Below are 225292 nucleotides of genomic sequence, written 5' to 3'. Positions count from 1 at the left end.
CACAGGAGAAGGCCCCTCGCGCACCGTGAGGGGCCTTCTCCTGTGCCGGGAAACGAGCCCTGAAACGGCCTGAGGCCCCAGGCTTTGCGCCTGGGGCCTCAGGATTCCAGCGGGAGAGAACTACGCCTTGGCGGCGTCCCCAGAGGTGGATGCAGCGCCCTCTTCGGCACCTTCCTCGGCCGGCGCGCCCCACTCCTCCTGCTTCAGCCAGCGAGGCAGGAAGGAGGCGAGCAGCAGCGCCAGCGCGGCGAAGCCGAAGCCCACGTACAGGGTGGTGCGGAACGCGTCCGTGAAGGACTCGCCCGCGGCCTGGTGCGAGTACTTGTCCGCGATCGCCTTGGCCTGCGGGTCGGCCTGGACCGCGCCACACGCCGAAGCATCCGGGGTACCGGAGAACGTGGTGGCCGCACAGGTCTGGAAAGCACCCGCGAGTTCGGTGGCCTTGGCGTCGGCGACACCGGCGGTCACGAGCTCCTGGCGGACCTGCGGGGCCAGCGACTCCGCGTTGGCGGCGCCGTGGGAGGCCAGCGGTGCGAAGAACGCCAGCGTCACGATCGAGATGCCGACCGCGAAACCGAGCTGCTGCTTGGTGTTGATCAGGCCGGATGCCGCACCCGCGTCCTCGTGCGGCACCTCCTGCAGCGCGAACAGCGCGATCGGAGTCGCGGTCATACCGAAACCGAGACCGATCAGGAGCAGTCCGGGCACGAGGCCCCAGCTGGTGATGTCGGGGCTGACCGAGAACAGCAGCACCGCGACACCGACGGCGATCACGACGGCACCGACCTGCAGGACGGCGCGGCCGAACTTCGGCACCAGCGCGATGACCGAGGCCGACGCGGTGATGAAGGCACCGATGCAGAACGCCAGCAGCGTGACACCGGTCCGCAGCGGCGAGAAGCCCAGACCCTCCTGCAGGAACAGGTACAGGGCCAGCATGAACATGCCGGTGAAGCTGAACATGCCCAGCATCAGCGCGAGGGCCGCGGAGAAGCTGCGGGACTTGAACAGGCTCAGCGGGACCAGGGGCATGCCGTCCTTGCGCTGCTTGGCGCGCTCGTAGGCGACGAAGCCGATGAAGCCCACGACGGACGCGGCCATCAGCACGAATCCCCACGCCGGCCAGTGCAGCTCGCGGCCGAAGGTGAGCGGGAACAGCAGGGCGGTGAGGCTCAGCGTCGCGATGACGACACCGATCAGGTCGAGCCTGATCCGGCTCGGCGCCTTCGACTCGTTGATGTACTTCCAGCCCAGCGCGTAACCGATCAGGCCGATCGGGACGTTGACCAGGAAGATCGTCCGCCATCCCCAGTCGAAGACGTTCGCCGCGACGAGCACGCCACCGACGAGCGGCGCGATCGTGGCGGCGAGACCGCCGATGGTGCCCTGGATCGCGAAGACCGCGCCCTTCTCCTTATCGGGGAAGGTGACGTGGATGATCGACATGACCTGCGGGACCATCAGGCCGGCCGCGAGACCCTGCGCGAGGCGGGAGGCCACGAGCATCTCGGGGTTGGTCGCGATACCGCACAGGAACGACGTGACGACGAAGCCGAGCACGCCGAGCTGGAACATCTTGCGACGACCGTAGATGTCGCCGAGACGGCCACCGGTGATCAGTGTGAGCGCGAACGCGAACACGTACCCGGCGGTGATCCACTGCAGCTGCACGAAGCTCGCGCCCATGCCGTGCTGGATCGCGGGAAGCGCGACGTTGACGATGCTGCCGTCCAGCATGTCCATGAACGTCGCGACGGTCATGATGATGAACGCGATCCAGCGACGCGGGTCGGCCGCCGGCGCGTCAACGACCGGAGCCGCCTGCGCGCCGGCAGTCGCCGACGGCGACTCCAGGTCGTGGTTGGTGTTGGTGGAGGTCACGATTTCTCCTCAGAGGACTTGATTTCGCTGCGCACGACAGGCGATGGCTCAGGACTACTCGTTGTGGCGGAATGCCGGTCGAGTTGAACGAGGTCCCACCTCCTGCCTGGAAAACGACTGCCGGTCGATGACCCTCAGGGTGATCCCCTCCGCTTGAGTCCCGGTCAGGTCGCGGCGGAGCGTTTCGCGCGCACGCCGAAGGCCCTGGTGCCGGGGAGGTGGGCACCAGGGCCTTCCGGGCTCGGCGTCAGCCGTAGAGCGACGCCGGATAGGTGCGCACGGACGCGGTCTCGTACCGCAGGGCGACGTGGCTGGAGCAGCTCACCACGTCACGCCAGAACCGTTGCAGCGCACCGCCTTCCGCGAGTCCGCTGGTGCCGGCGGCCCGCACCAGGCCGCCGACCGCGTCGACCAGGACCTCGGCCGCGTAGGCGACGTTGCGCTCGTTGCGCGCCATCGCGGCCGGGGTGAACTCGCGGTCGTCGAGCACCCTGGCGTTCTGCTCCACGAGCAGCTTCGCCGACTCGACCTGGCCGGACGCGCGGACCAGGTCGACCGCGGACGTGACGGACTGCTTCTTCCCCGACAGCACCGAAACGCACGCGTCGAGCGCTCCCATCGCCGCACCGACGGCCGGAGCGGCGAACGTGAGGCCGCCGACCGCCTGGAACGGGACGTTGTGGCTCGGCACCGGCGACCAGCTGGTGCCGGCGAGCAGATCCGCCCTGTCGAACGAGAGGTGGGCCGGCACGAAGACGTCGTCCACCACGACGGAGTGGCTGCTGGTGGCCTTCATGCCGACGCTGTCCCACGTCTCGAGGACGGTGAAGTCCTTGCGCGGCAGAGCGAAGAAGCGGCCTTCGTCGCCGATCATCCCGCACAGCAGCGCCCAGTCGGCGAAGTCCACGCCGCTGACGTAGGCCCACCGGCCGCTGAGCCGGTGCCCTCCGTCCACGACGGTGCCCTTGCCCATGGGCGGCTGGCCGGTCACGACGAACGTGTCCGGGCCGTCCGCCCAGATCTCCTCGTGGCCCTGCTGGGGCAACAGACCCGCGAACCGCGACGACAACGCCGACAGCGACGCGCACCAGGCCGTTGCCGCACAGCCCTGCCCGACGGTGAGCACCGCCTCGGTCAGTTCCGCGAAGGTTCCCTCCGAGCCACCGCGTTCAGCTGCGACGAAGTGCCGCGCGAACCCGGCCTCGCGCAGTGCCTCCACGACCTCGGGAGCCAGCTTGCGGGTGGCGTCGGCCTCGGCCGCGTGTTCCGCGGCGATCAGCTTCACCTTCTCCGCGGCCGCTGCCAGCCCGGTGTTCTGAGCAGTCACCTCGTCACCTCCTGTGGAACGTCACGCAGCCTGAACGGGAAGGTCGCGGTGGATCGTGCGGGACTTGGTGTAGAGCTTTCCGTCGATGCGCACGAGCACGTCCTCGATGGAGAAGGTCGGCTCGAAGCTGACCACGCCCTCGGCGGTCGTGCGGGTGACCAGCGACGCGTAGCTGACGTTCAGCGTGTTCTCGTCGACCTCTTCGATCAGGTAGTGGTCGTTCCAGTGCCGCACGGCGACGCCCTTGTAGCGGGGCAGCGCTGCGCTGGCGCCGGCGATCAGGGCCGCCCGGCCCTCGACCTTCTCGCTCCGGTGGGCGTGGTCGGTGACCCCGTCCTCGGTGAACGTCTGGGCGTAGCCCTCCACGTCCAACGCGTCGAGCAGCCGCATCTGCTGGGCGTAGAACGTCTGGACCTCGATGTGGACCGCAACATTGACAGGGGACACGACAACTCCTCGGTCTGCCGGTTTCGCTACCGCGAATATGGGTGCGGCCGCTGGACATCCGGTCGAGCCGTCCTGGTTCGACCCCGGTTCTAGGTGGCGTTGAGACAAACCGGGCACGGTCATCGCTGACATCAACCCTTTTATTCGCGAGGAGGGCCACATGGCCTCAACTCCCGATGTCGCCAAGTCGGTGACGGTCGAGGCGACGATCGAGCAGGCGTTCGCGATCTTCGCGTCGAAGCCGATCGAGTGGTGGCCGGAGTCGCACGTGTTCGTCAAGGACCGGCAGGCCATCACGATCGAGCCGTTCGTGGGCGGGCGCTACTTCGAGCGCGGCGCGGACGGCGAGGAGATCGCCTGGGGCACCATCACCGAGTGGGACCCGCCGAAGCGCCTCGTGATGACGTGGCGGGTCGGTCCCTACTGGCAGCCGATCTTCGACGACGAGAAGGCCTCGTTCATCAAGGTGGACTTCGAGGTCGTCGGACCGACGACGACGAAGGTCACGCTGACCCACGCCGACCTGCACCGCCACGGCGACATCGCCGAGGGCATCCACAAGGCGCTCGACGGTCCGTCGCCGGGCGAGACGCTGGAGACGTACGCCCGCGTGATCGAACGGCACATCCCGAAGGCTGCCTGAGCGCCCGGAATCGCTCAGGCACAACGAGAAACGGCCGCCCCAAGCCTCCGGGGCGGCCGTTTCCTCGTGCTTTCTAGGCGCCGAGCTCGATCGCCTCGTCGTGCGTGCGGTCGACGACGCTCTTGACGTCGACGATCCGGCCGAGCTGCTTGATCAGCTGGGCGACCGTGCGGCCGGGCTGCAGGTCCACGACCACGTCGAGGCGGGAGAGGTCGCCCCGTTCGGCCGGCGCGAGGCTGAGCGACTCGACGTCGACGCCCCGGCTGGAGAACAGCACGACGATCCGTGCGAGTGCGCCGGGTTCGTTGCGCAGCAGAAGGGAAAGCGAATGTCTGGTCATCACTCTTCCTCGTCGAACAGGGGCCGGATGCCCCGTGCGGCCATGACCTCGTCGTTGCCCGTGCCCGCGGCGACCATCGGCCAGACCTGGGCGTCCTGTCCCACCACGAAGTCGACGACCACGGGCCGGTCGCGGACCTCCATCGCCTCGAGGATGGTCCCGTCCACTTCGGACTGGCTGTCGCACCGCAGGCCGACGCACCCGAGCGCGTCCGCCAGCTTCACGAAGTCGGGGTGCCGCTGGTGCGTGCCGAGCCCGGTGTTGGAGTAGCGGCCCTCGTAGAACAGGGTCTGCCACTGGCGGACCATGCCGAGGTTGCCGTTGTTGATGATCGCGACCTTGATCGGGATGCCTTCGGCGGCACAGGTCGCGAGCTCCTGGTTGGTCATCTGGAAGCAGCCGTCGCCGTCGATGGCCCAGACCGTGCGTTCCGGTGCGCCCGTCTGCGCGCCCATCGCCGCCGGCACCGCGAAGCCCATCGTCCCCGCGCCGCCGGAGTTGATGAACGAGCCGGGGCGTTCGTACTTCACGTACTGCGCCGCCCACATCTGGTGCTGGCCGACGCCCGCGGTGTAGACGGCCTCGGGCCCGGCGAGCCTGCTGATCCGCTCGATCACGTACTGCGGCGCCAGCATGCCGTCGGCGGGCCAGTCGTAGCCGAGCGGGTAGGTCGTGACCAGTCCGCCGAGGTAGTTCCACCACTCGGTGAGGTCGGTCTTCCGGGTGATGACCGCTGAGAGCGCTGCCATGACGTCGCGGCAGTCGCCGACGATGCCGACGTCCGCCTTGCGGTTCTTGGAGATCTCGGCGGGGTCGATGTCGGCGTGGATCACCGCCGCGTGCGGGGCGAACTCCGGCAGCAGGCCGGTGACCCTGTCGTCGAACCGGGTCCCCATCGCGATCAGCAGGTCGGAGCGCTGCAACGCGGCGACGGCGGGCACCGTGCCGTGCATGCCCGGCATCCCCAGGTGCAGCGGATGCGAGTCGGGGAACGCGCCGCGGGCCATGAGCGTGGTGACGACCGGGATCCCGGTCTTCTCCGCTAGTTTCTGGAGCTCCTGCGCCGCGCCGCTGCGGATCACACCACCGCCGATGTAGAACACCGGCCGTTTCGACGAACCGATCAGCTGGGCGGCGTTGCGGATCTGCACCGGCGAGAGCACCGGGCGTGACGGCACGACGAGCTTCGGCGGTGTGTAGGTGGTGGCGGTGGCCAGCACGTCCTTGGGCAGGTCCACCAGCACCGGGCCCGGCCGCCCCGATGACGCGAGCATGAACGCCTCGGCGATCACCCGCGGAATGTCGGCCGGGTCGTGCACCTGGAAGCTGTGCTTGGTGATCGGCAGCGTGATGCTGCGGATGTCCGCCTCCTGGAAGGCGTCCGTCCCGATCACCGACCTCGCCACCTGGCCGGTGATCGCCACGATGGGCACGGAGTCCATGTAGGCGTCCGCGAGGGGCGTCACCAGGTTCGTCGCCCCCGGCCCCGAGGTCGCCATGCAGACGCCCACTCGTCCGGTCGCCTGCGCGTACCCCTGGGCCGCGTGACCGGCGCCCTGTTCGTGGCGCACCAGCACGTGCCGGATCTTCGAGTCGAACAGCGGGTCGTACGCGGGCAGGATCGCCCCGCCCGGCATACCGAAGATCACCTCGCAGCCGACGTCCTCGAGCGCCTTGATCAACGCACCTGCACCGGTGGTATCCACGGTTGCTCCCCGAACTTTCAGCCCGCGAGCTGGCGCTCCAGCTGGCGCGGCGACAACGGCTTGTCGAGCGACGGCTCGGAGCTCAGGATCGCCCGCTGCAACTGACGCAGCCTTTCGGACGGCTCAAGCCCCAGCTCCTCGATCAGCGTGTCGCGCAGGGACTGGTAGGCCTCCAGCGACTTCCACTGCCGTCCCGCCCGGTAGAGCGCGAGCATGTACTGCGCGCACAGGTTCTCGTGCATCGGGTGCTGCGCGGTGAGCACCGACAGTTCGGACAGCAGCGACTGGTGCTTGCCCAGCTGCAGGTCGGCCTCGATGCGGGTCTCCAGCACGCCGAGGCGGCTCTCCTGCAACCGGGTGACCTCCATGCCGAGCCGGACGCCGATCTGCACGTCCACCAGCACCGGCCCGCGCCACACCTCGGCGGCGCTGCGCAGCAACCGGCTCGCGGACTCCAGGTCACCGATCTCGAACGCCCGCTGACCGGCACTCGCGAGCCGCTCGTAGCTGCGGACGTCGACGCTCTCCGGCGGAACGTCCAGCATGTAGCCGCCGTAGCGGGTCACCAGGACGTTCTTCGCGACACCGGGGCCCTCCCCCGGCATGGCCGCCTCGATGCGCCGGCGCACCTGCAGCACGTAGGTCTGCAGCGTCGTGAGAGCGCTGCGCGGGGGTGTCATGCCCCAAAGCTCTTCGATCAACGTGGGAACCGTGACGACGTGTCCTGCCTGCAGTCCGAGCAGCGAGAGCACCTGCCTGGGCTTCACCGCGCTCGGCGCGATCGAGACGCCGTTCTCCCGTGCCTCCAGCGGTCCGAGAACCTTGATCTCCATTGGAGCCTCCCCTGCTCAGCGGCGGACGACTTGGTCGTGCCACCAAGTTCACCTGAGCGGGGCTATCGGACGCCACGTATCCGGCCATGACTCTCGGATGGCGAACTACTGCGCCCGGCGTGAGAAATTCATATACTCAAACGAACCCAAACCGTGCCGACCGGTAATCGCACGACCACATGCAGTGACAGCAACGGGAAATACTCGTCCATTGGCGTGACATTGACTCGCAAGTCAATGCGAGTTCGCATTCTGAACCGATTCAGTTGCCGACCCGAACTGCTCTCGCATGTCTAGTATTCGGCCAGGGCGCGCGCCGTGCGAGGTCTTTGACCGGCGTTGACTCTCAGACTTTGCTCTGGAGCGGTTAGCTCTTGGGGGGCACGTGAATGCTTCGCCTGCGATACCGAGATACCGCGCGATCATCGTCGCGGTCTTCGCCGCGGTGTGCCTGACCGACCTGACCCGCGCGCTACTACTCGCCGGCGAGATCACCGAATTGGCGGTGTCGGTCATTGATTTAGCGGTACTTGTACTGCTGCAAGTGTCGTATTTCCGGCATCTGAGCGCGCTGCACCGCCACCTCGTACTGGCGGGCCAGGCGGCACTGCTGGTCCTGCCGTACGTCCTGTTCGGCCATTCCTGGGCGGGCGTCGCGGGCCTCGTCGCCGGCAACGCCCTCCTGGTCCTGCGACCGGCTTTCGGCTGGTCGGTCTTCGTCGCCACGGTGGTCGCGACAGGCCTTGCCCAGGCCGTCCACGGCGAGGCCATGCTGGCCACCGCGGCCACAGCTCTGCTGCTCGCGGGCCTGGCCACTGGCTTCGCGACCCACCGCGACTGGCCGGCCCCGGTCCCCGCCCCGGAACCCGCCCAGCCCACCGCCCCGACCATCGACCCGGTGGTCACCACGACCGCCGCCGTGACGGCCGAACGCGTCCGCGTGGCCCGCGACCTGCACGACCTGCTCGGCTACAGCCTCAGCGCCATCAAGCTCAAGAGCGAACTGGCCCACCGGATCGTCGCCGACCGCCCGGACCACGGCTGGGAGTTCATGCAGGAGCACATCACCGATATATTGGATATCACCCACTCCGCCTTGGCGGACGTGCGCTCACTGGCCCGCGCCTACCGCCCGCTGTCCCTCGCGGACACGTCGGACTCGGCCAAGGCGATGCTGGCGGCGTCGAACATCGACGTCAGCGTCGAGCTGGCCCACGACCCCCTCCCGGAACCGGTCGAGACCGTCCTGGCCGCCGTCCTGTGCGAGGCCGTCACGAACGTCCTGCGCCACAGCGACGCCAGCACCTGCACCATCGGCGTGCACCAGCGCGGCGCCACGATCCTGCTGGACGTCATCAACAACGGCGCCGCCGACCGCGCGGTCTCAGCCGACTGCAACGGCGTCCGCAACCAGGCCGAACGCATCAAGGCCGTCGGCGGCACGTTCACCGCCCGCCACGTCGGCGACGGCTCGTTCCACGTCCACGCGGCCATCCCAGCGGCCCCGCAGCCCTAACCTCGTCGCCCCGGTCTCACAGCCTTGGCCGGAGGCCACCGCAGACGCCGTGCGAACCAATATATTGCGCGCCGCTCGCCTTCCCGTGAACCCGCCCGCCACGCCTCGCCGCCGCCATCCACCCCGAAGTCGATCTTCCCACACGTCGCCGACCTGGCCCTTAGCAATGAGTCTTTGGACTTCTTCGTCAAAAGACCCGTTGCAAAGGCGCCCGGCGAAGGCGTCGCCAAGATCAGGAACAGCCGCCAGGGAGCCGGCTCAGAACCAGCCGGACTTGCGGGCGATGCGGACGGCGTCGACCCGGTTGCGGGCGTCGAGCTTGGCCGTCGCCGCCGTCAGGTAGTTGCGGACCGTGCCGACCGACAGGAACAGCGTCGTCGCGATCTCCATGGCGTCCGCCCCGTCCGAGGCGAGCCTCAGCACTTCCAGTTCACGAGGCGTCAGCGGGCACTCATCGGTGTCCCACGCGGAAAGCGCGAGCTGCGAGTCGATCACACGACGACCGATTGACACCCCGCGAATGGCGTCGGCGAGTTCTCCGACAGGAGCGTCCTTGAGGATGAAGCCGTTGACGCGTGCGTTGAGCGCTCGCCGCAGAGTGCCGGGCCGGCCCAGGCTCGTGAGAATGAGTGTGCGCGTCTCGGGCGCGGTGTCGTGGATCACGGTGGCCGCGGAAAGGCCGTCCATACCGGGCAGGTCGATGTCGAGCACCGCTACGTCCGGTTTGTTCTTCTCGACGGCCGCAATGATTTCGTCACCCGTCGCAACCGACGCGACGACCTCAATATCCGGTTCGAGATTCAACAAGGCGACCAAAGCACCGCGGACCATTTGCACGTCCTCGGCTAGTAGCACTCTGATCATCCGACCCCCTTGCTTGCCCCCAGGTCACCATTTCGAGTCTTACACTCGGTGACCATGAAGGACAAGCATTGAGTCCGGGTGCGCCGAGCGTTACTCCAAATGCGCTAGGAGCAATTAAAGAGGGTAATCGGCGGAACACATGGGGTCACCACTCGCTCACAGATCGCTCAAGGACCGAATCGGGAACCGGGACGACTCGAGCGGCGCCCGAGCACATAGCGGTACAAGCGATTCGGCCCCTGAAGCGGGTGCCGCGGCCGGTGCTCAGCGCGTCTCGCCCCACCGCTCGAGCAGTTCCAGGCCGCCGTCGACGGTGATCACCTGTCCCTGGATCCACGCGGCCTCGTCGGTGCAGAGCAACGCGACGGCGTTCGCGATGTCCTGCGGCAGCGTGACGCGACCGGACGGGCTCTTGATCGCGAGCCGGTCCACCAGGTCCGGATCTATGTTCATGGGGCCGTTGTCGACGACTGTGGTGACGACGGCGTTGACGGCGACCTTGTACCAAGCCATTTCCAGCGCCAGTGTCCGGATGACACCGTGCACCGGTGTGACCGTGTAGCCGGCGATGACCACGCGGCCTCCGTCGACGAGCGCTTTCGCAAGCGGCTCAACGAGGTTCAGCAACGGCGTGAGGTCCGGCGAGACGGCGTGGTGCACGAACACGTCGAGCTGTCCGCGCTCCTGCTTGACCTGGTCGAGCAGGAACCGCACCGAGTGCTCGTCGTGGATGTTCAGCTTGGTGACCGTCACCGAACCGGGCTTGCCCGCGAGTACGGTCTTGGCGCGCTCGAGGTCGACGTTGTCCTCGTCGGACGTAGTCAGGATGACGTGGGCGCCGTTGTCGCAGAGCTTGCTCGCGATGGCGAGACCTAGCCCGTGCGTTCCCGACGTGACAACTGCGATCTTGCCGTCGAGTCCCAGGCGCGTGTTGACAGGTTCGATCATGATGCCGACCACCTCTGTTGTCCGCGTGGTGATCGACGTTCCGCCCGGCCGCTAGGGCCGAACTCGACTACTTCTTGCGCAAACCTTCCAAAACACGCAGGATCGCGCGTTCGACCTCGCGTCCGGTGCGCTTCGGATCGGACGAGCTGGCGATCGTGCTGGCACCAGCGGACAGCGCCCCGAACAGCAGCCGGGCCATGATCTCCACCGGCGCCTCCTCGATCTCGCCGGCGTCCACGAGCAACTGCACGGCCGTGCGGAGCAGACCGAAGCTGAACTGCTCCTCCGCCTCACGCCAGCGTTCCCAGCCCATCACCACCGGCGCCTCGTGGACGATGATCCGCTGGTACTCGGGTTCCAGGCACTTGCGGACGTACTCGCGCAGACCGGCGACCGCGGTCTCCCAGGCGTCGCCGTCCGCCGTGATCAGCGCGGTCAGCGACTGGATCGACCGGGTCTCGACCTGGGTGAAGGCCGCCTCGAACAACGCCTGCTTGCCGCTGAAGTGGTGGTAGAGCGCACCTTTCGTCACGCGGGCGCGCTTGACGACCTCGTCGAGCGAGGTGCCGGCGTAGCCGCGCTTGGTGAAGAGGTCGACGGCGCTGTCGACGAGCGCCTGCCTGGTCGACTCCGAGTACTCGGAGCGTCGAGTTCGCACGACCGAAACGTATCTCACATACCGGCGGTACGTACCGGTGGTATGTTCGTGTCATACCGAGGGTATGCGAGAAACCGGGGGTACGAGACATGGGCTGGGCAGACCACTACCGCCGCCGTGACGCGCTCGACGCCGTCCTGAGCGACGCACGCCGTGACCCGTCCGCGCCGCTGATCGTGGATCCGGACGTCTTCGGCTCGCTGCACGAACTGCTGCTGGCGCTCGACCACCGCTGGCAGAACAAGCTGACCGCCCGCATGGAGAACGCCGGGCTGAACGGCCACGTGGACGAGGACCGGGTGATCGCCGAGTTGGCCGCGGAAGAGCCGGTGTTGCGAGCGGTACTCGACACACACCTATCGCTCGGCAGTTACCGGGCGGTAGGAATGACTCCATGAGTCGTTGGACCGAAGCCGACATCCCCGACCAGACCGGCCGCACCGTCCTCGTGACCGGCGCGAACTCCGGCCTCGGCCTGCGCACCGCCCAGGTGCTCGCGGCCAAGGGCGCCCACGTGCTCATGGGTTGTCGCTCGGTCCAGCGCGGCGAGACCGCGCTGCGCACGGTCAAGGGATCGGCAGAAGTCCTCGAACTGGACCTCGCCGACCTGTCCTCCGTGCGCGCCGCCGCCGACAAGGTGGAGAAGCTCGACGTCCTCGTCAACAACGCGGGCATCATGGCCGTCCCGCTCGGCCGGACCGCCGACGGCTTCGAGCGCCAGTTCGGCACCAATCACCTCGGCCCGGCGGCGCTGACGTTCCTGCTGCTCCCGACCCTGAAGCGCAGTCCAGGCGCGCGCGTGGTCACCGTGTCGTCGCTGATGCACCAGTACGGCCGCATGAACTTCGACGACCCGAACTGGGAACGCCGCTCGTACAGCGCCCGCGGCGCCTACAGCCAGTCCAAGCTGGCCAACCTGCTGTTCGCGCGCGAACTCGAACGCCGTTCACCGGACGTGACGTCCATCGCGGCGCACCCTGGAATGACGGCCACCGACCTGGCCAACAACATGGCGGATGCACACAGGTCCGTCCTCATGCGGGCCGGCGGCAAGCTCTTCGGCCTGATCTCCCAGTCCGTTGCCATGGGCGCACTGCCACAGCTCTACGCGGCCACGTCTCCCGAAGCGCACGGCGGCGCGTACTACGGCCCCGGTGGCTTCAACGGCCTGCACGGCCACCCGTCCGTCGCGGGGATGACCGCCGCCGCCCGCGACGACCTCGCCGCGAACCGCCTCTGGGAGCTCACGATCAAGCTGACCGGAATCGCTCCAGAACTTGAGTAGGGGTGCCGGCGCCCTCGCCTGGGGAGGGCGCCGGCGGGCCCGGCGTCACCTCCGGGCTGGGAACATCTTCAGCCCAGCGGGGTTGTTCATGTTCGACGCGACCTGCGTCAACAACGGATCGTGAACAACGCGCGCTCCACCAGGAACCCGGTTCTGGCGCTTGGCCTGACCTGGGAGTGCGTGACCCCGGACACTTGAGCTCGCAGCGTAGGGTGATGACGTGACTGTGGTACCTGAGGGTCGGAAGCTGCTGCGGCTCGAGGTCCGCAACAGCGAGACACCGATCGAGAAGAAGCCCTCGTGGATCAAGACCAGGGCGAAGATGGGCCCCGAGTACCGGGAGCTCAAGAGCCTGGTCAAACGCGAAGGCCTGCACACGGTCTGCGAAGAGGCCGGCTGTCCCAACATCTACGAGTGCTGGGAAGACCGCGAGGCCACGTTCCTGATCGGCGGCGAGCAGTGCACCAGGCGCTGCGACTTCTGCCAGATCGACACGGGCAAGCCCGCCGACCTCGACCGCGACGAGCCCCGCCGCGTCGCCGAGTCGGTCCAGGCGATGGGCCTGCGCTACTCCACCGTCACCGGCGTCGCCCGTGACGACCTGGAGGACGGCGGCGCGTGGCTCTACGCCGAGACGGTCCGCCAGATCCACGAGATGAACCCCGGCACCGGCGTCGAGCTGCTGATCCCGGACTTCAACGCGGTCCCGGAGCAGCTGGCCGAGGTCTTCGAGTCCCGTCCCGAGGTGCTCGCGCACAACCTGGAGACCGTCCCGCGGATCTTCAAGCGCATCCGCCCGGCGTTCCGCTACGAGCGGTCCCTCGAGGTCATCACCAAGGCCCGTGAGTTCGGCCTGGTCACCAAGTCGAACCTGATCCTCGGCATGGGCGAGACCCCCGATGAGGTCACGGAGGCACTCGCCGACCTCTACGACGCGGGCTGCGACATCATCACCATCACCCAGTACCTGCGCCCGTCGCCGCGGCACCACCCGGTCGAGCGCTGGGTGAAGCCCGAGGAGTTCGTCCAGCACAAGGAGACGGCCGAGGAGATCGGCTTCCTCGGCGTGATGGCGGGCCCGCTGGTCCGCTCCTCGTACCGCGCCGGCCGCCTCTACGCGCAGGCGAAGCAGAAGCGCGGCGAGCACCTCCCGGAGAACCTCCAGCACCTGCTGACGGTGTCGGCGTCCCAGGAGATCACGAGCCTGCTCGCTCCGCGCTGAGCGGAGTGAACGGCGAGCCAACCGATATACCAGCTGGTCACCCACCCAGGGTGACCAGCTGTTTTGCATCCGGATGCAAAAAAACGTTTGCGGACGTCCGCAAACGTTTTTTGCACAACCGATATATCAGCGCACTCGGACGTCGGCCTTCGTGGACGACATCCGGAACTCGACGGTGGCGTCGAGGCCGGGCGTGCCGAGCGCTTCCCGCAGGCGTGGCAGGCCCTCGTCGTCGATGCGGCGGCGGATCCCCCGCAGATCGGCGTCGCCGTGGGCGCGGACGACGAGGGCCAGGCGCGGTGCGGTGTGCGGACCGGTCAGCGCGGCCTCGACCTTGCGCACACCGGGGTAGGCGGTGATCTCCTCGGCGAACGGCGCGGTGGCCGTCGCCGTGGAGATCCGGGTGGAGCCGGCCTCGTCCGCCCAGCGCCAGGACGCGACCTTGCGGCGCGGGATCTGGGCGGTGAGCCAGCGCAGGCACAGCAGCGCGACGAGCACCGCCGCGGCCGCGACCACCCACAGCACCCAGGCCGGCGGCAGCTCCGTGCCGGGCACCAGCACGGCCGAGCGGTCCACCTGAGGCACGAAACCGAAGTGGACGGCGAGCGCGAAGGCACCGGCGAGCAGCAGGACCAGGCCCAGCAGGCCTAGGAGGAAGCGGTTCACGATGTGCTCCTGAGGGCCTTGACCCGCACCACGACCTGAGGCGGCCGGGCGAGGGCGAACTCTCCGACGCGGTGTTCGAGCGCGGCCCGAACGGCGTCTCCGAGGCCGTCGACCACGGAGCGCCGGGTGCGCACGACCGCGCGAACCCGGCGGCGGCGCACCTTCACGGCGGCGGACTCGACGCCGTCGACGACGGCGGCGGACCGCAGGGCGTTGCGCAGGCCGCGCACCGACACCGCGGTGTGCTCGTCCAGTGCCGCGGTCCGCGCCCTGCCGGGCACCACCGCGGCGAGGAACAGCACCAGTCCGATGGCCGTGGCGACCCCGCCCGCCACGGCCACCCCCTGAGCCGACCAGGTCGTGTCGTTCAGCAGGCCGGCCAGGGAGTCGTACGACAGCAGCGGCGCCTCGCCCACCGCGAGCTGGATCGCGCACACCGCGACCAGGACCGACGCGGACAGCAGGACGAGTGCCGTGAGCGTGGCGGGCAGCGCCCGGCGGGAACGGCGGGTCACAGGACCCTCCTCACCGGGGCCGCGTCCGCGCGCAGCACGCCGACCGACACGTCCACGACGGACACCCGCAGACCGGTGAGCGCGGCCACCCGTGCGACCAGGTGGGCGCGCACCCGAGCCGCGGTCGACGCGACCGGCGCCGGATAACGCAGGTCCAGTCGTGCGTCGAGAGTGACCACTCCCCCGGTCACCCGTGCGGTGACCGCGCAGTCGAGCACGTCCGGAACCTCCATGGCGGCACGTCCGGCGATGCGGCCCACCGCGCGGTCCGCGACGGTGGTCAAACCTGGCTGTGCCGCACCCGGCGGCGTCACGTCCGCCGGTGACGCACCGGGCTGGGTCACGCTTGACTGGGTCACCCCTGGCTGGGCGGCGACGAGCGGTGTGGTCATGGTCAGTCCCGATCCCTGCCCAGCAACTGCGCGAGGTCGAGCTTGCCCTCGGCGACCCGGCCCGCGACCAGGCCGAGAGCGCCGAAGACGAGCACGAGCAGGAACGCGCTGAAGCCCCCGAACGCGGCGGCCAGGCCGAGCGCGAGCCCGGTCAGCAGGCCCAATGCGGTGGTGCTCATCGCGGTCCCTTTCACTGCACGCGTGCGGAGGACTCGGGCTCTTCGCCCTCGTTGTCGCTCGGGATGTGCACGTCGTTGACGTTGATGTTGACCTCGACGACCTCGAGGCCGGTGATCTGCTCGATCGCCGTGATCACGTTGGTGCGCACCGACTTCGCGAGGTCCGCGATCGGCACGCCGTACTCGACCACGAGCTCCAGGTCGACGGCGGCCTGCTTCTCGCCGACCTCGACCGACACGCCCTGGCCCGCGCTCGCGGTGGCGCCGGGGATGCGGTCACGCAACGCGCTCAGCGCCCTCGTCGCGCCGCCGCCGAGTGCGTGCACGCCGCGGATCTCCCGTGCCGCGAGGCCGGCGACCTTCTGCACCACGACGTCCGCGATGGTCGTGGATCCCTTGTCGGTCACGAGCTTCCCTGCCGCGACACCGTTCTTCTCCACAGTCTGCGTGCTCATCGCAATCCCTTCCTTCGAAGCGTTCACATCAGATCGACGCGTGCCACGGCGAAACGTCACGACCCGTTCAGGTGATCGAGGGCACGTTTGTCCACATCGGTCACCACGATCCGTACAACGGCGTCTTCCCATTGCGTGCCAAGCAGAACGGCCCGCAGTGCCGCACCGGCCTCCGCGATCGGCAGCGGCAGCCGGGTCGCGACGACCCGGACGCACACCAGTTCGTCCTCGACGTCGACGGCCAGCGAGTCGACGTCCCAGGCGATCCACGAGCGGGTGGGCTCCGGCGCCGACGGTCGCAGACCGTCGACCTTCTCCAGTGCCTTCAACAACTCCGTCACGATCACCATGCGACGTCCACGATCGTGACGAAGACGGACTCCACCTCGACGCCGGTCAGTTCCGGCACGAGCGCGCGCACCGACCGTTGCACGGCACGAGCCACGACCGCGGCCTGGTCCTGGCCCGAGATCACCACATCCACCTCCAGCAGCGCGACGGCACCCGACCACCGCACCCGCACGCCTTCCACCGGCGCCGGCTGCAGTCCCTTGATCTGCTGCCTCGCCGCCCGCACCACCGAGCTCACGAGGCCCGCCACACCCGGCTGCACGCGCACCCCGGCGACCCGTTCGGCCGCGTGCACCGCGACCGCCGCCACCGCCGGAGCGGACACGACTGTTTCGATCACTCGCTCATCCTTCGAGAACGTCGGCCACGACGAGGTCCAGGCGGGCGAGCCGCACACCGATCCGTGCGGAGGCCGCGGCCAGCACCCGGCGCCGCACCTCCTCGTACGTCCGGTGCGTGACGAGGCTCGCGGTGATCGCGATGCTCAGCTCGACCTCGATCACGGGGTCCATGCCGGTCGACTCCGGCGCTTCGACGACACGGCATCCGCGCGCCCGCACACCGTCGACACCATCCGCCGCGTAGCGCAGCACCGCCGCGACGGCGCGCGTGCTGATCCTGGCCAGGCCGTCACCGGGCAACGGCACGACTTCGGAGCGCCGCACATCGGCACGCACCGCGGACATCACACGGCTGACCAGGTCGAACGGTGGCTCGACCTCTTCGCGGACCATGTCCGCCGTCGCCTCGCGCAGAACCAGCAGACTCTCCCGCACCGCCGCGCAGTGCGGGCACGAACGCGTGTGTTCGCGCGCGTGTTCGTCTGGAAGGTCGATCGCCTCCCAGACCTCTTCCACGTCCCGCCCGCACGGCAGGACGTAGTCGGACGTCACCGCCACGGCGCCATCACCTCCGCGAGTTGTGCCCGTGCCCGCGCGAGCCTGCCGCGCACCGACTGCTGGGTCGTGCCGATCGCCTCGGCGATCTCGTCGTAGGACCGGCCGTGGACCTCGCGCAGCACCCAGCACGCCCGCTGCTCCGGTGTGAGGTCGCGCAGTGCGGCCTGCAGCGCGTCGAGCTGCGCGTTCACCTCCACCGCGCGTTCGGGCCGGGTCCGCGGCGCCGGCGACTCGTGCTCGTCGAGCTCGGTGTCGGCGTGCGGTTTGCGCTTGCGCAGCACGTTCAGGCACTGGTTGGTGGTGGTGCGGTAGAGCCAGCCGAGGAACGCCCCGTCGTCGTTGAGCTGCCCGAGACGCCTCCACGCGGTCAGGAACACGTCCTGCACCGCGTCCTCGGCGTCGCCGGTGCTGCCCACGATGCGCAACGCCAGCCGGTACATCGGCCCCTGATAACGGCGCACGAGCTGCTCATATGCCCTCATGTCACCGTCACGGGACCTTGCCACCAGCGTGGCATCGTCGAGTGCGGTTGCCTCGGCCACGCTCATGCGCACACCCCCGCCCAAATTTGTTTCGTCGCCTGATGGACACGTTCGATCGCGGAACGTCACGCGGTTCCGTGATTTCCCACCCGTGACGGCTCTCACCCGGTTTTCACCCGACAGTGGCGTGACGAAGGCGCAGGAAGGGGCATCGAACCGGTGTCAGACCAACCAGCTCAGGAGGACGCGATGTCGCTGTCGGACAAGATCGGCAACAAGGCGGAAGAGCTCGGCGGCAAGGCCAAGGAGACCGCGGGCGAGGTCACCGGCGACGAGCAGCTCGCCAACGAGGGCCGCGCCGACCAGGCGAAGGCGGCCGTGAAGGACGGCGTGGAGAAGGTGAAGGACGCCGTCGGCGGGGTCGTCGACAGCGTCGCCAAGCACCTCAAGAAGTAGCGAGCGCTTCTAGCGGCAGCTAGAGGGTCTCACTCACGTGAAGCGGACCTCGCCCGCGACGACGCCGTCGAGCTCGCGCACGAAGTCGGCGCCGAACGCGCTGGACGGCGTGTGCGAGCCGGGCGCCACGCCGTTGATCTTGCCGATGGCGCGGAGCACGGCGTCCGCGGTGAGGCTGTAAGCGTTCGGGGTGGTGATCGCGCATTCGACCTTCGTCTGCGCGTCCCACGCCTCGCCGAACACCTCGGCCCTGGTGCTGGCGCGCTTGCGCTCGTCAGGGCCCTTCACCTTGCCGGCGACACTCTTCGCGACGTTCTGCACGAACGCTGTCTGCAGCACGGGCGCGAACACCTGCTGCAACTGCCCGAGCACACCCGGCACGGCGGTGAACGTCGTGATGTTGGGGATGCCGGTCGAACGGTACGCGGTGCTCACGTCGCCCCACGGGATGCTGCCGACCTCACGCGGCCCTGAGCGGAAGTAGGCGGTCCGCCTGCGGTGACCGATGCGGACGCTCCTCAGGTCGCCGTTCACGCGGATGCGCCCACCCACGGCGGCGGCCTCCACGGACGTCTTGGTGGTGCCCGCGCTCGCCCCTCCCCCGACGACGAACGCGAGGTCGAGGTGCGTCGCGGACGGCAAGGCGTTCTTCAGGATCGCGGCGACACAGTCCGTGGGCACGACGTCGAACCCAGCGCCGGGCAACAGCACGATGCCCGCCTTGCGTGCGTCGACGTCCCTCAAACCGACGGACTCGAAGACATCGATCTCGCCCGTGATGTCCAAGTAGTGCGTGCGGCTCCTCAGGCAGGCGTCGACCATCGCCGTGGACGTGTGTGCGAACGGCCCCGCGCAGTGCACGACGGCATCGACGTCCTCCAGGTGCGCCCGCGCCTGACTCAGGTCGAACGCCCGATGCTCCAGCCCCAGGGCGGCGGCGATCGGCTCGACCTTCTCGAGCGAGCGCCCAGCGAGGATCGGCCGTTCGCCGCGCTTGACCGCGAGCTCGGCGATGAGACGTCCGGTGTAGCCGTTGGCGCCGTAGACCATCCACGTCATGCCGCGACCTTACCGGCGAGTAGCCCTTCGGGAACCGACCAAAGAGCCGATCAGCAACAGCACGCCCAGCCCGATCACTGGCAGCCCCCAGAGCAGACGGCGGTGCCTCAGGTCGGCGCAGATGTCCACATAGGCCGGACTGACGGCGGAGGCCGCGGGCTCGTCGAAACCGAGCCCCAGACTGTTGCCGCAGGGGACCAGAGACCCGCTCGGCGCCTCGACGGCCAGCATCACGAACAGGATCGCACCCCCACCGAGCAAGAACGCGAGACCGACCACGACGGCGAACGTGCGCACTGACATAGGCAAAAGTTACGTCTCAAATGGACTTGGGGATAGCCCTGGTCAGACGCATTGGGGTTGATCCCCTAATCCCCGGCTGAACGCACCTCGCCCCCCACTCCCACGTTGCGGGCCGCAAACGCGTAGCGCTGCTCCAGACGGCCGTTGCGCGGATGCGGCGCAGGGGCGCCGACCTTGATCCATCCGAGGCGTTCGTAGAGCCGCACGCCTCGCACGTTGTCGACGTAGACCAGCAACTCGGCCTTCTCGTATCCATGCTTGATCAACACATCCGGCAATGCCCGCAGCAACGCCTCCCCGACGCCCGTGCCCCAAGCGCCGGGGTGCACACCCACGTAGTTGATGTAGGCGGTGTCCGTCTCTTGTGGACCCCCGGCGAGGAAACCCACCGCCTGGCCGCCGTCCCGCGCGATCAGGAGCAACGACGGCTCGTTCGCGAGAGCGCTCTCCACCCCCGGCCGCGCGGCTTCCAGTGACGGCACCTCGTCGTAGCCGTCCCTCTTCGCGACCGCGTGCGCCCAGATCACCGCGGCCGTGTCGACGTCTTCCGGTCCCCCTTGGATGATCTCCATACCGGCCAGCGTGTCAGCGCCGCAGCACGACCGGAAGCGATTTAAGGCTGGCCATGATGTCGTTGTGCGTCACCAAGGGCTGTTCGTCACCCGAGTAGACCGCGCCGGGGAACCGACCCGTCAGCTGACGCAGCACGGTCTCGGTCTCCAAGCGGGCGAGCGCCGACCCCAGGCAGAAGTGCGGCCCGTGCCCGAACGTCGCGTGGCCGGTCGTCTCGCGGTCGAGCCGGTACTCGTCGGCCTTGTCGTGCGCCCGCGGGCACCGCCCGGCGGCACCGAGGTTGATGAGCAGCAGCGTGTTCTCCGGAACCATCACGCCGTCGATCTCGACCGGTTCGATGGTGATGCGGTGCGTGGCGCTGCGAACCGGCGAGTTGTGGCGCAACGTCTCCTCGACGAGCCGCGGCACCAGTGCGGGATCTTCGGCGGCCTTGTGCCACAGATCGTTGTCCAACGCGTCGTGCACCACGTTCGCAATGAGGCTCGCCGACGTCTCATGGCCCGCAACGACGAGAAGGAACGCCATCGCCATAAGTTCGTCGTGACTCAGATGGTCGCCATCGTCACCAGCCGCCGTGGCCAACACACCGAACAAGGACTGCGGATCCAACGCACGGCCCGTGAGCAGCCCGTGGAAGTAGCCGCCCAGCTCGTCACTCGCGGGCTGCGACACCTCGGGTTCCATCGACATCATGGTCTCGATCAACGTGCGGACCCGCGCGCGATCCTGCGCCGGCAACCCGAGGACCTCGCTGATGACGTGCATGGGCATCGGCACCGCCAGCTCCGCGACGAGGTCGACCTCTTCGTTCTCGGGCAGCCTGGCGATCAGCTCCGCGCTGATCTCCTCGATGCGCGGCGCGAGCTGCTGCACCGCCTTGCTGTTGAACGCCTTCACCGCCAGCGCCCTCAGCCGGGCGTGCTGCGGGTTGTCACTGTTCAGCATGCTCGGCCCGAACAGCCCGGCAAGGTTCTCCTGAGCGCTTCCCTGCTCCGCGAGCTGCCGCTTGATCTCGCGCTGCAACTTCGCGCTGTCCTTGGAGAGCCGCTGATCCGCGAGCAGCTGACGGGCAAGCTCCAGCCCAACCGTCACCACCTGCATCCTGACGCCGTTGGGCAACGTCACGGCATGCAGGGGCCCCTCTTCCCGTGCGTCGTCCTCGATCCGGTGGTGCTCACGTGCGCGCAACTCGCCGCCGGTCAACAAGTTCGACATGGCCGGTCTTCGCCTCCGTTTGGACTCGACTAAGACCGTTCTACCGTGATCGCCGCCTAACGGAACGAGTCCAACGCGCTGATCGACTCCACAGCCGGCAACCGCGGCGGCTCAGCGGCAATGGCCTTGCGCCCCAGCACCCACTCCGGCAGGTGGTGCCGCAGCGCCGCACGCCCCTGCGCGGTGATGTCGACGGGCGCGGCCATCCCGTGGTCCATGGCCCGCTCGGGCACGACCCACGTGATCCAGTCCCTGAGCCTGAGGATCTCGAGGTCGTCCGCGTCCCACTGCTTGGCGGGCCGGTGCTCCAGGTACCAGCTCGTGGCGCCGCGGTGCACGCCTCCCTGCTCCACCAGGGCGAGCAGCTTGATCTGCTCCTGCGTGACGGTGGTGGGGATGGGCTTCGCGGCCTTGCCCTTGCGTTTCACAGGTCTTGGTCGTCCTTCGAGGTGGCGGGCCGAACGTCCCCGACAAACGCGTACAAGCTACGTCACGGGCCTGGCCAGTTCCAGCAGTTCTCACGAACCGAGCAGCCTCGAACCACCGATGCACGGCAGCCGAGCCCTCGCGATGGCGAATACTTCGATCGAGCGAAGAGCCAAATGCCGGAAGCCGTAACGGAATCCATTCCGTCACCGAATCAACGGTACGTCAGCGGACCAGCGAACGAAGGACGCCCAGGCTGCAGCCTCACTTCCGCCTTCCCGTGCGCTCGCCCGCACGTCGAAGGCACGCCGCCGATGGCAAGCCCAGGGCGCTGGCTCTGATGCCTGACTACCACGTTGTAACCCACTGATGGAGCTCACCTGCGCGCGTTCGTCACAGTCGGTGCCACGTCCTGACGCAGGCGGCATTGGCGATGCCGCTACACGCGCGGTGGCCCTGTAGGGTATTCCCACTGAGAATTACACACCCTGAGCCAACAGAAAACAGAGCATCCTCGCGCCGTGGGCGCCGAGGCTATTTTTGCTTTCTCGAACTCGACGTAGAAATTGACGGAGGACCGGCTTCAATGTATCTCTTCCTTGGGGGCGACGGCGGCGACGGAGACGACGACTAGATCCCGTCGTACCACCGATCGTCCACGTGAAGGGGAAGCAGGAACGAACCGCGACCCCTTCACTTCAGCTCCAGCTTCATCCCGACCCGGCGGTGGGCCCCGACGCCGGAGGCCTTCAACCGGATCCGGGAGCCGCTCTCGGCATCACCGAGCCGCTTTATCTTGAAGCTCCCGTCCTGATCGGTGAAGCCCACCGGCTCGAAGTACGCGTCACGGCCACGCGGCAGCACCACGGTGTAGGACAGGTTCAGCAGCGCGCCGGCCAAGCGGACCGTGAAGAAGTCCGGCTGATGTTTCCCGACCATCAGCGGCTGGCACATCATCGGCCACTTCAGGTCCACGACCAGGCTGATCTCGCTGTCCTTCGCGGGCGGCGAGTCGAAGTGGACGTAGAGGTGGAACTTGCCGTCCGTCTTCCAGTGCATGGTCTTGCGCAACGTGGCGCCCGGCTTGTCGTCGACCAGCAGGCTGCGCACCTCGACCTTGACACCGCGCCGGCAGCGAGCGGGCTGCGCCCAGCCACAACCGAGAGCCACGCGAAAGAACAGGGCGTCGTCACCCAATACCTTGATCCGCACCTTGACGACGACATTCGTCCCGCCCCGGTCGTCGGTGATGACGCTCTCCTGCTCCCAGCCGACGATCTGGTAGAACGGCTCTTCGCTGCGGCGGATGTGCGAGCAGTAACGGGTGACCAGTTCTTTGTGCTCTTCCAGCTCACGTCGCATCGAACGACGGTCGGCCAGCAGCACGAGACCAAGTGATGTCACGGCGAAGACCGCGACCAGGAGCGCCGCCGACTTGATGAACAGACTGCCGAACACGGCACCGGGCAACGCCGCGACCGAGAGAATGCCCAGGACCGCCTTCGCAATGGCAGGCGGCCCCTGCCCGAGCAGGTAGTCGTCCAGCCACGACACGAATTCCCGCAGCATCGCACTCCCCCTCGCCCGTCTGGTCAGGTGGGGGTGCTCCGTAAGCCCTGGAAACTACTAGGCGCACAACCCGTCTAACAGATTGTGTGCCACGCTCCGAACATTTCCCACGGCCAGTCACGCCAACGGCGGCTGCCCGCTCCGGTATTTCACTCTTCCACCGAGAGCAGCGAGTACGCAAGGTAACTTCCGGCGGTCCCCACCTCTCCAAAAGAGCAGCACCCACCCACACCTTCAGCGCAACGCGGACAAAATGCGTGCGCCCTGTGTTCATATTCTTCCAGATATGGAAAGAGGGCGATTTGTGGACAGGAAAAGAGACACGGACCAGCAGACCGCAAAGCCCTGCCGAACCACTAGACCGAACGGGTACACCGGCGGACGCCGGTAACACCGATCCTCCATCCGCCCGATAGCTCCACCAACCGGAGCAGCCCGAACCGCACGACGAGGCCATGGGCACGCGCTGCTCCCCGCCGACCCGGTCGAAGGGACCAGCCATGATCGAACTCGACGGGTTCGGGGGCTTCGTTCAGCTCTACCTGCTCGCCTTCTTCTTCGGCGCCTTCGGCGGTCTCGTGGGAGAGCTGCTGAAGGGGAACAAGGGCCGGTTCAAGACCCAGCGATGGACGTTGTCCAAGAAGAAGGCCGAAGAGGCGGACGAGACCTCGCTCTCTGACAGACAGAGGAAGAGGGCCAAGAGGAAGGCCGAGAAGAGGCGGCGGCTGTTCCGGGATCTCGGCGGATGGGCCAGCGTCCTCGTCGGTGCGGCAGCCGCCATGGCGGTGTGGTGGATTCTCCCGCCGAAAGAGACCCTCGTGCCGAACCAGCCCACCTCGTACTCGTACAGCGCCATCGCGGTCGTCAGTCTGTCGATCATCGTCGGATCGGCCGGCAGCGCTTTCCTGGCCGCCTTCCAGGCCAAGGCACTGGCCGCCGTGCAGGTCCAGGAGATCAAGGCCCAGGCGGCGCGGGGCGTCGACGAGGTGGCCGCCGCTGCCGATGGCACCGACGCGAAGGCGAAGGCCGAGCAGATGGCCATCGAGGTGAAGAAAAGGCTGCGCGACATCGGGGACAGCGGCATCGGCAATCCCGACGAGGACCAGTTCTAGCGACATGGCCCACGCTGTGAACAACGCACGAGTGGTGGGCGCGACAGGGTTCGAACCTGCGACCGCTCGGGTGTAAACCGAGTGCTCTTCCGCTGAGCTACACGCCCCAATCCCAACGCCGCGAAGCGCGGGGACACAACTACATCATGCCCTGAGAGAGGCTACGGCCTTCTTCCAGGCATCCTGATCGCGGGCCTCACCGGGCGCGTTCACCTCGGCGAAGCGCACGACACCGGCCACGTCCACCAGGAACGTACCCCGCAGCGCCATGCCCACGGCCTCGTTGAACACGCCGTAAGCCTGCGCGACGGCCCCGTGCGGCCAGAAGTCGGACAGCAGGGGGAACTGGTACCCCTCCTGGTTCGCCCACGCCTTCAGCGCGAACGGGGAGTCCACGGACACGCCCAGCACCTGGACGTTCTCGTCCTCGTAGGTCGCCAGTTCGTCGCGCAGCCGGCAGAGCTCGCCCTGGCAGGTGCCGCTGAACGCGAACGGGTAGAAGACCACGAGAACGTTCTTCACGCCTCGGTACGACGACAACGTCACGGGCTGCTTGTTGTAGTCGTTGAGCGTGAAGTCCGGGGCTTCCGAACCGACCTCGACCGCCATGGAATCAGACCCCTCCGAGTGACAAGACGAACCCACGGGCGAGCTACCGCCCGTGGATCAACCCTATGTCAGCTCGATGAGGATCAGCGCTTGGCCTTGGCCGACTTCGGCCACACCAGGCGGATGCCCGCCCAGTCGTCGGCGACGCTGATGTTGGAGGTCTGCGACAGGCCTGCGGTGGGGACCGCTTCTGCGACGTCGCTCGGCTCCACGTGGCCGGGACGGCCGGTCTTCGGGGTGAGAACCCAGATCACGCCGTCCTCGGCGAGCACGCCGGTGGCCTCGAGAAGGGCGTCAACCAGGTCGCCGTCGTCCTCCCGCCACCAGAGCAGCACGACGCTCACGGTCTCATCGGCCTCCTCGTCGAGGAGATCTCCCCCGATCCGCTCCTCGACTGCGGCACGCAAGGCGTCATCGACGTCCTCGTCCCAGCCGAGTTCCTGGACGACCATGCCCGATTCGATCCCGAGCTTCTCGGCGACGCCGATCTTGCCGGCGTCTTCCGCGGCGACCACGGTTTTCACTCCTCCAACTACGCAAGAGCGACAGCCCTAAGACTGCCGCCAGAGTCCGTTACTCGGGCTAGCGAACACTGTCAGCTACCTCCGGCGCAACTGTTGACCACGTGACACGCCGTAACAGGCACCCCTGTGGAGTTCCCTAGACTGCCATGAGGCACGCTCTACATACCTCTTATCGCGCGCGCGTGAGCGACACGATCCAGAACTACCGACCGGTAGCGATGACGAAGTCGCCACGCAAGGACAACGATAGGAGCGCGTGGCACGGTTTCCGGGCCATCGCGTGTACCGCCAACGAAGCCGAGGAGACACCTTGAGCCCGCAGAACACAGGCCCCGAGCGGGTACGTGTCATTCGCGACGGTCTCGCAGCCCACCTGCCGGACATCGACCCCGAAGAGACGTCCGAGTGGCTGGAGTCGTTCGACGAGGTGCTCAAGGGCGGCGGGCAACAGCGGGCTCGCTACCTGATGCTTCGACTGCTGGAGCGCGCCGGCCAGAACCAGGTCGGCATTCCCTCGCTGACCAGCACCGACTACGTCAACACCATCCCCACCGAGCGGGAGCCGTGGTTCCCCGGTGACGAGGAGGTGGAGCGTCGTTACCGTGCGTGGATCCGCTGGAACGCCGCGATGACGGTGCACCGCGCGCAGCGGCCCGGTGTGGGTGTCGGTGGACACATTTCGACGTACGCGTCCAGCGCGTCGCTCTACGAGGTCGGCTTCAACCACTTCTTCCGCGGCAAGAACCACCCCGGCGGCGGCGACCAGATCTTCATCCAGGGTCACGCCTCCCCCGGTGTGTACGCTCGCGCCTTCCTCGAGGGCCGGCTGAGCGAGCACCAGCTCGACGGCTTCCGCCAGGAGTACTCGCACGCCGGACCGGGCGGCGGCCTGCCGTCGTACCCGCACCCGCGCCTCATGCCGGACTTCTGGGAGTTCCCCACGGTCTCCATGGGCATCGGCCCGATGAACGCGATCTACCAGGCGCGTTTCAACCGCTACCTGCGTGACCGCGGCTTCAAGGACACGTCCGACCAGCACGTGTGGGCGTTCCTCGGCGACGGCGAGATGGACGAGCCGGAGTCGCGCGGCCTGCTCCAGCTCGCGGCGAACGAGCAGCTGGACAACCTGACGTTCGTGGTCAACTGCAACCTGCAGCGCCTCGACGGCCCTGTGCGCGGCAACGGCAAGATCATCCAGGAGCTGGAGTCGTTCTTCCGCGGTGCCGGCTGGAACGTCATCAAGGTCGTCTGGGGCCGCGAGTGGGACGCGCTGCTGCACGCGGACCGCGACGGCGCGCTCGTCAACCTGATGAACAACACGCCCGACGGCGACTACCAGACGTACAAGGCGAACGACGGCGCGTACATCAAGGAGCACTTCTTCGGCCGTGACCCGCGGACGAAGGCGCTCGTCGACCCGATGACCGACGACGAGGTGTGGAACCTCAAGCGCGGCGGCCACGACTACCGCAAGGTCTACGCGGCCTACAAGGCGGCGACCGAGACCGTCGGCCAGCCGACCGTGATCCTCGCCAAGACGATCAAGGGCTACTCGCTCGGCAAGCACTTCGCGGCGCGCAACGCGACGCACCAGATGAAGAAGATGACCCTCGACGACCTCAAGGGCTTCCGGGACAGCCTGCGCATCCCGATCTCCGACGAGGTGCTCGAGAAGGACCCGTACCTGCCGCCGTACTACCACCCCGGACAGGACAACCCGGAGATCCAGTACATGCTGGAGCGCCGCCGTCAGCTGGGTGGTTTCCTGCCGGAGCGCCGCACGAAGTCCAAGGCGCTGGTGCTGCCGGGCGACAAGGTCTACGAAGGCATCAAGCGTGGCTCCGGCAAGCAGGAGGTCGCCACGACGATGGCGTTCGTCCGGCTCGTCCGCGACCTCGCGAAGGACCCGGAGATCGGCCCGCGCATCGTGCCGATCATCCCGGACGAGGCACGTACGTTCGGCATGGACTCCATGTTCCCGACGCAGAAGATCTACAACCCGAACGGCCAGGCGTACACCTCGGTGGACGCCAACCTGATGCTCGCCTACAAGGAGTCCGAGCAGGGCCAGATCCTGCACGAGGGCATCAACGAGGCGGGTTCCACGGCGTCGTTCACGGCGGTCGGCACGTCCTACGCCACGCAGGGCGAGCCGATGATCCCGATCTACATCTTCTACTCGATGTTCGGCTTCCAGCGCACGGGCGACGGCCTGTGGGCGGCGGCGGACCAGATGGCGCGCGGCTTCGTGCTGGGTGCCACCGCGGGCCGCACCACGCTGACCGGTGAGGGCCTGCAGCACGCCGACGGCCACTCGCTGCTGCTGGCGCACACGAACCCGGCCGTGGTCGCCTACGACCCGGCGTGGTCGTTCGAGGTGGCGCACATCGTCAAGGACGGTCTGCGCAGGATGTACGGCGAGAACGCCGAGAACATCTTCTACTACATGACGGTCTACAACGAGCCGTACGTGCAGCCGGCCGAGCCGGAGGGCCTGGACGTGGAAGGCCTCCTGCGGGGCCTCTACAAGTACCAGGACGGCCCGCAGACCGGTGGCCCGCGTGCCCAGATCCTCGGGTCCGGTGTGGGCCTCCCGTGGGCTCTCAAGGCGCAGAAGATGCTCGCCGAGGAGTGGGGCGTGTCCGCGGACGTGTGGTCCGCCACGTCGTACTCGGAGCTGCGTCGCGACGCCGTCGAGACCGACCGCCACAACCTGCTGCACGTGGACGCCGAGCCGCGCGTGCCGTACGTGACGAAGGTGCTCAAGGACGTGCAGGGCCCCGTGGTCGCGGTGTCCGACTGGGCGTCGGCGATCCCGGACCTGATCCGGCCGTACGTCCCGACCGACATGACGACGCTGGGCACGGACGGCTTCGGCTTCTCCGACACCCGCCCGGCCGCCCGCCGCCACTTCCTGGTGGACGCGGAGTCCGTCGTCGTCGCCACGCTGGCCGCTCTGGCCCGGCGCGGCGAGGTCGAGCAGTCCAAGGTCGTCGAGGCGGCCCGCAAGTACCGCATCGACGACGTGCAGGCGGCGGGGCCTTCCACGGGCGACGCGGGCCTGGCGTAGCTCTCAGGGCTGTGTGAGGGGCCGTCCCGCTTCGGCGGGGCGGCCCCTTCGCGTAACCGAGCGGGTCGTGCTCGACGTGTCGTCGGACGAGCCACTGTCCGCAATGAGCAGATCACTCGCTTCGGTGACGGTCGCCCCGGAGAGGTGACGGTGGAGATGGCAGGCGTGCTCGGCGAGATTGCGCTCCATCCGCGCCGGCAGATCGTCGTGCATCCCGCCATCCGACCAGCCGCAGAGATCGCTCGCGACCGATATATCAGTCCACTGATATATCGGTTGTGCAAAAGACGTTTGCGGACGTCCGCAAACGTCTTTTGCACAAGGGTCGGTAAGCGCAGGTCAGAGGGCTAGCACTGGGCGACGGGCTGGGCGCTGAGGAGCGGGCCGTCGGCTCGGGCGTCCAGCAACAGCGGGACCAGGGCGCGGGCCTCCTGCTTCAGCGGCACGATGCGGTCGCCGCCTCGCAGGTACTGGGACTTGATGCCGTGCAGGGCCAGTTCGTCCTGCACCTCGCGGTACTGCGCCCCTGTCAGCACGTAACCGCACGGCGGGGTGGTCACCACGTCCGAGGGATCCGGCGCCTGGTTGTCGGCGCCGCCGAAGTAGATCGGACCGCTGCGGACCGCGCGCGACGCCGCGTTGGCCGCCTCGATCCCGGACCGGTTCGCGTGGACGAACGACTGGGTGCCGTCGAGGGCGAGCAGGTGCGACTCGACCCGGTAGGCCGGCGTGCCGTCGACGTTGGTCTCGACCAGCAGGCCCATGCCGTGCTTGAGACCCCCGGTGTTGCGCAGGATCCGTTCCTGGCCGTCACCCGCGATCTGACCGGTGGGCTCACCGGTCTCCGGGTCGATCAGGATCCCGTAGACGCCGGACGTGCGACCGGCGGCTTCGACCGAAGGACGCACGTACGAGCGGGACAGCGTCTCCGAGAGCGAGTGCACGCCGTCGGCGACGTTGAGGTTGCGCGGCCAAAGCCAGAGGACGTCCTTCACGTAGAAGGGCTCGGAGGGGCCGAACTCGTGCAGGTCGTGGATGACGTCGGGCTGCCAGTCGCGGATCACGGAGGCCATCGCGCGGGCCTCGGCGGAGCGCAGCAGCAGGTGGTCGCGGTTGATGTCGATGCCAGAAGAGTTGCCGCGGGTGTCGGCGACGCGGCCGTCCGGGTTGGCGTTCGGCACGAAGAAATAGGTCACGTCCGACGAGCGCGGCAGGGAGCGCATGCGGATCAGGCACGCCTCGCGGCCAGCGGGTTCGTCGCCGTGCTGGGAGCAGATGAAGAGCACCACCGTGCGCGCGGAACGGGAGCCCACGCGCACGAGCTGGATCGGGCGGCCCTGCGCGGTCACGCCGATCTGCGTGACGGGCAGGCCGGTGGCGCGCAGGTAGGCCTGTTCCTCGGCCTCGGTGGTCCACTTGCCGGTGAGCTCGAAACCGGTGCGCAACGGAGGAGCGGCGACAGCCGGAACAGCGACCAGCAACGAGACAGCAGCCAGTAGAGCGATCAACAGTCCCCTCATAGAGGAGACTTTGCCGCCTGTGTCAACCGGCGGGCGGTGCGGTTCCAGTCGACGAAACCGTGGATCACCAGGCCCGCGAAGATCAGGTAGACGAACGCGCTGAAGTACAGGCCCGACTGGATCTGCAACGGCACGCCGACGGCGTCGACCACCAGCCACACCAGCCAGAACTCGACCAGCCCCAGGCCCTGCAGCGCGAAGGCGAGGATCGTGCCGATGAAGATCGCGGCGTCCGGCCACGGCGCCCACGAGGCGTCCAGGGCGTCCAGCACCAGCGCGAACGCGACCGTGCCGACGACGAAGGCGATAGCCACCGCGGTTCGTTCGCGCCAGGAGCCCTTGCGCACCACCACGCCGAAGACCGGGTCACGGCGGCGCACCCACGCGTACCAGCCGTAGACGGCGATCGCACCGACAGCGACCTGCCTGGTCGCGAGGCCGCCCAGGTGCGCCGACATGTAGACGGTGAACAGCAACGCGACAGAGACCAGCTGAACGGGCCAGGTCAAGAGTGAACGGCGCTGCGCGAGGAACACCACCGCGAGCGCCAGCACCTGCCCGACCAGCTCCGTGTAAGCGATCTTCTGGCCGAAGAGCGTCAATCCCACGTCGTACCACACGGCTTGTTCCCCCGCGGTTCAGTCGCAGTACACCGGTGTTTCCTACGGTCCCACCATGTCATCTTCCTTAGCACTGGCGCTCGTGCCTTTGTTCCTCACCGCACCGGCCACGCCCGTCATCACACCGACGGTGATCACGCAGACGTTCGAGGAGCCGGCCGACGCGGACGACCCGGCCATCTGGGTGAACCCGCGCAACACCGAACGCAGTGTGGTCCTGGGCACGCTCAAGGAGGGTGGCCTGGCGGCGTTCGACCTGAACGGCCGCACGATCGGCGTCTACCCGGCACCGCTGCCGCCCGCCCCGGACGCGAAGCCCGGCCGCTTCAACAACGTCGACGTCCTCGGCGACCTGGCGTTCGTCAGCGACCGCGGCCGTGACCGGATCCGGGTGTTCCAAGTGGACGAACGCGGCGCGAGGGACGTCACGAACCCCGCCACCAGGCCGGTGTTCAGCAAGACCGAGGCGGAGGTCGACGACCAGCACACCGTCTACGGCCTGGCCGCGGGGCGCGTCAACGGCAAGGACGTCGTCGTCACCAGCCGGCGCAACGAGACCAGCATCGCGCTCCTCCAGGTCCAGAAGGGCAAGACCTACGACACCGAGAAGGTGTCCACTCTGGACCTTCCGAGCAGCTTCACCCTCCCCAACGGCAAGACGTGGACGGTGTGCGGTGAGCCCGGCGAGGGTCCGCAGGTCGAGGGCATGGTGATCGACGAACGCACGAGCACCCTGTACGCCGCCCAGGAGGACGTCGGCATCTGGCGCATCCCGTTGCGTTCCAACGGCTTCGGCAAGCCGCAGCTCGTCGACAAGGTCCGCACCTGGGGCGCGCCGCAGAAGTTCGACCCCGAGACGGAGGAGTGCGAGCCCGACGGCCCGAACCCCGGCTTCGGCGGCAAGTGGCTCGAGGCCGACGCCGAGGGCCTCACGATCGCGGACGACGTGCTGCTCGCGTCCAGCCAGGGCGACTCGCGGTTCGTGGCCTACCGCAAGGCGGACATGAAGCCGCTGAAGGACTTCAGGATCGCCGACGTCGAGCACTCCGACGGCGCCGACATCGTGCTGGGCAGGCTCAACCTGCTCGTCGTCCACGACGGAGAACGCCCGAACGGCACCGGTTTCGCGTTCATCAGGTTCTAGTCTGTCCCAATGGGGACGCTCAGCCAGGACCAGCTCAACCGGGCACTGATCGAACGCCAGATGTTGCGCGAGCGCGCCAGTAAGAGCGCGCTCGCCACCATCGAGCACCTCTTCGGCATCCAGGCGCAGGAACCGAAGTCGCCGTACGTCGGCCTCTGGACGCGGCTGCACGACTTCCAGCCGAAGGAGCTCGAAGACCTCCTGACCAACCGCGAAGCCGTCCGCATGCTCCTGATGCGCGGCACGATCCACCTGGTCAGCGCACGCGACGCGCTCGGCCTGCGGCCCCACACCCAGCTCAAGCTCGACCGCGAACTGCAGAGCGGCCCGTTCGCCGGAAGGCTCCAGGGCCTCGACTTCGACGAGGTCGCCGAGGCGGGCCGCGCGATCCTCGACGAGACCCCGCAGGGCACCGCGGACGCCGGCAAGCAGCTGAAGCAACGCTGGCCCGACCGCGAGCACACGGTCCTGGGCAACGCGCTGCGCAACAAGCTCGCCCTGGTCCAGCTCCCGCCGCGCGGCTTCTGGCACACCAGCGGCAGGGCCGTCTGCACGACCGTCGAGAACTGGCTGGGCCGGCCGCAGAGCGCCATGGACAAGGAAGAGCTCGTCCTGCGCTACCTCGGGGCGTTCGGCCCGGCGAGCGTCATGGACGCCCAGCAGTGGTCCGGCCTCACCAGGCTCGCCGAGACGTTCGCGGCACTGCGCCCGCGGCTCGTGACGTTCCGCAGCGAGTCGGGCAAGGAGCTCTTCGACCTCCCCCACGCCCCGCGCCCCGACCCGGAGACCCCGGTCCCGGTCCGGCTGCTGCCCGAGTTCGACAACATCCTGCTCGCCCACGCCGACCGCAGGAGGGTCATCGCGGACGACCGGCTCGGCGTGGTCATCGGCGGCAAGCCCACGGTCCTCGTCGACGGCTACGTCGTCGCCACCTGGGCGATCACCAAGGAACGCACGATCACCGTCGACTACATCGACAAACTGGACAAGAGCAGGCAGAAGGCGGTCGCCGAGGAGTGCGACCGCCTTCAGGACTGGGTCGGGAGGAACTAGGCGGCGACCTCGACGGACGCGCCATCACCGACGACCAGCCGGTGCTGGCGCGCCGACCCGACACGGGCACGGCGCCCGATCAGCGACGTCTCGATGCCCGAGACGTTGTGCACGGAGGCCTCGTTCAGCACGATCGAGTCGGCCACCCCGGACTCGGTGATCCGGCAGTCCGCGCCGATCGACGTGTACGGCCCGATGATCGACTCCTCGACCAGAGTCCCGGCGCCGATGATCACGGGCCCGACGATGCACGACCGCACCACGCGCGCACCCTCCTCGACCACGACGTCACCGATCAGCCGGGACTCGTCGTCGACGATGCCCTGGATGTCCGTCCGCAGGCCCATGAGCAGCTCGCGGTTGCACTCCAGGACGTCCTCGACCTTGCCGGTGTCCTTCCAGAACCCCGAGTACATCCGCGCCCGCACGTCGCGTTCGTGCGTCACCAGCCACTGCAGCGCGTCGGTGATCTCGAACTGGCCGCGCCACGACGGCTCGATCGCGTCGACGGCGGCGTGGATCGCGGGCGTGAAGAAGTAGACGCCGATCATCGCGAGGTCGCTGCGCGGCTCCTGGGGGTGCTCGATCAGCCGCGTCACGCGCGAGTTCTCGTCCACCTCCGCGACGCCGTAGAGCCGCGGGTCCTCCACCTTGTCCACGAGCACCTGCGCGGACGGCCGCAGCCGCTCGAACTCGTCCGCGATCTGGCCGATGCCCTCCACCAGCACGTTGTCGCCCATGTACAGCACGAAGTCGTCGTCACCGAGGAACGGCCGCGCGATCCGCACGCAGTGCGCGAGACCGAGCGCCACGTCCTGCTGGATGTAGGTGATCGAGACACCCAGGTACGAGCCGTCGCCGAACAGCTCGGAGATCTCCTGGGCGCCGTCCCCCACGACGATGCCGATGTCGGTGATCCCGACGTCCCGCAGGTTCTCCACGACGTACTCGAGCACCGGCTTGTTCGCGATGGGGACGATCTGCCGAGGCAGCGAGTATCCGGCCGGGCGTACGCCCGCGGACAGCACAAGGGCTTTCATTGGTCCTCCACCGCGACGGAACAGTTCGGGTGGAGACGAGGCTGCGGCCGGGCGCTGGATCGAAACTGGAGAACCGTCAGAACACCAGAAAGGGGCCCTGCGCGAGATGTTTCGCGCGGGGCCCCTTCCGGGAAACGAGAGCTACCTCTCGGACATCGGGGTGCCCGACGGAGGCGTCGGCATGTCACCCATGCGGCCGCCCACGGTGGACGGCATCTCCTGCGACGCACGCGGCATCGGCGACTGGGCCTGCGCCTCGTCCTGCACGCGGGTCAGCCAGCCCTCCCAGCGCTGCTGCATCGGGCGGACCAGGCCGCCACCCACACCGATGACGATCACGCCGGCGACGGTGGCGAGCACGGCGATCAGGACCGGCATGGTCACCGAGATCGCGATGCCCAGCTGGTTGAGCGCAGCGATGATGCCGAGCGCCATCACGAAGCCGTAGGTGATGTTGCCCATGATCTTCGTGTACGAGCGCTGGCCCAGCGCACCGGTCACGAGGCCCTTGAGCGCCGTGCCGATGGCCGACGCGACGATCACGAGCACCAGCGCCACGACGATGCGCGGCAGGTACGCGATGACCTCGTTGAGCAGCGTGCTGACCGGGTTCGAGGCGCCGAAGACGCCGAACGCCAGCTGCAGCGCGATGAGCAGCACGAAGTAGTACACGATCTTGGCGATCAGGCCGGACGCGTCCATCGAGGACTGCCGCATCGCGCCGTTGAGGCCCGACTTGTCGACGAGCTTCTCGAAACCGACGCGCTTGAGCAGGAAGCCGACGCCCTTGGCGAGCGCCTTCGCGATGAACCAGCCGATGACCAGAACGAGCAGGAAGCCGAGCAGCTTCGGCACGAACGTGGCGATCATCGCCCACGCCTGGCCCAGGCCCTCGGTGATTTGCGAGCCCACGGGCCCTCCTAGAACAAAGTTGCGGTGAGTGAAGTTCAGACGACGTGATCGTTTCGTGGATCACACCGCTCCACAACTTCGACACCGCTACACGAAAGGGTGGCTGACGTGGATTTTTGTCGTAATACAGTCCAGAGTGGAACCACCGGTGGGGACCGGGGAGAGGGAAGCGCCCGCCACGCTCCGTGGTGGGCGCTTCCACATTTCCCGGCCAGTTCTACGGCCGCCCTGCGCTCAGCCCGCGGCCGTCGAGGTACGCCTGGATCCGCTCGGGGGACAACGCGGGCGCGGTGCCCGGCTGACCGTCCTTCGGCACGTCCGGCCGCGGGTCGCCGGTGCACTCGGAGCTGCTGCCCGGCAGCGCCCCGTCGACCAGGTACCTGTCGACCTTCTCGTCGACGCAGGCGTTGCCGCCGTTGTAGAGGCCGTGCTTGCCCTCGTCGGTCACGGTGATCAGGTTGTGCCCGAGCCGCTGGGCCATCGCCGGGCCGCTCGCGTACTGGGTCTGCGTGTCGCCCTCCGACTGCACGACGATGCCGATCGGGTAGCCGTTGCGGCCGATCCTCACCGGCGGTTCCGGCGGGCTGAACGAGCGGAACGTGCACGTCATCGGCGCGGCCCGCACGATGCCGAAGCCGTACGGGTAGCGCTCGCGGAACATGCGCATGTCCTCGTAGTAGACGCTCAGGTCGGTCGGCCAGTCCGACTCGCAGGTGACCGTGTCGAACACGCCCGACCGCAGCTCCTCCAGCCCGGTCTTCGCGAGCACCTGCCCGGCCTTGGCGCCCTCGGCGTTCGCCGGCTTCTCCCCCGACCGCAGCTTGGTCACGATCGACGCCAGGTCCGACCACAGTGGACGGTAGCGGGCGCCGACACCCAGTGCGCCGTCGAAGGAGGAGCGGTTGTGCTCGCCGATCGGCGTCGCGTGCAGCTTCGCAGCGACCTTCTCGACCTCGGCCAGCACCTCGTCGCGCGACTTGCCGAGCCCCAGCTTCTCGTTGCGCTCGCCCGCCCACGCGGCCCACGCCTCGACGTCCATCCGGTACGCCACGGCCTGCTGGCGGAACTGCTCGTGCCAGATCCACTCCGGGTGCACCGCGGAGTCGAGCACGCTGCGGTCGAGCCGGTTCGGGAACAACGTCCCGTACACCGCGCCCAGGTACGTGCCGTAGGAGTAACCCAAGTAGTTGATCTTCTGTTCGCCCAGCACGGCCCGCACGACGTCCATGTCCCGCGCGGTGTTCGCGGTGCTGATGAACTGCCGGATCCCCCCGCCGGACTTCTGGCACGCCTCCTCGGCCTCGCGCGCCTCGGCGGCCCACTTGCCGAACTCGCTGTCCGCGGGCCTGGACTCCGGCGCGGCGATCGCGGGCGCGGTGCGGCAGTTCAGCGCCGTCGAACCACCGACGCCGCGCGGGTCGATGCCGATCACGTCGTAGACCTGGGCGAGCTGGGACTTGGCCAGGAACAGCGGCAGGCCGAGCCCCGAACCCCCAGGTCCACCCGGATTGGTGAACAGCACGCCACGCCTGCGATCGGCCGCCGCGGCCTTCTTGCGGCTGATCGTCAGGTTGATCCTGTCGCCGGCCGGTTTGGTGAAGTCCAGCGGCGCGACGAGCGTGGCGCACTCCAGCTCGGCGAGCTTCCCGCTGCACGGTGCCCACTTCGCGGTCTGGGCGTGGAACTCGGCGAGCGGGTCGGGTGGGTCGGCGGAGGCGGTGACGCTCGTCATCAGCAACGCGACCACGCTCAGGGCAAGTGCCGGGAACCTACGCAAGACGAAACCTCCGCGCCGCGCCGAAAGACCTCTGCCGACCGACCGTATGGCCGCGATAACAGCGCCATGGGTTCTGTCACCCATCCCGGTGATGTCCCCTCAGTGGCCCTAAGCTGCGCGTATGACCAGCAGCAAGGCGAAGGAGGAGCACCCGCCCACGCTCTCCGCCCGCACGATGCGCAAGATCGAACGCGCGTCGGGCTCACTCGCCACCGCCAGCGTGGCCGAGATGGAACGGCGGCTGTCGTGGTTCGCGCGAATGCCCGCGGACCAGCGCGCGAGCGTGCTGCTGCTGATCCAGAACGGCGTGGCCGGGTTCGTCGAGTGGCTGCACGACCGCCAGCAGGCGATCCGGCTCACCGCGGACGCGTTCCGCAGCGCCCCCAAGGACATCTCCCGCTGGGTGAGCCTGCGGCAGACCGTCGAGCTGGTCCGGATAGCGCTGGAGTTGTTCGAGGAGCAGATGCCGCAGATGGCGGCAACGGAGGCGGAGCGCGCGCTGCTGATGGAGGGCGTGCTGCGGTACGGGCGGGAGATCGCCTTCTCCGCGGCCACCTCCTACGCAGCCGCCGCCGAGGCACGCGGTGCCTGGGACGCGCGGCTGGAAGCGCTGGTCGTGGACGGTGTCGTGCGTGGCGATCCGGAGGAGTCGCTGCTGTCGCGTGCCGCGGCGCTGGGCTGGGACCCGGCGCTGGAGGCGACGGTGCTGGTCGGCAACCCCGGCGGCGAGGACCCTCCCGCGATCATCTACTCGGTGCGCAGCAAGGCCGCGCGTGCCGGTCGGCCGGTGCTGTTGTCCGTGCAGGGCTCACGCCTGGTCGTCGTGCTCGGCGGTCCGACCGAGACCGGCGAGGACGTGCTGGGGCGCATCTCCGAGGGCTTCGGTGAGGGCCCGGTCGTCGCGGGACCGACGGTCGCGTCGCTCGCCGAGGCCCATCGCAGCGCCAGCGACGCGTTGAGCGGACTGCGGGCCGTCGTGGGCTGGCCTGCCGCGCCCCGGCCGGTCCGTTCGCTGGACCTGCTGCCGGAACGGGCCCTGGCGGGCGACCCCGAGGCCGAGTGGCAGCTCGTCGACAGGGTCGCGCGTCCGCTGGAGGACGCCGGCGGCGCGTTGCTGGAGACCGTGGACGCCTTCCTGGAGGTCGGCGGCGTGCTGGAGACGTGCGCGAAAAGGCTGTTCGTGCACCCGAACACGGTCAGATATCGCCTTCGGCGCGTTCAGGAAATGACCGGAAGAAATGCACATGACGCTCGAGACGCACTTGTGCTTCGCGTCGCTTTGTCTGTAGGACGCCTTGCTCGGGCCCGTGGGCTGTGGTAGCGAACGGGTTGTGACGGACTTCGCACACGTCCATCAGGGTGAGGGCCAAACGACCCTCACCCTCGCTGAGCTGGGGCTACGTCGCGGGCCGTTCACCCGGCCGACACTTTTGTAGGGTCTCTACAAATACGATCGCAGTACTTCGTTCTTTACAGCATGGGGTACCGGTGGGTTCACCAGCTTTAGTAATCGACGTGATCGCACTCCTCGCGCCCGGACAAGGGTCCCAGACGCCCGGCATGCTCACCCCCTGGCTCGAACTGGAGGGGGCGGAGAAGCAGGTCCGCGCGTGGTCGGAGATCACGGGCCTGGACCTGGTGCGCCTGGGCACCACCGCGGAGGCCGACGAGATCGTCGACACCGCGATCACCCAGCCGCTGGTCGTGGCGCTCGCGCTGCTCGCGTTCGGTGAGCTGCGCCGCCGCGTCGAACTGCCCTCCGCCGTGATCGTCGGCGGCCACTCGGTCGGCGAGCTCGCCGCCGCGTCGGTCGCGGGCGTCATCAGCGCCGACGACGCCGTCGCACTGGCCGCCGTGCGCGGTGCCGCGATGGCGAAGGCGTGCGCACTGGAGCCGACCGGCATGGCCGCGGTCCTCGGCGGTGACGAGGCGGAGGTGCTCGCGCGCCTCGAGGAGCTCGGCCTCGTGCCGGCCAACCGCAACGGCGCCGGCCAGATCGTCGCGGCCGGCCCGCGCCCCGCTCTCGACGAGCTCGCGGAGAACCCGCCGGGCACGGCGAAGGTCCGCAAGCTCGCGGTCGCGGGCGCATTCCACACCAAGTACATGGCGCCGGCCGAAGACGCCGTGCGCGCGCGTGCCGCCGAAGTCACCACGCACGACCCGTTGCTGCCGCTGGTGTCCAACAAGGACGGTCAGGTCGTCACCGAGGGCACCGAGGTGCTGCGGCGCCTGGTCTCGCAGGTCACGAGCCCGGTCCGCTGGGACGTCTGCCAGGCCACCCTCGTCGAGAAGGGCGTGACCGGCTCGGTCGAGCTGCCGCCCGCCGGCGCGCTCACGGGTCTCGCCAAGCGTGCGATGAAGGGCACCGCCACCCTCGCCCTGAAGACCCCTGACCAGCTCGAGAAGGTCGCGGAGCTCTTCGACACCGTTGGAGCCAACTAAGTGACGACCTTCCAGGCCCCGCAGGCAGTTGCGGGTAGCCGCATCCTCGGTCTCGGCAGCTACCAGCCGGAGACCGTGGTGAGCAACCACGACCTCGCCCAGCGCATGGACACCTCGGACGAGTGGATCCGCGAGCGCGTCGGCATCGTCAACAGGCGCGTCGCGGCCAAGGACGAGGGCGTCGTGGACATGTCCGTCGCGGCGGGCACCAAGGCGATCGAGGACGCGGGCCTGACCGCGGCCGACATCGGCGGCGTGATCGTGGCGACGTGCACCATGCCGTCGACGATCCCGAACGCCGCGGCCCAGATCGCGACCCGGCTGGGCATCACCGCCGCGGCCGCGTTCGACCTGAACGCCGCGTGCGCGGGCTTCTGCTACGCCGTCGCGACCGCCGCCGACATCGTCCGCGGTGGCACGGTGCGCAACATCCTCGTCATCGGCGCGGAGAAGCTCACCGACTGGACCCACCCCGACGACCGCTCGACCGCGATCATCTTCGCGGACGGCGCGGGAGCCGTCGTGGTCGGCGCCAGCGACGAGAACCAGATCGGTCCCGTCGCCTGGGGCTCGGACGGCTCGATGTCCGAGGTCATCAGGATCGACGACCGCGACTCGTTCATCCACCAGGAAGGCCAGACGGTCTTCCGGTGGGCGACGACCCAGATCGCACCGGTAGCGCTCCGTGCCGCCGAACTCGCGGGTGTCGAACTGTCCGATGTGGACGTGTTCGCCCCGCACCAGGCCAACCTCAGGATCATCGAGGCGATCGCCAAGCGCCTGCGCAACAATGGTGCGCGGGAGGACCTGAAGATCGCTCGAGACATCGTCGAGTCCGGCAACACCTCCTCGGCCTCGATCCCCATCGCGCTGGACCACATGCGGTCGGCGGGCGAGATCTCCTCCGGAGACGTCGTGTTGATGGTCGGTTTCGGCGCGGGCCTGTCCTACGCGGGACAGGTGATCCGGTGCCCGTGAGCACCACCCACAGTTTTTCCATCGTTTCAATCGAAAGGGAACTTCAGTGAGCGACAACGTCCTGTCCGGTCTTGCCGAGATCGTCGAAGAGGTCGCCGGCGTTGCCGCCGACGACGTCACCGCTGAGAAGTCCTTCGTGGACGACCTCGACATCGACTCGCTGTCGATGGTCGAGATCGCCGTCCAGGCTGAGGACAAGTTCGGCGTGAAGATCCCGGACGACGAGCTGGCCAACCTCAAGACCGTTGGTGACGCGGTGAACTACATCACCAGCAACAAGTGAGTTCGGGCATCGAGGTCGTCATCACCGGGCTGGGTGCCACCACCCCGCTCGGTGGTGATGTCACGTCCACCTGGGACGCGCTTCTGGCAGGCAAGAGCGGGGTCGGCCCCATGACCCACGAGTGGGTCGCGAAGTACGACCTGCCTGTCAAGATCGCGTCGGAGCTCGTGGTGGACCCGACCGAGGTGCTCCCCCGAGTGGAAGCTCGACGCCTGGACCGCTCCGAACAGGTCGCCATCGTGGCGTCCCGCCAGGCATGGTCCGACGCGGGCCACAACGACGACACCGTCGACAAGCAGCGCCTCGCCGTGATCATCGGTACGGGCATCGGCGGCGCGATCACCCTGCTGACCCAGGACGACCTCCTGGAACAGCACGGCCTGCGCAAGGTGTCGCCGCTGACCGTCCCGATGCTGATGCCGAACGGCCCGGCCGCGCACGTGGGCCTGGAACTGAAGGCACAGGCGGGCGTGCACGCCCCGGTCTCCGCCTGCGCGTCCGGCGCGGAGGCCATCGCGTGGGCCTACCGCATGATCATGTCCGGCGAAGCCGACGTGGTCGTGGCAGGCGGCGCGGAAGCGTGCATCACGGCGATCCCGGTGGCGGGCTTCTCGCAGGCCCGCACCATGAGCACCCGCAACGACGAGCCGCAGAAGGCCTCGCGCCCGTTCGACACGGGCCGCGACGGCTTCGTCCTCGGTGAGGGCGCGGGCGTCATGGTCCTGGAACGCCGCGAGTTCGCGGAGGCCCGCGGAGCCAAGATCTACGGCCGTCTCGCCGGCATCGGCACGTCGGCCGACGGCTACCACATCACCGCCCCGGACCCCGAGGGCGTCGGTCAGTCGCGCGCCATCGCCGCAGCACTTCGCTCCGGCGGCATCGACCCGTCCGACGTGGGCCACGTGAACTGCCACGCCACGTCCACCCCGGTGGGCGACGTCGCGGAGACCGTGGCGATCCGCAAGGCGATCGGCGACCACCCGGTCCTGACCGCCCCGAAGGGCTCACTGGGCCACCTGCTGGGAGCAGCAGGCGCGGTCGAGGCCATCATCACCGTCCTCTCGATCCGCGACGGCATCGTTCCCCAGACGCTCAACCTGGAGAACCTCGACCCGGCCGTCACGCTGGACGTGGTGGCGGGCGAACCGCGCAAGATCAAGCTGGACGCGGCGGTGAACGACTCGTTCGGGTTCGGCGGCCACAACGTGGCGCTGGCCTTCACCCCGGCCTAGCACCACACAGCCCCACCACAAAGCCCCGGTCCGCAGCGCGGACCGGGGCTTTGTGCTTGCCGGGCAAGGGTTCCGGCACGCGAGCGCCTGATCTCACGCGACGCTGAGGGCGGGGCTACACGCCAACGGCGGTCAGCACTTCTCCATCTGGGGGTTCCGGTTCTCCGGCGCGTCATCCACCTTCAACCCGCCCCCCTCCCAAACCAGCACGTAGACCACCCGCCACCGAATACATCCCTCAGGCAACGCGGGCGGAGCCTTCGCAACATCCTGTGTGGACACAAAAGAGATCAACACCCGCAACCGCCGAGCCACCACATCGGACTCGACCCGCTGCACGACCATCCCGCCGTCCCGGGTGGTCTCATAAGCGGAAACCCAGCTCGCCTCAGGCGTGGTGGAAACCCGCCGAGCCGACACCACCCCGCGCCACCCGTCGAAATCCCGGGCGTTGATCGCGTCGAAGTACGCCTGCAGCACCCGCTGCACGGCGGTCCGGTCCGGATGTGTGAACGAGTCCGGGCTCAGCCGCACCTCGGGAGACCCCGGCAACGGCCCCGCGACCGAAGAGGACGGCACCGCCGGCGCGCCCTTGGCCTCGGCCGGGCGCGAGTACACGGTCCTGCCCACCATCCCGGCCGCCACCGCGGCACCGGTGATCACCACCACGGCCGGCACCAGCCAGCGGCTCGCCACGCTCCCCACACCCGCAGCCTAGCCGCACGACACGCCGGGCAGCAGCGGGCCGCTCACAAAACGTGTCGCGTTACGTCTCAACACTTAATTTCACTCGAACGATTCCATCACACCGGAATTTCGTGAGTGCATGTAGCAAGACAATGTTTGCTACATAATTAGGCGGTCGCCAATCTCATCCTACGAATGGGTCTCAACGGGTGTCCCCATACCGCCGTTCGGCCGTATCAAACACGCAATAGCAGCCAATTACGGCTTCACTCGGAAAGAGCAGTCGCCACAGCGCGTACACAGCACTTGTACGCACCTAACTATGCGTCGGGCTCCGCCTGGAATTTTGCAGCTCAGAGGCACCTCTGATCGGAAACTGTCCGGTGCCGTTTAGCGAAAACCCCACATACGTCCGGCGAAGGGTCCGGCAGCAAACATCTCAACCGGGTGAGATGGGCCCAAACCTCATCACGTGACGTGACATACGCCTCGGTAACCGAGGTTCTTTCGGACACGAACGGGCGACCCATATGACCCTAACGGCGGATTCCCCATAGCCGCGAGATTGTGCGGAAATATGCGGCATCAAAGAAACGAAAACGAGTCGGGGAGGGGAATTCGGTGGACCTCAGATACGAGGCGTACTGCTTCGCCGATCGGCAGTTCTACGATCTGCAGAGCAGCACCGAAAGCACCTCCAAGGACGACTTTTCCACCGAACTCCCCGCGCTCCCACCCGACTGGGTGACGGCTGAGCGCAACGTGTGGCGACACCACCACCCGAGCGGGGTACAGCTCCCCAACCAAGGGTGGAAGATCCACGTTTCCGCTGGACTCGACAACGCCGGCCGGGTGCTGAAGGCGACTTTCGACTACTGCGTCGAGCGCCGCATCAGTTTCAAGTACCTGCAGACGATGTCGATCGTGCTGGCCCGCAACTCGAAGTACGCGCCCCGCGAGGGCAGCGGCAAGCTGGTCACGATCTACCCGGTCGACACCGCGCACCTCGAGGAGATCCTCGCCGGGCTCGCCCAGGTGCTCGAAGGTGAGCACGGCGCGTACATCCTGAGCGACCTGCGCTTCGGCAAGGGACCTCTGTACGTGCGTTACGGCGGGTTCGCCGAGCAGTGGCTGGAGGTCGACGGGCAGCAGGTGCTCGCGATCGAGGGCGCTGACGGCACGCTCATCCCGGACAAGCGCAAGCCCGTCTTCAGCCTGCCCGAGTGGATCGAGCTGCCGGCGTTCCTCAAGCCGCACCTCGACGAGCGCAACGCCGGTGACCCAGAGCAGTTCCCGTACCAGATCAAGAGCTCGCTGCACTTCTCCAACGGTGGCGGCGTCTACCTCGCGACGAGGAAGTCCGACGGCAAGGAGGTCGTGCTCAAGGAAGCGCGGCCGCACGCCGGGCTCGACCGCGACGGCGAGGACGCTGTCGTCCGGCTGGAGCGCGAGTACGAGATCCTCACGAAGCTGCAGGGCATCAAGGGTGTGCCGGAGGTGTACGACCGCTTCACCGAGTGGGAGCACCTCTTCGTCGCCATGGAGTTCATGCCCGGCCGTTCGCTCGGGCAGTGGCTCGGCAGGCACTACCCGTTGACGCACAAGGACGTCAGCGACGAGACGATCTCCGAGTACAAGGCCCGCGCGCTCGCCATGGTCGACCGGGTCGAGAGCCTGATGGCCGAGGTGCACGAGCGCGGCGTCGTGTTCGGTGACCTGCACACGCTCAACATCCTCGTCACCGAGGACGACGAGATCTCGCTCATCGACTTCGAGCTCAGCTCGACGATCGACGCAGTCCGCAAGCCCACGCTCGGCGCGCCGGGATTCCAGGCGCCGCGGGACCGCGACGGGTTCGACATCGACGCGCACCCGCTCGCCGCGCTCCGGCTCTGGATCTTCCTGCCGCTCAACACGGTGCTGGAACTGGCGCCGGCGAAGATCAGGCAGCACGTCAAGGTCGTCCAGGACCGCTTCGGGCTCAGCGACGAGTACTGCGCGCCGATCGTCGACGTGCTCACCCCGCGCGTCGACCCTCCCACGGACCCGGCGTTCACCGAGTTCGACGAGGCGACTCCCGACTGGGCGTTGGTGCGCAAGGAGATCGCCACGGCGATCCTGCACAGCGCCACGCCCCAGCGCGAGGACCGGCTCTTCCCCGGTGACATCGAGCAGTTCGAGACCGGTGGCACGGGCTTCGGGTACGGCGCGGCCGGCGTGCTGCACGCACTCGCGGAGTCCGGCGAGGGCCGCTTCCCCGAGCACGAGGACTGGCTGATCAACGCGGTCAGGAGAGATCCGCCGAAGCAGCCCGGCTTCTACGTCGGCGCGCACGGCATCGCGCACGTGCTGGAGAACTTCGGCCACCACGACTTCGCGACCGAGATCGTCGAGAGCTACGCGGAGCTCGTACCGTCCACTCAGGACCACGGGCTGAGCGCGGGTCTGTCCGGCATCGGCCTGAACCTGTTGCACTTCGCGGCGAACCGGAACGACGACGGCTACGCGGCGCAGGCCGAGCAGCTCGCCGAACGGCTCGCGAAGCAACTCGCGGAGGCACCGAAACCGGCCGACAAGGCCAAGGCCGGCCTGCTGCACGGCTGGTCGGGACCGGCTCTGTTCTTCCTGCGGATGTTCGAGCACACCGCGGAACGCCGCTGGCTCGAGCTGTCCGAGCAGGCGCTGGAACGCGACCTGGCCGAGACGATGATCGCGCTCGACGGTTCGCTGCAGGTGCGCGACGGAACGCTGCGAAGCCTGCCGTACGTGGGAATCGGCGGCGCGGGCATCGCACTGGTGCTCACGGAGTTCGCCAAGCTGGCTCCGGAACGGCCGTGCGTCGAGAAGCTGCCCGAGCTGCTCACCGGTTGCACCGGCGAGTTCGTCATCCAGCCCGCGTTCACGCTGGGCAGGGCCGGACTGCTCGCCACGCTGGCGCACGCCACGCGCCACCAGCCCAACGAACGCTTCGAGCGCGCCATCGGCCAGCACCTCAAGGCTTTGGGCTGGCACGCCACGCGGTACGGCGGCGGGCTCGCGTTCCCCGGCGTGCAGCTGCGCCGGCTCTCCATGGACCTCAACACCGGCGGTGCGGGCGTTCTGCTCGCCATCGCGTCCACAGTGGACGACCGCGCACCACTGCCCTTCCTGGGCTCACGAACGCCGGTCCTCGCGGACCGGTAGCACCAAAGAGATCGATCCCTCGAAACTAGGAGATAGTGTCATGGGCTTCATCCTTGACATGCAGGACCTCGAGACCCCCGAGGCCCCCGCCAACATGATGGCCGGCGGTTCGGGTGGTGGCGGCGGCGGTTCGACCACCGCGTCGAGCGCCTCGCTGCTGCTCCCGTGCAGCCACAGCAGCGCGTCCCTGCTGCTGTGCTGATCTAGCTCCACCAGCACGTGAACGGCCGGTGAGCGGCATAGGCGAAGTATGCCGCTCACCCGCCTGAAGAGGGGCTCGGCAGCCGGCCAGCTGCCGGGCCCCTCGTCTCATGATGGGCCCAGATGAGCCTCGGAGGAACAGCCGATGACCAAACCCGGTGACCAGCTGTTGCTCTCCACCGTCAAACGCGACTACCGCCCGTGGTTGCTGCTCCTGAACGCCGCCGTGGCCACGACCGGCGGCCTGTTGCTCCCCGCCGCGCTCGCCGGCGCCGTCGACATGGCGCTGAGCGGAACGTTCGTGCTGGCCACGATCGTCTTCCTGCTCGTGCTGGCGGGTGTCGAGATCCTCGGCGACGCCATCGGCATCGTGCTCGCCGCGAGCATCACCTCCCGCGCCACGGCCTGGCTCCGGCGCGGACTGACCAGACATCTGCTCACTCTCGGTCACCCCTCTCCGTTCGCCGCGGGAGACGCCGTCAGCCGTGTCACAGGCGACTGCGGCAACGCGGGCGCCATCGCGGTGACCGTGATCGGGCTCGCCGTCACCGCCGTGTCGTCGGTCGGCTCGGTGATCGCACTGGCCCTGCTGGACTGGCGGCTCGCGGCGGTGTTCCTCGTCAGCGCCCCCCTGGCCGGCTACCTCGTCCGCACGCACATGCGCCTCACCGCGGACGACGTCCTGGCGTACCAGGAAGTGTCCGGCGAGGTGAGTGCGCGGCTGCTCGACTCGGTGTCCGGACTGCGCACGATCGCGGCCGCAGGCATCGCCGAGCGCGAGACGAACCGCGTGCTGGAGCCGCTCCCCCGGCTCGCCGCGGCGGGCGCCGGCATGTGGCGCACCCAGGCGAAGATGATGTGGCGGGCCGGACTGCTGCTGCCCGCCGTCGAGGTCGCGGTCCTCACCGCCGCCGGTTTCGGTGTGATGCAAGGAAGGCTGAGCACCGGTGACGTGCTCGCCGCCCTCGGTTACGCGGCGCTCGGCATGGGCATCGTCGGCCAGATGACCCAGTTGACCGTGCTGGAACGGACCCGCGCCAGCGCCGCGAGGATCGCCGAGGTCCTCGACACCCCGGCGCCGAGGCGCCCGGTCCCCAAGCCGTCCAACGGGGTCATCGAGCTCAGGAACGTCAGCGTCGGCGACGCGCTGCACGACGTGGACCTGATGATCCCTGCCGGCACGTTCGCCGCGGTCGTCGGCAGTTCCGGCGCCGGCAAGTCGACCCTGGCCGCGGCGCTCGGCGGACTGTCCGCTGTGGACGCGGGCGAGGTCGTCGGACACGACTCGGTCGGCTACGCCTTCGAACGCCCCGCGCTGCTCGGCACCACCATCGGTCGTTCGATCGGTTATGGAACGGACGCCGACGAGATCCAGGTGCGCGACGCCGCCGTCGCCGCCCAGGTGCACGACGTGCTGATCCGTCTGCCGCAGGGTTACGAGACACCCGTGGCCGACGCCCCGCTGTCCGGCGGTGAGGCGCAACGGATCGGCCTGGCCCGCGCGATCATCCGCGATCCGGACGTGCTCGTGCTCGACGACGCCACCGCGAGTCTGGACACCGTGACCGAGGCCAAAGTGGACAAAGCGCTCACCACGGCGCTGCCCGGCAGGACCCGCGTGGTCGTGACGCACCGCCCGGCCACGGCCGCGAGGGCAGACCTTGTGGTGTGGCTGGAGGCAGGCCGGATCCGCGGCACCGGCACCCATCGACAGCTGTGGCACGACGAGGACTACCGCGCCGTGTTCACCGGAGGCGAGTGATGCGTTTCTACCTCTCCACGCTGGCAGGACACCGCAGGGGCGTGCTGATCCTGCTCGGCTGGTCCATGCTCGAAGGCATCCCGGCGTTCTTCGGCGGCAGACTCGTCGGCACCGCCGTGGACAAGGGCTTCGCGGCGGGGGATCCGCTGGCCGGAGTGCTGTGGCTGCTCGCGTTCGCGGCGCTCGCGGTGGCGGGCGCGCTGGGTCAACGACAGGTGTTCGCGCGGCTCGGCGCCGTCGTCGAACCGATGCGCGACGCCCTGGTCACACGGGTCGTGAAGGGCGTGCTGAACGACCCGTCGCACCGCCGCACACCGGACGCCAGCGCGGTCGCCATGATCACCCGGCACGTCGAGGTGGTCCGCGACGCCACCGCCGGCGTCCTGGTGCAGGCCCGTGCCCTTCTGGTCACGACGATCGCCGCGCTCATCGGCCTCGCGACCACCGCCGCCGCGCTGATCTGGCTGGTGGTGCTGCCGATCGTGGCCGCGTTGCTGCTCTTCGGACTGATGCTGCCCTCGCTGGCCAAACGACAGCGCGACGCCGTGATGGCGGACGAACGCACCGCGGAAGCGTCCGGTTCGGTGCTCACCGGGCTGCGTGACGTCGCCGCCTGCGACGCGTCCACCGAGGCCTACCGCGACGTCGCGAAGCAGATCAACCTGCAGGCCAGGGCCACGATCCACGTCGCGTGGGCGAACTCGTTGCGCGCCACGGTGATCGCGACCGGCGGTTTCGCACCGGTCGTGCTGCTGGTGGCGTTCGCTCCCCCGCTGGTCGCCTCGGGACAGCTCACCACGGGCGCGGTCCTGGCGGCGGTCGTCTACCTGACCAACAGCGTGAACCCCGCGTTGCACGGTCTGGCCCGCACGACCAGCACGGTCGTGATGCGACTGATGGTCGCGCTCAAACGACTTCAGGAAGCCGCACCTCGCACCGACGAGAAGATCGGTGCCGAAACCCCTGTGAACGGGGAGTTCGTGCTGCAGGACGTCACGTTCGGCTGGAGCCCGGACGCGGAACCGGTGGTGCGCGGCCTGTCGCTCGACCTGCGTCCCGGCGACCACCTGGCGGTGGTGGGACCGTCCGGCATCGGCAAGTCCACAATGGCCAGTCTGCTCACCGGACTGATGCCACCGGACAACGGGTCTGTGCTGTTCGGCGGTGCCCCGGTGGACCAGGTGGCCCCCGCGGTCCGCCACCACGCGATCGCTCTGATCCCGCAGGAGACGTACCTGTTCACGGGCACGGTGCGAGAGAACCTCACGCTCTTCGCGCCGTGGGCCACCGACGAGGACCTCGTCGAGGCGGCGAAAAAGGTTGGCGCCAAACCACTTCTGGACTCCCTCGGCGGTCTGGACGCCGCGCTCGGCCACGGCGGGGAGGGACTTTCCGCTGGTGAGGCGCAGCTTCTGGCACTCGCGAGGGTCTACGTCACGTCCGCGAGCGTCATCATCCTCGACGAGGCGACCTCACATCTGGATCCCGCGGCGGAGGCCAGGGTCGAACGGGCTTTCGCGCAACGGGAGGGAATTCTCGTGGTGATCGCGCACCGGCTGAGCTCGGCGCTGCGAGCGAACCGCGTGCTGGTCATGGACGGCGGCAGGCCGTTGCTCGGCACCCACGAGCACCTGCTCAAGACGTCCGCGCTCTACGGGCAGCTCATGCTGGCCTGGGACCCCACGCACCGAGAAGAAACCCCGCTGCCCAAACGGTGAGCGGGGTCCACTCAGGACTCATCCGACGCGGTGCAGCCAGGTCACCGGGGCGCCGTCGCCCGCGCGACGGAACGGTTCCAGCGCGTCGTCCCACGCGGCACCGAGCAGCTCGTCGACGCCGTGCGCGAAGGACTCCCCGCCTCTGGCACGGACGGCCAGTGAGCGCAGCTGGTCCTCGTTCACGACGATGTCGCCGTTCGCCGACGTACGGGCGTGCCACAGCCCCAAAACGGGCGCGAAGCAGAAACGCTCGCCGTCCTGACCGGAGGACGGTTCCTCGGTCACCTCGAACCTGAGCATGGGCCACGCGCGCAGCGCAGCCACGAGTTTGGCGCCGGTGCCGGCGTCTCCGGTCCATGCGCATTCAGCGCGCAACTGGCCTGGTGCCGCTGGTTGCGCTGCCCACCTGAGGTCTACCCGGACACCGAGGGTGCCCGAGATCGCCCACTCGACGTGCGGACAGACCGCAGACGGCGACGAGTGGACGTAAACCACGCCACTGGTGCTGCCACGGGTGCTCACTGCTGACCTCCGCTACTCGACGAGGGACGTCTTCCCCTACGCCTTTGCCGAGAGTGAGGTGATCATCGTGGAACCCGTTCGCTGCATTCTGCCTCGACTTGAGGCAAGTCCGCCATAAGAACCAGCTCGATCATCACCCGACCGGGGCAGATACAGGTCTTAAGTCCCGATCTCCCGGCCGAGTGATGCCTGATCGTGATCTACAGAGCGTTTACCGCGGCCACCACGTCGACTAGACCGGTGCCCTTGTCGAACGACGAGGTGAAGGGCCCGACGGGCCCGTAGCCGGTGCCGTACTTGTACGCCGTCGACTTCAGCGCGCGCTCGATGTCGGCGGGGGTCGCGGAAGGCTTGGCCTGGAACAGCTGTGCGACGATCCCGGCGATGTGCGGTGCCGCCATCGAGGTGCCGCTGATCGTGTTGAACGTGCCGAGATCGAGCAGTCCCGGCCCGTTCTGCGGCTTCAGGCCGGTCGCGCAGATCGGCAGGTAGAGCCGGCAGGACGAGGTGATGTTCTCCCCCGGCGCCGAGATGTCCGGCCACGTCGCGGGGTCCGTGGCGAGACCGCGCGAGGAGAAGTCGGACAGGGTGCCGTCGCGGGTGCCGGTCTCCTGGTCGTTGTAGGAGGCCACCGAGATCACGCCGGGGGTCGGGTCCACGCCGGGCGGGTTGGACAGGTTCGCTGAACCATCGCCGCCGTCGTTGCCGTTCGCCCACACCACGACGACGCCCTCGGCCACGAGCTGTCGTTGCAGCTTGACAGTGACCGACTCAGGGTCGAACGCACTGCCGCCAGACGGCCCATAGGAGTTGTTGATCACTTTGATCGGCGGGCACGTCGAAGCGGGCACACCGGCGCCGCACGGGGCGTCGTGGTTCTCCAGCACCCAGTTCAGCGCGGCGTCCGCGCCGAGGATGAGGATCGCCGCGCCGGTCGAGATCACGACGCCCTTCGCACCCGGCGCCGCGCCGCGGATCACGGGTCCGCCGGTGGTCTGCACGTCGCCGCCGATCGCGATGCCGGTGACGTGCGTGCCGTGGCCGCCCAGCGACGTGGTGTCGGTGTCGAGGAAGTTCGGCACCGGCACGATGCAGTTCGTCTGCGTGGAGCCGTCCAGGCACAGGCTCTTCAGGTTGCGGACGATCCGGCCGCCGAACGACGGGTGGTTCGGGTCGACGCCGGAGTCGATCACGGCGACCGACACGCCCGCGCCCGTCAGCCCGAGGCTGTTGCGGGCGTCCAGGCCGCGCGTGGCGGTGTGCGAGGTCGAGCCGAGGAACCTGACCTGCTTCTGGACCTCGACGCGCGTCACGCCCGTCTTGGCCCTGGCGGTGGAGATCCGCGCGGAGTCACCCCGCGCGGCGACGACACCGATCTTGCGGAAGCTCGTGAGCTTCTGCAGACCGGCGGCCTCGACCGCCTGTTCAGCGGCGGCGATGTCGGTTCCGTGGACGTAGACCGTCGAGGTCTCCGCGGCCGTCGCGACAGGGGATGCGACGGCCACCAGCAGCACAGCGAGCGATGCAGCGCGTTTGTACATGGACCCTCCGTGAACATTGGCAGGCAATCCATCTAACGAGTGATCCACTTATCGGTGACGGGCATCACCCAATGTCTCCACCGGCTGCGTTGGGACGACCCCGGACCGCTACGGTGTCCCCCCGTGCGGAAAGGTAGGGACTCGTGCGGCTGATCCGTCTGGGCGCGGAACCTTCGGCCATTGGGGCGGACGTCCGTGCCGCCCTCACGGCCTGCGGCGCGGGTACCCAGGCTCTGGGGGGCGTTGCGCTCATCGGCGTGCAACCACCCGACTGTCCGGTGCCCCTGGACGCGATCGTCGTGCTGCCCAAGGGCGTGCTCGTGATCGTCGGCGTCGACCTGCCAGACCCCGCGCTGAAGCTCGAGGCGCCGCTCGGCGGTCAGTGGACGATCGACGGCTGGCCGCTGGTCTCCCAGGACGGCTCACCGAACCCGGCGACCGAGGCCGTGGCGGCGGCGACCGCGGTGGCGCAGCGGATCCAGGCCATGCGCGCGGAACCGCTCCCGGTGAGCACCGTCGTCGCGGTCGGCCCGTTCGTGGGCCAGGTCGTGCAGCCGACGGTCGACCTCAACCGCGGTGTGCGGGTGCTGCACCCCAAACCGTCCACTTTGCTCAGTGCGGCCCGCGAGCTCGCGACGTCGACGGTGCCCTGCACGGCCGATCACGCCGTGAAGCTCCTCGCGATCCTGCAGAACACCGGCACGCCGCCGGACGCGCGGACGCTGCTCTCCGAGGGTTTCAGCGACGCGGTCTCCGACCTCGCGTCCGCGAACACGATGCTGATCCCCAAGGCCGCGATGCGGCCGCTGCTCTCCCGCAAGCGCTTGCCGGGCAAGCTGACCTGGCCGTACCTCGCGGTCGCGGCGGTGGTCGCGCTGATCCTCGTCGGCTGGCTGGTGGTGGCGCTGCCCGGCGACGAGAAGCCGGCCGACGCGACGCCGGCGCCTACCTCGACGCAGCCGACGTCGGTGGTCGTGGACGGCACGACGTTCGTGCCGAAGGACATGAAGAAGGACCAGGACTGCGAGACGCAGGCGTTCGGCGACGTGAAGGCGTGGCTGATCGCGAACGACTGCGGCGTGCTGCTGCGCGCCACCTACGAGACGACGGTGCAGGGCAAGCAGGCCACCGTGATGGTGGCGGACATGGACCTGTACGACGCTCCCAGCGCCAAGTCGTTGCACGCGGTCGTCGCGCTGCCTGGGTCCGGCGGTGTGCAGGGGCTGGACGGCAAACCGCTGGAGAACGCGGCTTTCGCGAACAGCACCAAGGGAAGCCACGTGACGCTGGCGTTCGCGGTGTGGACCGGCGGCGCGGGCGATCCCAGTCTCGACCCGATCGCCAAGCGCGCGTTGCGGCTGCCCGCCACCCGGTAGAGGGTGAAGGGCATGGTCGGACAACTTCGTTCTGTCGTGCTCGACTGCCCGGACCCCTCCGCGCTCGCGTCGTTCTACGAGGAACTGCTCGGGGCCGAACGCCTGTCCGGCGGCGACGAGACGTGGGTCGTGATCGTCGCCGACGGCACGCGGATCGCGTTCCAGCTCGCCGCCGAGTACGAGCCGCCGGTGTTCCCGGATCCGCACGCGTCTCAACAGGTCCACCTCGACGTCCTGGTGGACGACGTGGAGGAGGCGGAGCCGAAGGTGCTGGCACTCGGCGCGCGGCTGCTGCAGAAGGACACCGACGGCTGGTTCCGGGTGTACGCGGATCCGGTCGGGCACCCCTTCTGCCTCATGTGGCTTTCATGATCCAGGCCTAATGTGGCGCCATGGACTTCGACGTCATCGTCATCGGTGGTGGACCCGTAGGTGAGAACGTGGCCTGGCGGACGGCCGCGGGAGGCCTGTCCACGGCCATGATCGAGAAGGAGCTCGTCGGCGGCGAGTGCTCGTACTGGGCGTGCATGCCCTCGAAGGCGCTGCTGCGCTCCGGTCACGCGCTCGCGGCGGCCAAGCGGGTCAAGGGCGTGGTGGGCGGGTCGCTCGACGCGGCCGCGGTGCTGGAGCGGCGCACCGGGTTCACCTCGAACTGGGACGACACCGGCCAGGTCAAGTGGGCCGAGTCGGAGAACATCCACGTCATCCGCGGTGAGGGTGAGGTCACCGGCGAGCGCGAGGTCACGGTCGGCGGCGAGGTGTACCGGGCTCGTCAGGCCGTGGTGGTGTGCACCGGCAGCGTGCCGAAGATGCCGCCGCTGGACGGTCTCGCCGACACTCCCGTGTGGACTTCCCGGGACGCCACGTCGGCGCGGGAGGTGCCGGACTCGCTGGTGGTGCTCGGTGGTGGTGTCGTCGGTGTCGAGATGGCGCAGGCGTGGGCGCGGCTCGGGTCGAAGGTGAAGCTGGTCGTGTCCGGGGACCGGCCGCTGCCGAGGCTGGAGGAGTTCGTCGGGCCCATGGTCGTGGAGGGCCTGGAGGAAGACGGCGTCGAGGTGCTGCTGAACGGGCGGGCGTCCTCGATCAAGCCGGGCGAGCTGACGTTGCAGGACGGCAGGGTCGTCCAGGGGTCGCACATCCTCGTCGCGACCGGCCGCGTGCCGGCGACCAAGGACGGCAAGCCGCTGACCATCGACGACTCCTGCCTGGTGTCCGGTGTGGACGGCCGGTGGCTGTACGCGGCCGGTGACGTCACCGGGCGGGCGTTGCTGACGCACCAGGGCAAGTACCAGGCCCGGGCCGCGGGCACGGCGATCCTGGAGCGGTCCCGCGGGTTCGAGCCGAAGCAGTGGTCGGCCGGTCAGGCCTGGGCGGACCACGTGGCGGTGCCGCAGGTCGTGTTCACCGACCCCGAGGTGGCGTTCGTCGGGCACACCGCCGCCGAGGCGCGTGCTCAGGGCCGTGAGATCAAGGTCGTCGACCTGGACATCGCGGTCGCCGGGTCGTCGCTGCACGCGGACGGCTACAAGGGCAAGGCGCGGATGGTCGTGGACGAGCGCACGCGGACGCTGGTCGGCGTCACGTTCGTCGGTCAGGACGTCGCCGAGCTGATCCACTCGGCCACCGTCGCGATCGTCGGGGAGGTCACCGTGGACCGGTTGTGGCACGCGGTGCCCTCGTACCCGACGATCAGCGAGGTGTGGCTGCGACTGCTGGAGTCCTACGGGCTCTGAGCCGGATCCCGTGGCTTCTCCAGCACGGACCCGAGCATGCCGCTGAGCAGCTCGTTCGCCGTGCCGACCACGTACGCGCGGTCGTCCTCGTCGACCCGTTCGGCGAGCTTGAACAGCGCGTCCGCGGTCTGCACGGCGATCCGGAACGTCAGCATCACCGGGGCGTCGCCGTGCGCGCCGAACCGGTTGACGAACATCTCCGCCAGCCGCTCGGCCATGAGCTCGTACTGGTCGACGCTCGAGTCGAGGCGGTGGCTGTCGAGCATGTCGCTGAACCGCACCCGCCCGAAGCCGGGCACCTCGTGCAGCATCCGCATGTACAGCGCGACGACCTGCGTCATGGCCTCGCGCCACGTGTCCGCGATCAGATCCGACGCGAACAGCTCCTCGGCCTCCCGGAGATAGGTCTCCATACCGCGAAGCGCCAGGGTGTGCACGACAGATCGTTTGTCGGGAAAGTACTGATAGAAGGAACCAATGGGCACTCCGGCCACATCGACGATGCGAGCCGTCGTGATGTCGTCGTAGTCGTATTCGTTCAGCAGGCTCGCACAAGCGTCCAGGATCGCGGAGACAGTTGCCGCGCCGCGCTGTTGCACAGGCTGGCGACGCATCACCCTGGCTAACCTGCCTTTTGCCGGATCTTCATGCACGCCGACATCTTTATCCATAACAGCGCTTATTGCCCAGCACAGGTTCCTGACAGGTTTCAGCCGGGCTCTCCGCGCCGTTTGCGATGAACCACCCAGCCGAAGTCCACGAGGCACACGACGGCGAGTAGTAAAAGCAGGACCGCGAGCCACCCGAGGTCAGCTCGCAGTGCCAGCCAGCCCGCCACCGAGTTGAAGACCAGACCGAACCCGGCCAGCCACAACCGCAAGGTCAGCGCACTGCGCGGCGGTGCGGGAGGGGGCAGGTAGTCGCTCACCTCATCCGGTTTCCCGCAGCAACGGGGCCTCAACCCGCCTCAGCTGGCGCGGCGGTTTCGTCACGTACGGGCGGACGAGCCGGGTCACGGCCAGGCCAGGGGCGATGAGCGGCACCACGGCGGTCAGGACGGCGGCGGTGATGCCTGCTCGAACAACGTCCTTGGGCATGACGGCGACGCGGTCGACGACGAACGCGCGGCGTCCGGTGATCGAGACGGCCGCCAGGACGAGCAGGAACACGACCATGCTCAGGATCGCCCTCTGCACCGCGTGCTCGTACCCGGCCGCCTCGCCCGCGACCAGCACCGCGAACCACCCCGCCAGAGCGGGCAGCTGACCCTGTTCGGTGGTGGCCGCCCAGCTCAGGCCGCCGAGCGTGGCGAGCCAGGCGAGGACCTCAGCGCGTTCCCGAGCCCATAGGGATGCCGAATCGAGGGGAATGCCGGTCCAGGCCAGCAGACCGAGCGGGCTCAGGGGCTCGTCGGCGAGCTGACCGAGCACCCACGCGAGTGTCCACGCGGACAGCAGGACCGCGACGACGAGTTGCCACCGAGGCCGGCGCACCACACAGCGGGCGAGCCGGACGATCTCCGCACGCGTCATACCCCCACCTTGCCGTTTCCTGGTGGTTTGCGGAGAAACGTCACCCCAACGCTCACCCTGTCGGCCCTCGTCCGGGGGCGTTCATCACGCAGCGCTATCCACGATCGAGGGACAGATCTTTTCTAGACTGAGGACATGAGCATCGATCAGCTTCTGCGTCTCCCCAGCTACCTCATGCTCGGGCTGGTGCGCGAAGCTCGCCGGATCGGCCGCGCGGACCTGCGCGGCCCCCACCTGACGGTGCTCGCGTACCTCTCCGAGCAGGAGGCGGTGGCGCAGAAGCGGATCAGCGACCGGGTGCGGATGGACCCGAGCGACCTCGTCTCGGTGCTCGACGACCTCGAAGGCTTCGGGTTCGCCCAGCGCAGACGCGACGAGAGAGACCGGCGGCGGTTCACCGTGTCGATCACCGACGGGGGCAGACAGGCGCTGCGGGAACGTCTGGAGGCGGCCTGGGCGTACGAGGAAGAGCTGCTGGCGCCGTTGACCCCGCACGAGCGCGATACGTTGGCCACACTGCTGCGTAAGGCGTACCTGCACCACGCTGATATGCGTGTAGATTAGACAGTCTGCGCTCACGCGAACCCGGCGCGGGCAGGACAATGCGAATCGGAATAAAATCCGACGCCGCATGATATCGAGAAAAGAGGCAAGTTGTCAAGCCCCTCCGATGACCTCCGGCTCGCCGAAATGGAGCCGGAGCAGGAATACGTGGCCATGTTGTACGGCCGGCTCGACGACCTCCGCGAACAGACGTCGAAACGACTCGCACAATCGTTGCGACAAACCGGCGGCACGCACCAGATGCGGTCCGAGCGCGACACGTCGGTCGCGATGTACACAGATCAATTGGCCCAGTACAGCGCGGTCGAGAACGGTCTCGCGTTCGGCCGGCTCGATTTCCACAACGAAGACCGCTTCTACATCGGCCGAATCGGTCTGTTCGACGAGGACAAGGAATACGAGCCGCTGCTGATGGACTGGCGCGCACCCGCCGCCAGGCCGTTCTACCTCGCCACCGCCGCCTCCCCTGACGGCGTGCGGCGGCGCAGGCACCTGCGGACCCGCTCGCGCAAGGTGATCGGCCTCGACGACGAGGTGCTCGACATCAACTCGGTCGACCGCTCGGCCAAGGACAGCCTGACCGGCGAGGCGACCCTGCTCGCGGCGTTGAACGAGTCGCGCACCGGCCAGATGAGCGACATCGTCGCCACGATCCAGGCCGAGCAGGACAAGATCATCCGCTCGGAGCTCAACGGCGTCGTCGTCGTGCAGGGCGGACCGGGCACCGGCAAGACCGCCGTGGCCCTGCACCGAGCCGCATACCTGCTGTATACACACCGTCGACAGCTGGCGAAACGCGGTGTCCTGGTCGTCGGCCCGAACACGACGTTCCTGCGATACATCAGTCAGGTCCTGCCGTCCCTCGGTGAGACGGGTGTGCTCCTGTCCACCGTCGGCGAGCTCTACCCGAACCTGACCGCCACCGGCCGGGAGTCAGCGGCGGCGGCAGCGGTGAAGGGCCGCCTGCAGATGGCCGACGTGATCGCCGCGGCCGTGCGGGACCGCCAGGAGGCGCCGCCGTTCGTCGAGATCCGCTTCGACAACGACGTGCTGCGCCTGGACCGGCGCGCCATCGCCGAGGCGAGGGGCAGGGCCCGCCGCACCCGCCGAGCGCACAACGAGGCACGCCGCACGTTCGCCCGCGAGATCATCTCGACCCTGTCGGGCATGGTCGCCGGGAGGCTGGGCGGGCACCTGCTCGACAAGGCGGACATCGACGACATCCGCCGCGAGCTGCGCGAGTCCGAGGAGGTCCAGGCCGCGATCTCGTCGCTGTGGCCGGTGCTGACGCCGTTCTCGCTGCTCTCGGAGCTCTACCGGAACCCGAAGCGCCGCAACCGCGCGATGACGAAGTTCACCCGCGAGGAACGCGACCTGCTGCACCGGACCACCGACGACTGGACCCCGGCCGACGTCCCGCTGCTCGACGAGGCCGCCGAGCTGCTCGGCGAGGACGACACGGAGGCCAAGGCCCGCGCCGAACGCCAGCGCCGCCAGGCCGTCGAGTACGCGCAGGGAGTCCTCGACATCCTCGACCTCGATGACGACGCGGACCCCGACATGCTGATGGCCTCGGACCTGATGGACGCGTACCGCCTGGCCGAACGCCACGGCGTCGACCGCTACGAGACCGCGGCGGAACGCGCAGCAGCCGACCGCACCTGGACGTTCGGCCACATCATCGTGGACGAGGCACAGGAACTGTCGGCAATGGCGTGGCGCACGCTGATGCGCCGCTGCCCCAGCAAGTCCATGACGGTCGTGGGCGACATCGCACAGACCGGCGACATCGGCGGTGCGACCTCATGGGGCTCCGTGCTGTCGCCGTACGTGCAGAACCGTTGGCGCCTCACGGAACTGTCGGTCAACTACCGCACGCCGGCCGAGATCATGGAGGTGGCCGCGGACGTCCTCGCGTCGGTGGACCCCGCTCTCGTGCCGCCGACGTCGGTGCGCGAGACCGGCGTCGCCCCCTGGGTCGCCACGGTGTCGTCGTACTCGTCCGAGGTGCCCGCGCTGATCGCCCGCGAGGTGGCGGCGGTCGGCGACGGCAAGATCGCGGTGATCGTGCCGGCCGCGCTGCTGTCCGTGGTGGGGTCCGCCGTGGCCGAGTCGGTGCCGGGTTCGTCCGTCGGCAACGAGCTGGAGGAGGCCCAGGTCGTGGTGCTCGGGGTGACCGACGCCAAGGGGCTGGAGTTCGACTCGGTGGTCGTGGTGGATCCGGACGGCATCCTTTCGGAGTCGCCGCGAGGGGCTTCGGATCTGTACGTCGCGTTGACGCGTGCGACGCAACGGCTCGGTGTCGTGCACACCGGCACGCTGCCGGACATGTTGTCGCGCCTGAAGAACATCTCGTAGCCGGCCGGGAGCCTGGGTGGCGTCAGCCCCCAGGCTTCCCCGGTCAGTGCGCCAGGGCGAGGCCGATCGCTGCCGCGCCCACTCCGAGCACAACACTGACCAGCACGTTCAACAACGCCGGCCGATACCTCTCCGCCTCCAGCAGCTTCACCGTCTCGTAGCTGAACGTCGAGTAGGTCGTGAGCCCACCGCAGAACCCGATCCCGAGCAGCGGCATCCAAGACGTACCAACGACAAACCCGATCAGCAGGCACCCCACGACGTTCACCGTCAGAGTCCCGAGGGGGAAGTCCGACGAGTGCCGCGACTGCACGAACCGGTCCAGCAGATAGCGAGCCGGCGCACCGAGAGCCGCCCCGAGGAACACCACCAGCGCGGTCACCGCGTCACCCGCAACCCGAGAAACGCCGCCCCCACAGCACAAACCGGCGTGGCGACCAAAGCCCACGACCACGAGGCCGCGTACGACGAGAACGTCGTGAACCCGCCCAACACCCCGACCCCGAAGAACGCGCGCACCAACGGCCGAGGCACCAGCCCCATCAGCACGCCGATCAAGAACGACCCCAGCACGTTGATGACGAACAGCCCCCACGCGCCCGGCACGAGCACCGACAGGCCGTAGCGCGCCACTCCCCCGAGCCCGCCGCCGAGCGACACCAGCGAGACGAACGCCAGCGGCCGGTCAGGTCGTGGGCTCTGCAAGGTGCTCCACCAGGTGGTCCAGGGCCTTCAGCGCGCGCACGACGTCCTCGCGCTCGGACGACTCCAGTTTGCCCAGTGCGGCGCCGATCCGCTTCTCGTGCTCGCGCTGCCAGACGAGCAGCTGTTCGTGTCCACGGGGTGAGACGGACAGCCGCGCTACCCGTCTGTCCTTGGGGTCTCCGCCGCGCACCACGAGGCCTGAGTCGATCAGTTGGGACACCAGTCCGGACACCGTGTTGGGGGCGAGCCGGAGGGCCGCGGCGAGGTCGCCGACCTTCATCGGCGGGCGTTCCGCGAGGGTCTGCAGCAGCTCTACCTGCGCCATCGGCAGGGATTCCCACGGCCAGTCGGCCCGGATGCTCGTCCGCAACGCCCGGCGCAGGCGAGTGACGACGTCGGTGAGCGTGCGGGCTTCGTCTGACATGCGGAAATACTACTGAACTCCCGGCAATAGCTCTGTGTCAGATATAATCGGACCACGATGAACTGGTTCGTCACGGAGTCGCCCAGACCGGCGTGGATCGCCCGCCGGTCGTACGCGCCCTGGCTGGTCATCGCGACGGTCTGCTTCGGCGCCTTCATGGGCCAACTCGACGCCTCGATCGTCACGCTGGCGTTCCCCGCGATGGGTGCTCACTTCCAGGCCGATCCCGAGTGGATCTCGCTCAGCTACCTGATCACGCTCGTGGCGCTGCTCGTCCCAATGGGCAGGATCGCGGACCGGGTCGGGCGCAAGATCGTCTACATCTACGGCTTCGCGTTGTTCACCGGGGCGTCCGTGGCGTGCGTGTACTCGCCGGGGTTCGACGCGCTCATCGCGGCGCGGATCGCGCAGGCGGTGGGGGCGGCGATGTTGCAGGCCAACAGCGTCGCGCTGGTCACCACGGCGGTGGCGCCCGAGCAGCGGCGCAAGGCGCTCGGGGTGCAGGCGGCGGCACAGGCCGTGGGTCTGGCGGCGGGGCCGTTGCTCGGCGGGTACCTCACCGAGAACTTCGGGTGGCAGGCCGTGTTCGCGATCAACGTGCCCATCGGGATCACGGCCATGATCGCGGGCCACTACCTGCTCCCCCGCACGAAGACCGCGCGCGACAAGGGAAAACCGTCACTGAAAGTCCTGCCGGGGCTGGTCGGTGTGCTGCTCACCTATGCCGCGTTGTTCGCGCCTATGACGTTGCTGCCGTTCACCATGAAACAACCCTTGGCACATATAGGACTCACGGTCGCCGCGCTGCCGCTCGGGTTCGCGGTCGCGGCGACGTTGCTGAGCAGGCCCGGCGTCAGGACCGGGGCGCTGATCGCGGCGGTCGCGTTGCTTCTGCCTGTGCCGCAGGTGGTTCAGCTCGTCGTCGCCGGCATCGGGCTCGGGATCATCGCGCCCGCCTGCACGAAACGGGTCATGGGCGCGCTGCCGGAAGGGGCGGCGGGGGTCGGGAGCGGGCTGGTCAACGTCGCGCGAGGGCTCGGCACGGCGTTGGGCGTGGCCGTGGCGACGTTGTTGATTCACACTTTCCAGTGATAGCAGCGGTTCTGATGGACCAATGGCGCTCAAGCCCTGCCGTACGCGTGCGGCGTCTCAGTAGCCTGGTCACATGTCTGAACGGGTGAGCTGGGTTCCGGAAGGCGTCGACACGGGCAGGCCCAGTGCCGCCCGCCTCTACGACTACCTGCTCGGGGGAGGGCACAACTTCGCGGCCGATCGCGCACTCGCGGAGAAGTTCCTGCAGGCCCAGCCGAACGCCCGCACGATCGCGCGGCTGAACAGGGCGTTCCTGCGCAGGGCCGTGCTGTTCATGATGGATCACGGCATCCGCCAGTTCCTCGACCTCGGGTCCGGCATCCCCACGGTCGGCAACGTGCACGAGATCGCCCGCAAGGCCGATCCCGAGGCCCGCGTCGTGTACGTGGACTTCGAGGATGTCGCGGTCGCGCACAGCCAGCTCATCCTGGAGCACGACCCGCTCGCTGCGATCGTCCAGGAGGACATGACCAGGCCCGACGCCGTGCTGCTGGCGGCGCGGGACAGCGGCCTGATCGACTTCGAACAGCCCGTCGGCGTGCTCACGGCCGGGGTGTTCCACTTCGTGCCGCCGGAGGCCGGGGCGGAGGCGATCGTGGCGGCGTACCGCGACGCCGTGCCCGCGGGCAGCTACCTCGCGGTCTCGCAGTTCACCCAGGACCTGCAGCCCGAGGAGATGGCCGGGATCGTCGAGGTCATGAAGAAGAGCCAGAACCCGATGCACCCCCGCACGAAGAGCGAGATCGCGGCGCTCTTCGCAGGGTTCGAACTGGTCGAGCCCGGCATCGTGCCGACGCCGTTGTGGCAGCCGGAGGGCGCGAACACCGATGATCCGGACAAGGCGGGCATCTACGCGGCGGTGGGCCGCAAGCTGTAGCCCAGCCCGCTTGTCGTTGTTGGCCGCACGCCGGTGAATCCGTACGCTCTGTGAACAGCATGGAACTTCCGGAACTCGCCGCCCGCTGGGTGCACGCGCTGACGTCCACCGCGTACATCCCGCTGTCCTACGCCGAGATCGAGCAGGCGCTGCTCGACTCACTGCGTGAGTTGCCGGAGTCACCTGAATCGGTCGCCCGTCGACTGGTGTCACTGCACGCGACCGGACCCGACTCGTTGCGTGCCACGATCGAGGTGCTCTCGCCCACGTTCGAACTACCTGTGCTGGCCCGGTTGAGCGGCGCGTACGCGCAGGCGATGCGGTTGGACGCGTTCGACCAGCAGGAGCAGATCAAGGTCGCGATAGTGCGGGCCAAGCAACGGGTCGAGCGCACGCTGCAGGTCAGCCTGGCACGCTTCCAGGAGGTGTTCGACTCCGCCGCCCTGGGCATCGCGATCACCGACTTCACCGGCAGGTGCGTGCAGGCGAACGACGCGCTGGCCGAGATCGTGGGACTGGAGTCGGGCGACGACATCAACGACCGCGACCTGCGCGAGTTCTACCACCCCGAGGACGTGGCCGCCCTGGGCGCCTCGTACCGCAAGGTGCAGGAGGGGCGCCTCGACAGGTTCCGCGACCAGCGCAAGCTGATCCGGGCGGACGGCGAGCCGGTGTGGGTGCATCTCGCCGTGTCCGTGCTCCGCGACGCGGACGGCGAACCGACGCACCACGTGACGATGGTCGAGGACATCAGCGAGCTGCACCTGTTGCAACGCAGCCTGGACCACCAGCTGCTGCACGACTCGCTCACCGGCCTGTCGAACCGCCAGCACTTCCTCTCCCAGGTCGAACGGCAGCTCGACGGCACCCCGATCACCCTGTACCACCTGGGTCTGGACGCGTTCTCCGTCGTCAACAACGGCCTCGGCCACGAGACGGGCGACAAACTGCTCAAGATCGTCGCGAACCGCCTGGGCAAGCTCGCCGCCGAGAAGAACGCGGTGCTGGCGCGCATCGGCGGCGACGAGTTCGCGCTGCTGACGGTCTCGGACACGGTCACCTCGACCATCGACGAGATCCAGGACGCGCTCGGCGAACCGACCTTTGTGGACGATCACGGCATCGCGCTGTCGGTGAGCATCGGCGTGGTGGACCGCCCGCCGTCGTTCGCGACGGCCGGTGAGCTCATGCGGTGCGCCAATGCCGCGCTGCGCCAGGCGAAAGCGCGCGGCAAGCGGCAGTGGGCGTTGCACGACCCGCACGACGACGCGCGCCGCCGCGGCAAGTACGCGCTGGCCGCGTCGATGCCAGGTGCGTGGGAGCACGGCGAGATCGAGATCGTCTACGCGCCGGTGCACGACCTGGAGACCAGCGAGGTGCTCGGCGCCGTCGCCCGGCTGCACTGGGACGACCTGAGCCACAACGACACCATGGCTCTGGCCGACTCGACGGGCCTGTCACTGCCGATCGGCCGCTGGCTGTTGCGCGAGGCGTGCGCGCAGGCCGCGAGCTGGGTCGAGGCGTTCGGTGACGGGGCGCCCACGCTGCACATCGCGCTGGGCGCCTTGCAGTCCCGCGACGAGGACCTGGTCGCCGACGTCAAACGGGCGCTGGACGAGACGGGCCTGCCGCCGGAACGGCTGCGGATCGCGCTCGACATCTCGTCGGTGCTGGCCGGCGACGACAACGCCGTGGTGTTGCACGACAACGGCATCGTCACCGCGCTCGACGGGTTCCGCGGCGGCCACGACGAACTGGCCGTGCTGACCGAGCTGCCGGTGCGTTCGGTGATCACCCGCGCGCCGGCGCCCAGCCCTGGTTCCCCGCTGCACCAGGCGATGCGCGCCCTGATCACGACCGTGCACGGCTTCGGTGTGCGGTTCGGCGTCGACGAGGTGCACACCCTCGCCGACGCCGAGCACTGGCGACTGGCGGGCGCGGACGGCGTGATCGGGCTGCTGCCCGCGCTGACCGCGGCCGAGGTGACCGAACTGCTGACTAGAGCTGCTTCACCGCCGCCAGCAGCTTCGTGAGCGAGTCCTTCGCGTCCCCGAACAGCAGCGTCGTCTTCGGGTTGTAGAGCAGCTCGTTGTCCACGCCCGCGAACCCCGGCCGCATCGAGCGCTTCATGAACACCACGGACTTCGCGCGGTCCACGTCGAAGATCGGCATGCCGTAGATCGGGCTCGTCGGCTCGTCCCGCGCGCCCGGATTCACCACGTCGTTCGCGCCGACCACCACGGCCACGTCGACCGACGTGATGCCGGGGTTGACGTCGTCGAGCTCCTTGAGCTGCTCGTACGGCACGTCCGCCTCGGCCAGCAGCACGTTCATGTGCCCCGGCATGCGGCCCGCGACGGGATGGATCCCGTACGCCACCGAGACTCCACGCCGTTCGAGCTGCGACACGAGCTCGCGCACGGCGTGCTGTGCCTGCGCGACAGCGAGTCCGTAACCGGGCACGACGACCACGTTGTTCGCGTACCCCAACAGGATCGCGACGTCCTCCACCGTGCCCGACTTGACCGTGCGCTGCTCTTCCCCTTGCACGGCAACGGTCGTCGCCTTGAACGCACCGAACAGGATGTTCGCGAGCGACCGTCCCATCGCCTGCGCCATCAACCGGGTCAGGATGGTGCCGGACGCGCCGACGAGCGTGCCCGCGACGATCAGCAGCGTGTTCGCCAGCACGTAACCCGACGCCGCGACCGCGAGGCCGGTGAACGCGTTGAGCAACGAGATCGCGATCGGCACGTCCGCGCCACCGACCGGCAGCACGAACAACGCACCGAGCGCCAGCCCGACGACCGCGAGCAACCACAGCAGGAACCCGTTCGGCACCGCCATCACCAAGGCGCCCAACGCGACCGACGACGCGGCCGCCGCGATCGCGAGCTGCTGACCGGCCGGCAACAGCACCGGGCGGGTCGTCATCAGCTCCTGCAGCTTCAGGAACGTGACCACCGAACCGGAGAAGCTGACCGAGCCGATCAGCACCGTCAGCACGGTCGCGAGCCGGAACAGGACGTCGGTGTCCGGCACCGCGAAGAACTCCGCCAGCGCCACCAGTGCCGCCGCCGCGCCACCGACACCGTTGAACAGCGCCACCATCTGCGGGATGGCCGTCATCTTCACCGACCGCGCGGCCGGAATGCCCACCACGACACCGAGCGCGACGGCGATCAGGATCCACAGTCCGTTGTGGACGACGCCGTGCACGTACGCGGTGACGACGGCGACCAGCATGCCGAACGCGCCGATGAAGTTGCCGTAGCGCGCGTATTTGGGCGAGCTCAAGCCTTTCAGCGCCAGGATGAAGCACACCGACGCGACGAGGTACATCAGCTGGACCGTCATCGCTTGAACATCTCCAGCATCCGGTCGGTCACCACGAAGCCGCCGACGACGTTGACCGTGGCGAGGAAGACCGCGAGCAACCCGAGCACCAACTCCAGGGTGCTCTCGGCGGACCCGGTGATCAGGATCGCGCCGACCAGGATGACGCCGTGGATGGCGTTGGCGCCGGACATCAGCGGCGTGTGCAGGATCGTGGACACCTTCGAGACCACCTCGAAGCCCACGAAGACGGCCAGCACGAAGATCGTCAGCAGGTCGATCACGGCAACTCCTTGCGGATCTGACCGTCGTGGGTGAGGCAGCAGCCGTCGAGCACCTCGTCGGTGAGGTCCGGCACGACCGACCCGTCCGCGATCATCAGCTTGAGCAGGTTGAGCACGTTGCGCGAGTAGAGCTTGCTCGCGTGCACCGGCATCGACGACGGCAGGTTCAGCGCGCCGTGCACCAGCACCTCACCGACCCAGGTCTCCTGGCCCGCCACGGAGGCAGCGCAGTTGCCGCCGGACTCCGCGGCCAAGTCGACCAGCACGGAACCGGGCGCCATGGCCTTGAGCATGTCGGTCGTCACGAGCACCGGGGCCTTGCGACCGGGAATCGCGGCCGTGGTGATCACGACGTCGGACGCCGCCACGTGCTCGCCGATGAGCTCTCGCTGGCGTTCCAGGAACTCCTCGGACTGCACGGACGCGTAGACACCGGACTGGGTCTCCAGTTCCAGTTCGAGGAACTTCGCGCCGAGGCTGCGGACCTCCTCGCCCGCGGCCTTGCGCACGTCGTACGCCTCCACGACGGCGCCGAGCCTGCGCGCGGTCGCGATCGCCTGCAGACCGGCGACCCCGGCGCCCAGCACGAGCACCTTGGCGGGCGGCACGGTGCCGGCGGCGGTGGTGAACATGGGCAGGAACCGCGGTAGCCGTTCGGCGGCGACCAGGACGGCCCGGTAGCCGGCGACCAGTGCCTGGGAGGACAGGGCGTCCGCGCTCTGGGCACGGGTGACGCGGGGCAGCAGGTCGAAGCTGAACGACGTGACGTTCCGCCGCGCATAGACGTCCAGTAGGTCCCGCTCGCCTTGGGGCTGCAGGAAACTGATGGTGACCGCGCCGGGTTTGAGCTTCTCGGCCTGGTCGATCGTGAGCGGTTGCACGGACACCACGACGTCGGATTCCGGCGTCGGGTCCTCCGGCGTCACAGTCGCCCCGGCCGCGCGGTAGGCGGCGTCGGGGGCGTGGGCATGACGCCCGGCGTTTTCTTGGACGTGCACGGTCAGTCCAGCGTCGACCAACGACGACACCGTTTCCGGTACGCAGGCGACTCGGCGCTCGGCGGGCCGCGACTCTGCGGGGGTTCCCACTTTCACCGTACGCACGTTACGCGATCAAAGGTGACCTGGGCCACATCACAGTTGCCAGGGAGGAATCCGGGCTCCCGCAGGTGCGCTCCGGCAACGGAACCGGCCTGGTGGCGCGATGTCCGCGATCACACGAACGGGGTGAACATGTGTTCGATAGTCTCACTTGCATGGCGGATGAGACGACGGCGGCCCGGTACACCTAACGGCTGCGCCTGTCCTCGTCCACCCGTCGTTTGTTGCTTGTGGAGTGGGATCGCTGCCGATGGGTGTGGAACCAGTGCGTCGCGCAGTCGCGTGTGACTCATATGCACAACCACGAGAATCCCGATGACTCTCACACTTGCGGTCCGGCACAGTTGGACAAACTTCTGACCGGCTGGCGTGCCGGGCAGGTGTGGTTGCGGGCTGGGTCGTCGGTGGCGCAACAGCAGGTCATCCGGGAGTTCAGTGCGTCGCGTGCCAAGGCGCTCAAGGATGTGCGGGAGCGGGTGCCGCAGCGGCGGCGTGCCGGGATGCCGCGGTTCAAGAAGCGGTCGCTGGCCGTGCCGACACTCAAGAACTCCGCGGCGGTCATGCTGGTCCGGGCAGGTTTGAACCCGGTCGGTGACGACGGCACAAGACCTGTTCGTCCGCCGGACGAACAGGCAGCCTGAGCCGAGAATCCCCGCACAGCCCGTGCAGGGCGGGGAGCATTCAAAGTTGCCAGACCACTGCAACGGCCAGCGTCAGGCACCCCACCAGCCCAATCGCCGGTACGAGCCGCCTACCGAGCGTCCACGCGCTGGCGTTGGCGATCGCGTAGTAGAGCAGCACGCAGAACGAGCTGAACACGATCGCGCGCGTGACGTCGACGGTGAGCACCAGCGCGATGGCCACCGCACCGGTCGCGATCTCCGCGACCCGCAGGTCCGCCAGGACCCCGGGCAACCGGCGGTCGCGCGCCATCGCCAGCGCGGTCCGGCTCACCCCGAGCTGCAACGAGAGCAACGATCCGAGGGCGGCCAGGCACGCGCCGACCCGGATCACGGGAGCCAGCGAGGGAGACACGTCGGCGAGCGTCGACACGGCCAGTTCGCTGCCCAACGCGCGCAACGCCACGAGAGCCACGACGGCGTAGACGACCAGCGTGATCGCCAGCGAGATGACCACGGCACGAGGGATCGTCCGTGCGGGTTCGCGCACCTCCTCTCCGAGCGTCGCAACGCGCGCGTAGCCGGCGAACGCGAAGAACAGCAGCGCGGCGGCGGGAAGGATTCCTGTCGGCAAGAACTCCGCCGGCTGCACGGCTTCGCGAGCCGTCACGGTCGTCAGCACCAGGACGAGCAGCACCGCGACCACGATGATCCTGGTGACCAGCGCGGACTTCTGGACGCCGGTCAGGTTCAGCACGGTCAGCGCCACGATCGCCGCCACCGCAACGGTTTTCGGCGCACCGGCGTAGGCGCCCACGGTCAACGCCATGGCGGCGCACGACGCCGTCTTGCCCAGCACGAACGCCCAGCCCGCCAGGTCGCCCCACACGCGGCCGAGTCGTTCGCGGCCGTAGACGTACGTGCCGCCGGACTGGGGGTAGCGGGCGGCGAGCCAGGCGCTCGACAACGCGTTGCAGCAGGCGATCACGCCCGCCACCACCAGGCTGACGAGCAACGCGGACCCGGCCGCGGCGGCGGCCGGGGCGAACACGGCGAACACGCCCGCGCCGATCATCGAGCCGAGCCCGACGAAGACGGCGTCGGTCAGGCCCAGGCTTCGGCGCAGTTGCACCTGATCAGTGTGCGACAGGGCAACCTGTGGGCTTGTCGGCGGGGAAGAAGTTCGGCAGCAGTTCACCGGAGTCGTAGTAGCGGTGGTACACCGGCGTCAGCCCGCCCGACACGGGTGGCACGATCCACGACCAGTCCGCGGGACAGGTCCGTCCCGCCGCCTCCTCCTTCTCCAGGTGCGTCAGGAACCTCTTCGACTCGGTGTGGTGGTCGGTGATCGTCACGCCGGCCTCTCCGAACGAATGAAGGACGGCGCGGTTGAGCTCCACCAGAGCTCGGTCGCGCCACAACGTCGCCTCCGACGACATGTCCAGGCCCATTCGCTTGGCGAGGTACGGCAGCAGGTCGTAGCGGTCGTGGTCGGCCAGGTTGCGGGCGCCGATCTCGGTGCCCATGTACCAGCCGTTGAACGGCGCCGACGGGTAGTCGATGCCGCCGATGCGCAGGCGCATGTTGCTGATGGCGGGGACGGCGTGCCACTTCACGCCGAGCGCCTTGAGCCACGGGTGGTCCGGGTGCGACAACGGGACTTCCAGCACTTCGTCGGCGGGGATCTCGACGAGCGCGGTGTCGTGGCCCTTGCAGGACACCATGAGCGGCAGCACGTCGAACGGGCCGCGCGTCGCGGGTGGCTGCCAGCCGCCTTTCAGTGCGAGGTCCGTGAGCGCCAGGTTCCGCGCGTCGCCGAGCACTCCGCCGTCGCTGCCGCGGTAGGCGGCGTAGCGGATGATCTGCTCGTTGACGATCCGCGGCGCGTCCATGCCGGGCTCCGCGGGGGCGAAGACCGTGATGACGGGCCGGATCTTGCCCTGGTTGGTGGCGACGCGGAGGTGTTCGACGCACTCCTGGGCGACGTCTGCGGGAGCGGACACGTCCCGCTGGTCGCGCACTTTCAAGCTCCGCCAGTAGAGGCGGCCGATGCAGCGTGAGCTGTTGCGCCAGGCCACACGGGCACCGAAGGTCAGTTCGGCGGTCGTGTGGCGGTAGGTGCCGGTCGCGGCGATCTCCGCGTGCACCTCGGCCAGCCTGGCCTCGACGGGACCGAGTTCCGGGTGTTCGGCGTGGTGCTGCCGGACGAAGTCCTCGGCCTCGGAGATGTCGATCTCGCCGATGTTCTCGACCTGCGCCGGGGGAAGCGCCGTGAGGGAACGGGGCATCACATCAGTCGGGACGGGGGTCATGGCGAGGCACCGTAGTTGCGCTTTCGTGTGGGAGGGAACCGCCTGTAGCGCTACGCCATCTGGATCACTGGACCGCGTCCGATACGCTCAGCAAGTACTTGATACCACAACCGGGTGACAATGGGCGCGACAAAGGGTGGTTCTCGACCGTTATCGCGCCGTCATCAAACATTGACCGGTGATTCACCTCACCACTGGATTCGACCCGTTCGAGTGAACTTCACCTGCGCCCTTCTGCGAAGTTCGCCTTGTGCCGCACTACTTCGGCGCGAGCGGACCGCATCGCACCCCGATGGGTCCCGTGAAAAAAACCGGGAAGTTCACAGGTGAAAAATTGATCATCCATTGTGGACTCAACGGCGGGTCATCGCGGCATCGCGGGAACCTCCCAGGCGGCGAACCGGGTCATCCCGCTCACCGCCAGTGACGACGGCACGGCGCGGAAGGCGAGGTTCCGCAACGCCAGCGCGATCGGCGATCGGACCTCGATCCCGAACCTCCCCGCCATCCGCGAGCCTTTCCACACCGCACGGGTGCGCGGCCGCCGCAACGCGTCGTACCGGGCGAGATCACCGTCGACCGAAGCCAGGGTCACCGCGTCCTCCAACGCCATGCAGGCCCCTTGCCCGAGGTACGGCGTCATCGCGTGCGCCGCGTCGCCCAGCAGCGCCACCCGTCCCCGCACGAACGTGGGCAGCGGCGGCAGCTCGTAGATGTCGTGCCTGATCATGTCCGCGGTCGACGCGATCAGTTCCGGCAACGGGTCGTGCCAGCCGGCGGACAACGCCACCGGGTCCAGGTCGGCCTGGGCGGGCGCGACAACCGCGACGTACCAGCAGACCCGGCCGTCCCCCAACGGCAGCACGCCCGCCTCCGCGCCGGGACCGAGCGTCTGCGAGATGGGCAGGTCGCAGGGCCCAGGGGCCACCCCGCGCCACGCGGTCGCGCCCGCGTACACCGGCCCCGGCGCACCGGGCAGCAGCTCCGCGCGCAGGCGGCTGTTGATGCCGTCCGCCGCCACCACGAGGTCCGCGTCCAGGTCGTCGGCGCTCGTCACCTCGGTGTCGGTGAACAGGATCTCCGGCGGCAACGCGCGCAGCAGCACGCCGTGCAGGTCGGCGCGGTGCATCGCGATGACCTTCCCCTGGCCGACGTCGGTCAGGTGCACGAGCCAGCGCCCGTCGGACGACCGCACGCCACCGGACACGCGCGGGGTGCCGAGCCGCCGGACCTCGTCGGCGACGCCCATCCACTCCAGCGCCCGCAGCGCGTTCGGCATCACGCCCACCCCGGCGCCGATCTCCCCGAAGGCGGCCGCCCGTTCGTGGACGACGACCTCCCAGCCGACCCGCCGCAACGACACCGCCAGCCCGCCGATGCCGCCGCCCACCACGATCGCCTTCATCGCTTCCTCCTCTACAGATGTAGAGGACTCTACATCTGTAGACTACAGCTGTAGAGAGATGAGGGGCACAGTGCGCAAAGACCTGATCACCGACGCCGCGATCCAGCTCGTCGCCGAACAGGGCATGCGCGGGCTCACCCACCGCGCGGTCGACCGGATGGCCGGGCTGCCGGAGGGGTCCACGAGTGCGTACTTCCGCACGCGCAAGGCGTTGATCGAGGGGTTCGTGGCGCGGCTCGCGGACCAGGAACGGCTCGACGTCGTGCCCGATCCGGACGACGTGGCGGGCAGCCTCGCGCGGACGCTCGACAGCTGGCTCGTGGAGCGCAACCGGACGCTCGCGAGGTACGCGGCGATGCTCGAGGCCACGCACCACCCCGAGCTGAAGTCAATCATGGTCCACTCCCCGCGCGAGCAGGCCACCGCGATCGCGAAGGCGCTGGGCCACGAGGATCCCGAACGGGCGGGCGCGCACTTCACGGCGTTCCTCGAGGGCCTGCTCTTCTACCGGCTCGTCGGCGCCGGCAGCACGCTCGGGCCGACGCCCGGCACCGAGGAGAGCGTGCGAGACCTCAAGGCAGCCGTCGAAAAAGCGTTGCGACCGTAGGTACCGTGGGTTTCATGGGATTCGGGTACGGGGTCTTCTACCTCTGATCACGGACGTGTGCCACCGCGCAACACGTCCTGATTTCGCGTACCCAGAAGAGGATCCCCGTGCGTTCGCATGTTCATTTGACGACCCAAGATCTCACCAAGGGCTATGAGGCCGGGCCCGTCGTCGACGGCATCTCACTGACGGTCTCCGCGGGCCAGCGCCTCGGCGTCATCGGCGAGAACGGCCGCGGCAAGACCACCCTTCTCCGGCTGCTCGCCGAAGACCTGGTGCCGGACCAGGGAACCATCACCCGGCACGGATCGTTGAGCCTCGTACGACAGGAAATGCCGTTCCACGAGGGCGAGACGGTGGGGGACCTGCTGTCCGAGGCACTGCGCGACAGCCGTCAGGCACTGTCCGAACTGGACAGTGCGGCGGAGCCGTTCGACGAGCAGCGGTACGCACAAGCCCTGGCCCACGCCGAGAACATCGAGGCGTGGGACGCCGAACGCCGCGCCGACATCGCGCTCAAGGCCCTCGACGCCGACCACGACAGGTCCGTGGAGCTGTCCCGGCTCAGCGTGGGTCAGCGTTACCGCGTGCGGCTCGCGTGCCTGCTCGCCGAACGCGCCGACGTCCTGCTGCTGGACGAACCGACCAACCACCTCGACGCGGGCGCGCTGGCGTTCCTGACCGAACGCCTGCAGCACCACCACGGCGTCGTCGTGCTCGTGAGCCACGACCGCACGTTGCTGGACGAGGCCTGCACCCAGCTGCTCGACCTCGACCCGGCCCCGGACGGCGAGGTGCACCTGCACGGCGGCGGTTACCGGGCCTTCAAGGAGGCCAAGCGCGCCGAACGCCAGCGCTGGGAGCAGCGGTTCGCCCAGGAGGAGGCCGAGCACGACGAGCTGGCGGAGAAGGTCGAACGGGCCCAGTCCCGCCTGCAGGACGCGTGGCGCCCGCCGAAGGGCGCGTTCAAGCACAAGCGCGGCACGCGCGCGGCGAACAAGATGCGCAACGTCGCACGCCGGCTGGAGGAGCTGGACGACCACCACGTCGGCGCTCCCCCGCCACCGCTGCGGTTCACGCCACCGGCCCTGGAGGCGAGCGGGGACCTGCTGCACGCCACCCCGCTCGAAGTACCGGGACGGTTGCGCCTCACCGAGCCGATCTCGCTCAGCGCGGGCGAGAAGCTGCTGGTCACCGGGCCGAACGGCGCCGGGAAGTCGACGCTGCTGAACGTGCTGGCAGGCTGTCTCCAGCCGTCGAACGGCACGGTGCACCACGTCGGCAGGGTCGGGTTGCTCGCCCAGGAGTCGGCGTTCGAGAACGAGGACGCCACCGCGGCCGAGCTCTGTCCGCGCGTGGAGGACATCGGTCTGCTCAGCGGAAATGACCTGCTCCGACCGGTCGGCCGGCTGTCCACCGGGCAACGCAGGCGGCTGGAACTGGCGATCCTGCTGAGCAGCTCCCCACACGTCCTGCTGCTCGACGAACCGACCAACCACCTGTCCATCGCCCTGGTCGACGAACTCACCGAGGCGCTGCACCAGACCCAGGCCGCCGTGGCCGTCGCGACCCACGACCGGCAGATGCGGACAGATCTCGGTTCCTGGCGGTCCGTGACCCTCGATTCACCTTCACGGAGTCATGAAACTTCTGTAGCTTCGAAATAGGTCCTCTGCCGAGCACTTGGGAGGTGTGCGAGATGACCGATCTGATCTCCGAGAAACTGCCCACCACGCGCCAGACCCCGTTCGACCCACCCGCCGAGATCACGCAGATCCGCGAGCAGTCCGCCGTCAGCAGACTGAAGTTCGCCGACGGTCACCTCGGCTGGCTCGTCACCGGTCACCACCAGGTGCGCGAGGTGCTGGGAAGTCCGCACTTCACGAACGACCCCTCCAACCACCACCTGCTGGACGTCAGGTTCCAGGGCGAGGCGCCGGCGGAGAAGCGCAAGGTCGAGCCGGGCATGTTCCTGAGCCAGGACCCGCCGGACCACACCCGGCTGCGCAAGATGCTGCAGGGCCAGTTCACCGTCCGGCGGATGAACCAGCTGGCCGAGTGGATCGGCACGATCGTCGACGACCAGCTCGAGCACCTGCGCACGTTCGACGGCAAGGCGGACCTCGTGAAGGAGTTCGCCCTTCCGGTGCCGTCGCTGGTGATCTGCGCGCTGCTCGGCGTCGACTACGACGAGCGGCACAGGTTCCAGGAGGACACGACGAAGCTGCTGAGCCTGGAGTCGACGTTCGACGAGGCCATGGCGGCCATGAAACGCATCCAGGAGTTCATGCGCGAGCTGATCGCCCGCAAGAGGGCGAACCCCGGCGACGACATGATCAGCGATCTGCTCGCCACCGGCGAGCCGACCGACGAGGAAGCGTCGAACATGGCGCTGCTGCTCCTGCTGGCGGGCCACGAGACCACGGCGAACATGCTGGGCCTCGGCACGTTCACGCTGCTGCAGCACCCGGACCAGCTCAAGATCCTCAAGGACGAACCGGACGTCGTGGACAACGCCGTCGAGGAGCTGATGCGGTACCTGTCGATCATCCACTTCGGACCGACGCGCACCGCCACCGAGGACGTGGAGATCGACGGCCACCTCATCAAGGCCGGCGACACCGTGGTGATGCACGTGCCCGCGGCCAACCGCGACCCGGAGAAGTTCCCCGGCAACCCCGAGGAGCTCGACCTGCGCCGCCCGGCGAGCGGCCACGTGGCGTTCGGGCACGGCATCCACCAGTGCCTGGGCCAGCAGCTGGCCCGCATCGAGATGCGGATCGGTTTCTCCAAGCTGTTCGCCGAGTTCCCGGACCTCCGCCTCGACGTCGCCCCCGAGGAGGTGCCGCTGCGCACCGACATGGGGATCTACGGGGTCCACTCGCTGCCAGTAGCGTGGTCGGCATGAAGATCTCCGTCGACCAGACGAAGTGCTGCGGTTCGGGAATGTGCGTTCTGACCGATCCCGACCTCTTCGACCAGAACGACGAGGACGGCACGGTCGTGCTCCTCGAGGAGCACCCCGACGCCGCGCACGAGGCCACCGCGAAGGAAGCGGCGGGTCTCTGCCCGGCGGGCGCGATCACGATCAGCTGATCCGCCCGTTGCCGAGCTGCCAGGCGACAACCGTGCCCGTCGCCTGGCACCAACGGCTGCGCCCCCGACCTCTGGGCGGGGGTCGTACGCTCGCGGCATGAGCACCGCTCCCGGCTGGTACCCGGACAACGCCGACCCGCGTTTCGTGCGGTGGTGGGACGGCACGCAGTGGACGCCCCACGTGCAGCCGCGCCAGGAGCAGTCCGACGCCCACCACGCCGAGGTGCAGATGGGTGGCACCGGCCAGGACCGGGTGGCGAACCAGGTCCAGCGCGCGGGTGTCCAGGGTGTCGTGCCAGGAGGCGGCGGCACGGTGCTCACCGAGCCGGTCCTGGTCGTGAACCAGAAGGCGAAGCTCGTCGAGATGTCGAACTCCTACGTCATCTACGACCAGCACGCCCGCCACATCGGCACGGTGGAACAGGTCGGCCAGTCCGGTGCCGCCAAGGCCCTGCGCGCCTTCACGAAGATGGACGCGATGCTCGACGTCCGCCTCGAGATCCGTGACGTGCAGGGGTTCCCGCTGCTGCGCATCACCCGCCCCGCGACGATGTGGAAGTCGAAGGTCCTGGTCGAGCGCGGCGACGGCATGCCGATCGGCGAGATCGTCCAGGAGAACGTCTTCGGCAAGGTCCGCTTCGCCTACGTGTGCAACGGGACGAAGGTCGGCGGCATCTACGCGGAGAACTGGCGCGCCTGGAACTTCTCGCTGCAGGACCACACCGGCACCGAGGTCGCCCGCATCACGAAGACCTGGCAGGGCATGGCGAAGGCCATGTTCTCCACCGCGGACAACTACGTCGTGCAGTTCCACCGCCAGGTGCAGGACCCGCTGCTCAGCATGATCGTGGCCTCCGGGGTCACGGTCGACACGGTGCTCAGCCAGAACCAGGGCTAACGCGGACCGGACTCCGACGCGCGCCCGGTGGCGAGGCGGAGCTCGTCGACCTCGGCCTGGAACCCCGCCGCCGTCAGCATCTCCTCCGCCTGCCGCCAGTGCTCGCGCGCCTCCTCCCGCCGTCCGACCCGCTCCAGCGCGTCGCCCAGCACCCGCAACGACCGCCCGAACTCCGGCGGCGACTTCATCTCCGCGGCCTGCTCCATCGCGAGCGTCGCGAGCCGCAGTGCCTCCTCTGCGGACGAGGACAGCCCGGACCTCAGGCGCCACACCCAGATGCGGCCCTGCCGGTCGTCGTGCTCCTCGAAGAACTCCCACGCCTGCCGCAGCTGCTCCTCGGCCGGCGCGTCCTGCCCGGACCGCACCAGCGTGTCCGCCAGGAACAACCGGATGTTCGCCGCCAGGTCGGGATCCCCGAACTTCTGCGCCGCGGCGAGCGAGGCCCTCAGGAACTCCGCCGACAGCGTCAGCTCCCCGGTGAACTGGTGCAGCCGCCCCAGTTCCAGCGTGGCCATCAGCTCGCTCTGCGAGTCCCCCAGCATCCCGGCGAGCCGGCAGGCCCGTTCCAGGTACTGCTGCGCGGCGGCCAGCCCGCCGGCCCTGCGTTCGATGGCGCCCAGCGAACAGAGCACCTCGATCTCGCCGTGCGGGTTGCTGGACGCGGCGAAGCGCGTCATGGCCTCGCGATGGGCCTCACGGGCTTCCGCCGACCGTCCGCTCCACTCGTGCATCCAGCCCATGCCGTACCAGGCGTAGGCCTCGCCCCACACGTCCCCTGCGGCGGCGAAACCCTCCTGTGCGGCCTGGAAGTGCGCCGAGGCCGCGGCGTAGTCGTGCAGCCGCGCGCTCAGGATCCCGCGCTGCTGGTACAGCATCGGCCGGCGCGACTCGGGCGCGCACGACAGGCCGAGGTCGTTGATCTGCGCCCAGTCGTCGAACCGGGCCCGCAGGTCGCAGAACGCGGCCGACCTGATCACCAGCTCGGCGGCCAGGTCTCCCAGCCCCAGCGCCGCGGCCTGGGTGATCACGGCGTGGACGTTGAGCCACTCCGCGTCGAACCAGTCCGCCGCGTCGCCGAGGTCGAACCGTTCCAGCGCAAGGGGTTCCAGCCGGACGCCCTGGTGCGGCAGCTCCGCGTCGGCCCGCGTCGCCAGGTCGAGCCACTGCTCGAACAACGGCCGCAGCGCGACGGCCGGGTCCTCGGAGGCGGCCTCGCGACCGAACGCGCGCAGCAGGTCGTGCAGCCGGTATCGCACCTGTCCCAGCGCATCGCGGCCGGCGTAGTCGACCAGCCGGGCGTCGACCAGTGCCTCGACGTGGTCCTCCGCGTCGTCCAGGCCGAGCCCCAGCAGCGGTGACGCCACCCAGGCCGGGAAGTCCGGTGTGTCCACCAGGGACAGCAACCGGAACGCCGTCCGGTGCGTCTCGTCCAGGCCGTCGTAGGACAGGGCGAGGGAGGCACGCACGTCCAGATCGCCCAGCGACAGCTCGTCGAACCGGCGGCGTTCGTCGGACAACCGGCCGGCGAGCTTCGCGAGCTGCCAGTGCGGACGCGCCACCAGCCGGGCCGCCGCCACCCGCAATGCCAGCGGCAGCTTGCCGCAGTAGGTCACGATCTCCTGTGCCGCGGCGGGTTCGGCGGTACATCGCGCCTCACCGACGGCGGCCCGCAGCAACGCCAGCGCGTCCACGGACGGCAGCACGTCCAGCGGCACGACGTGGGCCGCCTCGAGCCCGGCCAGCGCGGCGCGCGAGGTCACCAGCGCGGCACCCGAGGTCGTCCCCGGCAGCAACGGCCGCACCTGGGCCTCGTTCACCGCGTTGTCCAGCACGACGAGGATCCGCCGGTCCGACAGCAGGTCCCGGTACAGGTCGACCCGGTCCTCCACAGTGGACGGGATCGCGCCGCCGGACACGCCGAGGCCGCGCAGCAACCGGTCCAGCGCCGCGGCGGGCTCGACGGGCTTCTGCTCGCCGCCGCGCAGGTTCAGGTACAGCTGGCCGTCCGGGAAGGTGTCGCGGACGGCGTGCGCGCAGTGCACGGCCAGCGAGGTCTTGCCGACGCCGCCGGGCCCGGTGATCGTCCACGTGCCCCCGGCGCGCAGCCCTGCGGTGAGCCGCGCGACCTCGTCGGAGCGCCCGGAGAAGTCGCCGACCGCGGGCGGCAGCCACGACGGTCCCGACTGGACGGCGACCGGCGCGGACGAGCCGGCCAGCACCTCCATGTGCAGGGCGCGCAGCTCCGCGTTCGGGTCGATGCCGAGCTCGTCGGCGAGCACGTCGCTGGCGCGGCGGTAGACGTCCAGGGCCTGCGCCTGCTGGCCGGTGCGGTGCAGGGCGAGCATCAGCTGGTACCAGAAGCGTTCGCGCAGCGGGTGTTCCGCGACGAGCGAGCGCAGCTCGTCGACGATCTGGTCGTGCCGGCCCAGCTGCAGGTCGGCGTCGTTGCGGCGCTCCAGCACCTCCCAGCGCTGCTCGTTGAGCCGCTGCACGTCGGTCTGCTCCATCCGCAGCGACGACACCTGGTCGAGGGCCGGTCCGCGCCACAGCGCCGCGGCCTCACCGAGCAGGCGGGCCTCGGTCTCGAGGTCGGGCGCGCGGCGGGCCTCCGCACGCAGCCGCTGGAACGTCAGCAGGTCGAGCTGGTCGTCCTCGACGTGGATCGAGTAGCCCGTCGGCCACGTGCGGACGAGCTTGCGGTCCGCCAGGTCGTCCAGCGACTGTCTCAACCGCATGACGTACGTCTGCAGGGTCGCGCGCGCCGCACCCGACGGCTCCTCGCCCCAGAGGTGTTCCATCAGCTCGTACGAGGACACCGGCGCGTTCGCCTTCATCAGCAACGCGGCGAGCAGGACGCGCTGCTTGGCCGAACGCAGCTCCACCGCCCTGCCCGAGTCGATGACCTGCAACGATCCGAGAACCCTGAACTCCCACCGGCGTTGCATGAGCCCGATCCTAACCAGCCGGTAACCCGAGGTGTCAGCGAAATGTCAGCGGGCCGCGTGATGCTTCTCGCCCATGAGCAGGACAACCCTCGTCGCCGCCGCGGCGTTGTTATTGGGAGTGGTGACCTCCGGTCAGGCCCATGCCGAGAGCGCCCCCGGTTGCGGACCGGTGACGCAGATCGGCAGCACCGCGTACATCGGCTCAGGCGGCCAGAAGTGGGCTTCGGTCAAGCAGTTCAAGGGCTGCGGCAAGAACTGGGCCTACATCTACACGTGGGACAGCGTGCACAACGCGGGCGCGCCCTACACCCCCTTGTTCGTCATCATCGCGAAGTGGGGCAACGAGTGGTCACGTGAGCCGTACGGCCACGAGGGCCGCAAGGCGGGCGGCTACCGGCAGCAGGAACTCTGGTCGTACGGCACGAACACCCTGGACACCTGCACCAACGCGTTCGCGGAGTGGTCCTCCGGCGCCGCGACCTACCGCGCCGAGACCTCCATCCGCTGCTGACGCACCGGACCGGAGCGGTGCCCTGGCCCCCCAGGCGGGCGCCGCTCCCCTCAAGACGGTGCCGCCGGGGCTCGAAGCCCAAACCTCTCCTCGGGCCCCGGTGGCGCCTTTCAGGCCGCACCTTGTGACGCCGTCATGAACTTCCCCAGACGGGACGCCAGGTCGTCCGCGGCCTCGTTGCCCCGCAACCGTTCCGCCTCCTGCTTCAACGGCCGCATGCGATCGCGGGTGCGGGCCGAGCGGATGGGGCCGGACAGCGCGATCGCCTGCTCCCCGACCTCGCGCGCACGTTCGGTCTCGTTCTGCACCAGGTAGTTCATCGCCAGCGCGGCCAGCCGGAACGACTGGCTGCGCGACGCGTCCTCTCCCCCGGCGGAGATCGCCCTGGTGAGCAGCGGGATCGCCGACCGCGCGTACTTCACGTCGCAGGTGCGCGCGAGCTCGGTGTGCACCATGCCGCCGATCGACACCAGGTCGGCGAGGTCGAAGAACTGCGCCCACGGCGGTGCGTCCTCGCCTGCGGCACGTCCAAACTCGTCCTCCGCGCGGGCGAACTGGCGCAACGCCTGCCTTTCCGCGCCCATCTTCGCGAGCGCCCACGCCTCGTTGGCGTGCAGGATCGACACGGCCAGTGTGGATCCGCTGGCCTGCGCGATGGGCAGTCCGTGCTGGAACGACGCCAACGCGTCCTCGGCCAGTTCGTAGTGCAGGTGCACGCGGCCCATGCGGTAGTGGATGTTCGCTTCCAGCGCGCTGTTGCCCGATGCGCGCGCGAGGCCCATCGCACGGCCGAAGTGCAGGTGTGCGGACTCGAGCAGGCCCATGTCGAACGACGCCCAGCCGGCCAGGTTGTGCAGGTCCGCGATGGCCACCTGCAGCCGGTGCAGCACCTGTCCGTCCGAGCCGCCGCCGAGCAACGGGTTCGCCCAGCCGAGCAACGCGACACAGGCGTCCCGGCAGGCGCCGCCGCCGTATTCGCGGTCCAACGCCCGCAGTGCGCTCGTCAGCGTTTCGACATGCCGCACGTCGGTTTTGTCCACGCGAGCGGGAAACGCATCGCCGTTGACCATAGTGGGCCCTCCTGACGTGCGCCGGCTACCCGTTGTACGAGTACCCGTTACACACCGCCGGTATTCACCACGCCGCCGCCACCATCCCGTTGTCCGACCTGGTCGGGAAGGGTCTTTCGACTCCCCTGGGGCATGCGGACGCGGCCACCACAACGCCGTGGTGGCCGCGCTTACGATTTCGGACGGTCATGGTGAACGGAAAGGGGCCAACACGGTGTCAGCGAATCCCAGCTGAATCCATTTCCAGTGACGACGTCTCACCGGGACGGCCGATCAAGTCACTCTTCCAGGCTCACCACCTGGGCGGGGCACCTGTCCACCGCGTCACGAACCCCCGGCAGCAGCTCGGCGGGCGGCTCCGCGATCACCACGAGGCCGAGCCCGTCATCGTCGGACTGGTCGAACACGTCCGGAGCGGCGAGCACGCACTGCCCCGACCCGATGCACCTCGCCTGGTCTATCCGGACGGTGGTCACCAGACCACCGGGATCTCGGCGGCGCCGTAGGTGATCATGTCGTTGCGGTAGCTCATCTCCGTGACGGGCACGGCGGGCCGCAGGTTCGGGAACCGTTCGAACAGCGACCGCAGCCCGATCTGCAGCTCGGCACGGGCCAGGTTGGCGCCGAGGCACTGGTGCGGACCGAACCCGAACCCCAGGTGCGACACGGCGTCGCGTTCCAGGTCCAGCTCCTCCGCACGCGGGCAGAGCGCCTCGTCGAGGTTCGCCATGAGCGACACGCTCACCCAGTCGCCCGCCCTGATCAGCACGCCGTCGACCTCGACGTCCTCGGTGGCCCTGCGGGTGAGGCCGGGGCCGCCGAGCCGGCCGACGGTGTACCGCATCAGCTCCTCGACCATGACGTCCGCGCGGCTCGGGTCGCGCCGCAGGATCTCCAGCTGGTCCGGCTTCTCGAACAGGTGCAGCGTGAACAGGCCGAGGAAGTTCGACGTGGTCTCGTGCCCGGCGGCGAGCAGGCCGATGCACAGGAAGATCAGCTCGTCCATGCTGAAGTCGGTGTCGTTGGCCATCAGGCCGATCATGTCGTCGTTCGACCCGGCGGCCTTCTTCTCCGCGACGATCGGCGCGAGCACCTCGGCGAGCTTGGTGGCGTGCGCGAGGTACTCGTCCTTGGAGCCGTTCTTGCCGAACAGGTCCCCGGCCGTGGCCTGGAACAGCTCCTGGTGCTCCGGCGGCACGCCCAGCAGCTCGGCGATCACCAGCGACGGCAGCGGCAGGCACAGCGAGGTCACCAGGTCCGCCGGCGCGCCCTTGGCCTCCATCACGTCGAGGTGCTCGTCGACGATCTGCTGGATGCGCGGGCGCAGCTCGTTCATGCGCTTGACCATGAAGCCGCGCGAGAGGGGACGCCGCAACCGCATGTGCTCGGCGCCGTCGATGCCGTTGATGTTGCCGGGCTGGTCTGGGTCGAGCACCTCCTCGCCGTCGTCGGTGCGCATCTCGGGCTGTCCGCCCTTGCGGGTGCTGAACCGCGGGTCGGAGAGCACCTGCCGGACACCGGCGTAGCTCGACACCACCCAGGCCTCGACGCCGTTGGGCCACAGCATCTTCACCGGCCCGTCGCTCACGGCCTCGGCGAAACCGATCGGCGGCTGGAGCGGGTGGTCGCGTTCGTGGTGGACCGGGCAGACAGCAGCTTCAGTCACGGGATTCCCCTCAATAGAACAGAACTGTTCTTTTGAAATCATGACCGAACGTAGCGAAGAAACTACGCTTTGACGAGTTATTTGGCCCTAAAAGCACCGAGGAGCGGTCTCAACAGGCCGTCGACGATGCTGTCGACCACGCCCAGCTCCTCCGACCTCAGCACGAACGTCGAGATCAGCGCGGTGATCAGGACGTCGGTGTTCAGGTCGCCGGGCAGCTCGCCCCGGTCCTTCGCCCGGTCCACGGCCACCCGGAGGTGTTCGGTGTAGGCGCGGTCGATGTGCTCCTCGCGCAGGCACGCGAGGTCGGCGTCCTGGCGGCTGCCTTCCAGCAGTCCGAGGAAGATCCCCGCCGTGTCGAACGGCATCGGCTCGCCCCAGGCCAGCAGGATCTGGCGGACGTCTCCGGCGAACGTGCCCTCGTCCGGCTGCGGGAACCGGGGCAGGTTCGCCTTCAGGGCGTCCGTGATCAGCCGGGCCTTGGACGGCCAGCGCTGGTAGAGGCTCGCCTTGCTGGCGCGCGCCCTGCCGGCGACGAGGTCCATGTTGAACCGCGCGTACCCCACCTCGGCCAGGACGCCGAGCACGGCGGCGAAGACCTCCTGCTGGCGTTCCGGCGCGTCCAGGGGCGTGCGACCCAACATGTCTCCCGTGTCTCAGGTGACGGGGACAGTACCGCCAGGCGCACTCTCGAGCCGACCCGTCCGCTTCACCGACATCCACCGCAGCCGCGTGCCGTGCACCGCCGTGATCAACGACTGGATCACCACCGCGTACATCAGCTGCCGATACACGACCTGCTGCAGCGGATACGCCCACAACGGCTTGAGCGACTCCCCGTCGAGCCGCAGCGCGTACCCGGCGCTCGCCGTCTGGATCAGCAGGAACACCACCCACACGACCAGCGCGAGCGGCGCGTCCGCGACGAGGAACCCGTACAGCACGAACAGGTCCATCACCGGCGCGAGCAGTGGCAGCAGCAGGTGGAACGCCAACAGGTACAGGAGCCCGAACCGGCCCATCGGCCCACTCTCCGCCAGGGCGCCGCGGTGCTTCCACATCGCCTGGAAAGTGCCGTACGACCAGCGATAGCGCTGCTTGAACAAGCCCTGGACGGTGCCCGGTGCCTCCGTCCACGCCTTCGCCTCCGGGCGGTAGGCGACCCGCCAGCCCGCCCGCGTGACCGCCATCGTGAGGTCCGTGTCTTCGGCCAGCGTGTCGTCGCTGACACCGCCGACGTCGGTGAGCGCGGCCCTGCGGAACGCCCCGACCGCACCCGGCACCGTCGGGATGCAGCGCAGCGCGTGCAGGATCTGCCGGTCCAGGTTGGACCCCGCGCAGTACTCCAGGTGCTGCCAGCGACCGAGCAGGCCCTGCCGGTTGCCGACCTTCGCGTTGCCGGAGACCGCACCGACACCGGACTCCGCGAACGGCTGCACGAGCTGGCCGATCGTGCCCGGTTCGAAGATCGTGTCGCCGTCCACCAGCACCAGCACGTCGTGCCGTGCCGCGCGGATGCCCGCGTTCAACGCAGCCGGCTTGCCCTGGTTGACCTGCCTGATCACCGTGACGCCCGGCAGGTCCAGCTCCTCGGCGACGGCCGCGGTGCCGTCGGTCGAGCCGTCGTCCACGACGATCACCTCGACGTCGGCGAGATGGTCGTTGCCGGCGATGGACCGGACCGTGGCGGCGATGTTCACGCCCTCGTTGTACGCGGGGACGACCACCGAGACCGGTGGCGCGAACCACGGCGGCGGCTCCTGCTCCCGGCGCAGCCTGCGATCGGTGTGCGCGAGCCCGAGCTGCATGAGGGTGCGCAACAGCCCGAGCAACGCGGCGATCGCGATGGCCGTGCCGAACAGCACCAGCACGATGCCGCCGTTGCGCTGCGACCACGCGGTGGCCGCGCCCGTGAACCGTTCGCGCGCGGAGGCCTGGACCGGCAGCTCGTCGCTGACCGGCACGAACCGGTAGCCCGGTTCCTTCGCGAGCGCACGGACGATGTCCGCGCCGATGCTGCCGTCGTCGTGCAGCCGGACGACACCCCTGTTCTCCCGCAACGACATCCGCACCAGCGTGCCGATGTCCTGGTAGTCGCGATCGCCGCTGTCGACCTCGGCCGGGGCACCCACCAGCCGTGCGTGCACGCCGAGCGCATCGGCCAGAGCCGCCTGCGCGAACGCCACGTTCAACGGGTCGGTGTGGTCGCCCTCGGCGCGGAAACCGTCGATGCCGATCTGGTGACCCTCGTCGGCGATCCTGCGCGTCAGCTCCGGATTCCGGGTGACCTGCGTGCCGACGACGAAGAACGTCGCCTTGATCCCGTTGTCCCGCAACGCGTCCAGCACGCGCGGGGTCCACTTCGGGTCCGGGCCGCCGTGGAACGCCAGCGCGAGCGTGCGGTCCGGGAGCTCCCGGTGCTGACCGGCGTGCTGCACCGGCTCGAGCCTGATCGCGGTGTAGGCGTGGAAGGTCACCACGCACATCAGCACGACCAGTCCGAGCAGGATCGAGACCCAGTGCAGCCGGGGCGGGCGTCTCACCACGTTCCCAGCAGCGTGCCGCCGACCACCGCGGCGAACACGATCAGTCCACTTGCGACGATCAGGCTGATCAGCCTGGCCGCTACCCGTCTGCCGCCTCTGTCGTCGACGAAGACCTGCATTCTCGTTTCCCCCCAGAAACCACGCGGACGAACGCGACCACCACGGCCGCGCCGACCGACGCCGCGAGCCACGGGAACCCGTTGACGAACCACGGGACCGCGTCCGCGACGAACTCCTTGTTGTTGCTCCACAACGATTGCCGATGTGCCTGCCGCTGCCAGGCCGCGTTGCCCACAGCGACGACGACGAACACGACCGGTGGCGCCGGTGCCACCGTCCACAACCCCACGCGGCGCACGAGCGCCGCAGCCGCAACCGTGCCCGCGAACAACCAGACGCCGAAGGGCCATCCGAGTTTGTCCCCGTCCACCCAGATCCCCACCTGTGTGAACACCGCAAGCACCGCCACCGCCGCCAAAGTCGGCAGTTGAACCCCCATGAACACATAGAATAGTTCAGGGGGTGTCTTTTTCATGCAGTCACGTGCTCGCTATCACCGCACGGCCTTTCTCGTCCTGTTCCGCACCGCGTGGAGCGTCGTCTGCGTGGCCGTGCTCGTGGTCTCCGGCTTCGCCTGGGCCACGGTGTCCACGATCTCGACGGGGGTCGAGCGCTCGTACGCCATCCCGGACGACGCGCCGCGCTCGGCGTCCGGCCGCAACATCCTGATCATGGGTCTCACGACCAGGCTCGACCTGCACGGCGAACCGCTGCCCGACGACGTGCTGCGGCGCATGCAGGCGGGCGAGAGCGACCGCGGCGGGTACAACGCGAACACGCTGATCCTGTTGCACATCCCGGTTTCCGGGCCCGCGGTGGCGATGTCGGTGCCGCGTGACAACCTCGTGCCGCTGTCGTCGGGAGGCGAGGGCAAGATCAAGGAGGCCTACGGGCGGGCCAAGATCACCGAGGAGGACCGGCTGCACGCGGCCGGGTCGCACGACAAGCGCGAGCTCGAACACGCCGGGCGTGAGGCGGGCCGCAGGGCGCAGGTGCAGACGGTGTCGGCGTTTCTGGGCCAGCCGATCGACCACCTCGTCGAGCTGTCGCTGATCGGGTTCTTCCACATCGCCGAGGGGCTCGGCGGCGTGGACGTGTGCCTGCGCAACGCGACGAAGGACCCGTTGTCCGGCGCGGACTTCCCGGCAGGGCCGCAGCACCTCGACGCGGGGCAGGCGCTGTCGTTCGTGCGGCAGCGGCACGGACTGCCCAACGGCGACCTGGACCGCACGCGGCGGCAGCAGGCGTTCCTCTCCGCGGTCGCGCGCAGGCTGAAGGGCGCGGACCTCGGCGTGGTCCAGGCGATGATCGACATGGCGAAGCAGGACGTCGTGCTGGACGCGCGGTTCGACCTCGTCGAGTTCGCCAGGAGCATCCCTGCTGAGGTGCGGTTCGAGACGCTGCCGGTCGAGGGCGGCGCGAACGTGGGCGGGCAGGACGTGAACAGGGTCGACCCGGCCAAGGTGCAGGCGAAGGTGACCGAGCTGGCCACCGCGCCGCCTCCCCCGCCGCCGAACGACGGCGTCCCGTGCATCGACTAAAACACCTGGCCAGAAGCCCTGCCCGAACCGGCGGGGCTACGCCCCAGCCCAGAACTTGAGCGCCCCCGGCTCAAGTTTGGAACCTCACGCGGGGACCCTACGTACTCTCACAGCGCACGCGGGGGCCCCGCGTACCGCAGAAAAAGAGCACGCGGCGACGTCCCTTGTGGCTCGTCGGGAACTGGGCCCAACGGGCTGGGACAGAACTGCCGGCCAGGCGCTCAGGAGCGTCTTTCGGTGACCCAGGTGGCGATCTGCGCGCGTGAGGTGAAGCCGAGCTTCTGCAGGATCCGCTCGACGTGCCCCTCCGCGGTCCGCCGCGCGATCACCAGGCTGGCCGCGATCTCCTTGTTCGACATGCCCCCGGCGATGAGGTCGGCGACCTGCTGCTCGCGCCGGGTCAGCGGGGTGAGGGTCGCGGCCGGCGCCGGGTCGGCAGGCTGTTCCTCGCCGATGGCGAACGCGATGGCGTCCTCCAGGTCGAGGTCCATGCCCTTGCGGAACATCGCCCGGAACTCCTGCTCGCCGAGCGCGTTGACCGTCGACGACTCGCACTCGCCGTGCGGGGCGCCGAAGTAGCGCGACCCGAACATGGGATAGCCCACCGACTGCCAGATCTCGTTGGTGGCGCCCAGCAACGTGGCCGCGCGCACCGCGTCGCCCTGGGAGGCGGCGATCCAGGCCAGCACCTCGATCGCGAGCACGATGCCCAGCAGGTCGTGGAAGGAGCGCTTCATCCGCAGGCACTCCCGGCCGAGCCGGTCCGCGCGCACGAGGTCACCGCTGACCCACGCGCACAACGCCAGCCCGTAGACCGCGTACGCCTGCGCCCACAGCTCGCCGTGCTTCTCCCCGACGGCCCTCGCCTCGACGCAGAGCCGTTCCGCGGCGGCGAAGTCGTGCTGGAACGTCGCCGAGATCGCCAGCTCGATGCCGGCGAGCATGGTGTGGCTGTTGACCGTGCCCTGGCCCCGGTACAGCCGCATGGCCTCCTCGAACAGGCTGTCAGCCAGCGCGAGGTCGTCGCCGATCAGGTGCGTGCAGGCGAGGCGGTGGGTCGCGTAGGCGAGCGCGGGACCGTCACCGGACTCGACGGCGTACTCGTGGCACTCGTCCAGCATCCGCGTCGACGACGGCAGGTCTCCCTGCAGCGTCGCGACGTAGCCGTTGACCCACAGCGCCTTGGCCCGCAGCGGGCCCGGTTTCGCGCTCGCGACGGCGCGGTCGAGCCAGTGGCGGCCCTCACCGAGCATGCCGCAGCCTGCCCAGTAGAACCACAGCGTGGTGGCCAGGTGCACGCACTGGTCGCCGTCGTTGCCGAAGCAGAAGTCCAGGGCGGAGCGCAGGTTCGCGTGCTCCAGGCGGGTGAGGGTGAAGATCTGCGGCTGGGCGGGGCCGAACCACTCCTGCTCGCGCCGCTCGGCCCACTCGATGAAGTGGTCCCGGTGCCGTTCACGCACCACCTGTTCGCGGCCGGCGTCGCGCAGCTTGCCCAGACCGTACTGGCGCAACGGTTCCAGCAACCGGAAGCGCGTTCCGGACGGGTGCTGCTCCGACACCACGACCGACTTGTCGACCAGGCCCATCAGCGAGTGCATGACCTCGTCCGGCGCGACGCCGTCACCGGAGCAGACCCGTTCGGCCGCCTCCAGGTCGAACGTGCCGGCGAACACCGACGCCCGTGCCCACAGGATCTGCTCGGGCCGCGTGCACAGGTGGAAGCTCCAGTCCACCGCGGCGTGCAACGTCTGATGACGAGGATCGCCACCACGTTTGCCGTCCGCGAGGACCCGGAAGGTGTTGTCCAATCTGGACAACAAGTGGTCAAGGCTCAACACGCGCAGACGCACCGCGGCCAGTTCGATGGCCAAGGGGATTCCACCGAGCAGAGCGCAGATCTGGCTGACCTTGTCGTGGTTGCACCCGTCGAGGACGAACCCCGGTTCGACGGCGACGGCCCGTTCGGCGAACAGCGCCAGCGCAGGGTCGCCCGGCAACGGCATGACCTGCCAGAGGTGTTCGCCGTCGACGCCGAGGCGTTCGCGGCTGGTGACGAGCACGCGCAGGCCGGGGACCCCGCGCAGCAACGCGTCCACGAGGCCGGCGGTCGCCGCGACGACGTGCTCGCAGCTGTCCAGGACCAGCAGCATCTGCCGGTCGCGCAGGTGTTCCACCAGGACGGTGCGGTGCTGGCGGACCGTGTCGTCGTGGACGCCCAGCTGCACCAGGACCGTGTGCACGACCAGTTCCGGGTCGGTGACACCGCCCAGGTCGACGAACCACACCCCGTCGCGGAACGCCCTGCTCGTCTCGGCGGCCGCCCGCAGCGCCAGCCGCGTCTTGCCGACACCACCGACACCCGTCAGAGTGACGAGGCGCGACTCGGACAGCAGCCTTCTCACCTCGGCGACGTCGTGCTTGCGGCCGACGAAAGTAGTTGTGTCGGCAGGCAAATTGCCTTTACGACCTGGGGAAAGCGAACCGCCCACAGCGGCACCCTAGGTCGGCTGGATCTCCCGCTGCAATGTGGTCCCCCGTAGGCACCAACGGCAAAACACGGGTAGTTACCCCCTAGGGCGCATGCGGTCACCTCGCCAGTCTTGAACGCTTGGGGAGGCGCCTGCGCGAGGGGACGGGATCATGGCCGGTGACAGCCTCGAGGTCGATGTCCGGGAGCAGAACGGGGTCCTCGTCGTCCGCTTCAGCGGGCGACTCGACTGGATGACGTACATGCGCGCGCAGGACCTGCTGCTCGACCACGCCACCAAGGAGCTCGTGGGCGTGGTGGTGGAGCTCGACGAGCTGGTCGCCGAGTCCCCCGCGCTGCTCGTGCTGTTCGACGTCGTGTGGCTGTCCGCGGCGCGCTGGCCGGGCATCTCGCTGAGTCTCGTCGTGAGTGACCACGAGCTGCGCTCCACGCTGGAGTCGCGCGGTCTGCCCCGGCACATCCCGCTGCATTCCACGACGTCCGCCGCGGTGGCCGCCGTGGTGCGGCACCGGCACGAGGACCGCGTGGACGCGGCGTTGCCGACGTGCCGCTGCCTGCCGCACGTGGCCGAGCGGCTCACCGAACGCGCCTGCGAGCGGTGGGGCCTGCAGTCGATGCTCGACGTCGCGCCGCAGGTGGCGGTGGAGCTGGTGTCGCACATCGAGGACGACAGCCCTCTCTCGCTGCTGCTGCGCGTGCGTGGGGACAAGTTGTCCGTTGCCGTGCGCACGACCGCACGCTTCGACCTCAAGCAGTGGCACATCATGCGGCACAACGTCGCGTCCATCGCCGTCTGCAACTTCACGATGGGCGAGACGCCCGCGGGAGGCGGCCGGCACATCATCTGGGCGTTGCTCGACGTGCCGGAGGAGAGCCAGCGGCCCCCGAGCCATCTCCCGGAGGCCGCCGTCTTCACCCACCAGGCTTAACGCTTCCGGGTCGTTCTACTGGGCGTGCATCGCCGCGATGCTCGTCTGGCACGCCCTGACGACCTGCCGGTTCGCCGCCGTGTCCGGGGTTCCCGTTCCGCACCGGGGGCAGTAGAGGCGCGCCGTCGTCCCGTCGACGAGGACTTCGAGTGGGCGGCGGCAGGGGCGGCACCACCGGTGTCCGGTCACGGGCATCACGTGGTCCGGCGAGGCGACGCACTGGTGCAGCCAGCATCGGTGCAGGCCACAGGTGACGCGGGCGTGCGGGTCGAGACCCAGCTCCTCGGCCAGGTCCTCGGCGGCGAGGACCGCGGGCATCGTGGGGTCCTCGGCCTCAGAGGGGTTCACCAGCCGCAGATGCCTGCATTTCCTCATGATGAACACAATGCGCTCGGTGACGGCATCCGGCATACCCGGATTAATACCTGTTCAATCACGTTTCGCACCTTGATTCCAGCCCGCGGAGAACCTCTTCTCAGCCGGTGCCGTGCGCCCTACTCTCGGATTTCAACGGCGGCGCAGAGGTGTACCCCACATGGCGAATCCTGCGTACTTTCCTCCTCCGCACTCCAGCCGCATCGGCATGAGCGATGTGGAGCAACTGGAGTCGCAGACGCGTTCGCTGCGCTCGGTCGACTACCAGCACGGCGGAGGTGCGTGCCGCGACGCGGTCGTCGTGCGGATCTACTGGGCGCAGCAGCTGCTGGCCGCCGAAGCCGCCGACCCGGTGCGGGCGCGCCTGCTGTCCGCCGTCGCGGATCTGCACAACCTCGCCGGGTGGACCTCGTTCGACAGCGGCCAGGTCGGGGCGGCCTACCACCATTTCGACCGTGCGCTGGATTTCGCACGTCACGACGAAGAGCTCACGACCAACATCGTTTACCGGCGCGGGCGCGTGCATCTGCACCACGGCGCACCGGGTGATGCGCTGGCCTATTTCCAGAGGGGCGCCTTCGCACCGTTGGCGTCGAGCATCATGCACTCGAACGAGGCGTGGGCGTACGCGCGCCAGAACCGTTCCTCGGAATCGTTGTACGCGCTGGGAAAGGCTCAGGACGCGTTCGCGGCGGCGGACCTGACGCACGTGCCGGACTGGGCGCGGTTCCACGACGAGACCGACCTGACCGCGATGATCGGCACGGTCCACGCGGAGCTCGGCGACACCGAGGCCGCGATACCGGCGCTGACCTCGGCCATCGAGCGGTTCGGGCCCGCGATGGCACGCAGCACGGCGTTCTGCCTGATCTCGCTGGCCGCGTGCCACTTCCTCGACGGCGACCTCGACGAGGGCCAGGCCGTGGGGCTGAGCGCGGTGCGGGCGGCGGAGGAGCTTCGGTCGGAGCGGGTGTGGGACCGGATGCGGCCGATGCTCCAGGCCGCCGCCGTCCGCGGGATCGCCCTGCGGTGATCTTTGCAGAACCCGAACATTCGGCGGACCTCGTTCTGACCGTGGCCGGTCATCGTTCTGTGCCATGAACATTTCGCGAATCGGTGGGCTCGTGCTGGGGATGCTGCTGCTGGGCGCGGGCACCGCGTCGGCGCAGGAACCGATCACGATCAGCCCCGAGAAGGTGCAGAAGATCTGCTCACAGCGGGTGCCGCGGGTCGAGGCCAAGGTCAAGGCGCTGACCGACAAGATCAACGGCACCGCGGAGACGCTCGGCTCGAAGAAGTGGATCGAGCAGAAGTCCGCCGACGACCGCAAGGCAGGCAACACGGCGCGCGCGGACGTGCTGGACGCGCGGCTGAAGCTGCGGGACGCGCAGCTCGTGAAGCTGGCGAAGGCGTCGGAGCGGGTCACGAAGTTCAAGTCCGAGCACTGCGGGTCCAAGTGAGGTGGGTCGCAGCCCTGGCCCTGCTGGTGTCGCTGACGGCGTGCCGGAGTGAGGAGCCGCCGCCGGACCTCGATGATGTGGAGGCAACGCTGAACAGCATCGAGTCGGAACTCAACCAGCCGGGGTGAACGCGTGGAACGTGGCCTGGTGCTCGTCGTGGAGGACGAACCGGCGATCGCCGAGCTCGTCGCGCTGTACCTGAGGCGCGACGGTTTCGGCGTGCACCTGGAGTCCTCGGGGGACGCGGCACTGGCCGCGGTCCGCTCGCTCTCGCCCGTCGCGGTGGTGCTGGACGTCGGACTGCCCGTGCTCAACGGCATCGAGGTCTGCCGGGCCATGCGTGCCGCCGGCGACTGGACGCCGGTGCTGTTCGTGACGGCCCGCGACGACGAGGTGGACCGCCTGCTGGGCCTGGAACTGGGCGCCGACGACTACATCACCAAGCCTTTCAGCCCGCGCGAACTGGCCCTGCGCGTGCGAACGGTGCTGCGTCGTTCTTCCGGTGGTGTGCCGGACGTTCTGCAGGTGGGTTCCGTACGGCTCGACGTCGGCGAACGGCGCGCGTTCGCGGGTTCGGACGAGGTGTCGTTGACATCTACGGAGTTCGGGCTGCTTTCGTACCTGATGAAGAATCCACGTCAGGTGTTCTCGCGCGAGCAGCTCCTCTCGGCCGTGTGGGGCTACTCCTCCGTGGCCGGTACACGAACCGTTGACGTCCACATAGCCCAGCTGCGCGCCAAGTTCGGCGCTCTCAGTCCGATCAGGACAGTGCGCGGCGTCGGCTACTCGGCGGACGCGTCGTGAACCTCGCGGGCCGGATAGCGTTGCTGTGCCTGGGAGTCGCGTTCGTGGCCGTGGTCGTCGCCGGCTTCGTGTCACTGCGCCTGGTGCTCTCGACCTCGCAGCAGGTGAGCCGCGAGTTCCTGCGCTCCCAGGCCGACGTGGTGGCGGGCCAGATCTCGAACAACCGCGTCGAGCAGATCCTGGAAGGCCAGGACATCGCGATCGTGCGGATCACCGCGTCCGGCGACGTCAACGGCTCCGACCGCGCGGCAGTCCGTGCGGTGCGCGCCGTCGACTACCGCGCGGTGCTCTCGGGTTCTCCTGTGTCCGGGGTGAGCGGCCGTCTGAACGTGGAGGCCCGTCCGTCGGGGGCGGGCGGCTTCGCCCTGGTCCAGGAGACCGAGACCAGCGGGACCTACCGCAAGCTGGTGCGCAACATCCTCGGCGCCCTGGGCATAGGCCTGGCCGTCGCCTGCCTCGCGGGCCTGGCCCTGGGCACGTTCCTGGCCCGCCCACTGCGCCGAGTCGCCTCCGTGGCCCACTCGATGAGCGCGGGCCGCCGCGACCTCCGCGTCCCCGTGTCCGGCACGTCCGAGCTCGCCGAGGTGAGCCAGGCGATGAACTCCCTGGCGGATGCGTTGCAGCGCAGCGAGTCCCGCCAACGCGACTTCCTGCTCTCCGTCTCCCACGAGCTCCGCACCCCGCTCACCGCCGTGACGGGCTTCGCGGAGTCCCTCGCCGACGGCGTGGTCTCAGGCACCCAGGTGGCGCCGGTCGGCACCGTGATCCTGGACGAGGCCCGCCGCCTGGACCGCCTGGTCACCGACCTGCTCGACCTCGCCCGCCTGGGCGCCGACGACTTCCGCCTGGACATGGCCACGATCTCCCTGGAACCCGTCGTCCGCTCGGCCGCCGAGGTGTGGCACGCCCGCTGCCACGCCCGCGGGGTGACGTTCGTTCTGGACGTGACCGCCTCACCGGTGGTGCGGGCGGACGCGCGGCGGCTGCGTCAGGTCATCGACGGCCTGATGGAGAACGCCCTGCGCGTCACCCCCGCCGGACGTCCCGTGGTGCTCGCGCTGTCGTCCGTGCTGGAGGTGCGCGACGGCGGGCCCGGGCTGGCCGCCGAGGACTACGCCGTGGCGTTCGACCGCGGGGTGCTGCACGCGCGGTACCAGGAGTCTCGGCCGGTCGGGACCGGGGTGGGGCTCGCGTTGGTGCACGGGCTGGTGACGCGGATGGGTGGGACGATCGTGGCGGGGCCGGCGGCGGAGGGCGGGGCGGCGTTCACGGTGACGCTGCCGTCCTCCTAGCGATCACTTGGCCTGCGGCAGCTTGACCTTCTTCTTCGACCCAGGCGACGAAGGCGGCGGCACCACGGGCCCGATGTCCCCGTCAGGAGCCTCGTCCAGATCCACGATCACCGGCGCGTGGTCACTGGGCCCGGTCCCCTTGCGCGCGTGCCGGTCGATCCACGCGGCCTTGGCCCGCGGCGCCACGGAGGCGGACGCGAGGATCAGGTCGATGCGCATCCCGAGGTCGCGGTGGAACATGCCGGCCCGGTAGTCCCAGTAGCTGAAGATCCGCTCGGTGGGCCAGCGGTCGCGCACGACGTCGTGGAACCCCAACGCCTCGATGGCCTGCAGTGCGGCGCGTTCGGGTTTGGTGACGTGGGTCTGGCCGATGTAGGCCTCGGGGTCGAACAGGTCCGCGTCGGTCGGCGCGATGTTGATGTCACCGCACACCAGCGCGTCCGCCGGGCCCGCTTCGAGCACGTCACGCAGGGCCGCCAGCCACTCCAGCTTGTACTTGTAGTGGTCCGACTCGGGCTCACGGCCGTTCGGCACGTACAGCGAATGGACGCGCACGCCGCCACACGTTGCCGCGACGGCACGGGCCTCGATGTGCGGGAAGCCCGGTGCGCCTGCGACGCCTACCGCGACGTCTTCCAGGCCCACGCGCGAGAGGAGGGCCACGCCGTTCCACTGCGTTTCGCCGAACAGCGCTACCTCGTAGCCGCGTTCCTTCAGGGCGTCGCCGAGCAGCGCGGTGAAGGCGTCGTCGGCCAGTTTGGTCTCCTGCAGGCACACGACGTCCGGCTGCCGCTGGTCCAGCCACGGCAGCAGGCGGGGCACGCGTTGCTTGACGGAGTTCACGTTCCAGGTCGCCACTCGCACGCGCCCCACGGTAGTCATCGCGACTAGAGCGCGCATCGAACTACACGCGCACAGGTGAGCGCAGACCTCGTGCCGCCACCCACGCGACGATAGGCAGCACTACGAGAGACAGCAGGCCCCACTGCAGGTTCGTTGCGCTTGCCACGGCGCCGACCACCGGTGAGCCCAGCCCGCCGATGCTGACCGCGAGACCCAGCGTGACGCCGCTCGCGGTGCCGAGACGGTTGGGCAGGTAGTCCTGGCCGAGGGTGACGTGCAGCGAGAACGGCACGTACAACGACACGGCCGCAAAAGCCACCATCAGGTACACGGCAGGACCGGGCACCAACGCCACACCGGCCACCGCAGGCACCGCGGCCGCATAAGACACCTGCAACACCCGGACGCGCCCGAAACGCCCGGCGAGCACGCCGCCGAGCAACGTGCTCGCGGCACCGGCCCCGAACAGCACGACGAGCGCCACGGCCCCCGCCGCCGGACCGCCGCCGACCCGTTGGGCCACCCACAAAGCGAGGAACGTGCCGAGCCCGAACGTCACCATCGACCGCGCGACGATCACCACCGTCAGCCGGCCGAACTGCCCCAGTCGTCCCGCCCGGCCTTCACCTCCACGGCAGCCGAAGCACCGTGCACCCCGCGCAGCGCCACCGCCGTGAGCACGCCTCCCACCAGCGCGGGCACGGCGAGCAGCGGACTCCACGCGAGCCCGCCGAACGCCAGCACCGGCGTGACGAGCACCGGCCCGAGGGCGAACCCGACGTTGCCGCCCACCGCGAACCAGCTCATGCCGACGTGGCTGTCCCGTGCGACCCGACGAGCGAGACGCGCCGCCTCCGGGTGGTACGCGGCGACGCCGAGGCCGGACAACGCGATCGCCAGCCACGTGAGGACGTACGAGTCACCGAGGCCCGACAACCCGATCCCCGCACCCGCGAGCGTCATCCCCAGCGGCACCAGCCACGGCATCGGACGCCGGTCGGTCAGGACGCCGAACAACGGCTGCACGACCGACGACAGCACCGTCGCGGCGACCGTGATGCCGGCCGCCGCGAGGTAGCTGTAGTCGCGTTCGAGCACGAGGAACGGCACCACGGCCGGCACTGCGTCCTGGTAGAGGTCGTTCACCGCGTGCCCGGCGACCAGGACCGACATCCGCCGGCGAGAGGTGTCCACACCCCGATCCTCACGCCGGCGATGCCGTTCGCGATTCCGATATTCTGCCGATGCATGTCGAATTCTCGCCATCTGCCGGCGGCGCCGACCACGAGCCGCGACCTGGCGGCCGCCAGTGGTGTCACCGCGCACTGGCACGACGAACACCAGATCGTCTACGCCAGCCGCGGCGTCGTGGCCGTGCACACGGAGGCGTCGCGCTGGATCGCGCCCGCGCACCGTGCGTTGTGGATCCCCTCCGGCGCCGTGCACTCCCATCGCGCGTACGGCGTCACACGGCTGCACTTCCTCGGACTCAAGCAGAACCCGTTGAAGCTCCACGAACCGACAGCACTCGCCGTTTCGCCACTACTACGAGAACTGCTGATCACCTACACAGAGCTCACCGACCGAGAAACCCCTGCGGGCAAACGAATGCGCGCGGTGCTGCTCGACCAGTTGGCCACCACAGCCGAACGACCGGTGCGCGTCCCCACCGCGCACGACCCCAGGCTCGCCGCGGTCTGCGCGACGCTCGAGACCGACCCCTCGGACACCCGCGGTCTCGAAGCGCTCGGCCGCGTGGCCGGCGCGAGCGGCAGGACGCTGACCAGGCTGTTCCGCGACGAGATGGGCATGACGTTCCCCCAGTGGCGCACGCAGCTGCGGCTCTACCACGCCCTGCGCCTGCTCGCCGAGGGTCAGTCCGTCACCGCTGTGGCCCTGCACTGCGGCTTCGCGACCGCGAGCGCGTTCATCGACGTCTTCCGCCGCTCGCTCGGCCACACCCCCGGTTCGTACCTCTAGAGCACCGAGAACACCTCCTCCGCGCGGTCCCGCTTCACGAACATCTGCCACGCGGTCTCGGCGATGTCGTCCGGGTTCAGCGTGTGCCCGGTCAGACCACCGAACTGCTCTGGCCTGCTCTCCACCAGCTTGTGGATGTCGCCGCGCTCGACGACGCCACCGATGGTGAGCGTCCCCGCGAACACGCCCTTCTCCGCGAGTGCCGCGTTGAGCGTGACGGCGTAGTTGCGCAGCGCCGCGGACGACAACGCGAGCGCGCCCAGCACCGGCATCGGCAGCACGGCGCTCAGCCCGCCCGCGAACAGCAGGCCACCCCCTCGCTCGATCACGCCCGGCAACACGTGCTGGACGACGTCGATCGCCGGGTAGAGCCACTCCATGGCAGCGAGCGCCTCCGCACGCGTCGTCGACGTGATCTCCCCCGGCATGTCGTTCAGGTCGGTGGCGCCCGGCCCGTAGTACACGACGTCCACGGGACCAACAGCGTCCAAAGTGGACAGAAGCTGCTCGCGATCACGCACGTCGGCGGCGAACGCCCGCGCCGACACGCCGGCGTCGGCGAGCTCGGCGAGATACCGGGCGTGCCGTGCGCCGCCGCGCGAGATCAGCGCCACGTCGTAGCCCTCGCGCCCGAACCTGTGCGCGACGGACATGCCGAGCCCGGGACCGGCCCCGAGCACAACTGCGGTGGGAGACATGGGTTTCATCCTTCCGAACGCTAATTCGAGACAACCCTCGACTTACGTGGCCGACGCTACCACAAAACTTGAGGGCACCATCGACTTAGCTCCCGCGTAGGATCCACCCATGGTCACCGCGTCGAGGCCCCTGCGTGCGGACGCGGCACGCAACCGGGAGAAACTGCTGGCAGCGGCCGCGGAACTGTTCGCGGAACGCGGCCTCGACGTGCCCATGGAACACATCGCCCGCCGCGCGGAAGTCAGCATCGGCACGCTCTACAAGCACTTCCCGAGCCGCGAGGACCTGGTGTCGGTGATCTTCCTCGACCGCCTCACCGCCCTCGACGTGATCGGCGAGAAGGCCCTGGCGGACCCGGACCCGTGGCACGCGTTCACGGTCTACCTCGACGACCTCTACGGCCTGCAGGCCGAGGACAGAGGCCTCAACGACGTCCTGGCCAGGGACCTGCCGAACGCCCCGGAGGTGGTCTCTGCCTGCCACCGCGGCGCCGGCCACGCCGAAGCCCTGATCACGCGCGCCATCGAGGGCGGCGTCCTGCGCGCGGACTTCTCGATCGTCGACATGGCCACGCTGACCAGGGCGATGGCCCAGGTCATCCGCGACTCCCCCGGCGAGTGGCGCCGCTTCCTGTCGATCTACGTCGACGGCCTGCACCCGTAGCCCTCGCAACGAAAGCGCGGCGTTCAACGGACGACGTCCGAGCAGAGTGACCCGCGCCACCACGCGCTAGCATGTCGCCTCGGCAACCTGGCGGATCAAGGTGAGGCTCACGATGATCAACGCGGTCATGCTCAAAACGGCGCTGGCAACACTGAAGAACGACGGCGTAAGCGGCCTGTTCACCGCCGTGCACGATCGCGTCTTTCCAGCCCAGATGTCGTCCTACGACGACTTCAAGCACCTCTTCCTCGGCAAGATCGGCCTGGAGATCGGCGGACCGACCCGCCTGTTCAAGCGCGGCAACCTCGTCCCCGTCTACCCCGACGCCGGCCGGATCGACAACTGCAACTTCAGCGCCCAGACGCTCTGGGAGGGCTCCATCGTCGAGGGGGCCACGTTCCGCTACCACGACGGCAGCGAACCGGGCGTCCAGTACGTGGCCGAGGCGACCGACCTGAACATGATCGCCGACGACACCTACGAGTTCGTGCTCTCCTCGCACGTCGTCGAGCACACCGCGAACCCGATCCAGGCCATGACGGAGTGGAAGCGCGTGCTCAAGGAGCAGGGCACGCTGGTCCTCGTCGCGCCGCACCTGGAGGGCACCTTCGACCGGAACCGCCCGGTCACCACGCTGGCGCACATGATCGAGGACTTCGAGAACAAGACGCCGGAGACCGACACCACGCACCTGGCGGAGATCCTGGCGCTGCACGACATGTCCCGCGACCCCGCGGCCGGCAGCCGGGCGGACTTCGAGCAGCGGTGCGCCGACAACCTGACGTTCCGCGGCATGCACCACCACGTCTTCGACACGGCGCTGCTGGTCGAGCTCGTCGACCACATGGGCCTGCAGATCACCGCGGTGGAGGCGTTCCGCCCGTTCAACATCGTCGTCATCGCGCGCAAGCCTGCCGAGGGCGAAGCGGTCTCGAACGAGCAGTTCCGCGGCGAGAACAGCACCTGGGCGAGCCCGTTTCAGGCGGACAAGCGGGGCACGGCGGCGAAGTAGGTCTTCGGAACTGTCCGCACTGGTCATGACCTCGTGGACATGACCAGTGCCAGATCCCGGAAACGCCTTCAACACCGGTGTGTGTGGTGGGGAAGGTGGGGCTCGAACCCACGACCTGACGGATAAGACGCAGCCTCTGCGGACGTCTGTCGTACCCTGCCAATACCTGGTTCTACCTGCGACGACTCGGTCTCGCAGTTGCTGTGCCGAACCGCTGGCAGTGGATGTTTTCCGTCATTATGTGAGGGAAAAGCATGGAGATGATCATGCGCTCGCAACCACGTGACCTCGAGGGCAAGCCTGTGGGCTGGTCGATGCCCCCAAGGCATCGAGCTGTCCATAGGTGCGGCAGCCGAGCGCCCCGGCCACCGAAACAGGCTAGCCCTCGGCGCTCGTCCCGACGATCGTAGCGACTCTTGCAGTGACAGTCAGGCCCCACCTTCTGTGACATCTTGTCCGGGCTCGTCGATCAAGTTTAGGATTTCTTTCCAAGCTTGAGCCGTTGCGTTGAGATCAACCATGACGAGCAGTGCATTCTGCATTTCAATCAGTACGTGATCCAAGTTGCCAGAGAATCCCTTGCTCTCTTCCATTGAATCATGAAAGAGAGCAACACTCTGAGTAGATTCAATGGCACCAGCCACCAGCGACCGCATTCCATTGAGGAAATCGCGAACATTTTGATCATCAATCTCCCCCGGAGAGTTGGCGATCATACGCAGCATTGAAGTGACTCCTGGCGCCACTTCGGCCAGTATTTGACGCATTTCTTGCGATTTCAAAGTGCAAGCGCTTGTGATCGGCTGCAGCTTCCTGGCGAAGGTGTTTGCGGCCTGAAGCTTCTCCCTGAATGAAGTTGCGTTAGACAGGCGAGAAGTTGCAGCCTCGGTCTCCTCGTTGAACTTGTCTATAAGGCCGCTGAAATCTGTTGCAACCTGGCCTAGTTCAGGCAATCTCTCCTCCGCTATGGCCATTACCTCAAGAGTACCCATTGAGATCTCACTTGAGGGCTCGACCGATTCTGCTTGGAAAACATCGACTGCCATTGATTCGCCTACCGGCGAAGTTGGCAGGTCGCCAACTACTTCATCTACTCGTGAGGCGATGTCTATGACTGCGGTCATCCAAGATCGCGATCCCTGCTCCTCGAAACGCAGATCCTGAATCGGCCGGTACTGCAGCTCCTTGATTTCCAGCCAAAGCTCGTCCGCGGAGAACCGCCTATCAATTTCATCTTGCGGATACAGAAGCAAAGGGATAAGCATTCGTCTTTGCTCCTGATCAAGAAGTGTCAGATACGTCTGGATTTCATCCCGACAGGCTGGACTCCGTAGGTACGCAGGGGAAATAATCGCAAACAGCACCGTCGAACCTGTCAGGCCGGCCTCTATACGCTGCCGCCATCTGTCTCCCAACGGAATCGACTCTGCATCAAAAAAGACGTCTACACTGAATCCGGACATGCTTCTGTACTGGACACCAATATCCGAGCTCAGCTTTTTCAGGCGTCCGTGTGTTCCTGCATCATCGATATGAGCATAAGAGAAGAACGTAGATACGTCTGACACATTCCCTCCACAATTGGCGGTCTGCGGGTAGCTTCAGCTCGTCTTGTCGACGGTGCTGAACACCTTCGACAAGGCACCGACTGCGGCGCATACCCGCATATGTTGATCTACAGTGCGGTTGTTACGCGCATTGAGCTAGTTCACTCGTATGGATGAGAACCCAATCGCAGCTTGCGTTGCTCAATACTGATCGACTTCCGCCTCACTTGCCCCGTCGCGAGCACGACCCTCCAGGAGGGGTGTCGCACCATCCCGTATGACCTGGCTCGCCCCAACCGCGCGCGTCAAGGGGGCACCTACCTCGTCAACGGGATCGTGCGCTGGAACGGCCCCCTTGACGCGTGTGGTTGCCCTCGGGGAGGTCATACGGGATGGTGCGTGCCCCGACCCCCGCTGGAACGCAATGTGTCGGCACTCCCCCGCACCATTTTGGAGACCTGCCCGTCCGGCGAGGACATGCTTTGAAGTCTCCGCGGTTCCCTGCGGGGGTCGCTGGCCGTTCCTGTCCGGCAACGGTCGACCTGCGCGCATGCCTCGCCCGCCGCGCTCGGACGCCGGAGGCGGCCTTGGGCGCGGCGGAGAAAGAGGCGCGTAGGTCTGCCGTTGTCGGGTAGGCACCAACGGCCAGCGGCCCCCGCAGGGGGCCGCCTTGATGAAGAAAAGAAACTCTGAACACGTCTGCCGTGACGGTCAAGCGGAAGCCAGATTGACCCCATCGTGCGCACGGACCTGAGTGACATCCTCAAATGCGTCAAGGACACGAACGGCGAATGCGGGGCTCATGAGTTCCCGGACCTCGTCGCGAGTCATCCAACGGATTTCGCTTGCCTCGTCGGTGGAAGAGACACTGCCGCTGAGTGCCTTGCATCGGAAGACGAGTGCGACGATGCCTCGACTGAGGTTCTTGTAGACACCAGTAAGGCGCTCGACATCGACCGCAACCCCGGTCTCTTCCGCCACTTCGCGCCGGACACCATCCTCAAAGGACTCTTCTAGTTCGAGCACTCCCCCAGGGGCCTGCCAATCCCCCGTGTCTTGCCGGCGGATGACGAGCACGCGGTCCTCATCGTCAACGACGATGCCCGCCACGCTGACGGAGTGCTTCGGCGTGCTGCTCATCGGTGCTACCAACTCCTCTGCTAGGTCTGTGAAAGACTAGAACACCTCTAGACATGTCCGCGAGGGAGACGGTTGTGCTGAAGCTTGGCCAGATCGATCGGACGCTCGATCAGACGCCAGCGCGTCAGATCGCAGCCATGTTCCGCGCCGCGATCAACAACAGGGATCTCGCTCCGAACGAGCGCCTGCCCTCCGAGTCTCAGCTGATCGAGCACTTCGGCGTGGCCAGGATGACTGTGCGCACTGCCCTGCTGGAACTCCGCAACGAAGGTCTAGTGGTTGCGGAGCACGGCAAGGGAACGTTCGTGCGGCCGGCGCCTCCCGTGCGGAGGATGGCTTCGGATCGCTTCGCCAGGAAACATCGAGCGGCAGGGAAGGCGGCCTTCCTCGCAGAGGCGGACAAGGCCGGTTATGCACCGAGCGTCGACCGTGTCCGGGTGTCGCGCTCCTCCGCGTCCGTAGAGGTGGCCGAACGGCTTGGTCTTCCTCCGGACACTGAGGTCGTGGTGCGTGCCCGGCGCTACCTCGCCAATGGGCGACCAGTGGAGACGGCGGTCTCGTACATCCCAGCCGATCTGGCCTCCGGCACTCCTATTGAAGAGCCGGACACCGGCCCCGGTGGGATCTACGCCCGACTGGAAGATGCAGGCCACGTGCTCGACCGATTCCGCGAAGAAGTCTCGTCTCGGATGCCTACGCCTGACGAGCGACGCGAACTGGAAGTCGGCGAGGGTGTCCCCGTGCTGCTGGTCGTGCGTACCGCCTACGACACGGCTGGGCGAGCTGTCGAGGTGTGCGACACAGTCAAGGTCGCCCCTGCCTACCTGCTCGAATACGAGTTCCGCGCCCGATAGTGCATTCGCGTTTGCAACTTGTCTAGAGGAGAGGGTTGCATCTCCTCTAGACGTCTAGGAGAGTAGAACTTGTCTAGAGGAGTGGCCCGGTTCGGGTCAGAACAGAGGAGCAACCGATGGCACTGCGCAACATCCCCGTCGTGTTCGAGGCGTACCGACTGCTGGTCACCGAGGCGCCGACGATCAAGATGCGCAAGGACGACAAGACGGGCGAGATGGTTCCGGCGACCGACTACAAGGGCGTCCAGCAGTTCCAGGTGTCGGTGTTCGCCAAGCCGCTCCCGAACGCTGAGGGCTACCAGGGCAAGGGTGAAGAGCTCAAGATCACGATGTCGGTTGACCCCGGCGACGACATCACTGAGGGCATGTACGTCTCGCTGATCTCGCCCACGGTCTCGATGTGGCAGAACGACATGGGCGCGGGCCTGTCGTTCAAGGCTGAGGGAATCATCCCGGCCGCCGCGATGCGTTCGGTTGCCTGATCGTCCACTGTGCTCGGTTGCCCTGCCCGGTTAGGCCGGTCGCCCGTTTCGAGTCGGGCCAGGGTGCGGAAATCCACGTTCTGCCAGGGGACTGGCCTGCTGCCCGTTCGAGTCGGGCATAGGAACGCGCGATTACGTCCTTTGAGAATTCCATAGTGTGTTGAGCCATGCCAAAAACGCGCCGGTTTGTTCGGCGGTGTCAGGCCCGTGCATAACGTTCCTGCCACCTGCCGTGCATTCCGAGCGGAAAGGTTCGATTTTATGGCAAGGACAAGCGGAATTGTGATGGTGGTCGACCGCGCTCGTGGCACTCAGCCCTACGTGATCGCGGTGGACTTCCGCAGGGTGTTCCGGCAGATCTCACCGACCGAAATGGAGGGTTTGCCCCTGTGGGAGGCCCAGTTGGTCACGCATCTGCTGGAGACAGGCGAGTTCGACCGCGACACGAAGATCCTCAGCCTGACCTGTGACGGCTGTACCAACCGCGTGGTCGCCCTGGAAGCACCACGGCACCGCGACGTTGAGGTGAGGCCCGGTTCGGCCTTCAACAAGGGCGGTGACGTGCGGTGAGTACCGACCTGTTCGGCAACGAGATCGACACCGCGCCTGCTGCATCTCCGGCGTCGGCCGCTCCGGTGGTCAACGACATGCGGGTGATCATGGACGTCCTGAACCGCGCGGTAGACGAACCCGGCTACGCGATTGCGGGGCCGACGCGGCGCGTTTATCGCCGCACCAACAACAAGACCATGAAACACGTCCCTCGATGGGAACTGGAAGCAGTTTTACAGCTCATCGATAGCGGCCAGCTCATCATCGGCGGCACCCACGTGTTGCGATGCGGCGCGATTCGTCAGGCGGTGAACTCGGTTCTAGTTCCGACGATAACGCGGCAGAAGCTGAAGCGGTGGAACGCGCTCAAGCCGATGGGAAACCAGGCAGCTTCGACGTCGAAGAAAGGCGCATAACCGATGGTGGTTCAGGCGTACAACGCGCACGCGATCAGGAAGTACGCCGGTTTTGTGTCGGCGATCAACTTCGCAACGGAGCAGCTCGCGCCGCTGGAGACGTTGATCAACCGGATGAACCTGGGCAACGCCCTGCCGGGTGACTGGCGGGTTCCCAAGCCCGATGAGCTCAAGGCGCAGCTGGCCAAGGCCCGCAAGGACCTGGAGGACCTCAAGGCCCACGCGGTCAAGTACGAGATCGAGCTGAAGTCTCGCGAGTGGAGGGTCTGATGTCTCACCAGCTCAACAACGCCTTGGAGGACATGGGAAAGGCCATGTCCCAGCTGCGGATCGCAATCAAGGACATCCCGGTCCGCCGGGAAGGCTTCAAAGGTCTGCACGACCAGTTCGCGCGCTCGGTGGCAACGCTGACCACGCACATGTCCTACGCCAGCGTGCTGCTCGATGAGGAAGCCGCGGAACGCCGCAAGCGTCGCCGCAACAGGTGATGTTCGAGGCAGAGGCCGGCCACTCCCACGTTCGGCCTCTGTCGTTCTCCCCCAACCAACTTGAAGGGATCAACGATGTCCAAGCGCTCTCGTTCCAAGTCCGACCGTCCGCAGGGCGGCGAGTTCAAGGCTGTGGTGTGGGCGGTGCGTCACCCCGGTTCACTTGCCGGTCCTTCTGCCCTTATCGGCGCGCTCTCGCAGTTCGGTCCGACCACGACCGGCGCGGTCCTCGGTGGTGCTGCCGCTGGTGTGGGTGCCTGGTACCGGGCTCACCCGGACACCTTCGACGCCTACGCCGCTCCGGTGCTGCGGGCGTGGAAGCGACGTTGGGCTGGCGCCTACACCGGTCGCAACTGGAAGGCATTGATGGGCTCGTGTGGGCTGACCCGAACACACCCGCGCACCCTGCAAGTCCTGGTGCCGCGTGTGATGCGGGTGCGGTCGTGGTCGTCCTCGGTGGACACGGTGCGGGTTCGTCTGGTGCTGGGCATGTCGGCGAAAGCGTTCATCGACGCAGCCGACGAACTCGCTGACAGTCTCAAGGCCGAACGTGTCGCGGTCGAGCGCACGGCACCTGGTGAGGTCACGCTGATCGTGCAGCGCGATGAGCCGTTCACCTGGGTCATCCCCTCACCCGAACTGGCCGAAGACGTGTCCGAGGTCGACCCGCTGTCGCTGTACGTCGGCGAGGACGAGTTCGGCCGCGAGTACCACGAACCGCTCTACGGCACCCACTTCCTGCGCGCCGGCGAGACCGGATCGGGTAAGAACTCCCTTCCGGCGCAACGGCTGCGCGCGGCGGCTCCGCTCATCCGCGCCGGTCTGGTCCGGCCGTGGGTGATCGACCCCAAGATGATGGAGTGGGGCTGGCTCAAGCCGATCCTGGACGGTCGCTACGCCGACAACCCCACAGACGGCCTGGAACTGCTGGACGCGTTCGTGGCGAACATGGCGCGTAAGCAGAAGCTCATGCAACGGCGCAAGCTGCGTAAGACTCCGATCTCCCCGGAGTTCCCGGTCGACTGGCTGATCTTCGATGAGATCGGCTACACGATGGCCTATCAGCCTGACTTCGCGCATGCGATCTGCGGCCAGACCGCGATCATCGCCTCGACCGGCCGCACCACTCACGATGTGGTGGAGGCGCTGGTGCAGGAACCGACCAAGGACACCGTGCCGGTGCGTGAGCTGCTGCCTCACCGCGTGTGCCTGCGAGTGTCCAGTGACAGCCACCCGGACATGGTCCTCGGCTCTGGTATGCGGGCACGTGGCGCGGTCGCCGACGAACTCCCGCAGGGTGAGGAGAACGCCGGTATCGGCTTCGCCCGCGCTCCCAAGACCCGTCAGCCGCGCCGCATCCGGGTCGCCTACACCGACGACGCGCAGTGCTCGGAGCTGGTGTCGTTCGTCAAGGCGCCGACCACGCTCCGCGCCGTCTCCTAACCCGCTTTGTCACTTAAGCGTCAAAAAAGGCTTGGGTCTGTCCGTCCACTTCACACTCTCAAGGAGGTCTGTTCGTCATGCCTGCCAACAACAATCGCTCACTGGATCGAACGCTGCGGACGGTGCGCGGACACATCCGCACGTACAACCTGCCCCGCCCGGACCGCCTGGTCATCTCCACCGCGTCCCGGTCGGTGCACACCGAGTTCACCTCTGGCGCTGCGGTGGACCGGTTCGCGGCCGTGCTGCTCTGGTCCGCCACCTTGCACGGCAACGAGTTCGGGCTCACCTACGGCTGGCACAACGAGATCCGGCTCGCCGCTACCGGTCGTACCCGCGCGGGTATCGGGATCGGACTGGCGTGCTCGGGCTCGGTGTTCGAGCTGGGCGGCACCGTAGAGGAGTACGACGGTTTCAACGGTGTGGTCCACAGCTTCGCCAACCTGCCCGGCCTGCCCACCCTCACTCAAGCAACCCCGGATCTCGCGTCCTACGACGAACTCGCCGCACTGGTCACGCACGCCCGCACCGTTCCGGTCTCCGAGGACACCGTTCCGGCCCGCGTGCTGGGGGTGGTCGCGTGAACCCCACCGACCACCCCGGCTACGTCGGCACGCGCGCTCTGATGCTCGCCCTGTTCGGCCCGTCCGGCACCCCGCCTGCCTGGCGCGCAGACGCCGCGTGCGCCGGTGAGGACACCGAAATGTTCTTCGCCACCAACACCACCGGCAAAGCCCTCGACCTCTGCGCCGGATGCCCGGTCATCGCGCAGTGCCACGCGGACACCGCCGAATGGGAGAGCAAGACCCGCTCCCGACGGTTCTACGCCTCCGGCGTCGTCGGCGGCACCACCGGATCCGAACGCAACCAGACCTACTACCCGCGCACCACCACCCGAAAGGAAGTCGCCTAGCCATGAACGTCCAACTCGTCATCCCCGTCACCCGCAAGACCCCCGCCCGCGCCATCGGCATCAGCCTGACCGTGCTCGCCGGCCTCGGCCTGATGTGGCTGCTCTTCGGCTGGATCGGCACCGTCGTCCTGGTCGCCGAACTGGCCCTGCTCGGACGCCTGCTCCTGCGCGCCGCCAACGGCAAGTAGCTCGTGTCCACATCAGACCCGCCAGGAGGTGAACCCCGTGAAACTGTTCCGCCGCAACAAGAAGACCAACGAAGACGGGCCGGAACCGACTCGGGCCGTGCGCCGCCTGCGGCATCAGCTCGATGAAGCACACGACGTGCGCGCCCTGGCCGACGATCCGTTGCTGGCCGTGGTCAACGCCGACCGGTTGCGGGTCTCCATCAGCCGCTCGCTGTGGTGGTTTCTCGCCATCGGCCTCGGGTTCACCACCACGGGCGTGCACGACTTCCTCGCCGGAGACCTCCCCGTCACCGATCCACTGTGGTGGGGAGCCTGGCTGGTCGAACCCGCACTCGCCGGAATCCTGATCACCGTGCTCCGGTGGGAGTCCGAGATGCTCGCCCACGGCCAGCACGTGGACGACGGACCCGTGGTCAAGCTGAAGCGGCTGCTCCTGGCCGCGACGCTGGTCACCAACGTGTGGTCCGCCGTCTCGCCCTCGAAAGGCCCCGTGAGCGCGGGCAACGTGTTCCTCCACGTCGTCATCCCCGTCGTGGTGTTCCTGCTCGCCGAGGTAATGCCGATCATCCAGCAACGCTGCGTGGCCGTGCGAGACGCGGCTCTGCGCGAAGCGACCCGGCGCAACGCAGCTCGAACCGAAGCCCCCCAGGAAAGGCCGGTCGCCACCACGGCCTCGACTCCGACCGTAAGCAGCATCGGCCTCGACCAGCTCGCGGGCCTGCGGCTACCACCGCCGATGCGCGCCACCCTCACCGCGCGCATGACCGAACTCGGACGGCCCCTCACAGCTCCTGAGGTCTCCGAGCTGCTGCGGCTGCCCGCGGACTTCGCCGCCCGCGTCGCGGACCAGCTCGCCGCCTAGCCACGAACAGGCAACCCCTCGCCTGTTCGCCATGAGGGCGGGACACGACAACCCCCGGTCGTGTCCCGCCCTTCTTGCTTCTCAAGTGCCGCAACGAAAGGAATCGGATGACCGGATCGAATGACACGAGTGGGTGCGCGCTGACGGAGAACTGTTCCTCGCCCGCGCACTTCGCGAACTGTCCGCGCTTCTCGCTGGTGATTCCTCTGATGGTCGTCCGCTACCCGGCTGACAGCGAATCGGAGGCCAGTGCAACCGACGAGACCGACGACCGATGCCCTCGCGGTTGCCCGGAAGGTGAGTGCTACTGCCCTGATGGGTCGGAACCGCGTTGGTGCGGCCACGGCCCCGGCGGCGAATGTCCTACGTGTCACGGCTGCTACGGCTGCGACGCCTGCCACTGCGGTGAGGACTACTAGCCGCCAGTTCTCTGCAAGGGCGGGACACGACAACTCCAGTCGTGCCCCGCCCTTTCACGTCTGTCCACACGAATGGAGACTCCAATGCCACCACGGCTGCTCGACCTATTCGGCGGTGCCGGTGGTGCCGCACACGGCTACCGCCTCGCCGGCTGGCACGTCACCGGTGTGGACATCGCACCCCAGCCCCGCTACGCCGGACACGAGTTCCACCAGGCCGACGCGCTCGACTTCCTCGCCGCACACGGCCACGAGTTCGACGCCGTGCACGCCTCCCCGCCGTGCCAGGGGTACTGCACCCTCACCGCCGGCACCAACCACGGCCGCACCTATCCGCTGCTCGTCGCGCCCACCCGAGACCTGCTTGACCGCCTCGGCCGCCCGTACGTAATCGAGAACGTGCCGAACGCGCCTCTTCGGCCTGATGTCGTCCTGTGTGGCCTGACGTTCGGTCTGAAGGTCTTCCGACACCGCGTCTTCGAGCTGGGCGGCTGGATGAGCCTTCAGGCCCCGCACACCCCACACCGCCGTCACCGCGTGGCCGGCTGGCGACACGGTGAACGCCACGACGGCGACATGGTCGCGGTCTACGGCGACGGCGGCGGAAAGGGCTCGGTCACCGACTGGCAGACCGCGATGGGCATCGACTGGACCGCAGACCGCCGCGAACTCGCCGAAGCCATCCCGCCCGCCTACACGGAGTTCCTCGGCTCCGTCCTGCTCGACCAACTCCCCGCGCTCGCCACCTGATCACCACACATCCCCTGCACGCCAACGAAAGGAGGCCAGACGATGCTGCCCGGAAACCCCCACACCACCCTGGAAGACCGCATCGCCCGCAAGGTCACCTCACCCGGCTACCACGAATGGCGCGCCAAGGTCACCGCTACCAACGGCTGCGCCGTCCCGGTCCGCCTCTTCGGCGCGTGGCAGCTGCACGACGCCACCACCCGCAAAGTGCTCGCCCACCACGGCGGCGAGATCATGGTGCCCTGCGGCAACCGGCGCTCCGCTGTGTGCCCGTCCTGCTCGGACCGCTACGCCGCCGACGCCTACCACCTCATGCACGCCGGTCTCGCCGGTGGCTCCAAGGGCGTCCCGGCCACCGTGACGGACAAGCCGCGAGCGTTCGCCACCCTCACCGCTCCGTCCTTCGGCCCGGTGCACAACCGCTTCACCATGGCCAACGGCAAGATCCGGCCGTGCACGGGATGCGGCGAGTACCACCACCAAGCCGACCCGCGCGTCGGTGCTGCCGTCGACCCCGGCACCTATGACTACGAGGGTTCGGTGCTCTGGCAGGCCAACGCCGGCGCGCTGTGGCACCGCTTCCGCATCGCCCTCAACCGCGAGCTGGCCAACGCGGCAGGGCTCAAGGTCCGCGAGTTCGCCAACCACGCCCGGCTGTCGTACGCCAAGGTCGCCGAGTACCAGCGACGCGGCCTCGTGCACTTCCACGCCGTCGTGCGCGTAGACGGCCCTGACGGCCCCACAGACCGCACCCCCGCATGGGTCACCAGCGAACTCCTCGACGCGTGCATCAAGGCCGCTACGGCCTCGGTGAAGCTCACCGTTCCCCGCCCGGACGGCGTGGCGCTGGACCTGCGGTGGGGCTCACAGGTCGACGTCCGCCCGATCCGCGCCAACCAGGCCCACGAGGTCGAAGACGACAACGGCTCGATCAGTGAGACCCGCCTGGCCGCCTACGTCGCCAAGTACGCCACGAAGACCACGGGTAAGACAGACGGCACAGACCGGCCGATCCGCTCCCAGCTCTGCATCGACCACGCCAAGGTCAGCGACCACCACCGACGCATCATCCAAACCGCCTGGGACCTCGGCGGCCTCCCGCAGTACGAAGACCTCAAGCTGCGCCACTGGGCTCACATGCTCGGCTTCCGCGGCCACTTCCTGAGCAAGTCCAAGCACTACAGCACGACGTTCAAGTCCATTCGCGACGAACGCCGCGCCTTCCGCCACACCGAAACCCTCGAACGCCTCGGCCTCGAAGCCGACTCGGTCCTGGTCATCAACGACTGGGCCTACCAGGGCAACGGCTACGACACCGACGCAGAACGCGAACTCGCCGCCGCACTGGCCGGCCGAATCCGCGACGACCGACGGCGCAAATACGAACAGGAGACACACCAATGAGCAAGCTCTGGAGCATCAACGATGTCGCCGACTTCCTCGGCATTCCTGTTCAGACCCTCTACCAGTGGCGTACCAGGAAGTACGGCCCACCTGGCCGCCGAATCGGCAAGTACGTCCGGTACATCCCGGACGAGGTTAGGGCTTGGTTCGACGCCCAACCGAACGGAGTGAGCTGATGGGGCGGAGGCCCTTGGATGTCGGCACGTACGGCAAGATTCGCTTCTACTCGACCTCGACCGGTTGGCGGGCTACGACGAACTTCCGTGACTACGACGGAATTACCCGCCCGGTGGAACGCTCCGGCAAGACCAAGACAGCCGCTGAGAGGGCGCTGAAGGAGGCTCTCCGAGATCGCACAGCCCCCGGCGAGGAAGGAATGATCACTACGGAGACCCGATTCCGTGAGGCTGCCGAGGTGTGGCTGACAGAGTTCCGTGCAGCCGTCGCTGTCGGCGCTCGTTCCCCCACCTCGCTTGAGACCTACGAGGGCCGGTTGAACGGGATCATCCTGCCTGCGGTCGGCGAACTGCGAATGCGTGAGTTGACCGTGGCGCGTATCGGTAAACTCTTGACGACAGTGCAGGCCCGCCAGAGCGCGGCGAGCGCCAAGACCGTGCGCACGGTTGTCTCCGGAGTGTGTGCCCTGGCGGTCCGCCATGGTGCGCTACGAGCCAATCCTGTGCGGGATGTCGCCCACCTGGAAGGTCGTAAGACGCCGTCACGAGCACTGACTGAGGATGAGATGGCGGATCTGCTGGCCAAGCTCGACGCCGATGAGGTCGCAGCCCGCCATGATCTGCCTGACCTTGCTCGCTGGTACGCGGGCACAGGTGAGCGAACCGGTGAAGGTCTGGCGGTCCACTGGCCGCATCTCGACCTCGACGCCGGGACCGTGGACTGGGCCGGCAGCGTCATCCGGGTCAAAGGTGAAGGACAAAAGATCAACGAGGGCAAAACCGAAGTCTCTAAGCGAGCTTTGGCGCTCCCGTCGTGGTTGGTGACGATGCTGCGAGAACGGCGAACTCGCCTCGCGGAGAGGTTCAACGTCGCGGAGGACGAGTTGGAAGGGCCAGTCTTCCCGAACTCGCTCGGCACGCTTCGTGACAAGCACAACACGTTGTCGAGGTGGCGGGAGTTTCGCCAGCGTGCGGGGTATTCGTGGGTCACCTTTCGAACGTTCAGGCGGTCGGTCGCCACGATCTTGGACGACGCCGGCCTGTCGGCTCGGCAGATCGCCGAACAGCTCGGGCACTCGAAGGTCTCGACCACCCAGGACATCTACATGGGGCGTCGGGTGACCAGTCGCCGGGCGGCTGAAGCGCTGGACGAAGTTAGGTGGTCCGCGCAATAAAGTGAGGGAAAAGCGTGGGGGTGATCTTGAGCAAAGACGAGGTCACCCCCACTGAACAGGGGTTTTGTGGGGAAGGTGGGGCTCGAACCCACGACCTGACGGATTATGAGTCCGCTGCTCTGACCAACTGAGCTACTTCCCCCCGGCTCACGCTGCGTGGTGGAGGATACCGATCACGCCGAACGGGCCTTGCGGGCCCCCGTGGCGAGCGACACATAAGCTGGACACGTGCGTCTGACCCTCCGCGACTTCACCCCGGCGGACGAGCCCGAGCTGCTGGCGCTGTTCGCCGACTGCGACGACTGGTTCCAGGCCGCCACCGGTCATCCGTCCGGGCCCGGTGACGTGCAGAGTCTCTTCTACGCGCTGCCGGAGGGTGCCGCGTTCGAGCAGAAGCACCTGCTGGTCGCGCAGGCCCAGGGCATGATCGGGTTCGTGGACCTGGTGGTCGGCCATCCGCAGCCGCAGCACGCCAGCATCGGGTTCTTCCTCGTGCCGAAGGACCTGCGCCGGTGGGGCATCGGCAGGGAGATGGCGCAGGCGCTCCGCGAGCGCTTTCCGGACGTCACGCGCGTGCACGTCCGGCTCGACGACTTCAAGCCCGGCAACGAGTTCCTGAAGTCGATGGGCTTAGTGCTCAACGGTCAGCGGGCCGTGCTGGAGCTCGCTCCCAGGTCCGACGGCCGGTAGCCGCGCGGGTAGCCCGGATAGGTGCGGTTGGGGGCGCTGGTGAGCTTCAGGGCCTTGCGGACCGGCATCCGGCGCACCAGGAAAGCCCTCAGCCGCAACGCACGCCGTCCTGCGGCGCCCACCCACTCTGGTGGCGCGGTGAAGCCGAACGCGCGCACCATCGCCGGGTCGAGCATGGCGATCACGGCCCGTGCGACCGCCGGGCGCGCCGCGGACGGGTACCACGAGCAGAACAGGTCGAGCGTGTACTGGCCGATGCGGCGGTTCGACGGCGCGAACACGAAGTGCTGCTGTTCGTAGGCCGTCTTGAAGGCCAGGAGCTCGTCGTAGCCGGCCGGGATGTCGCGGATGCCCATGCGGGTGCCGACCGCGCGGTAGAAGTGGAAGCTCGCGAGCCGTTCGTTGTGCGTCAGCGGGCGCCAGCCGTAGCGTCCCAACCACTCGATCGGGTCGTAGATGAACGTCGACAGCACGTAGAGCATGTCGTCGTTCGAGATGTCGTAACGGCCGTGCTGGCGGTTGACGACGCGGAGCGCCTCACGACCGCGCGGGGAGTCGTAGCCGTGTTCCACGAGCTCGGCCATCAGCACGGCGGTGTCGTCGTAGCGCTTCTGCGGGCGGCGTTCGAACTCGCCGGTGCGTTCCAGCAGGCCCGAGATCGTCGGGACGCAGTACGTGCGGAACAGCGCCATCTCCAGCGACTTCTGGTAGTCCCACGGGAACTCCAGGCCGGCCGAGATCCGCATGATCTCCTCGTGGTCGGCGACCGGGTCCAGCGAGGAGATGCGGCGGAGGTTCGCGAAGCGGGCCATGGACCCAAGCTGACCGAAGCCCGTACAAAGCGAAAGACCCCAGTCGGTGGACTAGGGTCTAGGCGGTGGCTCCCCCAACTGGACTCGAACCAGTAACCCTGCGATTAACAGTCGCATGCTCTGCCAATTGAGCTATGGGGGAATGTTCGGTTGTTCTAGCTTGTCAGGCTTGGTTCCTCCTGACAGTGGGTAACTCTACATGAGCCTGGAAAGGGGTTTTGCAGGCACCCCCCACTTGGCCGCACCACAGGCTTTGACCAGGCACGATGCGAGAGGAGACGTCACATGAAGGGCATCTTGGTCGGCGCGGCGATCGGCTACGTGCTCGGCGCGAAGGCCGGCCGGGAGCGTTACGACCAGATCGTGCGCCTCTGGCACCGGTTCACCGCGAACCCGACGGTGCGCAAGACAGCGGCCCAGGCGAAGGACAAAGCGTTCGAAGCCGCAGTTCAGGCCAAGGATCTGGCCGCGGACGCCGCTGGAAAGGCAGCGGAGAAGGCCCCGTGGCGCCACCAGGAGGAGACCAACGGCAAGGTCACCACTCCGCCGGTGACGCCACGAACGTGACAGGCCTCACACCTGCGCGACCACGAAGATCCTCCTGAACGGGAACCAGGTGGTGCCGTCGGCTCGCTGCGGGTACGCCTCACGCAGCCGCGGCGCCAGTTCCGCCACATAGGCGTCCCAGTCCTCCGTGGACAGTGCGGCCCGAACGGGTCGCAAAGCCGTGCCGCTCACCCATTCGAGCACCGGGTCCTGGCCGGAGAGCCGCTGCACGTACGTCGTCTCCCAGACGTCCGCGACCGCGCACCCACCGAGCAGGTCCGCGTACTCCACCGGAGCCAGAACCGGCTTCTCACCACGGAAAACGTGCGCCAGCGACGCTCCGGCCACCTCGCGGATCAGGCGGTGCGACGCGTCCGCGTAGTTGCCGGGGACCTGGAACGCGAGCCACGCGCCGGAAGGCAGTGCCGCCGCCCATTTGGACACGATCGAGGGATGTGACGCGACCCACTGCAGGACCGCGTTCGACACCACGACATCGGTGTCCGGCAACGGTTCCCACGTCGTCACGTCGTCCACACGGGCGTCGACGCCGGCCGCACGCGCCGCCTCGACCATCTCCGGGGACGAGTCGAACGCCTCGATCACGGCCGTGGGCCACCGCGAGGCCAGCGACACGGTCAAGTTGCCGGGGCCGCAGCCCGCGTCCACCACGCGGCGAGGCTCGGAAGCCTGCACGCGCGCCATGAGCTCGTAGAACGGCCTCGCACGGTGATCGGCGAAGGCCAGGTACTGCGCCGGATCCCACATACATCTAACAGTACACGCGTACTGCTAGCGCGCCAGCCTCTCGGAGAACGTCGCCACGGCCGAACGCACCTCGGCGAGATCCACGCCGGCGTCCCCGCGTGCCTGCCACACGACGCCATCACGGCCGGGAACCTTGCGCTGCAGAATCCACACACCAGGCGACTCGACGCGCTCGCGCACGCGGATCGACCCCTCGACGCGCTGGCTGATCGCGCGCAGCACACGACGCGGGTCGTCGAGCGCGAACCGTTGCGCGGGAAGGTCTTCCAGCAGCACGACGGCGCCCTCGGTGGACGTCTCGACGGCCTCGACCACCCGCAGCGAGCCCTCCCACTTCACCTTGCTGACCAGGTGCCAGCCGATCCGCCGCGGCGACTCCCCCGGCACCCACAGCCCGAGCGACGTCACCACGACGTGCCCGCCGGTCTGCACGGGCGCGTGCGCGATCACGGTCTCGTCGCGCTCCAGCTCACCGGTGAACCCGTCCGGCGCACCGTCGCCGAACACCCGTCGGAACAGCCCCACTACAGCACTCCCGCACTCTGCTGCAGGAGCGCCTTGCGGTACTCCTCCAGCGCCACCAGGTCACCCCACAGCGCGCGGTACTCGTCGGCGTCCTTGATCGGGGACAGCCGCCGCAACCGCGACTTCACGTCCTCGACCTGCTTGCCGACCTGCACCTCCTGCAGCCGCGCGATCACCATCGACACATAGCGGAACTCGTCGTTCTGCTTGACCGCCAACGGTTCCACGGCGAGCTCGGTCATCACGGACCGCACCGAGGCATGCGAACACGCCTGCGAGATCGCCTCCAGGTACGCGGAGCCCTCCAGCCCGCAGGACGCGCCACCGGCCGCGCGGATCGCCCGGTGCAGCGCCACGTACGCCGGGTCCGTGAAGGACTCGTCCGGCAGCGAGTCGTACAGCGGGCCCGCGTACTCGGGCAGCCGCAGCGCGATCTTGAGCACCTCGCGTTCCGGCACCAGCCGGGGGTCGCGCGGGTTCGGCCTGGGCGGGCCGTCGACCTCCACGCCGAGCGCCATCTGGTTCGGGTCGACGCGCGCGGCGGGCACGACGGGCGTCTTGCCGCCGGAGACCTGCCGGACCCGGCGCACGACCATCGCCTCGTCGTCCCAGCCCACCCACCAGGCGAGCCGCGTCGCGTACCCGTCGCGCTTGGCCCTGTCCTTGATCTGCGCGACGAACGGCACCATCTTCTTCAGCGCCTCGACGCGGCCGTCCACCGAGTCGAGGTCGTAGGCCTTGAGCTGGGCCTTGATCGCGAACTCGATCAACGGGATGCGCCGCGCCACCAGGTCGCGCACCGCCACGTCGCCCTTGGACTGCCGCAGCTCGCACGGGTCCATGCCGTCCGGCGCGACCGCGATGTAGGTCTGCGCGGAGAAGTGCTGCTCCCCGTCGAACGCCTTCAGCGCGGCCTTCTGGCCAGCCTCGTCGCCGTCGAAGGTGAAGATGACCTCGCCGTTCACGTCGTCGTCGATCAGCAGCCTGCGCAGCACGTTCATGTGGTCCGTGCCGAACGCCGTGCCGCAGGAGGCGACGGCCGTCGGCACGCCGGCCAGGTGCATCGCCATCACGTCGGTGTAGCCCTCGACGATGACGGCCTGCTTGCGCTTGGCGATCTCCCGCTTGGCCTGGTCGAGCCCGAACAGCACCTGCGACTTCTTGTAGATCATCGACTCGCTGGTGTTCAGGTACTTCGCCTGGATCGGGTCGTCGTCGAAGATCCGGCGCGCGCCGAACCCCACGACGTCACCGCTGATCTCCTTGATGGGCCACAGCAGCCGCCGGTGGAACCGGTCGATCGGCCCCTGCTTGCCCTCCTTGACGAGCTGCGACTTGATCAGCTCCGGCAGCTCGAAACCGCGGCCGAGCAGGTGTTTCGTCAGCTTGTCCCAGCCGCCGGGCGCGAACCCGCAGCCGAACTGGCGTGCAGCGGCCTCGTCGAACCCGCGCTCGGCCAGGAACTCGCGCGCCTGCTGCGCCTCCGGCGTCGCGAGCTGCTCGGCGTAGTACTCGGCGGCCGCCTTGTGCGCCTCGATGAGCCGGCCGCGGGTGCCGCGGTCGCGCTGGATCGTGGCGCCGCCGCCCTCGTAGGTCAGCTGGATGCCCGCACGGTCCGCGAGCCGTTCCACGGCCTCCACGAACGACAGGTGCTCGACCTTCATCACGAAGGCGATCACGTCGCCGCCCTCGCCGCAGCCGAAGCAGTGGAAGGTGCCGTGCGACGGGCGCACGTTGAACGACGGCGACTTCTCGTCGTGGAAGGGGCACAACCCCTTGAGCGCGCCCCCACCGGCTCGCTTCAGCGAGACCTGGTCACCGACGACCTCGTCGATCCGGCTGCGCTCACGCACCAATGCGATGTCGCTTTCCCTGATGCGTCCTGCCACGTCTCCGAGTCTAATCCCCTGGCAAACTTGCCAAGCGTGACCACCGCTGACGTCTTCGGACTCCACCGGACGCACCTCATCGGCGTCGCCTACCGGCTGACCGGCAGTCTCGCCGACGCCGAGGACGCCGTGCAGGAGGCCTGGCCCCGGTTCGCCAAGGCCGAGGGCGTGCAGGACGCCCGCGGCTGGCTGACGACCGTGGTGAGCCGCATCTGCCTGGACCGGCTGCGCTCCGCCGCCGTGCGCCGGGAGACCTACGTCGGCTCGTGGCTGCCGGAGCCGTTGCTCACGACCGGCGCGCAGGACGACCCGCTGGAGAGCGTCGTGCGGTCCGACGGCGTGCGGATGGCCGCGCTCGTCGTGCTCGACAGGCTGACGCCGGACCAGCGCGTGGCGTTCGTGCTGCACGACGCGTTCTCCTTGCCGTTCAACGAGATCGCCGAGGTGCTGCAGGTCTCGGAGGCCTCGGCGCGCCAGCACGCGTCCCGTGCCCGCAAGGCCGTCGCGGACGCCGAACCGCCTCCCCGCGCGGCGCTGGCCGAGCAGCAGGAGGTGCTGGAGAAGTTCCTGCGGGCCATGGCGAACGGGGATCTCGACGCCGTGCTCGCGCTGCTGCACCCGGACGCGGTCATGATCGGCGACGGCGGCGGCAAGGTGCGCACCGCGGTCCAGACGGTCACGGGCGCGGACAAGGTCGCGCGCTTCTTCTTCGGCCTCATCCGCAAGTACGGCTTCCCGGAGGAGCACCGGCCGGTGTTCGTCAACGGCGAGCTCGGCTTCGCCATGCCTGCGTACGGCGACGTGACGGCGCGCGTGACGTCGTTCACGGTGCACGAGGGCAAGGTCTTGGCGGTCTACGACATCGCGAACCCGGACAAGCTCACCCACGTGGCGTTCTGACGGGCGGTTTTGGTCTGGACCGTAACTGGAGCCGGGATCGTTCCGGCACTAACGTTCGGCCCGGTCCAGCCCAAGCCCCCTGCCGCGGGTTGCAACCACCGGAGTTCGAACATGCCCGAACAAGACGTCCCTTCACGCCGGGCGTTCCTGGCGACCGGTGCGGCCGCTGTGGTCGCACTGACCGCCGCCGGCACCACCACGGCGCGCAGCGCGCCTCTCCCCCTGACCCCGACCTGCGTCGATGACGACGACACCCCGTCGAACATCGAGGGTCCCTACTTCAAGCGGAACTCCCCGCAGCGCACGAACCTGCGCACGCCCGGTGTCACCGGGATCGTGCTCAGCATCACCGGGTTCGTCTACACGATGAAGTGCGCGCCGATTCCCAACGCACTGCTGGACTTCTGGCAGGCCGACGACCGCGGTGTGTACGACAACACCACGTTCAAGATGCGCGGCCACCAGTTCAGCAACGCCTCCGGCGCGTACGTGCTGGAGACGATCGTGCCCAAGGACTATCCCGGCCGCACCCCGCACATCCACGTCAAGGTGCAGGCGCGGGGCGGCCCGATCCTCACCACGCAGCTGTTCTTCCCGGACAACCTCAGGGCGTACGGGATGAACGTGCCGTACCTGAACCGGCGCGACGCCTACCTCGACCGCGAGTGCGAGGTCGAGCTCGGCCCGCTCGTGGGCAACCGCTACACCGCCAAGTTCGACTTCGTCATCGACAACTGAGCCCTACCACCGCAGTCGCAGCAGCTTCCCGACGTCGCGGAGCTTCGGGATCGCGCTGACGACCTTCATCTGGATCCTGCCGGACCTGGGCAACGCGTCCAGGTACGGCAGGTCCACGCTGCGCCAGGAGTCCACTGTGGTCAGTCCGGGGCGCAACGCCTCGATCTCGCCCGGATCGTCCACACCCCAGTGCAGGGTCGCGCCGGCGTTGCGCACGGCCGGCACGAGCTTCTGCAGCTTGATCCCCCACGAGCCGTAGACGTCGAACAGCAGCTCACCGCTCGCGAACCGGCTGGTGATCCTGCTGATCAACGCATGGCCCTCCGCCTGCGTGAGGTACATCGAGAGTCCCTCGAACACCGCCACCACCGGACGGTCGGCGGGCACCTCGGCGAGCCATGCGTCCTCCGTGACCGACGACGCCACGAGCCGGTAGTCGCCTTGGGGCGTGGGCAAGAGCTTGTGCCGCAACGCGACGACGTCCGGCATGTCGACGTCGACCCACCGAACGGTGTCCGGCCGTTCGATCCGATGCGCGCGAGTGTCCAGCCCGCAGGCCAGATGCAGCACCGTGCAGGACGGATTGGCACGAAGGAACTCGCGCGTCCAGTCGTCGAGCACCCTGCCGCGGATGGCGACGCCGACCGCCGACGTCGTGTTCATCCCGGTCTTGCCGAAGTCGTAGTCGATGCGGTCGACAGCCCGCTTGGCCTCGTCGTCGTGCAGCACGGACGCGGGCCGCTCGCTGTCGAGGGCCCGGCCGTACAGCGTGGCGAGCATGGTCTCCTGCGCACCCGTCAGGGCGATCTTCTCCACCGCTCTAGTTTGTCGGTACGCGGCAGGCGTCACCACTGGTGAAGCCCTGGTCCTTGATGTCGAACGCGCTGTTGAACCGAGCCCGCTGGTTCTCCAGCGCGATCTGGTAGGTCAGCGCGACGAGTTCCTTGTGCCCCAGCAGCTTCTCCAGCTCGGCGACCTGCTCGTCGGTGACGGCGACGGGCGTCTCCGTCATCGCGTCGGCGTAGGCGAGCGCCTTGCGTTCGAGGTCGGTGAACAGCGGCGAGGTGGCGTACTCGTCGATGTGCTTGAGCCGTTCGATGTCGAGGCCGCCGTGCTTCATCAGCATGGCGCCGAAGTCGACGCACCACGAGCAGCCGAGCTTCACGGCCGTCCGGTAGACGCACAGCTCGAACAACGGCCCGTGGATCGCCTTCTTGACCGCCAGCTCGTGCCGGGCGCTCGCCATCAGCAGTTTCGGGTGGTGCGCCATCACCGTGACGGGCTCCGGCACCGCCCCGAACTCGCGCCGGGCGAACCAGTACACGGCCTTGAGCAGCAGGCCGGCGTCCTTCTTCGTGATTCCCTTGATCCTCGTCATGCCCTGTGGACGAGACAGCTCGCCGGAACGTGACAACACCTTTGGGTGACTGGGTTGCGAGGCGGCCAGCTCATAGGGTCCATCCATGAGCAACGACTTCGTGCTGGACATCGACCACGAGTCGGCCGGCCTGCTCGCGGGAACACTGCTGGCAGGCGACTCGTGTGCGGTTCCGGTGCGGCACCAGAACGTCAAGCTGCTGCTGTGCGCGCTGCCCGGCGAGGACGGCATGCGGCTCTTCCTCCGCCGCAACACGCCTTAGCGGTCGTAGACAGCCACATACTCCATGAGCAGGTCGCGCGACCGTTCGTTGTCGAGCGCGACGGCGTGCATGCGCTGGAAGATGGCCACGGCCCGTTCCACGGTCGCGGCGTCACTGGCGAGCGTCCAGTTCGCGAGGTAGACCAGCGGCGGCTCGTGTTCGTACTGGATGAGCGCGTAGTCGAGCCCGACCGCCGCCGCCCCGCCCGCGCTGGCCGGCACGATCCGGATCGACGGCGCGTGGAACAGCAGGTGCAGGACCTGGTCCTCCATCAGCCGGTTGCCGCCGACGACGGTCTGCAGGGCGTACTCGTGGATGAAGAACACGCACTGCGGCAGCACGCCGTCACGCTGCAGTTCCGGCGTCGGGGCGAGGCCCAGCGCCCCTGCCAGCGCCTTCGCGTAGCACTCTGTTCTGAGCAGGACGGGAATGGTGACGCCGCTGAAGCAGGTGATCCGCGTGGCGCCCGCCGCGGCGAGCACGACGAGTTGCTCGCCGGCACCGTGCTGGGTCATGCCTGGAACGGTAAAGCCATGATCATGATCTCGCCGCGCGAAACGCCCGCACATCAGGGCGAATGGCCGCGAAAGTGGTTACGGACGGGCTACCTGGGCGAGGAAGTAGACGGCACCGGACCGCGCGTGCCGCACCGCCACCAGGAACGGCCGGTCGACCGTCACCACGATCGGGTCCACCGGGATCTCGATCGACACCGTCCGGAACGTGACCGCGGTGGCCGCCGCGCCTTCGAGGCCCTCCTCGTCCAGGCGCAGCACGGCCTCGTGGACCACGTCGTCGACGAACATCCGCTCGTCGGGTGAGAGTCCGGAGAAGTCGGCGTCGCGCGCGAACATGCGCTCGACTCCCAGTTGCCGCAACGTGTTCCTGAGCTTGAACCTCGCCCTCACGTCCACTTTGGGCAGTGAGAGCTCCAGGCGGGTGAGGTTCTGCGCGGTGAACAACGAGGGGGTCAGCGGCTGGTCCAGCGACTCGTCGGGCAGCAGGATCACGGTCTCGACGCCCGAGTCGGCGGGCAGCACGATCGTCTGCCAGCCGTCGTGGCGGGCGTAGCGGAACTTCTCGGTGACCTTCATCGTCGGCACGTCCACGTCGCCGCCGGGCGCGTGGAACGGCTTCGCGGCGGTCTCCCAGGCGGCGAACGGGTTGAGCCAGCCGACCTTGAGGTACAGGGCGTTCACGATGATCGCGGCGGCGTCCGCGGGCGGCGGGTCGGTCAGCAGCTCGGTGATGAGACCGCGGGTGGTCTCGGCGACGTCGGTGTTGACGAGCTTGCGGACCGTCGCGGGGTCCGAGAACGCCGTGCGCCGCACCGAACCGGCGAGCGAGAAGTCCTGGTTGATCGTCAGATCGTCGTCGGCCCACAACGTGTTCGCGACGGCGAGTTCGGGGACGTCGAGCGCGTCCGAGGCGTCGAAGTCCTTCAGCAACCCGTCGAGCTCGGCGCGGGTCTCGCCGCGGGCGGCCTCTCGGGCCAGTGCGAGGGCGCTGGCCACCGAGAACGGCGACCAGCACGCGTTCGCGGACGGATCAGGTACGGCGACGCGGTGCACGTTGAGGGCGAAGTCGGCCTGGTCGGTCACAGGTTCTCCCCGAGGATCGGACTTCGGCGCGGATCTCTTCGAACCTACGCCGATGCGCGATGCCAGGCCACGGCCTGGGCGTCGGTGAGCAGCGCGACCTGGTCGACGACGACGCGAAGCCGTGCCGGATGGGAGGAGGCGGCCGCGAACACCGGGCGGAACGCGGGGTCGAGCAGCGTCGGGCGTTCCAACAGGCGGCCGACGAGATCGGTGATCAGCTCGCGCTGTTTCGCCTGCATGGCCAGGCGCGCCGGGTCGCTCATCACGTACCGCACGGCCATCGCCTTGAGCAGCGCCACTTCCGCCGCGACCTGCTTCGGCACCTCCAGCGAAGCGTTGTACCTGGTCAGCATCCCGTCGCCGTGCACGGCACGGGTCGCGGTGACGGCGGCGGAGGCGAAGCGGCCGACCAGTTCGCTGGTGAGGTTCTTCAACGCCACCTGCGCGCCGAGCGAGCCGTCGTACTCGTGGTCGGTCCAGTACGCGATCACCGGCAGCGTCAGCAGGTCCTCCGCGGTGGCTTCGAGCGTCGCGACGGACTCGTCGGAGAACGTCTTCGCGGCGAGCGACGCGATGGCGGCCCGTTCGTCGGGACGGGCGAGCGCGCCGAGGCTGATGCGGTGGGCCAGCACCCCGTCCTCGACGTCGTGCACCGAGTACGCCACGTCGTCGGACCAGTCCATCACCTGCGCCTCGATGCACCGCTCACGCTGCGGTGCGCCCGCGCGCATCCACTCGAAAACTTCGAGGTCGTCGTCGTACACGCCGAACTTCACCATGCCCGGCGTGCGCGTCCACGGGTACTTCGTCGATGCGTCGAGCACGGCCCGTGTGAGGTTCAGGCCGTGCGCGGTCTTGGGTTCGAGGCGCGCAAGGATGCGGAACGTCTGCGCGTTGCCCTCGAAGCCGCCGCACGGACCGGCGAGCTCGTTCAACGCCCTCTCGCCGTTGTGCCCGAACGGCGGATGCCCGATGTCGTGCGCGAGACCGGCCGTGTCGACGATGTCCGGGTCGCAGCCCAGCTCCTCACCGATGCCGCGGCCGATCTGCGCGACCTCCAGCGAGTGCGTGAGACGCGTGCGCGGCACACCGGTGACCTCGGAGCCCTCGCCGGGGCCGACGACCTGGGTCTTGCCCGCGAGCCTGCGCAACGCCGCGGAGTGCAGCACGCGGGCCCGGTCACGGGAGAACGGCGTGCGTGTATCGGTGCGGGCCCCCGGCAGCACAGCGGTCTTGGGGTCTTCGGAGAGCAGGCGCTCCGCGTCGTGGCCGGTGTATCCCATCAGCCGATTTTAGGGAGCTTGAGCTCGTCGAACACGCCGGCGTGCGCCTTCATCAGGCGGTAGTAGAGCAAGGCTCCAGTCTCACGCTTGATGTAGAACCACTGCGTCTCGCGCGTCTGCACGTTCGGGCCGCTGCGGGTCGGGGACGTCCACGCCTTCAGACCCGCGTCCTCGGCCATCGTGCGGGCGCGCAGCGAGTGCCACGGGTCGCTGACGATGACGGCGGTCTTCAGGTCGCGCTCCTTGGCGACCGATGCGACGGCGCGCAGGGAGCCGAGCGTGTCCGCGCCCTCGCCGACCTGGAGCACCCTGTCCTCCGGCACACCGCGCTTGACCAGCCAGAGCTTGCCGACCTGGCCCTCGGTGAAGTTGTCACCGGGCTGACGGCCCCCGGTCGTCGCGATGTAGCCGACGACGCCCTCCTGGTAGAGGCCGAGCGCGTGCTCCAGCCGGGCCGCGAGCACGTCGGACGGGACGCCGTTGTACTGCGCGGCGCCGAGGACGATGGCCATGTCGGCCTTCGTCCAGTCGTCCACGCGGGCGACCTGCCACACGCGGAACGCCGTGCCGCCGCCGACGAGCACGCCGATGACCAGCGCCCCGAACACGAGGCGCAACACGATCCGGCGAATCCTGGCGAAGGGCTTGAGGGGCGTGGTCCGCACAACATGCATGCTCCCAGACTGCACGCATGCCGCGTTGACGCCCCTGCGAGGATCATCGTCATGCCTGCTGAGCAGCCCACCATCCTCGCCACGTCAGGAGGTCTGCGCTCAGGGCGCCGGACCTTCCTCGAGTTCAACAAGCTGATCCACTTCGCGCTGGACCTGTCCGGCGTGCAGGGCCGCACACCGCGTCTGTGCCACGTGGGCACCGCCGGGGGCGACCAGCGGGCCATGAACGCGAACATGGCGGAGGCGGGCAAGGTCGCGGGTGTCGACGTGTCGATCCTGAACCTCTTCACGATGCCGCCGACCGACGACCTCGAGGACTACGTGCTGTCCCACGACGTCGTGTGGGTGGGCGGCGGCTCGGTGGCGAACCTGCTCGCCGTGTGGGAGGTACACGGACTCGGCGCGGTCTTCCGCAAGGCGTGGGAGGCGGGTGTGGTGCTCAGCGGCGTGTCTGCGGGCTCGATCTGCTGGCACACGGGCGGCGCGACGGACTCGTTCGGCCCCGACCTCCGGATCGTCACGAACGGCCTGGGCTTCCTGCCCTACGGCAACGGCGTGCACTACGACTCCGAGGAGCAGCGCCGCCCGAAGATCCACGACGCGGTGGCCGCCGGCGTGCTGCCGACGACGTACTGCACCGACGACGGCGTCGGCCTGCTCTACCGGGGCACCGAGCTCGTCGAGGCGGTGACGGAACGCCAGGGCTCCGGGGCATACATCGTGGTCAGGGAGGATTCTTCAGCAACCGCACAGGAGGAAAAGCTCGACACCAGGCTCCTGTGAGACGGACCTTTGATGTGTGCGCTGGGCTCTGATCGTCTTCCTCGTGGCGGCCGTGTTCGTCGTCCCGGAGGCGTCGCCGTGCCAGGCGCACGGGAAGCCCTCCGCTGATATATCGCGCGGCCCTGATGTATTGGATACCGGCGAAGGATCGCTGGATCCCGGCGACGCCGATATATCGGATACGGGCACATCGGATACGGGTCCGTCGTCGGCCATATCCGATATATCAGCCGCTGATATATCGGATATGGCGGCTGCGGGCGGCGCGTCCGACGTCGGCATCGCGGTGCTGGACCTGCAGACGGACCAGGTGGTCTCGGAGCAGGGCGACAAGCCGTTCTACTCGGCGTCGCTGTCGAAGCTGATCCTCGCCACCGACGCGTTGCAGCAGCAGTTGTCCGCCGACGACCAGGACCTGATCCACCGTGCGTTGAGCGCGAGCGACGACAACGCCATGGACGTGCTGTGGACGAGGTTCGACGGCATGGACGCCATCGGCCGCGTCGCCGCCGCAGCGGGTCTCACCGGCACGCACGCCCCGGACGACCCGTCGCAGTGGGGAGAGGTCGTCATCACCGCGAACGACATGGTGCGGCTCTACCACTACATCCTCGGCTCGCCGGTGCGCGACGCGGTCGTCGCGGCGCTGTCCTCGGCCCCCGCCACCGCCGCCGACGGCTTCGACCAGGCGTTCGGCCTGCTCGGCGTCACCGGCGTCTACGCCAAGCAGGGCTGGATGTACTACCTGCCGAGCGACGTCTACCTGCACAGCGCGGGCGTGCTCGACAACCGCTACGCCGTCGCCGTGCTCAGCACGAGCCCGACCGGTTCCTGGACGACGGCCAGGCAGTCGATCAACGCCGTCGCCGCGGCCGTCCTCGCGAAGCTGGGCGTCAAGGGCTGACCTTGCGGCCCCGCGGCTCCCGCCACGGCCGGTCCCACTCGCCGGTGAACTCGCGCACCACGAGGATCGCGATCACCAGCAGCACGACCGCGCCGAAGACCAGCGCGCCGAACAACACCCCCGCGACGCCCGCCCCGGAGGCGAACTCGGAGACGGCGAAACCCGAGGCGGCGAGGACGATGACGTAGTTGCCGACGTTGCGGCGCCGCGCGGAGTAGACGTCCGTCACCCGCGTCAGACTCACGCCGAGCACGACCGGACTGAGCGTCACGAACAAGCCGACGGTCAGCAGCACGGGCCGGTACATCGGCGTCACGAGCGCCACCGTCATCGCGGACACCGCCAGGGCGAGCCCGACCGTCACGAGCACGGTCCCGAGCACCCTGATCCGCTGCACCGGCACCCCCGCACCGGAGTCCGGCACGAGCGGCCCGAAGGCGTCGACGACGATCTTGTGCACCGCGTAGCTCCGCCACAGGACCAGCGTGAGCGCCCCCAGTGCCGGCACCGACAGCACCAGCAGGACCACGACCGCGAAGTCCCCCGGCCTCCCCACGGGCTCGACGCTGAACGCGAACCCGTAGAACAGGTAGAAGATCGCCATCGCGGTGCCTTCCAGCACCACGAACACGTGCCGCAACCGTGCAGCGGTCTCCGCGTCGGTGAGACGCATCGTCACCACACCGCCCGCCACCGCGCACGCGCACACCAGCCCGCCGCTCACCGCCGTGGCCAGGAGCACCAGAGGATTTCCCACCTCGACGAACGCGGCGAACAACACCACCCAGGCGAGGAGCACCACCCCCGCCACAGCCTGCACGCGTCCCCTGCCCCGCTCCCCCGTCATGCCTTCTACACGCGCAGACGTCCCAGGATGTTGCTCGTGGCGAAGAACGCGACACCTCCCAGCACGAGCACCACCGCCAGCAGCGCCAGGTAGACGGCCGACCCCAGGCCGAACCGCACGTCACCGCCCAGCGTCATCACCTCGGCGAACCAGGCGCCCAGCACGCAGAAGATCGCCGCGCCCCACCACACCCCGAGCAGGCGCCGGACCAGCCGCGACCCGTTGACGTCGACGTACCCGTCACGAACGCACGAACGGGCGCTCAGCACACTCGCTCCCGACAACATCGCGCAGAACACGGCGATCCCCGCAGTCATCACGCCGATCACGTTGATCGGATTGCGCGCGCTCGGCAGGTTCAGCCCCACCACGACCAGCACGATCCCGAGCACCAGCGCCACGCCGACGACGGGCAGTCCCGTCAACGCGAGCCGTGCCCTGGCCCGTTCCACGCGGTCGGCGGGTACCGGAACCCACCGAGGGGGCTCACCCCGTCCGGCGACGATCACCGGCCGAGCGTCCCACGGCACGGTCACCTCGGCAGTTCCGGCAGGGCCAGGCCCCACGACTTGATGCCCTGCTCCGCCTGGTGCAGGACGTAGAAGGTCCCCAGCACCGACGCCAGCACCGCGACGGTGAAGACCACCGAGCTCAGGCTGGTCAGCAGCCCGGTCTTCTCCGGGTGGTCCGTGTACAGCGTCAGCAGGGCGGTGGTGCCCGCGACGACGTTGACCATCATCCAGACGCGCAACGGTTTCACTGCAACGAGCGCCTCGGACGTCCTCGCCAGGACGAGGCCCGCCCCCATGCCGCCGGCCACCGACACGACACCCTCGGCGGCGATGAAGGCACGGGCGACGTCGAACAGGGGCAGGGTCATCCCCGCCACGAACGCCGCGAGCGCCATCCCGGGCGACGCGGCGACGAGCACGACACCGTGCTGCCTGATCTGTTGCGGGCTCATCGGGCCACTCCAGAGTCCGGCCGGTGGCGGGTCGGCGGCAACACGCCGTACCGGCCGAGGAAGCGGGCGAGTTTGACGGCGGCCAGGGCGACGGCGAACAGCGCGGCGATGATCTGGACCGCGAACAGGACGGCACCGATCACCGACGAGGCGAACATGCCGTACACGACCGGCCACGCCATCACCAAGGAGAACATCGCGACCACGAGCAGCACGGTCACCAGCACACGACTCCGATGACCGGCGCGCAGATCGCGCACCCTGATCAGCACCACACCGGCGGCGACCGCGCAGCCGGCCGCCATCACCCCGTACAGCAGAACGCCCGACACCGAGGTCGCCACGAGCCCCACGGCGAGCAGGACACCGAGCACGGCGACGCGCTTGCCCCACGTGTGCAGGTCGCGGACGTCCACCGACCGGTCGTCGAGGGTGAGCATCGGCTCGATCACCTTGGCCGCCAGCACCGTCAGCAGCACCGCCCCGAAGGCGATCACGCCGTAGGCCACCGCGGAGACGGTGACCGGCACCGCCGGGTGCCCCACGTAGTGGTCCCGGACGGAGAACCCCGCGATCGCGGCCAGCACCAGCGAGGCGCCGAACGGGAGACCGAGGCGCTTGAGCACCTGGTGCCGCGACGACCGCAGGAACACCAGGCCCGTCCAGCACGGCCCGAGCGCCACCGCGGCCACACCCACCCACACCTGCACGGAGGCGTACCCGGTCACCGGAATGGTCAGCGCCACCACGACCATTCCGGCCAGCAGCGCGACCCCAGCCCCGGTGAGCAGGGCGCCGGTCCGTCTCAGTCGTTGTTCCCCCATGCACCCATCACACTTCAGGGCGCCGAGATGTTGCCTTCAAAAACGAATTCGGGCCCGGTGCGCACACCGGGCCCGAACAGAGGTGCAGCGGATCAGCAGCCGACGAGGCGCGCCGCGAGGTACGACTCCAGCTGGTCCATCGCCACGCGCTCCTGCGACATCGTGTCGCGCTCGCGCACCGTCACGGCGAGGTCGGTGAGCGTGTCGAAGTCGACCGTCACGCAGAACGGCGTGCCGATCTCGTCCTGGCGGCGGTAGCGGCGGCCGATGGCGCCGGCGTCGTCGAAGTCGACGTTCCAGTTGCGGCGCAGGGCCGTCGCGAGGTCGCGGGCCTTGGGCGACAGGTCGGCGTTGCGCGACAACGGGAGCACGGCGACCTTGACCGGGGCGAGACGGCGGTCGAGCTTCAGCACGACGCGCTTGTCCACACCGCCCTTGGCGTTGGGGGCCTCGTCCTCGGTGTAGGCCTCCAGCAGGAACGCCATCATCGGGCGGCCGACACCGGCTGCGGGCTCGATGACGAACGGCTTGAAGCGCGAGTTCGTCGCCTGGTCGAAGTACGACAGGTCGACACCCGAGTGGTTCGAGTGCGTCGTGAGGTCGAAGTCGGTGCGGTTCGCGATGCCCTCGAGCTCACCCCACTCCTGGCCGCCGAACTGGAAGCGGTACTCGACGTCGACCGTCCGCTTCGAGTAGTGCGACAGCTTCTCCTTGGGGTGCTCGTAGTGACGCAGGTTCTCCTTGGAGATGCCCAGGTCCGTGTACCAGCGGGTGCGCTCGTCGATCCAGTACTGGTGCCACTCTTCGTCCGTGCCGGGCTCGACGAAGAACTCCATCTCCATCTGCTCGAACTCGCGGGTGCGGAAGATGAAGTTGCCCGGCGTGATCTCGTTGCGGAAGGACTTGCCGATCTGGCCGATGCCGAACGGCGGCTTCTTGCGCGACGTCGTCTGCACGTTCAGGAAGTTCGTGAAGATGCCCTGCGCGGTCTCGGGGCGCAGGTAGTGCAGGCCCTCCTCGGTCTCGATCGGACCGAGGTGCGTCTTGAGCAGGCCGTTGAACATCTTCGGCTCGGTGTAGGTGCCGCGCACACCGCAGTTCGGGCACGGCACGTCGGAGACGTCGCCCTCGGCGACCTCCTTGCCGGTGCGCTCCGCGTACTCCTCCGACAACGTGTCCGCGCGGAACCGCTTGTGGCACGACTCGCACTCGACGAGCGGGTCGACGAACGCCTCGACGTGACCGGAGGCGACCCACACGTCACGCGGCAGGATCACCGACGAGTCCAGGCCCACGACGTCCTCGCGGCCGCGGACCATGAAGTTCCACCACTGGCGCTTGATGTTGTCCTTGAGCTCGACACCGAGAGGCCCGTAGTCCCATGCCGAGCGGGTACCGCCGTAGATCTCCCCGCACGGGTAGACGAACCCCCTGCGCTTGCAGAGGCTGACAACGGTCTCGATGCGATCGGCGGGCAAGGGGAACTCCATCGGGCGAATGAGAATCGGGGACTCAAGCCTAGCCCGTCACGTCACGCCCCGAACGGGCGACCGGAGCCTTACCCTGCACGGATGGAAGACCGGCTGCGAGAGCTGTGGGACTTCGCCGACCTCGGCGGCACCGAGACGCGGTTGCGCGCGGCGCTGGACGACGAGGCGACCGACGACGGGCGTGCGGAGGTGCTGACGCAGCTCGCCAGGGTCGAGGGTCTGCGGGACGACTTCGCCGCAGGTCACGCGTTGATCGACCAGGCGGAGACGCTGGTCTCGCCCGACTCGGTGGGCCGCGTGCGCGCGTTGCTGGAGCGCGGCAGGCTGCACCGTTCCGGCGGCGATCCGGAGGCCGCGCAACCGTTGTTCGTGGCGGCTTTCGTGCTGGCGAAGAAGAGCGGCGCGCTGTGGTTCGCCGCGGACGCCGCGCACATGGTCGCGCTGGTCGACGACCCGGAGAAGTGGACGCAGGTCGGCCTCGAGGTGATCGAGGAGCACCCGAACCTCACGCACTGGCTCGGACCGCTCTACAACAACCTCGGCTGGTACTACTTCGAGAACGAGCGCTACGAGGACGCCCTGGAGGCGTTCGACAAGACGCCCGCGCCCTACGCCGCGTACGGCAAGGCCAAGACGCTGCACCTGCTCGGCCGCACCACCGAGGCCTCCCAGGCCGCGCGCAGGGCGCTGGAACTGCTGCCGGACGGGTCCGACGAGGAGTTCCTCGCGGAGATGACGAAGATCGCTAGCGAGGGGTAGCCGGTCCCGCCGCCTCGCCGAGCCGCACCGTGAAAGCGTCCTCGGCGAGCACGCTCGTGTGCTTCTCGACCTCGCCGCCGGTGCTGGTCAGCGTCGGCTCGTACATCGCGGGCTCGTCGGTCAGCGCCTCGGACAGCAGCGGGATGACGTGTTCGCGCACGGGGAACGGCGACATCGCACGCCGATAGGCCACCACGGACTCGAACTCGACCGTCAGCACCCAGCGGTCGTCCTCGTCGGTCGACCGCGCCAGCGTGCCCTTGCGGCAGCCGGGCTGAGCCGTCAGCAGCCTCAGGGCCTGCTCGACGCGCGAGGTGAACGTCTCGGGGTCGGATACGCGGAATCGGCACACCAGCAGCACGGTGCAAGGATGGCACGGTGACCTCCAAGCGCCCTCTGCTGCCCGGCGACGGCCCACTCGCGCGCGTCCGCCCCGTCGTGGCGTTCGTGCTCGTGCTCGGTCTGTTCATCACGGGCGTTCTGGTGGGCGGCACCCTCGGCGCGGTGCTGCTCGGTGTGCTGATCGCAGGCGCCGCGGTGCTCCTGGTAGCCACGTGGAAGGTTCTTTCCCCAGCTCACCGCACATTGCGCGTGGTGGTCCTGCTCGTACTGCTCATCATCACCGTAGAATTGATTGTGAAAATCCCTACCAGGTGAGGTGCGCCGCCATGACCGTCCAACTGCACGGCGAGCACTCCCCCGAACGCGCGGCCCCCGCGCCCGCGCCACCCCGTTCCGCGCACACCCTCGCCGAGGCCGGCGACCTGCTGCGCGCGCTGGCCGCACCGGTCCGCATCGCCATCGTGCTGCAACTGCGGGAACACGACCGCTGCGTGCACGAACTGGTCGAGGCGCTGGGAGTCGCGCAGCCGCTGATCAGTCAGCACCTGCGCGTGCTGAAGTCGGCGGGCGTGGTGCACGGGGAAAGACACGGCCGCGAGGTCGTGTACCGGCTGGTGGACGAACACCTGGCGCACATCGTGGTGGACGCTGTGACGCACGTCGAGGAGAAGTTGTGACCGGACTGAGGTCCACCAAGCAGCGCACCGCGGTGTCGAACCTGCTCGACCAGCTCGACGACTTCCGCAGCGCCCAGGAACTGCACGAGGAACTGCGCCGTCGAGGCGAGGGCATCGGCCTGACCACGGTCTACCGCACCCTGCAGTCCCTCGCGGACGCCGGCCAGGTCGACGTCCTGCGCACCGACTCGGGCGAGGCGATCTACCGCCGTTGCTCGGCGCACCACCACCATCACCTCGTGTGCCGCCACTGCGGCCGCACGGTCGAGGTGGAGGGCCCCGCCGTCGAGAAGTGGGCGGACCGGGTGGCGGCCGAGAACGGGTTCTCGCAGGTCAGTCACACCGTCGAGATCTTCGGAACGTGCGCGGAGTGCACGGCCAAAGGCCTCAAGTAACCCGCCCTCCCCACCGCTCACCTCATCGCACGCGGGGCCCTTTCGTACTGTCACACAGTACGAAAGGGCCCCGCGTGCGCATCGGGAACGGCGTGGCGTGATGCGACACGCCGGTGGGCAAGTCGGCCTTGCCCGTCGGCGTACCCAGGTCAGGACTCGTAGGGCTCGACCGGCTCGGCCACGGGCGTGAACGACTCCACGGTGAAGCTCGGCACCCAGGAGTTCTGCTCGTTCGCCGACTTCGGCACGACCTTGCCGGTCACCTCGACCCACTGCTCGTCGGGCAGCGACGGCACGTCCCCGGTCACCCGCACCTTCAGCGGACGGGCGTCGGCGGCGCAGCACGAGATCGCGAGCCGTGCGACGTAGGTGTCGCCGTTGGCGCGCAGCAGGAAGCCGGTCAGCTTCACCCTGCGGCCGTCCAGCGTGCCGGACTCATCCCACGCCGTGCGCGTCACGAACTCCGTCATGGACAACGGGATGACGTCCCCGGACGGCAGCTCGCCCAGCAGGTTGCGGGAGCGCTGCGTCTGGTTCGTGTCGGCGGCCGAGTTCACGACGTCGCCGCCGAGCGCCGGGGGCGAGATCAGGAACACCGCCAGCACCGGCAGCAGCATCAGCCACGTCGAGCGCGACGAGTGCGAGTGCTCGTGGTCGTGCTCCTCGGCCGCCTTGCCGCGGCGGATGTCCTGGACGATCGCGAACAGCGCGAGGCCGATCATGATCACACCGGCCGCGATCAGCAGCGGCAGCAGGCTCTTCTGCACGTACCTGAGGTAGAGCCCGGAGAAGCTGATCTTCAGCAGCGCTCCGCCGAGCAGGACCAGCAGGATGTTCTGGGTTTCCCGCCTCACAGCAGCACCACTCCGCTCACGACAGCGCACAAGATCGCCACCACGAAGGTAGCGGGTGCGAAGCGGAAGGCGAAGGCCTTGCCGAACGCACCGGCCTGCAGCGCGATCAGCTTCACGTCGACGGCGGGGCCGACGACGAGGAACACCAGGCGCGGCAACAGCGGCAGTGCGGAGAACGCGACCGCGACGAACGCGTCCGCCTCCGAGCACAGCGCCAGCACGACCGCGAGCACGGCCATCACGAGGACGCCCAGCACGATCTGGCCGCCGAGCGTCTGCATCCACGCGACCGGCACGAACGTCTTGAACGCCGCCGCGAACAGCCCGCCCAGCACCAGGAACCCGCCGGCGTCGACGAGGTCGTGCCGCGCGCTCTCGGCGAAGACGGCCCACTTGGACCTGCCGGAGTTGTCTCCCAGCTTCGCCAGCGCGCGTTCGGCGATCCACTCCATCTTGCCGAAACGGACCCACAGCCAGCCCATGACCATCGCGGTCAGCAGCGAGCCGACGAACCGCGCGACGACCATCATCGGGGTGTCGTTGAACGCCACGGCGGTCGACACCAGCACGATCGGGTTCACGGCGGGGGCGGCCAGCAGGAACGTCAGCGCCACGGCCGGGGCGACGCCCTGCTGCATGAGCCGCTTGGCCACCGGCACCGAGGCGCACTCGCAGCCCGGCAACGCGATGCCCGCGACACCGGCCACGGGCACGGCGAGCGCGGTCTTGGCCGGCAACAGCTTGCGCAGGGCCGAGGCCGGCACGAACGCCGCGATGGCGCCCGAGATCAGCACGCCCAGCACGAGGAACGGCATCGCCTGCACGCAGATCGCCACGAACACGGTCGACGCCGTGCGCAGCTTCGGCACGTCGAGAAGATCAACGAGCGTGGACTGGAAGAGCAGTGCGAGAACGAGGATCCCGCACAGCACCTCCAACGACGTGATCTTCAGCCGAGGCGGGCCCGAGCGCCGCCTCGACGAGCGGATCTCGCCGGTGATCGTCATTCCGCGTCCGCGTCCAGGTCCAGCAGGCGGCGGTACTGCCGCGCCATGCCCTCGCGGATCTCCTCGGGCGAGGGCGGCTCGTCGAACTCCGCGTCCTCCTCTTCGAGGTCGTCGTCGTCGAAGTCGACGGGCGTGCCGTTGACGGTCTCCTCGTCGTCGGCCTCTTCCTCGAGGGCGGCTTCGCGCAGCTCCTCGATCGTGGCGGTGACGTCGTCGGCCGACAGCGCGGGCAGCATCGGCTTCACGATGGCCAGCACGCCGCCCTCGGCGTCGTCCAGTGCCACCGCCTCGGCCAGCGCGACGGCGTGGTCACGCTCGTACGGGCCGCAGATGAACGAGTCCCAGTCGTCGCCGCCCGAAGGCTCGAACGTGACGGTCCACGGGAACTCGTTGACGTCCGAGTCCTCTTCCGGCTCGTAAATGATCACGCCACCCATGGAAGGGTCCTTTCTCAAGAAAACCGGGAGAGGAGCTCGCCGCGCACCTGCGACGCGGTCGACACGACCAGCATGAGCAGCGTGCTCAACGGCTCCGGCTTGAGGCCGTCGGCCGGGAAGGCGTAGCGCAGCATGACGTCCGTGCCGCGTTCGGAGTGGATCACGCCGAGCGTGCCGAACAGGCCCTGACCAGCGCGTTCGGCAACCCACCCCGCCGCCTCGGTCGGCAGGTCCCACGCGACGACGACCGTCAGCGAGAGAACGGTCAGGCCTTCGGCCAGTTCCATGCCCTGCACCGCGCACGGCACGTCGCCGTGGCGGAAGCTCAGCGCGCCGTCGTCGTCCACCGACACGTCGTGGAACAGCTCCAACGCCTTGCGCGCGGCCTCCAGGGCCTCACCACTCGCGTTCACGACGACACCGCCTCCTCACCGGGTTTGTCGACGGCACCGCCGAAGCGCCGGTCGCGCCCCGCGAACTTCTCGCAGGCGCGCCACAGGTCGCGGCGGTCGAAGTCGGGCCACAGGATGTCCTGGTAGACCATCTCGGCGTACGCGGACTGCCACAGCAGGAAGTTCGAGATCCGCTGCTCACCGGACGGCCTGATGAACAGGTCGACGTCCGGCATCTCCGGCTTGTACAGGTACTTCGCGAGGGTGCGCTCGTCGACCTTGTCCGGGTTGATCTTCCCGGCGGCGACCAGGCGCGCGACCTCGCGGGCGGCGTCGCCGATCTCCGCGCGGCCGCCGTAGTTCACGCACATCACGAGGTTCAGCACGTCGTTGTCGGCCGTGCGGACCTCGGCCTCCTGCAACTGCTTGATGACGCTGCCCCACAGCTTCGGCGAGCGGCCGGCCCAGTGGATGCGGACACCCATCTCGTCGAGCTCGTCGGTGCGGCGCGCGATCACGTCGCGGTTGAAGTTCATCAGGAAGCGGACCTCTTCTGGGCTGCGCTTCCAGTTCTCCGTGGAGAAGGCGTAGAGCGAGAGCCACTTCACGCCCAGCTCGATGGAGCCCTTCGCGACGTCGAGCACGACCTGCTCACCGCGCTTGTGGCCCTCCACCCGCGACAGCCCGCGCTGGTTCGCCCAACGGCCGTTGCCGTCCATCACGATCGCGATGTGCTTCGGCACCAGGTCGGCGGGGATGTCCGGAGGCGTCGCACCGGACTCGTGCGGCTCCGGCGGGCGCGGGACGCGCTTCTCACGCTCAGAGCGGCGACGACGCAGCATGTGGCTAGGCACCTTTCGAGCGAAAACCGTTGTCGGTAGCCGCCACATTAGCCGTCGGCCGGCTGCGTCTTTCGCTCGACCAACGGCAACGACCGCAGCTGCCGTTCGAGGTGCCACTGCAGGTGCGCCGCGACCAGGCCACTCGCGTCACGGCGGGCCAGGTGAGGGATCTCGTCGACCACGTTCCACTGGCCGTGCAGCAGCGCCGAGAGCAGCGCCAGCGTGTCCTGGGAGGGCGACGAGGAGCCGGCGGGACGGCAGGTCGGGCAGCACGATCCGCCGGCCTGGATGCTGAACGCCCGGTGCGGACCGGGATTGCCGCACTTCGCGCACTCGTTCACTGCAGGCGCCCATCCCGCGAACGCCATCGCACGCATGAGGAACGCGTCCAGCAGCAGCGACGGGTCGCGCTCGCCGTTCGACAACGCGCGCAGCGCCCCGGCCACGAGCATGTAGAGCCGCAGGACCGGTTCGCCTTCTTCGGCCGTGAGCCGGTCCGCGGTCTCCAGGATCGCGCACGCCGCCGTGTAGCGCTGGTAGTCGGTGACGATGCCGACGCCGAACGCGTCCAGCGTCTGCACCTGCGTGATGATGTCGAGCGACCGGCCGGGGTGGAACTGCACGTCGACGTGGCAGAACGGCTCCAGCCGCGCGCCGAACTTCGACGACGTGCGGCGCACGCCCTTGGCCACGGCGCGGAGCTTGCCGTGCTTCTGGGTCAGGAAGGTGATGATCCGGTCCGCTTCACCGAGCTTCTGCACACGAAGCACGATGCCGGTGTCGCGGTACAGGTTCGCCATCAGAGACCCACCATCAGAAACCCAGGCGGCGCAACTGCTTCGGGTCCCGCTGCCAGTCCTTGGCGATCTTGATGTGCAGGTCCAGGTACACCCGCGACCCGAGCAGCGCCTCGATCTGCTTGCGCGCGGCCGTGCCGACCTGCTTGAGCCGCTCGCCGCGGTGGCCCAGGATGATCGCCTTCTGCGACGGCCGCTCCACGAACACGAACGCGTGAATGTCGATCAGGTCCTTGCGGCCCTCGCGCGCCTGCATCTCCTCGACGACCACGGCGATGGAGTGCGGCAGCTCGTCGCGCACACCCTCCAGCGCGGCCTCGCGGATGAGCTCGGCGACCAGCGTCTGCTCCGGCTCGTCGGTCAGGTCGCCGTCCGGGAACAGCTGCGGGCCCTCCGGCAGCTTCTTGAGCAGCAGGTCGCTCAGCTCGTCGACCTGGAAGCCGTCGACCGCGGACACCGGGATGATCTCGGCGAACTCCATGACCTTCTGCAGCGCGAGCAGCTGTTCCATCACCTGCTGCTGCGACACCAGGTCGGTCTTCGTGACGATGCCGACCACGGGCGTGCGCTTGGCGACCTTCTCCAGCTCGGCGGCGATGAACTTGTCACCGGGGCCGACCTTCTGGTCGGCGGGCACGCAGAAGCCGACGACGTCGACCTCCGACCACGTCTCGCGCACCAGGTCGTTGAGCCGCTGGCCGAGCAGCGTGCGCGGCCGGTGCAGGCCGGGGGTGTCGACCAGCACGAGCTGGCCGTCCTCGCGGTGCACGATGCCGCGGATCGTGTGGCGCGTGGTCTGCGGCTTGCTGGACGTGATGGCGACCTTCGAGCCCACCAGCGCGTTCGTCAGCGTCGACTTCCCTGCGTTCGGGCGGCCGACGAAGCACGCGAACCCGGAGCGGTAACCATCCATCCGTCCATTGTCCCCCTTGCTGGTTATGCCCGTTCGGGGGGCCTTCCGGCCGCTCAGAACTGCTTGCGCACCTCACCGGAGACGCTCGCCAGGAGCACGGGGCCGGACGGCGTCAGATCACGCACGGCCGCGAGCGACTCCCCGTCGATCCGGTTCGCCTCGGTGACGACCGCCGCCGCCTCCAACCCTTGCGCGCCACTCGACACAGCGGCCGAGACCGCCGCCTGCAGAGCGGTCAGCTTCAGCGACGGCAACGAGACCGTGGAGGCGTTGTAGGTGCGGCCGTCGAGGTCCCGCACCGCCGCGCCCTCCTCGGCGCCGTTGCGCGCGCGCACGGATCTCGCGAGCGTCACGAGCTTGGCGTTCTCCGGATCGACGTCAGTCATCCTCGTTCTCCTTCTGCACGGGGCGCACGAGCACTGTCGTCACCCGGATGCGGCCGCGTTCGTCCTTGCCGCCCTCTGCCCGCATGCGCAGGCCGGCGATCTCCGCCTCGGTGCCGGGCAACGGCACGCGGCCGAGCCGTTGCGCGAGCAGGCCTCCGACGGTCTCGACCTCGTGGTCGTCGAGCTCCGTGCCGAACAACGCGTCCAGGTCGTCCACCGGCAGGCGCGCGCTGACCCGCACCGCGCCGTCCTCCAGGTGCTCGACCGGCGGGCGGTCGTCGGTGTCGGACTCGTCCGTGATCTCGCCGACGATCTCCTCGAGGATGTCCTCGATGGTCAGCAGGCCCGCGGTGCCGCCGTACTCGTCCACGACGATCGCCATGTGCCGGCGCGACACCTGCATCTCGCGCAGCAGGTCCGCGATCGGCTTCGAGTCGGGGATGAAGCTCATCGGGCGCATCAGCTCGGAGACGCACTTCGGGTCCTCGCCCTCGGCGAGCGTGGCCCGCATCAGGTCCTTGAGGTTCACCACGCCGAGCACGTCGTCCACGCTCTCGCCGATCACGGGGACGCGGGTGTAGCCGGTGCGCAACGACAGCGCGAGTGCCTGCCGCAGCGACTTGGACTGCTCGATCCACACGATCTCGGTGCGCGGCACCATGATCTCGCGCGTGATCGTGTCGCCCAGCTCGAACACCGAGTGGATCATCTCGCGCTCGCCCTCGTCCACGACGCCGCGTTCCTGCGCCATGTCGACGAGCTCGCGCAGCTCGACCTCGGAGCTGAACGGGCCCTCGCGGAAGCCCTTGCCGGGCGTGATGGCGTTACCGATGAGGATCAGGAGCTTGGACAGCGGCCCGAGCACACGGCCGAGCTGCCGCACCGTGCCCGCCGCGAGCAGGCTCACTGCGTACGGGTGCTGACGGCCGAGGGTGCGCGGTCCGACGCCGACGAGCACGTACGACACGATGAGCATGCTCAGGCACGCGTACAGGACGGCGAGCCAGTCCTGCTCCACGAAGTCGAGGAACACCGTCGTCGTCAGCACCGCCGCCGACATCTCGCACGCGAGACGCAGGAGCAACAACAGGTTGACGTGCCGTGGCCGGTCGTTGAGGACCTGCAGCAACTGCCCGGTGCCCCAGCGACCCTGCCGTTGCAGGGCCTCCACCCGTGCGCGTGACACGGTGCCGAGAGCGGCATCCACACACGCGAACAGTCCGGCGGCGAGCACGAGCAGAACGGCCAGCACGATCACACTGGCAGGGTTCGCGATCATCGCGTCAGGCTTCTTCGTTCTTCTCGTCCAGGCCGACCGCGCCGAGCACCTTGTCGTCGGTGCTGCGCTGGTGAGCGGCCCTTTCGGCTTCGTCACGAGCGGTGCGGAAGTCGCCGAGGATGCGGTTCTGCAACGTGAACATCTCACGTTCCTCGGCGGGCTCGGCGTGGTCGTAGCCGAGCAGGTGCAGCACGCCGTGCACGGTCAGCAGGTGCAGCTCGTCCAGCAGGCCGTGGCCCGCCTTCTTGGCCTGGTCCTTGGCGAACGCGGGGCACAGCACGATGTCCCCGAGCAGCGCGGGCCCGAGCCCGGCGGCGTCGGGGCGGCGCGCGGAGTCCAGCTCGTCCATGGGGAAGGCCATGACGTCCGTCGGACCCGGCAGGTCCATCCAGCGCTCGTGCAGGTCGGCCATCACGTCCAGCTCAACCAGCAGCACGGACAACTCGGCCAGCGGGCTCACGCCCATGCGGTCCAGCGCGAAGCGGGCGGCGGAGACGATGGATCCTTCGTCGACTCCGACACCCGACTCGTTGGCGATCTCGATGCTCACGGCGCCTATCGTCCCCGCCGCTGGTTACCCCGGCGTGCACCGGGTCCGTGGTGTTGCTCGTTCTGGTCCACGGCGTCCTGCTGGACCTGCCACTTGTCGTACGCCTCGACGATGTCGCCGACCAGGCGGTGACGCACCACGTCCTGGCTGGTCAGGATCGAGAAGTGCACGTCATCGACGCCCTCGAGGATGTCCCTGACCACGCGCAGGCCGCTGCGCTGACCGCCGGGGAGGTCGACCTGGGTGATGTCACCCGTGACGACCACCTTCGAGCCGAAGCCGAGGCGGGTGAGGAACATCTTCATCTGCTCGGGAGTCGTGTTCTGCGCCTCGTCGAGGATGATGAACGCGTCGTTCAACGTCCTGCCCCGCATGTATGCGAGGGGTGCGACCTCGATCGTGCCGGCCTGCATGAGGCGCGGGATCGCATCCGGATCCATCATGTCGTGCAGCGCGTCGTAGAGCGGGCGCAGGTACGGGTCGATCTTCTCGTTGAGCGTGCCCGGCAGGTAGCCCAGGCGCTCGCCGGCCTCGACCGCGGGGCGGGTGAGGATGATCCGGTTGACCTGCTTGGCCTGCAGCGCCTGCACGGCCTTGGCCATGGCGAGGTAGGTCTTGCCGGTGCCCGCGGGGCCGATGCCGAACACGATCGTGTTCTTGTCGATCGCGTCGACGTAGTGCTTCTGGTTCAGCGTCTTCGGCCTGATGGTGCGGCCGCGGCGGCTGACGATGTCGAGGCTCAGGACCTCGGCGGGCGACTCGGCCTCGTTCGCGCTGAGCATCGCGACGATGCGGCGCACGGCGTTCTGGTCGATGGCCTGGCCGCGGCCCGCGAGGGTGATCAGTTCGGAGAAGACGCGCTCGGCGAAGGCCACGTCGGCGGGGTCGCCGGACAAGGTGATCTCGTTCCCGCGCACGTGCACGTCGGCGTCGAGCAGTTCCTCCGCGAGCCGGAGGTTCTCGTCGCGCGACCCGAGCAGCGTGAGCACCGCACCTTCCGGCACGGCGAACCGGGACTGACCTTCCTTGTTGTTCTGCTGTGTTACGTCGGCCACGTGGCCCCGGCCTGCTTCCTGTCGCTCGGATCTGGTGCCGACGATGCTAGTCCGGCCGAAAATGGGTGGCTACCGCTTTGCTCACGGTGTGTGCTCATGAACCGTGGAGATCCGCAGGCTTGGTGTCGACGACGTACCCGAGTGCATGAAGCTGGTCACGGACCGGGGTTGGGGCTGGACGCCCGCGCAGTGGGAGATGCTGCTGTCGCTCGGCCCGGGCTTCGGCGCCTTCGACGAGACGGGGCTGCTCGGCACGACCCTGGTCACCCCGTACCCCGAGATGCAGGCCATCAGCGGCGTGCTGGTCGGTTCGTGGGCCGAGCGCAGGGGCATCGCGGGTGCGCTGATATCCAATGTATTGGATGCCGGTCCGTCCGTGCTGTACGCGACGGACATGGGCGAACCGCTGTATCGGCGGCTCGGCTTTCACTTGGTCGGGCGTGCGTCGGAGTACCACGGTGAGATCGCCGGTGAGGCTGCCGGCGTGACGCGGCGAGCAACGGCCGATGACCTGCCCGCGGTGGTGGCGCTGGACAAGGCGGCGAGCGGGTTCACGCGGGACGCGTTCTGGGCGCACGTGTTCGGCGGGTCGTCGGTGTACACGCCCCACGTCGCGGAGGACGGGTTCGTCTGCACGCGGGTCATGGGTGAGACGTTGGTCATCGGTCCGCTGGTAGCGCCGAACGCGGCGGCGGCGTGCGAGATCATCGCTGACGTGGCCGCGGGTGCAGGGCCGTCCCGCGTCGACGTGAGCGACCCGGACGTCGAGGCGTTCCTGTCGGGCAAGGGCTACGAGGTGCGCGGAGCCTGCGCACTGATGGTGCACGGCGTCGATGACGTCGGCGGTGACCGGACGCGGTACTTCGCGCCCGCGTCGCTCGCACTGGGATGACTGGGGGATCTGTGGAACTGCGACGACTGACCTTGGACGACATCCCCGCGTGCTCCGACCTGGCGGAGAGCCGGTCGTGGCCGCGCGAGGAGAGCAAATGGGAGTTCCTGCTGACGCACGGCGAAGGCTGGGGGCTGTTCGACGACGACGGCCTCGTCGGCACGACGATCGCGACGCGCTATCCGGAGCTGACGTCGATCAGCATGGTGCTGGTCGCCGAACGCGCCGCGCGTCAGGGCCGCGCCCGCCGGCTGGTATCCCATGTATTGGATACGGATGTCTCGACGTTGTTCGCGACGGCGATGGGCCGCCCGTTGTACGAGCAGCTCGGCTTCCACGCCGTCGGCTTCACCGACATCCACGCCGGCAGGTTCACGGGACCGGCAGCCGATATATCGCATATCGCCACGCGCGCGGACCTCGACGACCTCGTCGCGCTCGACACCAAGGTCACCGGCCTCACCCGGCCGTACCTGTGGGAGTCGTTGCTGACCATGGGGTCTGTCCGGATCTCGGACCACGGCATCGCGGGCTCGTGGCAGGTGCGCGAGGCACGCCTGCTCATCGGCCCGGTCATCGCGGACTCCCCCGCCGACGCGTGCGCGCTCATCGCCGACTGCGCCGCGGGCAGCCCCAGCGTGCGCGTGGACGTGCACGACCCGGAGGTGATCGCGTTCGTGCGCGAGCACGGCCTGGAGTCGTGGGGCGAGGCCACCTGGATGGTCCGCGGCGCCGAGCAGCTGCCCGGCGACCGCACCCGCTACCGCGCCCCGTTGTTGCAGGCCCTGGGCTAAAGACGCCGGCCGCCCAGCACGTGCAGGTGGGCGTGGAAGACCTCCTGCCCGCTGTCGGGCCCGGTGTTGAACAGCAGCCGGTAGCCCGACTCGGCCACGCCCTCGGCCTCGGCGACCTCCTTCGCGGCGGCGAAGAGGTCGCCGAGCTGCTCGGCGTCGAGGTCGACGGCGTTCGGCACGTGCTCGCGCGGGATAACCAGCACGTGCACGGGCGCCTTGGGCTGGATGTCGCGGAACGCCAGCGTCGTCTTGGTCTCGTGCACGACCGTCGCGGGAACGTCACCGGCGACGATGCGGCAGAACAAACAGGACATGCCCCAAGCTAAGCGAAGAGCCGGTCCAGCTGCTCGTCGACGGCCTCGACCATGTCGGCGACGGTGAGCTCGTCGGGCCCGAGCCCGTGGTGGATGTTGAGACCGTCGATCAGCACGATGAACCGCCGCGCGGCCTTCATCGGCACCACGCCGTCGCGCAGCTCACCGGCTTCCTGCGCGGCACCGAGAACGCGGGCGATCTCGCCGTACAACTCCCGCGTGCCAAGGCGTTCCAGCTCGTGCAACGAGGGCTCGACCATCGCCCGCGGCAGGAACGACAACAGCACCGCGGCCTCGACCCGGCGGTCGTCGTCCATCGCCAGCATTTCGTGCGCGAAGGACCGCAACACCTCCCGGTTCCCCGCGGTGGTGTCGATCTTCTCCAGCCGCGCGATGAACCGCCGGTACGCGAGCTCCATCGCGAACCCCAGCAACGCGTCCTGCGTCGGGAAGTAGTGGCGCAGCGACCCGCTCGACCACCCGGACTCAGCGGCGACGGCGCGCACGGACGCGTGGTCTATCCCGTCCCGCTGCACGATGCGCCACACGGCCTCGGCGAGTTCGCGGCGGCGTTCCTCATGGTCGACAACCTTCGGCACCGGCCCTTTCTAGCAGTCGCGGGCGAGCCGAACGACAGCCGCGCGGCACCGCTCCCAGGACTCGGTGCCCGGCGTGATCATGTCCATGTGCCCGGCCCCTTCCACCACGACGAGCTCCGCCTGCGGCTCCGCGGCGCAGAACCCGATCGACTGCTCGACCGGAACGTCCTCGTCCTGATCACCGTGCACGCACACCACCGGCTTGCCGATGGGGACCAGCGCGGCCGGCGAGGCCTGCGCGAACTGCTCCTCGCTGCACAGCTCCAACGCCCGCGGCGTGATGTGCCGCGTGAAGTCCAGCACGGCGGCTTGGGCGACCGCTCCGACCACTCGCGCGCTGTGCTTGGCCGCCCACACAGCGAGGTGGCCTCCGGCGCTGTGCCCGAGCGTCACGACGGGCCCGATGTCGACCGCGTCGATGGCGGCGAGCACGTCCTCACCGGTCTGCGGCCACCCTCCGCCGCCACCCACGCGCCGGTACTCGATGTTCCAGACGGCGAATCCTTCGGCGACGAGCGCGTCCGCAAGAGGCCGTCCGAGTTCCAGGCCGTATCGCTGATGCCAAAAACCACCGTGAATGACGACAACAGCACCCTGCGCAACGTCAGCAGGAAGGTAAAGCTCGCCGAACTGACTGGGGTGGTCACCGTAAGCAATTCGCTGCACACGCAGAACTTACGTGACGGGCAAGAATTCGCCAGGCGGCACATGAGTTCGATAGGAGATGACGAAGTCGCAGGCCAGACGGCAGGCAGGCGCTCGCAGCAGGCGCCAAAACCAAAAGGGGCGCCTCGCGGTCCGAAGCCTGGGGGTCGCTTCGCCGCGAGGCGCCGACGCCGGACCGAGGGGGGAGGTGTCCGGCGAGTCTTTTGGTCAGAAGAGCCTATTCGTCTACTCCGTTTCCGGATAGACCAATCAGCCCCTCTACGAACCAGGGTAACCCCACTTGCCTGGGATTCGCTACAACTTCCGTCAAGCCAATCCATCCGATGTTCATCTCGGTAGTGATCGGGGTCACCACCGAGCAGTACGTACCCCAATGGCACCAAGAGCAACCGCTGCGGCGGTAGATGCACGCAGAACGGTTGGGCCCAATCGGACGATCCGTGCACCCGAAGATCGCAGGGCGTCGAGCTCCTCTGGCGTGATTCCGCCTTCGGGACCCACCACGAGCAGCACGTCCCCGGATTCGGGCAACGCGACATCGGCCAGCCGTTCGGTCGCGCTCTCGTGCAACACGAGGGTGAGCGCCGACGACGACACGCGATGAGAAAGCTGAGTCGTGCTCACGGGTTCGTCGACGACCGGCACCCGCGAACGGCGTGCCTGCTTCGCCGCCTCGCGCACCGTGGATCGCCAGCGCCCCAACGCTTTCGCGCCGCGCGGCCCGTCCTCCCACTTGGTGATGCACCGGGCGGCGCGCCACGGCACCACTCCGTCCACCCCGGCCTCGGTGGCGAGTTCGACCGCGAGCTCGCCGCGGTCGCCCTTCACCAAGGCCTGGGCGAGCACCACGCGCGGCGTCGGTTCGGGCTCCACCCAGCGCTCGACCACGCGCAACGCCAGGGCGTCCTTCTCCACGGCCGTCACGGCACAGCGCACCTGGGCACCGGAACCGTCCGACAGCACGAGCTCCTCACCCACGCGCAGACGCTTGACCGTCGCGGCGTGGCGCCCTTCCGGGCCGTCCAGCACGAACTCCTCGCCGGCCGGCAACGACGCGACGAGGAAGACGGGCAGCGTCACCGGTGGCCGCGCGAGGCACGCAGGCGGGCGAACAGCCCGCCGCCGCCCTTGCCGTTGTGCGACAGGGAGGGCTCGTTCTCGCCGCGCAGGTCGGCGAGGTCGCGCAGCAACGCGGACTGGGCGGCGTCGAGCTTGGTCGGCACCAGGACCTCGAGGTGCACGTGCAGGTCGCCACGGCCGTCGACGCGGCCGGTGGACCGCAGCTTCGGCATGCCGCGGCCGGCCATGACGAGCTGCGTGCCCGGCTGCGTGCCGGGGTCGATCTGCAGTTCTTCCTCGCCGTCCAGGGTCTTCAGCGGCAACGTGGCGCCCAGGGCGGCCGTCGTCATCGGGATCTGGACGATGCAGTGCAGGTCGGCGCCGTCGCGTTCGAAGATCTCGTGCGGGTGCTCCTCGACCTCGACGTAGAGATCGCCTGCCGGGCCACCGCCGGGACCGACCTCGCCCTGGCCCGCGAGACGCACGCGCATGCCCTCGGCGACACCGGCGGGGATGTTCACGGAGATCGTGCGGCGCGACCGCGTGCGGCCGTCACCGGCGCACTGCTGGCACGGGTCGGGGATGACCTCGCCGTACCCGCGGCACACCGGGCACGGGCGGGACGTCACGACCTGGCCGAGGAACGAGCGCTGCACCGACTGGACCTCGCCGCGGCCGTGGCAGGTGTCGCACTGGACCGGCTTGGAGTTGTTCTGGGTGCCGGCGCCGTGGCAGCGGTCGCACAGGATCGCCGTGTCGACCGTGAGCTCACGGGTGGCGCCCGCCGCGCACTCCTCCAGCGTCATGTCGAGCCGGATCAACGCGTCGGAACCCGGCTGCACCCGGCTGCGCGGCCCGCGGCCGCCACCGGTCGAGGCGCCGAAGAAGGCGTCCATGATGTCGCCGAGGCCGAAGCCCGAGAACGGGTCTCCACCCCCGCGCCCACCACCGGCCGAGTCGAGCGGGTCGCCTCCCAGGTCGACGACGCGCCGCTTCTCGGGGTTCGACAACACCTCGTAGGCGGCCGTCACCTCCTTGAAGCGGGCCTCCTCGTTGGGATTGACGTCCGGGTGCAGCTGCCTGGCGAGCTTGCGATAGGCGCGCTTGATCTCATCCTGCGTCGCGTCCTGCGAGACACCGAGGATGCCGTAGTAATCCCTGGCCACCTTGTTCGCTTTCATGTTCATCAACTACTGCAAGTACGTGTGGTCAACGACCGGTCAGGATCTCACCGACGTAGTTGGCGACCGCGCGGACGGCCGCCATGGTTCCGGGGTAGTCCATGCGCGTCGGTCCGACGACGCCCAGGCCCCCGAGCGGATTGTCACGGCTGCCGTAGCCGATGGACACCACGGAAGTGCTGCGCATCTCAGCGGCCTCGTTCTCCTCGCCGATGCGCACCAGCACGCGACCGGGGTCGCGGGAGGCGGCGAGCAGCTTGAGCACGACGACCTGCTCCTCCAACGCCTCCAGCACCTGCCGCAGCGAGCCGGGGAAGTCGGTGATGCTGCGGGTCAGGTTCGCGGTGCCGCCGAGCACCAGCCGTTCCTCGGGATGCTCCACCAGCGTCTCGATGAGCACAGTAGCGACTCGCAGCATCGGGTCGCGCAGGTTCGGCGGAACCTCCTCCGGCAGCTCGGCGACCTTGGCGCTCGCCTCGGCCAGCCGCTGCCCCGCCATCGCCTGGTTCAGCACGCCGCGCAGCTGGGCGGTGTGCTCCTCGCTGATCACGTCCCCGAGCTCGACGATCCGCTGGTCGACGCGCCCGGTGTCGGTGATGAGCACCAGCATCAGCCGCGACGGCGTGATCGGCAGCACCTCCAGGTGACGCACGGCCGCACGCGACAGCGTCGGCACCTGGATCACCGCCACCTGCCGCGTGAGCTGCGCGAGCAACCGCACGCTGCGGCGCATCACGTCGTCGAGGTCGACCGCGCCGTCGAGAAAACTGCGGATGGCCCGTCGCTCGGCCTGCGAGAGCGGCTTGATCTCGCTCAGCTTGTCGACGAAGAGCCGGTACCCCTTGTCCGTCGGCACGCGCCCGGCGCTGGTGTGCGGCTGGGCGATGTAACCCTCGTCCTCCAGCGCGGCCATGTCGTTGCGCACGGTCGCGCTCGACACACCCAGGTTGTGCCGGTCGACCAGGGCCTTCGACCCCACGGGCTCCTGGTTGGACACGTAGTCGGCGACGATGGCGCGTAGCACCTCGAACCGACGCTCATCGGCGTTCACCGCTGTTCACCTCCGTGTCCATTGCTCCCGAGTTTACCCAGGCGCGTTCCTGCTCGGTGGGCGCTCTGAGGTCGGCCGCCCGCAACCGGCCGCGACCCTTGCCCTCTCTCCTCACAGTGAACCTGCGCACACTCTCCGGCGACGCGACAGCGAACGCCTCGACCAAGCCCACGTCCCGGCCAGGCCGGGCCGGGCCAGGCATGCATGCATGGTGTCGCGAGTCGGGAGTGCTTCAGTCGCTCGAGGTCGAAAGCGGCAGGAAACGCGAGCGCCTCCCTGTCCAGGTGACGACCAACCGATCTCGCGCCCTGGTACAGGCGACGTAGAGCAGGCAACGCGAGCGCACTTCGATCACCGAACGCTCGTCGTCACTCGCATGCGTCAGCCGGTACCTCGACGGGAAGCTGTCGTCGTCTACGCCGACGACGATCACCCGCGCGAACTCCGTACCTTTCGCGCGGTGCATAGTCGCCACCTGCACGCCGCCACCGTCCATCGGACCGTCCGCTCTGGTGATCACCGCCGGTACACCGCCGTCCTGCAGGGCGTGCGCCAACTCGTCACGGATGTTGTTCTGCGAGGCGAGCACCGCGATGGAGCCTGGCGAGGTCGGATTGACCCCGTTCAACCAGTCCTGCACCGTCTTCACGACGAACTGCTTCTCGTCCGCCCACGATCGGGCGGGATACCCGTCCGGCTCGGGACCGACGAGCAACGAGCGGTACCCGGTGGTCGATTCGTCCTGATCGACAAGATCGACGAACTCCCCACCTCTCAACACCGTGGTCGCGTAGTCGAGCACCTGACGAGTGGTGCGGTAATTCAAGGTCAGCTTCTGCGATCGACCTCGTGTCTCGATTCCGAACCTGCTCAGCACCACCTGCCGTCCATAGATCCGTTGGTGTGCGTCTTCGCAGATGAAGAGGTCGTTTGGCCCCACGGGAACGATGCCGCGAAGCAGGCGCCAGTGCGCAGGGGTCAAGTCCTGTCCCTCGTCGACGACGACGTGGTCGTAGCAGTTCGAGGACGGCAACTCCGGGGTGTGGGCGATGTCTGCGGCCTTCGCGACCACGAGGGCATGCGTCGTGCAGTTCTCGACCGCCAACAAACGGGTGAACTCCTCGACCACCCGCCACACTCGAGCGCGCTGAACCCTGCTGATCTTGGTGAGGCCCCGGCGCGTCTCTGCCAGGTATTGATCGAGGTCGGCCGACTTTATGCCGAGGATCACGTGCTGGTGTTCGACCGACATGAAGTACGGCGTCAGCACCGCGCGGTCGGCCGGCGTGAGATCCGTGACGTTGTCGAGCGCACGTTGCCACATGCGCTGCTGCTCGTTTTCGGGCGGAACGGTCGACACAACGCCGTACACCCTCGCCACGATGTTGTGAGCAAGTCGACCGATGCTGACGACTTCGATCCGGTCCAGAACATCCGCGTCCGCCAACTGCGCCAAACCCGAACGCAGCTGGTTCGCCAGATTGCGCGTGAACGTCGTGACCAGGACTCTCGCCGCGGAGTCGCGATCGGCCAGAGCGACAGCACGGTGCATCGCCACAACGGTCTTGCCGGTTCCGGCGCCGCCCGCAACCCGGAAGGCGCCGTTGCGGTCCTTCTGGATCAGGTCACGCTGATCAGGGTGGAGGAAGGTTCGCCAGGCGGCGAAGTCACCGTCCAACATGCGTCGGAGGTGTTCGTCTCCCTCGACGACGACGAATTGCATCTGCGACCCGGCTCGACTCAACGAGTCGCGGAGTTGGGCCGAGTCACCCGCGTCGGTCGGGACTGCCTTGTCCGGCCGGACGTACCGCCTCCTCACGACGTCCAGGGCAGAACCAGTGGCCAGGTCGAGCAACGCATCGCCCTGCCACTCCGGGATGTTCAGGCAGAGTTCCTGGAGCTCGTCCTCTCCTCGGACATCTACTGCCTGTTCCGCAACGTCCTTCAGGATCCCGATACCGACGAGCTCCTCCACGGTGAACGGCACGAGGCGCGGCCGGTCGTCGTGGCGCCGCGGCGCATGTGATTCCTCGACGTCCTGCGACGGAGTCACTTCCCGCAGAACCTCGAAGACACCATTGGCCGGGTTGAGCCGCATGGTGATCTGCTCCGCGTACTCGTACGCCTTGTCGTGCTCGTGGATCGCGACCAGCACGAAGTACTGGTCGTTCGCGGAGCCTGCGGCGAACAGCACGGCGCGGTGGTTGTCCGTCACCCTCGCCACGCGGACCCTGGAATCCCTTGCGCCCTTGGGAATCTTGAGGTTGAGACCGGTGAGATCCTCGTCGGAACTCAGCTTTCGCAGCAGGTCCCACGCACGCGGTTTGAGCGAGCCGTCCAGATTGAGGTTCTTCTGGAACTCCTTGGCAAGCACCACGGTGGCCATCAGCCGCTCATCCCCCTGCGCTCCTCGACCTCAGCCGAGATCTTCTCGAAATCGCACCCGACCCGTCGGAGTCGTCCGATCCCGCCTCGATGATCATCGTTCATCAGCATGGCGGTCGAACAATCGCGCCGCCATGCCCGGATCGGGGAACCGCCGGGCCGCTGCCGCACCGATAACGGTCTTGTCGCCAACGTGCGCACCGGCTCTGCGAAGCTGCAGCGGTTTGATCCCTTCCGGTGACGATTGCCCCGTTCGTTGGCAAGGGCGCACACAAGTGCGGTACAGGTTTACTGCGCACGGTAGTCGCAGTGGGCATGCAGAGGGAGCACGTTGTTCGAGTCACCGCCCGTCCGGCGTAACGCAGCACGCCAGTCGATGACAGTCGCCGACCTTCGAGCGATCCTTCTTCCCGACGGCCCGCAGGACGAGGCCGACGCACTGATCCACGAGGTGTTGGAGCAGTGCAGGCTTGCCTTGGACACCGAGGAGGACGTACTGCGCGACGCCCTCGCCACAGGGCCTTGGCGGCTGCGTTCCGTTTCCGTCAGCGGATTCCGCGGTGCCGCGAACGGCTCTGGACTGCCGGGCGCCTCGCTCGATCCGCTCGTCCTCGACCTACCCCGCTCCGTGGACGTCGTCGTTCTGCACGCGTCCAACGGTGTTGGGAAATCGACGATCGCCGACGCGCTCGACGTGGCGCTGTCGGGAAACACCGCACGGGCGACCGCGTTCTCGGGGAACGACGCCCGGATGCCGTTCGCCGTGCACGCCGATTCGCGCAGGTCGGTGGTGTCGGTCGGGCTGGACAACGAACGCAACGATCGGTTGATCACGACCTGGCGCATGACGGACGGAGCCGAGCAGTCCGAAGTGCTGTGGCAACCGTTCGGCGATCCACACGGTGTCACCGAACTGCCCGGTGAAAGCTGGGCGGCGACGGTCGCCGCCCGCCATCCCGTCGTGGGATACGACCACCTCGCGCACAGCCTGCGAACGGGGCGACTCACCGAATTCCTGCACAACACGCTGAGCCTTGGGGGCGTGTGGTGGACGCTGTGGGAACTGTTGAGCTCAGAGCGCGATGACGCGGCCGCAGCGCTGAGGCGCTGGACGCGGGTTCGGGACAACGTCGTGACAGCCCTGGCAGAACTGGACGAGGATCTCGCCGACCAGCATCCGGAAGTCCGCAGGCCTGCCCCGTTGTCCGTGCCGGACACGCCGTTCACCGATATCTCAGAGTGGTTCGCCGGTACGTTCTCGGCACATCGGACCGACTTGCTGACGTTGAACGTCGATCGTCGGCTCGAGTACCAGGTGTCGATAGCGCGAGAGGCCGCACGAGACAGTGTCCAGCGCTACAAGGCTGCGCGCGATCGTGGCGACGAAGTCCTCTGGGCAGGAGACGGACTGGCAGCACTGACCGAACTTGTCAAGCACACCAAGGACAAGCACGGAAACCGGTGTCCTGTGTGCGGCGAAACCGCGGACGCATGGCGCGATCATGCCGACCGAACCCTGCAGGAACTGCGGCTGGTTCGCGAAGAGTTCAACCTCGCGCTGGTCGATCTCACCGAGCTCGCAAAACTGCTGGTTGACCGCACGTTGCCGCTCTTGCGCTCCGGTGAGCTGATCTCGGAGATCGCGGTGAGGTCGAGTCGACTGCGTGCGATGGTCGAGCCATTGGTGGGAAGTCGTCCCGGCTCGGATCAGGATTCGGCGTGGGTCGCCCTCACCGTCATCGCGAACGACCCCGACTTCGACCGCGACTTGGCTTCGGTGTTGACGACGTTGGCATCCGCTTCCGATGCGCTGGGCCACTGGCAGGCCGCGCGCCGACGCTGCTGCGCCGATCTCGTGGCCGCGCAATCGAGATACGGCCGGTCAGCCAGGCGCATCGAAGGACTCCGCACCGCACTCGATCGGATCGCGAAGGCGTTCGACGAGACACATGAAGGACGACGAGCAGTCGTCGAGCTCGAGGTGGACGGGCCGCTGCGAACCCTGCTGGCAGACGTAGACGTCGGCGGCGTTGCGATCGAAGTCGACGCTTCGAGCGACCAAGGGCTGAACGAGTCGGCGACTTTGCGCCTGGCGTTGGACGGCCGCGATGGCGGCCTCGGCGTCCTGTCCGCGGGCCAGTACAACGCACTGGTGCTCGCACTGCTCCTGGGCGCCGAGAGTTCCGGACCCTTCCGGTTCCAGGTGCTGGACGACCCGGTGCACGCGTTCGATGAGTTCCGCACGGACGTGTTCGCGGAGTTGATCGCCCTGAAGGCTGCGACAGGCAAACAGTTCGTCCTGCTAACGCACGACGAACAGCTCGTCGAAGTGCTGCGCCGGCACGTGGCGAGAATCTGCGTCGTCAAGCTGGGCCGGGACCAGCACGGCAACATCACACAGGTCGACGCGACACATCCGTGGGAAGCGCTGATCGCCGATGCCTGGAAGCTTTTGCAGGACAACACGAACAAGAACACCCAGGTTCACACCACATTGTCCCCGACGACAGCGTCGATGCTGATCCTCGCCTTCTGCAGGCAGGCCGTGGACGCGGCCCTACGGGAGTTCGTGCTCGAAACCAACCGCGGGTCGTCCGAACTCGCCGAGGCCGTCGAGAAGCTGGAGCGGGCGAAGATGACCAAGAAGTCGTTGGAGACCGCGCGGCGGCTGGTGGCGGAAGATCATCCTGCTCGGGCGCTGATCGCCACGTTGCTCGCCGACAGCGCCTACCTCGCAGAGCTCAACGCTGCGAGTCACGGAGACCCGTCGTCTCTCAACACGGACCATGCCCGCTTGACTGCGCGCATCGGACAGACCGAACAGTTTTGCTCAGCTCTCTTGGGCACGGTAAACCCGTGACCTGGACCCCGGCTGCAGGTGAGCAGGAGGTCGCGTCCTCCAGCACGACTCCCACGCTCCGAATCCGTTGCGAGCTCCTGTTGCTGCGAGTGCGGATCGAACAGGTCACCCACTCACTGCCCGCAGGAATGTTCATCTCGACATACGGTCGGATCGACGTGCGCCTGTGGGCACTGGTCTCCAAGGTGCGGCCGGAGGATCGTGCCGAGGCAACCGCCCGCGTTCGTCAAGCCCAACGGATCTACGACCTGACCAGTGGCTACCTGCACAGCCGGCGAGCGGCGATCGTTCCGTCTCACAGCGAGCTGGCCGCCTGGAAGGCGAGCATTGCCGCTTTGGAAGTTCTCGCGAACGCGTTGTCGGACCGGCAGCGACCCGATGGACACCCGTCGCCGCCCGAAGTCAGCTGATTCCCGAACACCCGCCGGCTGCTTTCCATCGAGTGTTCAGGAATCGCTCAAGCCTCGCAGAACCGGAAGTACCCGGTCATCGGATCGTCCGGCGTTCCGATCAGCAGAGCCCTGTCGAGGAACGTGTTGTTGGTCTCGCAGCTGCTCTCCGGCACCATCACGCATGCATAGCAGGCTGCGAGGTTGAGGCTGTCCACGCCTGTGGCCTCCGACTCCATGCACGGCGGGTCCTGCGAGCACCACTCGATCCTGCCCAGCGCCGAAGCCAGCGACTCCGCCAGCCTCTCGTGCTTGCCCTGCGCGATCACACCCCCCAGGCTTCCCGCGGAATCGCTCGTCGCCGTGTAGATGAGGACTCCGGTCTTGCCGTCGGCGACGTACAACCGTTCGCGAAGTGAAGCCGCCGGATATCCGGAATCCAGGCTCCACTCGTTGATCAGAACATGAGCGAGGGAGTGCAGCAGCAAGTACCGCGCCGACACGGGCGACCGGAGTTCGTCCCGTGACCTGACGTCGCCCCGCCGCCTCGCGAGCTTGACGAGGAGGTCGGTGTGACGGTCTCGAATCATCGCCGCGCGGCGCGCCGGTTCGGCCTGCGATTCCCACCTGGTCAGCTGCTTCTGGTCCAGTGCGAGGAACACTCCTTCACCACTGACCTCGATCGCGGGCAACCAGTCGAGCTTCTGCTTCGACAAGGAGGCGAACCGCCTCTTGTCCGGCAGCGCATCGGGAGCTTCGACCCTGGTGAACGAGTACAGCGCCCGAACCTCGCGCAGCCGCTTCACGAGCATGCTCCGCTCGATTCCCGCGGGCGGCGCAACGTCGTGGTCGGAAGGGCGAACGCACTCGAAGTCCGCACCTTGTTCGACTTCACCCGTACCGAAGCACAACGGCTCGTACTCTTCCAGGCGGAACGGGTTGAGCGCTTCCAACGCAACAGCGGACTCGGCCTCTGCTTCGACGTCCTCCGACATGTTCTGCCATCGCTCGTAGGCATCGAGTGCATCGTGGGCGGAGAAAGGTGTTCCGTCGAGAATCCCGCTGTCCTGGACGATCTCCAGCGCGTTCGCTTTGCCGGCCGCGCCCTGCAACGTCCGACGATGACGCACGACGTGCTTGCTCAACGTCTCGGACCACGGAGGGATCGACAGAGCCGAGCGGTTGATCGCGAACCAGGCAGCGGACGCACCGCGCTGCAGGGTCCTCGGTACGGCATCACAACTCGGTTCCGTCGCACCTGCACCGAGCCATGGTCGCCTACCGCTGCATTCCAGCTTCAGGAAGGCAAGCGCCCGCTTGCCGAATGCACCCTCCATCGAGGCGCTCAGTCCGCAACTGCACTTGATCACTACCGACCGCAACGACGCGGTGCGACCATCGCTGTGCATCTCCAACTGGTGCTTGCCCTGCGAGACGGTGTTCCGCTTGTGAACCCACTGCCAGTAGGGGAAATCGTCGAGATGTCCGTTCTCACACGCGACGACGAACCTCGACGGCACCAGGGTCTTCTCACACAACGAACACCGGTTCTTCGACGCCTTCGCACCGAAGAACTTGTACGGCTTGAGTTCGTTGCACCCCGGACATGAGTACATCTCCGGAAAGCGCCGGACGCGGACTCCGTCTCCAGCCGACAGATCATCAGCCGGGGGCACGAAGAACTCCCGGACCTTCAGCCTCTGCTGAAGGCGGGGCTCGAGCAACGGAGCATCACGGTTGACATGCCACGAGTCGATCCCGCTGACCACGAACGACTGATCACCGATCGCTACCAGCGAACCGACTCCGAAGGTCGTGACCATCTGGCCGCTCCGCACGCCGCCGATCGGTTTGCCGCTCATCGGTGCGGACGGGCCCGAAGAGCCTGCGGAGCGATTCTGTCCAGGCTTGCGCAACGGCATCGTCATCGCTCCAAGTACAGATTCGACGTGGCATCGACGTCACGCAGACTCCACAACGTGTCGAAGGCGTCGTCGAGGTCGTCGTCGTCGAAGTTGCGGAGAAGAGCGGCGTCAGGATCGCGTCTTTGACGGTAGCCGGCCGGTTTCGCCTCGTAGACGAGATCGGGATTCTGTTCCGCGAGCCTGCACCACCAGTTGACGATGTCGTCGAGCTGGTCACTGGTTCCCGAGCGCTCCTCTCTCGCGACTCGACTCACCCGAGACAGGACCAGGGACTTCAGCTCCTCGATCTGAGGCAGGAACTTGCCGATGCGCGCCGCGGCCTCGTTCTCGCGCAGGTCGGGAATCATCAAGCGGGCGAGCGCCACCACAACCGCGTGCAGCGCCCGGTCGCGAGCCCTCGACGAGAACGGCGTCACGCTGGACGACTCGACCTGCCTGTACAGCGCGGAATGATATGACTGGAAGTTCTCGTAATGGGAACGGTCGCGCGACCTGGCCGCGTTGAACATCGTGACGACGATACCGGGGTGGGAACGACCGACCCTACTGCTCGACTGGATGTACTCGGCCGTCGTCTGGGGTTGTCCCATGATCGCCATCAGCCCGAGTCGGTCGACGTCTACACCGACCGAGATCATGTTGGTCGCGAGAACGACGTCGAGGGCCGTCTTCTCTGGCAACGCCGCCAGGAGATCCTCCAGGTACTGCGGGATGTCGCTGGAATCGATCCGACTGGTGAGCTCGCGCACGAGGTCCGCCTGACGCAGACTGTCCTCCGCGTCACCCGCCAGCAGCTTCAACCGCTCCTGAACGTCGTCGCGCACCTGCAGATCCGCCGCCGCCAACAGACGAAGGCTGTTGAAGTAACCGATGAGGGTCCAGTAGGCGTCGCGGACCGAGTCGCTGCCGTCGATGGTCGCGGCGTGGTGCAACAAAGCCGCGTACGTCCGGACCAACAGCGATGCCTGACTGGTGTTCGGAGTGAGCACTCCCACGTAGAGACGGCTGGCCTTCTCCTCGCGCGGAGATTGAACGGCGAACCACGAGTCCCTTGCGTCCAGACCGGGTGGAGGGAACTGGGCGACTTCCCTGTCGAAGAGCGCGCGTCCTTGTTTGGCCGCCCGGCGGATCGTAGCGGTGGATGCGATGACCTTCGGTCGCCGCGCGGCCTCGTCGACCACCGTCTCGTACAGGCCGGCCAAGCTGCCCAACGGTCCGGAGATGAGGTGCAACTCGTCCTGGACGATCAGCTCGACGGGAGGAAATCCCGTGTCACAGTTGAACAACCGGGCCACGTCCGCACGCCACGGCATGCGAGCGAACTTGTCCGATGTCGCAATCACCAAGGTGGGACGGGCCAGATACAGGGTCTCGTCGACCATGTGCACCGGAAGACCGTCGCGGAAAGGACAGTCCCCAGTGCGGCAGGCGACGGTCATCGACTGCCGCCGGGTGTCCACCGTGTAGTTCCGCGCATCCATCGCCACACCGCACCACGGGCAGCCGCGCAGCTGGACGGGGTTCTCCGTTTGTACCTTGTCGCCTTTGAGCAGCTCGTTCAGCCGGGCCTCTGCCGAGGCGAGGTCGTTCGGGGTCGCAGCTTGCCCGACCCACATGCCGAGTGAGATGGGATCACCGGGAACATCGCGGCTGGAGTTGCGACGAAGTACTTCCATCGCACAGATGAGTGCCGCCGCGCGCTCGAACTGCTGCAACGTCAGCAATCGCAACGTGTACCGCATGATGGCGGTCACCCCACCACCGTTGCGGCCGTTGCGAATCCTGCGCAGGAAAACCGTGAAGGCGATTAGCCCCAGATAGGCCTCGGTTTTTCCACCACCGGTCGGGAACCACAGAAGATCGACGATATTCCGGTCGGGGTGTTCCGGGTCGTGGATCCCGTCGAGGCATTGCAGCACAAAAGCGATCTGGAACGGACGCCACTTCCCGTCCAACACCACATCGCCCCTGCGACCGCCTTTGATCCACGAAGTTCGGCCGCGCTGAAGAGCCATCGCCTCGTTGGCCAGTCTGAAGGCACGCAGTACATCTTGTCGTTTGCGCAGCAGAGCCACACCGTTGGCGATCCGCTCAGCGGCGTCCTCACATCGCTTGAGGTGCTCGTCCGCTCGCTTGCGGAACTCGGGATTCGTCAGCCGCACGCTGTCCTTGCGTTGCGCGCCTATCCAAGTGCGGTATCCCGTTACCAGGTCGGTCAGTGCGCGAATCACCTCGTCGTCGTCCGCGGTGGCCAAGTGCAGCATTCCCAAGGATTCGCTGCGGATGTCGGGATTGGAGTCGGTCAGCAACACCTCGTGCGACGGCACGAAGGTCGTGCGCACCTCTGCCACCTCTGCGCGATCCGCTCGGTCGAGGAGCTCGCCGGGGGAGGGCGGTGTCCAGCCCCACTCGACAGAACACCCGTGCCCGACAGCGAAGGTGGGTGCGTACCTGTAGAGAAGGCGGTTCCCGACCACCTCGTCCTCGTCTCCGCCTCCGGGCCCTGGCCGCTCGACCAGGGCGCCACTCACGATGATCGTCGGCTGGAAGAAGCAATAGGGATCGCGGAGTTTTGTCGGATCGACCTCGGTCACGTTGACGAGGGTGGCGGTGATCGAAACGCGACCATCTGCCGGAGGTCGCACGCGAAGTCTCAGTTCGAGCCCTCTGACCACGGTGATCGGAGCCGGTGTCGTATCGGTGACATCAAGTTCGATTCGACCAGTCGGCAGTTGGCGACGCTTCCACCGCACGCCCTGGTCCTGGGTGCTCCGGCGATCGGCTCGCTTCGGTTCGACCCTGTTGCCCGCCAGGTCGACTGACTCGTACACCGCGGCGTCCACCGAGATCGTCACGAGGTTGGAAGAACCCGTGGCGACGGCGAACGTCATACCCATCGAGGTCGGCGTCTGCACGTTCGCCATGGCGACACCCGTGTCGAGCACGTCCTCGGTCTTGTCCTTCACGTCGACGGGCGTGCTGTCGTCGTCGACGACCGAACTCTCGTCGTCCGCGTTGGGCGGGAACAGAATGCCCATCACATAGGTGGTGATCGGAGCATCGACGAGGAGCTCGTCCTCGCCGTTCGCGGGTCCCAGCAGATCATCCCGAAGCCTGCGCAGAAGCTCGGTGCGGAACTCGTAGTGGTCGGCGTACTTCGCGGTCATGCGAGTTCCTCGCTGTGTCTGCCGTAATGGAACTTTCCGAAGCCGGACAGCCGAGGTGTCAACCAGACCCCGTGCGGTCCTAGACCGGCGTCCAGGCTCGCCGACTCACTTCCCACCGATGTCTCCACTGCGTCGACCCTGACCCCGGAGATCCGCAACGGCCACCACGGATCTCCTCGACGCCCCACGGACCTCTGCAGCGAACAGAGAACCTGGCGAAACCTGCGCGAAGCGGTCGCGATCGGACGGTCTCGGTGCATCACCAGATAGGGCGGACTCTGGCCGCTCAGCAACGACACGTCGTACGACCTTTCCAACACGACCTCGTCACCAGGCTCGACCTCGGTTTCCAGGTACTGCTGCAGAACAGGGCACCGGGCCTCGAAGTCCTGCTCTCCCGGCGGCACCTCGGTCGAGACATCACCGCTGCGGACTTCGAGTCCCAATGTCGTTCTGTCGTTCCACGCATAGCGCACCCAACGATCGACGACCTTGTTCCTGCGCATCTGGCGATCCCCAGGCGTTTCGATCCACATGACGTCGTCACGAGCGCGTGTCATCGCCACGTATAGCGCTCGTGCCTCCTCTGCCGAATCAATGTTCGGGTCGGCGTTACCAGGGTCTGCGACGATCACGCGATCGAACTCGAGCCCTTTGGCCCGGTGGTAGGACGACACCACCACCGCCGATTCCTGCCGGTCCACGAGTTCGTCCGGCAACCGGCCGGACTCGACGAGGCCGCGAAGCGCCCGCAGGTCGACGACGGAAGTGCTCCGACCATGCGCGGTCGACCTGATCAGCCAGTTCCACAACAAATCCGCGGCGTCGCTCACCTCGGACGGCTGGCGACTCATCAGTTCGCTGAACATCTGCCGGGTGACAAAGGACCCCTCGTTCGCTCGGAACATCACGCCCAGCCATGCCGGCACGACCTTGTCCTGCGCTGACCGCTGCAGCCGGTGCCGGACGCCCGCCCTGTACAGGTCCTCGGACACGAGCATGGCCTGACCGTTGCTACGGCACAGGATCGCGGTGGTCACGCGGGCGTCGTCGAGAGCGGCTTTCGCGAACTCATCGTCGAGCGGTCCGAAGTCGTCCGTGCCCAGCAACGTCCCGCGCAGCCGGTCGAACACATCTGGCCCGGGCTGGGCGTATCGCAATTCCTCGGAGAAGGTCAGCGCAGGCTCTGCCTCTTTGTGACGCGGGCGGAAGTTCTTCTCCAGGCTCAGCTCGACGAGTTGATCACCGAAGATCTCGCGGAGCCTGACGAAGAAGCGGTTCGTCTCGAAGACTCGTTCGTTGGGATCCTCGACCTGGAACCCGTAGATCGACTGGGCAGGATCGCCCACGACCGTGAAGCCGACCTCGAACCTCTCGAGCAACGCCTCGACCATGCGGCGACGCGAACCGACCAGGTCCTGGACCTCGTCCACCACCACGTGCAGGAGATCGTCGAGCAGGTCGTCCCCACGCCCTGCCTCGATCACCTGCGCGGCCCGTTCGATCCTCGAGTCGAACGAGCGGGATCGCCAGTCGACGTCGGGCTCGAGCTCGATCAACAACTCGAGCGCCCAGGAATCGAAAGTCTGCGCGCGCACGTACCTCGCGGCTTCGCCGTAGCGGGCGAGACGGACGCGCAGCTCGCGGACGGCGGCACGTGAGAAGCTCAGGACGAGGATCTCCCCGGACGCAAGCCCTTTCGACACCAACGCGTCCAGCCGCCTGACCAACGTGTAGGTCTTTCCTGAACCGGGGCCGGCGGTGACGAGCACGCAGGCGTCGACCGGTTGGCCGACCACCGCTTGCTGTTCTTCGGTCAGCACCACGGTCACTGGGCGTCCCACAGGTGGTCGAACCCGGTGAAGGTGATCGCCTTGTGGTAGTTGGTGATGTTGTCCTTCACGTCGAGGATGAGGCAGGTTTCCTTGCCTCCGTTCTTCGGTCCGCGCAAGCCTCGTCCGATCATCTGCGTGTAGACGTTCGGGCTGTACGTCGGCCTCGCCACCACCACGACCCTGGTCGCGGGTGCGTCGAAACCCTGGGCGAGCACGCCGTAGTTCGTGATCACCTGGATCTTCTTGTCGCGGTAGTCGTCGATGATCTTCCTGCGTTCCGCGGGCGGCGTGGCGGAATCGATCGCGCGAGCAATGATCCCCCGATCGTTGAGCATCGCCGCCATCAACTTCGCGTGGTTCACCGAGGTGGCGAAGAGCAGAACGGGCCAGTCGCTGTCGAGTCGGGCGATCTCCGCCACCAGCATCTGGTTGCGATCGACGTCCTCGCCGAGGCGTTGCTCGGTGGCGGAAGGAAGGTTGTGCTGGAACGGCTGTGCCGCAGCTATGAGTTCTTCGTCGGTGAGCTGGATCGTCGCACCGGTCAGTTCGCGGTGTTCGACGTTCGCCAGCATTCCCAGTTCCTGCAGCGATGTGTACGGGTCGGACTCGAAGACGCCGAGGTCCAGCCGGTTCGCTCCGTACCGGTCCACCAGTCGATGGGTCTCAGCCTTGTTGAACCCGCGGAAGGGAGTGGCCGTAAGTCCGATGAGCGGACGCTCCAACGCTCGGAAGGTGATACCGAGCAACCCGAGGATGCGCGTGAACCGAGGAGTCACGGAGCCGTGTGCCTCGTCGACGATGACCAACACCGGGTCCCTCAACCACTCGTACCTGGTGTCGTCGAGGCGCGAGTCCAACTGTGCCTCACCAGCGACCACCAGATGCGGGTTCTCCCGAACCGCGGCCGCGTCGTTGCTGCCCCAGAACCTGCTGATGGTCAGCCGCTGGGGCGGTCCGACCTTGGACCAGACGAATTTCCAGCTCTCCACGGCCTGCTCGCAGAGCTCGTCTGTCTGCGCGATCCACAACACGGGACGTCCGCCCAGCCCACGAGCCTTGATGAAGCGGATGACTGCTTCCGCCGCGACGCGCGTCTTTCCCGCTCCAGTGGGCAGGCACAACATCGCTCGCTTCGGCACGTCGTCGGTCAGCAGGTCGAACATCCTGGTGGCCAGCTGTTCTTGGTACTCGTGCAGCCCTGGGAACGTGACCGGACCCTCGACGATCTCCAGCGCGTCCCTGCTCTGAGATGCTTTGGTGCCCGCGAAGGACTCGGGCAGGTGCAGGTCGCTGACCAGCCGCCGGGACGCGGTGTCACCGCGGAACGATGTCGCCACCTCTGGGAACCGGGCCTCGATGTCCTTCGCGTAGTGCCGCAGCACCGAGTCGCCGTGCGCGTTGATGGCGAGCTGGGCGATCCGCAGCTCGTCCGGGTCCTGTCCGGTCTCCGCCTTCTCGCTCTCGATCAACCCCTTGGGCAGCTTGCGCTTGAGCTGGTCGGCGCCCACGAGCCGAGCGAGCTTCTCCTTCGTCGTGGCCGCCTGCCGCACCTGCGCCAGCTTCGCGTTGTCCTGCTGCCGCTTCCGGCGATCCAGCACTGAGCGACAGCCCTCTTCGCGCAGACCGAGCCGGAGGTGTCGATCAGCAACCATCAAGACCTGGAGGTCGTCGCACGGACTCAGTACGAGGATCTTGTTTTCCTCGATCGCGCTCTGCCGGACCTCGTTCCGCGATCCGTTCGGCGTCTGCACGACCTCTTCGAGTTCACTGCACCGGGCGAACGACCACCCTTCGACCCTGCCTTTGAGCTGTCGGAGAGGCGGGAACTCCTCGACGAGCAAATGCGACTCGCCTTGCTCGACGTACCTCAGCTGCCGATCGATGACGTCGGCAGGCGTGCACATCTCCCACAGTTTGAGCATCTTCACCGCTGTGGCCTCGTCTGGCACCAGCACCGCAGGAATGCACTCGCGCACCAACTCGTCGTACTCCGACCGGATCGCAGTGACGGCGATCTGCTTGTCCGGCACCTCCGAAGACCACACGTCACCGACCCTGCAGCGGGTGTTGCCGAGGTCGATGTCGACTTCGTGCTCGAACAGGAACGCATAAGCGCGTCCGGGGAACCCGTCGTCCTCGCTCGCATCGATTTCAGTGAGCAGGCCCTCCCACATCGAAGTAGGCACCTTGCCGATGACATCCGGAAGCCGAAAGACGTCGGCGACGTCCACGGGGAGCTCGGCCACCGGCAGGAACTCCGCGTACTGCTTGAGCGCAGGCGAAACCACCTTCGTCAGAGGACGGAGCCCCCTCGTGGTCTGCACCAGTCCGTGCTTTCGAACCATCCACACCAACGGAGAGATCACCGTCCGGCGGTTGCCTGCCGTAGCGCCGATCTGGAGGCTCCAATCAGAGACCAGACCACCGCGGGGCAGATTGCGGACGAACGCTGCTCGTCCTTCCTCGGACAGCTCCCTCAGGAGCTCGAGCGGACCGGCGGGATGGATCCCGTTCGCTCTCACGGCCTTCAACGTCGGGCGGGTGGCGGCAACGTCGAGCTTGGCCAGGAGACGCTTCCAGAGGGCCTCGACGTAGTCGGGGTACCAGCTCTCCGAGGCCGGGTCGACCGAGCTGCGCGGCACGTCGGACAGTCCAAGCTCACGCAGCATCTGGCGATCGCCTGCGTGGAACTCGACGTCCACCGCGATCGCGCCGTCGCGGGTTCCGTCCGCCGGAACGACGGCACCAGGCAGCAGACAGCGGTCGAGCCGTCGAAAGCGGCCGTCCACAGTTCTGACCTTGAGCACACTCGGCAGCTCGGTCAGGCGCTCCCTCAGCGTGTCGAGAGCAACGGCCGGACCGGTCTGCCGCGCCAGTTCCCAGAAAGCCGTCCACCGGCCCGCGTCGTACTCGTGGAAGCCCTGCTCCACGATCGCGGCGAACCGACCTGCTGCGTGCGCGTCGTGAACGCCAAGAGTCAGCAACGCCGCCCGTCCGCCGAACTCGTCCAGCACGCGCACATCGACGTAGACCAGGCTGTCCGGAAGGTCGTCCTCGAACACCCGGCAGTACACCTGGCCGCTTACCGGGGCCACCAGCGCACCAGACTCGGTCAGCACGATCCGCGCCTTTTGCACTTGGTCGGCCAGCGGATGCTTGGTGCGCACGATGTCCGCGGCGATCCGCACCGCCACCGCAGAAGCCGCAGGCGACCTGTCCGCTACCAGCGCCTCCAGCCATTCGCGCACAGAAGCCGGGGGAATCTTCGCAGCGTTGTAAATGCGTTCGACACTCGTCCGCCGGTACTTCTGCCTCTCGACGGAATGATCGACCCAGTCGATCGGTCTGCCTGCGTATCCGCGCCACCACTCGAGCCACTGCGGGTTGAGCTCGCTCGGGTGCAACCGGATCTCGGCCGGCTTCCGGAAAGCGGCGGTCTGATCGGGAACGGATGGCTTGACGGCGGTCACACGCCAGATCGATTCGACCAGGTCATCAGAAGCCCACTGCGGCTCCTCGCGGCCACGCGCGGGCATCACGTCGAGATAGGCGCAGGCATCGTCTTCTCGGGACAGGGCGGACAGGGAATCGACGACCAGATCCGCCACGGCACCGATCAGCTCGTCGTTGAACGCATTGGCGGCGTAGAGGTTCTGGCGATCCTCGCTCGTTTTCCAGGGTGCGTTGACGATTCCCCTCAGGGTCGTCTTGTACTTCGTCGGGAAGTAAGCCCAGAACTCCCCGAGCCGCCCCTCCCTTCCAGTCCTGTCCGGAACCGCCCACGAGATGTCGATCTCGGGGCGGTCGTGCAGCTCACCCGCACTCTCCAAGGCTCGACCGCCAGGACGGTGGATACGGGTGAACACCCTCCACGAGGTCGTGGAGCTGGACCCGGTGCTCCTCTCCTCCTGGAGATCCCTGACCTCGCCCACGACCCGCTGGAAGAGCTGCCGCTTGACCGCCTTGCCGGATCTCCTGTCCTCCAGAGTGACCGTTCCGACGTGCGGCGAGAAGAGACAGAACTCCGCCGGGAACTTGAGCAGGTCTTCTGCCAGCGCGGCGACCTTCGCCGGGTGAAGCGGCAACCTGACCACCGTGGTGGCCCACTCGAGGAGCTCGGCGAGCACCGGATCTTGGGCGGCTGCACGTCCGCGGTCAAGCGGTCTCGCCATTCGCAGGACCGGCATCTCCTCCGCCTCCGGCACCACACCGAGGATTCGCGCGGTCGCCCACTCCTTGTCAAAGCCGAAGCTTCCGGTCGTGCTGTAGAACTCGGGCGAGTCGGAAACGCTGAGCACCGACTTCACGCCGACCCCGAACCTCCCGATTTGACCGCCGCGCTTCCTCGAAGCACTCATCCTCAGGATCGTGTCGACGCCGCCCGGCGTGATCGGAGCGCCCTGGTTCGCGCAATAGAGGTATGCAGAGGTCAGGACGACGGCGATCTCTCCACCTGTGTCATTCCGCAGCTCGTCCGCGCCGTTCTGAACGAGTTCGTAGATCTGTCGGTCGCCGTAACCGCCCTGCGTGATACGGCGCTCTCCGTTCGCATGCTCCCGGATGAGACCGGGATCGATGCGATAGGTCTCCAACACTCGCTCGGACTGCTCCACCACGATCCGCAGTACCGACTCGACGGAACTCACTGACCGATCAACCCCCATCCGGACATCATCGCGATGTTCGGTACCTCGTTGCGACGACGAACTGAGCTGCCTGCTTCGGGAACGACTCCCACAGGCGTCGTGAAGAACGTCGCGTCCTCACCACAGAACTGTTACCGGCGTCACCGCATCGTATCCTTACCGGATCAAACGGTTCCATTGCGTCGTTTTTCACATACGGAGAGTGAGACTAGCCGGACTTCCTCACCCTTGAGACTGAATCGAAGAAGGATCCACTCGTGTCAGGTCGCGATCGAACCGACCAGTTTGTCGGTGGTGGTCGCTAGGGTCCAAACCATGGCCGAGGACGAGTGCAAGCACCTGCTGCCCACCAGGCAGTGCGACCTGTGCCGACCACCCCCACCCGGAGTGCTGATGCAGGGATGGCGCACGAAGGGCGGCCGGGCATACCACAACGACCCCGAGTGCAAGTGGCTCCAGAAGGGACAGAACTCGCTCCGGGTGATCGGCAGGGACACCCACGAGGTCGTGCCTGTGCGTTGGGACAGGGTCAACCCCGCCAAGCTCCAGCCGTGTGAGTACTGCTGCACGCCCGCCTGGTTGCAGCGGCACGGCAAGGCGCAGGTCGCGGCAGGAAAAGCGTGCTTGGTTCACAGCGAAGACGAGTGGTGGGAGGGCACCGTCATCTGGGAGGAGGCGCGGCGGCCCGACGGGTTGTGGTGGGGCACGGCAACTTTCCACAAGCACGGAGAGGTCCTGGTCGAAGTGCGGAGTCAGCACGATCTGCGGGCCCGCTGAACCAAGGAGTGGCGGCCCAGGGCGGCAAGTCAGGACGGCGATGAGCCGAGGCCGCCGTGGAGGGCAAGCTCGGCGCTGTTCATGACCGCGTTCGGCGAGGTACGCAGTCGGTCGATGCAGCAGGGTCAGGGCCGCAGTAGTCACCGCTGTGGCAGGTCACCGCCATGGACCAAGGTTGCAGCGCATTACGGGCTGCGGTACGTCACGACCTGCGCGCCCGCTGATCACGGCAGCAGACGCCTGACCACGGCGTCGGCCAACAGCCGCCCGCGGTCGGTCAGCACGCAGCGGTCGTCGTACGGCTCCAGCAGCCCGTCGGCGATCGCCTGCTTCGCCTCCTCGCGGCCGGCGTCGTCCAGCACGTCGACGGGGAGTCCTTCGGCGAGGCGCAGTTCCAGCAGCACGCGCTCGACCCGCTGGTCCTCGGCCGACAGCGTCTCGCGACCGGCCGCGGGCGAAGAACCCTCGGCCAGCAGCGACGAGTAGCGGGCCGGGTGCTTCACGTTCCAGAACCGCACCCCGCCGATGTGGCTGTGCGCGCCGGGACCGAAGCCCCACCAGTCCGCGCCCTTCCAGTACAGGACGTTGTGCCGGCACTGGGCCTCGACCGAGGTCGCCCAGTTCGACACCTCGTACCAGGAGAAGCCGGCACCGCTCAGAACCGAGTCGACCATCTCGTAGGACGAGGCGAGGACGTCGTCGTCCGGCATGGGCAGGTCGCCGCGGCGGATGCGGCGGGCCAGGCCGGTGCCGTCCTCCACGATCAACGCGTAGGCGGACACGTGGTCGACGCCCGCCGCGAGCACGGCGTCCAACGACGACGCGAGATCCGACGGGCGCTCCCCCGGCGTGCCGTAGATCAGGTCCAGGTTCACGTGCTCGAACCCGGCCTTGCGCGCTTCCAGCGCGGCCTCGCCTGGACGGCCGGGGGTGTGCTTGCGGTCCAGCACGGCGAGAACGTGCCGGGCAGCGGACTGCATGCCCAGCGACACACGCGTGTAGCCGGCCGAACGGATGCCCGAGAAGAACTCCGAAGAAGTCGACTCGGGGTTGGACTCGGTGGTCACCTCGGCGCCGGGTGCGAGGCCGAACGACGACCGCACCGCGTCCAGCACGTCGGAAAGACCGGAGGCGCCGAGCAACGAGGGCGTTCCGCCGCCGACGAACACGGTCTCGGCCGCGGGCGCGGTCCCCAGGACGGACGCGGCCAGGTCCAGTTCGCGGCGCAGACCCTCCAGCCACGACTCGGGTGACGCGGAGGTGCCGAGCTCGCCGGGCGTGTAGGTGTTGAAGTCGCAGTAGCCGCAACGGGTCGCGCAGAACGGCACGTGCACGTAGATGCCGAACGGGCGCGAACCGACACCGGCGAGAGCGGAAGGGGGAAGCGAACCGTCAGCGGGCGCGGGCTCGCCTTCGGGCAGAGCGGAAGGCATGACTCCCAGTGTCCCCTAAAGCCCGAACGGCGGTGCACAGCCAGGCGATGTATCTGTCGGTGACAGAGATACTACGGAGTGAAACCGGCCTGGGATGTCAACTTCCCCTCGTAGATCCCAGCATGCGGTTGCTGGTGGACCAGGTACTGGACGCGGGGCACACTGAGGACATGCATTCGACTGGAGTCCGCCTCGTGGCCCGCCGCCACGTCGACTTCCGTCGTGTCTCCAGCGCGATGTGCCGTCGTTCGGCATGACCGCGCGCTGATTTGTTCCCGTCAGCGCCCGGCGCGCTGACGACGCCCCCACCACAAGCACCTCCGGGCTCGCACGCGCACCGAGCGCTCGAAACCCCGGAGGATGGCGATGGCCACGCCGCAGACGTCACCGCGCGCCAAGCAGCGTCGCGGCGAGGGGCAGTGGGCACTCGGATACCGAGAGCCGCTGAACCCCAACGAGCGGAGCAAGAAGGACGACAACCCGCTCAACGTCCGCGCCCGCATCGAGAACATCTACGCCCACGGCGGTTTCGACTCGATCGACCCTGCCGACCTGCGCGGACGGTTCCGCTGGTACGGCCTCTACACCCAGCGCAAGCCCGGTATCGACGGCGGCCGCACGGCCACCCTCGAGCCGGAGGAGCTGGACGACGAGTTCTTCATGATGCGGGTCCGCAGTGACGGTGGCGCGCTCACCACGGAGCAGCTGACGGTCCTCGGCGAGATCTCGCAGGTCTACGCCCGTGACACCGCGGACATTACCGACCGCCAGAACATCCAGTACCACTGGATCCGGGTCGAGGACGTTCCCACGATCTGGCAGAAGCTCGAGGCCGTCGGCCTGACGACGATGGAGGCGTGTGGCGACAGCCCGCGCGTCATCCTCGGCTCGCCGGTGGCGGGCATCTCCGAGGACGAGGTCATCAACGGGCAGCCGGCGATCGACACGATCCTCGAGCGCTACATCGGCGACCCGCGCTTCTCGAACCTGCCGCGCAAGTTCAAGACCGCCATCTCCGGTCTGCAGGACGTGGCGCACGAGATCCACGACATCGCGTTCGTCGGCGTGAACCACCCCGAGCACGGGCCCGGCTTCGACCTCTGGGTCGGCGGCGGCCTGTCCACGAACCCCATGCTGGGCAAGCGTCTGGGCGCCTGGGTGCCCCTGGACGAGGTGCCGGACGTGTGGGAGGCGGTCATCTCCGTCTTCCGCGACTACGGCTACCGCAGGCTCCGGCACCGCGCGCGCATCAAGTTCCTCGTCGCCGACTGGGGCCCGGAGAAGTTCCGCCAGGTCGTCGAGGACGAGTACCTGGGTCGCAAGATGATCGACGGCCCCGCGCCGGAGACGCTGGACCGGCCGCTCGACCACATCGGTGTGAACAAGCAGAAGGACGGCCTGTTCTACGTCGGTGCCGCGCCGATCGCGGGCCGGGTGTCCGGCTCGATCCTGGTCGAGGTCGCGAAGGTCGCGGAACGGGCGGGCTCCGGCCGCGTCCGGTTCACGCCGCAGCAGAAGATCATCGTGCTGGATGTCGCCGAGTCCGAGGTTCCGACCCTCAAGAGCGACCTCGCCAAGCTGGGCCTGCAGGTCGACCCGTCGCCGTGGCGGCGCGGCATCATGGCGTGCACCGGCATCGAGTTCTGCAAGCTCGCGATCGTCGAGACCAAGGCCCGCGCGAACGAGCTCGTCACGCAGCTCGAGGCCAACCTGAAGGACATCGTCGACGGCGTCACGGCGCCGATCACCGTGCACATCAACGGCTGCCCCAACTCCTGCGCCCGCATCCAGACCGCGGACATCGGCCTCAAGGGCCAGATCGTCACGGACGAGTCGGGCAACCAGGTCGAGGGCTTCCAGGTGCACCTCGGCGGCGGTCTCGGCCTCGACGCCGGGTTCGGCCGGAAGCTGCGCGGCCACAAGGTGACCGCGTCCGAGCTGGCCGAGTACGTCGAACGGATCGTGCGGAACTTCGTCGCACAGCGGGAAACCGACGAGCGCTTCGCTCAGTGGGTCGCCCGCGCGGAAGAGGGTTCGCTGCGATGACCGAACGCGCGACGCCGTTCTACTGCCCCTACTGCGGTGACGAGGACCTCCGTCCGCAGGAGGAACCCAGCTACGCGTGGTTGTGCACCGGGTGCCGCCGCGTCTTCAAGGTCTCGTTCGTCGGGCTCAACCTGCCGCAGGAGGTGAAGAAGTGAGCGATCTCAAGGAAGACCTCAAGATCGTCGCCGAAGCCGCGGAGCTGGAGCTGAAGGACGCGAGCCCTGAAGAAGCGCTGGAGTGGGTGGCGCGGACGTTCGGCGACAACTACATCGTGGCCTCCAACATGCAGGACGCCGTGCTGATCGACCTCGCCGCGAAGGTGAAGCCGAACTTCGACGTGCTGTTCCTGGAGACGGGGTACCACTTCCCGGAGACGATCGGCGTGCGCGACGCGGTCGGTGTCGTCTACCCGGACGTGCGCATCGTGAACGCCGCCGCCGAGCAGTCGGTCGCCGACCAGGAGGCGGAGTTCGGCCTGCTGTACCAGTCGGATCCGGCCAAGTGCTGCAACCTGCGCAAGGTCGTGCCGCTGCGCCGGGAGCTCGCGAAGTACGACGCGTGGGTCACCGGTGTGCGCCGCGTGGACGCACCGACCAGGGCGAACACGCCGATCGTGCAGTGGGACGACCGCAACGGCCTGGTGAAGATCAACCCGATCGCGCCGTGGAGCGACGACGAGTTCAACGCCTACGTCCGCGACAAGGGAATTCTCGAGAACCTGTTGGTGCAGGAGGGTTATCCCTCCATCGGCTGCCTGCCGTGCACCGCGAAGCCGTTGCCGGGACAGGACGCGCGCAGCGGACGCTGGGCCGGTCAGTCGAAGACGGAATGTGGGTTGCACGGATGACTCTGGCTCTGGACACCCTGGGACGTCTCGAATCCGAGGCGATCCACATCTTCCGCGAGGTCGCGGGCGAGTTCGACCGGCCGGTGATCCTCTTCTCCGGCGGCAAGGACTCGACGCTGCTGCTGCACCTCGCGATCAAGGCGTTCTACCCGGCGCCGGTGCCGTTCCCGCTGCTGCACGTGGACACCGGGCACAACTTCGACGAGGTCATCGAGTTCCGCGACCGCGTCGTCGCACAACACGGTCTGCGCCTGGAGGTCGCGAAGGTCCAGGACTGGATCGACGACGGCCGCCTCGAAGAGCGTCCGGACGGCACGCGCAACCCGTTGCAGACGGTGCCGCTGCTCGACTCGATCACCGAGCACAAGTACGACGCGGTGTTCGGCGGTGGCCGCCGGGACGAGGAACGCGCCCGCGCCAAGGAGCGGATCTTCAGCCTGCGCACGGCGTTCGGCCAGTGGGACCCGAAGCGCCAGCGGCCCGAGTTGTGGAACCTCTACAACGGCCGGCACCGCGCCGGTGAGCACGTCCGCGTGTTCCCGCTGTCGAACTGGACCGAGCTCGACGTCTGGAACTACATCGAGCGCGAGGGCATCGAGCTCCCGGACATCTACTACTCGCACCAGCGCGACGTGTTCCTGCGCGACGGCATGTGGCTCGCCGAAGGCCCCTGGGGCACGGCACGCGACGGCGAGACGTTGCTGCGCAAGACGGTTCGCTACCGCACGGTCGGTGACGGCTCCTGCACGGGCGCCGTCGAGTCCGACGCCGCCGACATCCACGCGGTGATCGCCGAGGTCGCCGCGTCACGACTGACCGAGCGCGGCGCCACTCGTGCCGACGACCGGCTGTCCGAGGCCGCCATGGAAGACCGCAAGCGGGAGGGCTACTTCTAAATGAGCGACCTGTTGAGGTTGGCTACCGCTGGCAGCGTGGACGACGGGAAGTCCACGCTCGTCGGCAGGTTGCTCTACGACACCAAGTCCGTGCTCGCGGACACGCTGGACGCCGTGCACCGGGCGAGCGCTGACCGGGGTCTCACGACGCCGGACCTGTCGCTGCTGGTCGACGGCCTGCGGTCGGAACGCGAGCAGGGCATCACGATCGACGTGGCGTACCGGTACTTCGCCACGCCCAAGCGCAGCTTCGTCCTCGCGGACACCCCCGGCCACGTGCAGTACACCCGCAACACGGTCACCGGAGCCTCCACCGCGCAGCTCGCGGTGCTGCTCGTCGACGCGCGCAAGGGCGTCATCGAGCAGACCCGGCGCCACGCGGCGGTGCTCGCACTGCTGGGCGTGCCCCGGCTCGTCCTCGCGGTCAACAAGATCGACCTCGTGGACTACGACGAGGTGACGTTCTCCCGCATCGCCAAGGAGTTCACCGCGCACGCCACGGCTCTCGGCTACACCGAGGACGCGGTCGTGGAGATCCCGGTGTCCGCGCTGGCGGGCGACAACGTCGTGGACAAGTCCGCGAACACGCCCTGGTACTCCGGCCCGACCCTGCTGGAGCACCTGGAGAACGTGCCGGTCGAGCCCGACCCGCACGACGCCCCGTTCCGCTTCCCGGTGCAGTACGTGATCCGCCCGCGCACGGCGGAGCACCTCGACTACCGGGGGTACGCCGGGCTGATCGCGGCCGGCACGGTCAAGCCGGGCGACGAGATCGTGGTGCTGCCGTCCGGCAGGCGCTCGAAGGTCACGAAGATCGACACGGCGGACGGCGAACTGACAGAGGCGGCGGCCGGCCAGTCCGTGACGTTGCTGCTGGCGGACGACATCGACATCTCCCGCGGCGACCTGATCTCGGTGGCGGGCAACGAGCCCACGGTCACCGACGAGCTGGACGCCACCCTCTGCTGGCTCGCGGAGAAGCCGCTGCGACCCGGCGCCCGAGTCCTCGTCAAGCACGGCACGCGCACCGTGCAGGCGATGGTCACCGACCTGCGCGACCGCTTCGACGAGCAGAACCTGTCCAGTGTGGACAGCCCCGGCTCACTGGAGCTCAACGAGATCGGCCGAGTGGCTCTGCGTCTCGCGGAGCCTGTGCCACTGGACGACTACAGCTTCAGCCGGCGCACCGGGTCCTTCCTGGTGATCGACGCGAGCGATGGTTCCACGCTCGCCGCCGGACTGGTCGGGGCTCCGCTGCCGCTGCTTGAGGACGGCGTGGAGAGCTGTACCGGGGGTGGCGTCAACCCCACCCCCGACAACCACGCCCTCGTCTCCCCCGGTCCCTGAAAGGCCTGAAACCCCGTGAACCTCAAGCCCGCCATCGCCGTCGCCCTGATCGCTCTGACAGCCCTGTCCGGTTGCAGCCGCGCCGGCACCGGTGACACTCCCGCCGCCGAGTCCAAGGGCGCCGCCGCAGAGGTGCGCCTCGGGTACTTCCCGAACATCACGCACGCCGCCGCGCTGATCGGCGTCGAGAACGGCCTGTACGCGAAGGAACTGGGCAACACCAAGCTGACGACGCAGACGTTCAACGCGGGCCCCGACGAGGTGAACGCCCTGCTGGGCGAGTCACTCGACATCGCCTACATCGGCTCGGGCCCGGCCATCAACGCCTACGCGAAGTCCAAGGGCGAGGCCGTGAAGCTCATCGCGGGCGCCACCTCGGGTGGTGCGCAGCTCGTGGTGAAGCCCGAGATCAACTCGATCGAGGACCTCAAGGGCAAGATCGTCGCCACTCCGCAGCTCGCGAACACGCAGGACGTGTCGCTGAAGAAGTACCTGTCGGAGAAGGGCCTCACCGGCCAGGTCACCGTGCAGAACGTGGAGAACGCCGCGTCGCTCGACCTGTTCAAGAAGGGCGACATCCAGGCGGCATGGGCGCCGCAGCCGTGGTCGGCACGCATCGTCAACGAGGGTGGCGGCAAGGTGCTGCTCGACGAGAAGACGCTGTGGGACGGCGGGGCGTTCCCGACCACCGTGGTCATCGTGCGGACGAAGTTCCTGCAGGAGCACCCGGAGACGGTCGAGGCCGTGCTGAAGGGTCACGTCGCCGCGATCGACTGGGCGAAGGCGAACTCCGACGAGGCCAAGAAGGCGGCCAACGCCCACCTGGAGAAGCTCACGTCCAAGAAGCTCGGCGACAAGATCCTCGACGCCGCGTGGGACAACATCGAGCTGACCACGGACGCGCAGGCCAAGCACTTCCCGCAGCTCGCGAAGGACGCCGTGACCGCGGGCGTGGCCAAGGAGGCCGCGAACGTCGCCGGGTACGCCGACTTCACGTTGCTCAACAAGGTCCTGCAGGCGCAGGGCAAGCCTCAGGTCCAAGCAGCGGGCCTGGACAAGAAGTAGTTCCGAGACGTCGAGGGGAAGGCACACGACCATGACCGCCACGCTCGAGACCGCTTCTCTGTCCACTGTGGACACGGCAGTCGAACTGACCGGCATCCGCAAGGTTTTCGGCCACGGCAACTCGGCCGTGGTGGCGCTCGACGGGGTTGATCTCAAGGTCAAGCCCGGTGAGTTCGTGTGTCTTCTCGGCGCGTCCGGCTGCGGCAAGAGCACGCTGCTCAACATCGTCGCCGGCCTGGACGGTGCGACGTCGGGCTCGCTGGAGCTCAACACGTCGCGTCCGGCCGTGATGTTCCAGGAGCCCGCGCTGATGCCGTGGCTGACCGCGTCCCGCAACGTCGAGCTGGCGTTGCGCTTCGCCGGTGTCGGCCGCAGCGCGCGCAAGCGTCGCGCCCAGGAGCTGCTCGAACTGGTGCGGCTCGGCGACGTCGCGGACAAGCGTCCGCACGAGCTCTCCGGCGGTATGCGTCAGCGCGTGGCCCTGGCTCGCGCGCTGGCGTCCACCACCGTGTCCGCGGACGGCGCTCCGGCCCTGCTGCTGATGGACGAGCCGTTCGCCGCGCTCGACGCCATCACGCGCGACGTGCTGCAGGCGGAGCTGATCCGGGTGTGGGAGACCACGAACACCGCGATCATCTTCGTGACGCACGACGTGCGCGAAGCCGTTCGCCTCGGCCAGCGGGTCGTCCTGCTGTCCTCACGGCCCGGCCGCGTCGTGCGCGAGTGGGACGTGAAGGACTCGCGCGACGAGGTGCTGGACGAGATCAACACCCATCTGCGAGAGGTCATCAGTGGCCACGCCTCCTGACACGCTCGACAAGGTCGGCGCGGGCCTCGACGCCCTGGATGTGCCGGTAGAGGCGCACAGGGCGTCGGTGTGGCAGCGTTTCCTGAAGACCGGCGTGCCCCCGATCATCGCCTTCGCGCTGCTCCTGGGCGTGTGGCAGGGGTTGTGGGCCTCGGCGATCCTGCCGGAGTTCCAGCTGCCCGCGCCGGTCAACGTGTGGAACGAGCTCGTCCGCTCGATCTCCACCGGTGAGGCGTTCGGCATCCTGTGGACCTCGTTGCACCGCGCGGTGCTCGGGTTCCTCGCGGCGGTGCTGATCGCCACGCCGCTGGGGTTGCTGATCGCCAAGGTCCGGGTGGTGCGCGCGGCGATCGGGTCGTTGCTGACCGGTCTGCAGTCACTTCCGTCCGTCGCCTGGGTTCCGGCCGCGATCCTGTGGTTCGGCGTCACGCCGTCCACGATCTACTTCGTGGTGCTGATGGGGTCGGTGCCGTCGATCGCGAACGGCCTGGTGGCCGGGATCGACCAGATCCCGCCGCTGCTGCCTCGGGTGGGACGCGCGCTGGGTGCGGGGCGACTGGCCTCGGCCCGCCACATCCTGCTGCCCGCCGCACTGCCCGGTTACCTGGCCGGCCTCAAGCAGGGCTGGGCGTTCTCGTGGCGGTCGCTGATGGCCGCGGAGATCATCGCGACCTCGCCCCAGCTCGGCGTCGGGCTCGGGCAGTACCTGCACAACGGCTCGTCGCTCAACGACATCAACATGGTGATCGCGGCGATCTTCCTGATCCTGCTGGTGGGCATCGGGATCGAGCTGCTGTTGTTCCGCCCGCTGGAGCGCGCCGTGCTGCGGGCTCGTGGTCTGACGGGAGCCCTGTGACTTCCCTAGTCGCCGTTGCACACGGCAGCCGTGATCCCCGCTCGGCCGAGTCGATCCACGCCCTGCTGGACGTGGTGCGGTCGCTGCGGCCCGAACTGGACGTCCGTGGCGCGTTCCTCGACCTGTGCGCGCCTCGGCTGAACGACGTGCTGCACGGACCCGCCGTGGTCGTGCCCCTGTTGCTGGGCAAGGCTTATCACGCCAGGGTCGACGTCCCGGCCGCCGTCGCGGAGTCCCGTGTCCCGGCGATCGTCACGGACGTGCTGGGGCCGGATCCACGGCTGGAGTCGGCCGCGCTGCGGAGGCTGTCCGAAGCGGGCGTCGACTTCAACGACAGGTCGTTGGGCGTCGTGCTGGCCGGTGCCGGGTCCTCGCACGCTCCGGCGAACGAGGCCGTGGCCCGCGTCGCCCGGCGCTGGGCCCGCGAGTCGGGCTGGGCCGGCGTGGAGGCGGCGTTCGCGTCGATCGCCTCGCCGACCGTGCCCGAGGCGATCGAACGCCTGCGCCGCAAGGGAGCCACGAAGATCGCGGTGTCGTCGTGGTTCCTCGCCCCTGGCCTGCTGCCGGACAAGGTGGCGAGGCTCGCGGGGGACGCCGTCGTGGCGCGGCCGCTGGGTGACGACGTGGAGGTCGCGCAGCTCGTGCTCGACCGGTACGACTTCGCCGTGGCCCGCCAGATCGTGGCCGCCTAGTCCTTCTGGGCCGACAGGTACCCGACCGTCGCCCAGCCGATGCCGAGCACCGCTCCCCCGGCGATCGCGACGGTCGTGAGCGCACTCGACCCGGCTACGGCGAGCAGGGCGATCACGGCCCCGTAGACCATCGACAGGATCAGCAGGACCAGTCCGGACTTCTTCTTCGTCATGGCCGGGAATCCTCGGGGCTCCCGGCCACGGAGCGCATCGACGGACCGGTGGGTTTCGTTCTCAGTCGACCGGCTACTGGTGTTTTCGCGCGTGCGGCCGCACAGTTTCCCGGTGTCCTCCGATGACGCCTGGGACCGCACCAAGGTCGCCTGGCACGTGGCCTTCGCGGTGTTCGCCCTGGTCGGCGTGGTGCTGGTGCTCGCGGAGGATCGGCGCCAGCCGGTCGCCCTGATCCTGCTGGCCGCGTTGTGCGTCTGGTACTGGCGCGTGGGAGCGCCGCTCGCCCGTGACGCACGCGGCGTGCGCTACCTGGCCGTCGCGATTCCTTTGGTGATCGCGATGTTCGCGTTGGTGCCCGCGTTGTCGGTGCTGTTCTTCACGCTGTACCCGCACATCTGGTCGTTGCTGGAGCCCAGGCTCGCGATCTGGGCGACCGCACTGACGTCGGTGTCGATCGGCACCGTCGTGCTGGTGTCCGGCAGCTTCAGCGAGGACGCGATCGGCGCCGCGGTGGTCATCCTCCTGAGCGTCGTGCCCGCCGTGATGCTGGGCCTGTGGATCGCGCGGATCATCGCCCAGAGCCGCGAACGCGCCGAGCTGGCCGACGTCAGCCACGAGGCGGGTGTGCTCACCGAACGCGAACGCCTCGCCAGGGACCTGCACGACACCCTCGCCCAGGGCGCGACGTCGGTGCTGCTGCTGATACGAGCGGCCCGCACCACCACGGATCCCGTTGCGCGCGAACAACATCTGGCCCTGGCCGAGCAGACTACGTCCGAGAACCTCGCCGAGATCCGCGCCCTGGTCGCCGCGCTGACACCGGCCCAACTGAACGGAGCAGCCCTCCCCGCCGCCCTGGAACGCCTGACTTCCCGGCTGGCACGCGAGTTGGGGCTCTCCACGTCGATGACCGTGCACGGCACTTATCGCCCGTTGCCACCGGACCACGAGGTCACGCTCCTGCGCGTCACGCAGGAAGCGCTGGCGAACGTCCGAAAGCACGCACATGCCTCCGCTGTGACCGTCTGTCTCGACTACGCGGCCGGTGTAGAGCTGTCTATCGTCGACGACGGCCGCGGTTTCGGTGCGGACGCCCCGCGCGGCTACGGCCTGGACGGCTTGCAGGACCGCGTGCGTGCCGCGGGCGGCGAGTTCGACATCCGTTCCGAACCGGGCTCGGGAGTCCGCGTGCACGTACGACTGGAGGACGCGTGATCCGGGTGCTGCTGGTCGACGACCACCCGGTCGTCCGCTTCGGACTGCGCACGATCCTTGAGGCACAAGAGGATCTGTCCGTCATCGGCGAGTGCGGCTCCGGCTCGGAGGCGATCGAGCTGGCTTCGGAACTGCTGCCCGACGTCGTGCTGATGGACCTCAAGATGCCCGGTGTCGACGGCGCCACCGCCACCGCCGCCGTGGTCGCGGCGACCCCCTGCCGGGTCGTGGTGCTGACGACGTTCGACACCGACGGCGACGTCCTGCGCGCCATCGAGGCCGGCGCCACGGCCTACCTGCTCAAGGACGCGCCCAGCGACGACCTGGTCGAGGCCGTCCGCGCCGCCGCCCGCGGCCAGACCGTGCTCGCCTCCCCCGTGGCGACGAAGCTGGTCAGCGCCGTGCAACGGCCGGGGCTGAGCGCCCGCGAGGTCGAGGTGCTGACGCTCGTGGGCCGCGGCCTGTCCAACGTCGCGATCAGCCAGGCGATGCACGTGAGCGAGGCGACGGTGAAGAGCCACCTGCTGCACGTGTTCGCCAAGCTCGACGTGAGCGACCGAACGGCGGCCGTGACGGTGGCGATGAGCCGCGGCTGGCTGGCGCCGCCGGCCTGATCCCGCCGAATCTCCCTCGGCACGAAGCCCTGACGTGGTACCAATTCCCGAACGGCACCGGGGGGCGACGTGACCGACGACTCACACCAGTTCGATTCCAGCGTTCGTGATGGCATCTTCGACGGCAGCGCCGACGACATCGCGGATCTCAGTCATCCGGACTTCGCGGACGACTACCACTTCTCCGGCTCGCGACGCCGTTCCCGGCGCGGCTACCAGGACCTGTCCGGCGCGCCCTCGTGGGTCAAGGCGTTCGTGTGGGCGGGCGCCCTCCTGGCGATAGCGGGCTTCGGGGTCGTCCTGTTCAGCGTGCTGGGCCCCTCGGGCGCACCGCAGCCGCGCAGTCTGACGCCCGCCTTCCCGACGGCGGTCACGTTCGGCGACGTGCCACCCGACTTCGCGGACGGCTACCAGCTGCCGCCCGGCTTCCCGAACCAGCCGCTGCCACCCGAGTTCCAGACCTTCGAGACGCCGGGCTTCCCGCAGCGGCCCACAGTCCCGAGCGTCGGCGGCCCGAACCTGGGTCTGGGCTTCGGCCTCTTCTTCGCGGGCTTCGTGCTGACGGCGATCGGCGCGCTGGGACACAGCACCTCGACCCGGCGCTGACCCGCCTGGTGGCGCCACTTCCGGCCTACGCCACAAGATCGAGTACTCAGCGCCGATCGGGCGATGTGAAGTGTGAACTGTTGACGTGAAACCTACTCATGAGTAGTCAGGTGACTACGCCGCGTGCTGGAAGTGTCCCTCGTCCACTCAACGGGGAGAGGCCATGAAGCTAGCCGGAATTGCCGCAGCCGCACTGGTTCCGATGCTGTTGTTCGCCACCAACGCGTCCGCAGCCGCTCCGCAGACGATCACCTACAAGCTCCGCGCGACTGCTGTCGGGCAGACGTCGGACTTCACGCTCGACCAGGGTGTCGACGCCTCGGCGCCGGACACCGTCGCGCCCAACGGCACGGTCAAGGTCACCATCGACCCCGCCCCCAACAAGATCCCGACCGAGGCGGGCGGCAGGCAGGTGCGGGAGATCAAGGGTCTCGCGCTGCGGCTGCCGGTGCCCGCCAACTCGAAGTTCCAGTCCGCGTCGCTGTCCGGCGGCTCCGGCCTGGGCGGCACGCCGTCGGTCGCCCTGTCGGGCAACGACGTCGTGCTGACCGTGCCCGGTCCGATCAAGGGCGGCGCCGACTTCGAGCTGCCCACCGTCACGATCAACCTGCAGGCCGGCGGCACCGGGACGATCACCACGAAGCTGGGTGGCACCAGCTACGACGCCCCGGGCCTCACCTTCACCGCCGTCGTCGTCGTGATCGGGTTCCCGATCAACGCCGCCGCGAAGGGCTACCCGGACCCGAGCCCCGTGCTGACCACCACCACGATCGGCTGACTGATGCCCAACCCCCTGCCGGGCATCAGGAAGTAGCCGCGACCAACGCGGTCATCGTGGCGAGCGTCGTGCGCAGGTCTTCCAGTGAGACCTGCGCACTGACGCGGTTGGCCCACTCGTGCTGCGCGTCCCGCAACCGTTCCACCGCGGCGAACCCTTCGGCGGTCGGCCGGACCAGCTTCGCGCGGGCATGTGCCGGGTTCGGCAGGTACTCCGCCAAACCCCTGTCCACCAACAGGTCCGCGATCCGCTGCACCGACTGACGGGCCAGCCCCATCTCCCGCGCGATCCCGGAGACGGACAACGGCTCGCGCAGCACCGCGCCGAGCACCTGCCACCACGCCGCGGTCAGCCCGACCGGCTTCGTCATCACCTCGGCCGCGTCGAGGAACGCCCCGTACAAACGGAAAGTCCTCATCACGACGTCGGTCAGCACATCACCTGATTCAGTCCTGGACGCGGACTCACTCGTGGACACTGGCCACCAGCTTCCCGAAAGCTTCCGGAGTGTCGTCGCGGTTGAACTCGTACCAGGCGCTCAAAGTCTGCGGCGAGAACGTCTCCAGCTCCGCCAGCACCTCGCGAGCGAACTCCAGGGCGGATGCGCCACCGGCCGTGATCACGCCGTCCGCACGCACCACGCGTTCGTCCCGGTACAACGCCGCACCGCCGTAGGACCCAAGCCCCTCAAGGAAGTTCGACGTGTGCGCCACGTCGTCCAGCAGCCCTTCGGCCGCCAGCGCGACCGTCGCGCCGCAGATCGCCGCGATCGGCTTGCCCGCCTCGCGGAACCGCCGCGCGAGCTTCCCGAACGCCGCCAGCTCCCCGGTCTCCCAGCCCTCGCCGCCCGGCATCACGAGCATCGCCGCGTCGTCCAGCGACACGTCCTCCAGAGCGACGTCCGGCAGCATCCGCACACCACCGATCGTGCGGATCGGGTCGGTGGTCAGCGCGACCGTCCGGATCTCGTAGCGCCCCGGCCGCTGCTGGAACTGCCGCAGGCTCACCTGCGCGGCCACGTGGCCGTACTCCCAGTCGGCGAGCTGGTCGGCCAGAACGAGGTACACCGTCTGTGTCATGACAGTAGACTGTCATAGTTGACAGCATGCTGTCAAACAACCTCGCAGCTAAGGTCAGCGCCATGGCAGATGAGCTGGTCCACTACGAGGTGCGGCGTGGCATCGCGACGATCACGCTGGACTCCCCCCACAACCGCAACGCGCTGTCCTCACAGCTGCGCCGGGAGCTCAAGGAGCACCTGGGCACAGCGGCGAAGGACGACGAGGTGCGTGTGGTCGTGCTGACCCACACGGGCTCCGTGTTCTGTTCGGGCATGGACCTCAAGGAGGCAGCCGGAGCGAGCGCGGGCGACCAGGGCGTCAACGAGTTCCCCGCGATCCTCGAACAGCTCTGGACCAGCCCGAAGCCGGTCGTCGCCGCCCTCAAGGGCCCGGCCCGCGCCGGTGGCGTCGGCATCGTGGCGGCGTGCGACATCGCCGTCGCGGCGACCGCGGCGACGTTCGCGTTCAGCGAGGTCAGGATCGGTGTCGTGCCGGCCGTCATCTCGGTGACCGTGCTGCCGCGCCTGCTCCCCCGCCAGGCCCACGAGCTGTTCCTGACCGGCGAGACGTTCGACGCGAAGCGCGCCGTGGAGATCGGCCTGCTGAACGCCGCAGCCGACGACGTCGACGCCGAAGTCCGCCGTTACACGGACATGCTCGCCCTCGGCGCCCCGAACGCGTTGGCCGCCACCAAGGAGATGCTGCAGCAGGAGCGGTCCACGAACCTCGGCGAGGTCTTCGCGGACATGCTCACGCTGTCAGCCCGGCACTTCGGCGGCCCCGAGGGCCAGGAGGGCATCACGGCGTTCAGGGAGAAGCGCAAGCCGTCCTGGGTGCCCGCGGAGGACTAGAACCAGCCCGTGCACTCGATGACGCCCTGCGAGGACCCGCAGGCGCGCATCAGCTTGCCGTCGTTCTTGAACGCGTCGGTGTACTTCGCCGTACCCGAGTCGATCCTGGTGTACCCGAGGAAGCCCTCGTGCCCGTTGGCCGAGGGCTCCTTGCGGTCGGTCCAGATCTCCTCGCCGGGCGTGCCGTGGGAGATGCGGCCCCACGCGCACTTGGACGCGTTCGACGCGCGCAGCTCGACCACGCGGCCGTTCTGCATGGTCACGGGATTGTCGCCGTCGAGCGTCTCGAACGGCGTGAACGGCCCCTCCTGCGAACAGTCGGGGTCACCGGCGAACGACACGGCCGGAAAAAGCACTCCAACAACTACGACGACGCCGAGCGCACAGCTCAAACGGCGGAATTGCGTTCCCATGGAACGGCACTGTCCACTCCGGACGCCACAACCGCAGCGCCAGTCACCGTTCTGTGCGAATCACGCGCACTTTTCGGTCACCTGATTCAGCGGTCTGCTTCGCAGCGTCACGCAGCACTTCCAGCACCGAAGAGTCCAGGTCCACGGGCACGACCAGCGTGTACTCACCCGACGGCAGCCACGAGAGATCGGTCAGGCTGTCGTAGAGCGCGTCGAGGTTCTGCCCGAACCACGCGGGAAAGTCCAGCGCGGCAGCAATGGCCGAGATCGCAGCAGCCTTTTCCGAAACGAGAATGTGCCGTTTCATTTCTTCACGTCCACCACTACGAACGACGAATAGTGGTCGCCGGTGTAGAAGACTTCCTTCTCCGAACCGGTGACGATCCTGCGCGCGCCGCGGTCAGGACTTCCCGGCGTCGGCACGGTGTACTCCTTGTAGTACCCGGAGTCCTTGGCGGGCAGCCGCTTCTCGCGGTTCTGGAACGTCACGCCGTCGTTGCGCGGGTACGGGAACGGCCCCTTCGCCTCGATCAGCTTCCAGGTCTTGCCGGCCTCGGCGGGCAGCTTCGACAGCGCCTCGACGTCCAGCCCGGAGTTCGACCCCGGCACGGTCTCGGCCCGCGCCGAGCTCGTGACCACAGGCTTCGTGGTGTTCTCGGGAGGCGTCCCCGCCGAGTTGTCCTTGACGAACCACCCGATGACGACCAGCGCGAGGAGCCCGACCAGTGCGACGGTCAGGCGACGACCAGGGCTCACGCGGCGACCTTCTCGGGCTCAGGCTCAGGCTCCGGCTCGACGTCGGAGACCGACGCCGGGTTCTTCGCACCCCAGTCGGCGACCCGGTCGATCAGCCGCGCCACGCCCAGGCAGAGCGGGAGGACCACGACCATCACCACGGGGAACTGCACGGCGACGGGCAGCTGCACGACCCACAGCTCGACCCCGTCCCACCACTGCACCAGCCAATCCACGCCCCCGAGCCTAGCGTCTGCTGCCTCGTGACCCGTGTCACGGCATTTGGCCACGATCCAGGTGGGTATGTTGCGAACCATGTTCGCCGTTTACGCAGCAGAACCCAGTCCCGAGAACCCGCTGGCCTCGCTTCGCGTGGGCGAGCGCCCCGAGCCCGAGGTCCCGAACGGCTGGGTGCGCGTCGCGGTGAAGGCGGCCAGCCTCAACATGCACGACCTGTGGACGTTGCGCGGTGTCGGCATCAAGCCGGAGCAGTTCCCGATGATCCTGGGCTGCGACGGCGCCGGTGTCCTCGACGACGGCACCGAGGTGGTGCTGCACTCCGTCATCGGCGACCCGAACTGGTCCGGTGAGGAGACGCTCGACCCGAAGCGCACGCTGCTCACCGAGAAGCACCAGGGCACGTTCGCCGACTACGTCACGGTGCCGGCCCGCAACGCGCTGCCCAAGCCGGCCGGTCTCAGCTTCGCCGAGGCCGCCTGCATGGGCACGGCATGGCTGACCGCGTACCGGATGCTGTTCGTGAAGTCCGGCCTGCGCCCCGGCCAGACGATGCTCGTGCAGGGCGCGTCGGGCGGGGTGTCGACGGCGCTGATCCAGCTCGGCCGCGCCGCCGGGTTCCGCGTCTGGGTCACCGGCCGCACCGAGGAGAAGCGCGCGCTGGCCACGGCCCTCGGCGCCCACGACACGTTCGAGTCCGGTGCCAGGCTGCCCGAACGGGTCGACGCGGTGTTCGAGACCGTCGGCAAGGCCACCTGGTCGCACTCGATGAAGGCACTCAAGCCCGGCGGCATCGTGGTGATCTCCGGTGCGACGTCCGGTGACGCCAGCGCGGCCGAGCTGCAGCGGCTCTTCTTCCTGCAGCTGCGCGTGGTCGGGTCGACCATGGGCACGCGGGAGGAGCTGGGCGACCTGATCCGGTTCTGCGCGCTGAACGACCTCAAGCCGCAGATCGGCGCCGAGCTGAAGTTCGAGGACGCCGAGCAGGGCCTGCAGGCGATGCTCGACGGCGACACCGCGGGCAAGATCGTCTTCACCCGCCCGTAAAAAGGCACAAAACGCCCTGCTGGTCAGCGGACGAGCACGAACCGCGCGACATTGGTCGTCATGACCACGCAGGGCGTTTTCAGGCGCAAGCCCATAGAACAGATCGCGGAGGACAAGGGCGACGGGCTCACCAGAACACTGGGCCTGTGGCAGCTCACGGCGATCGGCATCGGTGGCATCATCGGCGCGGGCATCTTCTCGCTCGCGGGTGCGGTCGCGAACAAGACCGCCGGACCCGCCGTGCTGATCTCGTTCCTGGTGGCCGGTATCGCGAGCGCGGCGGCGGCGTTCTCGTACGCGGAGTTCGCGGGCCTGATCCCGAAGGCCGGCAGCGCCTACACCTACGGCTACGCGGTGCTCGGCGAGGTCGTCGGCTGGTTCATCGGCTGGGACCTGCTGCTCGAGTACACCGCGATCGTGGCGGTGGTGGCGATCGGCATCTCCGGCTACTTCACCGAACTCCTGAGTCTGCTCAACATCCATCTACCGCAGTGGATGCTCGGCGCACCGGGCACAGAAGCGCCCGGCGTCGCGGAGGGCTCGTACAAGGTCAACCTGTTCGCGGTCCTGCTGTGCCTGCTCATCGCGTACGTGCTGAACACGGGCATGAAGAACGCGGCGCGGTTCGAGACCACGTTGGTGTACCTGAAGGTCGCCGTGGTCGCGCTGGTCGTCATCGTCGGCGCGTTCCACATCGATACCGACAACTACAACCCGTTCTTCCCGTTCGGCATCTCGGGTGCGCTCACGGGTGCGGCGACGGTGTTCTTCGCGGTCTTCGGCTACGACGCGATGTCGACGGCGGCAGAGGAGTCCAAGGACTCCCAGAAGCACATGCCGAAGGCGATCATCTACTCGCTCGCGGTGTCGATGGTGCTGTACGTGCTGGCCTGCCTGGTGCTGACGGGAATGGTGAACTACAAGGACATCGACGCCGAGTCCGCGTTCGCCACGGCGTTCGCCGACATCGGCCTTCCCGCGCTGGGCATCATCATCAGCGTCGGCGCGATCCTCGGCATCACGACCGTGCTCTTCACGTTCATGATGGGCGCGGCCCGCGTCGGGTACTCGATGAGCCGCGACGGCCTGCTGCCGCCGTGGTTCGCGAAGTCCCACCCGGTCAAGCACGTGCCGACGCGGATCACCTGGGTGCTCGGCATCGCCTCCGCGGTCATCGCCGGGTTCCTGCCGATCGCGGAGGCAGCCGAGCTCACCAACATCGGCATCCTGCTCGCGTTCGTCGTGGTGTGCGTCGCCGTGATCGTGTTGCGGTACAAGCAGCCCGACCTCCCGAGGACGTTCAGGACGCCGGGCATGCCCGTGGTGCCGGTCATCGGCGTGATCTTCTCGATCTGGCTGATCACGTTCCTCACCCCGGAGACCTGGCTGCGGTTCGCGGTGTGGTTCGTGATCGGCCTGATCATCTACTTCACCTACTCGAAGAAGCACTCCGTCATGGAGCGTCGGCCCAAGCGGTGACGATCTCGTCGAGGGTGGAGAGCGGCACCGCGCCGCTCCCCACCACCAGGTCGTGGAACGCGCGCACGTCGAACCGGTCGCCCATCTTCGTCTCGGCCTCGGCCCTGATGCGCAGGATCTCCAGGCGCCCCACCATGTACGCGAGCGCCTGACCGGGCATCTCGATGTACCGGTCGATCTCCGAGATGATCTCCGGCTCCGCCATCACGGTGTTGTCGCGCAGGTAGTCGATGGCCTGCTGACGCGACCACCCGAACGCGTGCAGCCCGGTGTCGACGACCAACCGGCCGGCGCGCATCGCGTCGAGACCGAGCATGCCGAGGCGCTGCTCGTCCGACGAGTACAGGCCCATCTCGTCCGCGAGGCGCTCGGTGTAGAGACCCCAGCCCTCCAGGTACGCCTCGATGAACGCGAACCGGCGCATGTTGTGCATGTCCGTCTCGGCCGCGATGCTCACCTGGTAGTGATGGCCGGGCACGGCCTCGTGGAACGCCGTCACCTCGGACAGCGTGCGGCTGCGTTCGGTGGCGCCCAACGGGTTCAGCCAGTAGATGCCGGGACGGCTGCCGTCCTGCGCCGACGGCATGTAGAACGCGATCGGTGCCGTCGCCCGACCGGCCTCGTCGACCAGCCGCACCTCGCACCCGGACTTCGGCATGCGGCCGAACCACTTCGGCGCCTCTGCCTGGGCCCGCGCGATCGCCTCGACCGCGCTCTCGACCATCTGATCCTCGTTCTCCCACAACAGTTCCGTGCGCAACCGGTGGAAGATCTCCTGCACGTCCGAGGTGCCCCACAGCCGCGACCCGATCTCCGCGTACTCCTCGCGCAGCGACGCGATCAGGTCGAGGCCGAGCCGGTGCAGCTCGTCGGGGGTGCGGTCGGTGGTCGTGTAGCTGCGGGCGAGCTTGCGGTAGTTCTCCTCGCCGTCGGGCAGCCAGCACAGACCGGCGTGCTCGTCGCTGCGGCCGTCCTCGATCGACGCGAGGACGTCGCGGAACTCGGCGACGGCCGTGCGGATCTCGGCGGAGTGCTCGCCCTCCCACGGCTGCGCGGGCGAGGCCAGGAAGTCCTCGACGCGCTGGATGCCTGCCTCGACGTGGCGCTGCAACGGCCTGCGGTCGGACTCGCGCAGCCGCTGCGCCGCCTGCCGGATGTAGCGCGGGAACTTGTCGAGGCGCTGGGACACGTCGACCTTCGTCGCGATCATCAGCAGGCCGTTGACCGGCGCGGCCAGGCCCTGCGCGACCGTGTGCTCGACCAGCCTGGCGTCGGTGCGGTCGATGATCGACCGGGCCTGGTGCCGGATGACGGCGAGCGTGACCGGGTCCTCGTCGCTCGTGTCGACGCGGCTCAGGATGTCGGCGATCCGCGCCTTCGTCGCCTCTTCGCTCTCGACGCTCAGTTCCTCCAGCTGGTCGTCCCAGCCGGGCAGACCGAACATCGCGGCGGACAGCGGCGACGAGTCCATCACCGCCTGGAACATCTCATCCGCCAGTGACATCAGGTCCTCCCAGACCATTCGGAAACAAGACCACCCAATGTGGACAACGGTACGATGCCGTTCTCCAGCACCAGGTCGTGAAACGCCCTGATGTCGAAACTCTGCCCCATCGCCGCGCGGGCCTCCGCCCGGATCCGCAGGATCTCCAGCCGGCCCACCATGTACGCGAGCGCCTGCCCCGGCGTCTCGATGTACCGGTCGATCTCGCCGTCGATCTCCGAGTCGTCCATCACGGTGTTCTCGCGCAGGTAGTCGACGGCCTGCTGCCTCGACCAGCCCAGCGCGTGGATGCCCGTGTCGACGACGAGCCGGCCGGCGCGCATCGCGTCGAGGCCGAGCATGCCCAGCCGTGCCTCGTCGGAGGAGTAGAGGCCCATCTCGTCGGCCAGGCGCTCGGTGTAGAGGCCCCAGCCTTCGAGGTAGGAGTCGATGAACGCGAACTTGCGCACGTTCGTCAGCTCGGTCTCGGCGGCGATCGAGATCTGGAAGTGGTGGCCGGGAACGGCTTCGTGGAACGCCGTCACCTCGGACAGCGTGCGACTGCGGTTGGTGGCGTCGAACGGGTTCAGGAAGTAGACACCGGGACGGGAACCGTCGAGCGCGGCGTCGACGTAGTACGCGAACGGCGCGTTGTCGCGGTCCTGCTCCGGCACGAACTGGACCTCGCAGCGCGCCTTCGGCTGCCGCCCGAACCAGTTCGGGGCCTCGGCGTTCGCCCTGACGACCGCGTCCGCCGCACTGGTGAGCATGTCGTCCTCGTTGGCCCACAACAGTTCCGTGCGCAACCGGCGGAAGATCTCCGGCACGTCCGAGGTGCCCCACAGCCGCGACCCGATCTCGGCGTACTCCTCGCGCAGCCCGGCGATCAGGTCGCGCCCGAGCTGGTGCAGTTCGGCGGATGTGTAGGACGCCGTCGTGTAGTCGCGGACCAGCTTGCGGTAGTTCTCCTCGCCGTCGGGCAGCCAGCACAGACCGGCCTGCTCGTCGGTGCGGCCGGGCAGGCCCAGCAGGGTCTCCCGGTAGCGGGCGAACGCCGGACGCAGGTCGGCGTCGCCCTCCCACTCCTGGCGCGGCGAGGCGAGGAACCGTTCGACGTGCGCCGCACCGCTGCGCACGTGCCGGCTCAGCGGCCTGCGGTCGGTGTCGAGCAGCCGTGCCGCCACCTGCTCGAGGAAGTGCGGGATCGCGTGGCGCCGCTGCGAGAAGTCGACCTGGGAGCTGTTGCGGAGCAGGAGCGTCACCGGGGAGTTCAGTCCCCTGGCCACGCTGTGCTCGACCAGCCTGGCGTCGATCATGGTGATGATCGACTCGGCCTGGTGCCGGATCACGTCCCGCGAGACCGGGTCCTCGTCACTTCCGTCGAGACGGCCGAGGATGCCGGTCAGCCGCGACCGCAGCGCCCGGTGGGCCTCGTGGCTGTGGTCTTCGAGCTTGTCGTCCCAGCCCGGGACACCGACGAGCGTGGCGAACAACGGGTTCCAGTCCATCATCGCCTGGAAGGTCTCATCAGAGAGCGAGGTCACGCCCTCCTTCTTAGCCGCGCCCGAACCTCTCGGCCAGAGATTTGATCGTTTCGGTCAGCTCTGCACCGATCCGCTGAACGATCGCGCCGGCCGGTTCCGCCGTCGCCAGCGGGTACGTGGTGCCCGCCCACAGCGACATGACCTCCACCTCGCCGCTCGCGCGCACGGGCCGCGTGAGGTGGTGGACGTTCGGGTACGCGGCGGGCGCGTGCGCGCTGTGCTCGATCAGGAACCTGTTCACCAGCCCTCGCGCGGGCCGTCCGCTGAACGCCCGCGTGATCGCCGTGCGCCGGGCCCCCTCGGCGAGCGCTTCCCGTTGGGCCGCATTGGTTCCCGCCTCCGGGCAGCCGAGGAACGCGGTGCCGAGCTGCGCCGCGACCGCACCCGCGGCCAGCACGGCGGCGACGTCGGCGCCGCTGACCAGGCCGCCGGTCGCGATCACCGGCAGGCTGACTGCGCTCTTCACGAGCCTGATCGCCGCGAGGGTGCCGTACAGCTCACCGCCGCCGGGCGAGATGCCGTCGTCGGCGAACGTGCCGCGGTGGCCGCCCGCGTCCGAACCCTGCACGCACACGACGTCCGCGCCGATCTGCTGCGCCTGCCGTGCCTCGCTGGGGGTCGTGACCGTCACGACGATCGTGGAGCCGGCCGCCCTGAGCCGCTGCACGTCGTCCACATCGGGCAGTCCGAACGTGAACGACACCACGGGCACCCGCAGCGCGAGGACGAGCTCGAGCTTCGCCGCGTAGTTGTCGTCGTCCCAGCGCGGATCGCCGGGCACCGCGCCGACTTTCTCCGCACAGGACGTGACCCGCCGCACGTACGACGAAATGTCCGCTGTCGGCCGTGTGCCGGGCACGAAGAGGTTGACCCCGAACGGCTTGCCGGTGAGCTCGCTCGTGCGCGTGATCTTCTCCGCGAGCTGCTCGACGGTGACGTAGCCCGCCGCCAGGAACCCGAACCCGCCTGCCTCGCTCACCGCGGCGACCAGTTCGGGGGTGGAGGGGCCACCTGCCATGGGCGCGGCGATCACAGGCACGGCCAGCGTGTGGAACATGGAGGACAACCTAGTTGGATCGAGCGGCAAATGCCTGGTGAAACCCTGTGTCTTTGATGACGCAAGGACTACTCCGAACGGGCGCGCGGCGCCACGTCCACTGTGGACGTGGCGCCGGCCGGTCCCATCATCTAGGGCAGGGAGTCCAGATGAGGAGCGACGGTGTTCGCGAACTGCCAGTTGTTCGAGGCGTCCCAGTTGATCGACCACGTCATGGCGCCGCGGATCGACGGCCAGGTCGTGCTCGGCTTGAACGTCCCGCAGTTCGTACCGCGGGCGAGGCAGCTGAGCGCGTTGTTGACGTTGGACGGCGACTGGTAGCCGCCACCGGCACCGGACGGCGACGCCGGCAGGCCGAGGCCCACCTGGTCGGCGCGCAGCCCGCTCTGCAGCTGGATGCACGCGAGCGCGGTCAGGAAGTTGACCGTGCCCTGGGCGTAGACCTGCTGGTCGCAGCCGAGCATCGTGCCGGAGTTGTAGTACTGCATGTTCACGATCGTCAGGATGTCCTTGGTCGCCAGCGCCAGCTTGAAGTACTCGGCGTTGACGTTCTGCATGTCGATCGTCTGCGGCGCCATGGTGATGACGGTGCCGCCGCCGGCGTGGATGGCCCGCAGCGCCTGACCCATGTACTGCGCGTTGACGCCGTTCTCCAGGTCGATGTCGACGCCGTTGAAGCCGTAGCTGGAGATCAGCGACTTGACGCTGTTGGAGAAGTTGGTCGCCGCCGTCGAGTTGCCGACGCTGATCGTGCCCTTCTCACCGCCGACGGAGATGATCACCTTCTGGCCGCGGTTCTGCACGGTCTTGATGTCCGCGCGGAACTGCGCGTCGGTGTAGCCGCCGAGTTGGCTGCTCAGGCCGGGGTCGAGGTTGAACGCGACCTGGCCCTGCACCGCCGTGGCGTCGGCGAACGAGACCGCGATGATGTCGTAGGTGGTGGGAACGTCCGCGAGCCGCAGAGCGCGCGCACCGTTGTAGAAGTTCTGCCAGTAGCCCGTCAGGACGTGCTTGGGCAGGCCGGTGTTCGGCGGATTGCTGGTCGTGGTGGTGGTGGTGGTCGTCGTGGTCGACGTGGTGGTGCTCGTGGTCGTCGGCGGGGTGCCGGGGCCGTCGAGGTTCACGTCGTCGGCGAAGTACGCGGGCTGGCCGTACCAGCCGTGCAGGTAGATCGTGACGCTGCTGGCGCCGCCGGAGTTGAAGTCGACGGTGAGCTGCGTGAAGCCGCTGGAACCGGGCGTCCAGGTGTTCTTCTCCACGCCACCGGTGACACCGAGGTAGACGTAGCTGCCCTGCACCCACGCGGACAGCTTGTAGGCCGTGTTCGGTTGCACCGAAACGGTTTGCTGGCACCGCGCGTTGCTCTGCCCGACCGGTGCGCCCTGCAGGGCGTACGTGCCGGTGCGCTTGGTGGCGTTGGAGACGCTCGTGCCCTCGGTGCAGGTCCAGCCGCTCAGGTTGCCGGCCTCGAAGCCGCTGTTGGCCGCGAGGTTCGCGGCGGCAGCGCTTCCGTTGATCACCAACACCAGACCGGCACAAGCGAACAGCGCGGACAGCAGCGCTATAGCTGCTCGTCTGGTCTTGGACATGGTCCACCTCCACACATCATGCGGCGGCCATGTTGTGAGTGGACTAAAAATGGACTAGACCACTACGTCTGGTCAAGACCTGGTTTAACTTGATGCGCGTGTTCACCCTCGAAGACGCCATCACTATCGCCACTTCCGCCCACGACGGCCAGGTCGACAAGTCGGGCCGGCCGTACATCGGACACCCGTTGCGGGTCATGGCGTCCGTGACGGGCGAGCACGAGCAGATGACCGCGGTCCTGCACGACGTCATCGAGGACACCCCGGTCACCGCAGATGATCTGCTCGCACGCGGCTGCCCGCCCGCCGTGGTCGACGCCGTCGTGGCGCTGTCGCATCTGCCGGAGGAGCCGCAAGAGGACTACCTGCGGCGCGTGGCCGCGAACCCGTTGGCACTCTCCGTGAAGCGCGCGGACATCGCCGACAACCTCTCCCCCGCCCGCATGGCCCGGCTGGACGACGCGCTGCGGGAGCGCCTGCAGGCCAAGTACGCCCGCGCGCTGAGGTTGCTCGCCGAGTACGTGAGCTAACTCGCTTCTTCATCGGTACAGGTCGCTTGAACAGGGTGTATTATCGAATCGTAACCAAGATTGGAAGGACAAGATGACCCGCCACGACCTGTCCGTGAAGTCCCTGCGTTCGAGCCTGGCCTCGCGCCGTGAGGCTCGGTACTCACGCCGGAGCCTGGAACGGCAGTTGGCCAGCTACACCACCGAGAGCGACCGGCTCGAACTGGACGCCATCCTGTCGCGCCACAGCGCGGAGGAGACCGGCGAGCTCCGTTCGATCATCAACCGGCAGGCGATGGACCGGTTGATCCGTTCCGCCTGACGAACACCCCAGGGCCACCCCGGCAACGATGCCGAGGGTGGCCTTCGCGTTTTCCAGGGCCTGGCTCAGGCGAGAAAGCAGGCAGCTGGAACAGCTGGCACAACTCGATGCCGAAGCCACCCAAGCCACCGCACGCAGGCGTACGTGCTGGGATTCCGGCTCGCCGAACCCGAGCGGCCCCGCACCTGGCCCTGATGGCGTCTGCAAGTACCACCAACTCAACATCAACAGGCACTTTCCTACTACCAACAGGCTTGCGGACAAGGTTCATCACCGCGCTCGGCGGCACGCTCAAGATCGTGGTTGACATCGACGGTGAAGACGTGAACCTCGCGACCAGCCAGGTCGCCTGAAGCGCGGTGACTCTCCTCCCGGTCGCGCGTCAGAAGAGCCGCTTGAGGGTCAGGACGTTGTCCTTGCGCATCTCCTGCTGCCCCTCGGGCCCGACCAGCGGCCGTTCCACCACCTCGTCGGTCACGACGATCCAGTTGTCCTTGAGCGCCAAGTGGTCGAGCACGTCCTTGGTCGTCGGGAAGTAGTAGTCCTGGTGCTCGGACCACGACGGCGCACCCGCGTGCCCGCCGATGACCAGATACCCGCCCGGCGCGACTGCGTCCGACGCCCGCTTCAGGATGCTGTTGCGCTCCCCGTCCTCCTCGACCGGCGAGTGCAGGAACTGCGCGCTCACCAGGTCGTACAGCCCGTCGGGGAACGTGGCCTTGAGGTCGTGCTGCTCCACGGAGATCTCGACGCCGGCGTCGTACGCGTGCTTGATCGCGCGGTCCAGCGCGACCTGCGACACGTCGACCCCGAGCACCCGCCAGCCCCGCTTCGCCAGCCAGACGGCGTCCCCACCCTCGGCGCACCCGAGGTCGAGCGCGCTGCCGGGCGCGAGTCGTTCGACTTCACGCACCAGCAACGGGTTGGGCTTGCCGGACCAGACCTGGTCCCGCTCCGAGTAGAAGGTCTCCCAGAACTCCTGCGCTGTCGTCATGGTTCCAAGGTGCCCTCAGCCATGCCGTTCCAGCAACCTATGTTGCCGATCCAGCAACGCCGGGACCGGGCAGCAGGTCGACATCCCCCGCGCGCATCGGCTCACCGCAGTGATCACACCGCAGTTCCACATCCGCGATCTCCCCGCACGCGTGGTGCCGGTAGAGCACCGGCGGCCCGGCCTCACCCGCGAGCCACCGGTCGCCCCAGCCCTTCATCACCATCAGCAGGTCGATCAGCTCGGTCCCCTTGACCGTGAGCACGTACTCGTAGCGCGGCCTCTGGTCGTACGGCCTGCGCTCCAGAACCCCTTGCTCCACAAGGTGGTTGAGCCGTTCGGTCAACACCTTGCGGGAGATCCCGAGGTCGGCCTGGAGCTGCTCGAACCGGTTCATCCCGACCCACACGTCCCGCAGGATCAGCGGCGACCAGGGCTCCCCGATGACGTCGAGCGTGCGCGCGATCGAACACGCCATCCCACTGAAGCTGGTCCGCTGCATGCACCCAGCCTAGCAACTCAGGGTTCCCTTAAGGAACTCAGCTCTGCTACGGTCTTGGAGTCTCTTAAAGGAACTCAAAGGAGCTTCGAGATGAGCAAGGTGATCAGCTCCCACTCGGTGTCGGTCGACGGCTACATCACCGGCCGCGACCCCAAAGCGGGTCACGGCCTGGGCGACGGCGGCATGCTGTTCGACTGGTACTTCGACGGCACGGTCGAGAGCCAGGAGTTCGGCGGCTTCAAGCTGAGCGAGCCCAGTGCGAAGGTCTTCGACTTCCACGCCGGCCGCGTGGGCGCGATCGTCGCCGGGCGCACCACCTTCGAGGACTCCGACCGCTTCGGCGGCGGCAGTCCGCATCCGAACGCCGAGCTCGTCCTGCTCTCCCACCGCCCTGCCGACCTGACCGACCGCCAGACCGCGGCCACGACCGTCGAGGAGGCGATCGCCAAGGCCCTGGAACTGGCGGACGGCAAGGACGTCGGCCTCATGGGCGGCGGCGTGCTGAACGCGGCACTCCGCGCGGGACTGGTCGACGAGGTCGTGCTGCACCAGGTGCCGATCCTGCTGGGCCACGGCCGCCCGTTCTTCCAGGAACTGCCGGAGCACGTGCGCCTCAGCCTGATCGACGTCACCCCGGCTCCCGGCGTCACGCACCTGCGTTACGAGGTGCAGCGATGACCCCGGACGTCCGCGAGGTGCTCGACGGCACCCCGATCGCCCACCTCGCCACGCTCCTGCCCGACGGCTCGCCGCACTCGGTGCCGTTGTGGATCGGCACGCACGGCGACCACATCGCGATCCTCACCGGGCCTCGGTCGCAGAAGGCGCGCAACCTGCGCCGCGACCCGCGCGTGGCCATCTCGCTGACGCCGCCCGACAACCCGTTCCAGCCGATCGTCCTGCGCGGACGGGCCGTGGAGTGGATCGACGGCGACGACGCGTGGGAGATCATCGACGCGATCGCCCAGAAATACATCGGTCAGCCCTATTCGCGCGACGAAGAACGAATCGTCGTGCTCATTGCACCCGCCTGAGCACCCCTTGTCCGCCACCCTGGGTCTTGAACGAGTAAAGGGCCTGACCGTCGGGCTGCATGTCCAGATCTATGTCCACTGTTTCCACGCAGGTGCCCTGATATTCGATTCGCTCGACCGCGCTGATCTTGTTGTCCGACGTGGCGCGCAACTCCCAACGGCCACCGCAACGCAGAGTCGGATAGGTGACGGAACCAATGGTCGCGCCGACAGCACCTCCGGCAATGACCAGTTCGACCGGATACGGAGCATCGCTGCCTTGGTAGACCTGCCCGACCCACTTGCCGTGGAACTGTTGCGGCACAACGGCTTGCGGCACGGGCTGCACCGCCACGACGCTGGTCTCCGTAGTCGAACTCGACGGTCGGGAGAACCCCGAAAAATTCACGTCGGTCATGGTGCTCGCCAGAATCCCGCCGGCCGCGACCGCCGCTCCCACTCCGGCAGCCACCCTTTTGCTGATCACAATGACCAGTCGCAGGGCGCGCACTATGCGTTACAACAGCGAAAAGCCGGACCCGCCAAGCGGATCCGGCTCATTCACCCCGACAAAGCCTACTTCTTGCCCTTCGGCTCATCAGTGGACAGCGCGGCGACGAAGGCCTCCTGGGGCACCTCGACGCGGCCGACCATCTTCATGCGCTTCTTGCCTTCCTTCTGCTTCTCCAGCAGCTTGCGCTTACGGGTGATGTCACCGCCGTAGCACTTGGCCAGCACGTCCTTGCGGATGGCGCGGATCGTCTCGCGGGCGATCACGCGGGCACCGATCGCGGCCTGGATCGGCACCTCGAACTGCTGCCTGGGGATGAGCTCACGCAGACGCGTCGCCATGCGTGTGCCGTACGCGTAGGCGTAGTCCTTGTGCACGATCGCGCTGAACGCGTCGACCGTCTCACCCTGCAGCAGGATGTCGACCTTGACGAGCTCCGCGTCCTGCTCGCCGGCCTCTTCGTAGTCCAGCGACGCGTACCCGCGGGTGCGCGACTTCAGGGAGTCGAAGAAGTCGAAGATGATCTCGCCGAGGGGCATCGTGTAGCGCAGCTCGACGCGGTCCTCGGACAGGTAGTCCATGCCGCCGAGCTGGCCGCGCTTGGACTGGCAGAGCTCCATGATCGCGCCGATGTAGTCCGACGGCGCGATGATGGTGCACTTGGTGATGGGCTCGTAGACCTCGGCGCGCTTGCCCTCCGGCCAGTCGGACGGGTTCGTCACCACGTGCTCGGTGCCGTCCTCCATCACGACGCGGTACACGACGTTCGGGGCGGTGGAGATGAGGTCGAGACCGTACTCGCGCTCCAGGCGGTCGCGGGTGATCTCCAGGTGCAGCAGGCCGAGGAAGCCGCAGCGGAAACCGAAGCCCAGCGCCGCGGACGTCTCCGGCTCGTACGTCAAAGCGGCGTCGTTGAGCTGGAGCTTGTCCAGCGCCTCGCGCAGCTCCGGGTAGTCCGAGCCGTCGACCGGGTAGAGACCCGAGTAGACCATCGGGCGGGGCTCGCGGTAGCCGGCCAGCGGCTCCGTGGCGCCCTTGCGCTCCGACGTGACCGTGTCGCCGACCTTGGACTGGCGCACGTCCTTCACGCCGGTGATCAGGTAGCCCACCTCGCCGACGCCGAGACCCTGCGACGGCTTCGGCTCCGGGGAGACGATGCCGACCTCGAGGATCTCGTGGGTCGCACCCGTCGACATCATCTTGATGCGCTCGCGCGGCGTGATCTTGCCGTCGACGACGCGGATGTAGGTGACGACGCCGCGGTAGGTGTCGTAGACCGAGTCGAAGATCATCGCGCGGGCCGGGGCGTCCGAGGCGCCGACCGGGGCCGGAACCTTCCGCACGACCTCGTCCAGCAGCGCCTCGACACCGAACCCGGTCTTCGCCGAGACCCGCAGCACCTCCTCCGGCTCACAGCCGACGATGTGCGCGATCTCCTTGGCGTACTTGTCCGGGTCCGCCGCGGGCAGGTCGATCTTGTTCAGCACCGGGATGATGGTGAGGTCGTTCTCCATCGCCAGGTACAGGTTCGCGAGCGTCTGCGCCTCGATGCCCTGCGCGGCGTCGACCAGCAGCACGGCGCCCTCACAGGCCTCCAGCGCGCGGGACACCTCGTAGGTGAAGTCGACGTGACCAGGCGTGTCGATCATGTGCAGGACGACGTCCTGCCCGTCGAGCTGCCACGGCAGACGCACGTTCTGCGCCTTGATGGTGATGCCGCGCTCGCGTTCGATGTCCATGCGGTCGAGGTACTGCGCCCGCATCGCCCGCGCGTCGACCACGCCGGTGAGCTGCAGCATCCGGTCGGCCAAGGTGGACTTGCCATGGTCGATGTGCGCGATGATGCAGAAGTTCCGGATGAGCTCCGGCGGCGTGAAGGTCGTGTCGGCGAACGTGGTCAAGGCAGTCCTCAACAAAAAATCGGACGGGTGTCCCCTTATGGTCCCATAGAGGCTGGCGGGCTCTGCACCACTAGGGTGCGTCCGTGCAGATGAACGGTGAAGACCCCCGCCCGGAGAAGGGCGCGGTCCGCGAGGTTTTCGACGCGGCACAGGCCGCCAAGCTGGACTACTCGCCCACGATGGACGGCGACGCCGACCCGGGCGAGGTCGTGTGGGCGTGGGTCCCCTTCGAGGAGGACGCCTCCCGCGGCAAGGACCGCCCGCTGCTGGTAGTCGGCCACATGGAGCGCGAACTGGTCGCGTTGATGCTCTCGTCGAAGGAGCCGCGCGACGACTACCTCGACCTGGGCGCGGGCGCCTGGGACCGCGAGGGCAGGCCGTCCTACCTGCGCCTGGACCGCGTCTTCGCCCTCGACTCGGACGACGACATCCGGCGTGAGGGTGCCGTGCTGGCACCCGCCGCCTTCGGCCAGGTCGTGGACGCCCTACGCGAACGTCACGGCTGGCGCTGAACGAACGCACGCCACGCGGGTGCGCTGAAGCTCAGCGTGCCCGCGGCGGCGTTCTTGGAGTCCCGAACGAGCACGTCGCGGCCGAACGCCACCTCCACGCACTCGCCGCCCTCAGTTGCCCCGCTGTAGCTGCTCTTACGCCAGACGCGGTCCCCGGCCATCGAATTCCTCTCGCGGTGGGCTGACGTACTCCGCCAGCTTCGTCCGCGATTGTCCCGCATCCAACGCGACCTGATCCAGATGGTCGAAGAGGAGCCTGGTCCGCGCGATGGCCCCCGGATCCTCCACGAACACGTTCACGAGATCGGCCTCGCAGTACGCCACCGATGTCGACTTCTCGTACGACCACAGAACGCAGCCGGACGACGGCACGACCACGTCGGCGGGCACGATCCGGATGTCCTGCGCACTGAACAACATCTTGGCGTACTGGTCCTCCATGATCTGGTCGTCTCCGACCTTCTGCCGGAGCGCCAGCTCGTGCACGAAGAACAAGCAAGTCGGCTGATCGTGTCGTCGCAGGATCGCCTGCCGCTCGATGCGGAACCGCACGAGGTTCGGGATCCGCTCCTCAGGTACGAATCCGCCCAGCCGATACAGGGCGTCGGCGTACTCCGGTGTCTGAACCAGCCCCGGCACACCCCTCGGCGAGTAGCTGGTCATGGTCTTGGCCGTGGACTCGGCAAAAGCGACCGTGCGCAGTTCCTCGTGCACCTGCACCACGTACTCGTCGAAGGCGTTCTTGTACCGCCTCCGGAAGTCCTCGAAGAAGTCGATGTCCTTGCCGCACATCGTCAGGAACTGCACCAGGTCGATCTCGCTGGCGCGGGCCTTGCCCTTCTCGATGTTGGTCACCTTGCTCGGATGCCAGCCCAACCGCACGGCCATGTGGGCACCGCCGAGATCGGTGCAGGTCTCCCGAAGCCGGCGTAGCTCATCGCCCAAAGCCCTGCTGCACGCGGTGGATGTGATCACACTCATACCGCCGACGCTAGGGATTGCAGTCGGTCCAATAAAGGCGCTCATTCGGGTGAAAACGTCCTACGCAAGGCGCGTGATGTCGACCGTCACCTCCAGCGCCGTCGCCGCCCCACCCGAGTAGATCCCCTTCAACGGAGCCACATCCGCGTAGTCACGGCCGAGCGCGACCCAGATGTGCCGTGGCCCGACCGGCATCGCGTTGGTCGGGTCGTACCCCCACCACCCACCGGTCCACGCCTCGATCCACGCGTGCGACTCACCACGCACCGTCTCTCGCAGCGCACCGTCCTTCTTGGTGTGCAGGTACCCGGAGACGTACCGCGCAGGAATCCCCATGCCCCGCAACAACACCAACGTCAGATGCGCGAAGTCCTGGCACACGCCCTTGCGTTCGTGCCACGCGTCCACGGCCGAGCTGTGCACGCCGGTCGACCCCGCCTGGTACTTCAGCTGCTCCGACACCCACTGCGAGGCGGCCAGCACGGCCTCGGACGGCGTCTTGCCCTTCTTGAGCTCACGCGCCTTGCTCAACAGCTCACGGTTGCGCGGCGTGTAGCGCGTCGGCTCCAGAAACTCCGTGTACCGGTCGAGGAGGTTCTCCTCGCGCATGTCCGCCCATGTGCCCGTGGTCACCGGGTCGATCACGTCGCTCGTCTCCACGACCGACGACGCGACGACCTGCAGCTCTTTGTGAGGTGCATGGAGGTCGAACGACGTGACCTCCGTGCCCCAGTAGTCGGTGTACCGGTACGCACGGGTCGCCGGCGTGGTCTCGACGCGTGAGACGACCACGTTCTGACGGCGGTCAGCACGCGGTGTCAGCCGCGCCTCGTTGTACGACTGCATGACCGGTGCCTCGTACTGATAGCCCGTCGTGTGCACGACACGCACTCGCCAGCTCATGGTCAGCCCACCTCGGTGTTCGTCCAGGCGACCCACGGCGCCACGTGGAAGTACTGCTGCGACACGGCCTCGCCGACCTCACGGACCGTCTTCTGCAACGCCGCCAGGCGCTTCGGCAGGTCGTCCAGCAGGTCGTGCGGCCGCAGGAACTCCAGCTCACTCCGTGCCTTGCCGAGCAACCGCAACGCCTCCGCGCGCGCACCGACGCGCACGGACGGTTGGTTCTCCAACTGCTCCAAGCACGCCTCGGCCTGCCTCAGCGCGTGGAACACCGACCGCGGGAACAGCCTGTCCAGCAACAGGAACTGCACCACTCTCGACGCGTCCAACGCGCCGCGGTACGTCCTCAGGTACGTGTCGTGCGCACCGGCCGACCGCAGCACCGTGACCCAGCCAGGCGAAGAAGCCTTGTCTCCCACACGGGCCAGAAGCAGCCGCACGATCATGTCGACGCGTTCGACCGACCGTCCCAAAACCAAGAACCGCCACCCGTCGTCGCGTGACATCGTGGAGTCCGCAAGCCCCGCGAACATCGCCGCACGTTCCTCCACAAAGCTGAAGAACGCGTGCGGCCCCATCGTGCGCGCGTAGGTCTGCCGCTCCGCGACGGCGTTCCACATCGCGTTGAGGCACTCCCACATTTCGGTCGACACGACCTCACGCGCACCACGCGTGTTCTCGCGCGCGCTGTTGACCGACGACACGATGGAACTGGGGTTCTCCTTGTTGTACGCCACCAGTTCCGTCAAAGACCACACGTCGAACTGGTCAGCACCCTCCGGCGGCGTGATCCCGAGAACCGTCAGCAGCTGCCGTGACGTGGCGTCCGGGTCGACCGTCGCGTCCTCCAACAGCTGGTGGACCGAGACGTCCAGGATGCGCGCCGTGTCGTCCGCCCGTTCGACGTAGCGGCCGATCCAGTACAGCGACTCAGCGTTGCGTGCCAGCATTTCGCGCGCCTCCCTACTGCTGCTGTTGTTGCTGTTGCTGGGAAGTGGTCAGCTCCGGCCCTTGCTCGGCCGCCGCGACCTCCACGCCGGACGTGCCGGCAAGACCGGGCTGCGCCAGCTCCCGCTCCTGCGTGGACGACTTGGCCGCCAGCACCCACGTGTCCTTGGACCCGCCACCCTGCGACGAGTTCACGATCAAACTGCCCTCGGGCAACGCCACCCGCGTCAACCCACCGGGCAGCACGAAGATGAAGTTCCCGTCGTTCACCGCGAACGGCCGCAAGTCCACATGCCGCGGTGCCAGCCGGTCCCCCACCTTGGTCGGCACAGTCGACAACTGCACCACGGGCTGCGCGATCCACCCGCGCGGATTGCTCTTGATCCGCTTCCGCAACGAGTTCAGCTCCCGGACCGTCGCATCCGGCCCGAACACGATCCCGTACCCGCCAGACCCCTCGACGGGCTTCACCACGAGCTCGTCGATGCGGTCGAACACGTGCGACCGCTCCTCCGACAACCAGCACCGGAACGTGTCCACGTTGGGCAGCAAACACTTCTCGCCGAGGTAGTACTGCACGATCTCCGGCATGTACGTGTAGACGAGCTTGTCGTCCGCCACCCCGTTACCCACCGCGTTGGCGAGCACCACATTGCCCGCCCGCGCCGCGTTCAACAGCCCGGCGATGCCCAGCACCGAGTCAGGCCGGAAGTGCACGGGATCCAGGAAGTCGTCGTCGATGCGCCGGTAGATGACGTCGACCTGCCGCTCGCCCTCGGTAGTCCTCAGGTACACGAAGTTGTCGCGGCAGAACAGATCCCGCCCCTCGACCAACTCCACACCCATCTGCCTCGCGAGCAACGAGTGCTCGAAGTACGCACTGTTGGCAAGCCCAGGCGTCAACACGACAACGTTCGGGTCCGCAGCATTGGGCGCGGCCGCATTCCTAAGGGCCCGAAGCAAATGAACCGCGTAGTCACCCACAGCGCGCACACGATGCCGTGCGAACAGGTCAGGAAAGACCCGCGCCATCGTCCGCCGGTTCTCCATGACGTACGAAACGCCACTAGGACACCGCAGATTGTCCTCAAGAACCCGGAACGTCCCCTGCTCATCACGCACCAGGTCCACACCGGCAACGTGGATGCGCACCCCGTTGGGCGGACTGATGCCGGCCGCCTCGCGATGGAAGTGCTCGCAGCTCGTAATGAGACGCCGGGGCAACACTCCATCCCGAACGATCTGCGCGTCGCCGTAGATGTCCGCGAGGAACATCTCCATCGCGCGCACCCGTTGAACGATGCCTTTCTCGAGCTTCGACCACTCCGTAGCCGTGATGATCCGGGGGATCAGATCGAGCGGGAACGGCCTTTCCTGGCCGCTCAGCGAGAACGTGATCCCTTGGTCGACAAAGGCCCTGCCAAGCGCCTCACTACGCGCGTTCAGCTCGTTGACCTGCGACGGAGCCACCGACTCGTACAGCGCGCGGTAAGCACTCCGCACCCCGTTGTCCGTGGAGAACATCTCGTCGTAGGCATCGGCATGGGGCCGTGCGGGATTGAGATAGCCGTTGAACAGCTCACCGAGCCTCGGCGTGGTGACCGTGCGGCTGCGGCGCAGTCCTGAGGTGCGGGCTCGGTGTTCCATGGTCCACATCTTCACCCTGTTCAGGCAGATTTCGCACTAGTCCGACCGGACAGAAACCTGCCGGAAACGAAACTCGCCCCTTTCCCGACCTTGCAGGCGTGACCTCAGCCGACGTGCCAGGCATAGAACTCGAACGCGCCATCGCACTCAACGCGCCCATCACCGAGTTGGCCATCGATGACGGCGATCCCGAGAACCCCGTCCTGTGGGCGTTCCTCGACGGAGAGCCACCGCAGACGGTTCTGGCGAACACCGGTGACCCCTTCACGGTCGAGTCCACCGCGAGTTTCCCGAACGCAGCCGGTAGCCAGCGATCACTGCAGGTCGCAGACCTGGAAGTCGCAGCAGATGGCGCGGACATCGTCGTGACCTCCAGCTCCGACGGCGTTCGCCGGCTGACCGGGCACATCTCACCGGTCACCACGTTGAGCCTGTTCCCCGCCTCGGACGAACCGCTGCTGATGTCCGGGAGCGAAGGCGGCTCAATCCGAATCTGGAACCCGCGGACCGGCGAGGTGCTGCGCCAGAGCCAACAGTGCGCGGTCTCGGTGCTGCTCACCTACACCGGTCCGGACGGTGGTGTCCGAATCGCGTCAGGAGGCCGGAACGGCGAGCTGCGCGTCTGGAACCCCCTGATGCCGGATCCGCCCAGGACTGGACCCGTCTCGACGCGCGGGTTCAGCGACCGGGTGGCACCGACGGACCTGCTGGACCGCGGCAACCTGGTGTCGACGCTCACCGAGATGCTCCAGCCAGGTGACGGCGACGCGCCGACCGTGATCACCGTCGAGGGAGCCTGGGGTTCGGGCAAGAGCACCTTGCTGGAGCTCGTGAAGACGCGACTGTCCACAAGACCCACCAAGTTGCTACCAGGCCCCAGACTCACCCTGTTCCACGCTGACCACATGCTGTGGCAGCCTGAGTTGAAAGCGCTGAAGCCTCCAAAACGACCCCCAGGGAAACCGGTACCAAAGGAGTTTCGGACAGACCCTCAATCGACGCCGAAGGCACCGCGTCGACCGGTGCTCAAGCCCGTGGTCGTGTCGTTCAACCCGTGGCGACATCAATCGAGCGAGCAGGTGTGGGCAGGACTGGCGAAGGCCCTGGCCGAAGCCGCACGACCGGCGATCATGCCGCACCAGAACATCCTCGAGCGGTACTGGTTCCACCGCAACGCCCGGCGTGTGGACCGGCGTCACCTGCAGCGCCAGCTGTGGCGGAGGACCCTCTCACCACTGCTGTCGTTCGCCGGTCTGGGTTTCGGGCTGTCCGTGCTGGGCGCACTGACGAAGTCGAACATCGACTGGGCGTGGTGGGCGACTGGCGGGCTTGCCGCAGCGGGAGTGCTGCACACCGGGCTCAGGTACGTGTTCGGCCGAGCATCGGCCTTCCTGCCGGGAGAGCTGTTCGCCGGACCTGTCGCCAGCAACGCCTTCTCTGGCACCGCAACGGATCCGACGATCCGTGACCCGTACTACCACGCTCGCTCCGGCTACCTCTATCTCGTGCAGCACGACGTCCAGGAGCTGCTGAAGGACCTCGCGGCACAGAACTACCAGGTGATTCTGCTGATCGACGACCTCGACCGGTGCACTCCGCGCACGACGGCAGAGGTGTTCGAAGCGATCAACGTCTTCCTCTCGGACGACTTTCCTTCCAGCAGATTCGTGCTGGGGCTCGACACCACGGTCGTCGCGTCGCACGTCGACCACGCCTACAAGGAGCTCGCCGACGCGAACATGGTGACGCACCCGGACGACCCGAGTCCTGGATGGACGTTTCTGCGAAAGCTCGTCCAGCTTCCGGTCCGGCTGCCCCGCACGACTGCCGACAGCGTCGACCAGGTGTTGCTGGCGCAACTGGGACCGGTACACCTCGAAGCGCAGGCGGGGACGCCCGAAGTCCTCCGGAAGTTCGAGAGCGCGCCGGCAAGGAGCTCTGCCAGGAGAACCACTCAGAAGATCATCGCGATCGAGCAGCACCCGAAAGTCCGCGAGCACCTGCGCCGCCGGCTCAGGGCCCAGCCGGAGCAGTCCGTGCGCGAGGAGAAACGCCTCCTGAACGTCTGGCAGTTCTACCTGCGCATGCTGAGCTCCGTAGATGTCGTGCTGGCGTGTCACCTGGTTGTCGTTGCCGAGATCGCGGTCAGGTGGCCCGCCTACCTGCACCGGCTGCGCGGTGGCTGGCAGGACCTGGCCGACGCGCTCGACGACGACGTCCGATGGGGCGCGACGATCGCCAGGCTGGGCTTCACCTACTCCGACCGCAAGGCGGCGGCGAACCTGCGGGACCTGCTGCGCGACTGCGACGCGCAAGCGGTTGCGGCGCTGACGACCAGGCTCTTCTAGGCGTCTGTGCCCAGCGGCAGCCAGCGGACGAGCGCACCGACGTCGGGTGCGGCGGCGAAGGCCTGTTCGACGGCGGCGCGGCGCTGGTGGAAGTGCTGCCAGCCCTCGTAGTGGACGGGGACGACGGTGCGCGGGCGCAGGTGGCGGCACAGGTCGACGGCGTCAGCGGCGGTCATCGTGTAGCGCAACGGTCCGGTGATCGGGAAGCGGACGCCGCCGAGGTGCAGCAGGGCCAGGTCGACCTCGACGCGTGCGGCTACCTCGCGGACGCCGTCGTACAGGACCGTGTCGCCGGAGATCCACAGCGCGCCGTGGTCCTGGCCGTCCCAGTGGAGTGCGAAGCCGATGACGTCGCCGGTGATGGGACGGGACAGGGGTGGACCGTGCCGGCACGGGGTCGCGGTGATCTCTATCGACGGGTGTCCCGGCTTGTCCAGGCGGGTGGAGGCCCACGGCGCCAGGCCGCGGGCGTTGCCTAGTCTGCTGGCGCCGGAGGCCGTGGTGACGACGGTGTCCGCGGTGGGGAGCAGGGCGCGGCCGGCGTCGTCGAGGTTGTCGGCGTGGTGGTCGTGGGTGAGCAGCACGGCGTCGATCGGGCCCAGGTCTGCGGCGGTGATCGCGGGGCCGGTCAGCTTGCGCGACGACGTGCCCCAGCCGAAGGAGTACCTGCGGCCGGGGGCGTCGAACGTCGGGTCGGTGAGCAGGCGCCAGCCGTGGACCTCGATGAGGACCGTCGGGCCGCCGATGTGCGTGAGACGGACGTCCTTCACGCGGTGGCCGGCCAGCCGGCCTGCTCGACGGCCCACGCCAGGACCTCGTCGGCGACCTTCTCCCAGCCCTTCTGCGCGGGCAGCAGGTGGGCCATGCCCTCGTACTCCCTGATCTCGGTGACGGTGTTCGACTTGTAGTGCTTGGCGTTCGACCGCTGCACCGACGGCGGCATGATGTGGTCCTCGCTGCCGGACACGAACAGCAGCGGGGCGCGCTTGTCGTTGTGGTAGTCGACGTGGATGTCCTGCGGGCCGGGGATGAAGTTGGCCAGCACACCGCCCCAGAGGATCCGCCCCGACGCCGGGACGTGGTAGCGCTGGTAGAGCGCCAGCGACTCCTCCTCGGTGAAGGTGTTGGTGAACGCGTAGCGCCACTGCTCCGGGGTGAGGCCGACGGCCTTGTGCCGGTTGCCCGGGTTCTTCAGCACCGGCAGGGTCGACCTGATCTGCGACAGCGGGGTGACGAGCACGCCCTCGGTCGGCGCGGAGTTGAGTGCCACGCCCGCCGCGCCGAAGCCGTGGTCGAGCAGGACCTGGGTGAACGCGCCGCCCGCGGAGTGGCCGATGATGATCGGCGGTTCGTCGAGCTGTCCGATGACGGACTCGAGGTGCTCGATGATCGCGGGCGCGGTGACCTCCTCGATCGGCGACGGGTCGGCGTTGAGCGCTTCGACCTCCACCTCGAAACCGGGGTAGGCGGGAGCGACGACGTTGTAGCCGGCGCGCTGGTAGTGGTCGATCCAGTGCTCCCAACTGCGCGGCGTCACCCAGAAACCGTGGACCAGGACGATGGTCTTCATGTTGCGGCCCTTCCGAAGTCGACGAAATGAGCAGTCCGCGGCAGGACGGTCAGAGCCTAAGATCAAGGCTGCGCGCCAAATCGGTCCACAACGCCGTGCCGTCGGCTCACAACGCCCACCCAGCCGTCGTGTCAGGGGGATGTCGCATGGCCGTTCTGCTCGACACCGCAACGCTCGCGCCGCGCGACCGGCGGGACGCGCTGATCACCACGATGCGCGAGGCCGCCGGGGTGACGAGGGTGGACGTCGAGGACGACGAGCCGGTGCGGGCCAGGGTGGACCTCTGGACGTTCGGTTCCGCCTCGATCCTGCGCGCGGAGTCGACCGGGTTCGCCAACGTCCGCACCGCGAAGGCCGCCCGTGCGGCATCGGGCGAGCACATCGCCATCGGTGTGCACGAGAGCGGCGTGGCCCGGTACCAGGCGGGAACGACCCTCCGGATGGTGCCCGCCGGGGAGATCCTGGTGGTGGACGTCAGCCGGCCGTTCACCTTCGGCTGGCGCGGGTTCGGTGCGGCGCAGTCGCTCAACACGTGGACAGAAGATCTGGCACTACCGGCCGACCTGGTTCGGCGCGCCGGGCCTCGACTGAGATCGAGCCCGCTGTACGGGTTGTTCAGCCGCCATGTCCTGGACATCACCAGGAACGCGGACCTGCTCAGCAACAGTCCCGCGGCCGGCATGCTCGGGGCCGCGAGCGTCGAGCTCGCGCGTGCCCTCATCGCGACGGCCGTCGACGACGTGGCCTGCACCCGTGACATCGTCGAGCAGACCCTGATCGTCCAAGTCCGCGCCTACGTGCGGCAGCACCTGCGTGATCCGGATCTCGGACCCGGCACCATCGCCGCGGCGCTCGCCATCTCGCCCCGTCACCTGCACCGCGTCTGCGCCAACGCCAACCTGCGCCTGGAGCAGTGGATCATCGCGTGCCGACTGGAGCAGGCGAAGGCCGAACTGGTCCACCCCGGTTCCCGGCACCGGTCCATCGGCACGATCTCCCGGCGGTGGGGTTTCAAGGACCAGACCCATTTCACCCGGCGGTTCCGGCTCGCGTTCGGCATGCTGCCCAGTGAATGGCGCAGAACGTGAAAAAACCCTGCGGGGAGCGCTTGTGGCGCTCAACCCGCAGGGCAAATTATGTTCGGCGGCGACCTACTCTCCCACACCGTAACCAGTGCAGTACCATCGGCGCAGAAGGGCTTAACTACCGGGTTCGGAATGGGACCGGGTGTTTCCCCAACGCTATGACCACCGAAACACTATGGAGATATCAACCAGAAACCCCGAACCAACAGGATGTGACCCTGCCGGGGGTTTCGATCGGTTCTGGTTGTTCTTCCAGAACCGCACAGTGGATGCGTAGCGTCTTTGTAACAAGTCCTCGGCCTATTAGTACCAGTCAGCTCCAACCGTTACCGGTCTTCCACCTCTGGCCTATCAACCCAGTGGTCTAGCTGGGGGCCTTAACTCACGAAGAGTGGGATACCTCATCTTGGAACGAGCTTCCCGCTTAGATGCCTTCAGCGGTTATCCCTTCCGAACGTAGCCAACCAGCAATGCTCTTGGCAGAACAACTGGCACACCAGCGGTCCGTCCGTCCCGGTCCTCTCGTACTAGGGACAGCCTTCCTCAAGTATCCTACGCGCGCGGCGGATAGGGACCGAACTGTCTCACGACGTTCTAAACCCAGCTCGCGTACCGCTTTAATGGGCGAACAGCCCAACCCTTGGGACCTACTCCAGCCCCAGGATGCGACGAGCCGACATCGAGGTGCCAAACCATCCCGTCGATATGGACTCTTGGGGAAGATCAGCCTGTTATCCCCGGGGTACCTTTTATCCGTTGAGCGACCACGCTTCCACAAGCCATGGCCGGATCACTAGTTCCGACTTTCGTCCCTGCTCGACCCGTCAGTCTCACAGTCAAGCTCCCTTGTGCACTTGCACTCAACACCTGATTGCCAACCAGGCTGAGGGAACCTTTGAGCGCCTCCGTTACTCTTTGGGAGGCAACCGCCCCAGTTAAACTACCCACCAGGCACTGTCCCTGATCCGGATCACGGACCGAGGTTAGACATCCAATACGACCAGAGTGGTATTTCAACGATGACTCCACAACCACTGGCGTGGCCGCTTCACAGTCTCCCACCTATCCTACACAAGCCGAATCGAACACCAATACCAAGCTATAGTAAAGGTCCCGGGGTCTTTCCGTCCTGCCGCGCGTAACGAGCATCTTTACTCGTAATGCAATTTCGCCGGGCCTGCGGTTGAGACAGTCGAGAAGTCGTTACGCCATTCGTGCAGGTCGGAACTTACCCGACAAGGAATTTCGCTACCTTAGGATGGTTATAGTTACCACCGCCGTTTACTGGCGCTTAAGTTCTCAGCTTCGCCCTTGCGGACTAACCGGTCCCCTTAACGTTCCAGCACCGGGCAGGCGTCAGTCCATATACATCGTCTTGCGACTTCGCATGGACCTGTGTTTTTAGTAAACAGTCGCTTCTCGCTGGTCTCTGCGGCCGTCTCGCCCTAGCCTGCAAGAGGCTTCAAGCGCTACGGCCCCCCTTCTCCCGAAGTTACGGGGGCATTTTGCCGAGTTCCTTAACCACAGTTCGCCCGATCGCCTTGGTATTCTCTACCTGACCACCTGTGTCGGTTTGGGGTACGGGCCGCGTGAAAGCTCGCTAGAGGCTTTTCTCGGCAGCATGGGATCACTCTACTTCGCCTCAATCGGCTACGCATCACGTCTCAGGATATGTGAGGCACGGATTTGCCTATGCCTCTCCCTACACGCTTGCACCAGTACTACCACTCACTGGCGGAGCTACCCTCCTGCGTCACCCCATCGCTTGACTACTACAAGTTCAGGTCCCGCGCTCCACATTCCGCTAGCTCCCGAAGGAGTTTCGCAGGTGCTTTGGGCGGTTAGTATCACAAGGTTCATCATGGGCGCGTTCACACGGGTACGGGAATATCAACCCGTTGTCCATCGACTACGCCTGTCGGCCTCGCCTTAGGTCCCGACTTACCCTGGGCGGATTAGCCTGGCCCAGGAACCCTTGGTCATCCGGCGGACGAGTTTCTCACTCGTCTTTCGCTACTCATGCCTGCATTCTCACTCGCATAGCGTCCACGGCTGGATTACTCCGCCGCTTCAACCGCTACACGACGCTCCCCTACCCATCCCAGCACAAGGCTGAAATGACACAGCTTCGGTGGTGTGCTTAAGCCCCGCTACATTGTCGGCGCAGGACCACTTGACCAGTGAGCTATTACGCACTCTTTAAAGGGTGGCTGCTTCTAAGCCAACCTCCTGGCTGTCTGTGCGACCCCACATCCTTTCCCACTTAGCACACACTTAGGGACCTTAGCTGGCGTTCTGGGCTGTTTCCCTCTCGACTACGAAGCTTATCCCCCGCAGTCTCACTGCCGCGCTCTCACACCTCGGTATTCGGAGTTTGGTTGATTTCGGTAAGCTTGTGGGCCCCCTAGACCATCCAGTGCTCTACCCCCGAGGTGAAACACACGACGCTGCACCTAAATGCATTTCGGGGAGAACCAGCTATCACGGTGTTTGATTGGCCTTTCACCCCTAACCACAGCTCATCCCCCAGGTTTTCAACCCTGGTGGGTTCGGGCCTCCACGCGGTCTTACCCGCGCTTCACCCTGGCCATGGCTAGATCACACCGCTTCGGGTCTAGACCACGCGACTCAAGCGCCCTATTCAGACTCGCTTTCGCTACGGCTACCCCACACGGGTTAACCTCGCCACGTAGCACTAACTCGCAGGCTCATTCTTCAAAAGGCACGCCGTCACCCCTAAAGGCTCCGACGGATTGTAGGCACACGGTTTCAGGTACTATTTCACTCCCCTCCCGGGGTACTTTTCATCTTTCCCTCACGGTACTAGTCCGCTATCGGTCACCAGGGAGTATTTAGGCTTAGCGGGTGGTCCCGCCAGATTCACAGCGAATTTCACGAGTACGCTGCTACTTGGGAACACTCTAAACAGACATCGGATTTTCGAGTACGGGAGTTTCACCCTCTACGCTCGTGCTTTCCAGACACGTTCCTCTAACCACAATGTTTTCTGACTGTTCGCTAGCTCGGCAGAACTAGCCAAGAGGTCCCACGACCCCGCGAATGCAACCCCTGCCGGGTATCACACAGACGCGGTTTAGCCTCTTCCGCTTTCGCTCGCCACTACTCACGGAATCACGGTTGTTTTCTCTTCCTGCGGGTACTGAGATGTTTCACTTCCCCGCGTTCCCTCCACATACCCTATGTGTTCAGGTATGGGTGAACCCACATGACTGGGTCCGGGTTTCCCCATTCGGAAATTCTAGGATCTCAGCTCGGTTGACAGCTCCCCTAGACTTTTCGCAGTCTCCTACGTCCTTCATCGGCTCCTGGTGCCAAGACATCCACCGTATGCCCTTACTAACTTGCTACAAAGATGCTCGCATCCACTGTGCAGTTCTCAAAGAACAATCAGATCCACTCGCGCTACTGCAGACGCCGGCCTGACCAGTGTCAGGTGGTTCATCCGCGGCAAGTGGCCGATCACTGAAAGACACAAAAAGCGTGTTCCCTCAGGACCCAACAGCGTACCGATCAATTCAGCTAGCCCCCAGATGACCTTTCCACGCGGTAAACCGCAGTACTCACTCATCCGGCAACAAGCCGTCATGCCAGCCAGCATCCACTAATGAGCCTCACCCAACATCAAGGTCGGGTTGAGTTCTGACCAGTGCGGAGACGTTTGCTCCGAACACTGGTAGATGCTCCTTAGAAAGGAGGTGATCCAGCCGCACCTTCCGGTACGGCTACCTTGTTACGACTTCGTCCCAATCGCCAGTCCCACCTTCGACCGCTCTCCCCCTTGCGGGTTGAGCCACGGGCTTCGGGTGTTACCGACTTTCGTGACGTGACGGGCGGTGTGTACAAGGCCCGGGAACGTATTCACCGCAGCGTTGCTGATCTGCGATTACTAGCGACTCCGACTTCACGGGGTCGAGTTGCAGACCCCGATCCGAACTGAGACCGGCTTTATGGGATTCGCTCCACCTCACGGCTTAGCAGCCCTTTGTACCGGCCATTGTAGCATGTGTGAAGCCCTGGACATAAGGGGCATGATGACTTGACGTCATCCCCACCTTCCTCCGAGTTGACCCCGGCAGTCTCCCATGAGTCCCCACCATTACGTGCTGGCAACATGGAACGAGGGTTGCGCTCGTTGCGGGACTTAACCCAACATCTCACGACACGAGCTGACGACAGCCATGCACCACCTGTGAACCAGCCACAAGGGAGGCTCTATCTCTAGAGCTTTCTAGTCCATGTCAAGCCCAGGTAAGGTTCTTCGCGTTGCATCGAATTAATCCACATGCTCCGCCGCTTGTGCGGGCCCCCGTCAATTCCTTTGAGTTTTAGCCTTGCGGCCGTACTCCCCAGGCGGGGTGCTTAATGCGTTAGCTGCGGCACAGAGGGCGTGGAAGCCCCCCACACCTAGCACCCACCGTTTACGGCGTGGACTACCAGGGTATCTAATCCTGTTCGCTCCCCACGCTTTCGCTCCTCAGCGTCAGTGTCGGCCCAGAGACCCGCCTTCGCCACCGGTGTTCCTCCTGATATCTGCGCATTTCACCGCTACACCAGGAATTCCAGTCTCCCCTGCCGAACTCAAGTCTGCCCGTATCGACCGCAAGCTTGGAGTTAAGCCCCAAGTTTTCACGGCCGACGCGACAAACCGCCTACGAGCTCTTTACGCCCAATAATTCCGGACAACGCTCGCACCCTACGTATTACCGCGGCTGCTGGCACGTAGTTAGCCGGTGCTTCTTCTGCAGGTACCGTCACTTGCGCTTCGTCCCTGCTGAAAGAGGTTTACAACCCGAAGGCCGTCATCCCTCACGCGGCGTCGCTGCATCAGGCTTTCGCCCATTGTGCAATATTCCCCACTGCTGCCTCCCGTAGGAGTCTGGGCCGTGTCTCAGTCCCAGTGTGGCCGGTCACCCTCTCAGGCCGGCTACCCGTCGTCGCCTTGGTAGGCCATTACCCCACCAACAAGCTGATAGGCCGCGGGTCCATCCCATACCGCCGGAACTTTCCACCACCGATCATGCGATCAATGGTCGTATCCGGTATTAGACCTCGTTTCCAAGGCTTATCCCAGAGTACAGGGCAGGTTACCCACGTGTTACTCACCCGTTCGCCGCTCGTGTACCCCGAAGGGCCTTACCGCTCGACTTGCATGTGTTAAGCACGCCGCCAGCGTTCGTCCTGAGCCAGGATCAAACTCTCCAATAAGGATTGTGTTTGATCGCTCCAGACGGAATATGTCTGGCATCAATCTAGTCTTGCCTCAAAGGAACTACCTCGACGAGGAGGTAATTCATATATTACTGGCTGTGTTTCGGCACGCTGTTGAGTTCTCAAAGAACACGCGCTCACCGCAGTCACATCAGCTTTTCGCTGACTTACTTCCGGGGCTGTGTTTGAAGCTTATTTGGTGTTGCTTCCCGGTGTCAAATCGGCCTGTGAGGCTCTTTGTCTTCCGGTTTTTTGGCCAGGCCCGTTCCGGTCTGTATTTCCCGGCCCGCTTCGCTCTGACATGGAGAACATTACACGGGCCTGTTTCGATCTCCAAATCGGGGGGTCCTGGTAACCGCCACACGGGCGGCTACCAGGACAAATGCGTTCGTCAGGGTGCGGAGACCCCGACATCGGCCTTCGTCAGCGGCTTCCGCACCGACGACGAGTTGTACTCATCCGCCCCGACATCAGGCTTGCCGGAGCGCGCCTGCGGGTCGAAGTCACGCGTCACATAGGAGTAGGTGCCTGCCGACGCGTCGATGGCAGGGCTACCGGAAGACAGCCGGAACAGTCCGTTGGCGTCCTTCACCAGCTTCGGGTCCACGGACTTGTAACCGGACGACGGCATGCTGCCGCCGGTACCGCCCCAGATGACGTTGCCCTCGTACTTCACGGTCGAACCGGAGTGCATGGAGACGACTCCACCGGAAGAACCGCGAATGACGTTGTTCGCGAGCACGCAGTCCTTCGGCTTGAAGTCACCGCCGTCGCTCTCGACCACCGCGCCGGTGCCGATCAGCGTGTTGAACGCGACCGTCACGCGGTCCGGCCGGTCGTGCAGCTTCGAGTCGGGGCCGCTGTCGGCCTCCTTGCCGGAGCCGAACACGATCGCGCGGTCCTTGGTGGTCTCCACGTAGTTGTTGATGACCTTGTGGTCGTTTCCGTGGAAGCGGATGCCGCTGTTGAACAGCAGGTTGCCCTCGACCGTGGTGCGGTGGCCGTGGCGCAGGACGATGTAGCCCTTGCTGTTGCGGATCGTGTTGTAGCGGACGATGTTGTCCGACGACTTGATCGAGATCGCCTCGGCGTCGCCGTCCGCCTTCTCGAACAGGTTGTGCTCGACGATCGCGTTCGCCGACTTCGACTGCTTGTGGCTGTAGCCGAGCCGGATCGACTCACCGCCGTTCGCACCGGTGAACTGGTGGTTGTAGAAGTAGTTGTGGTGGATCCACGACCTCTTGGCGATCTCGCTGCCGGGGCCGGTGATCTGGAGGTAGACGCCCTCGTTGGTCCGGTTCTGGAACGTGTTGTGGTCGATCTGGACGTCGTCTGCGCTGACGCTGAGCGAGGCGCCGTCCTTGTTGCCCGAGTACGTGTTGCGGGTGATGCGCGTGGCCAGCGCCTCCGCGGGGACCGAGAGCGTGCTGGTTCCGTCGAAGACGAAGCCCTCGATCGTCACGTCTCGAACGGCTCCGAGTTCGAAGCCGCCTCGGGTGAACACCGTGCCGCCGACGGTCTGCGCGGCGACGGTGATGCCCGACTTGCTGATCTTGATCGGTTGGTCGGCGGTGTGCAGGCCCCTGGCCAGCACGATGCGCTGACCGGCTCGTGCGGTGTCGAGAGCGGCCTGCAGGGAGGACACGCTCGACACGGTGACGACAGCCGCGTGGGCCGGCACGGCGACGAAGGACGACAGCAGGGCGGCCGCGCCGACTGCGGCCAGTGATCGGATCATTCGCCAACTCCATTGGAGGCAAGTTGGCGGCGGTAGAGCGAAATCTACCGCAAGATTCCGGCAGGTGGGGCAGTTCGGTACAGACCAAGTGCCGTGTCCAGTGACGGCACGCGGTCCAGTTGTCCGACCTCTGCCACCGGGAACCACTGCGCGAGGTCGGTCGTGCCACCCACCTCGTTGCGCAGTTCGCCGCCCACGATCCGCACCTCGTACATGATGCGAAGCGCGTGGTAGTCGCGGTCTGGTTCCTCGCGGAGCTCGGAGTCGATGCCGAGCAGGCGGACCACCTCGACGACGTGTCCGGTCTCCTCCTCGAACTCCCGGACGACCCCGTCGTACGGGTGCTCGCCGTGGTCGATGCCGCCGCCGGGCAGGATCCAACGTTTGCCCTTTGGGCCAAGCCAGCGCGCCAGCAGGATCTCGTCGTCCTCGTTGATGCACACCCCGTACGCGGCCACGCGCTGCTTCTTCGCCCTCATGCGATCCAGCCTAACTGGCGATCATCACAGAAAAGTGATATCACTTAGATACTACTTCGCTAGGGGGTCCTGGATGAGTGCATCCATCGAGACGACGGTCCAGATGCCGGCGCCTGTCGTCCGCGAGAAGCAAGCGCGGGAGCTGCCCGGTCTCCTCATGTTCTTCGCTGGGTTGGCGGTGCTCGCTGTGAGCGTGTGGACGGTCATCGAGGGGATCAAGGCGACCGACGCTGCCGACGGCGACCCGGCGGCCGGGCTGCTGCTCACCGGAGTGCTGCTGTTCCTGGCCGCCGCGGTGATCTGGAAGGGGCTGTTCACCGTCGCGCCCGGCGAGGTGCGCGTGCTGCAGTTCCTCGGCCGTTACGTGGGCACGGCGCGCACGGACGGTCTGCGGTGGGCGAACCCGATCACCACGCGGGAAAAGATCTCCGTACGGATTCGCAACCACGAGACGGCGACGCTCAAGGTCAACGACGCCGACGGCAACCCGATCGAGATCGCGGCCGTGGTCGTCTGGCAGGTCGAGGACACCGCGCGGGCCCGGTTCGAGGTCGACGACTTCGTGCGGTTCGTCGGCATCCAGACCGAGACCGCGGTGCGGCACATCGCGAACAGCTACCCGTACGACAACCACGAGGAGACCGGCCTCTCGCTGCGGGAGAACGCGGACGAGATCACCGAGACGCTCGCGATCGAGATCTCGGCACGCGTGCAGTCCGCGGGCGTGAAGGTGATCGAGTCGCGGCTCACGCACCTCGCGTACGCACCGGAGATCGCGCACGCGATGTTGCAGCGGCAGCAGGCGAGCGCGGTCGTGGCGGCACGGACCCGGATCGTCGAGGGCGCCGTCGGCATGGTCGAGCTCGCGCTGGCCCGGCTCGCCGAGCACGACGTCGTGGAGCTCGACGAGGAACGCAAGGCGGCGATGGTCTCGAACCTGCTCGTCGTCCTGTGCGGTGACCGTTCCACTCAGCCCGTGGTCAACACCGGTTCGCTCTACACCTGATGGCCGAACGTAAAAGCGTTCTGCTCAGGCTGGACCCGGCGGTGCACGACGCGTTGAGCAGGTGGGCGAATGACGAGCTGCGCAGCACCAACGCGCAGATCGAGTTCCTGCTGCGGCGTGCACTGGCGGAGGCGGGCCGCCTGCCAGGCGAGGCGAAGAAGATGCCTCGCCGCGGCAGGCCCCCGAAGAAGGCCCCGGACGAGCCGGGCGAGTGAGGTTCAGAACTCCGGGGGTGCCTGCAGGTCGTGGGCGCGGAAGAGCACGGCGTGCTCGACGCCCATGGCCTGTCCGCCCATCGCGGCGACCTTCGGGATGAAGTCCGCCGGGGCCGGGTGCCCAGGAAGGGCGGCCAGGTACGCGGCGTGCGCTTCCAGTGAGGCCACGCCGCGCCGCAACGGCTCGCCGGTCACGTCGACACCGTGCGTCGCTCCGGGTCCCATCGCGGGCGTCAGGTACCAGCGTGGCGAGTGCGGTTCGAGGCCCTCGTCGACCTGGTCGGGGAACACCCAGCGGTTGCCGGCGTCGCGCAGCGCGTCGAGGGTCGCGAGGCCGGCCGCGCGGTGGTCGGCCTGGTCGAAGCCCCACGGCGTCTCGACCGCGAACGCGCTGCCGAGCACGGCGTCGGGCTTGAACTCGCGGATCTCGCGGCAGATGTCCCGGCGCAGATCGAGGCCGTAGACGAGGACCCCGTCCGGATGCTCGAGGATCCTCAGGTGCTCGACGCCGACGACGGCGCAGGCGGCCTGCTGTTCGGCGGTGCGCAGCCGGGCCGTCTCCTCCGGCGGGTTCGGCATCCCCGCCTCACCTCGGGTGAGCAGCAGATAGCCGACCTCGATGCCTTTGGCGGTCCAGCGGGCGATGGCCGCGGACGTGCCGTACTCCATGTCGTCGGGATGCGCGACGACGCAGAGCACCCGTCTGAAGGACTCCTCTGGAAGCTCGGGCAGTGTCATCCGGCCATTTTTCCTCCTTCCGGCCGCAGCGGCTGATCAGGCGTTTCACCAGCATGAAAACGCTGTCATCGAGTTCAGCCGTTCGGGGGTGTTTTGACCGACTTCGCCACGCGAGGGTGTGCGGCGGGCGCACCGGGAACGTGGAGGAGTCTTGTCTTTGTTCTCCCGCAAGCGCGCCAGTGTCGGCGTGCTGGGCGTTGCTGTGCTGATCGCGTCACTGACACCGGCAGGTGGTCTGGCGGCGGGTAAAGAGATCTATCTGGACAGTCGGGCGTCGGCCGAGCGGCGGGTGGAGGACCTGCTGCGCAGGATGACGGTCGAGGAGAAGATCGGGCAGATGGCCCAGATCCGCGTCGGGAAGCTGCGCGGTGACTGCAACAACGTCAACGGGCCGTTGGTCGACGCGTGTCTGAAGGCGGTGCTCGCGGACGCGCACGTGGGCTCGATCCTGTCCGGTGGCGGTGACGCGCCGCTCGACAACACGCCCAAGGCGTGGGCCGAGATGAACAACGCGATCCAGCGCTATGCGTTGGAGAACAACAGGTTGAAGATCCCGATCATCTACGGCGCGGACGGTGTGCACGGGCACAACAACGTCATCTCCGCGACGATGTTCCCGCACCAGATCGGGCTCGGCGCCACGTGGGATCCGGGACTGCAGGAGAAGATCGGGGTGTCGGCGTCGAAGGCGTTGCGCGCCACCGGTGTCTTCTGGAACTTCGCACCGGTCTCCGACATCGCACGGGACACGCGCTGGGGCCGTTACTACGAGACCTACAGCGAGGACCCGTTCCTGTCCGGCCAGCTGGCGGCGGCGAACGTGCGCGGGCAGCAGACCAAAGTGGACGACACCGCGCAGCTGACCGCCACGGCGAAGCACTTTGCGGGCTACTCGGCGCCGGCGAACGGGCACGACCGCGCGGCGGCGCAGATCCCGATCCGGCAGCTGCAGGACCTCGTGCTGCCGTCGTTCCAGGCGCAGTTCGACGCGGGCGTGAAGACCGTGATGATCAACTCCGGTTCGATCAACGGTGTGCCGGTGCACGCGTCGAAGTACATGCTGCAGACGCAGCTCCGTGACCGCATGGGCTTCAAGGGCGTCGCGGTCTCGGACTGGCAGGACATGAAGTACCTGGTGGACCGGCACAAGGTCGCGCCCGACTACAAGACGGCGATCGCGATGAGCGTCAACGCCGGTGTGGACATGGCGATGGAGCCGTCGAACGCGGCCGAGTTCACGTCGTTGCTGCTGGCGAACGTGCGTGACGGGTCCGTGTCGCGCGGGCGGATCGACCAGGCCGTGCGGCGGGTGCTGAAGCTCAAGTTCGACCTGGGGCTGTTCGAGAAGCCGTACGTGGACCCGGCGAAGGCCGACGGCAACGTGGTGAACGTGGACCGCTCGCTGGCTCGCCAGGCGGCGGCCGAGGGCACGGTGCTGCTGAAGAACGACGGCGTGCTGCCGTTGTCCTCCGCCGCCAAGAAGATCGTCGTGACCGGGGAGACCGCGGACGACGTGCGCCGTCAGCTCGGTGGCTGGACCGTCGAGTGGCAGGGCGTGCCGGACGACTCGCCGTTGCCGCCGACCGCGACCGTGCTGACCGGTGTGCGCGAGGCCGTTCCTGGTGCGTCCGTTGTGCACGCCGCGACCCCTGCGGCCGCGGTGGCTGACGCCGCCGATGCGGACGCGGTTGTCGTCGTCCTGGGTGAGAAGCCCGGTGCGGAGGGTCCTGCCGACACGGAGAACCCGGTGCTGACGCCCGAGCAGCAGGCGTGGGTGGACGCGGTGCAGGCGACCGGCAAGCCGGTGGTCGTGGTGCTGCTGACCGCGCGCCCGCAGGTGCTCGGTGCGGCGGCGGACGCGAACGCGCTGGTCGCGGGCTGGTTGCCGGGCAGTGAGGGTGGCAGGGCGATCGCCGACGTGCTGTTCGGCGCGGTGAACCCGAGCGGCAAGCTGCCGATCTCGTGGCCGAAGGCGCTGGGCGACCCGACGCTGACCTACGACCAGCTGCCGGGCGCGAACACCTCGGCGGGAGCGAAGTACGACCCGCTCTACGCGTTCGGGCACGGGCTGTCGTACACGTCGTTCACGACCTCGGGGACCTCGGTGTCCGTTGACCGTCAGAACGGCGTGGTGAAGTTCACGGTGGCGAACACCGGTGCGCGTGCGGGCACCGCGGTGGTGCCGGTCTACGTGCGTCAGCCGGCCTCCCCCGTCCTGACCCCGGACGCCCGGCTGGTGGGCTTCACCCGCGTGGAACTCGCTGCGGGGCAGTCGAAGCAGGTCGAGGTCTCGTTCAAGCTCTCGCAGCTGGCCCTGACCGTCGGCGACGTGGACGGTGACGGACGGCGTGAGGTCGCCCGCGGCGGCTACGAGGCCGTGGTCGGCGCCGAGAAGGCCACCTTCACGGTGCGCTGAGCTGGCCTGATATCCTTCGTCGTCGTGAACGCGCGGCTCTCCGCCGTGGAGGAGACCTGGCCCTTGTGGCCGGTGCCGACATAGCGCGTCACGAACTCCGGTTTCGACAAGAAGGGTGATGTCGCATGGCGAACATCAAGTCCCAGCTCAAGCGGATCAAGACCAACGAGAAGGCTCGCCTTCGCAACAAGTCGGTCAAGTCGTCCCTCAAGACGGCCATCCGCAAGTTCCGCGAGGCTGCCGAGGCCGGTGACAAGGCGCAGGCCCTGGAGCTGCTGCAGGACGCGTCCCGCAAGCTCGACAAGGCCGCCAGCAAGGGCGTCATCCACGCCAACCAGGCCGCCAACAAGAAGTCGGCGATGGCGCTGCGCGCGAACTCCCTCGAGGGCTGATCTCGCTCGTAGTTCTTCGAACTTCTGCAAAGGGCTCCACTTCCTCTCGGGGAAGTGGAGCCCTTTCGCATGTGGTCCCGGGCACGGTAGGCGTAGATCCATGGAATCGCTTCCGCGCATCGACTTCTTCGAGCTGCACGACCTCGACGGCACCCCGCCCGTGCTGCGGACCCTGCACACCGAGTCGATCACGACCATCTACCGGCTGACGGACGCCGCGCGGGAGTACTCACGGCCGTTGGCGCTGGCGCTGCGGTCGGGCGCGGACCACCGGATCGTCGACCTCTGCGCGGGGTCGGGCGGGCCGGTGCCGCTGATCCAGCGGCGGCTGCACGCCTCGGGTGTCCACACCCAGGTCACGCTGACGGACCTGGTGCCGAACGTGCCCGCCTTCGAACGTGTCGCCGCGGGCAACCGGCGACGACTGCCGGACCCGTGCTGCTCGGTGGACCACGTGCCGTCGTCCGTCGACGCCACCGACTGCCGGCTGGAAGGCACGCGGACGATCTACGGCGCCTTCCACCACTTCCCGCCTGAACTGGCCACGCGCATGCTGCAGAACGCCGTCGACACCCGGCAGCCGATCGTCGTCGTCGACACCAAGCGGTCGTGGCTCTACGTGCTGGTGTTCCCGTTCTTCCTCACGCTGGCCGTGCTGCTGGCGGCGCCGTTCCAGCGCAATCCCCTGCCGCGCTACCTGCTGCGGCTGGCGCTCACCTACGTCGTGCCGGTGCTGCCGTTCATGATGTTCTGGGACAGCGTCGTGTCGTTCCTGCGCATGTACGGACGTGCGGAACTACAGAGGATGGTCGACGGCATGAACGGCACCGAGTCGTTCACGTGGACGATCGGCGTCGAACCCGGCTTCACGGGAGCCCAGTACCTGATCGGGATCCCTCGCCCGCAGTGATCAGCGGCCGTGGTCAGCGGCGGCTGTGCGCGGCCACGATCCGGAGCACGGCACGCTCCAGCGCGTAGCCGGCGTCGGCCGCCACGCCCTTCACGTCGGCGTTGAGCCCCGCGACCACCTGCATCGCGTCGGCGAGCCCCGACTGGTCCCAGCCGCGGGCCTGGGCCTGCGCCTTCTTGATCTTCCACGGCGGCATGCCCAGCGGCCCGGCCAGGCTGAACGGGTCGGCGCGCCCCACCGCGGACACCCGCGCGACCGTGCGCACCGCGTCCGCCAGCGCGTCCGCGACCAGCACGTGCGGCACACCGAGCTGCATGGCCCAGCGCAACGCCTCCATGGCGCCAGCCCGGTCACCCGTGACGGCCTTCTCCGCGACGGCGAACCCCGTCACCTCGGCCTTGCCCTGGTGGTAGCGGCGGATCTCCTCCACCGTCACCTTGCCGTCGGTGTCGGAGACGAGCTGCGACGCGGCCGCGGCGAGCTCACGCAGGTTCGTGCCCACCGCGTCGATGAGCGTGGCGACGGCCTCCGAGTCGATCTTGCCGCCCGCCTGCCGCACCTCGTTGCGCACGAACGCCTCGCGCTCACCGGACTTGGTGATCTTGGCGCACTCCGTGACCGCGGCACCGGCCTTCTTCAGCTGCCCCGGCAGGTCCTTGGCCGCCTTGCTGCGGCCACCGCCCGTGTGCAGGACGACGAGCGTGACCCCGTCCGCGGGCGACTTCACGTAGGAGAGCACCGTGTCGGCGACCTCCTTGCTGATGTCCTGCCCGTTCTGCAGGACGATCACGCGACCCTCCGCGAACAGCGACGGACTGACCAGTTCGGCCAGCTCCGGAGCCGTGAGATCAGTCACCTGGACGCGGGTCAGATCGGCCGTCGGGTCGACCTCGCGGGCAGCCTCGAGAGCCGCCCGAACAGCCCGTTCGACCAGCAACTCCTCTTCGCCGACGACGAGGTGCAGTGACTCCGGTGCGCTCACGACCGGCATCTTCCCACGTCTCGAATCGTGGACGTTTGTGGCCGACCAACGGACCGGTGCCGTAGGTTGGTGGCCACAACTGAACACCGCTCATCCAGAGGGGCAGAGGGAACGGCCCGACGAAGCCCCGGCAACCGGCGTCACCGCTATGCGCAGAACTGTGCGCACACGACGATCACGGTGCCAATTCCGACCCGTTCGATTTCGCGGGAAAGATGAGGAGATACCTCGCGATGACTGCTGTCTCTGTGCCGACGAGCACCACCTTCGACCTCGGCCCCGCCCGCGCACTGCTGTGCCGTGAGTGCGGAAATGAAACCCCTCTCGCTCCTGAGTACGCCTGTCTCGAGTGTTTCGGGCCGCTGGAAGTGGCCTACGACTTCGGGAAGATCCGGCGCGAGGACATCGAGGCCGGCCCCAGGTCGATCTGGCGCTACCGCGGCCTTCTCCCTGTTCCGTCCACTGTGGAACAGCACCCGAACACCGACCCCGGCGGCACCCGCCTGGTCGAGGCGCACAACCTCGCCAAGGCCCTCGGCGTCCGCAAGATCTGGGTGAAGGACGACACCGGCAACCCCACCCACTCGTTCAAGGACCGCGTCGTCGGCGTAGCGCTCGCCGCGGCCCGCGAGCTCGGCTTCAAGGTGCTGGCCTGCCCGTCCACCGGCAACCTGGCGAACGCCGTCGCCGCGGCCGCCGCCCGCGCGGGCTGGAAGTCCGTCGTTCTCGTGCCCTCCAACCTCGAGCGCGCCAAGATCCTCATGAGCGCCGTCTACGACGGTGCCCTGATCGCCGTCGACGGCAACTACGACGACGTGAACCGCCTCGCCCAGGAACTCGCCGCGGAGAACGAGGACTGGGCGTTCGTGAACGTCAACGTCCGCCCGTACTACGCGGAAGGCTCGAAGACGCTCGGCTACGAGGTCGCCGAACAGCTCGGCTGGCGCCTGCCCGACCAGATCGTCGTGCCGATCGCCTCCGGCTCGCAGCTCACCAAGGTCGACAAGGCGTTCCGCGAGCTCGGCCAGCTGGACCTCGTGGAAGCCACGCCGTACAAGGTGTTCGGCGCGCAGGCCACCGGCTGCTCCCCGATCTCGGCCGCCTTCAAGGCCGGCCACGACGTCATCCGCCCGGTCCGCCCGGACACCATCGCCCGCTCGCTGGCGATCGGCGCCCCGGCCGACGGCCCGTACGTGCTCGACGCGGTCCGCCGCACCAACGGCGCCATCGACGACGTCACCGACGAAGAGGTCGTCGAGGGCATCAAGCTGCTCGCCCGCACCGAGGGCATCTTCGCCGAGACCGCCGGCGGCGTGACCGTCGCGACGGCGAAGAAGCTGTTCGAGTCGGGCCAGCTCGACCCCGACGCCGAGACCGTGCTGCTGATCACCGGCGACGGCCTCAAGACCCTCGACGCACTCGGCGACACGATCGGCCCGCGCGCGACGGTGCCGCCGTCGGCCGAGGCCGTCATCAAGGCACTGGGCTGAGCACCTCCCTCCGGACGCGATCTCCTTGGCTCACAGGGAGATCGCGTCCGTCTTGAGCCAGCCCGTGCGCGGGAACCGTTGCAGGCCGTCCACCACGTGCGGCCCGACCCGTTCCACGACCGCGCGCCACGCCACGATCCGTTGCGGCCACGGGGCTTCCGCCTTGAGCGCGTTGTAGTGGTAGTCGTGCCACACGTCCGGCGCGATCCGCAGCTCGTCGTCGAACACGTGCTCCGCGACGAGGTCGAACGCCTCCTCCGGTGTCGCCGCCTTCGTCTGCGGCAGCACGTGCGTGATCACCGCTTTGTAGGTGACAGCGCGGGTGCCGTCTTCGAGCGTTTCGCAGATGTAGTAACCGAAATCGGGCTTGAGCTCGTCGTGCGGCCACGGCGTCGCCGAGTAGTTCGTCTGCCACAGCGCCCAAGCGAGCCCTGGCGTGCCACCGGCAATCGGGTAGCGCGCGTTGAACAACCTGACCCAGACCATCTCTTCTCCTTCGTACGATTCGGTTTCCCGGCAACACCGCCAGGTCGCCATCCATGTCCGTGCGCAACACCAACGCACCTCCCGTCCGCAACACGTCGATGACGTGCGGACTCGGGTGCCCGTACCTGTTCCCCGTGCCGACGCTCACCAGCGCCACCCGAGGCCGCACGGCCTTGAGGAACGCGGGCAGCGAGTACCGCGACCCGTGGTGCGGCACCTTGAGCACCTCGGCGCTCAGGTCCCGCTCCCCCAGCAACGCCGCCTGGCCGGCCAGTTCGACGTCACCGGTGAGCAACACCCGGCCCGCCCTCGTGTGCGCCCTGAGCACGAGCGAGTAGTCGTTCACCGTCGTGTTCTCGGCCGCGACGACCGGCGCCCGCCGAGGTCCCATCACCTCCAACTCCAGTCCAGGCAAGGCGAACCGCTCGCCCGCCTTCGGCTCCACGACCCGCACGTTCTGCGCGCGAGCCCGTTCGCCGACCTCCCTCCACGCCCACGCGGGCTCCTTGAGCGGCCCGACCGCCACCGCCCCCACCGCACGCCCGGTGAGCACGGCGCCAAGACCGCCGACGTGATCCGCGTGCAGGTGCGTCAACACCACCAGCGGAATCTTCTTGATCCCCAACGTCTTCAGGCACCGGTCCACCGCGCCGGGATCGGGCCCGGTGTCGACCAGCACCGCCGTCTCGGGATCATCGGTCGCGAGCACCAGCGCATCGCCCTGCCCCACGTCACAGGTGATGACCTTCCACCCGTCGGGCGGCCAGGTTGGCGCCACAACCCTCATGGGCACCAGCACCACGAACCCGCCGACGAGCACCGCGACGATCAACGTCCGCGTCTTCTTGAACCGCAACAACAACACGACCACCACAGTGACCGCCGTCAGCGCGATCGCCCCGACCCAGCCATCAGGCCAGCCGACCGCCGCACCAGGCACGGCCGACGCCCGCCGCCCAACCTGGATCAGCCAACCAACCGCAGGGCCGGCAACATGCGTGACAACCTCGGCCACCCGAGGCGACAGCGGCGCAACGGCCGCCGCCACCACCCCCAGCACCGTCGCCGGCGCGACCACCGGCCCGGTTATGAGGTTGGCCAGCACCGACACCAGGCTCACCTGCCCGGAAAGCCCTGCCACCACCGGAGCCGTGGCCAGACTCGCGGCCATCGGCACGACGATCGCCTCAGCCAGCCCGTTCGGCACGCCACGCCGTTTGAGCGCCCGTGCCCACCTCGGCGCGACGAGCACCAACGCCGCCGTCGCCACCACGGACAACGCGAACCCCGGATCACCGCCGAGCGCTGGATCGTGCAGCACCAGGACGAGCACAGCCGTCGCAAGGCTCGGCACCGCGGACCGTTGCCGGCCCAGCACCAACCCCAGCAACGCGACACCACCCATGACGGCAGCCCTGAGCACACTCGGCTCCGGCCCGGCCAGGATGACGAACCCGACCAACGCCGCCATGGCTGACAGCGCCGCCGGACGTGGGCCTAGTCGCCTCGTCAGGAGGTAGACCGCGCCGCACACGATGGCTAGATTCGCGCCGCTCACGGCCAGCAGGTGGGAGAGGCCGGCTGTTCGGAACTCGTCCACGATGCGCGGCACCATCTGCTCGGTGTCGCCCACCACCAGTGCCGGTAGGAGTCCGGCCTCCTCATCGTCCAGTACCGCGCTGGCCTGTCTGAGGCCGTCGCGGAACTCGTCGGCCCAGGTTTGCCAGACCGGTGGTGGCTGTGGGTTGTTCGGTGGACCTCGGACTCGCAGCAATGCTGAGGCCAGGTCACCTCCTCTGGGTGGGGCGAGGGTGCCTTTGGCCGTGACCTTCTGGCCTGGCAGCAGATCCCGCCACTTGTCCGCGGGGGCGAGCAGCACCAGTTGGGCGCCGTTCGCCGTCGCTCGGATCACCACGTTCTCCACGCCTGCCTGGGTTCCGCCGAAGCCTGCTGCTCGGATTCCTTTCGGTCTGGTGGTGAGTTCGACGGTCAGGGTGGTGCCGCGGCCCTCGTTGGCGGCCAGGTGAAGGGGGTGGGTCTCGGCTTTGAGGACTGCGCCTCCCACCCAGGCTGCGGCTACCGGGCCGGAGATCAGTAGGGCTATCGCGCAGGTTCTTGGCCACCACGCTCTTCGCCACGCTGCTAGGCCGATGGCTCCTGCTGTCAGGCCGGTGATCGCTGCCGCTTGCCAGCTCAGGAAGAGGCCGGCGGCTGCTGTGGTCCAGACAGCTGCGGCTGCTGGGACCAGGCGGTAGTCGTGGGTTAGTGGGTGTTTGCGGGACATCGGGGCCTCCCTTCTGGGGTGGGAGGTCTGGGGTCAGGGCTGCTTTGTCGGGGGTGAGGGAGCTTTGTCGGGCGGGTGCGGTGTAGGAGGTGGGGCGGCTGGATTTGGGGGTGTCGGGCTGTGGAGTGGTGCCAGGCGGTGTCGATGCGTGGGTGGCGGGTGATGCGGACTGAGGGCATGGCTGGCTCCGATCGGTTGGGGGCGGGAGTGGGGTGGAGGCAGGGGCGAGCAGGCGGGGTGGGCTGGGCGGGGCCGCAGGGCCGTGGGGTGGGCTAGCGGTGTCGTTGCGCGAGCGGCGGCTGAGCATGGCGTGGGCATGGCTCAGTCCCATCACCGAGCGAGAGCCGGGCGAGTTTCCGTTGGTACGGCGGGAGTTCAGCGCTTCGGCACGGTGGCCGCGCACAGGCGGCAGGTGCGCTGCATGCCTGGCGGCAGAGGTGGGTTTTGGTGCTGGGAGCTGAGACGGCGGAGCGGCCTGTGGTGGGGCCGGTTGGGGTGGGAAGGCCGTGGCCAGCGCTTGGCGGAGGGCCCTGGTGAGCGGGCGGGACCGGGGCCGGCGGCGAGTGGTTGGGGTGCGGTGTAGCGGGAAGGCGAGGGAGAGCGGGCGGGGTAGGTGGTTGTGGTCGGCTTGGCGGAGGGGGTGGTTGGTCAGGTGGTGGTAGTGGGCCCTTGTGCGGAGGTAGAGGGCCAGGGCCTTGGTGGCGAGGGTCATGTGTGGACCAGGTCGGAGAGCTTGGCCAGCTTCGACTCGCCGATGCCTTCCACGTCGCGGAGTTGGTCCACCGAGGCGAAGGGGCCCTTGCGGGTGCGGTGGTCGACGATGCGTTGGGCCGTCACCGGGCCTACGCCTGGGAGGGCGTCCAGTTCGGTCGGGGTGGCGGAGTTCAGGTTCAGCTTTGGTTGGGGTGTGCCTGGTTGGGGTCCGCCTGCGTCAGGTGGTGGGGGTGGGATGCCCACCGCTATCTGTTCGCCGTCGGTGAGTTTGCGGGCCAGGTTCAGGTTGTGGAGGTTCGTGCCCGGCTTCATGCCTCCGGCCAGGCGGATGGCGTCGGCCACCCGTGCGCCTGACGGTGCGGTGACCAGGCCTGGGGTGGCCACCTCGCCGACCACGTTCACCACCAGCTCGGGGGCTGGGGACGAGGTGCTCACGAGGGCCAGGTCTGGGGCTGGTTCTGCGGCTGGGCTCTGCCACCAGCTGCCCAGGCCTATCACCGTGCAGGCCACGGCCACGCCCAGTGCCAGCAGGCCGCGGCGCGGGAGGCGGGGCAGGTGGAAGCGGCGGCGGGGCGGGCCGTGTTCGTCCGCGTCCTCTGATCGTGCGTAGACCAGGGTCGGGTCGGCTCTCACCTTGTCGGCCAGGGCGGCGAGGCGTTCGGTCGGAAGGGAGTCCTGGTGGGGGCGGGGGAGCATGCGAGGGACGTTACGGAGCGGGGTGGGTGGGGAGGTGGGGTCAGCTCCGGGGCTGTGGATTACTCGCGGGTTGTGGACAGGTCGCGATCACTCGGGCCTCTCGGGCCGGGAATTGTCGGGGGTGTGTGGGAGGCTGTCGGGTCCTCCCGGCAGCACCACGACGCCCAGCACGCCTGGGCCCGTGTGCGCGCCGATCACCGCACCCACTTCCGAGATCACACAGCCCGTCGAGCCGGGCAGCCGTTCGTCCAGGCGGGTCGCCAGTTCGGCGGCGCGTTCGGGAGCGGCCAGGTGGTGCACGGCCAGTCCTACGGGGCCATCGCCTGCCGCGGCCGCCGCCAGGTCGACCAGACGGCCCACTGCGCGGCTGATCGTGCGCACCTTCTCCAGCGGCACGATCCGGCCGTCGTCCATGTGCAGCAACGGCTTCACGGCCAGCGCGGTCCCCACCAGGGCCGCCGCCGTGCCGATCCGGCCGCCCCGGCGCAGGTGCTCCAGCGTCTCCAGGCAGAAGAACATCCGCGTCTGCTGCGCGGCGGAGGAGGCAGCGTCCTCGACCTCGGCGTGCGTGTGGCCGGCGGCCACGGCCGCGCAGGCGCGCAACACCGAGAACCCGAGTCCCATGCCCGTCGACCGCGAGTCGACG

At 67.9% G+C, this 225292-nt stretch carries 233 protein-coding genes, 3 tRNA genes, 3 rRNA genes, 1 pseudogene and 1 riboswitch (1 of these 241 cut by a window edge); of the genes and pseudogenes, 105 read left to right on the top strand and 135 right to left on the bottom strand.

What is annotated here, in order from left to right; translation table 11 throughout:
• Positions 1 to 120 precede the first annotated feature (120 nt).
• The 3 genes from ACSHWB_RS24050 to ACSHWB_RS24040 form a co-directional block, all read right to left on the bottom strand.
• Complete coding sequence (locus ACSHWB_RS24050) at positions 121 to 1881, bottom strand: DHA2 family efflux MFS transporter permease subunit (protein WP_439664242.1); 1761 nt, start codon at positions 1879 to 1881, stop codon at positions 121 to 123.
• A 247-nt stretch (positions 1882 to 2128) separates the two neighbouring features.
• Complete coding sequence (locus tag ACSHWB_RS24045) at positions 2129 to 3208, bottom strand: acyl-CoA dehydrogenase family protein (protein ID WP_439664241.1); 1080 nt, start codon at positions 3206 to 3208, stop codon at positions 2129 to 2131.
• Between the two features lie 21 nt (positions 3209 to 3229).
• Positions 3230 to 3655 (bottom strand): nuclear transport factor 2 family protein, encoded by a 426-nt coding sequence (locus ACSHWB_RS24040; protein ID WP_036013177.1) that lies wholly within the window; start codon positions 3653 to 3655, stop codon positions 3230 to 3232.
• 160 nt (positions 3656 to 3815) lie between these two features.
• On the opposite strand from ACSHWB_RS24040, the gene ACSHWB_RS24035 reads away from it, so the two are divergent.
• On the top strand, positions 3816 to 4298 hold the full coding sequence (locus ACSHWB_RS24035) for an SRPBCC domain-containing protein (protein WP_439664240.1): 483 nt from the start codon (positions 3816 to 3818) through the stop codon (positions 4296 to 4298).
• A gap of 73 nt (positions 4299 to 4371) precedes the next feature.
• Here ACSHWB_RS24035 and ilvN read toward each other — a convergent pair whose 3' ends face one another.
• The 3 genes and pseudogenes from ilvN to ACSHWB_RS24020 form a co-directional block, all read right to left on the bottom strand.
• On the bottom strand, positions 4372 to 4638 hold the full coding sequence (gene ilvN / locus ACSHWB_RS24030; RefSeq protein ID WP_439664239.1) for an acetolactate synthase small subunit: 267 nt from the start codon (positions 4636 to 4638) through the stop codon (positions 4372 to 4374).
• Positions 4638 to 6356, bottom strand: a pseudogene (locus tag ACSHWB_RS24025) (acetolactate synthase large subunit); the annotation flags it as partial. The pseudogene ACSHWB_RS24025 and the gene ilvN, both read right to left, overlap by 1 nt.
• A 5-nt stretch (positions 6357 to 6361) precedes the next feature.
• Complete coding sequence (locus ACSHWB_RS24020) at positions 6362 to 7177, bottom strand: AfsR/SARP family transcriptional regulator (RefSeq protein WP_030474542.1); 816 nt, start codon at positions 7175 to 7177, stop codon at positions 6362 to 6364.
• A gap of 385 nt (positions 7178 to 7562) precedes the next feature.
• Between ACSHWB_RS24020 and ACSHWB_RS24015 the strand changes: the two genes are divergently transcribed.
• Complete coding sequence (locus ACSHWB_RS24015) at positions 7563 to 8693, top strand: sensor histidine kinase (RefSeq protein ID WP_439664238.1); 1131 nt, start codon at positions 7563 to 7565, stop codon at positions 8691 to 8693.
• A 258-nt stretch (positions 8694 to 8951) separates the two neighbouring features.
• Here the strand turns inward: ACSHWB_RS24015 and ACSHWB_RS24010 are convergent, their stop codons facing one another.
• The 3 genes from ACSHWB_RS24010 to ACSHWB_RS24000 all read right to left on the bottom strand — a co-directional run bounded on the left by ACSHWB_RS24010 (position 8952) and on the right by ACSHWB_RS24000 (position 11163).
• Entirely contained in the window at positions 8952 to 9557 is a 606-nt protein-coding gene (locus ACSHWB_RS24010) for a response regulator transcription factor (protein ID WP_093600134.1), read from the bottom strand.
• A 264-nt stretch (positions 9558 to 9821) separates the two neighbouring features.
• On the bottom strand, positions 9822 to 10505 hold the full coding sequence (locus ACSHWB_RS24005) for an SDR family NAD(P)-dependent oxidoreductase (protein ID WP_439664237.1): 684 nt from the start codon (positions 10503 to 10505) through the stop codon (positions 9822 to 9824).
• 67 nt (positions 10506 to 10572) lie between these two features.
• Entirely contained in the window at positions 10573 to 11163 is a 591-nt protein-coding gene (locus ACSHWB_RS24000) for a TetR/AcrR family transcriptional regulator (RefSeq protein WP_439664236.1), read from the bottom strand.
• A gap of 89 nt (positions 11164 to 11252) precedes the next feature.
• Between ACSHWB_RS24000 and ACSHWB_RS23995 the strand changes: the two genes are divergently transcribed.
• The 3 genes from ACSHWB_RS23995 to lipA all read left to right on the top strand — a co-directional run bounded on the left by ACSHWB_RS23995 (position 11253) and on the right by lipA (position 13670).
• The gene (locus ACSHWB_RS23995) at positions 11253 to 11561 is read left to right on the top strand and encodes a hypothetical protein (RefSeq protein WP_439664235.1); all 309 of its coding nucleotides are present in this window, start codon (positions 11253 to 11255) and stop codon (positions 11559 to 11561) included.
• Positions 11558 to 12448, top strand: coding sequence for an oxidoreductase (locus ACSHWB_RS23990; protein ID WP_439664234.1), 891 nt, complete (start codon positions 11558 to 11560; stop codon positions 12446 to 12448). Before ACSHWB_RS23995 ends, ACSHWB_RS23990 begins: the two co-directional genes overlap by 4 nt.
• Before the next feature lie 220 nt (positions 12449 to 12668).
• Positions 12669 to 13670, top strand: coding sequence for a lipoyl synthase (lipA, locus tag ACSHWB_RS23985; protein WP_439664233.1), 1002 nt, complete (start codon positions 12669 to 12671; stop codon positions 13668 to 13670).
• 126 nt (positions 13671 to 13796) lie between these two features.
• Here lipA and ACSHWB_RS23980 read toward each other — a convergent pair whose 3' ends face one another.
• Genes ACSHWB_RS23980 through ACSHWB_RS23940 form a run of 9 tightly spaced genes read right to left on the bottom strand, consistent with a single transcriptional unit; the run spans position 13797 to position 17675 of the window.
• On the bottom strand, positions 13797 to 14336 hold the full coding sequence (locus ACSHWB_RS23980) for an alkaline shock response membrane anchor protein AmaP (protein ID WP_439664232.1): 540 nt from the start codon (positions 14334 to 14336) through the stop codon (positions 13797 to 13799).
• Positions 14333 to 14851: a DUF6286 domain-containing protein gene (locus ACSHWB_RS23975; RefSeq protein ID WP_439664231.1), complete on the bottom strand. Its 519-nt coding sequence runs from the start codon at positions 14849 to 14851 to the stop codon at positions 14333 to 14335. Before ACSHWB_RS23975 ends, ACSHWB_RS23980 begins: the two co-directional genes overlap by 4 nt.
• Positions 14848 to 15243 carry an Asp23/Gls24 family envelope stress response protein gene (locus ACSHWB_RS23970; protein ID WP_439664230.1) on the bottom strand — a complete coding sequence of 132 codons (396 nt, stop codon included), beginning with the start codon at positions 15241 to 15243 and terminating at the stop codon, positions 14848 to 14850. Before ACSHWB_RS23970 ends, ACSHWB_RS23975 begins: the two co-directional genes overlap by 4 nt.
• A 2-nt stretch (positions 15244 to 15245) precedes the next feature.
• Positions 15246 to 15422: a hypothetical protein gene (locus tag ACSHWB_RS23965; protein WP_093600157.1), complete on the bottom strand. Its 177-nt coding sequence runs from the start codon at positions 15420 to 15422 to the stop codon at positions 15246 to 15248.
• 11 nt (positions 15423 to 15433) lie between these two features.
• Complete coding sequence (locus ACSHWB_RS23960) at positions 15434 to 15877, bottom strand: Asp23/Gls24 family envelope stress response protein (RefSeq protein WP_439664229.1); 444 nt, start codon at positions 15875 to 15877, stop codon at positions 15434 to 15436.
• Between the two features lie 56 nt (positions 15878 to 15933).
• Complete coding sequence (locus tag ACSHWB_RS23955; protein WP_439664228.1) at positions 15934 to 16227, bottom strand: hypothetical protein; 294 nt, start codon at positions 16225 to 16227, stop codon at positions 15934 to 15936.
• On the bottom strand, positions 16221 to 16568 hold the full coding sequence (locus tag ACSHWB_RS23950; RefSeq protein ID WP_439664227.1) for an Asp23/Gls24 family envelope stress response protein: 348 nt from the start codon (positions 16566 to 16568) through the stop codon (positions 16221 to 16223). Before ACSHWB_RS23950 ends, ACSHWB_RS23955 begins: the two co-directional genes overlap by 7 nt.
• 4 nt (positions 16569 to 16572) lie before the next feature.
• Complete coding sequence (locus ACSHWB_RS23945; RefSeq protein WP_439664226.1) at positions 16573 to 17127, bottom strand: Asp23/Gls24 family envelope stress response protein; 555 nt, start codon at positions 17125 to 17127, stop codon at positions 16573 to 16575.
• Positions 17118 to 17675, bottom strand: coding sequence for an RNA polymerase sigma factor (locus ACSHWB_RS23940; protein ID WP_439664225.1), 558 nt, complete (start codon positions 17673 to 17675; stop codon positions 17118 to 17120). The genes ACSHWB_RS23945 and ACSHWB_RS23940 overlap by 10 nt, the downstream gene beginning before the upstream one ends.
• Positions 17676 to 17858: 183 nt before the next feature.
• Here ACSHWB_RS23940 and ACSHWB_RS23935 point away from each other — a divergent pair, with 183 nt between their 5' ends.
• Complete coding sequence (locus ACSHWB_RS23935) at positions 17859 to 18065, top strand: CsbD family protein (protein WP_266043508.1); 207 nt, start codon at positions 17859 to 17861, stop codon at positions 18063 to 18065.
• Between the two features lie 33 nt (positions 18066 to 18098).
• Here the strand turns inward: ACSHWB_RS23935 and ACSHWB_RS23930 are convergent, their stop codons facing one another.
• The 6 genes from ACSHWB_RS23930 to ACSHWB_RS23905 all read right to left on the bottom strand — a co-directional run bounded on the left by ACSHWB_RS23930 (position 18099) and on the right by ACSHWB_RS23905 (position 23210).
• Positions 18099 to 19124: a saccharopine dehydrogenase family protein gene (locus ACSHWB_RS23930; RefSeq protein ID WP_439664224.1), complete on the bottom strand. Its 1026-nt coding sequence runs from the start codon at positions 19122 to 19124 to the stop codon at positions 18099 to 18101.
• Between the two features lie 9 nt (positions 19125 to 19133).
• Positions 19134 to 19427: a hypothetical protein gene (locus tag ACSHWB_RS23925; protein WP_439664223.1), complete on the bottom strand. Its 294-nt coding sequence runs from the start codon at positions 19425 to 19427 to the stop codon at positions 19134 to 19136.
• 65 nt (positions 19428 to 19492) lie between these two features.
• Complete coding sequence (locus ACSHWB_RS23920) at positions 19493 to 19999, bottom strand: GNAT family N-acetyltransferase (RefSeq protein ID WP_439664222.1); 507 nt, start codon at positions 19997 to 19999, stop codon at positions 19493 to 19495.
• A gap of 13 nt (positions 20000 to 20012) precedes the next feature.
• The gene (locus tag ACSHWB_RS23915; RefSeq protein WP_439664221.1) at positions 20013 to 21215 is read right to left on the bottom strand and encodes a cytochrome P450; all 1203 of its coding nucleotides are present in this window, start codon (positions 21213 to 21215) and stop codon (positions 20013 to 20015) included.
• A gap of 56 nt (positions 21216 to 21271) precedes the next feature.
• The gene (locus ACSHWB_RS23910; RefSeq protein WP_439664220.1) at positions 21272 to 21643 is read right to left on the bottom strand and encodes a hypothetical protein; all 372 of its coding nucleotides are present in this window, start codon (positions 21641 to 21643) and stop codon (positions 21272 to 21274) included.
• A gap of 691 nt (positions 21644 to 22334) precedes the next feature.
• Positions 22335 to 23210: a hypothetical protein gene (locus tag ACSHWB_RS23905; protein WP_439664219.1), complete on the bottom strand. Its 876-nt coding sequence runs from the start codon at positions 23208 to 23210 to the stop codon at positions 22335 to 22337.
• A gap of 500 nt (positions 23211 to 23710) precedes the next feature.
• Between ACSHWB_RS23905 and ACSHWB_RS23900 the strand changes: the two genes are divergently transcribed.
• A complete protein-coding gene (locus ACSHWB_RS23900) occupies positions 23711 to 24322 on the top strand; it encodes a hypothetical protein (protein WP_439664218.1) in 612 nt (203 codons plus the stop codon).
• A gap of 32 nt (positions 24323 to 24354) precedes the next feature.
• Here ACSHWB_RS23900 and ACSHWB_RS23895 read toward each other — a convergent pair.
• From ACSHWB_RS23895 to ACSHWB_RS23885, 3 genes are all read right to left on the bottom strand, one after another.
• A tRNA-Val gene (locus tag ACSHWB_RS23895) sits at positions 24355 to 24429 on the bottom strand.
• A 37-nt stretch (positions 24430 to 24466) separates the two neighbouring features.
• Entirely contained in the window at positions 24467 to 24931 is a 465-nt protein-coding gene (locus tag ACSHWB_RS23890; protein WP_439664217.1) for a peroxiredoxin, read from the bottom strand.
• 83 nt (positions 24932 to 25014) lie between these two features.
• Positions 25015 to 25446 (bottom strand): DUF3052 domain-containing protein, encoded by a 432-nt coding sequence (locus tag ACSHWB_RS23885; protein WP_191305365.1) that lies wholly within the window; start codon positions 25444 to 25446, stop codon positions 25015 to 25017.
• 319 nt (positions 25447 to 25765) lie between these two features.
• On the opposite strand from ACSHWB_RS23885, the gene aceE reads away from it, so the two are divergent.
• The gene (gene aceE / locus ACSHWB_RS23880) at positions 25766 to 28525 is read left to right on the top strand and encodes a pyruvate dehydrogenase (acetyl-transferring), homodimeric type (RefSeq protein WP_439664216.1); all 2760 of its coding nucleotides are present in this window, start codon (positions 25766 to 25768) and stop codon (positions 28523 to 28525) included.
• A 347-nt stretch (positions 28526 to 28872) separates the two neighbouring features.
• Here the strand turns inward: aceE and ACSHWB_RS23875 are convergent, their stop codons facing one another.
• Both ACSHWB_RS23875 and pnuC read right to left on the bottom strand, forming a co-directional pair.
• The gene (locus tag ACSHWB_RS23875) at positions 28873 to 30045 is read right to left on the bottom strand and encodes a M14 family zinc carboxypeptidase (protein WP_439664215.1); all 1173 of its coding nucleotides are present in this window, start codon (positions 30043 to 30045) and stop codon (positions 28873 to 28875) included.
• The gene (gene pnuC / locus ACSHWB_RS23870; protein WP_439664214.1) at positions 30042 to 30665 is read right to left on the bottom strand and encodes a nicotinamide riboside transporter PnuC; all 624 of its coding nucleotides are present in this window, start codon (positions 30663 to 30665) and stop codon (positions 30042 to 30044) included. Before pnuC ends, ACSHWB_RS23875 begins: the two co-directional genes overlap by 4 nt.
• Positions 30666 to 30720: 55 nt before the next feature.
• On the opposite strand from pnuC, the gene ACSHWB_RS23865 reads away from it, so the two are divergent.
• Both ACSHWB_RS23865 and ACSHWB_RS23860 read left to right on the top strand, forming a co-directional pair.
• Positions 30721 to 31809 carry a phytase gene (locus ACSHWB_RS23865; protein WP_439664213.1) on the top strand — a complete coding sequence of 363 codons (1089 nt, stop codon included), beginning with the start codon at positions 30721 to 30723 and terminating at the stop codon, positions 31807 to 31809.
• A 9-nt stretch (positions 31810 to 31818) separates the two neighbouring features.
• Positions 31819 to 32862 carry a winged helix DNA-binding domain-containing protein gene (locus ACSHWB_RS23860; RefSeq protein WP_439664212.1) on the top strand — a complete coding sequence of 348 codons (1044 nt, stop codon included), beginning with the start codon at positions 31819 to 31821 and terminating at the stop codon, positions 32860 to 32862.
• Here ACSHWB_RS23860 and ACSHWB_RS23855 read toward each other — a convergent pair.
• The 3 genes from ACSHWB_RS23855 to ACSHWB_RS23845 all read right to left on the bottom strand — a co-directional run bounded on the left by ACSHWB_RS23855 (position 32859) and on the right by ACSHWB_RS23845 (position 36591).
• Positions 32859 to 33902, bottom strand: a complete 1044-nt coding sequence (locus ACSHWB_RS23855) for a glucose-1-phosphate thymidylyltransferase (RefSeq protein ID WP_439664211.1) — start codon at positions 33900 to 33902, stop codon at positions 32859 to 32861. The two genes, ACSHWB_RS23860 and ACSHWB_RS23855, sit on opposite strands and share 4 nt — an antisense overlap.
• A gap of 141 nt (positions 33903 to 34043) precedes the next feature.
• Complete coding sequence (locus tag ACSHWB_RS23850; protein ID WP_439664210.1) at positions 34044 to 34814, bottom strand: mechanosensitive ion channel family protein; 771 nt, start codon at positions 34812 to 34814, stop codon at positions 34044 to 34046.
• A 217-nt stretch (positions 34815 to 35031) separates the two neighbouring features.
• Positions 35032 to 36591, bottom strand: coding sequence for an alpha/beta fold hydrolase (locus tag ACSHWB_RS23845; RefSeq protein ID WP_439664209.1), 1560 nt, complete (start codon positions 36589 to 36591; stop codon positions 35032 to 35034).
• Positions 36592 to 36712: 121 nt separating this feature from the next.
• Here ACSHWB_RS23845 and ACSHWB_RS23840 point away from each other — a divergent pair, with 121 nt between their 5' ends.
• The 5 genes from ACSHWB_RS23840 (at position 36713) to fabF (ending at position 41526) form a co-directional block, all read left to right on the top strand.
• Complete coding sequence (locus ACSHWB_RS23840; protein WP_439664208.1) at positions 36713 to 37912, top strand: PucR family transcriptional regulator; 1200 nt, start codon at positions 36713 to 36715, stop codon at positions 37910 to 37912.
• Between the two features lie 194 nt (positions 37913 to 38106).
• Positions 38107 to 39033, top strand: a complete 927-nt coding sequence (locus ACSHWB_RS23835; protein WP_439664207.1) for an ACP S-malonyltransferase — start codon at positions 38107 to 38109, stop codon at positions 39031 to 39033.
• Positions 39034 to 40011: a beta-ketoacyl-ACP synthase III gene (locus ACSHWB_RS23830; RefSeq protein ID WP_439664206.1), complete on the top strand. Its 978-nt coding sequence runs from the start codon at positions 39034 to 39036 to the stop codon at positions 40009 to 40011.
• A 46-nt stretch (positions 40012 to 40057) separates the two neighbouring features.
• Positions 40058 to 40294, top strand: a complete 237-nt coding sequence (locus tag ACSHWB_RS23825) for an acyl carrier protein (RefSeq protein WP_030465146.1) — start codon at positions 40058 to 40060, stop codon at positions 40292 to 40294.
• Positions 40291 to 41526 (top strand): beta-ketoacyl-ACP synthase II, encoded by a 1236-nt coding sequence (gene fabF, locus ACSHWB_RS23820; protein ID WP_439664205.1) that lies wholly within the window; start codon positions 40291 to 40293, stop codon positions 41524 to 41526. Before ACSHWB_RS23825 ends, fabF begins: the two co-directional genes overlap by 4 nt.
• Before the next feature lie 132 nt (positions 41527 to 41658).
• Here the strand turns inward: fabF and ACSHWB_RS23815 are convergent, their stop codons facing one another.
• A complete protein-coding gene (locus tag ACSHWB_RS23815) occupies positions 41659 to 42222 on the bottom strand; it encodes a hypothetical protein (RefSeq protein WP_439664204.1) in 564 nt (187 codons plus the stop codon).
• Between the two features lie 612 nt (positions 42223 to 42834).
• On the opposite strand from ACSHWB_RS23815, the gene lanKC reads away from it, so the two are divergent.
• The 4 genes from lanKC (at position 42835) to ACSHWB_RS23795 (ending at position 49077) form a co-directional block, all read left to right on the top strand.
• The gene (gene lanKC, locus ACSHWB_RS23810) at positions 42835 to 45396 is read left to right on the top strand and encodes a class III lanthionine synthetase LanKC (RefSeq protein WP_439664203.1); all 2562 of its coding nucleotides are present in this window, start codon (positions 42835 to 42837) and stop codon (positions 45394 to 45396) included.
• 40 nt (positions 45397 to 45436) lie between these two features.
• Positions 45437 to 45598 (top strand): SapB/AmfS family lanthipeptide, encoded by a 162-nt coding sequence (locus ACSHWB_RS23805; RefSeq protein ID WP_093600243.1) that lies wholly within the window; start codon positions 45437 to 45439, stop codon positions 45596 to 45598.
• A 144-nt stretch (positions 45599 to 45742) separates the two neighbouring features.
• The gene (locus ACSHWB_RS23800; RefSeq protein ID WP_439664202.1) at positions 45743 to 47359 is read left to right on the top strand and encodes an ABC transporter ATP-binding protein; all 1617 of its coding nucleotides are present in this window, start codon (positions 45743 to 45745) and stop codon (positions 47357 to 47359) included.
• Positions 47359 to 49077 carry an ABC transporter ATP-binding protein gene (locus tag ACSHWB_RS23795; protein WP_439664201.1) on the top strand — a complete coding sequence of 573 codons (1719 nt, stop codon included), beginning with the start codon at positions 47359 to 47361 and terminating at the stop codon, positions 49075 to 49077. The genes ACSHWB_RS23800 and ACSHWB_RS23795 overlap by 1 nt, the downstream gene beginning before the upstream one ends.
• Before the next feature lie 18 nt (positions 49078 to 49095).
• On the opposite strand, the gene ACSHWB_RS23790 is transcribed toward ACSHWB_RS23795, so the two are convergent.
• Both ACSHWB_RS23790 and ACSHWB_RS23785 read right to left on the bottom strand, forming a co-directional pair.
• A complete protein-coding gene (locus tag ACSHWB_RS23790; protein WP_030474501.1) occupies positions 49096 to 49599 on the bottom strand; it encodes a DUF3145 domain-containing protein in 504 nt (167 codons plus the stop codon).
• Between the two features lie 200 nt (positions 49600 to 49799).
• Positions 49800 to 51140 (bottom strand): S8 family peptidase, encoded by a 1341-nt coding sequence (locus ACSHWB_RS23785; protein WP_439664200.1) that lies wholly within the window; start codon positions 51138 to 51140, stop codon positions 49800 to 49802.
• Positions 51141 to 51283: 143 nt separating this feature from the next.
• Between ACSHWB_RS23785 and ACSHWB_RS23780 the strand changes: the two genes are divergently transcribed.
• Genes ACSHWB_RS23780 through ACSHWB_RS23770 form a run of 3 tightly spaced genes read left to right on the top strand, consistent with a single transcriptional unit; the run spans position 51284 to position 54249 of the window.
• Positions 51284 to 52516 (top strand): hypothetical protein, encoded by a 1233-nt coding sequence (locus ACSHWB_RS23780; RefSeq protein WP_439664199.1) that lies wholly within the window; start codon positions 51284 to 51286, stop codon positions 52514 to 52516.
• Between the two features lie 12 nt (positions 52517 to 52528).
• Positions 52529 to 52888 carry a VOC family protein gene (locus tag ACSHWB_RS23775; RefSeq protein WP_439664198.1) on the top strand — a complete coding sequence of 120 codons (360 nt, stop codon included), beginning with the start codon at positions 52529 to 52531 and terminating at the stop codon, positions 52886 to 52888.
• A 20-nt stretch (positions 52889 to 52908) separates the two neighbouring features.
• The gene (locus ACSHWB_RS23770; RefSeq protein ID WP_439664197.1) at positions 52909 to 54249 is read left to right on the top strand and encodes a dihydrolipoyl dehydrogenase family protein; all 1341 of its coding nucleotides are present in this window, start codon (positions 52909 to 52911) and stop codon (positions 54247 to 54249) included.
• Here the strand turns inward: ACSHWB_RS23770 and ACSHWB_RS23765 are convergent.
• From ACSHWB_RS23765 to ACSHWB_RS23755, 3 genes are all read right to left on the bottom strand, one after another.
• Positions 54237 to 54863, bottom strand: a complete 627-nt coding sequence (locus ACSHWB_RS23765; RefSeq protein WP_439664196.1) for a TetR/AcrR family transcriptional regulator — start codon at positions 54861 to 54863, stop codon at positions 54237 to 54239. The genes ACSHWB_RS23770 and ACSHWB_RS23765 overlap by 13 nt on opposite strands.
• A 95-nt stretch (positions 54864 to 54958) precedes the next feature.
• Complete coding sequence (locus tag ACSHWB_RS23760) at positions 54959 to 55177, bottom strand: DUF6343 family protein (protein ID WP_439664195.1); 219 nt, start codon at positions 55175 to 55177, stop codon at positions 54959 to 54961.
• 1 nt (position 55178) lies between these two features.
• Entirely contained in the window at positions 55179 to 55781 is a 603-nt protein-coding gene (locus tag ACSHWB_RS23755) for a hypothetical protein (RefSeq protein WP_439664194.1), read from the bottom strand.
• Between the two features lie 135 nt (positions 55782 to 55916).
• Between ACSHWB_RS23755 and ACSHWB_RS23750 the strand changes: the two genes are divergently transcribed.
• The gene (locus ACSHWB_RS23750; protein WP_439664193.1) at positions 55917 to 56345 is read left to right on the top strand and encodes a MarR family winged helix-turn-helix transcriptional regulator; all 429 of its coding nucleotides are present in this window, start codon (positions 55917 to 55919) and stop codon (positions 56343 to 56345) included.
• A gap of 126 nt (positions 56346 to 56471) precedes the next feature.
• Positions 56472 to 58703, top strand: coding sequence for a HelD family protein (locus ACSHWB_RS23745; protein WP_439664656.1), 2232 nt, complete (start codon positions 56472 to 56474; stop codon positions 58701 to 58703).
• 43 nt (positions 58704 to 58746) lie between these two features.
• On the opposite strand, the gene crcB is transcribed toward ACSHWB_RS23745, so the two are convergent.
• The 3 genes from crcB to ACSHWB_RS23730 are packed head-to-tail and all read right to left on the bottom strand — an operon-like array spanning position 58747 to position 59832.
• Positions 58747 to 59085: a fluoride efflux transporter CrcB gene (crcB, locus tag ACSHWB_RS23740; RefSeq protein WP_439664192.1), complete on the bottom strand. Its 339-nt coding sequence runs from the start codon at positions 59083 to 59085 to the stop codon at positions 58747 to 58749.
• Complete coding sequence (locus ACSHWB_RS23735) at positions 59082 to 59408, bottom strand: fluoride efflux transporter FluC (RefSeq protein ID WP_439664191.1); 327 nt, start codon at positions 59406 to 59408, stop codon at positions 59082 to 59084. The genes crcB and ACSHWB_RS23735 overlap by 4 nt, the downstream gene beginning before the upstream one ends.
• Positions 59389 to 59832 (bottom strand): MarR family winged helix-turn-helix transcriptional regulator, encoded by a 444-nt coding sequence (locus ACSHWB_RS23730; RefSeq protein WP_258950829.1) that lies wholly within the window; start codon positions 59830 to 59832, stop codon positions 59389 to 59391. Before ACSHWB_RS23730 ends, ACSHWB_RS23735 begins: the two co-directional genes overlap by 20 nt.
• Positions 59833 to 59889: 57 nt before the next feature.
• Here ACSHWB_RS23730 and ACSHWB_RS23725 point away from each other — a divergent pair, with 57 nt between their 5' ends.
• From ACSHWB_RS23725 to ACSHWB_RS23715, 3 genes are all read left to right on the top strand, one after another.
• Positions 59890 to 60924 carry an MFS transporter gene (locus ACSHWB_RS23725; protein WP_439664190.1) on the top strand — a complete coding sequence of 345 codons (1035 nt, stop codon included), beginning with the start codon at positions 59890 to 59892 and terminating at the stop codon, positions 60922 to 60924.
• 73 nt (positions 60925 to 60997) lie between these two features.
• Positions 60998 to 61801 carry an SAM-dependent methyltransferase gene (locus ACSHWB_RS23720; RefSeq protein WP_439664189.1) on the top strand — a complete coding sequence of 268 codons (804 nt, stop codon included), beginning with the start codon at positions 60998 to 61000 and terminating at the stop codon, positions 61799 to 61801.
• A gap of 59 nt (positions 61802 to 61860) precedes the next feature.
• Positions 61861 to 63834, top strand: a complete 1974-nt coding sequence (locus ACSHWB_RS23715) for a putative bifunctional diguanylate cyclase/phosphodiesterase (protein WP_439664188.1) — start codon at positions 61861 to 61863, stop codon at positions 63832 to 63834.
• Here ACSHWB_RS23715 and ACSHWB_RS23710 read toward each other — a convergent pair.
• Genes ACSHWB_RS23710 through ACSHWB_RS23700 form a run of 3 tightly spaced genes read right to left on the bottom strand, consistent with a single transcriptional unit; the run spans position 63800 to position 66515 of the window.
• Positions 63800 to 65158, bottom strand: coding sequence for an NAD(P)(+) transhydrogenase (Re/Si-specific) subunit beta (locus ACSHWB_RS23710; protein WP_439664187.1), 1359 nt, complete (start codon positions 65156 to 65158; stop codon positions 63800 to 63802). The genes ACSHWB_RS23715 and ACSHWB_RS23710 overlap by 35 nt on opposite strands.
• A complete protein-coding gene (locus tag ACSHWB_RS23705; protein ID WP_053737731.1) occupies positions 65155 to 65421 on the bottom strand; it encodes an NAD(P) transhydrogenase subunit alpha in 267 nt (88 codons plus the stop codon). Before ACSHWB_RS23705 ends, ACSHWB_RS23710 begins: the two co-directional genes overlap by 4 nt.
• Positions 65418 to 66515, bottom strand: a complete 1098-nt coding sequence (locus ACSHWB_RS23700; protein WP_439664186.1) for a Re/Si-specific NAD(P)(+) transhydrogenase subunit alpha — start codon at positions 66513 to 66515, stop codon at positions 65418 to 65420. The genes ACSHWB_RS23705 and ACSHWB_RS23700 overlap by 4 nt, the downstream gene beginning before the upstream one ends.
• A 350-nt stretch (positions 66516 to 66865) precedes the next feature.
• Here ACSHWB_RS23700 and ACSHWB_RS23695 point away from each other — a divergent pair, with 350 nt between their 5' ends.
• Entirely contained in the window at positions 66866 to 67162 is a 297-nt protein-coding gene (locus ACSHWB_RS23695) for a hypothetical protein (RefSeq protein ID WP_439664185.1), read from the top strand.
• 40 nt (positions 67163 to 67202) lie between these two features.
• Here the strand turns inward: ACSHWB_RS23695 and ACSHWB_RS23690 are convergent, their stop codons facing one another.
• The 3 genes from ACSHWB_RS23690 to ACSHWB_RS23680 form a co-directional block, all read right to left on the bottom strand.
• On the bottom strand, positions 67203 to 68267 hold the full coding sequence (locus ACSHWB_RS23690) for an APC family permease (RefSeq protein ID WP_439664655.1): 1065 nt from the start codon (positions 68265 to 68267) through the stop codon (positions 67203 to 67205).
• Between the two features lie 10 nt (positions 68268 to 68277).
• Positions 68278 to 69453, bottom strand: a complete 1176-nt coding sequence (locus tag ACSHWB_RS23685) for a nitric oxide synthase oxygenase (RefSeq protein WP_439664184.1) — start codon at positions 69451 to 69453, stop codon at positions 68278 to 68280.
• A 364-nt stretch (positions 69454 to 69817) separates the two neighbouring features.
• On the bottom strand, positions 69818 to 70858 hold the full coding sequence (locus ACSHWB_RS23680; RefSeq protein ID WP_439664183.1) for an FAD-dependent monooxygenase: 1041 nt from the start codon (positions 70856 to 70858) through the stop codon (positions 69818 to 69820).
• Positions 70859 to 70916: 58 nt separating this feature from the next.
• Between ACSHWB_RS23680 and ACSHWB_RS23675 the strand changes: the two genes are divergently transcribed.
• The 5 genes from ACSHWB_RS23675 to ACSHWB_RS23655 all read left to right on the top strand — a co-directional run bounded on the left by ACSHWB_RS23675 (position 70917) and on the right by ACSHWB_RS23655 (position 75459).
• Positions 70917 to 71465: a TetR/AcrR family transcriptional regulator gene (locus tag ACSHWB_RS23675; RefSeq protein ID WP_439664182.1), complete on the top strand. Its 549-nt coding sequence runs from the start codon at positions 70917 to 70919 to the stop codon at positions 71463 to 71465.
• Positions 71466 to 71590: 125 nt separating this feature from the next.
• Positions 71591 to 73132, top strand: a complete 1542-nt coding sequence (locus ACSHWB_RS23670; protein WP_439664181.1) for an ABC-F family ATP-binding cassette domain-containing protein — start codon at positions 71591 to 71593, stop codon at positions 73130 to 73132.
• 32 nt (positions 73133 to 73164) lie between these two features.
• Positions 73165 to 74373, top strand: coding sequence for a cytochrome P450 (locus tag ACSHWB_RS23665; protein ID WP_439664180.1), 1209 nt, complete (start codon positions 73165 to 73167; stop codon positions 74371 to 74373).
• The gene (locus ACSHWB_RS23660; RefSeq protein WP_439664179.1) at positions 74370 to 74561 is read left to right on the top strand and encodes a ferredoxin; all 192 of its coding nucleotides are present in this window, start codon (positions 74370 to 74372) and stop codon (positions 74559 to 74561) included. Before ACSHWB_RS23665 ends, ACSHWB_RS23660 begins: the two co-directional genes overlap by 4 nt.
• A 97-nt stretch (positions 74562 to 74658) precedes the next feature.
• Positions 74659 to 75459 (top strand): phospholipid scramblase-related protein, encoded by an 801-nt coding sequence (locus tag ACSHWB_RS23655; protein ID WP_439664178.1) that lies wholly within the window; start codon positions 74659 to 74661, stop codon positions 75457 to 75459.
• Here ACSHWB_RS23655 and ACSHWB_RS23650 read toward each other — a convergent pair.
• Entirely contained in the window at positions 75456 to 78404 is a 2949-nt protein-coding gene (locus ACSHWB_RS23650; RefSeq protein ID WP_439664177.1) for a BTAD domain-containing putative transcriptional regulator, read from the bottom strand. The two genes, ACSHWB_RS23655 and ACSHWB_RS23650, sit on opposite strands and share 4 nt — an antisense overlap.
• A gap of 73 nt (positions 78405 to 78477) precedes the next feature.
• On the opposite strand from ACSHWB_RS23650, the gene ACSHWB_RS23645 reads away from it, so the two are divergent.
• Positions 78478 to 78915: a hypothetical protein gene (locus ACSHWB_RS23645; RefSeq protein ID WP_439664176.1), complete on the top strand. Its 438-nt coding sequence runs from the start codon at positions 78478 to 78480 to the stop codon at positions 78913 to 78915.
• Between the two features lie 110 nt (positions 78916 to 79025).
• On the opposite strand, the gene ACSHWB_RS23640 is transcribed toward ACSHWB_RS23645, so the two are convergent.
• The 6 genes from ACSHWB_RS23640 to ACSHWB_RS23615 form a co-directional block, all read right to left on the bottom strand.
• Positions 79026 to 79940 carry a hypothetical protein gene (locus ACSHWB_RS23640; RefSeq protein ID WP_439664175.1) on the bottom strand — a complete coding sequence of 305 codons (915 nt, stop codon included), beginning with the start codon at positions 79938 to 79940 and terminating at the stop codon, positions 79026 to 79028.
• Positions 79941 to 80263: 323 nt separating this feature from the next.
• Positions 80264 to 80461 (bottom strand): ferredoxin, encoded by a 198-nt coding sequence (locus ACSHWB_RS23635; RefSeq protein ID WP_439664174.1) that lies wholly within the window; start codon positions 80459 to 80461, stop codon positions 80264 to 80266.
• Positions 80458 to 81651, bottom strand: a complete 1194-nt coding sequence (locus ACSHWB_RS23630) for a cytochrome P450 (RefSeq protein ID WP_439664173.1) — start codon at positions 81649 to 81651, stop codon at positions 80458 to 80460. The genes ACSHWB_RS23635 and ACSHWB_RS23630 overlap by 4 nt, the downstream gene beginning before the upstream one ends.
• 77 nt (positions 81652 to 81728) lie before the next feature.
• Positions 81729 to 82295, bottom strand: a complete 567-nt coding sequence (locus tag ACSHWB_RS23625) for a TetR/AcrR family transcriptional regulator (RefSeq protein ID WP_439664172.1) — start codon at positions 82293 to 82295, stop codon at positions 81729 to 81731.
• 12 nt (positions 82296 to 82307) lie between these two features.
• Positions 82308 to 84194, bottom strand: coding sequence for a bifunctional polysaccharide deacetylase/glycosyltransferase family 2 protein (locus ACSHWB_RS23620; RefSeq protein WP_439664171.1), 1887 nt, complete (start codon positions 84192 to 84194; stop codon positions 82308 to 82310).
• Positions 84195 to 84276: 82 nt separating this feature from the next.
• Complete coding sequence (locus tag ACSHWB_RS23615) at positions 84277 to 84696, bottom strand: DUF6542 domain-containing protein (RefSeq protein ID WP_439664170.1); 420 nt, start codon at positions 84694 to 84696, stop codon at positions 84277 to 84279.
• A gap of 34 nt (positions 84697 to 84730) precedes the next feature.
• Between ACSHWB_RS23615 and ACSHWB_RS23610 the strand changes: the two genes are divergently transcribed.
• Positions 84731 to 85798 (top strand): LCP family protein, encoded by a 1068-nt coding sequence (locus ACSHWB_RS23610; RefSeq protein ID WP_439664169.1) that lies wholly within the window; start codon positions 84731 to 84733, stop codon positions 85796 to 85798.
• A 221-nt stretch (positions 85799 to 86019) separates the two neighbouring features.
• On the opposite strand, the gene ACSHWB_RS23605 is transcribed toward ACSHWB_RS23610, so the two are convergent.
• A complete protein-coding gene (locus tag ACSHWB_RS23605; protein WP_439664168.1) occupies positions 86020 to 88251 on the bottom strand; it encodes an ATP-binding protein in 2232 nt (743 codons plus the stop codon).
• 187 nt (positions 88252 to 88438) lie between these two features.
• On the opposite strand from ACSHWB_RS23605, the gene ACSHWB_RS23600 reads away from it, so the two are divergent.
• Positions 88439 to 89215 (top strand): hypothetical protein, encoded by a 777-nt coding sequence (locus ACSHWB_RS23600; protein ID WP_439664167.1) that lies wholly within the window; start codon positions 88439 to 88441, stop codon positions 89213 to 89215.
• A 15-nt stretch (positions 89216 to 89230) separates the two neighbouring features.
• Here ACSHWB_RS23600 and ACSHWB_RS23595 read toward each other — a convergent pair whose 3' ends face one another.
• Positions 89231 to 89590 carry a hypothetical protein gene (locus ACSHWB_RS23595; protein WP_439664166.1) on the bottom strand — a complete coding sequence of 120 codons (360 nt, stop codon included), beginning with the start codon at positions 89588 to 89590 and terminating at the stop codon, positions 89231 to 89233.
• A 160-nt stretch (positions 89591 to 89750) separates the two neighbouring features.
• On the opposite strand from ACSHWB_RS23595, the gene ACSHWB_RS23590 reads away from it, so the two are divergent.
• From ACSHWB_RS23590 to ACSHWB_RS23570, 5 genes are all read left to right on the top strand, one after another.
• Positions 89751 to 90623: a hypothetical protein gene (locus tag ACSHWB_RS23590; RefSeq protein ID WP_439664165.1), complete on the top strand. Its 873-nt coding sequence runs from the start codon at positions 89751 to 89753 to the stop codon at positions 90621 to 90623.
• 64 nt (positions 90624 to 90687) lie between these two features.
• On the top strand, positions 90688 to 91050 hold the full coding sequence (locus ACSHWB_RS23585) for a hypothetical protein (RefSeq protein WP_439664164.1): 363 nt from the start codon (positions 90688 to 90690) through the stop codon (positions 91048 to 91050).
• Positions 91047 to 91178, top strand: a complete 132-nt coding sequence (locus tag ACSHWB_RS23580; RefSeq protein WP_439664163.1) for a hypothetical protein — start codon at positions 91047 to 91049, stop codon at positions 91176 to 91178. The genes ACSHWB_RS23585 and ACSHWB_RS23580 overlap by 4 nt, the downstream gene beginning before the upstream one ends.
• 4 nt (positions 91179 to 91182) lie before the next feature.
• Positions 91183 to 91854 carry a response regulator transcription factor gene (locus ACSHWB_RS23575; RefSeq protein ID WP_439664162.1) on the top strand — a complete coding sequence of 224 codons (672 nt, stop codon included), beginning with the start codon at positions 91183 to 91185 and terminating at the stop codon, positions 91852 to 91854.
• The gene (locus ACSHWB_RS23570) at positions 91851 to 93146 is read left to right on the top strand and encodes a histidine kinase dimerization/phospho-acceptor domain-containing protein (RefSeq protein ID WP_439664161.1); all 1296 of its coding nucleotides are present in this window, start codon (positions 91851 to 91853) and stop codon (positions 93144 to 93146) included. Before ACSHWB_RS23575 ends, ACSHWB_RS23570 begins: the two co-directional genes overlap by 4 nt.
• A gap of 3 nt (positions 93147 to 93149) precedes the next feature.
• Here ACSHWB_RS23570 and ACSHWB_RS23565 read toward each other — a convergent pair whose 3' ends face one another.
• From ACSHWB_RS23565 to ACSHWB_RS23555, 3 genes are read right to left on the bottom strand one after another with little or no spacing between them, the layout of a single operon-like run.
• Entirely contained in the window at positions 93150 to 94019 is an 870-nt protein-coding gene (locus ACSHWB_RS23565) for an exodeoxyribonuclease III (protein ID WP_439664654.1), read from the bottom strand.
• 31 nt (positions 94020 to 94050) lie between these two features.
• Positions 94051 to 94569 (bottom strand): hypothetical protein, encoded by a 519-nt coding sequence (locus tag ACSHWB_RS23560; RefSeq protein ID WP_439664160.1) that lies wholly within the window; start codon positions 94567 to 94569, stop codon positions 94051 to 94053.
• Between the two features lie 5 nt (positions 94570 to 94574).
• A complete protein-coding gene (locus ACSHWB_RS23555) occupies positions 94575 to 95183 on the bottom strand; it encodes an MFS transporter (protein WP_439664159.1) in 609 nt (202 codons plus the stop codon).
• A 54-nt stretch (positions 95184 to 95237) separates the two neighbouring features.
• Here ACSHWB_RS23555 and ACSHWB_RS23550 point away from each other — a divergent pair, with 54 nt between their 5' ends.
• Positions 95238 to 95969: an AraC family transcriptional regulator gene (locus ACSHWB_RS23550; RefSeq protein WP_439664158.1), complete on the top strand. Its 732-nt coding sequence runs from the start codon at positions 95238 to 95240 to the stop codon at positions 95967 to 95969.
• Here ACSHWB_RS23550 and ACSHWB_RS23545 read toward each other — a convergent pair.
• On the bottom strand, positions 95966 to 96667 hold the full coding sequence (locus ACSHWB_RS23545; RefSeq protein ID WP_439664157.1) for an SDR family NAD(P)-dependent oxidoreductase: 702 nt from the start codon (positions 96665 to 96667) through the stop codon (positions 95966 to 95968). The two genes, ACSHWB_RS23550 and ACSHWB_RS23545, sit on opposite strands and share 4 nt — an antisense overlap.
• A gap of 109 nt (positions 96668 to 96776) precedes the next feature.
• Between ACSHWB_RS23545 and ACSHWB_RS23540 the strand changes: the two genes are divergently transcribed.
• Positions 96777 to 97331, top strand: coding sequence for a TetR/AcrR family transcriptional regulator (locus ACSHWB_RS23540; RefSeq protein WP_439664156.1), 555 nt, complete (start codon positions 96777 to 96779; stop codon positions 97329 to 97331).
• A gap of 112 nt (positions 97332 to 97443) precedes the next feature.
• Positions 97444 to 98343, top strand: coding sequence for a methyltransferase domain-containing protein (locus ACSHWB_RS23535; protein WP_439664155.1), 900 nt, complete (start codon positions 97444 to 97446; stop codon positions 98341 to 98343).
• A gap of 428 nt (positions 98344 to 98771) precedes the next feature.
• Here ACSHWB_RS23535 and ACSHWB_RS23530 read toward each other — a convergent pair whose 3' ends face one another.
• Both ACSHWB_RS23530 and ACSHWB_RS23525 read right to left on the bottom strand, forming a co-directional pair.
• The gene (locus ACSHWB_RS23530; RefSeq protein ID WP_439664154.1) at positions 98772 to 99911 is read right to left on the bottom strand and encodes a toll/interleukin-1 receptor domain-containing protein; all 1140 of its coding nucleotides are present in this window, start codon (positions 99909 to 99911) and stop codon (positions 98772 to 98774) included.
• A 690-nt stretch (positions 99912 to 100601) separates the two neighbouring features.
• Positions 100602 to 101030 (bottom strand): NUDIX hydrolase, encoded by a 429-nt coding sequence (locus tag ACSHWB_RS23525; RefSeq protein ID WP_439664153.1) that lies wholly within the window; start codon positions 101028 to 101030, stop codon positions 100602 to 100604.
• A gap of 74 nt (positions 101031 to 101104) precedes the next feature.
• On the opposite strand from ACSHWB_RS23525, the gene ACSHWB_RS23520 reads away from it, so the two are divergent.
• The 15 genes from ACSHWB_RS23520 to ACSHWB_RS23450 all read left to right on the top strand — a co-directional run bounded on the left by ACSHWB_RS23520 (position 101105) and on the right by ACSHWB_RS23450 (position 111152).
• On the top strand, positions 101105 to 101884 hold the full coding sequence (locus ACSHWB_RS23520) for a GntR family transcriptional regulator (protein WP_439664152.1): 780 nt from the start codon (positions 101105 to 101107) through the stop codon (positions 101882 to 101884).
• Between the two features lie 116 nt (positions 101885 to 102000).
• The gene (locus tag ACSHWB_RS23515; protein ID WP_439664151.1) at positions 102001 to 102366 is read left to right on the top strand and encodes a hypothetical protein; all 366 of its coding nucleotides are present in this window, start codon (positions 102001 to 102003) and stop codon (positions 102364 to 102366) included.
• Between the two features lie 261 nt (positions 102367 to 102627).
• A complete protein-coding gene (locus tag ACSHWB_RS23510) occupies positions 102628 to 102936 on the top strand; it encodes a hypothetical protein (protein ID WP_439664150.1) in 309 nt (102 codons plus the stop codon).
• Positions 102933 to 103334 (top strand): hypothetical protein, encoded by a 402-nt coding sequence (locus ACSHWB_RS23505; protein WP_439664149.1) that lies wholly within the window; start codon positions 102933 to 102935, stop codon positions 103332 to 103334. Before ACSHWB_RS23510 ends, ACSHWB_RS23505 begins: the two co-directional genes overlap by 4 nt.
• A gap of 3 nt (positions 103335 to 103337) precedes the next feature.
• On the top strand, positions 103338 to 103604 hold the full coding sequence (locus ACSHWB_RS23500) for a hypothetical protein (RefSeq protein ID WP_439664148.1): 267 nt from the start codon (positions 103338 to 103340) through the stop codon (positions 103602 to 103604).
• Complete coding sequence (locus ACSHWB_RS23495; protein WP_439664147.1) at positions 103604 to 103822, top strand: hypothetical protein; 219 nt, start codon at positions 103604 to 103606, stop codon at positions 103820 to 103822. The genes ACSHWB_RS23500 and ACSHWB_RS23495 overlap by 1 nt, the downstream gene beginning before the upstream one ends.
• A 75-nt stretch (positions 103823 to 103897) precedes the next feature.
• A complete protein-coding gene (locus ACSHWB_RS23490; RefSeq protein ID WP_439664146.1) occupies positions 103898 to 105265 on the top strand; it encodes an FtsK/SpoIIIE domain-containing protein in 1368 nt (455 codons plus the stop codon).
• Between the two features lie 122 nt (positions 105266 to 105387).
• Positions 105388 to 105849 (top strand): hypothetical protein, encoded by a 462-nt coding sequence (locus tag ACSHWB_RS23485; RefSeq protein WP_439664145.1) that lies wholly within the window; start codon positions 105388 to 105390, stop codon positions 105847 to 105849.
• Positions 105846 to 106178 carry a WhiB family transcriptional regulator gene (locus ACSHWB_RS23480; protein ID WP_439664144.1) on the top strand — a complete coding sequence of 111 codons (333 nt, stop codon included), beginning with the start codon at positions 105846 to 105848 and terminating at the stop codon, positions 106176 to 106178. Before ACSHWB_RS23485 ends, ACSHWB_RS23480 begins: the two co-directional genes overlap by 4 nt.
• Before the next feature lie 2 nt (positions 106179 to 106180).
• The gene (locus tag ACSHWB_RS23475) at positions 106181 to 106366 is read left to right on the top strand and encodes a hypothetical protein (protein WP_439664143.1); all 186 of its coding nucleotides are present in this window, start codon (positions 106181 to 106183) and stop codon (positions 106364 to 106366) included.
• A gap of 37 nt (positions 106367 to 106403) precedes the next feature.
• The gene (locus ACSHWB_RS23470) at positions 106404 to 107228 is read left to right on the top strand and encodes a hypothetical protein (protein WP_439664142.1); all 825 of its coding nucleotides are present in this window, start codon (positions 106404 to 106406) and stop codon (positions 107226 to 107228) included.
• Positions 107229 to 107731: 503 nt separating this feature from the next.
• The gene (locus ACSHWB_RS23465; protein ID WP_439664141.1) at positions 107732 to 108397 is read left to right on the top strand and encodes a DNA methylase; all 666 of its coding nucleotides are present in this window, start codon (positions 107732 to 107734) and stop codon (positions 108395 to 108397) included.
• Between the two features lie 42 nt (positions 108398 to 108439).
• Positions 108440 to 109801: a replication initiator gene (locus tag ACSHWB_RS23460; protein ID WP_439664140.1), complete on the top strand. Its 1362-nt coding sequence runs from the start codon at positions 108440 to 108442 to the stop codon at positions 109799 to 109801.
• Complete coding sequence (locus ACSHWB_RS23455; RefSeq protein ID WP_439664139.1) at positions 109798 to 109977, top strand: helix-turn-helix transcriptional regulator; 180 nt, start codon at positions 109798 to 109800, stop codon at positions 109975 to 109977. The genes ACSHWB_RS23460 and ACSHWB_RS23455 overlap by 4 nt, the downstream gene beginning before the upstream one ends.
• A gap of 14 nt (positions 109978 to 109991) precedes the next feature.
• On the top strand, positions 109992 to 111152 hold the full coding sequence (locus tag ACSHWB_RS23450; protein ID WP_439664138.1) for a site-specific integrase: 1161 nt from the start codon (positions 109992 to 109994) through the stop codon (positions 111150 to 111152).
• 67 nt (positions 111153 to 111219) lie between these two features.
• Here the strand turns inward: ACSHWB_RS23450 and ACSHWB_RS23445 are convergent.
• Positions 111220 to 111294, bottom strand: a tRNA-Ile gene (locus ACSHWB_RS23445).
• 86 nt (positions 111295 to 111380) lie between these two features.
• Between ACSHWB_RS23445 and ACSHWB_RS23440 the strand changes: the two genes are divergently transcribed.
• Positions 111381 to 111842, top strand: coding sequence for a GNAT family N-acetyltransferase (locus ACSHWB_RS23440; protein ID WP_439664137.1), 462 nt, complete (start codon positions 111381 to 111383; stop codon positions 111840 to 111842).
• Here ACSHWB_RS23440 and ACSHWB_RS23435 read toward each other — a convergent pair.
• Together ACSHWB_RS23435 and ACSHWB_RS23430 are read right to left on the bottom strand one after the other, a co-directional pair.
• A complete protein-coding gene (locus ACSHWB_RS23435) occupies positions 111797 to 112654 on the bottom strand; it encodes an oxygenase MpaB family protein (protein ID WP_439664136.1) in 858 nt (285 codons plus the stop codon). The two genes, ACSHWB_RS23440 and ACSHWB_RS23435, sit on opposite strands and share 46 nt — an antisense overlap.
• Positions 112655 to 112720: 66 nt before the next feature.
• Positions 112721 to 112796 (bottom strand) — tRNA-Asn (locus tag ACSHWB_RS23430).
• A 143-nt stretch (positions 112797 to 112939) separates the two neighbouring features.
• Between ACSHWB_RS23430 and ACSHWB_RS23425 the strand changes: the two genes are divergently transcribed.
• Positions 112940 to 113221 carry a hypothetical protein gene (locus ACSHWB_RS23425; protein WP_439664135.1) on the top strand — a complete coding sequence of 94 codons (282 nt, stop codon included), beginning with the start codon at positions 112940 to 112942 and terminating at the stop codon, positions 113219 to 113221.
• A 6-nt stretch (positions 113222 to 113227) separates the two neighbouring features.
• Here the strand turns inward: ACSHWB_RS23425 and ACSHWB_RS23420 are convergent, their stop codons facing one another.
• The 3 genes from ACSHWB_RS23420 to dnaG are packed head-to-tail and all read right to left on the bottom strand — an operon-like array spanning position 113228 to position 116382.
• Positions 113228 to 113968: a trans-aconitate 2-methyltransferase gene (locus ACSHWB_RS23420; RefSeq protein WP_439664134.1), complete on the bottom strand. Its 741-nt coding sequence runs from the start codon at positions 113966 to 113968 to the stop codon at positions 113228 to 113230.
• Between the two features lie 24 nt (positions 113969 to 113992).
• A complete protein-coding gene (locus tag ACSHWB_RS23415) occupies positions 113993 to 114493 on the bottom strand; it encodes a hypothetical protein (RefSeq protein WP_439664133.1) in 501 nt (166 codons plus the stop codon).
• Positions 114493 to 116382 carry a DNA primase gene (gene dnaG / locus ACSHWB_RS23410; protein WP_439664132.1) on the bottom strand — a complete coding sequence of 630 codons (1890 nt, stop codon included), beginning with the start codon at positions 116380 to 116382 and terminating at the stop codon, positions 114493 to 114495. The genes ACSHWB_RS23415 and dnaG overlap by 1 nt, the downstream gene beginning before the upstream one ends.
• Positions 116383 to 116409: 27 nt before the next feature.
• On the opposite strand from dnaG, the gene ACSHWB_RS23405 reads away from it, so the two are divergent.
• A complete protein-coding gene (locus tag ACSHWB_RS23405) occupies positions 116410 to 117282 on the top strand; it encodes a sigma-70 family RNA polymerase sigma factor (protein ID WP_439664131.1) in 873 nt (290 codons plus the stop codon).
• Positions 117283 to 117393: 111 nt separating this feature from the next.
• Positions 117394 to 118020 carry a dioxygenase gene (locus tag ACSHWB_RS23400; protein ID WP_439664130.1) on the top strand — a complete coding sequence of 209 codons (627 nt, stop codon included), beginning with the start codon at positions 117394 to 117396 and terminating at the stop codon, positions 118018 to 118020.
• A gap of 3 nt (positions 118021 to 118023) precedes the next feature.
• Here ACSHWB_RS23400 and ACSHWB_RS23395 read toward each other — a convergent pair whose 3' ends face one another.
• The gene (locus ACSHWB_RS23395; protein ID WP_439664129.1) at positions 118024 to 118836 is read right to left on the bottom strand and encodes a class I SAM-dependent methyltransferase; all 813 of its coding nucleotides are present in this window, start codon (positions 118834 to 118836) and stop codon (positions 118024 to 118026) included.
• A gap of 4 nt (positions 118837 to 118840) precedes the next feature.
• Positions 118841 to 119398 carry a carboxymuconolactone decarboxylase family protein gene (locus ACSHWB_RS23390; RefSeq protein ID WP_439664128.1) on the bottom strand — a complete coding sequence of 186 codons (558 nt, stop codon included), beginning with the start codon at positions 119396 to 119398 and terminating at the stop codon, positions 118841 to 118843.
• An 85-nt stretch (positions 119399 to 119483) separates the two neighbouring features.
• Here ACSHWB_RS23390 and ACSHWB_RS23385 point away from each other — a divergent pair, with 85 nt between their 5' ends.
• Complete coding sequence (locus tag ACSHWB_RS23385) at positions 119484 to 119660, top strand: hypothetical protein (protein ID WP_157512840.1); 177 nt, start codon at positions 119484 to 119486, stop codon at positions 119658 to 119660.
• Here the strand turns inward: ACSHWB_RS23385 and ACSHWB_RS23380 are convergent.
• The 4 genes from ACSHWB_RS23380 to ACSHWB_RS23365 form a co-directional block, all read right to left on the bottom strand.
• A complete protein-coding gene (locus tag ACSHWB_RS23380) occupies positions 119657 to 120175 on the bottom strand; it encodes a Scr1 family TA system antitoxin-like transcriptional regulator (protein WP_439664127.1) in 519 nt (172 codons plus the stop codon). The genes ACSHWB_RS23385 and ACSHWB_RS23380 overlap by 4 nt on opposite strands.
• 78 nt (positions 120176 to 120253) lie before the next feature.
• On the bottom strand, positions 120254 to 121261 hold the full coding sequence (locus tag ACSHWB_RS23375) for a serpin family protein (RefSeq protein WP_439664126.1): 1008 nt from the start codon (positions 121259 to 121261) through the stop codon (positions 120254 to 120256).
• Positions 121262 to 121305: 44 nt separating this feature from the next.
• The gene (locus ACSHWB_RS23370) at positions 121306 to 122544 is read right to left on the bottom strand and encodes a deoxyguanosinetriphosphate triphosphohydrolase (RefSeq protein ID WP_439664125.1); all 1239 of its coding nucleotides are present in this window, start codon (positions 122542 to 122544) and stop codon (positions 121306 to 121308) included.
• A complete protein-coding gene (locus ACSHWB_RS23365) occupies positions 122544 to 123209 on the bottom strand; it encodes a YdcF family protein (RefSeq protein ID WP_439664124.1) in 666 nt (221 codons plus the stop codon). The genes ACSHWB_RS23370 and ACSHWB_RS23365 overlap by 1 nt, the downstream gene beginning before the upstream one ends.
• A gap of 60 nt (positions 123210 to 123269) precedes the next feature.
• Here ACSHWB_RS23365 and ACSHWB_RS23360 point away from each other — a divergent pair, with 60 nt between their 5' ends.
• On the top strand, positions 123270 to 124001 hold the full coding sequence (locus ACSHWB_RS23360) for a Type 1 glutamine amidotransferase-like domain-containing protein (protein WP_439664123.1): 732 nt from the start codon (positions 123270 to 123272) through the stop codon (positions 123999 to 124001).
• Between the two features lie 16 nt (positions 124002 to 124017).
• Positions 124018 to 124905, top strand: coding sequence for a serine hydrolase (locus tag ACSHWB_RS23355; RefSeq protein ID WP_439664122.1), 888 nt, complete (start codon positions 124018 to 124020; stop codon positions 124903 to 124905).
• On the opposite strand, the gene ACSHWB_RS23350 is transcribed toward ACSHWB_RS23355, so the two are convergent.
• The 5 genes from ACSHWB_RS23350 to ACSHWB_RS23330 form a co-directional block, all read right to left on the bottom strand.
• The gene (locus ACSHWB_RS23350) at positions 124895 to 125752 is read right to left on the bottom strand and encodes a hypothetical protein (RefSeq protein ID WP_439664121.1); all 858 of its coding nucleotides are present in this window, start codon (positions 125750 to 125752) and stop codon (positions 124895 to 124897) included. The genes ACSHWB_RS23355 and ACSHWB_RS23350 overlap by 11 nt on opposite strands.
• A 5-nt stretch (positions 125753 to 125757) precedes the next feature.
• Entirely contained in the window at positions 125758 to 126282 is a 525-nt protein-coding gene (locus ACSHWB_RS23345; RefSeq protein WP_439664120.1) for a hypothetical protein, read from the bottom strand.
• A 2-nt stretch (positions 126283 to 126284) separates the two neighbouring features.
• Positions 126285 to 126716 carry a hypothetical protein gene (locus tag ACSHWB_RS23340; protein WP_439664119.1) on the bottom strand — a complete coding sequence of 144 codons (432 nt, stop codon included), beginning with the start codon at positions 126714 to 126716 and terminating at the stop codon, positions 126285 to 126287.
• Positions 126713 to 127540 carry a hypothetical protein gene (locus tag ACSHWB_RS23335; RefSeq protein WP_439664118.1) on the bottom strand — a complete coding sequence of 276 codons (828 nt, stop codon included), beginning with the start codon at positions 127538 to 127540 and terminating at the stop codon, positions 126713 to 126715. Before ACSHWB_RS23335 ends, ACSHWB_RS23340 begins: the two co-directional genes overlap by 4 nt.
• 92 nt (positions 127541 to 127632) lie before the next feature.
• Entirely contained in the window at positions 127633 to 129018 is a 1386-nt protein-coding gene (locus tag ACSHWB_RS23330) for a glycine--tRNA ligase (protein WP_189159985.1), read from the bottom strand.
• A 93-nt stretch (positions 129019 to 129111) separates the two neighbouring features.
• Here ACSHWB_RS23330 and ACSHWB_RS23325 point away from each other — a divergent pair, with 93 nt between their 5' ends.
• Positions 129112 to 129789 carry a tetratricopeptide repeat protein gene (locus ACSHWB_RS23325; RefSeq protein WP_439664117.1) on the top strand — a complete coding sequence of 226 codons (678 nt, stop codon included), beginning with the start codon at positions 129112 to 129114 and terminating at the stop codon, positions 129787 to 129789.
• On the opposite strand, the gene ACSHWB_RS23320 is transcribed toward ACSHWB_RS23325, so the two are convergent.
• Positions 129776 to 130150: an antibiotic biosynthesis monooxygenase family protein gene (locus ACSHWB_RS23320; protein WP_439664116.1), complete on the bottom strand. Its 375-nt coding sequence runs from the start codon at positions 130148 to 130150 to the stop codon at positions 129776 to 129778. The genes ACSHWB_RS23325 and ACSHWB_RS23320 overlap by 14 nt on opposite strands.
• Before the next feature lie 17 nt (positions 130151 to 130167).
• Between ACSHWB_RS23320 and ACSHWB_RS23315 the strand changes: the two genes are divergently transcribed.
• Genes ACSHWB_RS23315 through ACSHWB_RS23305 form a run of 3 tightly spaced genes read left to right on the top strand, consistent with a single transcriptional unit; the run spans position 130168 to position 131203 of the window.
• On the top strand, positions 130168 to 130446 hold the full coding sequence (locus tag ACSHWB_RS23315; RefSeq protein WP_439664115.1) for a hypothetical protein: 279 nt from the start codon (positions 130168 to 130170) through the stop codon (positions 130444 to 130446).
• A gap of 11 nt (positions 130447 to 130457) precedes the next feature.
• Positions 130458 to 130808: an ArsR/SmtB family transcription factor gene (locus ACSHWB_RS23310; RefSeq protein WP_089950753.1), complete on the top strand. Its 351-nt coding sequence runs from the start codon at positions 130458 to 130460 to the stop codon at positions 130806 to 130808.
• The gene (locus tag ACSHWB_RS23305; RefSeq protein WP_191304953.1) at positions 130805 to 131203 is read left to right on the top strand and encodes a Fur family transcriptional regulator; all 399 of its coding nucleotides are present in this window, start codon (positions 130805 to 130807) and stop codon (positions 131201 to 131203) included. Before ACSHWB_RS23310 ends, ACSHWB_RS23305 begins: the two co-directional genes overlap by 4 nt.
• A 149-nt stretch (positions 131204 to 131352) precedes the next feature.
• On the opposite strand, the gene ACSHWB_RS23300 is transcribed toward ACSHWB_RS23305, so the two are convergent.
• Genes ACSHWB_RS23300 through ACSHWB_RS23250 form a run of 11 tightly spaced genes read right to left on the bottom strand, consistent with a single transcriptional unit; the run spans position 131353 to position 139715 of the window.
• Positions 131353 to 132057, bottom strand: coding sequence for a TIGR03943 family putative permease subunit (locus ACSHWB_RS23300; protein WP_439664114.1), 705 nt, complete (start codon positions 132055 to 132057; stop codon positions 131353 to 131355).
• Positions 132054 to 133064, bottom strand: coding sequence for a permease (locus tag ACSHWB_RS23295; protein ID WP_439664113.1), 1011 nt, complete (start codon positions 133062 to 133064; stop codon positions 132054 to 132056). The genes ACSHWB_RS23300 and ACSHWB_RS23295 overlap by 4 nt, the downstream gene beginning before the upstream one ends.
• A complete protein-coding gene (locus tag ACSHWB_RS23290) occupies positions 133061 to 133492 on the bottom strand; it encodes a hypothetical protein (protein WP_439664112.1) in 432 nt (143 codons plus the stop codon). The genes ACSHWB_RS23295 and ACSHWB_RS23290 overlap by 4 nt, the downstream gene beginning before the upstream one ends.
• Positions 133493 to 133515: 23 nt before the next feature.
• Positions 133516 to 133914 (bottom strand): YbjN domain-containing protein, encoded by a 399-nt coding sequence (locus tag ACSHWB_RS23285; RefSeq protein WP_439664111.1) that lies wholly within the window; start codon positions 133912 to 133914, stop codon positions 133516 to 133518.
• Complete coding sequence (locus ACSHWB_RS23280; RefSeq protein ID WP_439664110.1) at positions 133911 to 134735, bottom strand: isoprenyl transferase; 825 nt, start codon at positions 134733 to 134735, stop codon at positions 133911 to 133913. Before ACSHWB_RS23280 ends, ACSHWB_RS23285 begins: the two co-directional genes overlap by 4 nt.
• A gap of 47 nt (positions 134736 to 134782) precedes the next feature.
• Positions 134783 to 135535 (bottom strand): DNA repair protein RecO, encoded by a 753-nt coding sequence (recO, locus tag ACSHWB_RS23275; RefSeq protein ID WP_439664109.1) that lies wholly within the window; start codon positions 135533 to 135535, stop codon positions 134783 to 134785.
• A 13-nt stretch (positions 135536 to 135548) separates the two neighbouring features.
• Positions 135549 to 136445 (bottom strand): GTPase Era, encoded by an 897-nt coding sequence (era, locus tag ACSHWB_RS23270; RefSeq protein ID WP_439664108.1) that lies wholly within the window; start codon positions 136443 to 136445, stop codon positions 135549 to 135551.
• A gap of 53 nt (positions 136446 to 136498) precedes the next feature.
• Positions 136499 to 136831, bottom strand: a complete 333-nt coding sequence (locus ACSHWB_RS23265; protein ID WP_439664107.1) for a cytidine deaminase — start codon at positions 136829 to 136831, stop codon at positions 136499 to 136501.
• A complete protein-coding gene (locus tag ACSHWB_RS23260; protein ID WP_439664106.1) occupies positions 136824 to 138110 on the bottom strand; it encodes a hemolysin family protein in 1287 nt (428 codons plus the stop codon). The genes ACSHWB_RS23265 and ACSHWB_RS23260 overlap by 8 nt, the downstream gene beginning before the upstream one ends.
• 4 nt (positions 138111 to 138114) lie before the next feature.
• A complete protein-coding gene (gene ybeY / locus ACSHWB_RS23255; protein ID WP_030474423.1) occupies positions 138115 to 138660 on the bottom strand; it encodes an rRNA maturation RNase YbeY in 546 nt (181 codons plus the stop codon).
• A 5-nt stretch (positions 138661 to 138665) separates the two neighbouring features.
• Positions 138666 to 139715: a PhoH family protein gene (locus ACSHWB_RS23250; RefSeq protein WP_439664105.1), complete on the bottom strand. Its 1050-nt coding sequence runs from the start codon at positions 139713 to 139715 to the stop codon at positions 138666 to 138668.
• 103 nt (positions 139716 to 139818) lie between these two features.
• Between ACSHWB_RS23250 and ACSHWB_RS23245 the strand changes: the two genes are divergently transcribed.
• Both ACSHWB_RS23245 and ACSHWB_RS23240 read left to right on the top strand, forming a co-directional pair.
• Positions 139819 to 140607 carry a GNAT family N-acetyltransferase gene (locus tag ACSHWB_RS23245; protein WP_439664104.1) on the top strand — a complete coding sequence of 263 codons (789 nt, stop codon included), beginning with the start codon at positions 139819 to 139821 and terminating at the stop codon, positions 140605 to 140607.
• Positions 140608 to 140618: 11 nt separating this feature from the next.
• A complete protein-coding gene (locus ACSHWB_RS23240; RefSeq protein ID WP_439664103.1) occupies positions 140619 to 141401 on the top strand; it encodes a GNAT family N-acetyltransferase in 783 nt (260 codons plus the stop codon).
• Here the strand turns inward: ACSHWB_RS23240 and ACSHWB_RS23235 are convergent.
• The 7 genes from ACSHWB_RS23235 to ACSHWB_RS23205 all read right to left on the bottom strand — a co-directional run bounded on the left by ACSHWB_RS23235 (position 141398) and on the right by ACSHWB_RS23205 (position 148657).
• Positions 141398 to 141715 carry a histidine triad nucleotide-binding protein gene (locus tag ACSHWB_RS23235; protein ID WP_439664102.1) on the bottom strand — a complete coding sequence of 106 codons (318 nt, stop codon included), beginning with the start codon at positions 141713 to 141715 and terminating at the stop codon, positions 141398 to 141400. The two genes, ACSHWB_RS23240 and ACSHWB_RS23235, sit on opposite strands and share 4 nt — an antisense overlap.
• A gap of 8 nt (positions 141716 to 141723) precedes the next feature.
• Positions 141724 to 142314 carry a TetR/AcrR family transcriptional regulator gene (locus tag ACSHWB_RS23230; protein WP_439664101.1) on the bottom strand — a complete coding sequence of 197 codons (591 nt, stop codon included), beginning with the start codon at positions 142312 to 142314 and terminating at the stop codon, positions 141724 to 141726.
• 9 nt (positions 142315 to 142323) lie between these two features.
• Positions 142324 to 142980 carry an alpha/beta hydrolase gene (locus ACSHWB_RS23225; RefSeq protein ID WP_439664100.1) on the bottom strand — a complete coding sequence of 219 codons (657 nt, stop codon included), beginning with the start codon at positions 142978 to 142980 and terminating at the stop codon, positions 142324 to 142326.
• A 348-nt stretch (positions 142981 to 143328) separates the two neighbouring features.
• The gene (locus ACSHWB_RS23220; protein WP_439664099.1) at positions 143329 to 144060 is read right to left on the bottom strand and encodes a 16S rRNA (uracil(1498)-N(3))-methyltransferase; all 732 of its coding nucleotides are present in this window, start codon (positions 144058 to 144060) and stop codon (positions 143329 to 143331) included.
• Positions 144057 to 145205, bottom strand: coding sequence for a molecular chaperone DnaJ (gene dnaJ / locus ACSHWB_RS23215; protein ID WP_439664653.1), 1149 nt, complete (start codon positions 145203 to 145205; stop codon positions 144057 to 144059). The genes ACSHWB_RS23220 and dnaJ overlap by 4 nt, the downstream gene beginning before the upstream one ends.
• Before the next feature lie 43 nt (positions 145206 to 145248).
• Positions 145249 to 146271, bottom strand: a complete 1023-nt coding sequence (gene hrcA / locus ACSHWB_RS23210) for a heat-inducible transcriptional repressor HrcA (protein ID WP_439664098.1) — start codon at positions 146269 to 146271, stop codon at positions 145249 to 145251.
• A 232-nt stretch (positions 146272 to 146503) separates the two neighbouring features.
• Positions 146504 to 148657, bottom strand: a complete 2154-nt coding sequence (locus ACSHWB_RS23205) for a 3'-5' exonuclease (protein ID WP_439664097.1) — start codon at positions 148655 to 148657, stop codon at positions 146504 to 146506.
• 375 nt (positions 148658 to 149032) lie between these two features.
• On the opposite strand from ACSHWB_RS23205, the gene ACSHWB_RS23200 reads away from it, so the two are divergent.
• Together ACSHWB_RS23200 and ACSHWB_RS23195 are read left to right on the top strand one after the other, a co-directional pair.
• Positions 149033 to 151516 (top strand): hypothetical protein, encoded by a 2484-nt coding sequence (locus tag ACSHWB_RS23200; RefSeq protein WP_439664096.1) that lies wholly within the window; start codon positions 149033 to 149035, stop codon positions 151514 to 151516.
• An 89-nt stretch (positions 151517 to 151605) separates the two neighbouring features.
• Positions 151606 to 151926, top strand: coding sequence for a hypothetical protein (locus ACSHWB_RS23195; RefSeq protein WP_439664095.1), 321 nt, complete (start codon positions 151606 to 151608; stop codon positions 151924 to 151926).
• Positions 151927 to 151973: 47 nt separating this feature from the next.
• On the opposite strand, the gene drmB is transcribed toward ACSHWB_RS23195, so the two are convergent.
• From drmB to ACSHWB_RS23175, 4 genes are all read right to left on the bottom strand, one after another.
• Complete coding sequence (drmB, locus tag ACSHWB_RS23190; RefSeq protein WP_439664094.1) at positions 151974 to 153767, bottom strand: DrmB family protein; 1794 nt, start codon at positions 153765 to 153767, stop codon at positions 151974 to 151976.
• 62 nt (positions 153768 to 153829) lie between these two features.
• Positions 153830 to 156997, bottom strand: coding sequence for a helicase-related protein (locus ACSHWB_RS23185; protein WP_439664093.1), 3168 nt, complete (start codon positions 156995 to 156997; stop codon positions 153830 to 153832).
• A complete protein-coding gene (locus ACSHWB_RS23180) occupies positions 156994 to 158829 on the bottom strand; it encodes a UvrD-helicase domain-containing protein (protein ID WP_439664092.1) in 1836 nt (611 codons plus the stop codon). The genes ACSHWB_RS23185 and ACSHWB_RS23180 overlap by 4 nt, the downstream gene beginning before the upstream one ends.
• Positions 158826 to 163496, bottom strand: coding sequence for a sacsin N-terminal ATP-binding-like domain-containing protein (locus ACSHWB_RS23175; RefSeq protein ID WP_439664091.1), 4671 nt, complete (start codon positions 163494 to 163496; stop codon positions 158826 to 158828). The genes ACSHWB_RS23180 and ACSHWB_RS23175 overlap by 4 nt, the downstream gene beginning before the upstream one ends.
• A 297-nt stretch (positions 163497 to 163793) precedes the next feature.
• Between ACSHWB_RS23175 and ACSHWB_RS23170 the strand changes: the two genes are divergently transcribed.
• Positions 163794 to 164255, top strand: coding sequence for a hypothetical protein (locus ACSHWB_RS23170; protein WP_439664090.1), 462 nt, complete (start codon positions 163794 to 163796; stop codon positions 164253 to 164255).
• A 224-nt stretch (positions 164256 to 164479) separates the two neighbouring features.
• Here ACSHWB_RS23170 and hemW read toward each other — a convergent pair whose 3' ends face one another.
• Positions 164480 to 165688 (bottom strand): radical SAM family heme chaperone HemW, encoded by a 1209-nt coding sequence (hemW, locus tag ACSHWB_RS23165; RefSeq protein ID WP_439664089.1) that lies wholly within the window; start codon positions 165686 to 165688, stop codon positions 164480 to 164482.
• 47 nt (positions 165689 to 165735) lie between these two features.
• Between hemW and ACSHWB_RS23160 the strand changes: the two genes are divergently transcribed.
• From ACSHWB_RS23160 to ACSHWB_RS23115, 10 genes are all read left to right on the top strand, one after another.
• Positions 165736 to 165945 (top strand): putative leader peptide, encoded by a 210-nt coding sequence (locus tag ACSHWB_RS23160; RefSeq protein ID WP_439664088.1) that lies wholly within the window; start codon positions 165736 to 165738, stop codon positions 165943 to 165945.
• Positions 165946 to 166054: 109 nt separating this feature from the next.
• Positions 166055 to 167734 carry a nitrite/sulfite reductase gene (locus ACSHWB_RS23155; protein WP_439664087.1) on the top strand — a complete coding sequence of 560 codons (1680 nt, stop codon included), beginning with the start codon at positions 166055 to 166057 and terminating at the stop codon, positions 167732 to 167734.
• Entirely contained in the window at positions 167731 to 167889 is a 159-nt protein-coding gene (locus ACSHWB_RS23150; protein WP_090006108.1) for an Insertion element protein, read from the top strand. Before ACSHWB_RS23155 ends, ACSHWB_RS23150 begins: the two co-directional genes overlap by 4 nt.
• Positions 167886 to 168581: a phosphoadenylyl-sulfate reductase gene (locus tag ACSHWB_RS23145; RefSeq protein ID WP_439664086.1), complete on the top strand. Its 696-nt coding sequence runs from the start codon at positions 167886 to 167888 to the stop codon at positions 168579 to 168581. Before ACSHWB_RS23150 ends, ACSHWB_RS23145 begins: the two co-directional genes overlap by 4 nt.
• The gene (gene cysD / locus ACSHWB_RS23140; protein WP_439664085.1) at positions 168578 to 169477 is read left to right on the top strand and encodes a sulfate adenylyltransferase subunit CysD; all 900 of its coding nucleotides are present in this window, start codon (positions 168578 to 168580) and stop codon (positions 169475 to 169477) included. Before ACSHWB_RS23145 ends, cysD begins: the two co-directional genes overlap by 4 nt.
• A complete protein-coding gene (locus ACSHWB_RS23135; RefSeq protein WP_439664084.1) occupies positions 169478 to 170824 on the top strand; it encodes a sulfate adenylyltransferase subunit 1 in 1347 nt (448 codons plus the stop codon).
• Positions 170825 to 170839: 15 nt separating this feature from the next.
• Positions 170840 to 171889, top strand: coding sequence for an ABC transporter substrate-binding protein (locus ACSHWB_RS23130; protein ID WP_439664083.1), 1050 nt, complete (start codon positions 170840 to 170842; stop codon positions 171887 to 171889).
• A gap of 31 nt (positions 171890 to 171920) precedes the next feature.
• On the top strand, positions 171921 to 172697 hold the full coding sequence (locus ACSHWB_RS23125) for an ABC transporter ATP-binding protein (RefSeq protein WP_439664082.1): 777 nt from the start codon (positions 171921 to 171923) through the stop codon (positions 172695 to 172697).
• Positions 172681 to 173553 (top strand): ABC transporter permease, encoded by an 873-nt coding sequence (locus ACSHWB_RS23120; RefSeq protein ID WP_439664081.1) that lies wholly within the window; start codon positions 172681 to 172683, stop codon positions 173551 to 173553. Before ACSHWB_RS23125 ends, ACSHWB_RS23120 begins: the two co-directional genes overlap by 17 nt.
• Positions 173550 to 174245, top strand: coding sequence for a sirohydrochlorin chelatase (locus tag ACSHWB_RS23115; RefSeq protein ID WP_439664080.1), 696 nt, complete (start codon positions 173550 to 173552; stop codon positions 174243 to 174245). Before ACSHWB_RS23120 ends, ACSHWB_RS23115 begins: the two co-directional genes overlap by 4 nt.
• On the opposite strand, the gene ACSHWB_RS23110 is transcribed toward ACSHWB_RS23115, so the two are convergent.
• A complete protein-coding gene (locus ACSHWB_RS23110; RefSeq protein ID WP_439664079.1) occupies positions 174242 to 174418 on the bottom strand; it encodes a hypothetical protein in 177 nt (58 codons plus the stop codon). The genes ACSHWB_RS23115 and ACSHWB_RS23110 overlap by 4 nt on opposite strands.
• Positions 174419 to 174530: 112 nt before the next feature.
• Here ACSHWB_RS23110 and ACSHWB_RS23105 point away from each other — a divergent pair, with 112 nt between their 5' ends.
• The 4 genes from ACSHWB_RS23105 to ACSHWB_RS23090 all read left to right on the top strand — a co-directional run bounded on the left by ACSHWB_RS23105 (position 174531) and on the right by ACSHWB_RS23090 (position 177632).
• Positions 174531 to 175634 (top strand): sensor histidine kinase, encoded by a 1104-nt coding sequence (locus ACSHWB_RS23105; protein ID WP_439664078.1) that lies wholly within the window; start codon positions 174531 to 174533, stop codon positions 175632 to 175634.
• Positions 175631 to 176248 (top strand): response regulator, encoded by a 618-nt coding sequence (locus ACSHWB_RS23100; protein ID WP_439664077.1) that lies wholly within the window; start codon positions 175631 to 175633, stop codon positions 176246 to 176248. The genes ACSHWB_RS23105 and ACSHWB_RS23100 overlap by 4 nt, the downstream gene beginning before the upstream one ends.
• A 69-nt stretch (positions 176249 to 176317) precedes the next feature.
• The gene (locus ACSHWB_RS23095) at positions 176318 to 176854 is read left to right on the top strand and encodes a hypothetical protein (protein WP_439664076.1); all 537 of its coding nucleotides are present in this window, start codon (positions 176318 to 176320) and stop codon (positions 176852 to 176854) included.
• 163 nt (positions 176855 to 177017) lie between these two features.
• A complete protein-coding gene (locus ACSHWB_RS23090; RefSeq protein WP_439664075.1) occupies positions 177018 to 177632 on the top strand; it encodes a cyclase in 615 nt (204 codons plus the stop codon).
• Positions 177633 to 177657: 25 nt separating this feature from the next.
• Here the strand turns inward: ACSHWB_RS23090 and ACSHWB_RS23085 are convergent, their stop codons facing one another.
• Complete coding sequence (locus ACSHWB_RS23085) at positions 177658 to 178050, bottom strand: MarR family winged helix-turn-helix transcriptional regulator (protein WP_439664074.1); 393 nt, start codon at positions 178048 to 178050, stop codon at positions 177658 to 177660.
• A gap of 46 nt (positions 178051 to 178096) precedes the next feature.
• Positions 178097 to 178711 carry a DJ-1/PfpI family protein gene (locus ACSHWB_RS23080; RefSeq protein WP_439664073.1) on the bottom strand — a complete coding sequence of 205 codons (615 nt, stop codon included), beginning with the start codon at positions 178709 to 178711 and terminating at the stop codon, positions 178097 to 178099.
• Between the two features lie 62 nt (positions 178712 to 178773).
• Between ACSHWB_RS23080 and ACSHWB_RS23075 the strand changes: the two genes are divergently transcribed.
• Positions 178774 to 179544, top strand: a complete 771-nt coding sequence (locus ACSHWB_RS23075; protein ID WP_439664072.1) for an enoyl-CoA hydratase family protein — start codon at positions 178774 to 178776, stop codon at positions 179542 to 179544.
• Here the strand turns inward: ACSHWB_RS23075 and ACSHWB_RS23070 are convergent.
• From ACSHWB_RS23070 to ACSHWB_RS23055, 4 genes are read right to left on the bottom strand one after another with little or no spacing between them, the layout of a single operon-like run.
• Entirely contained in the window at positions 179541 to 179957 is a 417-nt protein-coding gene (locus tag ACSHWB_RS23070; protein WP_439664071.1) for a hypothetical protein, read from the bottom strand. The genes ACSHWB_RS23075 and ACSHWB_RS23070 overlap by 4 nt on opposite strands.
• Positions 179958 to 180000: 43 nt before the next feature.
• On the bottom strand, positions 180001 to 180264 hold the full coding sequence (locus ACSHWB_RS23065) for a barstar family protein (protein WP_439664070.1): 264 nt from the start codon (positions 180262 to 180264) through the stop codon (positions 180001 to 180003).
• Positions 180261 to 180713, bottom strand: coding sequence for a ribonuclease domain-containing protein (locus ACSHWB_RS23060; protein ID WP_439664069.1), 453 nt, complete (start codon positions 180711 to 180713; stop codon positions 180261 to 180263). Before ACSHWB_RS23060 ends, ACSHWB_RS23065 begins: the two co-directional genes overlap by 4 nt.
• On the bottom strand, positions 180710 to 180928 hold the full coding sequence (locus ACSHWB_RS23055; RefSeq protein ID WP_439664068.1) for a hypothetical protein: 219 nt from the start codon (positions 180926 to 180928) through the stop codon (positions 180710 to 180712). The genes ACSHWB_RS23060 and ACSHWB_RS23055 overlap by 4 nt, the downstream gene beginning before the upstream one ends.
• 79 nt (positions 180929 to 181007) lie before the next feature.
• On the opposite strand from ACSHWB_RS23055, the gene ACSHWB_RS23050 reads away from it, so the two are divergent.
• Together ACSHWB_RS23050 and ACSHWB_RS23045 are read left to right on the top strand one after the other, a co-directional pair.
• On the top strand, positions 181008 to 181976 hold the full coding sequence (locus tag ACSHWB_RS23050; RefSeq protein ID WP_439664067.1) for a zinc-binding dehydrogenase: 969 nt from the start codon (positions 181008 to 181010) through the stop codon (positions 181974 to 181976).
• Positions 181977 to 182036: 60 nt separating this feature from the next.
• A complete protein-coding gene (locus ACSHWB_RS23045) occupies positions 182037 to 183455 on the top strand; it encodes an amino acid permease (RefSeq protein ID WP_439664066.1) in 1419 nt (472 codons plus the stop codon).
• On the opposite strand, the gene ACSHWB_RS23040 is transcribed toward ACSHWB_RS23045, so the two are convergent.
• The 4 genes from ACSHWB_RS23040 to ACSHWB_RS23025 all read right to left on the bottom strand — a co-directional run bounded on the left by ACSHWB_RS23040 (position 183430) and on the right by ACSHWB_RS23025 (position 189128).
• On the bottom strand, positions 183430 to 184959 hold the full coding sequence (locus tag ACSHWB_RS23040) for a DUF885 domain-containing protein (RefSeq protein ID WP_439664065.1): 1530 nt from the start codon (positions 184957 to 184959) through the stop codon (positions 183430 to 183432). The genes ACSHWB_RS23045 and ACSHWB_RS23040 overlap by 26 nt on opposite strands.
• Complete coding sequence (locus ACSHWB_RS23035; protein ID WP_439664064.1) at positions 184959 to 186482, bottom strand: DUF885 domain-containing protein; 1524 nt, start codon at positions 186480 to 186482, stop codon at positions 184959 to 184961. Before ACSHWB_RS23035 ends, ACSHWB_RS23040 begins: the two co-directional genes overlap by 1 nt.
• Positions 186483 to 186492: 10 nt before the next feature.
• On the bottom strand, positions 186493 to 187539 hold the full coding sequence (locus tag ACSHWB_RS23030; RefSeq protein WP_439664063.1) for an NAD(P)H-dependent flavin oxidoreductase: 1047 nt from the start codon (positions 187537 to 187539) through the stop codon (positions 186493 to 186495).
• Between the two features lie 131 nt (positions 187540 to 187670).
• Positions 187671 to 189128, bottom strand: a complete 1458-nt coding sequence (locus tag ACSHWB_RS23025; protein ID WP_439664062.1) for a chitinase — start codon at positions 189126 to 189128, stop codon at positions 187671 to 187673.
• A 98-nt stretch (positions 189129 to 189226) separates the two neighbouring features.
• Between ACSHWB_RS23025 and ACSHWB_RS23020 the strand changes: the two genes are divergently transcribed.
• Positions 189227 to 189658 (top strand): HD domain-containing protein, encoded by a 432-nt coding sequence (locus tag ACSHWB_RS23020; RefSeq protein ID WP_439664061.1) that lies wholly within the window; start codon positions 189227 to 189229, stop codon positions 189656 to 189658.
• Between the two features lie 73 nt (positions 189659 to 189731).
• Entirely contained in the window at positions 189732 to 189959 is a 228-nt protein-coding gene (locus tag ACSHWB_RS23015) for a hypothetical protein (protein ID WP_439664060.1), read from the top strand.
• 382 nt (positions 189960 to 190341) lie between these two features.
• Here the strand turns inward: ACSHWB_RS23015 and ACSHWB_RS23010 are convergent, their stop codons facing one another.
• Both ACSHWB_RS23010 and ACSHWB_RS23005 read right to left on the bottom strand, forming a co-directional pair.
• Positions 190342 to 190953 (bottom strand): class I SAM-dependent methyltransferase, encoded by a 612-nt coding sequence (locus ACSHWB_RS23010; RefSeq protein ID WP_439664059.1) that lies wholly within the window; start codon positions 190951 to 190953, stop codon positions 190342 to 190344.
• A 37-nt stretch (positions 190954 to 190990) separates the two neighbouring features.
• The gene (locus ACSHWB_RS23005; protein ID WP_360041804.1) at positions 190991 to 191452 is read right to left on the bottom strand and encodes a winged helix-turn-helix transcriptional regulator; all 462 of its coding nucleotides are present in this window, start codon (positions 191450 to 191452) and stop codon (positions 190991 to 190993) included.
• A 90-nt stretch (positions 191453 to 191542) separates the two neighbouring features.
• Here ACSHWB_RS23005 and ACSHWB_RS23000 point away from each other — a divergent pair, with 90 nt between their 5' ends.
• On the top strand, positions 191543 to 192130 hold the full coding sequence (locus ACSHWB_RS23000) for a dihydrofolate reductase family protein (protein WP_439664058.1): 588 nt from the start codon (positions 191543 to 191545) through the stop codon (positions 192128 to 192130).
• Positions 192127 to 192486 carry a PPOX class F420-dependent oxidoreductase gene (locus ACSHWB_RS22995; RefSeq protein ID WP_439664057.1) on the top strand — a complete coding sequence of 120 codons (360 nt, stop codon included), beginning with the start codon at positions 192127 to 192129 and terminating at the stop codon, positions 192484 to 192486. Before ACSHWB_RS23000 ends, ACSHWB_RS22995 begins: the two co-directional genes overlap by 4 nt.
• Here ACSHWB_RS22995 and ACSHWB_RS22990 read toward each other — a convergent pair.
• Together ACSHWB_RS22990 and lepA are read right to left on the bottom strand one after the other, a co-directional pair.
• Complete coding sequence (locus tag ACSHWB_RS22990; protein ID WP_439664056.1) at positions 192470 to 192925, bottom strand: hypothetical protein; 456 nt, start codon at positions 192923 to 192925, stop codon at positions 192470 to 192472. The two genes, ACSHWB_RS22995 and ACSHWB_RS22990, sit on opposite strands and share 17 nt — an antisense overlap.
• A gap of 116 nt (positions 192926 to 193041) precedes the next feature.
• A complete protein-coding gene (lepA, locus tag ACSHWB_RS22985; RefSeq protein ID WP_439664055.1) occupies positions 193042 to 194877 on the bottom strand; it encodes a translation elongation factor 4 in 1836 nt (611 codons plus the stop codon).
• Between the two features lie 89 nt (positions 194878 to 194966).
• On the opposite strand from lepA, the gene ACSHWB_RS22980 reads away from it, so the two are divergent.
• A complete protein-coding gene (locus tag ACSHWB_RS22980) occupies positions 194967 to 195389 on the top strand; it encodes a type II toxin-antitoxin system PemK/MazF family toxin (protein WP_439664054.1) in 423 nt (140 codons plus the stop codon).
• Here ACSHWB_RS22980 and ACSHWB_RS22975 read toward each other — a convergent pair.
• From ACSHWB_RS22975 to ACSHWB_RS22955, 5 genes are read right to left on the bottom strand one after another with little or no spacing between them, the layout of a single operon-like run.
• A complete protein-coding gene (locus ACSHWB_RS22975) occupies positions 195374 to 195550 on the bottom strand; it encodes a DUF397 domain-containing protein (RefSeq protein WP_439664053.1) in 177 nt (58 codons plus the stop codon). The genes ACSHWB_RS22980 and ACSHWB_RS22975 overlap by 16 nt on opposite strands.
• Entirely contained in the window at positions 195525 to 196370 is an 846-nt protein-coding gene (locus ACSHWB_RS22970) for a helix-turn-helix domain-containing protein (RefSeq protein ID WP_439664052.1), read from the bottom strand. Before ACSHWB_RS22970 ends, ACSHWB_RS22975 begins: the two co-directional genes overlap by 26 nt.
• 60 nt (positions 196371 to 196430) lie before the next feature.
• The gene (locus tag ACSHWB_RS22965) at positions 196431 to 197273 is read right to left on the bottom strand and encodes a transglutaminase family protein (protein ID WP_439664051.1); all 843 of its coding nucleotides are present in this window, start codon (positions 197271 to 197273) and stop codon (positions 196431 to 196433) included.
• Between the two features lie 2 nt (positions 197274 to 197275).
• Positions 197276 to 198223, bottom strand: a complete 948-nt coding sequence (locus tag ACSHWB_RS22960) for an alpha-E domain-containing protein (RefSeq protein ID WP_439664050.1) — start codon at positions 198221 to 198223, stop codon at positions 197276 to 197278.
• A gap of 13 nt (positions 198224 to 198236) precedes the next feature.
• Complete coding sequence (locus ACSHWB_RS22955; RefSeq protein WP_439664049.1) at positions 198237 to 199868, bottom strand: circularly permuted type 2 ATP-grasp protein; 1632 nt, start codon at positions 199866 to 199868, stop codon at positions 198237 to 198239.
• A gap of 98 nt (positions 199869 to 199966) precedes the next feature.
• Here ACSHWB_RS22955 and ACSHWB_RS22950 point away from each other — a divergent pair, with 98 nt between their 5' ends.
• On the top strand, positions 199967 to 202216 hold the full coding sequence (locus ACSHWB_RS22950) for a P-loop NTPase fold protein (RefSeq protein WP_439664048.1): 2250 nt from the start codon (positions 199967 to 199969) through the stop codon (positions 202214 to 202216).
• Here the strand turns inward: ACSHWB_RS22950 and ACSHWB_RS22945 are convergent.
• Together ACSHWB_RS22945 and ACSHWB_RS22940 are read right to left on the bottom strand one after the other, a co-directional pair.
• A complete protein-coding gene (locus ACSHWB_RS22945) occupies positions 202213 to 203022 on the bottom strand; it encodes an MBL fold metallo-hydrolase (RefSeq protein ID WP_439664047.1) in 810 nt (269 codons plus the stop codon). The two genes, ACSHWB_RS22950 and ACSHWB_RS22945, sit on opposite strands and share 4 nt — an antisense overlap.
• Positions 202983 to 203786 (bottom strand): alpha/beta hydrolase, encoded by an 804-nt coding sequence (locus ACSHWB_RS22940; protein ID WP_439664046.1) that lies wholly within the window; start codon positions 203784 to 203786, stop codon positions 202983 to 202985. The genes ACSHWB_RS22945 and ACSHWB_RS22940 overlap by 40 nt, the downstream gene beginning before the upstream one ends.
• A gap of 146 nt (positions 203787 to 203932) precedes the next feature.
• Here ACSHWB_RS22940 and ACSHWB_RS22935 point away from each other — a divergent pair, with 146 nt between their 5' ends.
• Entirely contained in the window at positions 203933 to 204874 is a 942-nt protein-coding gene (locus ACSHWB_RS22935) for a helix-turn-helix domain-containing protein (protein ID WP_439664045.1), read from the top strand.
• A 50-nt stretch (positions 204875 to 204924) separates the two neighbouring features.
• On the opposite strand, the gene rrf is transcribed toward ACSHWB_RS22935, so the two are convergent.
• The 5 genes from rrf to ACSHWB_RS22910 form a co-directional block, all read right to left on the bottom strand.
• Positions 204925 to 205041, bottom strand: a 5S ribosomal RNA gene (gene rrf / locus ACSHWB_RS22930).
• Between the two features lie 113 nt (positions 205042 to 205154).
• Positions 205155 to 208239 (bottom strand): 23S ribosomal RNA (locus ACSHWB_RS22925).
• Positions 208240 to 208580: 341 nt separating this feature from the next.
• Positions 208581 to 210097, bottom strand: a 16S ribosomal RNA gene (locus ACSHWB_RS22920).
• Together the 16S, 23S and 5S rRNA genes form the textbook arrangement of a ribosomal RNA operon.
• A 394-nt stretch (positions 210098 to 210491) precedes the next feature.
• Entirely contained in the window at positions 210492 to 211838 is a 1347-nt protein-coding gene (locus tag ACSHWB_RS22915; protein WP_439664044.1) for a polysaccharide lyase 6 family protein, read from the bottom strand.
• Between the two features lie 44 nt (positions 211839 to 211882).
• Positions 211883 to 212317 (bottom strand): NUDIX domain-containing protein, encoded by a 435-nt coding sequence (locus ACSHWB_RS22910; RefSeq protein WP_439664043.1) that lies wholly within the window; start codon positions 212315 to 212317, stop codon positions 211883 to 211885.
• Positions 212318 to 212390: 73 nt separating this feature from the next.
• On the opposite strand from ACSHWB_RS22910, the gene ACSHWB_RS22905 reads away from it, so the two are divergent.
• Both ACSHWB_RS22905 and ACSHWB_RS22900 read left to right on the top strand, forming a co-directional pair.
• Positions 212391 to 213323 carry an SPFH domain-containing protein gene (locus tag ACSHWB_RS22905; protein WP_439664042.1) on the top strand — a complete coding sequence of 311 codons (933 nt, stop codon included), beginning with the start codon at positions 212391 to 212393 and terminating at the stop codon, positions 213321 to 213323.
• Positions 213323 to 213538, top strand: coding sequence for a hypothetical protein (locus tag ACSHWB_RS22900; RefSeq protein WP_360048882.1), 216 nt, complete (start codon positions 213323 to 213325; stop codon positions 213536 to 213538). Before ACSHWB_RS22905 ends, ACSHWB_RS22900 begins: the two co-directional genes overlap by 1 nt.
• Positions 213539 to 213541: 3 nt before the next feature.
• Here the strand turns inward: ACSHWB_RS22900 and ACSHWB_RS22895 are convergent, their stop codons facing one another.
• Positions 213542 to 214276: a PIG-L deacetylase family protein gene (locus tag ACSHWB_RS22895; protein ID WP_439664041.1), complete on the bottom strand. Its 735-nt coding sequence runs from the start codon at positions 214274 to 214276 to the stop codon at positions 213542 to 213544.
• Positions 214277 to 214427: 151 nt separating this feature from the next.
• Between ACSHWB_RS22895 and ACSHWB_RS22890 the strand changes: the two genes are divergently transcribed.
• The 3 genes from ACSHWB_RS22890 (at position 214428) to ACSHWB_RS22880 (ending at position 217994) form a co-directional block, all read left to right on the top strand.
• A complete protein-coding gene (locus ACSHWB_RS22890) occupies positions 214428 to 216692 on the top strand; it encodes a glycoside hydrolase family 3 N-terminal domain-containing protein (RefSeq protein ID WP_439664040.1) in 2265 nt (754 codons plus the stop codon).
• A gap of 125 nt (positions 216693 to 216817) precedes the next feature.
• The gene (rpsT, locus tag ACSHWB_RS22885) at positions 216818 to 217084 is read left to right on the top strand and encodes a 30S ribosomal protein S20 (RefSeq protein ID WP_439664039.1); all 267 of its coding nucleotides are present in this window, start codon (positions 216818 to 216820) and stop codon (positions 217082 to 217084) included.
• A gap of 100 nt (positions 217085 to 217184) precedes the next feature.
• A complete protein-coding gene (locus ACSHWB_RS22880; RefSeq protein ID WP_439664038.1) occupies positions 217185 to 217994 on the top strand; it encodes a hypothetical protein in 810 nt (269 codons plus the stop codon).
• 13 nt (positions 217995 to 218007) lie between these two features.
• Here the strand turns inward: ACSHWB_RS22880 and holA are convergent, their stop codons facing one another.
• Complete coding sequence (gene holA, locus ACSHWB_RS22875; protein ID WP_439664037.1) at positions 218008 to 218976, bottom strand: DNA polymerase III subunit delta; 969 nt, start codon at positions 218974 to 218976, stop codon at positions 218008 to 218010.
• An 87-nt stretch (positions 218977 to 219063) separates the two neighbouring features.
• A riboswitch (SAM riboswitch) is annotated at positions 219064 to 219198 on the top strand.
• 11 nt (positions 219199 to 219209) lie between these two features.
• Here holA and thrC point away from each other — a divergent pair.
• Complete coding sequence (thrC, locus tag ACSHWB_RS22870) at positions 219210 to 220466, top strand: threonine synthase (RefSeq protein ID WP_439664036.1); 1257 nt, start codon at positions 219210 to 219212, stop codon at positions 220464 to 220466.
• Here the strand turns inward: thrC and ACSHWB_RS22865 are convergent.
• From ACSHWB_RS22865 to ACSHWB_RS22855, 3 genes are all read right to left on the bottom strand, one after another.
• Complete coding sequence (locus ACSHWB_RS22865; RefSeq protein WP_439664035.1) at positions 220450 to 223017, bottom strand: DNA internalization-related competence protein ComEC/Rec2; 2568 nt, start codon at positions 223015 to 223017, stop codon at positions 220450 to 220452. The genes thrC and ACSHWB_RS22865 overlap by 17 nt on opposite strands.
• A gap of 927 nt (positions 223018 to 223944) precedes the next feature.
• On the bottom strand, positions 223945 to 224646 hold the full coding sequence (locus ACSHWB_RS22860; RefSeq protein WP_439664034.1) for a helix-hairpin-helix domain-containing protein: 702 nt from the start codon (positions 224644 to 224646) through the stop codon (positions 223945 to 223947).
• Between the two features lie 87 nt (positions 224647 to 224733).
• Positions 224734 to 225292, bottom strand: partial view of a DegV family protein gene (locus ACSHWB_RS22855; RefSeq protein ID WP_439664033.1) — the 3' portion only. The gene runs 335 nt beyond the window's last position; 559 of the gene's 894 nt are visible here — the last part of the coding sequence; its start codon lies off the right edge, out of view — the gene reads right to left on this strand; the stop codon is at positions 224734 to 224736.

Origin of the sequence: Lentzea sp. HUAS TT2 (genome assembly GCF_051853195.1) — a bacterium.
In the GTDB taxonomy this organism is placed as follows: Bacteria; Actinomycetota; Actinomycetes; order Mycobacteriales; family Pseudonocardiaceae; genus Lentzea.
This window is presented reverse-complemented; position numbering and strand designations above follow the sequence as displayed.

Coding starts and splice junctions, on each gene's coding strand:
- ACSHWB_RS23920 (WP_439664222.1), bottom strand. CDS start 19,999: ATGGAGATCATCCAAGGGGGACCGGAAGACGTCGACACGGCCGCGGTG.
- ACSHWB_RS23755 (WP_439664194.1), bottom strand. CDS start 55,781: ATGACGCGTGCGGAGATCGTCCGGCTCGCCCGCTGTGTGGTGCGCCGG.
- hemW (WP_439664089.1), bottom strand. CDS start 165,688: ATGCCTTCCGCTCTGCCCGAAGGCGAGCCCGCGCCCGCTGACGGTTCG.
- ACSHWB_RS23185 (WP_439664093.1), bottom strand. CDS start 156,997: ATGACCGCGAAGTACGCCGACCACTACGAGTTCCGCACCGAGCTTCTG.
- ACSHWB_RS23715 (WP_439664188.1), top strand. CDS start 61,861: ATGGAACTTCCGGAACTCGCCGCCCGCTGGGTGCACGCGCTGACGTCC.
- ACSHWB_RS23075 (WP_439664072.1), top strand. CDS start 178,774: ATGGCAGATGAGCTGGTCCACTACGAGGTGCGGCGTGGCATCGCGACG.
- ACSHWB_RS22980 (WP_439664054.1), top strand. CDS start 194,967: ATGAACGGTGAAGACCCCCGCCCGGAGAAGGGCGCGGTCCGCGAGGTT.
- ACSHWB_RS23765 (WP_439664196.1), bottom strand. CDS start 54,863: ATGCGTCGCCAGCCTGTGCAACAGCGCGGCGCGGCAACTGTCTCCGCG.
- ACSHWB_RS23930 (WP_439664224.1), bottom strand. CDS start 19,124: ATGACGTGGATGGTCTACGGCGCCAACGGCTACACCGGACGTCTCATC.
- ACSHWB_RS23730 (WP_258950829.1), bottom strand. CDS start 59,832: ATGTCAGACGAAGCCCGCACGCTCACCGACGTCGTCACTCGCCTGCGC.
- ACSHWB_RS23235 (WP_439664102.1), bottom strand. CDS start 141,715: ATGTCCTGTTTGTTCTGCCGCATCGTCGCCGGTGACGTTCCCGCGACG.
- ACSHWB_RS23680 (WP_439664183.1), bottom strand. CDS start 70,858: ATGAAGGCGATCGTGGTGGGCGGCGGCATCGGCGGGCTGGCGGTGTCG.
- ACSHWB_RS23925 (WP_439664223.1), bottom strand. CDS start 19,427: ATGTCAGTGCGCACGTTCGCCGTCGTGGTCGGTCTCGCGTTCTTGCTC.
- ACSHWB_RS23335 (WP_439664118.1), bottom strand. CDS start 127,540: ATGGGGGAACAACGACTGAGACGGACCGGCGCCCTGCTCACCGGGGCT.
- ACSHWB_RS23535 (WP_439664155.1), top strand. CDS start 97,444: ATGATCAACGCGGTCATGCTCAAAACGGCGCTGGCAACACTGAAGAAC.
- ACSHWB_RS22895 (WP_439664041.1), bottom strand. CDS start 214,276: ATGACACTGCCCGAGCTTCCAGAGGAGTCCTTCAGACGGGTGCTCTGC.
- ACSHWB_RS22905 (WP_439664042.1), top strand. CDS start 212,391: ATGAGTGCATCCATCGAGACGACGGTCCAGATGCCGGCGCCTGTCGTC.
- ACSHWB_RS23685 (WP_439664184.1), bottom strand. CDS start 69,453: ATGACCCCCGTCCCGACTGATGTGATGCCCCGTTCCCTCACGGCGCTT.
- ACSHWB_RS23525 (WP_439664153.1), bottom strand. CDS start 101,030: ATGAGCAGCACGCCGAAGCACTCCGTCAGCGTGGCGGGCATCGTCGTT.
- ACSHWB_RS23625 (WP_439664172.1), bottom strand. CDS start 82,295: ATGTTGGGTCGCACGCCCCTGGACGCGCCGGAACGCCAGCAGGAGGTC.
- ACSHWB_RS22955 (WP_439664049.1), bottom strand. CDS start 199,868: ATGGAACACCGAGCCCGCACCTCAGGACTGCGCCGCAGCCGCACGGTC.
- ACSHWB_RS23800 (WP_439664202.1), top strand. CDS start 45,743: ATGACCAAACCCGGTGACCAGCTGTTGCTCTCCACCGTCAAACGCGAC.
- ACSHWB_RS23385 (WP_157512840.1), top strand. CDS start 119,484: ATGAGCAACGACTTCGTGCTGGACATCGACCACGAGTCGGCCGGCCTG.
- ACSHWB_RS23645 (WP_439664176.1), top strand. CDS start 78,478: ATGAGCAGGACAACCCTCGTCGCCGCCGCGGCGTTGTTATTGGGAGTG.
- ACSHWB_RS22900 (WP_360048882.1), top strand. CDS start 213,323: ATGGCCGAACGTAAAAGCGTTCTGCTCAGGCTGGACCCGGCGGTGCAC.
- ACSHWB_RS22995 (WP_439664057.1), top strand. CDS start 192,127: ATGACCCCGGACGTCCGCGAGGTGCTCGACGGCACCCCGATCGCCCAC.
- ACSHWB_RS23915 (WP_439664221.1), bottom strand. CDS start 21,215: ATGTCGAACTTGTTGACCGGCGGCGAGTTGCGCGCACGTGAGCACCAC.
- ACSHWB_RS22860 (WP_439664034.1), bottom strand. CDS start 224,646: ATGCTCCCCCGCCCCCACCAGGACTCCCTTCCGACCGAACGCCTCGCC.
- rpsT (WP_439664039.1), top strand. CDS start 216,818: ATGGCGAACATCAAGTCCCAGCTCAAGCGGATCAAGACCAACGAGAAG.
- ACSHWB_RS23865 (WP_439664213.1), top strand. CDS start 30,721: ATGTCATCTTCCTTAGCACTGGCGCTCGTGCCTTTGTTCCTCACCGCA.
- ACSHWB_RS24005 (WP_439664237.1), bottom strand. CDS start 10,505: ATGATCGAACCTGTCAACACGCGCCTGGGACTCGACGGCAAGATCGCA.
- ACSHWB_RS23390 (WP_439664128.1), bottom strand. CDS start 119,398: ATGACGAGGATCAAGGGAATCACGAAGAAGGACGCCGGCCTGCTGCTC.
- ACSHWB_RS23135 (WP_439664084.1), top strand. CDS start 169,478: ATGAGCGACCTGTTGAGGTTGGCTACCGCTGGCAGCGTGGACGACGGG.
- thrC (WP_439664036.1), top strand. CDS start 219,210: ATGACTGCTGTCTCTGTGCCGACGAGCACCACCTTCGACCTCGGCCCC.
- ACSHWB_RS23650 (WP_439664177.1), bottom strand. CDS start 78,404: ATGCAACGCCGGTGGGAGTTCAGGGTTCTCGGATCGTTGCAGGTCATC.
- ACSHWB_RS23005 (WP_360041804.1), bottom strand. CDS start 191,452: ATGCAGCGGACCAGCTTCAGTGGGATGGCGTGTTCGATCGCGCGCACG.
- ACSHWB_RS23675 (WP_439664182.1), top strand. CDS start 70,917: ATGAGGGGCACAGTGCGCAAAGACCTGATCACCGACGCCGCGATCCAG.
- ACSHWB_RS23045 (WP_439664066.1), top strand. CDS start 182,037: ATGACCACGCAGGGCGTTTTCAGGCGCAAGCCCATAGAACAGATCGCG.
- ACSHWB_RS23590 (WP_439664165.1), top strand. CDS start 89,751: ATGGCGAATCCTGCGTACTTTCCTCCTCCGCACTCCAGCCGCATCGGC.
- ACSHWB_RS23750 (WP_439664193.1), top strand. CDS start 55,917: ATGAGCATCGATCAGCTTCTGCGTCTCCCCAGCTACCTCATGCTCGGG.
- era (WP_439664108.1), bottom strand. CDS start 136,445: ATGGATGGTTACCGCTCCGGGTTCGCGTGCTTCGTCGGCCGCCCGAAC.
- ACSHWB_RS22975 (WP_439664053.1), bottom strand. CDS start 195,550: ATGGCCGGGGACCGCGTCTGGCGTAAGAGCAGCTACAGCGGGGCAACT.
- ACSHWB_RS23995 (WP_439664235.1), top strand. CDS start 11,253: ATGGGCTGGGCAGACCACTACCGCCGCCGTGACGCGCTCGACGCCGTC.
- ACSHWB_RS23495 (WP_439664147.1), top strand. CDS start 103,604: ATGTCTCACCAGCTCAACAACGCCTTGGAGGACATGGGAAAGGCCATG.
- ACSHWB_RS23795 (WP_439664201.1), top strand. CDS start 47,359: ATGCGTTTCTACCTCTCCACGCTGGCAGGACACCGCAGGGGCGTGCTG.
- ACSHWB_RS23065 (WP_439664070.1), bottom strand. CDS start 180,264: ATGAAACGGCACATTCTCGTTTCGGAAAAGGCTGCTGCGATCTCGGCC.
- ACSHWB_RS23090 (WP_439664075.1), top strand. CDS start 177,018: ATGAAGCTAGCCGGAATTGCCGCAGCCGCACTGGTTCCGATGCTGTTG.
- ACSHWB_RS23585 (WP_439664164.1), top strand. CDS start 90,688: ATGAACATTTCGCGAATCGGTGGGCTCGTGCTGGGGATGCTGCTGCTG.
- ACSHWB_RS23665 (WP_439664180.1), top strand. CDS start 73,165: ATGACCGATCTGATCTCCGAGAAACTGCCCACCACGCGCCAGACCCCG.
- ACSHWB_RS23595 (WP_439664166.1), bottom strand. CDS start 89,590: ATGAGGAAATGCAGGCATCTGCGGCTGGTGAACCCCTCTGAGGCCGAG.
- ACSHWB_RS23805 (WP_093600243.1), top strand. CDS start 45,437: ATGGGCTTCATCCTTGACATGCAGGACCTCGAGACCCCCGAGGCCCCC.
- ACSHWB_RS24020 (WP_030474542.1), bottom strand. CDS start 7,177: ATGGAGATCAAGGTTCTCGGACCGCTGGAGGCACGGGAGAACGGCGTC.
- ACSHWB_RS23455 (WP_439664139.1), top strand. CDS start 109,798: ATGAGCAAGCTCTGGAGCATCAACGATGTCGCCGACTTCCTCGGCATT.
- ACSHWB_RS23380 (WP_439664127.1), bottom strand. CDS start 120,175: ATGACCCAGCACGGTGCCGGCGAGCAACTCGTCGTGCTCGCCGCGGCG.
- ACSHWB_RS23960 (WP_439664229.1), bottom strand. CDS start 15,877: ATGAGCACGCAGACTGTGGAGAAGAACGGTGTCGCGGCAGGGAAGCTC.
- ACSHWB_RS23660 (WP_439664179.1), top strand. CDS start 74,370: ATGAAGATCTCCGTCGACCAGACGAAGTGCTGCGGTTCGGGAATGTGC.
- ACSHWB_RS23030 (WP_439664063.1), bottom strand. CDS start 187,539: ATGTTCCACACGCTGGCCGTGCCTGTGATCGCCGCGCCCATGGCAGGT.
- ACSHWB_RS23785 (WP_439664200.1), bottom strand. CDS start 51,140: ATGTACAAACGCGCTGCATCGCTCGCTGTGCTGCTGGTGGCCGTCGCA.
- ACSHWB_RS23435 (WP_439664136.1), bottom strand. CDS start 112,654: ATGGCCCGCTTCGCGAACCTCCGCCGCATCTCCTCGCTGGACCCGGTC.
- ACSHWB_RS23725 (WP_439664190.1), top strand. CDS start 59,890: ATGAACTGGTTCGTCACGGAGTCGCCCAGACCGGCGTGGATCGCCCGC.
- ACSHWB_RS23510 (WP_439664150.1), top strand. CDS start 102,628: ATGGCAAGGACAAGCGGAATTGTGATGGTGGTCGACCGCGCTCGTGGC.
- ACSHWB_RS23015 (WP_439664060.1), top strand. CDS start 189,732: ATGACCCGCCACGACCTGTCCGTGAAGTCCCTGCGTTCGAGCCTGGCC.
- ACSHWB_RS23310 (WP_089950753.1), top strand. CDS start 130,458: ATGACCGTCCAACTGCACGGCGAGCACTCCCCCGAACGCGCGGCCCCC.
- ACSHWB_RS22940 (WP_439664046.1), bottom strand. CDS start 203,786: ATGAAGACCATCGTCCTGGTCCACGGTTTCTGGGTGACGCCGCGCAGT.
- ACSHWB_RS23340 (WP_439664119.1), bottom strand. CDS start 126,716: ATGAGCCCGCAACAGATCAGGCAGCACGGTGTCGTGCTCGTCGCCGCG.
- cysD (WP_439664085.1), top strand. CDS start 168,578: ATGACTCTGGCTCTGGACACCCTGGGACGTCTCGAATCCGAGGCGATC.
- ACSHWB_RS23500 (WP_439664148.1), top strand. CDS start 103,338: ATGGTGGTTCAGGCGTACAACGCGCACGCGATCAGGAAGTACGCCGGT.
- ACSHWB_RS23350 (WP_439664121.1), bottom strand. CDS start 125,752: ATGACGGGGGAGCGGGGCAGGGGACGCGTGCAGGCTGTGGCGGGGGTG.
- ACSHWB_RS23110 (WP_439664079.1), bottom strand. CDS start 174,418: ATGACGAAGAAGAAGTCCGGACTGGTCCTGCTGATCCTGTCGATGGTC.
- ACSHWB_RS23205 (WP_439664097.1), bottom strand. CDS start 148,657: ATGGCCACCGTGGTGCTTGCCAAGGAGTTCCAGAAGAACCTCAATCTG.
- ACSHWB_RS23070 (WP_439664071.1), bottom strand. CDS start 179,957: ATGGGAACGCAATTCCGCCGTTTGAGCTGTGCGCTCGGCGTCGTCGTA.
- ACSHWB_RS23050 (WP_439664067.1), top strand. CDS start 181,008: ATGTTCGCCGTTTACGCAGCAGAACCCAGTCCCGAGAACCCGCTGGCC.
- ACSHWB_RS23295 (WP_439664113.1), bottom strand. CDS start 133,064: ATGACGATCACCGGCGAGATCCGCTCGTCGAGGCGGCGCTCGGGCCCG.
- ACSHWB_RS23460 (WP_439664140.1), top strand. CDS start 108,440: ATGCTGCCCGGAAACCCCCACACCACCCTGGAAGACCGCATCGCCCGC.
- ACSHWB_RS23900 (WP_439664218.1), top strand. CDS start 23,711: ATGATCGAACTCGACGGGTTCGGGGGCTTCGTTCAGCTCTACCTGCTC.
- ACSHWB_RS22910 (WP_439664043.1), bottom strand. CDS start 212,317: ATGAGGGCGAAGAAGCAGCGCGTGGCCGCGTACGGGGTGTGCATCAAC.
- ACSHWB_RS23770 (WP_439664197.1), top strand. CDS start 52,909: ATGGACTTCGACGTCATCGTCATCGGTGGTGGACCCGTAGGTGAGAAC.
- ACSHWB_RS22915 (WP_439664044.1), bottom strand. CDS start 211,838: ATGATCCGATCACTGGCCGCAGTCGGCGCGGCCGCCCTGCTGTCGTCC.
- ACSHWB_RS23490 (WP_439664146.1), top strand. CDS start 103,898: ATGTCCAAGCGCTCTCGTTCCAAGTCCGACCGTCCGCAGGGCGGCGAG.
- ACSHWB_RS23475 (WP_439664143.1), top strand. CDS start 106,181: ATGAACGTCCAACTCGTCATCCCCGTCACCCGCAAGACCCCCGCCCGC.
- ACSHWB_RS23955 (WP_439664228.1), bottom strand. CDS start 16,227: ATGGTGATCGTGACGGAGTTGTTGAAGGCACTGGAGAAGGTCGACGGT.
- ACSHWB_RS23905 (WP_439664219.1), bottom strand. CDS start 23,210: ATGCTGCGGGAATTCGTGTCGTGGCTGGACGACTACCTGCTCGGGCAG.
- ACSHWB_RS23010 (WP_439664059.1), bottom strand. CDS start 190,953: ATGACGACAGCGCAGGAGTTCTGGGAGACCTTCTACTCGGAGCGGGAC.
- ACSHWB_RS22965 (WP_439664051.1), bottom strand. CDS start 197,273: ATGAGCTGGCGAGTGCGTGTCGTGCACACGACGGGCTATCAGTACGAG.
- ACSHWB_RS23775 (WP_439664198.1), top strand. CDS start 52,529: ATGGTCGGACAACTTCGTTCTGTCGTGCTCGACTGCCCGGACCCCTCC.
- ACSHWB_RS23170 (WP_439664090.1), top strand. CDS start 163,794: ATGGCCGAGGACGAGTGCAAGCACCTGCTGCCCACCAGGCAGTGCGAC.
- ACSHWB_RS22880 (WP_439664038.1), top strand. CDS start 217,185: ATGGAATCGCTTCCGCGCATCGACTTCTTCGAGCTGCACGACCTCGAC.
- ACSHWB_RS23610 (WP_439664169.1), top strand. CDS start 84,731: ATGCAGTCACGTGCTCGCTATCACCGCACGGCCTTTCTCGTCCTGTTC.
- ACSHWB_RS23370 (WP_439664125.1), bottom strand. CDS start 122,544: ATGGGATACACCGGCCACGACGCGGAGCGCCTGCTCTCCGAAGACCCC.
- ACSHWB_RS23990 (WP_439664234.1), top strand. CDS start 11,558: ATGAGTCGTTGGACCGAAGCCGACATCCCCGACCAGACCGGCCGCACC.
- ACSHWB_RS23200 (WP_439664096.1), top strand. CDS start 149,033: ATGACAGTCGCCGACCTTCGAGCGATCCTTCTTCCCGACGGCCCGCAG.
- ACSHWB_RS23280 (WP_439664110.1), bottom strand. CDS start 134,735: ATGCTGCGTCGTCGCCGCTCTGAGCGTGAGAAGCGCGTCCCGCGCCCG.
- ACSHWB_RS23935 (WP_266043508.1), top strand. CDS start 17,859: ATGTCGCTGTCGGACAAGATCGGCAACAAGGCGGAAGAGCTCGGCGGC.
- ACSHWB_RS23325 (WP_439664117.1), top strand. CDS start 129,112: ATGGAAGACCGGCTGCGAGAGCTGTGGGACTTCGCCGACCTCGGCGGC.
- ACSHWB_RS23965 (WP_093600157.1), bottom strand. CDS start 15,422: ATGAGCACCACCGCATTGGGCCTGCTGACCGGGCTCGCGCTCGGCCTG.
- ACSHWB_RS23615 (WP_439664170.1), bottom strand. CDS start 84,696: ATGGGGGTTCAACTGCCGACTTTGGCGGCGGTGGCGGTGCTTGCGGTG.
- ACSHWB_RS23025 (WP_439664062.1), bottom strand. CDS start 189,128: ATGTCCAAGACCAGACGAGCAGCTATAGCGCTGCTGTCCGCGCTGTTC.
- ACSHWB_RS23085 (WP_439664074.1), bottom strand. CDS start 178,050: ATGAGGACTTTCCGTTTGTACGGGGCGTTCCTCGACGCGGCCGAGGTG.
- ACSHWB_RS23465 (WP_439664141.1), top strand. CDS start 107,732: ATGCCACCACGGCTGCTCGACCTATTCGGCGGTGCCGGTGGTGCCGCA.
- ACSHWB_RS23260 (WP_439664106.1), bottom strand. CDS start 138,110: ATGATCGCGAACCCTGCCAGTGTGATCGTGCTGGCCGTTCTGCTCGTG.
- ACSHWB_RS23840 (WP_439664208.1), top strand. CDS start 36,713: ATGACCAGCAGCAAGGCGAAGGAGGAGCACCCGCCCACGCTCTCCGCC.
- ACSHWB_RS23545 (WP_439664157.1), bottom strand. CDS start 96,667: ATGTCTCCCACCGCAGTTGTGCTCGGGGCCGGTCCCGGGCTCGGCATG.
- ACSHWB_RS23150 (WP_090006108.1), top strand. CDS start 167,731: ATGACCGAACGCGCGACGCCGTTCTACTGCCCCTACTGCGGTGACGAG.
- ACSHWB_RS23745 (WP_439664656.1), top strand. CDS start 56,472: ATGGAGCCGGAGCAGGAATACGTGGCCATGTTGTACGGCCGGCTCGAC.
- ACSHWB_RS23550 (WP_439664158.1), top strand. CDS start 95,238: ATGTCGAATTCTCGCCATCTGCCGGCGGCGCCGACCACGAGCCGCGAC.
- ACSHWB_RS23855 (WP_439664211.1), bottom strand. CDS start 33,902: ATGAAAGCCCTTGTGCTGTCCGCGGGCGTACGCCCGGCCGGATACTCG.
- ACSHWB_RS23655 (WP_439664178.1), top strand. CDS start 74,659: ATGAGCACCGCTCCCGGCTGGTACCCGGACAACGCCGACCCGCGTTTC.
- ACSHWB_RS23155 (WP_439664087.1), top strand. CDS start 166,055: ATGGCCACGCCGCAGACGTCACCGCGCGCCAAGCAGCGTCGCGGCGAG.
- ACSHWB_RS23080 (WP_439664073.1), bottom strand. CDS start 178,711: ATGACACAGACGGTGTACCTCGTTCTGGCCGACCAGCTCGCCGACTGG.
- ACSHWB_RS23000 (WP_439664058.1), top strand. CDS start 191,543: ATGAGCAAGGTGATCAGCTCCCACTCGGTGTCGGTCGACGGCTACATC.
- ACSHWB_RS23420 (WP_439664134.1), bottom strand. CDS start 113,968: ATGTGGGATCCGGCGCAGTACCTGGCCTTCGCCGATCACCGTGCGAGG.
- ACSHWB_RS23425 (WP_439664135.1), top strand. CDS start 112,940: ATGAAGGGCATCTTGGTCGGCGCGGCGATCGGCTACGTGCTCGGCGCG.
- recO (WP_439664109.1), bottom strand. CDS start 135,535: ATGGCGAACCTGTACCGCGACACCGGCATCGTGCTTCGTGTGCAGAAG.
- ilvN (WP_439664239.1), bottom strand. CDS start 4,638: ATGACCAGACATTCGCTTTCCCTTCTGCTGCGCAACGAACCCGGCGCA.
- ACSHWB_RS22935 (WP_439664045.1), top strand. CDS start 203,933: ATGGCCGTTCTGCTCGACACCGCAACGCTCGCGCCGCGCGACCGGCGG.
- ACSHWB_RS23175 (WP_439664091.1), bottom strand. CDS start 163,496: ATGGGGGTTGATCGGTCAGTGAGTTCCGTCGAGTCGGTACTGCGGATC.
- ACSHWB_RS23600 (WP_439664167.1), top strand. CDS start 88,439: ATGGCCGGTGACAGCCTCGAGGTCGATGTCCGGGAGCAGAACGGGGTC.
- ACSHWB_RS22970 (WP_439664052.1), bottom strand. CDS start 196,370: ATGAGTGTGATCACATCCACCGCGTGCAGCAGGGCTTTGGGCGATGAG.
- ACSHWB_RS23515 (WP_439664151.1), top strand. CDS start 102,001: ATGGCACTGCGCAACATCCCCGTCGTGTTCGAGGCGTACCGACTGCTG.
- ACSHWB_RS23400 (WP_439664130.1), top strand. CDS start 117,394: ATGCCCGAACAAGACGTCCCTTCACGCCGGGCGTTCCTGGCGACCGGT.
- ACSHWB_RS23265 (WP_439664107.1), bottom strand. CDS start 136,831: ATGACTGACGTCGATCCGGAGAACGCCAAGCTCGTGACGCTCGCGAGA.
- ACSHWB_RS23940 (WP_439664225.1), bottom strand. CDS start 17,675: ATGAGCGTGGCCGAGGCAACCGCACTCGACGATGCCACGCTGGTGGCA.
- ACSHWB_RS24035 (WP_439664240.1), top strand. CDS start 3,816: ATGGCCTCAACTCCCGATGTCGCCAAGTCGGTGACGGTCGAGGCGACG.
- ACSHWB_RS23040 (WP_439664065.1), bottom strand. CDS start 184,959: ATGTCACTGGCGGATGAGATGTTCCAGGCGGTGATGGACTCGTCGCCG.
- ACSHWB_RS22960 (WP_439664050.1), bottom strand. CDS start 198,223: ATGCTGGCACGCAACGCTGAGTCGCTGTACTGGATCGGCCGCTACGTC.
- drmB (WP_439664094.1), bottom strand. CDS start 153,767: ATGAGCGGCAAACCGATCGGCGGCGTGCGGAGCGGCCAGATGGTCACG.
- ACSHWB_RS23890 (WP_439664217.1), bottom strand. CDS start 24,931: ATGGCGGTCGAGGTCGGTTCGGAAGCCCCGGACTTCACGCTCAACGAC.
- ACSHWB_RS23125 (WP_439664082.1), top strand. CDS start 171,921: ATGACCGCCACGCTCGAGACCGCTTCTCTGTCCACTGTGGACACGGCA.
- ACSHWB_RS23970 (WP_439664230.1), bottom strand. CDS start 15,243: ATGACCACACCGCTCGTCGCCGCCCAGCCAGGGGTGACCCAGTCAAGC.
- ACSHWB_RS24010 (WP_093600134.1), bottom strand. CDS start 9,557: ATGATCAGAGTGCTACTAGCCGAGGACGTGCAAATGGTCCGCGGTGCT.
- ACSHWB_RS23860 (WP_439664212.1), top strand. CDS start 31,819: ATGGGGACGCTCAGCCAGGACCAGCTCAACCGGGCACTGATCGAACGC.
- ACSHWB_RS23540 (WP_439664156.1), top strand. CDS start 96,777: ATGGTCACCGCGTCGAGGCCCCTGCGTGCGGACGCGGCACGCAACCGG.
- ACSHWB_RS23360 (WP_439664123.1), top strand. CDS start 123,270: ATGCCTGCTGAGCAGCCCACCATCCTCGCCACGTCAGGAGGTCTGCGC.
- ACSHWB_RS23875 (WP_439664215.1), bottom strand. CDS start 30,045: ATGAGGGGACTGTTGATCGCTCTACTGGCTGCTGTCTCGTTGCTGGTC.
- ACSHWB_RS23720 (WP_439664189.1), top strand. CDS start 60,998: ATGTCTGAACGGGTGAGCTGGGTTCCGGAAGGCGTCGACACGGGCAGG.
- ACSHWB_RS23160 (WP_439664088.1), top strand. CDS start 165,736: ATGTATCTGTCGGTGACAGAGATACTACGGAGTGAAACCGGCCTGGGA.
- ACSHWB_RS23710 (WP_439664187.1), bottom strand. CDS start 65,158: ATGACGGTCCAGCTGATGTACCTCGTCGCGTCGGTGTGCTTCATCCTG.